This window comes from Streptomyces sp. NPDC101234, assembly GCF_044767525.1.
Classification (GTDB): domain Bacteria; phylum Actinomycetota; class Actinomycetes; order Streptomycetales; family Streptomycetaceae; genus Streptomyces; species Streptomyces sasae.
In genome coordinates this window covers 170,481-394,848 of record NZ_JBIWOA010000005.1, presented here as the reverse complement: position 1 = coordinate 394,848, position 224,368 = coordinate 170,481, and the positions used below count along the sequence as shown (strand labels likewise).

Below are 224,368 nucleotides of genomic sequence, written 5' to 3'. Positions count from 1 at the left end.
CGGGCCGAGTCGGACGAGGCGACCTGATGCCGATCGCCGTCGACATCGACGGTGGTACTCAAGAACGGCCCCGCCAGGGCGGTGCGCTTTCGCGGCGCGCTGCGAGGTGTTCGATGCACTGGGTGAGCGGCGGTCCTGGGTGGCGCGTCTCCGCCGAGCTGTCCGCCGATCCGGTACGACGCCGGTTCGTCGAGATCGGGGACGAATGCTGTGCACGCGCAGTCGCCGACGGGCCGCCGGTCGTCGCCGCCGACTACTTCGAGTTCGGCCAGTGGCGCGCCTCGGCGGAACTCGATCTCGGCGGTCGTCACCGGCAGGTCCACAGGATGCGGTCGCACAAGCCCGACTGCCGTTGCGGGGACGGTCCCCACGAGGTCGCGGAGAGCAGGGCGGCACTGCCCGTACGGCCCTGCTCACCGTCGGCGAAACCGACGCCTCCGCGCCCCTGGTCCACGCCCATGCGACTGTCTGGCCGGTGCGAAGACGGTCGGCACGCGGCCGCCCGCCGTGGACCACTGGGTGGAACAGGGCATGACAATCGCGGTGCCGCGGACCAGGCTCCCTGGCGCACCTGTCCGATCCACTCGCCGGATCACGGACACGCCGACCGCGAGGAAGGGGCGAGGATGACCACGGGGGAAAGTTCCGGGCTGGAAGTGCGCGTACTGGGACCGCTGGAAGCCGTTGTGCACGGCCGGCCCGTCGATCTGGGCGGTCCTCAGCCGCAGGGCGTCCTCGCCCAGCTCGCCGCCGTGCCCGGGAGGACGGTGAGTGTGGGGGCCCTGGTCGACGAGCTGTGGGGGCCGCTCCCGCCGCGGGACGCGCACCGCACAGTGCGCACGTATGTGTCGAGGCTGCGCGCGGCCCTGCGCCACGTCGCCGGCGCCGACGCGGCGACGGCGCTGGTCACCCGGTCGCCGGGCTACGAACTGCGCGTGGACCCGGGCTTCGTCGACGCCGCGCGGTTCCAGCGCCTGGTGACCTCGGGGCAGCAGGCGCTGGGGGCACAGCCCCGGCTCGCGTTCGAGAGACTGACCGCGGCGCTCGGCCTGTGGCGGGGCGATGCCTTCGCCGAGTTCGGCCATCTTCCGGGGATCGCCGCGAAGTCGGAACAGCTGGAGCGACTGCGGTTGTCGGCGACGGAGGCCCGGATCGAGTCCGCGCTCGCTCTGGGACTCGACGCGCAGGCCGCCGCCGAACTGGAGGTGCTGGTGCGGGCGCACCCCACCCGGGAACTGCTGTGGGGTCAGTTGATGATCGCGCTCTACCGCCTGGGACGGCAGGCCGACGCGCTGGGAGTGTTTCGCGTGGCGCGGGCCCTGCTCAGGGAGGAACACGGGGTCGAGCCCTCACCGGCGCTCCGCGCGGTGCATTCCCGGATCCTGCGGCATGATCCCTCGCTGAGCGGGGCGGGGCGGTCCTCACTGCAGGGGACGGCCGTCATCGGTTCGACGGCCGTGGTCGGTTCGACGGTCCTGCAGTGACGGCCGGCCGAGTGCTGCCGGTCGGGGGAGTGGTGCCGGTCGGGGGTGACGAGCGGGTCCCCGCCCCGGCACCGACCGTCCCGCGATCAGGAAACGACGATCTGCACCCACGCGTTCACGGAGTTCTTGCACTGGTCCCCGGTGCCGTTGTCGTGTGCGGTGTAACCGTTGTCGGAGTAGCCGTCGTCCTCGTAGCCCAGCTTGAGGCTGCCTCCGCGACCTCCGACCACGTACGGCCGGCCGACCACGTTCACCAGCCGCACCAGGTCACCCGTCGCGCCGGGAATGGTGATCAGGCCGTGGTAGAGGTCGTTGTCGGACGCCGGGTCGACGTACCGCTTCCAGGTCAGTCCGTGGCCGCCGGTCTGCACACAGCCTCCGGCGTCCACCGTGACGTGGTCGCCGGGAAGGAAGGAGAAGGGGTACGTCGTCTCGTGCTGGGTGACGACCGGCTCGGTGATCTTGCAGACGATCGGCAGTGTGGTGCTGGAGCAGCCGTCGCTGTAGATCACGTCCGCCGCCTTCAGCGCCGCGGGTATCCGCCGGACGTCGCGGTCCACGGACTGCCCGGGGGTGCCGGTCCCGGCGGCGTCCGCGCGGGCCGGGCCGGCGGGTGCGGCGCCCGCGGCAGGGGCCGTGGCCATCGCCGCGCCCGCGGCCAGGACTGCCGCGGCGACGACGGTCATGATGCTTTTTCTCATGCTGGATCACTCCAAGAGTGGGGGGTTCGCCGGTGGAAGTTCTCCGGTCTGGACACAGCTCAGTCTGGCGAGAGCCGTCCACAGTCCGACTGCACTCCGTCGACAGCTCGTCGACACGGCGCTGCCCCCTACGAGGGCGGGGGGTCCTCGTTGTCCTCGAACAATTCCCGGGTACGGCGCAGCAGCGCCTCTCTCACGTCGTCCGGGGACAGAACGCGTAGCGGGGTGCCCAGGCGGAGCAGGTAGCCGGCCAGACCGTCCGCGTCAGGGCCGCCGATCTCGACGACGGTGTGCCCTGGGCCGTCGGGCCGGTGGGTGCCGACCGTGGGCGGGACCAGCCGCAACGCCCGGTCCAGGGGCAGTGGGAGACGGACCGTCACATAGAGCGGGTACGTGCTGCCGGCGATGCCTCGCGAGACGAGGATCGCCGGGTCGGGCGGGTCGAGGAGTTCCACCACCTGCCCGGTCGGCTGTACCTGCGTCACCCGGTCGGCGCGGAACGTCCGCCACTCGTCCCGCGTCACGTCCCGGGCGACGAAGTACCAGCGGCGCCCTGCGCGTACGAGCCGGTAGGGGTCGACGTCCCGGACGGTGGCGGTTCCTTCCCGGTCCCGGTACGACAGGCGGGTGCGCTCGCTCCGGCGGCACACGGTGGCCAGTTCCAGCAGCATCCCCGGCGCGATCTGCCGTTCGTCCTGCCTGTGGGTGTGCACGAACGCGCCGTCCAGCTCGCCCAGCCGGTCCGCGATCCGCGGAGGCAGCCCCTGACGCAGCTTCAGCAGCGCGGACAGCGAGGCCTGGTCGCTGCCGAGGACCCCGCTGAACGCGGCTTCGCGCAGGGCGACGGCCACGGCGAGTGCCTCCTCGTCGTCGAGGACCAGCGGCGGCACCCGGGTGCCGCCGCCCAGCCGGTAGCCACCCCACGGACCGGGCTCCGACTCGACGCCGTAGCCGAGCTCCCGCAGCCTGGCGATGTCCCGGCGGACGGTGCGCTCGGTGACCTCCATCCGTCCGGCCAGCTCGCGGCACGTCCACGACGGCCGCGAGGACAGCAACGAGACCAGTCGCAGCAGGCGGGCAGAGGTGCTGATCACATCCCGAACTTTCTCTCCCGACCAGGACAGCACCTGTCCTGGTCCCGTCCTAGCGTCTTCCCCATGAGCACCGAAACCACATCCGCGCCCGCCATCCGCTACGCGGCCGTCACGTTCGACTGCCCGGACCCCGCCGAGCTGGCGCGCTTCTACGGCGAGGCCCTCGGCCTCCCTGTCCGCTACTCCGGCGACGACTTCATCCTGCTCGGTCAGGAGGGCTCGGCCGGACTGGGCTTCTCCCGGCTGGCCGGCTACCAGCGCCCCACCTGGCCGGACCCCGCTCGCGAGAAGCGGGCCCACCTCGAACTGGGGGTCGACGACCTGGACGCCGCCCAGGCCCGGCTACTGGCCCTCGGCGCCGTAGAGCCCCCGGCGCAGCCGCAGCCCGATCGGTGGAGGGTCCTGCTGGACCCCGCCGGCCACCCGTTCTGCATCACCACCCTGGCCTGAGTACGACAGAACTCCTGTCACCGTAGCCGAGGAACGGGCGTGCCGGTCAGAAGCCCGGGGCGAGGACGTGGTCGATGCCGATCCGCTCCTGGGCCTCGGAGTGCTCCCCCATGGCTTCCTCCCTTTTCCCGGTGTGGTCTTTGCCCGCCGGTGATGTCGGACGACGGATGGACCGACGTGTCGTCGGCGTGGAGTGGTTCGGTCCGGCGGGGCAAATGATCAACAAAGGATTGTTGGGCAACGCTTGTCCCGTGTGCGGGCGGGCTGCGGCGGCGTGCCGCCTAGCATGGCCGCGGTTGGTTCGGGCAGGTGGAGGAACGAATGGGAACGAGTCGGCGGATGGTGCTGGCGGCTTTGGCCGGGGGAGCCCTGGCCGGCTGCGCGGCATCGACGAAGGGGACCGGGGCGGCGACGATGGCCTCCCCCTCGCCCGCCTCCGGCTCCGGCGACGGTCCGTCGCCCGCCGTCTCCGCCGCTGCGTCGCCCTCGGCCACGGCCACGCCGGCCGGTCTGCCCGCCGTCACCCGCGCCGAGATCATCACCCGGTACGGTCACGCCGTGCCCCACACCTGGGGCTTCGACGCGCCCGGCGTGGTGCACCGGCTGCCCGCCGGCCATCAGGGGATCGCGCTGACCTTCGACGCCTGCGGCGGCCGGGGCGGCAGCGGCTACGACCGTGCCCTGATCGACTTCCTGCGCAAGCGCGAGGTACCGGCGACCCTGTTCCTCAACTCCCGCTGGATCGACGCCAATCCGGCCGTCTTCCGCGAACTGGCCGCCGAGCCGCTCTTCGAGATCGCCAACCACGGCACCCGCCACCTCCCCCTCTCCGTCACCGGCCGCTCCGCCTACGGCATCCCCGGCACCCGCAGCGCCGCCGAGGTCTACGACGAGATCGCCGGCAACCGGGCGAAGCTCACCCGGCTGCTGGGCAGCCCCCCGCGTTTCTTCCGCTCCGGCACCGCGTACTGCGACGACGTCGCGGCCAGGATCGTCACCGCGCTGGGCGAGCGGTTCGCCGGCTTCTCGGTCAACGGTGACGCGGGGGCCACCTTCAGCCCCGAGCAGGTCCGTACGACCGTCGGGGCCGCGACCGCCGGCTCCGTCGTCATCTGCCACATGAACCACCCCGAGGGCGGCACGGCCCGGGGCATCTCCGCCGCCGTACCCCGGCTGCTGGCTTCCGGCCATACGTTCGTACGGCTCTCGGACGCACTGCACTGACGGTATTGACGACCTGTCAAATTGCGCCTCGGGAAAGGCAATTGACGGTCGAATCAGGGCAGTGAAAGGGCGTACGCACACCTTGCCCGCCGTGTAGCTTCTACCCGTCAGTAGAGGGCTGAGCAAGGGTGGATGTGTGGTTGCCTCTCCGCATACCGAGAAGTTCGCCGCCCGCCTTCGGATGCTGAAGGACCGCAGCGGCCGGGGCTACGACCGCCTCGGCAAGGAGGCGGGCGTCAGCGGTTCCAGTCTGCACCGGTACTGCTCCGGCCTCAGCGTCCCGTCCGACTACCGGGTGGTGCACTCCTTCGCCAAGGTGTGCGGTGCCGACGCGGAGGAGCTCCGCGAACTCCACCGGCTGTGGGCACTGGCGGACACCGACCGGGACGCACCGGCTGCCGAGACCGCCGAGAAGAACCCGGAACCCGAACCGGAGCACGCACCGGAGCGCGAACCCGAACCGGAACCGGAGCGCGAACCCGAAGCCGAACCGGAACCGCTGTCGGATGACGTCACCCCGTCGGAGGTCACTCCGCCGGAGGCCATCCCGGGCGAGGCACGGAAGCCGTGGCGGTCCCGGCTGGCCGGGAAGGTGTCCTCCCGTTTCGCGATCCTGGCCACCGTGGCCGCGGTGGTGCTGGTCGTCGGCTTCGTGTGGCTGCCCGGCCGGAGCGCCGGCGGTGCCGCACCGGCGGCCGGTGACCGGCTGCTGTACTCCCCGGCCTGCACGACGGTGAGCATGGGGCAGCACGACGCGTGCGTGCGTGAGGTCCAGACCCTGCTGGCGCGGGCGAAGGGCAAGCTCGCCGTCGACGGGGACTTCGGGCCGGAGACCCTGCGCCGGCTGACCGCGTTCCAGGTGCTGGCGGGGCTGCCGGCCACCAGTGTGGCCGACGACGCCACCAAGAAGGCGCTCTACGCGCAGAAGGTGAGCATGACGACCTGGTCGCCGGCCGAGGTGGCGAAGCGGATCCGTGCGGTGTTCGTCGAGGATCCCGACACGGCCGTGGCCGTCGCCCGCTGTGCGTCGTTCCTCGACCCGTTGTACGTGCTGCCCAACACCAACGGCAGCCGCAACTGGGGCGTGTTCCAGATTTCCGACGCCCGGCTGCGCGACCTCGACGGCACACCGCTGCGCGCGTTCGACCCGGACTGGAACATCAAGGCGGCCCACCGGCTGTGGAGCGTCAGGCACGACTTCCACGACTGGCCCTCCTGCGAGGCGGCGCTGAAGAACACACCGAAGAGCTGACGCCCGGAGCTCCGGGCACCGCCGTGGCGGTACCCGGAGCTCCACTCCCCCGACAGCGACGGCATCAGATCGTGCCGTCCTCCCACCACCAGTCACGGCCGAGGTCGGCCCGGCTGTCCACGTGCTGGTGGTCGGTGCTGTACGTCTCCAGCCCGGAGAACCCGCAGGTCTCCGCCTTCTGGTAGACGGTCTTGTTGGCCACGCCGGGCACGTCCAGGTCGGCCGCGGTGCCGTACAGGTGCATGCTGTCGGCGGCCCCGCCGATGTCGGCGTTGTGCGCGATGCTGCGGAAGCCGGAGTTGACCGTGACCGGCTTGTCGCCCAGCTTCTTGCGGAGCGCCTCCAGCTTGTACATGCAGCGCCGGACGTTCTCCTTCACCGCCGACGCGCTCAGCTTGCCGCCGTCGAAGGTGCCGCTGGACCGGTCGGCGAACTCGCTCCAGTCGAAGTGGGCGGTGGAACCGTCCGACTGCTCAAGGGCGTTCAGCTTTCCCTGGGTCAGCGGCCCGACGCTGCCGTCGTCGGCGAGACCGTACGCGGTCTGGAACCGGCGCACGGCCGCCGCCGTACCGGGGCCGAAGTCCCCGTCGATGCCGACCCTGCTGTGACCGGCGCTGTCCGCGGCCCAGCCCGCGACCCTGATCTGCAACTCGGTCACATCCGCACCGCTGTCACCCTGCGTCAGGGTGCGCGACCACGCATAGGCCTGTGCGGTGCCAGGGAACAGCAACGGGCCGAACGCGATGCCGGCACCGGCGGCCAGTGTGCCGCGCAGCATGGTGCGGCGGTCGACGGAGCGGAAGGAGGAAGCCATCGTGGTCCTTTCGGAACGGCGGTGCGGTGAGCGGTCGGTGGGAGGCCCCTTCGGCCCGGCGGGGCCCGGCGAGCCGAAGGGGCCCGCCGGGATCAGCGGTTGGCCAGCCGGTCCAGGTCCGCCTGGGTGCCGTTGAACACGTCCCCGGTCGCCGGTGCCTCGATGCCCGGGAACAGCGCGGCGTCGGTGTACTGCCACACCGTCCAGGTCGTCGCGCCGTCCGGCAGCGGCGGCCGGGTGATCGACTGGCGGTAGTCCGCCAGTTGCAGCGGATACCCGGCGAAGGCCGTGGTCGAATCCAGGCAGTCGTCCAGGAAGGACTTCTGGGTGTAGATGATCGGGGTGCGGCCGAAAGCGGCCTCCACCCGGTCGAGCCAGGCCTTGATGTCGTCCACCGTGCCGTAGACGGGGCAGCGGCCGGTGCCGTCGTCCATGCGTTCCAGGTCGAACACCGGCGGCAGGTCGCCCGCGCGCTGTCCGGTGTAGCCGGTCGCCCGCACCGCGGCGATGAACCGGTCGGCCTGCGCGGCACCGGTGTCGGGCGCCGAGCCCGTGTAGAAGTGGTACGGCGCGACGGCCAGCCCCGCCGTCCTGGCCGCCTCCAGGTCGGTGGCCAGGTACTCGTCGGTGACGTTCAGGCCCCGGGTGGCCTTGACCGTCGCGAACTCGACACCCGAGGCCCGTACGGCGTTCCAGTCGATCGGCGCGCCGTCGGGGTGCTGGTACTCGGCCGTGTCCAGGCCGTCGATCGGGTAGCCGGCGGGGCGCGGTGGTGTGCAGTACGTGTTACGGCTGGACCAGTCCACCAGTTTCGCCCAGGTGTTGGGGCCCACGACGCCGTCCGTACCGAGGCCGGCGCAGCTCTGGAGCTCGATGACCCGGGCCTCGGTGCCGCCCCCGAAGTCGCCGTCGATCGTCAGCGGCGGATAGTGGAACGGCTCCATCGCCAGGTTCAGTCGGCACTGCAGCTCCTTGACCTCGACGCCGTTCGCGCCCTTCTGCAGGGTCGGGCGGGTGTCGGTGTGGCCGCACACGGTGGCCTGCGCCGTGGCCGATGTGCCCTGGGTCGCGCAGGTGTGCGGCGCGGCGGCCCAGGTGTTCAGCGCCGCCCAGGTCAGTGGGCCGAGCACACCGTCCGGGGTCAGCCCGGCACACGCCTGGAACTCCTTGACCCGGGTCTCCGTCGCCGCCCCGAACGAGCCGTCCGCCGCGATCGGCGTGTACCGGCTCGGCTTCGTCGCCAGATCGAGTTCGCACTGCGCCTCGACCGTCGGATCCCCCGTCGATCCCCGCTGCAGCGTGGGCTGTTCGCCGGTGTGCCCGCAGACCGCGACCGCGGTGGCCGCGGCCTGGGCCGCCCCTGCCGCGGCGGGCCCGTACAGGGGCAGGACCGCCGCCACGGCAAGGGTCAGGCCCCGCAGAAGCGCCCTCCGTCCCATCTGTGTTCCCCCTCCTGTGACTCGGCCGGGAGCCCCCGGCACGGATCATGCTGGCAGCGGCTGTCCCGAAGCCCGGCCGCGCCGGCCCGGATTGGGACGCCGGGACGGTCACGCGTCCCTGACCTGCGAGGACGGATCACCGCTGGGACGGAGAGGGGACGGAGAGGGGATGGTCGGCGATGGCCGGCCGCCACGGGCGAACACGAGAACGGGGGTCACCACCCGAAGGTGATGACCCCCGTACGTCGATGGCTCGTCGCCGGACGGTGGAGGCGGGGCAGCGGAGGCGGGGCGGTGTTCAGCCCGTGGTGCGGTTGCCGGGGTCCGGCTGGTCCAGGTGGGAGGCGAGGACGGCCGCCTGGACGCGGCGCTGGACGCCGAGCTTGGCCAGGAGGCGGGAGATGTGGTTCTTGACGGTCTTCTCCGAGAGGTACAGCTTCTTGCCGATCTCGCGGTTGGTCAGGCCGTCGCCGATCAGGGCGAGGATGTCGCGCTCACGGGGCGACAGGCTCGCCAGCTCGGGGGCGACGGCGGGGGTCTCGGCCGGGTCGGCGCGCAGCGAGCGCATCAGACGGGCCGTGGTCGCGGGGTCCAGCATGGACTGTCCGGAGGCGACCGTGCGGACCGCCGAGACCAGGTCGGAGCCCTTGATCTGCTTGAGGACGTAGCCCGAGGCCCCGGCCATGATCGCGTCCAGCAGGGCGTCGTCGTCGTCGAACGACGTCAGCATCAGACAGGCCAGCTCCGGCATCTGGCTGCGCAGCTCCCGGCAGACCGTGATCCCGTCGCCGTCCGGGAGCCGTACGTCGAGGACCGCGACATGGGGGCGCAGCGCCGGACCGCGGACGAGGGCGTGCGCGACGCTGTCCGCGTCGCCGACCACGGAGATGTCCGGTTCGGCGTCGAGCAGGTCGGTGATGCCGCGTCGTACGACCTCGTGGTCGTCGAGCAGGAAGACACGGATCGGATCCTGCTCCGTGAAGGTGCGCGCCTCGGCCATGACGACCCCCTGTTCCCTGGTGGCGATCGGGCAAAGGGCTGCCCGTGAACACGATCATCGCCCGCCGGACCCGGATGTACTAGGGCCGACCGGCCCAGTACCGGAGGCGGGGCACGATCCCCACGGCGGATCCCCACGGCGGATCCCCACGGCGGATCCCCACGGCGGTCTTCTGCTCAGACGTGGCTGCCGGCGCCGTACGGGGCGTACAGGTCCAGCAGCCGGGTGCGGGCGGCGTGGAGGCGGTGGGCGAGTACGTCGCCGACCCACTGGGCGACGGCGTTGCCCAGGGCCGGGTCCTCCTGGCACATGAGGCGGACGGCGGTGGCGTCGAACTCGTAGGCCCGCACCGGGGTCGCCGCCTCGGCCCCCAGGTGCCAGGCGTGCGGACTGAACAGCCAGGACCAGCCGACGAGCTCGTTGTGCCGGAGGGTCTCGATGACCGCGGAGCGGCGGCCGGGGATGTGCATGTCGAGTTCGACCGTGCCGGTGCGGATGATCCAGAACCGGTCGGCCCGGCCACCCTCCTCGAACAGCCGCGCGCCCTGCGGGAAGCTCACCTCGCGGGCGACGCGCAGGAGCCGCTCGCGTTGCTCGGCGGGCAGTGCCCGCAGCATGCTGGGCGTGGGGGTGCTGGTGGTGGTCATGGCGTGCCTCCCGACAAGGTGTGGAAACGGCCATGGCCAGCGTGTCTCCGACGCCCACCGCCGGACCATGGGCCACCCGGCCCTGCGCGCGGGCCACCCGGCTCCGACCGCCCGCACGACCGCGCCGCGACGGCTTCCCGGACGGCTTCCCGAACTGCTCCACGGGACCGCGGGTCTGGGCCCGGGGTCCCCGGACAGGGCCCCGGGCACGGTGCTCCGGACACGGCGTCCGGGACCGGACACGGCGTCCGGGACCGTCCACGGCGTCCGGGACCGTCCACGGCAGATACGGCACCGGCCGGCCCCCCCCCGTGTCCCCGGGCACCCACCCCGACGGCCCCGGACACAGGGCCGTTCAGCCCTGGTGGCAGCGACCTTCGGCATCCGGTGGCCGGCAGCCCGCCCGCACGAAGGTAGGAGGCGCCAGATGACCGACCCACTGCGAAGGAGCAGACACGATGAAGGCAGCGGTCGTACGAGCTTTCGGTGAGCCCCTCGTCATCGAGGACCGCCCCGACCCCGAGCCCGGCCCCGGACAGGTCCGTGTCCGGGTCGAGGCCTCGGGGCTGTGCCACACCGACATCCATGCCGCCCACGGTGACTGGCCCGTCAAGCCGGACCCGCCGTTCGTGCCCGGCCACGAGGGCGTCGGCCTCGTCGAGAAGCTCGGGGCCGGGGTGACCCACCTGAGCGTCGGGCAGCGGGTCGCCGTGCCGTGGCTGGGCAAGGCCTGCGGGCGGTGCGAGCACTGCCTGTCCGGCTGGGAGACGCTGTGCGAGCAGCAGATCAACACCGGCTACGGCTGCGACGGCGGGTACGCGGAGAAGATGCTGGCCTGGGCCGACTTCGCCCAGCCCGTGCCCGAGGGGGTCAGCGCCGTCGACGCCGCCCCGCTGACCTGCGCCGGTGTCACCACGTACAAGGCGCTCAAGGTCGCAGGTGTCCGGCCCGCCCAGCTGGTCGCGGTCTCCGGGATCGGCGGCCTCGGCCATCTCGCGGTGCAGTACGCGAAGATCGCCGGGGCCACCGTCGCGGCGATCGACGTCACCGACGACAAGCTGGAGCTCGCCACCTCACTCGGCGCCGACCTCGTGATCGACGCCCGCAAGGAGGACGTCGGCGAGGTCCTCAGGCAGCACGGCGGCGCGCACGCGGCGATCGCGCTCGCGGTCAATGACGCGGCCTTCGAGGCGGTCAACGCCGGTCTGCGGCGCGGCGGCAAGCTTGTCATGGTCGCCCTGCCCGCGCACGGCACCGTCCGGGTCCCGATCTTCGACACCGTCCTGAACGGCACCAGCGTGATCGGCTCCATCGTCGGCACCCGGCAGGACCTCGCCGAGGTCTTCCAGCTGCACGCCGCCGGACAGACCAAGGTCATCTGCGAGACCCGCCCGCTGGACTCGGTCAACGAATGCATCGACGAGGTGCTGCGCGGCGAGGTCAGGGCCCGGATCGTCTTCGACCTCGCCGCGGGGCGGTGAGGGCGATGATCCTGCCGATCGTCGTCGGCGTCGACGGCTCCGGGACCGGCCTGCGGGCCGTCGACTGGGCGGCCGACGAGGCTGCCGTACGCGGAGCGCCGCTGCGCCTGGTGTACGCCTCGCTGTGGGAGCGCTACGAGGGCGGCCACCTCGCCGAGGACCTGCACAAGCCGTCCGAGGAGATCATGGCCGAGGACATCGTCGAGAGCGCGGCCCGGCGCGCCCGGGGCCGGCGTCCCGATGTGCGGGTCTCCACCGCCGTACTGCCCGAGGAACCCGAGTACGCGCTGGTGCGGGAGAGCCAGGAGGCTTCCCTGCTGGTGACGGGCGCCCGGGGCCGCAGCGGCCTCGCCGCGGCCCTGCTGGGCTCCGTGAGCCTGACGGTCGCCGGGCACGCGCACTGCCCGACCGTCGTCGTACGCGGCGACCTCGGCGACCGGGCCGGTGCCGGTGCCGCTGCCGGAGCCCACGGCCGGGTCGTCGTGGGCGTCGGGGAGAAGCCGGCCGGCTCGGCGGCGGTGCGCTTCGCCTTCGAGGAGGCGCGGCGGCGGGGCGTGCCGGTGGAGGCCGTACGGGCCTGGCGCTGCCCCGCGTACGAGACCACCGATCACCCCCTGCTGGCCGGAGAGCCCGCCCGGCTGCACGAGCGGCAGGCGGTGGAGGCCCTGGAGGAGGCCCTCCGGGACGCCCCCGCCGGCGTCGAGTCGCGGCGCCGTACGGTCGAGGGCCGTACCCGGACCGTACTGGTGGACGCCTCCCAGGGCGCCGGTCTCCTGGTCGTCGGAGCCAGGCGCCGCCCCGGACACTTCGGGCTCCAGCTGAGCCGGGTCGTCCACGGGGTGCTGCACCACTCCGCCTGCCCCGTCGTCATCGTCCCGGAACCCGGGTGACCGCGCTGCCGCCCGGCCCGGCACGGGGGGCCCGACCGGCCCAAGCGGGGTTCGTGCGGGTGGGGCAGGCTGGACTTACGGGGCAAATCCGGCGCGGGTGGCGACAGCACCCTCACGGCCGGCCTCGAGGAAAGGACGTGACGGCCATGCCCGAACGAACACCGACCGGCGTCGGGCCGACGGGCGGACGGCCCCTGGGCGACCTGGGGCGCCGCCTCGCCGCCCGGCGCACGGAACTGGGGCTGACCCGGGAGGAGGCGGCCGCCCGTGCGGGGGTGGCGGCCAACTATCTGAAGCACCTGGAGGAGCACCCCGGCGCCGCACCGCAGCGGGGCACCCTGCTCGGCTTGGCCGCGGCCCTGGAGACGACGTTGTCGCAGCTCACCGGTGGAACCGCGAACCTGCCGCCCGGCCCGGAACAGGCCGTGCACGGCGCGGAGTTCGCCGAGCTGGACCCCGACGAGTGCGACTCCCTCCTCGGCACGCACGGGGTCGGGAGAATCGCGCTGTCGACCGATTCGGGGCCGGTCATCGTGCCGGTCAACTACAGCGTCGTCGACGGTTCGATCGTCTTCCGCACGGCCTCCGGTACGACGCCGTCGCTGGCCGCCGGTCACCAGGTGGCCTTCGAGGTCGACCGGATCGACGACGCCTTCAGCTCGGGCTGGAGCGTGCTCGTACGCGGTCCCGCGCTGACCGTCGCGGACCCCGACGAGACACACCGGCTCGACGAGCGGGCCCACAGCGAGCCCTGGGCGGGCGGCGACCGGGACGTCTGGGTGCGGATCGAGCCGGACACGGTCACCGGGCGCCGGATCTCCGTGTGACGGCCCCGTCCCCACGACCGCAGAGGAAGTACGGCTGATGTACGCCGACGAAGGGTTCCGCGAACTGGACCGGAGCGAGTGCCTGCGCCTGCTGGCGCTGGCTCCCGTCGGCCGGGTCGTCCACACCCGCCAGGCCCTGCCGGCGGTGCTCCCGGTCAACTTCGCCCTCGACGGTGAGGCAGTGGTCGTACGTACCTCGGCCACCTCCGAACTCGTCCGCGCGGTCGACGGTTCGGTGGTCGCCTTCGAGGCCGACGAGGTCGACGCGGGGGCGCACTCCGGCTGGAGCGTCATCGTCACCGGACCGGCCCGCCTGGTCACCGAACAGGCCGACCACGAACGGCTGTTGCGGACCGGTCCGCGCTCCTGGGGGCCCTGGCCCCAGGAGGTCTTCCTGCGGATCGAGCCCGAGCTGGTGGCCGGCCGGGAACTCGTCGGCGGACTGTCGGTCCACGGAGTGGACCTCAGGTCCTGAGAAGCCGCGTCGCACGCGTCATCGCCCGCCCGGTGCGCTCGGCACCGGGCGGGCGATGGTACGAGAGGCGGACGACCGCCCCGCCTCAGGCGGACGGCTCCGGCGCCTGCGCGCCGAGGCGGGCGCGCACCGCCTCCACGGCCTCCCACTGCCCGGGGTCCAGCAGCGCCAGGGCGGCCGGGAAGACACCGTCCTGTTCCTTGAGGATGTGCTCGCGCAGCAGGCCGACCGCGGTGATGAGCCGTTCCGGCCAGCCGGGGTCGGTCAGGAACGGGCCGTCCGCCTCGGCCAGCACCGCGTCGATCCGGCGGTGCTCCTGCCGCAGCGCCTCGATCTTCTCGGGGAACTCCCCGGCGAGCGCCGGGAACAGCCCCTGTTCCTCCACCTGGGTGTGCGGGCCGAGGATCGCGGCCATCTCCCGGGCGAGCTCGGCCATCCGCACGATCTCCCGGTCCCGCCAGGCGTCCCGCACCCGGCCGATGAGCGTCACGACCTCCTCGTGTTCCCGGGTCAGTTCGCCGATGCTCGCCACTGCCTGGCATCCGCAGTACTCACACATGACGTGCTCCCTTCCAGTTCTGCCGCTCGGTTCCGGCGCTCAGCTCTGCCGCGCGGGCCGGCGCCGGCCCACGGCGTGGCGGACGCCCGTCCCGGTGAAGGTGAGCGCCCCGGCCGCGACCGCCGAGAGCAGCACCAGACCGATGGCGTACGAGCCGTACGTGCCGTACAGCGAGCCCATCAGCAGCGGCGGGACGAACCCGCCCAGGCCGCCCGCGGCACCGACGACGCCGGTGACCGAGCCGACCTTGTTCGCCGGGGCCAGCAGGGCCACCAGGGCGAACACGGCACCGCTGCCCGCGCCGAGCGCGGCCCCCATCGCCAGGAAGGCGACCGTGCCGACCGGTACCAGGCCGGGCGTGAACGCCAGCGTGACGGCTCCGGCGAACACCAGGGCCAGCGAGCCGCCCAGCACGTCGACCGGGCCGAACCGGTCCGAGAGCCAGCCGCCGAGCGGCCGCATCGCCACCGCCAGCAGCACGAACCCGGCCATCCGGTCGGCCGCGTCGGCCTGGGCGAGGCCGTAGCCGGTCCTGAGGTACGTCGGCAGGTAGACGGAGAAGGCCACATAACCGCCGAAGGCGACCGCGTACAGCGCCGACGCCTGCCAGGTGACCCCGAGCCGCAGTGTGGCGGCCAGCCGACGGGCCAGCGGCTCGGTGGGGACGGTACGGCCGGGCGCGTCCCGCAGGACGATCGCCGCCATGACCGCGTAGACGGCCAGCACACCGGCGCTGATCAGGAACGGGCCGGCCGTGCCGTGCGCGTCGACCAGCTTCACGGTGGTGAGCGCGCTGATTGCGGTGCCGCCCATACCGGCGCCGAAGATCCCGATGGCCAGTCCGCGCCGCTCGGGCGGGAACCAGGCGCTGACGAACGGCACACCGACGGCGAACGCGGTGCCGCCGATGCCGAGGAAGAAGCCTCCCGCCAGCAGGGCGGTCAACGAGCCGTGTCCGGCCAGGCCCAGGTAGAGCACCGGGACCACGGTGGCCGCCGACACCAGCGGGAACATGACCCGCCCGCCGAACCGGTCCGTCAGCGCGCCGACCGGGACACGGCCCAGCGAGCCGACCACCACCGGCACGGCCACCAGCAGCGACTGCTGGAAGGAGGTCAGGTGCAGGGTGTCCTTGAACCGGGGACCGAGCGGGCTGAGCAGGGCCCAGGCCCAGAAGTTCACGGCGAAGCCCAGCGTGGCGAGCGCCAGCATGGTCCACGCCCGGCCGGAGACGTGTCCGCCGGCCGCCGGAGTCTGTTCGTTCTGTTCTCTCGAAGGCTGCAACATCCCACCGGTTCCTCTCAGTTCGCGGTGTCGGCAGGGGGTGTCAGACCGCGTCCGGCAGCCACAGGTCGGGGCCGAACACCTCGTAGTGGATCCGGCTCGGCCGCACGCCCAGGCCCAGCAGTTGGGTGCGGACCGCGCGCATGAACGGGACCGGGCCGCACAGGTAGACGGTGGCGTCGGCGGGTACGGCCACGCCGTCGAGGTCCATCAGGCCGGTGCGGGCGCCGGGTTCGGCGGTACCGGGGCGCTCGTACCAGAACACGGTGTCCGCGTGCGGGAGTCGGGCCGTCAGTTCGCGGGTCTCGGCGCGCAGCGCGTGGTCGTCGGGGGAGGCGTCCGCGTGCAGGACGAGGACGGGGCGGATGGCGCCGGTCGCGGCGAGCCGGGCGAGCATGCCGACCATGGGGGTGCAGCCGATGCCCGCGGAGACGAGGACCAGGGGAGTGCCGGCCTCGTCGAGGACGACGTCGCCGAAGGGCGCGGACAGGGTGAGCTGGTGTCCGGGGCGCACCTTGCGGTGGAGCAGGTTCGACACCTCGCCCTCCGGGGTGCCGGCGACCCGCTTGACGGTGATGCGGCGCAGGTCGCCGCCGGGGTCCGAGGACAGGCTGTACTGGCGCAGCTGGTGCACACCGTCGGGCATCCGCATCCGGATGCTGACGTACTGTCCCGCTCTCGCCGCCGGGGCCGGACGGCCGTCGGCGGGGCGGAGCAGGAAGGAGACCACGTCCGCGGTCTCCTCGCGGCGTTCGACCACGGTCCACGGCCGCCAGATCTCGCCGGGCGCCACCCCGGCCTCCTGGTAGATGCGGGCCTCCTGGGCGATGAGCGCACCGGCCATCAGCCAGTAGACCTCGTCCCAGGCGGCGGCCACCTGCGGGGTGACCGCGTCGCCGAGGACCTCGGCTATCGCACCGAACAGGTACTTGTGGACGATCGTGTACTGGTCCTCGGTGACCCCGACCGCGGTGTGCTTGTGTGCGATCCGCGCCAGCAGCGCGTCCGGCCGGGCGTCCGGGTCGGCGAGCAGGGCGGTGGCGAAACCGGCGATCGACCCGGCGAGGGCCTGCCGCTGGGCGCCGCTGGCCTGGTTGCCGCGGTTGAACAGTCCGTCCAGCAGCTCGGGCCGGTCGTGGAACATCGTGGCGTAGAACCGGGTGGTGATCTCGTCGAGGGCGCCGGCCACGGCGGGCAGTGTGGCCTTGACGACGGCGGCGGAGTCGGCGGACAGCATGACGGCCTCCCAGGAGGAGTGGTACGGGGTGCGGGAAGTGAGGGCCGCTCGGCGCCTGGCGGCCCGTCCTGTATAGCAAGCCAAATTCCGGCATTTGCGGGCACTTCGGGCAGCCGGTGGTGGTGAGGGACCTTCGGCACCGAGGTCGGGGACCTAGGTCCCGGCGCCCCGCTCCGGACCGGGACCGACCGGGCCGCGGCCAGGGCCGTTCGGCCCACGGCGGGGGACACGACGCCGCGCCTAGCGTTCCCGGTCATGGAGAACGAGCAGAGCGCACGTCAGGGGCGGCCGCGCGCCGCCGAGGGCTGGCCACTGGCCGCGCGCCGGCTGCTGACGCGCCGTGAGGTGTCGGCCGACGGGCGTGCGGTGTTCGGCACCGGCGACCCTCGCTGGGAGGGCTTCTACCGGGACCGCTGGGCGCACGACAAGGTGGTGCGCTCCACACACGGGGTCAACTGCACCGGATCCTGCTCCTGGATGGTGTACGTCAAGGACGGCATCATCACCTGGGAGCACCAGGCCACCGACTACCCGTCGATCGGCGCCGACTGCCCCGAGTACGAGCCGCGCGGCTGCCCCCGCGGGGCGTCCTTCTCCTGGTACACCTACTCGCCCAGCCGGGTCCGCTACCCCTATGTGCGGGGCGAGTTGCTGAAGCTGTGGCGCGAGGCGCGCCGGCGGCTCGGCGACCCGGTCGCCGCCTGGGCGGAGATCACCGGCGACCCCGCGAAGGCCCGTGCCTACAAGCGGGCCCGGGGCAAGGGCGGCCTGGTGCGCGCCGACTGGGACGAGGTGTCCGAGCTGGTCGCCGCCGCCCATGTGCACACCATCAAGGAGTACGGCCCCGACCGCGTCGCCGGCTTCTCGCCGATCCCGGCGATGTCGATGGCGTCCTTCGCCTCCGGCGCCCGCTTCCTGTCGCTGATCGGCGGCACCCTGCTCTCCTTCTACGACTGGTACGCCGACCTTCCCGTCGCCTCCCCGCAGGTCTTCGGCGACCAGACCGACGTCCCCGAGGCCGCCGACTGGTGGAACGCCGGCTACCTGGTCATGTGGGGCTCCAACATCCCCGTCACCCGCACCCCCGACGCCCACTTCCTGACCGAGACCCGCTACAACGGCACCAAGGTCGTCGCCGTCAGCCCCGACTACGCCGACAACGTCAAGCACGCCGACGAATGGCTCGCCCCGCACCCGGGCACCGATGGCGCGCTGGCCATGGCCATGGGCCACGTGATCCTGCGCGAGTTCCTGGTTGACCGCGAAGTGCCCTATTTCCGGGACTACTTGAAGACGTACACGGACGCCCCGTTCCTGGTGGCCCTGCGCGAGCACGGCGACCACGGCCTGGTCCCCGACGGCTTCCTCACCGCCGCCGACCTGGGCCGGGACGGCGAGGAGCATGCCGCCTTCAAGACCGTCCTCCTCGACCGGGCCACCGGTGAACCGGTGGTCCCCGGCGGCTCGCTCGGTTTCCGGTGGGGAGAGGCCGGGCGGGGCCGCTGGAACCTCGAACTCGGTGACATCGAGCCCGAGTTGAGCCTCCTCGACCGGGCCGAGGACACCGTGGAGATCGCCCTGCCCAGGTTCGACGAGGGCGCCACCAAGGGCGGTACGACCATGGTCAGAGGCGTCCCGGTGCGCAGGATCGGCGGCCGTCTGGTCACCACCGTCTTCGACCTGATGCTCGCCCAGTACGGCGTCCACCGCCCCGGCCTGCCGGGCAGCTGGCCCGACTCCTACGAGGACGCCTCCCAGCCCTGCACCCCGGCCTGGCAGGAGACCATCACCTCGGTCCCGGCCGAGCAGGCGGCCCGCATCGCCCGCGAGTTCGCCCGCAACGCCGAGCGCACCCAGGGCCGTTCGATGATCGCCCTCGGCGCCGGCACCAACCACTGGTTCCACTCGGACACCATGTACCGCGCGTTCCTGGCCCTGGTGACCATGACCGGCTGCCAGGGCGTGAACGGCGGCGGCTGGGCGCACTACGTCGGCCAGGAGAAGATCCGCCCGCTCACCGGCCTGCAGCACCTGGCGTTCGCCTTCGACTGGCAGCGGCCCACCCGGCACATGGCCGGTACCTCGTACTGGTACCTGAACACCGACCAGTGGCGCTACGAGGCCTTCGGACCCGACGAACTGGCGTCCCCGCTGGGCGAGGGCCGGTTCACGGGCAAGGCGACCGCCGACTGTCTCGCCCAGGCGGTCCGCCTCGGCTGGACGCCCGGCCACCCCGGCTTCAACCGCAACCCGCTCGACCTGACCGACGAGGCGGTGGCCGCGGGCCGCCCGGTCGCCGAGCACATCGTGGACGAACTGAAGTCAGGGCGGCTGAAGTTCGCCGCCGAGGACCCCGACGACCCGGCGAACTTCCCCCGGGTGCTGACCGTCTGGCGGGCGAACCTGCTCGGCTCCTCCGGCAAGGGCAACGAGTACTTCCTGCGCCACCTGCTCGGCACCGACAGCGCGGTGCGCAGCCAGGAGACACCTCCCGAGGGCCGCCCCAAGGACGTGGTGTGGCGGGAGGAGGCCCCCGAGGGCAAGCTCGACCTGCTGGTCGCCATGGACTTCCGGATGACCTCCACCGGCCTGCTCGCCGACGTCGTGCTGCCCGCCGCCACCTGGTACGAGAAGGACGACCTGTCCAGCACCGACATGCACCCCTTCGTGCACGCCTTCACCCCGGCCATCCCGCCGCCCTGGCAGGCCCGCACCGACTACGACACCTTCCTCACCGTCGCCGACCGGTTCAGCGAACTCGCCGCCGAGCACCTGGGCACCCGCACCGACGTCCTCGCCGTGCCGCTGCTGCACGACACCCCCGACGAACTCGCCCAGCCCGGCGGGGTCGTGAGGGACTGGAAGGCGGGGGAGTGCGAACCGGTCCCCGGGCACACCATGCCGAAGCTCGTCACCATCGAGCGGGACTACGCGGCCGTGGCCGAGAAGATCCGCGCGGTCGGCCCGCTCCTGGACCGGCTCGGCACCACCACCAAGGGCGTCACCGTCCAGGTCGGCCCCGAGATCGACGACCTCCGCCGGCGCTGCGGCACGGTCCGCGAGGGCATCGCCGCCGGACGGCCCTCGCTGGCCACCGCCACCCATATGTGCGAGGCGATCCTGGCTCTCTCCGGAACCACCAACGGCCGCCTGGCCACCGAGGGTTTCCGGGAGCTGGAGGGGCGCACCGGCACCGAACTCGCCTCGCTCTCCACCGAACGCGAGGCCGACCGCATCACCTTCGCCGACACCCGCACCCAGCCGCGCGCGGTGCTGACGTCGTACGAGTGGTCGGGCTCGGAGACCGGCGGCCGCCGCTACTCCCCGTTCGTCATCAACGTCGAGCACAAGAAGCCCTGGCACACCCTCACCGGCCGCCAGCACTTCTTCGTCCAGCACGACTGGATCGCCGAGCTCGGCGAGCAACTCCCCGTCTACCGGCCGCCGTTGAACGCCCCCCGGCACTACGGCGACGAGCGGCTGCACGAGGACGGCCGGGCCGAGGTCACCGTCCGCTATCTCACCCCGCACTCCAAGTGGTCCATCCACTCCGAGTACCAGGACAACGCCTACATGCTCGCCCTCTCCCGCGGCGGCCCGGTGATCTGGATGTCCACCGCCGACGCGGAGAAGATCGGCGTGAAGGACAACGAGTGGATCGAGGCGTACAACCGCAACGGCGTCGTCGCCGCCCGCGCCGTGGTCACCCACCGGATGCCCGAGGGCACGGTGTACATGTACCACGCCAAGGACCGCACCGTGAACGTCCCGAAGACCGAGGTCAGCGGCAGGCGCGGCGGCATCCACAACTCCCTGACCCGGCTGCTGGTCAAGCCCACCCATCTCGCGGGCGGCTATGCCCAGTTCACCTACGCCTTCAACTACTACGGCCCGACCGGCAACCAACGCGACGAGGTCACCGTCATCCGCCGCCGCAGCCAGGAAGTGGAGTACTGAGATGCCCCGTGGCGAAGCCACTATCGGACGGGTCATGGCACAGGTGGCGATGGTGATGAACCTCGACAAGTGCATCGGCTGCCACACCTGCTCGGTCACCTGCAAACAGACCTGGACCAACCGCACCGGCGTCGAGTACGCCTGGTTCAACAACGTCGAGACCAAGCCCGGCGTCGGCTACCCGCGCCGCTACGAGGACCAGGAGCACTGGAAGGGCGGCTGGACGCTCGACAAGCGGGGCCGCCTGGTCCTGCGCTCGGGCGGCCGCGTGAAGCGCCTGCTCTCCCTCTTCTCCAACCCCGACCTGCCGGCCATCGAGGACTACTACGAGCCGGTCACCTACGACTACGACAACCTGGTCAGCGCCCCGGCCGGACCGGACCTCCCGGTCGCCCGGCCCCGCTCGGTCCTCACCGGGCAGCCCACCACCATCACCTGGGGCGCCAACTGGGAGGACGGTCTCGGCGGCGCCCCCGAGCACGCGGGCGGCGACCCCAACCTCACCGGCGCATGGGCCGAGAAGGTGAGGTTCGAGTTCGAGCAGACCTTCCTCTTCCACCTGCCCCGCCTGTGCGAGCACTGCCTCAACCCGGCCTGTGTGTCGGCGTGTCCGTCGGGCGCCCTGTACAAGCGGGTCGAGGACGGCATCGTCCTGGTCGACCAGGACCGCTGCCGGGGCTGGCGGATGTGCGTGACGGCTTGCCCGTACAAGAAGGTGTACGTCAACCACGCCACCGGCAAGGCCGAGAAGTGCACCTTCTGCTTCCCGCGCATCGAGGCCGGCCAGCCCACCGTCTGCTCCGAGACCTGCGTCGGGCGCCTGCGCTACCTCGGACTCCTGCTGTACGACGCCGACCGTGTCGGCGAGGCCGCGGCCACCCCCGACGAGCAGGACCTGCTGGAAGCCCAGCGGGGCGTCTTCCTCGACCCGCACGACCCCGAGGTCCGCGCCGCCGCACGGGAGTCCGGGATCCCGGAGGACTGGCTGGACGCCGCCCGCCGCTCCCCGGTGTACGACCTGGTCATGCGGTACAAGGTGGCCCTGCCGCTGCACCCGGAGTACCGCACCCTGCCCATGGTCTGGTACGTCCCGCCGCTCTCCCCGGTCCTCGACGCCGTCGACGCGGCGGGCGGCAACCAGGACGACCCCGACCACGTCTTCGCTGCCGTCACCCGGCTGCGCATCCCGCTGGAGTACCTGGCCCAGCTGTTCACCGCGGGGGACCCGGACGTCGTCGCCGGGGTGCTGATGAAACTCACCGCCCTGCGCTCCTACATGCGCGCCCGCACCCTCGGCGAGCCCGGCGACGAGGCCGCCCTGGAGGCGGTGGGCCTCGCCCCGCGCGACGCGCAGGACCTGCACCGGCTGCTCGCCGTCGCCAAGTACGCCGACCGGTACGTCGTCCCGGCCGCGCACAAGGAGGACGCGGCCGCGCTCTCGGCGATCGAGAGCCGCTGCCCGGTGGACTCCGCCGAACCGTCCGAACGCCGGGTCCTGCTCGGCATGCCCACCCTGCGCCGCGCATCCGACGGAGGCCGAGCATGAGCCCTCTTCCCGCCACCATCCCGGCGATCGTCCGCACCCGGGTCCGGGCCGCCACCCGGCGCCGTACCCCCGCCCCCGAGGAAGCCGAGCGCCGTGCGCTGCTGCTGCGCCTGCTCTCCCTGCTCCTGCAGTACCCGGACGCCGAACTGACCGACGGCAGACCGCTGTTGGCACAGGCGGTCGGCGCGCTGCCGAAGTCCCCGGCCACCGACGGACTGGGCGCCTTCATCGAGTGGTTCACGGCCGAGGAACCCGACGCGCTCGCACGCCACTACGTCGAGATGTTCGACCTGCGCCGCAAGAGCAGCCTCTACCTCACCTACTACCTGCACGGCGACACCCGCCGCCGGGGCATGGCCCTGCTCACCCTCAACCAGAGCTACAAAGCCTCGGGTTGGGACGTCGACGGCGGTGAACTCCCCGACCACCTGCCGACCGTCCTGGAGTTCGCCGCCCTCGCGGGTCCCGGCGTGGGCGAGGCACCACTGCGCCGCCACCGGCGCGGGCTGGTCCTCATCCACCACGCCCTCACCGACGCCGGCTCCCCCTACCGGCACGTCCTCGCCGCGCTGCTCACCCTGCTGCCCCCGCCCACCGAGGCGGACCGCGCGGCGGTGGTCCGGCTGGTCGCCGAGGGCCCGCCGAACGAGGACGTCGGCCTGGACCCGTACGGCGTCCACCCCGCCTACGGGAACGGCGAGTTCGCCCCGCCGGACGCCTTCGTACCGCCGCAGTCACCCGCTCCGCACGCCCGCACGGAGGGCCCGCGATGAACGATCTGCTCCTATGGGTCGCCTTCCCCTACAGCTGTCTCGCCGTGTTCGTGGTCGGGCACGTCTGGCGCTATCGGCACGACCAGTTCGGCTGGACCACCCACACCAGCCAGCTCCTCGAACACCGCTGGCTGCGCTGGGGCAGCCCGCTGTTCCACCTGGGCGCCTTCATGGTGATCGCCGGCCATGTCGTCGGCCTGGCCGTGCCCGCCTCGTGGACCGAGGCCGCCGGGATCAGCGAGCACGCCTACCACGCGACCGCCGTGTGGGCGGGGTCGGTGGCGGGCGTCACCATGGTCACGGGGCTCGGCATGCTGTGCGCCCGCCGACTGCTGGCCCGCCGGATCCGCCTCACCACCGACCGCAGCGACAAGGTCCTCTTCCCGCTGCTGTCCGCCACCGTCCTGCTCGGCATCAGCGCCACCGCGGCACACAACGTGTTCGGCGGCGGCTACGACTACCGCGCGACCGTCTCCGTCTGGTTCCGTGGCGTCTTCACCTTCCGGCCGCAGCCCGAGGCGATCAGCGGCGCCCCGCTGCTGTTCCAGCTGCACGCCCTCACCGCCTGCCTCCTCTTCGCCGCCTGGCCGTTCACCCGGCTCGTCCATGTGTGGAGCGTCCCGGTCGGCTACCTGGTCCGCCCCTACCTGGTCTACCGACGCCGCCCCACGACACCGGCACCGACACCGGCACCGGCCGTCGCGGCCGGCCCGCCCGCCCCACTCCCCCTCAAAGGTCACAGAGGTTCCCACGCGTGATCTCCCCGCCGACCGGGTAGCAACGCCGTGCTTCGCCGCCGCGTTCATGAGGGGGACCACAGGGTGTCGGACGACGGCCCGCCGCACGACTGGGATGCCCACGAGCGGCGGTTGTGGGAGGCGTACCGGCGCGGCGAGTGGTGCGAGGACGCCCCGGTGATCCGTGCCGAGGCGCTGAGATGGCTGCTCCTCGCCGCGCCCCGACCGGTGCCGGGAAGCCTGGCCCGGCTCCGGCTCCGCGGCGCCCGTGTCACCGGCACGCTGGATCTGGCCGAGGCGGTTGTCCAGGGCGCGATACGGCTGGAGTCCTGCCGCTTCGACGAGGCGCCCTGCTTCGACGGCGGCCAGTTCGGTGTGCTGCAACTGAAGGACTGCGCCCTGCCGGGGCTGAGCGCGGCGGGCGCGCGGGTGGGCCAGGGGTGCGAGATCGTGGGGTGCGCGCTCGACGGCACCCTGAACCTCCGGTCGCTGAGCGTCGGTACCCATCTGCTGCTCGACGGCTCGACGGTGACCGCGCACGACGGCGGCGCGGCCGTCGACGCGGAGTCGCTCGCGGTCGAGGAACACCTCTCGGCGGCCGACCTGGTCTGCACCGGGCCGGTCCACCTCAACAGCTCCCGGATACAGGACACCCTCGGCTTCCGCGGTGCCAGGATCCAGGGCGACCGGGCCTACCTCCAGGCTCCCGAACTGACCGTGGGCGGCGGTCTGTATCTCGACCGGGGATTCACCAGCGACGGCGGGATCAACCTCTACGGAGCCTCGATCGGCGGCTCGCTGCACCTGGAGAACAGCACCCTCACCGGCACCGGCGAGCGACGCGGCGAACCCGCCCTGCAGTTGATGTGCGCCTCGGTCGGAGGCGACATACAGGCCGGCACAGGGCTTGTCGTGCGGGGGTGCCTCGATCTCAGGGACACCACGGTGCGCGGCACCGTCGTGCTGAAGCGGGCCAGGCTGCACCATCCGGCCGGCACCGCGCTCAACGCCAAACGCCTGCACGTCGGCGGTGACCTCAACTGCCGCAGCGGTTTCGTCGCCGGGGGCACGGTGAACCTCTGCGATGCCCGGGTCGGCGGATCGGTCCTTTTCGAGGGCGCGGAGCTGAGCGGCTTCGCCGGGGCCGCCGCCCTGCGGGCGAACGGTATAGAGGTGGGGGCGGAGTTCAACTGCTGCGACGGTCTGACGGCGCATGGCCGGATCTCGCTGAGCAGCGTCACCGTACGGGCCAAGCTCTGTTTCCAAGGCGCCGCGCTGGACGTCCCGGCGGGGGAGCGCGCACTGGTGTGCCGGCGGTCCGCCGCCGCCGAGCTGATGCTGAAGCCCCGTGAGGCACCGCTCGGCATCGTCGACCTGAGCCACACGCGGATCGGCGTGCTGCGGGACGACCCGGCGGGCTGGCCCCGCTCGCTGGTCCTGGAGGGTTTCGCCTACGACAGCACCCAGCCCGCGCTGCCCGGCCAGGAGCGGCTGACCTGGCTGGACCGTGACCCGTCAGGCTTCGCACCACAGCCCTACGAGCAACTGGCCGCCAACTACCAGCGCCACGGACGGGACTCCGACGCACGCGTCGTCCTGCTGGCCAAACAGCGCCGGATGCGCACCACTCTGCCCTGGCCGGCCCGGATCTGGAGCCTCCTGCAGGACCTCACCGTCGGCTACGGGTACCGGCCGCTGCGCGCGGTGCTGCTGCTCGCCCTCTTCTTCACCGTCGGCACCGCGCTGTTCGCGACCTGGCCGCCCACGCCCGACGGAGAAGGTGTGCCACCGGACTTCCAGCCGGCCGTGTACACCCTCGATCTGCTGCTTCCGGTGGTCGACTTCGGGCAGGACCGCGCGTTCAGCGCACACGGCGCCATGCAGTGGGTGGTGGTCGTCCTGGTCAGCGCGGGGTGGATCCTCGCGACCACGGCCGCGGCGGGAGTCAACCGGGTCCTGCGCAGATCCTGACGGAGATCTCCGAACCCGGGCGGGACTGCGGGGCAACCACGACCGGTCGCCACGGGTCTAGCCGGTGTGACACATCATCAGCTTCGCCGTGGGGAGACGGCGGGCCCGACGATCCCGAAGATCCCGAAGATCCCGAAGGGGGACCCCATGCGCACCCGCCCGGCCGTAGCGGCCGTATCCCTTGCCCTCGCCCTTGCCGCGTCGGTGGTTCCGGCGGCCGCTCAGGCGGCCGACCGGACCGCTTCCGAAGACGCGACGTTCACGAACGTCGTCGTCAACGGCGGCAAGGACATCGTGCTCGGCCTGACCACCAGGAAGACCGTCACCATCACGTGGACGGCGACGGACCCGGACGGGGTCGCCGCGTCCTGGGCCTACCTGTGGCACGGCCCCAACACCGACGACGCCGACGGCGTACTGCCGCACTACCCGCCGACGGGCACCTGCACCGTGTCGTCGGCGGACCCCACCACCGCCACTTGCAGGACGAGCTTCGGGGTGGATGCCGCGCGGGACCTCGACCACAACGGCGTGGCCGGCACCTGGAACGTGCTCGCCGGGGCGCAGGACACCACCGACGACTCGACGGAGATCGATGCCGCGGGCACGGCGAAGATCAAGCGGTACGCCGTGGTGACGGTCAACGCCTCGCCCGAGCCGGTGAAGAAGGGCAGGACCGTCACGGTCACCGGCAGACTGACCCGCGCCGACTGGGGGAGCGGCAGCTACACCGGCTACCGGGGCCAGTCCGTGAAGCTGCAGTTCCGCAGGAAGGGCAGCAGCACCTACACCACCCTCAGGACCGTCACGACCGGCAGCGGCGGCGCCCTGAGGACGACCACCAGGGCCACGGCGGACGGCTACTTCCGCTACGTCTTCACCGGCACGGCCACCACCGGCCCGGCCACGGCAGCCGGGGACTTCGTCGACGTCAGGTGACGGTGTCCCGAAGCACGGCACGCTGCTGACGCCGTTGAGTTCCGGGCGCGGGCGCGGGCGCGTCGTGGTTGCTCGCGCAGTTCCCCGCGCCTCCGAAAGGGGCGCGGGGAACTGCGCGACCAGCCCCCACCGGGCCGCACCCGGAGGATTGCCGTCTCGGGGCCCGCACGCGTGACCGGGCCGGCGCGGACCGGGAGTCGTCCCGGTCCGCGCCGGCCTTTGTGGCCGTGCGGTCAGCCGAGGAGCTTCGTCGCCAGGGTGGCGGCGTTGTACGAGCCCCAGCCGGTGGTGAAGTCCCAGCCGGTGGCCGCGGAGTAGGCGCCGTTGCTGCCGCTGGTGATGTCGTGGAAGCCGGTGCCGCTCGCCGAGTAGAGCGAGGGGTTGGCGAAGCCGAGGTTGGCCTTGCCGGCCGCCGCGGCCTGCTGGTTGTACAGGGCCGCGAACGCCGCCCACTCGGGGGCCGCGGCGCTGGTGCCGCCGACCGAGGACCACGAGCCCTGGGAGTAGATGGAGACGCCGGGGCTGGGGTTGGCGTGCGCCGAGACGTCCGGGACCTGCCGGTAGCCGCCGCCGGCGCTCTTCTGGACCGCGGTCTGCCAGCTCGGGATCTTGAAGACGGTGGACTTGCCGCCACCGCCGCCGGACCAGGCCACCTCCTTGCTCCACGCGTTGGCGGAGGTGACCGTCAGCTTGGTGCCGCCGACGCCCGTGACGTACGGGTCGCTGGCCGGGTAGTCGACGGAGGTGCCGCCGTCGCCCGCGTCGTCGGAGCCGTCGTCGCCGGAGGCCGCGTAGAAGCCGAGGCCCTCGGCGGCGCCCGCCTTGAAGACGGCGTCCACCGCGTTGATGTTGGACGTGGTGCGGGCGCTCTCCGCCGCACCCCAGCTGATCGAGGTGGTCGGGATGCCGCTGTCCACGATCGCCTGGTAGGTGTCGACCTCACCGGCGTCGGAGTTGGGACCCTCGAACACCGTGACGTTCGCCTTCGGGGCGATCGCGTGCAGGACCTCGATGTCCAGCTCGACCTCGACCTGGCCGTCACCGAGCGCGCCGGAGCCGCCGTCCACCTTGGACACGGTCGGGGTGGGCGAGCCGAGGCTGTAGTTGGTGTCGTACTTGGTGATGTTGGACTGCTGGTAGCCGTCGAACTCCAGCAGCGCGATCTTCTGGCCGCTGCCGGTGTACGTGCCGGAGACGTTGTAGCCGCCCTTGAGCTGGGCCGGGGTGTAGCCGCCGCCGGGGCCGTTGTGGGGGACGACGGTGTGCGGGGTCGCCTGGTGGTGCAGCTGGACACGGTTGTTGAGGCCCGCCACGTCGCTGACGATGGCGGCGAGGGAGGACGGCAGCGTCGGCGCGCTGTCGTTGGCGTAGAAGGAGCGGCCCGACTCGGCGTCCTTCCAGGTCGACAGCTGGGTGCCGAAGGCCTTCTGCAGCTGGGCGGCGGTGCCGCTGGCGTCGACCAGCAGGTTGCCCGAGTGCACCTTGCCGACGGTGACGCCCTGCGAACGCAGGTAGTCCTTGAGCTGCTTGACCTCGGCGTCGGTCCGGCCGAAGCGGGCCGCGAACTGCCCCTTCGTCAGGTAGTGGCCGTAGGAGGCCGAGTGCGGGTCGCTGACCTTGGCGATGAAGGTGTCGAGAGCCGAGCCGCCTCTGGGGGTCAGGCTGATCGCCACCGATATCCGCTTGCCGGAGGCCACTTCGCCGGTGCGGGACGCGTTGTGCTTCAGACCGGGCAGGACGTCTCCGGCGACGGCGGCGCGGGCCGTGTGCGGGGCGTCGGCCGCGTAGGCGGCGGGGACGACCGCCGCGACCAGGGCCGGCGCGGCGACCAGACCGAGCAGTTTCAGGCGTGACTTCACTGAAGTCCTCCGGAAAGTGGGGGGTGGGGAGTGTGTCCCGCAAGCGGAACGGGATCACCGTAGGAACTCCGGCCCCACCCCCGTAAGCGGGGGAACCCTTGCGTCATGTGTTAACTGCGGATGTCACTGTGGAGGGCACATCAACGGCGTGTGTCGAGGGGGCGGGGCAGACGGGCCCGGGACGGCTGACTCGACGTCACCACCTGGGCGACGGGCCCCGGTCGGTCGTCGTCGCCCGCGGTCACGGCCGCTCCGGACGCGATGACCGCGACCGCCATCGCATGGGCCAGCGCGGTGCGCGAGCGGACACCGAACTTGCGGTAGACCCGGGACAGGGCCCCTTCCACCGTCTTGACGCTGATGAACAGCTCGGCGGCGACCTCCCTGTTGGTCGCCCCGCCGCCGACGAGTTCGGCGATCCGGGCCTCCGTGGGCGTGAGTTCTGGCCCGCCCGCCTCGCCGCCGCGCTCCCCGGCGTCCAGCCGGGCCAGTTCCTCCCCGGCCCGGGCCGCGAGCGGAGCCGCGCCGATCCGGGTCGCCGTCTCCAGGGCCTCGGCGAGCGCCTCACGTGCCGCGTTCCGCCGGCGGGCCCGCCGCTCGACCGCGCCGAGTGCGATCAGGGTGCGTACCAGCTCCATGGGCAGCGGGAGCAGGCGCAGCCGGTCGACGGCGGTGCGCAGCCGTACCGCCCCCTCCTTCGCCCGGCCGAGCCCCGCCTCCCGCAGGCCCTCCGCCCGCTCCAGCGCCGCCAGTACGCTGCCGGGCGCGCCGTCCGGCACACGTGCCCGGGCGTCGCGGAGAACGTCTCCGGCCGCACCGGTCTCACCCAGCACGACCAGGGCCTCGGCGAGGTCGCCGTACCAGTGCAGCAGGGGCGGGTCGGCGGCGCACATGGCCTCGCCGAGCTCCTTGACGCGTTGCAGCGCCTCGACCGCGGCCGCCGCCCCGCGCGGATCGCCGCCGAGCAGCTCGGCCTGCCCGAGCACCGCGAGTGCGCGCAGCAGGAACAGCCGGTCGCCGTCGGCCTCCGAGGCGTGTACCGCCTGCGCGGCCAGCGTCCGGGCCTCGTCGGCGGTGCCGCCCGCGGTCGCGGCCAGTGCCCGGGCGTACAGCGCCGGAGCCGCCCGGTCCATCACCCGGGAGCAGCGGGCCGCGGTGTGCAGCGCCTCGCGGCAGTGCCCGGCCCGGACCTGGATACGGGTCAGCGCCACCTCGGTCGCCAGGACCTCCTCGGCCCCGGCCGACTCGCCGATCGCCGCGAGCAGCCGGACGACCTGGTCGCGGGCCTCGGTGACCCGGTCGGAGTCCAGGGCCAGGATCGCCCGCATCCGGACCAGCCGCCGGCTCTCGGGGCCGCCGCCGGCCCCGCCGGCCAGTGCGAGGGCCTCGGCCAGCGCGGTGTCGGCGGCGACCGGCTCCCCGGCCAGGGACCGCACCCGGGCAAGGGTGGCCAGCGCCCCGATCCCGGTGTCCGTGTCGCCCGCCGCGGCCGCCTGCCGTGCGGCCCGCCCGGCGTGTCCGGCCGCCGCCGCCAACTCCCCGCACAGCAGCCCCCGTACGGCTGCCCAGTGGTGCAGCTGTGCCTCGGCGCGAGGATCGCCGGCCGCGTCCCGGAGGCCTTCCGCGATCAGCTCCCCGGCACCCTCCAGGGCCTGCCCGGCGCCGCGCAGCAGGACCAGCCGGGCCCGCACCCGCTGCGCCGCGGAGCCCGACCGGGCGAGGACGTCCCCCGCGGCCTCGCCCGCCTCCTCGGGCCGTCCCGCGTCGCACGCGTATTCGGCGGCGGCCAGCAGCCGTTCGGCCCGCTCCGCCGGGAGCCCGGCGGGGGTGCGGCGGGCGGCGAGAACGGCCAGTTCGAAGGCGGCGCCGGGGAGTCCGGCACGGCGGGCGGAGCCGGCCGCGGCCATCACGGTGCGGGCGGTGGTCTCGTCCTCGTAGGGGTGGGCGAGCGCGAGATGGCGGGCCCGCTCCACGGGCTCGGCCGCCGCCCGGGCCAGCAGCGCGTGCGCCTGCCGCCGGCCGTGCTCGGGGGCGTCGGCGTGCACGGCGGCCCGCAGCACGGGGTGCCGGAAACGTACGGTCCCCTCCGCGTCGGCCGCCGCGATGCCGAGCCGTTCGGCCTCCGCGAGGTCCGCGGCGGGGTCGGGGAGCCCCGCGGCGCGCAGCAGGGTGAGGCTGGGGCGGGCGGCGACGCTCGCGACGAGAAGGGTGTGCCGGACCGTCTCCGGCAGCGAACGGGCCCCCGACAGGAGGAGGTTGCGCAGTCCCGGGGGCACGGGCGGAGCCGGGGGGAAACCGACGGGAGCCGACGCGTGCCGGGCGGCGGCCCGCCCCAACTCCCGTGCGTACAAGGGGTTTCCGGCGGCGGTGTCCTGGACCGCCCGCAGCAGTGCCGGGGGCAGGTCGCCGCCGAGGTCGGTGCGCAGGAGGTCCGCGGTCTCGTCGTCCGTCAGCGGCGGCACGGGCAGTTCGACGGTGCCCGGCGGGCAGCAGCGCAGCCGCTCGGGCTGTCCGCCGTCCGGCACTTGCTCGGCGGCGAGCATCCGTACCCCGTGGCCTTCGAGGCGCCGTACGGCGAAGGCGAGGACCTCGGCGGTCGGTTCGTCGAGCCACTGCAGGCCGTCGACGACCAGCAGGACGGGGCCGGTCGCGGCCAGCGTGCGCAGCGCGCCCAGGACGGCGACGCGCACGGCGAACAGGCCGCGGCCGTCGGCCGGCTCGCGCCCCTGCAACAGGGCCGCCCGCAGCGCCGACAGGGGTTCGGTCGGCAGGGCCGCGAGGCAGCTCTCCGGGACCGGCGCCAACAGGTCGGCGAGCGCCGCGAAGGGGAGCCGGGCGTCCTCCTCGGCGGGCGCGCAGCGCAGCACCGTGCCGGCCGGCGGGGCGTCGGCGGCCAGGGCCGTCAGGAGCGTGGACCTGCCGATGCCGGCGGGGCCGTGGAGGAGCAGTCCGGGACGCGCCGCCGCCTGGACCCGGGCGGCGTCGAGCAGCGCACGGCGCCCGGTCAGAAGCATGTGTTCATGACAACCCTCGGTGATCGGCTTGTCAATGACATCGGTCACCTCCCAGGGCCTCGTCCCCGGTGTGACATGGGTAAGGGCCGCGGTGTGACATAAAGGAACAGGCAATGACTTCTTCCTGAATCCCTCGTTACGGAACGCGGAAGGCCCTTCGGCCCTCCTTCTGTGCGTAGGCAATGTGCACGGGTAGGGAAGTCAGGACTAAGTGACATGGGTTTGACCAGTCGAACGACCGTATACGCGATGGTGGCGCTGTCCGCCCTGTGTGTGGCGCTGCTGGTCTGGCTGTGGCCACGCCTCGCGAAGCCGGGGCTGTGGCATGTGCTGGGTCGGCTGGGCGCCATCGGGGTGACACAGGTGACGATCGTCGCCGCGTTCGCGTGCGGGGTGAACTCGTCGTACCAGTTCTTCGGTTCCTGGAACGAGCTGTTCGGCAACGTCGACACCGCCCCCGTCGGCGTGACCCAGGCGTCCGGCGACAACGGCGGCGCGCCGATAAACGGCATAAACAACGTCCACGGCTCGCTCGTACAGCCCGCCGGTGACCAGCAGCTGAGCCGGGTCAGCGGACTGCCCTCCGGGCCGCCCGCGGTCGTCGGCCGGGTGGACTCGGTCAAGGTCATCGGCAAGAGCACCGGTGTCGTCGACCCGGCCTTCGTCTATCTGCCGCCGCAGTACTTCCAGAAGGCGTACCAGCGCCAGCGCTTCCCGGTGATCGTCGCCCTCAGCGGCTACCCGGGCTCCATCTACAACCTCGCCCAGCACCTGCGGGTCCCGCAGACCGCGGCGGAGCTGCAGAGCAAGGGCGAGATGCAGCCGACGATCATCGTGATGATCCGGCCCACGATCGCCCCGCCGCGCGACACCGAGTGCGTGAACGTCCCCGGGGGACCGCAGACCGAGACGTTCCTGGCCAAGGACCTCCCGCTGGCGATCAAGTCCGTCTACCGGGCCGGCCACGACGCCAGCTCCTGGGGCGTGATGGGGTACTCCTCGGGCGCCAGCTGCGCCCTCCAGCTCACGATGCGCGACCCCCACGTCTACACCACGGCCGGCGCCCTGTCGCCCGACTACAAGGTCAAGGACGACCCCACCACCGGCAACCTCTTCGGCAGCGGTCTGGGCCGCCAGGCCCGGGTCGACGGCCACGACCTGATGTGGCGGCTGGCGCACCTGCCCGTCCCCCAGGTCTCGGTCCTGGTCGCGCACAGCAAGAACGGCGAGAAGGGCTACCCGGAGACCGAGGCCTTCATCAAGGCCGTCAAGGCGCCCATGCGGGTCGTCTCGATACTGCCGGACAACGGCAGCCACAACTTCCCCACCTGGCTGCGGGAGCTGCCCGCCACCCTGAAGTGGATGAACGACCAGCTGACCTTCCCCCAGGACGTCGTACCCCAGCACCACTCGAAGAAGACGAACCAGGCCGGCGGCAAGCCCTCGCCCTCACCCTCGCCCAGCGCCGACCACGGCTCCCTGCGAGCGGAGGGCACCGAACCGAGGCCGACGGCCGCGACGCACAAGTAGACGGGCGCACATCCGCCATACGGGCTTCCGGTCCGGCCTGTCGACGCCTCACGGCCACCCTCGACGAGGGTGGCCGTGAGGCTGTTCCGGCGGAACACCGGCCGTGTGCGGCACGGGACCGGTGGGAACCGGTGTGCCCGGAGAAGAATCCGGGCCATGCTTGCCGCCTACATCGAAGAGCTCGGTTCGCCGGATGTCATCCGGATCGGTGAACTGCCCCCTCCGCAGCCCGGGCCCTCGGACGTGCTCGTCGACGTCGAGGTGACCGCCGTCAACCAGGTGGACACCTTCGTACGGTCCGGGGCCTATCGGACACCGCTGTCCTTCCCCTTCGTCATCGGACGCGATCTGGTCGGGACGGTCGTGTCGGCCGGCCCCGGTGCGCCCGGCTTCCGCCCCGGCGACCGGGTGTGGTGCAGCAGCCTCGGGCACGCCGGCCGGCAGGGCGCCGCCGCCGAGCAGGCCGTGGTGCCGCATGACCGTCTGTACCGGCTGCCCGACGGCGTCGGCGCGGTGGACGCGGTGGCCCTCGCCCACCCGGCGTCCACGGCCTGCCTCGCGCTGTTCACCCACGGGCGGCTGCGGGCGGGGGAGACCGTCGTGATCCTCGGGGCCGCCGGGAACGTCGGTGCCGCCGCCGTGGTGACGGCCGCCCAGGCCGGGGCCCGGGTGGTGGCCGTCGCCTCGGCCCGGGACACGGACCACTGCCGCTCGCTCGGCGCCCGGCAGGTGGTCGACTACCGGGATCCCGAGGCGGCCCGGCGGATCCGGGAGGCCGCGCCCGACGGGGTCGACCTGTACCTCGACACCTCCGGGCGCAACGACCTGGAGACCGCGCTGGGCCTGCTCGCGCCCCGCGGACGGGTCGTCGTCATGGCGGGGCTGCGGACCCGGCCCGTCCTGCCCGCCGGGGAGCTGTACACACACGACCGGTCGGTGCACGGCTTCGCCATCTCCGGTGCCCGCACCGACGAACTGGCCGAGGCCGCCGCCCATGTCGCCCGGCTGACGGCCGACGGGCTGCTGCGCCCGCGCGCCGTCGATGTACTGCCGCTGAGCGAGGCGGCCGAGGCCCACGCCCGGCTGGAGGCGGGCGAGGTCCGCGGAAAGCTGGTGCTCCGGGTTTCCGGCTGAGCTTTCCAGTTGGGCTTTCCGGATGAGACTTCTGGATGAGTGTCGACACTAGTCCGGTTTTCGGCGGTCAGTGGCGACCGATTCTGAGAATCTCGCTCAACTGTCGACAGTAGAGCGGGAGTTGGGGCAGACTGCGCGGCTATCCGGAACCGTCCGTAGGCACGTCTCGACCACGGAGGAATCGCTGATGGCGTCAGGGAGTCGCAGGAACGCGTACGAGCCGTCGATGAGGGACCGGGTGCGGGCCCTGGTGGCGCTGGCGACCGTGGGGGTCGGTTCGGCGGCGCTCCCGGGGACCGCCCGGGCGGCGGACACCGGTGACCCGATCACCGTGGGAGCCGGCGAGACCTACGTGGTGGACACGACCACCACCCTCGGCTCCGTCACCGTCGCCGAGGGCGGCACCCTCACCGCACCCGACGGCTACAGCCTCACCATGACAGTGGACGGCGTGGAGACCGGCTCCGCACTGACCTCCACGCTCGCCACGAGTACGACGATCGCACCCGGCACGTACACCGGCGACATCGTGCTCACGGTCGCCGAACAGAACCTCGCCACCTACGCCGGCGTCACCTTCCCGCTGCGGCAGGCCCTGTACATCGGCGCGGACGGCGCCGTCGCCGCCAAGTCCGCCACCTCCGCGCTGGTGGGCGGCACGGTGACCGACTCGGCGGCGCAGGGCGTGAGCGTCACCTCCACCTCGGAGGCCTTCGACGGCTTCTACGTCGCGGAGGGCGCGTCGTACGCGATCACGGACACCACGATCGGCTTCACCGGCAACGGGCGGTGCGACTTCGTCGGGGACGGCGCGGCCGTCGTCGGCACCGGGTCGGGGACACGGCTGGTCGTCGACGGGGTCACCGTCTCCGACAAGGGCGTCGTGCGCAGCGGACTGGTCGCCGAGGACGGGGCCAACGTCGTCGTCAAGAACTCCAGCATCCAGTGCCTGAACGGCGTCCTGCCCTCCGACTACGTCTTCGGCGGCGGCGCCGACATGCTCGTCGTGCCCTGGCGCCTCGGCATCTCCGGCAACGTCCGCGCCACCAACCTCATAGGCACCGGCACCAAGGTCACCTACATCGCCTCCAGCATCGCCTCCGAGACCTGGGGTGCCTTCTCCACCGACTCCGTCTCCAACGCCTCGGCCACCGCGATCAACTGCACCATCAGCAACCTCGGCGACGAGGGCTACGGCTCCTTCGCCGACGGCAACGTCACGGAACGGATCCTCGGCTGCACCCTCGACGTCGGTACGTACGGCACCATCATCGGCGCCTCCAACAGCACGCTGTACTACGGCGACAGCACGCGCGCGGACGTGGCCCAGCTCAACACCGACCTCGAACTCGGCTTGACCGACGCGGAGTTGACGGCCCTCCCGGTGCAGAGCACCACGGTCACCTCCCAGCAGTTCGGGGTGATGTGGCACGGGGCGGGGACCCTGCACATCAGCGGCGGGACGGTCCTCACCACCGCCGCGACCACCTTCCTCGACAAGGCGGTCCGCGCCACCATCACCGTGGACGGCTCGGAAGGCGCCGCGCTCGACCCCGGTAACGGCGTCATCCTCCAGGTCATGGAGACCGACAACCCGGGGTCGAACGCCGGCGTCTACACCGAGCCCACGGACGACCCGGTGAAGGACACCAGCTGGGACGTCTCCGCCGGCCACGACACCGACACGACCGCCTCCTTCACCGCCATCGCCCTCACCGGCGACTTCTACAACGCCATGCGCACCGGCCGGAACATGGTGCTGGGCTTCGACGCGGCGACCGTCGAGGGCGTGCTGTCGGCCTCCGAGTCCCGGCATGCCCTCAGCACCATCACCTCCGCCGAGTACGCCCAACTGGGCCATGTCACCAACACCGCGCAGCCGGTCGTCAACAACGGGGTGGTCGTGACGCTCGACGGCGGCTCGCAGTGGACGGTCACCGGCACGTCGTACCTCAGCCGGCTGACCCTGTCGGCGGACTCGGCGGTGGCCGCGCCCGCCGGGAGCACGGTCTCGATGACGGTCGACGGGGAGCCGACCGCCATCGAGCCGGGCGGGGACTACAGCGGGGCGATCACCGTGACCGTGAGCTGATCAGCTGCACGAGCCGGTGAACACGTCCACCGCGTCGTCGCTGCTGCTCGCCACCAGCAGGTCCTTGGTGCCGTCGGACGTCACGTCGGCGGCGGTCGCCTCGTAGGCGCCGTCCGCCGACAGCTCGGTCAGCTCGCTCAGCGAACCGCCCGAGGCGCCGGTGTAGACCGAGACCGAGTTGCCGTTGCTGGACGAGACCAGCACGTCCGGGATGTCGTCGCCGTTGACGTCGGCCGAGTTGACGGCGACGGGCAGCGCGGACGTGGTGTAGTCGACGGGGTCCTGGAAGGTGCCGTCGCCGTTCCCGGCGTAGACCTCAAGAGTGTCCGAGCCGTTGCTGACGGTGGCCAGGTCGGTGTTGCCGTCACCGTTGAAGTCGCCCTGGGTGATGGAGTACAGACGCGCCACGCTGCTGTAGTCGGTGACGCTCCCGAAGGTCCCGTCGCCGTTGCCGAGGGCCACGCTCACGCCCCCGGCGGTGGCGACGCCGGCGGTCGCGATGTCCAGGTTGCCGTCGCCGTTGAAGTCGGTGAGGACGAGGCCGTGCGGCCGGGTCACCGACACCGTCTGCGAGGAGACGGTGAACGCACCTTCACCGTCGCCCAGCAGCAGGCTGACCTGCCCGGCCGACTCCTGGGCCACCGCGATGTCCAGGTCGCCGTCCCCGTCGACGTCCCCGGCGACCAGCGAACGGGCGCCCGAGCCGACCGTGTACCGGGTGGCCGTCCCGAACTTGCCGTCGCCGGTGCCCAGCAGGACGCTCACCGTGCCGCCGTCGAAGTCGGCGGTGGCGATGTCCGGGTTGCCGTCGGCGTTGAAGTCGGCGATCACCGACTGGTACGGCTTGTCGCCCACGGCGTAGTCCGTGGCCGTGCCGAAGGTGCCGTCGCCGTTGCCCAGCAGGACGGAGACCGTGTCGGCGTCGTTGTTCGCGGCGACCACATCGGCGTTCCCGTCGCCGTCGAGGTCGCCGGTCACCACGTGCCGGGGGTTGTCACCGGTGCTCGCCGAGCTGGCGGACTTGGTGAAGGAGCAGGTGGTGGCCGTCGTCGTGGTCGTCTGACTCGCCGACGCGACGGCGGTCACGCCTGCCGCGACCGTTAAGGCACCGGCCACTCCGTAGGCCAGGATGCGCGGAGCCCTGCGGTTCCTGTGCTTGCTCATGACCGGACGGAGGTCCTTCCGTGAGACGCGGAAAAGTTGTCTGTCATGGGCACGGGAACCTACGGGCACCGCCTGTGAGTCACGTGTTACCGGACCGTGGTTTCCCGGAGTTCCGCGACCGGAGGGGTACGGCGACGGTGGCCGTCCCCCCGTCGTCGTCGCTGACGGTGACCACCGGCCGGTGCCCGCCGGGCCTCCGGTACAGGTGCTCGGCACGGCAGACGGAGCCACGGACCTTCCCCTGCGTCGGGCGGCTGCCGTCCTTCCAGTCGACGACGCAGGTGTGGGTGTCGGAGGCGCTCGGGTCGGTGAAGCGGACGGTGAGGGTCACCAGCCGGTCACCGTGGCCGTGCGCGTCGGTGATGACCGGCGGGGCGTTGGAGACGGTCAAGGTCGTGGTGTCGGTGCTGCGGCCGCCGGTCAGGGTGAGGGTGAAGGTGCCGTTGTCGGTGCAGGTGACGGTGGTGGCGGCCGATCCGGGGTCCGCGACCGTGCAGGGGGCACCCGCGGGGAGGGTCCACTTGCCGGGACCGGCCCCCGACACCGTGCCGGCGAGCGGAATCGCGTCCCCTTCCGTCCCGTCGACGTCCGGTCCCGCGTGCACGACGGTCACCGGATCGATACTGGTCAGCGTCGGCACGACCGGCTTGATCAGCCCGTCCGCGTCGAACTCCAGCTTGTCGATGGTGGTTTCGCGGTGGGTGCCGTCGCCGCCGGGGATGGCGAACCGGTGGTAGGCGATGTACCAGTCGTCGGTGTTCGGGACATGTACGACGCTGTGGTGGCCGGTGCCCTTGATACCCAGGGAGAGGTCCTTGGAGAGGATCACGCCCCGCTTGGTCCAGGGGCCGGTGGGGGAGGGGCCGGTGGCGTAGGCGACGCGGTAGTTCTCGTCGCGGGTGTCGTTCTCGGACCACATGAAGTAGTAGACGCCGTTGCGCTTGATGACGAACGAGCCCTCGTTGTACCCGCTCGGCGTGATGTCCTGGACCTTCGAGGTGTCGATGGACGTCATGTCGGCGTTCAGCGGGACCACATAGGCGTGGCCGTTGCCGAAGTAGAGGTACGACTGCCCGTCGTCGTCCGTGAAGACGGCCGGGTCGATCATCTGGCCGCTGAAGTCACCGGACTTGAGGAGCGGTTTGCCGAGGGCGTCCTTGAAGGGCCCGGTCGGCGAGTCGGAGACCGCCACCCCGATGTTCGCGTCGGCGCAGAAGTAGAAGTAGTACTTGCCGTCCTTCTCGGCGATCGTCGGCGCCCAGGCCCTGCTGTCCGCCCAGCTGATGTCCGGGCCCAGGTCGAGGATGACGCCGTGGTCCGTCCAGTGGACGAGGTCGGTGGAGGAGTACGCCTTGAACTGGGTGCCGCTCCAGCCGTCGTAGCCGTCGGAGGTCGGGTAGATGTAGAAGGTGTCGCCGAAGCGGACGATGTTCGGGTCGGCGTTGAGCCCCGGCAGCACCGGGCTCTTCATGACGAGGGCCGAGACCGTCCAGGTGCGCTGCTTGCCGTCGGAGCCTGTCACCTCGTAGGTCACCGGCTTGCTGAAGTCCTGCACACTCCCCGAGGCCGGGCTGATCGCGGCGCCGTGGGCGAGGGTGAACTCCGGTGCGAGGGAAGTGAGATCGGTGCCCTCGGTCATCGGCAGCGTGATTCTGCTGTCCGCGTCGTCGACGATGGCGTCGACCTTCAGACCTGTCTGGGTCGCCTTGGCGATTCCGGCCGTGTTGCCGCTGAGCTCCATCACCTCGGCGGCCGACAGGGCCCGGTCGTAGATGCGGAAGTCGTCGACCTCGCCGCCGAAGTACGGGTCGGCCGAGTACAGGGAGCGGCCGATGTAGCCGGTGTAGTCCTTGCTCGCGTCGTACAGCTCGGACGGCTTGATGGTGGTCGTCGTACGGGCGACCTGGATGCCGTCGACGTAGAGGACCATCGTGCCGGTCGTGCCGTCGAGGGTGACGGTGACGTGCCGCCACTGGCCCGGCGTGAGCTGCGAGCCGGCCGTCAGCTTGGACTCCGCCGACCAACTCGCCTTGGTGATGGCCGAGTAGAGGCTGGAGCCGCCGTTGGACGGGGTGGCGAAGAGGTACTTGTCGCTGTCGGGGCCCAGCCCGAACAGCCACTGGAAGCTGTCGCCGCCCTTCCACTTGGCGTACGTCGACACGGTCACGCTGCCGGCGTTCTTCAGCACCCCGTTCGGGATCTTGACGTACGGCGAACTCGTGGCGTCTCCCGACATCTTGAAGGAGCCGCCCTTCACCCCCGTACCGAAGGCGGGCGTGCGGACGTAGGTGCCGTGATAGCCGTGCCCGCTGCTGTCCACGGCGATATTGCCGCCGCTCTCGTCGAAGTCGTAGTGCAGCAGCAGGTCGGCCGGGACGTCGGGTCCCTCCTCCGACACGGTGACCTCGGCCTGGACCGGGATCGCGGTGCCGTCCGGGAGGCTGCCGGTGACGGTGAAGGTGCCGGGCTGTGCATAGGCGGACGCCGGGACGTCGTCCCAGGTGACGGCCACGGGCCGGTCGACGCCGTCGGCGTAGGAGGCGATCACGGTGGCGGGGAGGACCGGGGCCTGCCCGGTCTTCGTCTTCACCTTCACACTCTCGACGCTCTCCACCAACTGGTCCGGCTGGTAGGCGCGGAGGAGTCGGTCGTACTCGGCCTGGGTGACCGGGAGCACGGTGCCGTGGCGGGGCTTGGCCGGGAGGTCGTAGTCGGTGACCGGTGTCCAGACCCCGGAGCCGAGGTCGTCGGTCTCGAAGGGGATGTACCCGCGCCCCCCGAACTCATCAAGGAACGCGTACCACTTGTCCTCCGTGTTCGACTTGAACACCAACGGCCCCTCGGCCGCGCTCATCGCGCCCTTGCCGATGCCCTCCGCGACCGACGTCCAGTCGGTGGAGAGGATCGAGTCGCTCTTCTCCTCGAAGATGAACTTGCTGTTGGGGGTCGAGGAGGTGTTGTTCCGCTCGTCCTTGGAGAGCCGGTAGTAGGTCCCGTCCTTCTGGATCATCGTGGAGTCGATGACCGACCAGCCGCGGTCGACCCACACCTTGGGCTCGCTGAAGGTGTAGAAGTCCCGGGTGGTGGCGTACATCATGCGGTTGTACGTGTCGCCGGAGTGCGCCGCGTTGTCGTACAGCTTCGACGCCCAGAAGACGACGTACTCGCCGAGCTTCGCGTCGTAGAACGCCTCGGGCGCCCAGGTGTTGCCCGCGCTGTCCGGGGCGACCTTCACCAGCCGCTGGTTCGTCCAGTGGACGAGGTCGGTGGACTCCCAGACCATGACGGACTTGCTGCCGGTGCGCTGGGCGGCGTCCCAGTCGCCGTTGCCGTAGATCCTGAGGTCGGTGGCGATCTGGTAGAACTTGTCGCCCTCGGGGGAGCGGATGATGAACGGGTCGCGCAGGCCCTTCTCGCCGAGGGTGGAGGTCAGGACGGGCTTGCCGTCGTTCAACTCCCGCCAGTTCAGCGGGTCGTTCCCCTTGCTGAGGGCCGCGTAGAGCTGCTCGCCGTCCGCCGTGCCCTCGCCGGTGAAGTAGCTGAACATGTAGCCCTTGAGGGCTTCCCTGGCGGGGAGTTCGGGGACGCGGGCGGTGAAGGTGCGGGTGCTGTGCGCCTCACCCTTGGTGACCGTCGCGGTCAGGTCGACGGTCGTGGCTCCTTCGCCGTGCGCGGGGCGGTGGACCGTGCCGTCGGCGGAGACGGTGTCCGGATCGGCGGAGGACCAGGTGACGGTCGTGCCGTAGGCGCCGGTGGCGGGCAGGGTGAGGTTGCCGCGGACGTCGTCGACGTTGTGGACGGTGAGGGCGTCGGCGGCCTGCTCGGTGGCGGTGGCGTCGTCGAAGTCGGCGCGGACGGTGATGTCGAAGGTCCTGGTGTCGGTGACCGTGCCCTTGGTGAGGGTCGCGGTGAGCGTGGCACGGGCGTCGGGGGAGCCGGCGGCGGGCCGGGTCACCTTGCCGGAGTCCGAGACGACGTCGGGGTTGTCGCTGGACCAGCTGATGGCCGAGCCGCCCGCCGTACCGGTCCTCGGCAGGTCGAGGTCGGCGGTCACGGCACCGGTGTCACCGAGGCTCAGGGCCGCCTTGTCGTCGGCGACGCCCTGGGTGTCGACGGGCAGGGCGAGTTGCTCCACCTCGGAGCCGTCCAGGGCGCGGTCGTATACGCGGAAGTCGCGGATACGGCCCTTGAAGAGCTTGTCGCCGGAGTAGACGGACCTGCCGATGTAGTTGGCGACGGTACTGCCGGACCCGATGGCGCCGGGGGTGTTGGTGACGGAGGTGTTGCGGCCGACCTCGACGCCGTCCTCGTAGAGCACACCCGTGGTGCCGGTCTGGGTGTAGGCGAGGTGCTTCCACACCGCGCGGGTGAGGTTGTGGGAGTCGGACGGCTTGGTCGTCTGCTCGGTGGACCAGTTGCCGGTGGCGAGGGAGGTGCGGAAGGAGTTGCCGGTGGTGAAGAGGTAGCCGTTGCCGCTGCTGCCGCTGGAGTTGCCGAAGCCGTAGAGGAAGTACGGGGTGGACTGGGCGGAGTCGATCCGCACGTCCAGGGACACGGTGATGGCGTCCATGCCCTTCATGACGTCGTCCGGGACCTTGACGTAGGTGTCGGAGCCGTCGAAGCCGAGGCCCTGGCCGGCGGCCGACCAGTCGGCGGTGCCGTTGAGGGTGCCGTCGCGGCCGTTGCCGGAGGCGTCGGGGACGGTGCTGCCCGTGTCGGCGTCCAGGGGGTACCAGAGGGCGAGGCCGGCGGTGGGGGCGGTGGCTTCGGCGGCCTGTGCCGCGGCGGCCGCGGGGAGGGCCGGTCCGGCGAGGGCGAGGAGCGTCGACGCGGCGACCAGCGCGGCGAGATGACCCGCCCGGCGTCTCGCGCGGCCACGGGGTCGTGCGGTGTGCGGCATGACGGCTGTCATGGGGGCTCCCTGTCAAGTCCCTTGTCGTTACATGCGGATGACGTCGCGCTGCGAGAGTGTCAAACGCTGTACATCTGGCCGTCAAGAGCTTTCGAACAATGTCCGGCTGGTCGAACGTGGCGGGCGGCCGAATTCCCGGTCCCCGGCGGTGCGTCGAGCTGGGCGGTTGTGTCGACAACCAAGCCCTGGCCATGACTTGGCCTACGGTTACCCGGCCCGGATTCAATCTTCAACTAAGCAACTCCCCTCCCGGGTAAAGAGGTCTACCCGCATAGAGCGCCCGGTGCTGTCATGCCCACGACTGCCCGGAAAGTGCCGGGCACTTCACCGGGAGACCCCCACATGTCCCGAATACAGCGCCCCCTCGTCACGACCCTCTCCGCTCTCGCCCTCACCGTCGCGGGCCTCACCATCACCACCGGCACGGCCCACGCCCAGTCGTGCAGTCAGGCCTACCTCCCGCTCCCCGACCCCAGTTGCCAGCCCGGTGACTTCAACCCCGACGTCACCCAGAGCACCATCGACTCCACCATCTGCGTCTCCGGCTGGACCGCGACCGTACGTCCGTCCAGTTCCTACACCACCGCGCTGAAGAAGAAGCAGATCGTCGAGTACGGCTACACCGACACCAGCACCTCCGACTACGAGGAGGACCACTTCGTCCCGCTGGAGCTCGGCGGCGCTCCCAAGAGCGAGCTGAACCTCTGGCCCGAACCGGAGTACGGCACCAAGACCGCCGCCAACAAGGACACCGTCGAGAACAAGCTCAAGAAGGCCGTCTGCGCGGGCACCGTCAGCCTCGCCGACGCCCAGGACGCGATCGTCACCGACTGGACGACGGCCCTGTCCAACCTCGGCCTGAGCTGACCGCACCAACTTTCCTGCCCCGCACGAGGCTTGGATCTGTCACGTGCGGGGCAGAGCCCTCCTACCGGACACCAGGTACGGGTCAGGACTCGGCACGAGGAGGGCGTCATGGACGGTCGGATCCGAGTACGCGTCGTTCGTCGGCCCGCTCCCCGGGGGCAGGAGATCGACCGCAGGACGCCTTCCGGGCGGATTCTGCCGTACTGAGACCGGGCAACCGGCAGCAGCAGGGGCCACGCTCGGCTGTCTCCCGGGTGGACGGTCGACGTGGTCAGTCGCGCAGGATCCCCGGTGGCCAGAGCACGGTGACCCGGCGGCCGTTGGCCCGGGCGTACGCGACGACCTCGGCCGTGCCGCCGCGTCCGCGGGCCGGGCGGCCGTCCCAGACGGCGACCAGCAGCTCGCAGTGGTCCACGACCCAGCGCCCCGCCATGTCGTACGCCGCCTCCGGCGAGGGCTCGGCCGGCAGGTCCACGCGGGTCGTGCAGCGGGCGAGGAGACGGCGGTAGGACGCCAGCGCCGCCGCGTCCTCGAACTGGGCCTCGTAGTCCGTCCCCGGGATCACGGCGGTGACCCGGCCGCCGGCCGCCAGCGCCAGGTCCGCGCACAGCTGGTCCGCCCCCGCCGCGAGACTGGTCAGCAACTCGGCCTCACCGCCCAGCAGCCCGCGCATCCCCTCCCGCACGGCGGACCGCACGGCATCGGGAAGAACACGGTGCCCGGTGACCCCGATCCTGGTCACACCGCCGGTCATGCCCCCGCCGGCCAAGCCGCCGCCGGTCATGCCCCCGTCGGTCATGCCCCCGCCCTTCGCCGACATCGGATCGACTCCGCGCACTCTAGGACGGTCCGAGGGGCTCCTGCCAGGTGATGGTCGTGTCCTCGGCGCCATCGGCGACCGCCGGGCGGTGGACGGAATCGGCGAGTGCTGCGAGCCGGGGGGTCGTGAGGTGCACGGCGGTCCGTTCCGGCAGGCGGCCGTCCACCGGGCCCGCGCAGTGGGCGGAGCGCCGGGAGTCCGGCCCGGCGGCGACCACGGCCGAGGGCGGTGTACCGGGCGGCGGCCGGCTGGGCGGCGGGAGAAGCGGCGGCCGCGGCGCCGGGTCGGACCGGGCGGTGCCCTACGCGGCCAGCGGGCCCAGTGCCAGGGGCTCGATCCGGCCCTCCAGCATCGCCCCGATGCCCTGTACGACGCACACGTCCGGGCGCTCCGCGATGTGCACCGGCATGCCGGTGGCCTCCCGGAGCAGTTCGTCGAATCCGGGGAGCAGCGCCGAGCCGCCGACCATCATGATCCCGCGGTCGGCGAGATCGGCGACCAGGTCGGGCGGGCAGTCGCGCAGCACCTTGCCGATCCCGTCGAGTACGGCCGTCAGCGGGGTCTGGATGGCATCGCGCACCGCGGCGGTGTCGACGAGCACGCTGCGCGCGCGCCCGGTGGCCACGTCCCGCCCGTGGATCTCCGTCCAGGTCGGCCCTTGCGGGGTGAGCCCGTTGCCCGACAGGGCGATCTGCAACGGCCGTACCGACTGGCTCGGCAGCATCAGCTCGTGCTCGTGCCGCAGCAGCTGCACGATCGCGTGGTCCACGGCCTCGCCGCCGACGGGCAGCCGCTCGGCGCACACGATGGACCCGAGGGAGAGCACGGCGACCTGCGTGGCGGCGGCCCCGCACACCAGGATCATGGTCGCCTCGGGCCGCTCCACGGGCAGGCCGCACCCCACGGCGGCGGCGATCAGCGTGTCGACCAGCTCCACCCGCCGCGCCCCCAGCCCCACCAGCGTCTCGATGGTCGCCCGCTGGGCCAGCGGGTCGGCGTCGTGCGGAGTGCAGGCCGCGGCCCGGAGCCGGGGCTTGCGGCGCAGCATCCGGCGGGTCTTGTCACCGAGCAGATGACGCAGCATGCGCTGGGCCATCTCGATGTCGACGACGGTGCCGCCGGCGACGGGCCGTACGACACGGATGTAATCGGGCGTCCGGCCCGTCATCCTCTCCGCGAGCTCGCCGACGGCGATCAGGGCGCCGGTACGGGTGTTCATGGCGGCGACGGAGGGCTGGTCGACGACCAGCCCCATGCCCTTCACGTACACCCGGGTGCGGGCGGCCCCCAAGTCGACGGCGAAATGGCAGCGGCGCAACTGCTCCAGGCTGACGGTCACGGCGGATCCTCCCGAGTGCGCGGGCCGTGGGGCGGGCGACGAACGGCGGCTTCCTTCGCATCCTCCGGGGGATCGGCTCGGCGCGCCTGCGGGAGGGGGCCGGGCGGGGTGCGGCTGAATGGGGGGTTTCGGGCCCGGGAGCGTGAGAGGGCTCGGGCGCCCGTTGTCACCGAAGGCGACGGTCCGTGTCAGGGCAAGGGCGTCACGATGCCCCGGACCACCCCCAGCTCCACCAGGTCCTGGGGCCGGATGCGCAGCTGGTCGGCGGTCGCCTCGACCTCCTCCGGAGGGCGTTTCAGGATGGCCGCGGCCAGCTCCGGGGCGATGACGGAGAAGTAGCTGTCCGGCGTGGCCCAGGTGTTGCCGGGCGCGGCCAGCGCCAGCGCACCGCCCGAACCGCCCTCCCCGATGACGAGGGTGGTGATCGGCATCCGGGCCGCCGCCACCTCCCCGAACAGCTCCGCGATCGCCGCGCCCGCGCCCTGCCGTTCCGCGTCGGCGTCATTCGCGGCGCCCGGGGTGTCGACGAGGGTCAGCACGGGGATGTCCAGCCGGTCCGCGAGCCTTATCAGGCGAGCGGCGGTGCGGTACCCGGCCGGCCGGGTGGCCGCCCCGGTCTGCGCGGCGAACGCGATGGTACGGCCGTTCCGCTCGCCGAACCCGCACAGCATCCCGTCCGGATCCGCGCCGCCGCACCGGTCGCCTACGAGGGCGACCCGGCGGGTGAAGTAGGCGTCCAAGTAGGCCTGGGCGCGGGGGCGTCGCGGGGCGCGGGCGCGCCGGACGGCCTCCCAGCCGGTGGCGGGCAGCCCGGTGGCGGGCAGCCCGGTGGTGGGCAGCCCGGTGTCGGGGAGCCCGGTGTCGGGGAGCCCGGTGGCGTCGAGGGCGGCCGGCGGGTCCGCCGGGTCCGTGGCCGGTGCGGTCAGCAGCCGCAGCCACAGCCCGAGCACCGTCCTCAGCTCGGCCAGGGGCACCACGGCGTCCACCGCTCCCGCCGCCAGCTGCGCCTCCGCCGTGAACGCGGCCGGGTCGGCGTCCGGCGGGCGGACCCGGGAGCCCGCGAAGCCGACCTGGGCGCCGGGCAGCGCCAGGATCACATCGGCGCCGGCGCCCAGGGTGGCCCAGCCGCCGCCGGTCGTCGGGTCGCGCAGAACCGCGATCTGCGGCAGCCCCGCCTCCCGGGTGAGCGCCGACTGCCGTGCCACCCGCTGGAGTTGGGACAGGGCGAGCATGCCCTCCTGCATCCGGCTGCCGCCGGTCGCGACCAGCGGGACCACCGGGAGGCGGTGGGCGCGGGCATGGACGTACGCCGCCTCCAGCCGGTCCCCGGTCCGTTCGCCCAGCGAGCCGCCGAGGAACCCGAACTCGAACGCGATCAGTACGGCCGCCGTGCCCTCGACGTGTGCGGTGCCGACGACGACCGACTCCTCCTCGCCGGTGCGCTCGGCGGCGCGGGCGCGCGAGGCGTCGTAACCCTGCCAGCCGAGCGGGCCGTCGGGCCCGGACTGCCGTGCCGGGGGCGGGAGTTCGGCGAAGGTGTCCGGATCGGCGACGAGGGCGAGGATCCGGCGGGCGGAGAGCCGTTCGGGCGTCTGCCCGGGCATCTGCTCAGACACCCAGGGCCCGCTTCATGATCTTCCCCATGTCGTTGCGGGGAAGGGCGTCCAGGTAGCGGACCACGCGGGGCCGTTTGTGCGGGGCGAGCCGGCCGGCGACATGGTCGGCCAACTCCTCTGCGGACGGCGGCGCTTGAGGATCAGCCGGGACGATCCAGGCGACGATCCGCTCGCCCAGGTCCGCGTCCGGCTCCCCGGTGACGGCGGCCTCCCGCACCCCCGGATGTTCGAGCAGCGCGTTCTCGATCTCACCGGCCCCGATCTTGTAACCCCCGCTCTTGATCAGGTCGGTGGCCTTGCGCCCTACGATCCGCACATAGCCGTTTGGCTCCCGCACGGCCATGTCGCCGGTGCGGAACCAGCCGTCGGCGGTGAAGGCGGCGGCGGTGGCGTCGGGCCGGTTGAGGTATTCGGTGAACAGGTTCGGGCCGCGTACCTGGATCTCCCCGACGGTCTCCCCGTCGTACCCGGCGATCGCCGTCCCGTCCTCCTCCACCAGCCGCAGCTCCACGCCGGGCAGCGGCACGCCGACGGTCCCCGCCCGCGCCTCCCCGTCCGCGCGGACACTGGTGTTCATCAGGGTCTCCGTCATGCCGTACCGCTCGATGACCCGCCGTCCGGTGGCCGCCGCGATCCGCTCGTGGTCGTGGACGGGCAGCGCGGCGGAGCCGGAGACCAGCAGCCGGGCCCGGCCGAGCGCCTTCGCCAGTCCGGGGTCGTCCGGCAGCGCCTCGGCGATGCGGTGGTACATGGTGGGCACGCCGAACACCATGGTCGCGCCGTCGTTCAGCTCGCGGGCCACGCCGTCGGTGTCGAAACGCCCGAGGTGACGGACGCTGCCACCGCGCCGCAGCGGTCCGAGGATCCCCAGTACGAGCCCGTGCACATGGAAGAGCGGCAGGCCGTGCACGAGGACGTCCTCCCCGGTCCACTGCCAGGCGTCGGCGAGCGCGTCCAGGGTCGCGGCGAGCGCCCGGCGCGGGATCACGGCGCCCTTGGGCGGGCCGGTGGTGCCGGAGGTGTAGACGACGAGGGCGGGGTCGGACTCGGTGGTGCGGTCCTCGGGGACCGGGCCGGAGGAGTCCACGTCGACGTCGATGCGGGGCAAGTCGGCGAGGGCGGGCGGGAGTTCGGCGCCCGGGGCGGCCAGCACCGCGCTCGGCGCGCTGTCGGCGAGGATGTGCGCGAGTTCCTTGTCGCCCGACTTGGGGTTGAGCGGTACGGCCGCCCTGCCGGCGAGCAGCGTGCCGACGACGGCGACGGCGGTCTCCAGTTCCGGGGTCGCCCACACCGCGACCCGGTCGGCGTCCCCGACCCGGCCGGCCAGGGCGCCCGCCGCGGCGGCGAGTCGCCCGTACGTCAACGACCGTGAGCCGAACCGCAGGGCGACCTTCCCCCGGACTCCGTCCGGGGAGACCCCCATCTCGCTGCGCTCGCCGGAGCCGTCCACCAGGGCCGGAAACAGAAGGGACACGCGACGACTCCTCACATCGGAAACACCGGTCGGAACCTCGACAGCCCCCTTCCTACACCAGGAGCAACGCTCCCAGGGCGCCCCACCCGCGCCCCGGACCCGGGGTGTTGATCACAGTGGCGGGTCCCTCACAGGCGCCGTGTCCCGACGACGGTGCACAGATCGGGTGCGAGCCGCACCTCCGCCGCCCGCAGGGCGGGATGCTCCAGCCAGTACAGCCGCGCCCGGTCCACACCTCCCGCGTGCCGGGGCGGCCACCGGTCGGAGGGCGTGAAGTCGTCGATGACGACGGTGCCGCCGGGGACCAGCAGCCGCTCGACGTCGGCGGGCACATCTCCGTCGGCCTTCCCCTGCCCGCCCCCGTCGAGCACGAGCAGTTCGTACGGCCCGTACGCCCCGATCTCTCGCCAGTCCCCGCACAGCACCCGCACGCCGGCCCGGTCCCGGAACACCTCGGCGGCGGCTCCGGCCCGCCCGGCGTCCCGCTCCACGCTGAAGAGCCGCACCCCGTCCCGGGCTCCCGACGCCAGCCAGGCCAGCCCCACCCCCAGCCCGGTCCCGGTCTCCCCGATCCGCCCCGACACCCCGACCCCGCCGGCGAGCAGCTGCAGCAACCGCCCCTGCTCGGGCCGGCAGGAGTAGGGGAAGGAGCGGTCCCGGGCGGCGCCGAGGGCACGCTCGACGAGGGGAGGCAGGCCGGAGAGGCCGGAGTGGGCGTCGGTGCCGTGAAGTGTCATGGCAGAGTTTCTAGCGCTCGGCGGGAGACACCACGTCGGCGACGACCGCGCTCACATTGTCGGCCCCGCCCGCCGAGTTGGCCTCCTCGACCAGCACCCGCACCGCGTCCCCGGGCTCGACGGCACCCAGCAGCTCCCGGATCCGCTGGTCGGAGACCTCCCGGCTCAGCCCGTCCGAGCACACCAGATACCGGTCCCCGTCCCGCGCCTCGTGCAGCTTCAGATCCGGCGTGGCCGCCCGGTCCCCCGACAGCGCCTTCGCCAGCAGCATCCGCTGCGGATGGCTCTCGGCCTCCTCCGGCGTCAGCCGGCCCTCGTCGATCAGCGACTGCACCACACTGTGGTCGTGGGTGATCCGGAACAGCTCACCGTCCCGCAGCAGATACGCCCGCGAGTCCCCGATGTGGACGAGGGCCAGCCGGGACCCGGTCCACAGCAGCGCGGTGAGCGTCGTACCGACGTCCGTACTTCCCCCGGCCACCTCCCGCACCGCCTCGTCCGCCGAACGCACCGCGTCCTCCAGGAGGTTCAGCACATTGCCCGCCGAAAGCTCCTCTTCCTCCAGGGACTTCAGCGCCTCCACGGCGGCGGCACTGGCCAGTGCCCCGGCCGCTCCGCACCCGTCGGCGACGGCCAGCAGCCGGCGCCCCGCGTACACGGTGTCCTGGTTGGACGGCCGGACAAGCCCCCGGTCCGAGCGGGCGGCGTAACGCAACTCCAGCATCTTCGTCGTTTCCCTTCTCGACTCTCCCGACAGGTGGTCGACGAGGAACGCGGCCAGGTCCCGTCGTACGACGGTCTCCGCCTCGACACGGGCCCAGTACGCCCGTATCTCCCGGGCGGCCGGGCCGGCCGGCAGCCCGCACACCTCGCGGATCAGGGCCAACGGCATCCCGAGCCGCCGTAGCCAGGCGACCAGCCGGGCGCGTTCGAGCTGCTCGACGGCGTAGTAGCGGTAGCCGGTGTCCGGGTCGACCCGGGCCGGCCTCAGCAGTTCCAGCTCGTCGTACAGCCGCAGCGCCTTCGGCGACAGCCGGCAGGCCTTGGCGAAGGCGCCGATGGTCATCCACTCCATGCCGTCACCCTGTCCTGCCTCGTGTTCCTCGACGTCCACCACCGATGCTGGGGCTTCACCGAAGGTGAAGGTCAACGGGTTAGTCTGCCGAAGAATCGCAGTCACCGTCAGTCAAGGGAGCCCCCGCCGTGCCTCGCATAGCCCTCGCCACCTACGACCCCGGTACGGAGCCGAGCAAGGACCAGGACCTGCCGGTGCTGCTGCGGGCGCTGGCCGACGCCGGCGCGGACGCCGTCGCGCACGCCTGGGACGAGCCCGGCGTGGAGTGGGGCGGCTACGACCTGGTCGTCATCCGGTCCACCTGGGACTACAGCTGGCGTACGGACGAGTTCGTGCCGTGGGCGGAGCGGGTCGGGAAGGCGACGCGGCTGGCCAACCCGGTCTCCGTCGTGCGCTGGAACACCGACAAGCGGTATCTCGGCGACCTCGCGGCGGCCGGGGTGCCCGTCGTGCCGACCCGGTACCTCGCCCCCGGCGACCCGGCCGGGGCCGCCGCTCTCCCCGCCGACCGCGACTTCGTGGTCAAGCCCACCTTCGGCGCCGGTGCCCGGTTCGCCGCCCGCTACACGCCGGGCGAGCACGAGACGGCCGTACGGCATCTCGCGCGGATGCACGACGAGGGGCTGACCGCGATGGTGCAGCCGTACGTCGCCGGGATCGACGTCAGCGGTGAGCGGGCGCTCCAGTTCTTCGGCGGGCGGCTGCTGCACGCCAGCCGCAAGCGGGCCGTGCTCACGCCGGGCACGGCGTACGACGCGGACAAGGTCGCCCACCCGGACCTGGCGCGGTGGAGCCCCACCCCGGCCGAACTCGCGGTCGCGGAGCGCGCGTTGGCCGCCGTACCGGAGGCGCCCGAGCTGCTGTACGCCCGGGTGGACCTGGTCGACGGGGAGGACGGACAGCCGCGGGTGATGGAGCTGGAGCTGGTCGAACCGAACCTGTTCCTGTTCCTGCACCCGGGGTCGGTGGACGCGGTGGCGGCGGCGATCATCGATGCGGCTCGTCGATGACGGCGGTGCGCTGCAGCAGCCCCCAGGTGAATTCCGCGACCACCTGACGGCCGTCGGGCACCTGGAAGGTCAGGCCCCACCGGGTAGGGGCCGAGCCCTCCAGGGGGCGGGCGGGGGCGAAGGCGCGGGCGGCCTCGTCGACCGTGCAGGACCAGGGGGTCAGGTCCTCGTACGTCTCCAGTCTCGGCGCCGGGGCGCCGGGGGCGCGGACCAGCCACTCGTTCCAGACCGCGCCGCCGGGGCCGACCATGATCTCGAAGCACAGGGTCGGCCAGAGCGGAAGCGCCCACTGCCAGGCCATGCACTCCAGGTCACCGACGGTCCGTTTCGTCTCCCACTCGGGCGGGCCGAGCACCGAGCGGTAGCGGGCGGCGGCGGACCGGGACCTGGGTGACCGGACCATCGCCTGCCAGCGCTTGTTGGCCTCCCTCATGTCCGCGATCGACGCGCCCAGTTCGCGCCGGGCACCCTCCACCAGGTCCGGGTTGTGGTCGGCCATACGGCGCAGCAGCACCAGCTGGAAGTCCAGTTGCATGGGACCCATGGTGGCCCGATGGCGGCCCCACGGTGCACATGCCTGTGGCCGGGTCGTTCCCGACCATTGCCCGCGCAATCCTCGATGGTTAGCCTGTGTTCGTCATGCCGATCGCCTGTTGATATCTCGAACGGCTCCGCCGCTCCGACGAGATCTGGCGCTTAGACCCAAGGGAGGGGGCCGGACGTGGGACGCCTTGTGCCTGCCGTGACCCGGGCTCTCGACATTCTTGAGCTCTTCCTGGACGGGGACGGGACCCTCTCCGCCCCCGACATAGTGCGCAAACTCCAGCTGCCGCGGACCACCGTGCACGAGCTGGTGACCACGCTCTCCGCCCGCTCGTACATCGTGCCCGTACCCGGACAGCCCGGACGCTACCGGCTCGGTGTCCGCCCGTACCAGCTCGGCAGCAGATATGCCGAGCAGCTCGACCTCGCCGCCGAGGGCCAGCAGGTCGCCCGGTCCGTCGCCGAGACCTGCGACGAGACCGTCCATGTGGCGATCCTGGAGGGCACCGACGTCATCTACATCGCCAAGGTCGACTCCACGCACGCGGTCCGGATGGTCTCCGCCGCCGGCCGCCGGCTGCCCGCCCACTGCACCTCGGTCGGCAAGATGCTGCTGGCCTCGCTGCCGGATCCGGAGCTGTCCGCGCGCATCCCGGACGACGCCGACCTGGTCCGGATGACCCCGAACAGCATCACCGAGCCGGACGCCCTGCGCGAGGCCCTCACCGAGATCCGCGCCCGCGGCATCGCCGTGGAGAGCCGCGAGTCCAACCCGGACGTCTCCTGTGTCGCCGCGCCGGTCCGCGACCGCACCGGCCAGGTCGTCGCGGCGCTCTCCATCTCCGTCCCGATGATCCGCTGGAGCGACGAGCGCCGGGGCGAGCTGGAGCAGCTCGCCGCGAAGGGCGCCGCCGAACTCTCCGAGCGCCTCGGCCACCGGAGCGTGGGATGACGACGACGGCTTACGAGGTCGCGGTCGCGGCGGAGGCGACGCTCGGCGAGGGCCCGACCTGGGACCCGGCGACCGGCCGCCTCATCTGGATCGACGTACTCGGCTCGCGCGTCAACACGTACGACCCGTCGACGGGCCGTCGTACGACCCGGACGACGGACCAGCACGTGGGTGCGGTCAAACCCCGCGCGAACGGCGGCCTGGTCCTCAACCTCCGGGACGGCGTGGCCCTGCTGGACCCCGACGACACGTTCCGCTGGCTGCACCACGAGCCGGTCGCCGGGCGCCGCGCCAACGACGCGGCCGTCGCCCCGGACGGCTCCCTGTGGGCGGGCACGATGCGCTACGACGAGACGACCGGGGGCGGCACGCTCTCGCGGGTGGCGGCCGACGGTACGGCGACGACGCTGCTGCCCGACGTCACCGTCAGCAACGGCACGGGCTGGAGCCCGGAGGGCCGCCACGTCTACTACATCGACACGCCGACGCGCCGCGTGGACGTCTTCGACTACGACGGCGAACTCCCCGTCAACCGCCGTCCGTTCGTGACGATCGAGGAGGGCGCCGGTTACCCCGACGGCCTGACGGTCGACGCGGACGGCTGTGTGTGGGTGGCGTTGTGGGACGGGGGAGCGGTGCGGCGGTACACGCCGACGGGTGAACTGGACCGTGTCATCACGCTGCCGACGCCCCGTACGACGGCCTGCGCGTTCGGCGGCGCCGACCTGACGGATCTGTACGTCACGACGGCGCGGGTGGGGTTGAACGCGCCGCACCCGACGGCGGGTTCACTGCTGGTGATTCCGGGTGCGGGACAGGGCGTCGCCCAACCGGCCTTCCAGGGCTGAAAGTTGATTTGATCAAGCGTTCGTCCGCGGGTGCGTGGGGGCTGGTCGCGCAGTTCCCCGCGCCCCTAAAGAGGCGCTTCGTGCACCGCGATCTTTCTGGTTCGGGTCGTGGCACGTGCGCGTACCGCCTCAATCTCCTCCGGGTGTCTCAGGGCCCGGGACACCGCGCCGATCTCCTGGAGGAGGTGGGTGGAGTCCGGGGCGTCGGTCGTGTCGGTGGGGTCGGGTGTGCGGCCCCGTGTGTCCACGGCGTTCAGGATGCTGACCGCGGAGGCCAGGGCCCGGGCCTGTTCGGAGGGGTGGCCCAGGGCGAGCGCGGCGTCGTAGGCGCGCCGGTCGAGGTCGGCGTCGATGTGCCGGGTCAGGGGGAGCAGGACGTCCCGGATGAACGTCTCGCGTCGCGTCAGCCGCAGTTCGGGCGTGGCACGCAGCACGAAGGGGACGCCGTCGCCATGCACGGTCCGGGTCAGCTGGTACAGCGGGCGCAGCTCGCGGTGGGCGATCCGGACCCGCCAGCGGTCGTGGAGGTACTGGCCGACGTGGGGGAGGATGAAGCCGACGGCGATGTTGATGGCGGAGAGGGCGGCGGCGGCCGGGGCCAGGTCGGTACTGAGCCAGTCCAGGTCCGCACCGGACCAGCGGGCGGCGACCGCGACCAGCTTGGCCGCGTCGAAGATCAGGTTCAGTACGTAACCGACGCCGAGCAGCTTCAGCCCCGAGTGCAGCCATGCGTCGAGGCCTTCCGTGCGCACCCAGTTCCAGATCAGCCGCGAGGTGATGACGCAGGCCAGGGAGTGGGCGACGAGGTAGAGCAGGATCTCCTCGCGCATGTACGGGGTGGTGGCGTAGTACGTGTCCAGGTCCCGCAGCCGCTCCACTGGCACGTCGGCGAGGGCGAACAGCAGCCACAGGGTGGCGATCACCGCGGAGTAGCCGGAGATCACCCAGCGGATCGCACGCCGGGTGGCCGCGGACCGGTCGGACAGGCCGTTGCGCCAGGCGATGATCAGCAGCAGACAGGAGGCGCCGAGCGCGGTGAGCAGTGAGTAGCACCAGGGCGCCGAGATGTTGGGCACACCGGTCCACCGGTTCACGGCGGCGATCGTCGACGGGGTGCAGAACACGAACACCGCGCTGCCGAGCAGCAGCAGTCCGCCGACCGCGCGCAGCAGCGGGTCCCGCCACAGCCGGATGATGGAGGGCAGCTTGATCGCCAGGGCGGTGGTGAGCACCGCGGTGGGGATCCAGAAGGAGATGTAGAACTCGCCCAGGATTCCAGCGGGGTTGGGCATGGCCAGGGGGGAGGTCACCGCGCCGCTCCGCCGCGCCCGCGGTAGCCGAGGGAGCGCTGGACGGGGTCGTGCGGGGAGCGGCCCGGCCGTTCGACGTACGGCCGGAAGGCGGTGGCGAGCCGGTAGCCGAAGTCGTCGGCCTCGGCCTCGTCGGTCTCCCGGGAGCCGTTGCGCGCGGCCACTGTCAACGCCGTGTCCCGCCAGCCGGGTTGGCCGACGAGCGCGCGGGCGGCCTCCGGGGCGACCCCGTGCTGGTGCCGGTGGCCGGCCTGCAGATGCCACAACTCATGTCCGAGGATGACCAGTTGCTGCACGGCCTCGGCCCGCTCCTCGACGATGACCAGGTCGAAGTCCTGGAACTCCACCCACAGTCCGGTGACCTCGATCTCGTCCGGGAACCGCTCGAACCGCAGCTCCACCGGCCGTCCGGCGCGCAGCGCGGTCATCTCCTCGCACAGCGCCCGGCACAACTCGCCCACGTCGGCGGGCGGATACGGCCGGGCACGGACGGCGGCGGCGAGGCCGGCGGCGAGGACACGCATCTGTGCGTTCGGCCGGGAGAGCCGCGGCCTCGCGGTGATCCGGGCCCACAGGTGCCGAGCGCCGGCCAAGTCCATCGCTCCCCCTTCGCACCGCCCCGACGGCGGTCACCGCGCCGCGGCGGCCCGTCCGAGGTTACGCGTCCGGATGTGTCCCCGTCATGCGATCCGACGTCGGTGATTCACCTGGGAACGAGTGAGAACGAGTGCCTGATACAGGAAAGTCGCGCTGTACCCATTGACGCGGAAGCGCTTCGATTTTACGGTCCCGTTCGAAGTTACGGGCATGATTCGATATGTCGAACGAGTGTAAGGGCAGGCAATGGGACGACCTGGCCTCAGTCGCAGGCAACTACTGGGCGCTGCGGGCGGGCTGGCGGTGGCGGGGAGCTTCGGCTTCGCGGCCCTCGGCAGCGGCGCCGACGCGCTCGCCTCCACCGCACGCACCCGCGTGCGCTACTGGAACCTCTTCAGCGGCGGTGACGGCTCCAACATGATCGCGATGCTGGACGCCTTCCGTAAGGCGCACCCGGACATCGCGGTGAAGGACTCCACCCTCCAGTGGGGCAACCCCTTCTACACCAAGCTCGCCATGGCGGCGGCCGGCAACCGCGCACCGGACCTCGGCGTCATGCACATCGGCCGGGTCGCCGGCTTCGCGCCGGGCCGCCTCCTGGACGCCTGGGACGTCGACCTGCTCGCCAAGTACGGCCTGCGGGAGTCGGACTACAACCCCAAGCTGTGGCAGCGCGGCATCGTCGACGGCAAGCTCTACGCCCTCCCGCTCGACGTCCACGTCCAGCTCTGCTTCTACCGCAAGGACGTGCTGAAGAAGGCGGGCCTGCTCGGCGCCGACGACCGGATCGTGCCGGTCAGCTCCACCGACGACTGGTTCGGAGTCCTCAAGGAGGCCAAGAAGGCCACCAAGAAGGGCCTGCAGACCATCGGCCTGTGGATCAACGACCAGAACTTCCAGTGGTGGTTCTTCGTCGCCTTCTACACGCAGCTCGGCGGCACCTGGTTCAACGACGCCCGCACCGAGGTCACCTTCGACACCGACAAGGCCACCCAGGTCCTGGAGTTCCTGCGCCGTCATGTCACCGACGGCTACGCCGACCCGACGATGGGCTCCGTCAACGCCGAACAGTTCATCAACGGCGCCCCGTTCGCCTGGGAGGGCAACTGGTCGGTGCCCGTCTACTCCGGCGCGAAACTCGACTACGGCGCGATCCCTCTCCCGCCCGTCTTCGGCACCCAGGCCACCCACGCCGAGTCGCACTCCTTCGTGCTGCCCCACCAGTCCGACCGCGGCGGTGCCACCGATGAAGCGGCCCACCAGCTCGCCGCGTACGTCGTCACCCACGCCCAGCAGTGGGCGGCCGGCGGCCACATCCCCGCCTATCTGCCGACTCTCTCCACTCCCGCCTACCAGAAGCTCTACCCGCAGAACGAGTACGCGTCGGCCATGAACCACCAGGCCAACGAGCCCAAGGTGTGGTTCGCGGGCTCCACCGGCATCCTCGCCCAGCGCGTCGGCCCGATCGTCGTCTCCTCCACCGTGGGCTCGGCGAAACCCGATGCCGCGGCCGGCCGGATGAAGAAGGAACTCGCCACGCTGCTCGCGATGAAGAACCCCATGGACGGCAAGACCGCCGCGCAGGGAGGTACGGCCGCATGACGACCGCCGAGACCGTCTTCGCACCGGCCCGCGCCAGGACCGCCGCCGCGAGCGCCACCCTCCGCCGCAAGCAGGGCTTCCAGCACGGCGGCTGGTTCGTGGCGCCCTTCCTCCTCCTCTTCACCCTCTTCGTCATCTGGCCGCTGCTGCGCGGTGTCTACCTCAGCCTCACGGACGCCAACATCACCGGCACCGGCGAGAGCTTCATCGGCCTCGACAACTACCGCGAGGCCCTCAAGGACCCGCTGATGTGGGACGCCCTCGGCCACAGCGCGTACTTCACGCTGCTGGTCGTACCCTGCATCACCGTCCTCGCCTTCCTCCTCGCGATGCTCGCCCACCACATCGAGCGCGGCAAATGGCTGTGGCGCCTCTGCTTCTTCGCGCCCTTCCTGCTCCCCTCCACGGTCGCCGGCAACCTCTGGCAGTGGCTGTTCAACCCCGGCACGGGAATGGTCAACTACGTGTTCGGCATCGACACCCCGTGGCTGACCGACAAGTCGTACGCGATGCTCGCCATCGTCATCGAGACCCTGTGGTGGACGGTCGGCTTCAGCTTCCTGCTCTACCTGGCCGCCCTCCAGTCCATCCCCGCCCACCTCTACGAGGCCGCGAAGCTGGACGGCGCGAACGCCTGGCACCGCATGGTCCACATCACCCTGCCGATGCTCCGCAACATCACCGGCCTGGTCATCGCCCTGCAGATCCTCGCGTCACTCCAGGTCTTCGACCAGGCCGTGGTCATGATGGACTTCGGCCCGGGCCCCGAGAGTTCCACCCGCACCTTCGTCCAGTACACCCTCGAAGAGGGCTTCACCAGCTACCGCGTCGGCTACGCCTCCGCGATCTCCATCATCTTCTTCGTGATCATCGCGGCCGTCGCCCTCGTACGCATGTGGCTGCTGCGCAACCGCACCGAGGAGGCCACCCGATGACGACCGCCGTACCCGTGAAGCCCCGTAGGGCGTGGACGCCCAGCCAGATCGTCCTCACCCTGCTCGGCACCGCCGTCTCCGTGGTCTTCCTCGCCCCCCTCTTCTGGGGCCTGTTCACCTCCCTCAAGTCGGAGACGGAGGCCGTCGACGTACCGACGCACTGGCTGCCCGAGCACTGGACGGGACAGGCCTGGAAGGCCCTCTTCGAGACCGGCAACATCACCGACTGGTTCGTGAACTCCCTGGTCGTCTCGGTCTGCGTGACGTCCGTCGTCGTACTGGTGAGCGCGCTCGCCGGATACGGTTTCGCACGCACCGAGTTCCGCGGCAAGGGCGCGCTGATGGGCCTGGTCATGTCCGGCCTGATGGTCTCCCCGGCCGTCCTCGGTGTTCCCCTCTTCACCACCGTCCAGCAGATGGGCATGGTGGACACCTACTGGGGCATGATCCTGCCGCAGTGCGCCCCGGCCGCGATGGTCTACATCCTCTACAAGTTCTTCCAGGGCATCCCGCGCGAACTGGAGGAGGCCGCCTTCATCGACGGCGCGGGCCGCTGGCGGGTCTTCTTCACCATCGTCCTGCCGCTGTCCCGCCCCTCCCTCGCCGCGGTCGGCATCTTCACCTTCATCGCCTCGTGGAACAACTTCCTGTGGCCCTACATGGTGACCAACAACCCCGACCTGATGACCATGCCGAACGGCATCGCGACCGTCATGAACTCCTACGGCATCCAGTGGGCCCAGCTCATGGCCGGCGGCCTCATGGCGGGCCTCCCGCTGATCGTCGTGTTCGTCTTCTTCCAGCGCCAGATCGTGGCGGGCGTCGCCCACACGGGCCTGGCCGGCCAGTAGGGAGCCCGAGTTGAAGCGTTTCCCCAGACTCGCCGCGCTCCTCACGGCGGCGACGATCGCCCTCCTCCCCACCACCGCCTCCGCCGACGCCGCCTACCCCGACCCCCTCCCCCTGACCGGCCAGCAGATCATCCACGACCCCACGGTCCACCAGCTGAAGAACGGCCGGTACGTCGCCTACTCCACCGGCGGCATCATCGGCGCCCGCCTCTCCACGAACCTCCGCGACTGGACCGACGCGGGCAACGCGTTCACCACCCCGCCGAGCTGGTGGTACGACTACAACTCCACCGCCGACCCCTGGGCCCCCGACCTCTCCTACCGCGACGGCCACTACTGGCTCTACTACGCAGTCTCCTCCTGGGGCACCAACCACTCCGCGATCGGCGTGGCAACCTCCCCGTCCGGCCTCCCCGGCACCTGGACCGACCACGGCCCCGCCTTCACCTCGCAGACCACCGACTCCTGGAACGCCATCGACCCCGCGATCGTCCGCGCCGACGGCCGCCTGTGGATGGCGTTCGGCTCCTACTGGACCGGCATCCGCATGGTCGAACTCGACCGCAGGACCGGCAAGGCGCTCCCCGGAGCCCCCGTCGCCCACCTGGCCACCCGCCCCGACGCCCCCTACGCGGTCGAAGGCGCGTCGATCCTCCACCACGGCCGCTACTACTACCTCTTCGCGTCGTACGACGCCTGCTGCGCGGGCGCGAACTCGACGTACAAGATCAGAGTGGGCCGCTCGACGTCGGTGACGGGCCCGTACACGGACAGCACGGGCACCCCGATGCTGCAGGGCGGCGGAGACCTGTTCCTGGCAGGCCACGGCCGCTACATCGGCACGGGCGGCGAGTCCACCTTCCGCACCCACGGCAAGACCTGGCTGGCGTACCACTACTACGACGCCGACGACAACGGCACGCCGAAGCTGGGGCTGAATCCTTTGGGCTGGACAGAGAACGGCTGGCCGAAACTTACTTAGGGGCAGCCGACCCAGGGGCGCGGGGCTGTGTCCATTTGCGGCTCCGCCGCGTGGGCGCGACCAGCCACAACGCACCCGCACCCGCCCACGATTGAGAACAACCCACCCCGAAAGGCGAAAATGCGCACCGCCCGCTTCACCCTCGACCCCGCCTTCACCATCGGCGAAGTCAACCCCCGCTTGTTCGGCTCCTTCGTCGAGCATCTGGGCCGCTGTGTCTACACCGGCATCTTCGAGCCCGGCCACCCCACGGCGGACGACGCCGGCCTCCGCCAGGACGTCCTCGACCTCGTCCGCGAACTCGGCGTCACCACCATCCGCTACCCCGGCGGCAACTTCGTCTCCGGCTACCGCTGGGAAGACTCCGTCGGCCCCGTCGAGGACCGCCCCCGCCGCCTCGACCTCGCCTGGCGGTCGACGGAGACCAACCGCTTCGGACTCGGCGAGTACATCGCCTTCCTGAAGAAGGTCGGCCCGCAGGCCGAGCCCATGATGGCGATCAACCTCGGTACGCGGGGCGTGGCGGAGGCACTGGAACTCCAGGAGTACGCCAACCACCCCTCCGGCACCGCCCTCTCCGACCTCCGGGCCGCGCACGGCGACAAGGACCCCTTCGGCATCAAGGTCTGGTGCCTGGGCAACGAGATGGACGGCCCCTGGCAGACCGGCCACAAGACGGCCGAGGAGTACGGCCGTATCGCCGCCGAGACCGCCCGCGCCATGCGCCAGATGGACCCGACCGTGGAACTGGTCGCCTGCGGTTCCTCCAGCCAGTCCATGCCGACCTTCGCGGAGTGGGAGGCGACGGTCCTCGCGGAGACGTACGACCTGGTCGACTACATCTCCCTGCACGCCTACTACGAGCCCCAGGACGGCGATCTCGACTCCTTCCTGGCCTCCGCCGTCGACATGGAGTCCTTCATCGAGAACGTGGTCGCCACCTGTGACCACGTGGGCGCCAGGCTGAAGTCCCAGAAGAAGATCAACCTCTCCTTCGACGAGTGGAACGTCTGGTACACCTCGAAGTGGCACGAGATCGAGAACTCCGACACGCGGGACTGGCCCGAGGCCCCCCGCCTGCTGGAGGACAACTACAGCGTCCTGGACGCGGTGGTGTTCGGCTCCCTCCTCATCGCCCTGCTCCGCCACGCGGACCGCGTCACGGTCGCCTGCCTGGCCCAGCTGGTCAACGTCATCGCCCCGATCATGACGGAGCCCGGCGGCCCGGCCTGGCGCCAGACGACGTTCTTCCCCTTCGCCCAGGCGTCGCGGTACGGCAGGGGCCAGGTCCTGGACGTACGCGTGGACTCACCGACGCACCAGACGAAGAAGTACGGCGAGACGAGTCTGCTGCACGCGACGGCGGTCAGGGCCGACGACGGCACGGTCACCGTCTTCGCGGTCAACCGCAGCCAGACGGAGGCCCTGCCCCTCGAAATCGCCCTGAGCGGCCTCGACCTGACCCAGGTCACGGAGCACAGCGTCCTCGCCGACCAGGACCCCGACGCCCGCAACACCCTGGAGGCCCCGGAGCGGGTCACGCCTCACCAGGCCGAGGGCACGACGCTGAGCGACGGCACCCTGAAGGCAGTGCTTGAGCCCCTGTCCTGGAATGTGATCCGACTGGCGTAAGCGCCCCTTCAGGGGCGCGGGGCTGTGTCGATTTGCGGCTCCGCCGCGTGGGCGCGAGCAACCACACACAACCCGCACCTAACGGCCGGGGGAGTCCACCCCCACAACCGGCACTCCTCCGGCCGCACTCCCCAGCAACTCCAGCCGTACCGACCCAGGACCGATCTCCGACGTCCCGTCCCCGAGCACGGCCAGCGCCAACGTGTTCGCACCCCGGGTCCGCAGAATCCCGTTGGGCAGCACGAACGAATGCTGCGGCCCGACATCGTTGATGTACTGCCCCAGATTCCACCCGTTCAGAAAGATCTGCACCCGGTAGGCGCGAGCCGGATCGTCCTCCAGCACCAGCCCCACCGACGCGTCGACCCCGTCCGGTACGGCCAGCCGGAACCCGGTCCGGTACCAGGTGACACCCATCCCCTGGTCCGCGCGCGGAAGTTCGGCCGCCTCCCACGCACCGTCCGCGAACCCGGGGAGATGCCAGCCCTCCCGTTCGCCGTACAGCCCGCCGTTGTTCTGCGGCCCCCGCACCGGATCCGGAGCGCCGGCCCCCTGGATCCGCCAGCTCACCGTAGGGGAAGCCCCCTTGAAGGTCACGGTGGTCAGTCCGCGTGCCGCCTTCTGCGTGTCCACGGATCTGCCGTCCATGTCGTGCTGCATCCGCCGCACGAGTACGGACAGCACATGCGACCGCTTCTCCTCCGCCTTCTCCCGCTCCTTCTTCGTTTTCGGCCCGGCGACGGGGAATTCGGCGGTGGCCGTCCAGCTCCCCTGCCGGACCGTCTTCGCGTCCGGTACCGGCATCCGGTGCGAGCCCAGCGGCTTCCCGTCCAGCCAGGCCATCAGCATGCCCTGGGTTCCCGTGCTGTAGGCGAGGGAGACGGACTCCAGGCCCACCAGGGAGTCGTCCTCGATCCGCCCCCGGTACCAGACGTCCCCGTAGTGGAAGCCGTAGTCGTCGGCGAAGAGCACCGGCCGGCCCTTGGGCACGGGCGTCGTGCTGAACGTCGTCTTCTTGTCGGCGACCGTCCACTTCGAGTCGTCGAAGCCCGCCGCCGACTCGGGGTTCTCGGTCTTCCGGCGCCAGCCGGCCAGCGCGGGCAGCGCCACCTTCGGCGCCCCCGCGAGGTTGATCTCGGAGACGAGGCTGCCGGCAAGGCTCACCCGGGTCCGCACCGGCTGTCCGTTCCAGGTGACCGAGGTGATCCCGCGGGGCCCCCAGACCTCCAGACCGGTCTCGACGGTGGTGTCGCCGGTGAGCTCCACGGTGTCCCCGCGGAGCTTGGCGTGGCGCAGCAGCGTCGGTCCGTAGACCAGCACCGTGCCGGACGGGGTGTCGTACGGGAACAGCCGCATGGACGTCCCGTCGGCGGCGAAGAGCAGCAGCAGCGGGGTGTCGCTGTCGCCGCGCTGGACCAGGACCCGGGTGAGCCCGCCCACCCCGAGCGGCACGGTGACGTGCAGGACGTCCTGGTCGTACACCCAGGCCGCCTCGGCGTCGATGCGCTGGACGAACGGCTCGGACGGGCTCTCCAGCACCAGGTGGGCCATCTCGCCGTACCGGCCGGTGAACAGGGCGATGTCCTGCCGGCCGGCGGTGAGGACGAACGCCGGCTGGGCGGTGCAGTACCGCAACGTCCGCTCGCCGAGGGCGAGCCCGGTGGTCAGGAGCCGGGCGTCCGTGGCGGGGACGGTGACTTCGACGTCGTCGCCCGCCGCGGTCCTGAGCGTGGACTTCACCTCGGTCGTGCTGTCGTTGCGCAGCACGTACACATGGGAACCGGTGTCCGGGTTGGTGAGGTGGTACGCCTTCAGGCCGGGCACATGGACGTCCGCCGCGCGTTCGAGTTTCGCGAAGTCCGGGACGCGCTGGAGGAGATGGCCGAGCTGGTGCATCGGCGCGATCTTCGTCGTGACGTTGCGGGCCTCATCGATGGCCGCGCCGTAGTCGTACGACGTGTAGACGACCGGCGCCGGCAGCCAGCCCCAACTGGTGCCGCCGTAGGTCATGTAGACGTTGTGGAGGGTGATGCCGTTGGCGAGGTTGGTGAGGTAGAAGCGGCGTTCGTAGGCCGCGTCCCGGGTGAGCCGGGATCCGGCGTAGCCCTTGCCGCCGAACTCGACCCCGCCCCAGGGGTCGAACCAGCCGCCCCCGAACTCCGGTACGAAGCCGGGCGTGTGCGGGCTCGCGGTGGCCCCGCCCTCGAGGCCGCCGGTCCCGAAGTCGCCCCAGTCGGGCGGGGTCTGGGTGGGGGAGGGGTAGCCGTCGAAGCCGTACAGCCACTTCCCCTTCTCGCCGCCGGTGTCGAAGGAGCCGGGGATCCAGTAGCCGTTGCGTCCCTTGTCGTTGTGGAAGAGGGGGACGTCGATGCCGTCGGCCCGCACCTTCTTGTACAGGTGGGACATGTAGGCGGGGCCGGTCGGGTCGGTGACGTGGCCGTCGTACTCGTTCTCGATCTGGTAGAGCAGCACGGACCCGCCGCCGTCCGTGAACTGGTGGCGGCGCACGATGCGGTTGACGGCCGTCAGCCACGCGTCGACATGCCCGAGGTAGGTCGGGTCGGTGGTGCGGGCGGTGCCCTCGGTGGCGGTGAGCCAGCCGGGGAAGCCGCCGGCGTCGACCTCGGCGTTGATGTAGGGGCCGGGGCGGACGATGACGTACAGCCCGGTCTCGGCGGCCGTGCGGAGGAAGAGATCGAGGTCGCGCACGCCGGTGAAGTCGTACGCGCCGGGTGCGGGGGAGTGGTAGTTCCAGGCCACGTAGATGCTGACCGTGTTGTAGCCGTGCGCCCGCATTTTCTCCAGCACGTCCCGCCACAGGGACGGGCTCGGGAGGCGGAAGGGGTGCATCTCGCCGGACCAGACCACCAGCCGCCGGCCGTCGACGACGAGGGAGTGGTGGTCGTAGCCGATGGTGTGCCGCTGCCCGTCGGCGCTCGGCGGGGCCGGGGCCGGGCCGGTCGGCACGCTGCGCGCCGCGTACGCCGAGGGCGCGCCGGGGCCGCCGCTGCCGCCCAGGGCGAAGCCGAGCGCGGCCGAGCCGGCGAGTGCACTGAAGGTACGTCTGCTGAGCGCCAAGGGATCCTCCCGGGCGATCTTACGGGGCGCGGGTCCGGTCATTCTGCACGGGAGTACGCCCCACAATGGATCCATGAGGATCTCGGCACGGGCGGATTACGCGGTACGGGCGGTACTGGAGCTCGCCGTACGGCAGGGCGGCGGTCCGGTGAAGGCGGAGGAGATCTCCTGTGCGCAGGACATCCCGCACAAGTTCCTCGAGGGCATCCTGGGCGACCTGCGGCGCGCCGGGATCGTCGACAGCCGGCGGGGCGGGGGCGGTGGCTACCGGCTGGCCAGGGAGGCGTCCGCGATCACCGTGGCGGACCTGATCCGGGCGGTGGACGGTCCGATCGTGTCGGTACGCGGCGAACGCCCGACGGGCCTGGCCTACACCGGCACCGCCCAGCCCCTGCTGCCGCTCTGGATCGCGTTGCGCGCCAACGTCCGCAAGATCCTCGAAGGTGTCACCGTGGCGGACATCGCGGCGGACGCGCTCCCGGAACCGGTACGGGCGCTGGCGGCGGAACCGGCGGCCTGGGAGAACCCGTAGCACCCGTAGTACTCGTACAGGCTTCAGGGGGCTGTGAAATCCGGCGTTGTGAATGGCCGGAGTTCGCCCTGACCGGTTCGTGCGGGGGTTCCTACGATTCGAGCGCCCCGGTCTTCACAGGAAACCCACAGGTTCTTCAAAGGTAAACCATGTGGGTGATGAGGGTCGCGGGCGTAACCCCCCACCCGATCACCGAACTGGAGAAACCATGGGACTCAGGAGACCCAGGAGACATGGACTCCTGCTCGGCGGAGCGCTCGCCGCGCTGCTCACCGCCGGGCTGCCCGCCCAGGCCCGGGCCTCGTCGTCGCCGGTGTTCGACGACCCGCCGCCGGACAAGATCGTCATCAACATCGCCACGGTGAACGGCTCCGGCTGTCCGCAGGGCACCACCGCCGTCGCCGTCTCCGAGGACAACACCGCCTTCACCGTCACCTACAGCGCCTATCTCGCCCAGGCGGGCGGCAACTCCGACCCCACCGCCCTGCGCCGCAACTGCCAGCTCAACCTGGTCGTGCACGTTCCGCAGGGCTTCACCTACGCCATCGCCAGCGCCGACTACCGGGGCTACGCGTCCCTCCAGTCCGGCGCCACCGGCACCCAGCGCGCCTCGTACTACTTCCAGGGCTCGTCCAACACGGCCGCCGCCAGCCACCCCTTCAGCGGCCCCTACGACGACAACTGGCAGGCCACCGACACCACCGACTGGGCGCAACTGGTCTGGGCGCCCTGCGGGGTCCAGCGCAACTTCAACATCAACACGGAGCTGCGGGTCAACGCCGGGACCGCGAACCCCGGCAAGGTCAGCTTCATGACCATGGACTCCACCGACGGCGACATCAGCACCGTCTACCACATGGCCTGGAAGGAGTGCCCCGGCAAGTAGGCCCACCGGGCCGCCCGGGCGGTCACAGGCTGCCCGGGCGGACCAGGCCGGTCCGCTTGACCCCGGTCAGGATGGGTGTGACCTCCATCGTGGTGACGTGGTCGAGCGCACCGACGGTGTCGCTCAGGAAGAGATAGAGCGCGTCGAGGTCGGTCGCCGCGACGGCCACCAGGAGGTTGGCCGAACCGGTGGTGGCCGACGCGAACCGGACCTGTGGATGGCGGCTGAGCCGCCGGCCGGTCTCCTCCAGGCCGCCGGGGGCGACCGTCATCCACAGCAGCGCCTCGGTGCGGATGCCCAGCCGGGCCAGATCGACCTCGGTCGCGATCCTGACCACCTGGCCGCTCGCCAGCGCCTCCAGGCGGCGGCGGGCGGTCAGGGCGCTGGTGTCGGCGCGGCGGGCGAGCTCCGTGTAGGAGGCCCGCCCGTCCTCGATCAGCCCGTCGACCAGCCGGAGGTCGACGGGGAGGAGCGAGGAGTGGGTGCGGGTGCAGGTCACGGGCGCGACCGGGCGCAGACGGGCCAGCTCCTCCTGCGACAGCAGGCCGCCGCTCCAGTCGAAGCCGGCCGGGAAGACCCGCAACAGGGCGTGCGAGGTCCACGACTGGACCGCCGCGGTGGCCGGGAGATCGCGCAGCAGCAGGTTGTTGCGGGCGTCCGGGCCGTCCAGGAACAGGACGGTGCAGATCTCGTCGCCGCCGCCGAGGACGTCCACCCAGACGGTGTCGGGCCGGCGCGCCAGGGTGGCGGCGATGGCGCTGATCCGGTTGGGCTTGCACCGGATGCGCAGGGCCAGCGGGATCAGGTCGGGGAAGCACACGGGGTTGCGGACCGCCGTGGACCGCAGGGTGCCGTCGTGGAAGAGCGGCGCCGCACGCCGTACCACGGTGCGCTCGGAGATGCCGAGGACCTGCCCGACCGTGCGCCAGGAGGCGCGCGGGGAGGCCAGCATCGCGGCGGCGATCCGGCTGTCGGTCTCATCCAGCTGCTGACGCTTTTTCTCCATGTCCGGAGATCATATGTCCTTCATTCTCGATTCCATGCGTGCTTTCTGGCCCGTTTCCGCTCACCCGGTGAGGATCGGTGGCACAGCAACGGAACCGAGAGAGGTGAGCACCATGACGGGCATCGAGGACCGGACCGTGGCCACGAACCGGGGCAGGGTCGGCGGCGTCGCGGAGGGCGAGGCGATCGCCTTCCGGGGCATCCCGTACGCGGCGTCCCCGGTCGGCGAGCTGCGGTTCGCACCGCCGCGGCCGCACCAGGGCTGGACCGGAGTGCGGGAGGCCGCCGAGTCCGGCCCCTCCGTCCCCCAGGGGCCGTCCCGCCTGGAGCAGGTGATGGGCCACCGCACGTCCGACTGGGACGAGGACGGCAGCCTGACCGTCAACGTCTTCGCCCCGCGCCGGGCCCTGACCGACGGGACGCCCCGCCCGGTCCTGGTCTGGTGGCACGGCGGCGGCTTCACCAGCGGCTCCGGCGGCTGGGACTGGTACGACGGCTCCCGCCTCGCCGCCCTCGGCGACATCGTGGTCGTCACCGCCAACTACCGTGTCGGACCGCTGGGTTACCTGTATCTGCCGGAGATCGGGGCCGCCAACCTCGGCCCCCAGGACCAGGGTGCCCTGCTGCGCTGGGTCCGGGACAACATCGCCTCCTTCGGCGGCGACCCGCGCGAGGTGACGGTCGGCGGCCAGTCGGCCGGCGCCTACTCCACCCTCTCCCTGGCCCTCGACCCGGAGACCAGCGGCCTGATCACCCGGGTGCTCCTGCAGAGCGGCCCCTTCGGACTGCCCCCGCAGGACCCGCGGGACGCGGCCGAGCACGCCGAGGCCTACCTGCGTCTGCTCGGCATCCCGGCCGGCGCCGACCCCGGCAAGGCCCTGCGCGCCCTGCCCGCCGGACAACTGCTCTCCACCTACGGCCGGCTCGCGGGCCGGCTCGCCCGCCCCGGCAACGCGGCCCCGCCGATGTACCCGGTGCTCGGCGCCCCCGGCATGCCCCGCACCTGGCAGCGGGCCCTCGCCGACGGCGCACTGGAGGGCAAGCCGCTGCTCATCGGCACCACAGAGGACGAGGCGACGGCCTTCTTCACCTTCGACCCGTACATCCAGAACCTCACCGCCGCCGGCACGGTCGGCCTCCTGAAGGACCAGGCCGGTGACCACGCCCAGCAGCTCTACGACACGTACGCCGCCCGGCTCCCGCAGGGCACCCCCGCACAGATCTTCACCGCGATCGGCACGGACGGGCTGTTCCGCGACGACGCGCTGCGGATCGCCGACCACCACGCGGCCGGCGGCAACGCCACCCACGTCTACCGGTTCGACTACCGCCCGGCCGAGGACCCCCACTCCCTCGGCGCCACCCACTGCGGCGAACTCCCCTTCCTCTTCAACACCTTCGACGCGTACCCGGACAGCCCGATGCTCGGCACGGTGGGGGACGCCCAGCGCGCCCTGGGGAGGGCCTTCGGCGGCGCGGTCGCCGAGTTCGTCAGGACCGGCTCGGTGCACGACTGGCTGCCGTACGCCCCCGCGACGGCCGCCCGCGTCCGCCACTTCGCCTGAGCGGGAGCGGGAGCGGGAGCGGGAGCAGGAACGGGAACGCTCAGACCTTGCTGTCGCCCGGCACCGTGCTCCGGAAGGTGTTCCGGTACGCCTGCGGGGAGACGCCGATCGCCGCGTGCAGGTGCTGCCGCAGAGACGTGCCGGTGGCGAAGCCGACCTCCGCCGCGACGCGGTCGACCGGAAGGTCGCTGCTCTCCAGGAGGTGGCGGGCGCGGTGCACCCGCTGCTGGATCAGCCAGCGCCCCGGGCTGGTACCGGTCTCCTCCTGGAAGCGGCGTGCGAAGGTGCGCCGGCTCATCCGCGCATGCTCGGCCAACTCCCCGAGGGCGAGCGGGCGTTCCAGGTTCTCCAGGGCCCAGGCCCGGGTGGCCGCCGTACCGGTGGCGCCCTCGTCCGGCACCGGCTGCTCGATGTACTGCGCCTGCCCGCCGTCCCGCCACGGCGGTACGACGCACTGCCGGGCCACGCTGTTGGCGACCGCGCTGCCGTGGTCGGAGCGGACGACGTGCAGACAGACGTCGACACCGGACGCGGCCCCCGCGGAGGTCAGCACATCACCGTCGTCGATGAACAACACGTCGGGGTCCAGGTCGACCTGGGGGAACATCCGCCGGAACCGGGGCGCCAGCGCCCAGTGGGTCGTCGCGGGCCGCCCGTCGAGCAGCCCGGCCGCCGCGAGCGCGAACGCCCCCGTACAGATGGAGACGATCCGGGTGCCCGGCCGGATCCGCGCGAGCGCGGCGGCGACCGGCTCGGACAGCTCCTGCGAGATCCGCGCCATGTCGTACGGCGGTACGACCACGGTGTCCGCGCTCTCCAGCGCCTCGGGCCCGTGCCCGACGGTGACCGTGAAGTCGGCGCTGGTCGCCACGGTGCGGTCGTCCGTCGCCGCGCACGTCACCACGTCGTAGGCGCCGGGGACGCACGGGAACACCCGGTTCGGGATCCCCAGCTCGAACGGATACACCCCGTCGAGAGCGAGCACCACGACCCGGTGGGGCCGGCTGGGCAGGAAGTCGATGACGGCAGACATGGCACGATTCTATCGCTCGCCCATCATCCGGCCATCGCGCGCAGGATCGCCGCCGTCCGCGCGTCCGCCGGGAAGAAGGTCTCGACGGCGATCTCGTCCAGGGTCACGTCACGCGGCGAACCGAACACCGTGGTGGTGTAGAGCAGCGCGAGTTCCCCGTGCTCGGACGACAGCAACAGCGGAACCACCAGGTCGTCGTACGGCGTCCGGTCCGGGCGCGCGTCCGTCTCCTCGGGGCCGGGGTAGCCCTCCAGCTCCGCGAGCAGCTCGGCCAGGCCGGCGGCCGAGGTCCGCTCCAGCTGGCGGCGGACCCGGCGCAGCACATGCGCCCGCCACTGCGCGAGGTTGCGGATGCGTCCGGACAGGCCGTCGGGGTGCAGGGTCGCCCGCAGTACGTTCACCGGCGGCCGGGTCACCTCCTCCGCCGCCACACCACCGAGGAACAGCCCCATGGCACGGTTCGCGGCCAGCAGCTCCCAGCGCACGTTGACGGCGAGCGCCGGGTTCGGCTCGTGCCCGGTCAGGACGGCCTCCACCGCCTCGCGCGCCGCGCCCAGATCGGCGTAGGCGCGCTCGGGGTGCACCGGGGCGAACCCGGCGGCCAGATAGAGCGCGTTGCGTTCCCGCAGCGGCACGTCGAGCTCCTCGCACAGCCGCCGGACCATGTCCCGGCTCGGGTTCGCCCGCCCGGTCTCGATGCAGCTCAGGTGCCGGGTCGACAACTCGGCGGCGAGCGACACGTCGAGCTGCGAACGCCGGCGTCGCTCCCGCCAGCGGCGCACCTGCACCCCGACCGGTTCGGTGGTGGTCGTCGTCATGCCCCTCAGGCTGCCCGGCTCCACGGGCCACGGCAATGACCTCGCAGGTCATCGACAGCGCTCGCCCCGCGCCCCCAAAGTCGGAACACGGAAACGCAGTTCGCGACGAAGGGAGCACCACCATGACCGAGACCACCGTCGACGCCCACGAACAACTGGCGCAGTACGTAAGGTTCTGGAACACCGGCGTCGAGCGGGAGCAGCGCGCATGCGCCGAAGCCGCCTTCACCGACGGCGTCGAGTACCGCGCGCAGATCGGGATCCTGAGCGGGACACAGGCGTTGATCGACTTTCGTGATCAGTTCGCGGCCCACATGGGCACGGTCACGTTCCGGCTCCGCGAACAGCCCCAGGTGCACCACCAGCGCGCGAGGCTCCGGTGGGAGATCCTCACCGGCGACGGCACCGGCACGTCCTTCGCCACCGGAACCGACGTACTTCACCTCGACGAGGACGGCCGCATCAGCTCCGTCTCGGTCTTCCTCGACCGGGCGCCCGAGGGGTTCGACCCCGAGGCGCACGACTAGCCTTCGGCAGGGACAGCCTTGCCGAGGCGGATCCGGGTGTCGCAGCCGAGATCCTGGTGGTAGGTGGCGGAACCCTGCCGGTACTCGTAGCGGCAGGTGGACAGGTCCCCGTGCACGGCACCGGTCACCTTGACCCGGGCCTCGTAGTACAGGGTCGACCAGCCGTGCGCCTTGACCGGGATCGAATCGCCCTTGTGGTCATCGGCGACCTCGGCGCCGACGGGTATCACCCCGATCGGGTGACCGCCGGTGCCGGCGTCGGCGACCCGGTACCCCGTGATCCGCAGCCCGGCCGGGACATGGGCGATCTCCGCGCTCAGGACGGTGAGCGGCTTCCCCGACGTGTTCGACATCTGCGGCATGGTCACCCAGTACTCCTTGCCGACCTGGGCATGGTCGTACCCGACGAGGTTCGAGGCCTTCGCATCGCCTTCCAGGGCCGTACCCCCGGAGCCGGAGCAGGAGGTGAGAAGGGCGGCGCCCAGTGCCAGGAACACGGCGGCGGGAAAGGGACGGGAACGGCGTCTGGACTTGCTGATGGACATGGACCCCCCTGGTACGTGCGCGTACCGGGGATCCAATCATCCAGCGGCGTCCGTGAGGAAGCCGGCGAGGGGAGTTCCCCCAGCCCCCGGGGATCACGGCTGGGGTACTGAGTAGCAGGTGTCCGGGGTCTGCGGGCGGGGGGTCACGCATGCCCTCATGTCGTGGCCGTGGCCGGGTACGGCCGCCAGGTCGGTGTAGACGAACGGGTCGGTGTTGTCCGCGTGTGCGGCGGTCACGCGCTGTGTGGGCTGACCGGGGACGGTGAAAGTCAGGGTGCTGCCGGTGGGTGCGTTCCATACCCGGGCCCAGGCGGCCCGGCACAACGGGTTATAGCGTATTTCGAGCCCGATGCCGGTGGGTGTCTGCACGTGCAGCAGCGTCTTCGGTTCGACTCCGCACAGGGGTGGTCCCGGGTCCTTGCCGTTGCAGGCGACTCCCGTACAACCGACATGGAAGCCCGCTGAGGCATCGGAAGTCACCCGGCCCGCCCCGGTGAGCAGGAAGACGGTGCAGGCGACCAGTGCGGCGACCCCGGCGGCGACGCCCCCGATGAGTCGCTTGCGGAACGGCCGGACCGGTGGCGCGACCGGAGCCGGAGCCGCTTCGCGGGAAGCAGCGGGTTCCGGTGTCTCCCGCGTTTCCTGGGTTTTCTCCTGCGCCCCGTCTCCCGGGGGAAGCGCACGTGTCGCGGTGCGTCGGCTCCAGGCTCTCTCCGCCAGTTCCCACAGCAGGCGTACGCCGGGCTCCGGCTCGTCGGCGAGACGGCACAGCACGCTCACCGCCGGCCAGGGCGGAACGGACCGCCCGGCCAGCCAGCGCTGCCAGGAGGACCTGCTGTAGGCCGATTCCGTCGCCAGCGCCGACAGGGTGAGCCGGCGGCGGTCGCGGAGCATCCGAAGGCGGGCCGCCAGCCGCTCGCACTCGGGCGGGATCCCCGTCATCCGCGCAACGCCGCCCAGGTGTGCGGGCCGACCTGGCCGTCGATGTCCAGGTGGTACCTCTTCTGCGCGGTGATGACCGCGGACTCGGTCAGCGGTCCGAAGTTGCCGTCCACGCCTCCCGGGGAGATACCGGCACGCTGGAGCAGGCACTGCAGTTCGGCGACCTCGGGGCCCGACATGTCGACTTCGAGCAGGTCGCTGTTGGTGCCACTGTTCCCGGCGTACCACGACCCGGCCTTGCGGACGTACGTGCAGGCGTAGGTGATCGGATGGGCCACCGCCACCGTGCGGGAGGAATCGGCCGGCCTCTCGCCGTCGACCGCCGTCACCGCCGCCCCGGCGATCGCCGCTCCCGCCACGGCCGCCCCGGCAGCGGTCAGGTACAGCCTCAGCCGTGTCACCGGCCGCCGAACAGGGCTCGGCGCAACGGTGATCGGCGGCGGTTCACCGCCCGACTCGGCATCCAAGTCCGCAGGGCCGGCAGGCCGGTCCCGGTGCCAGGAATCCGCCGCCGCCTCGTGAAGCGCCAGCAGCCGCACTGTATCCGCGCCCGTCACCGCCGCCAGCGCCTCGACCGCCGGGGCCGGCGGCAGCAGACGGCCACTCAGATAACGTTCCCACGAGGATGCGCTGTAACCCGTCCGCACGGCGAGCCTGGGCAGACTCAGACCACTGCCGTCCTTCAGCCGACGCAACTGCCCGACGAACTCCACCACGACGGGGTCCAGTCCCCCCGGCAGTTCTTTCCACCGTGCCATACCCCGCCCCATTCCGTCCCAAGACGTTCCCCATGGTCCGGCCGGAGATCGTAGCCGGGCAAGGTGACAGGGGACGTTCCGATTCCGCGTGTCGCGTCCCGCTGTGTGCCGCGCGGTTCCTCGGCCCGTCAGGCGTCCCGTCCCGCCGTCACGGCCCGGTGTATCTCCGCTGGTCACACGCCCGGGCGCCCCGCGAAACCCTCACTTGCCCCCGGCATCTGGTGTCCGGCCGTCGGGCCTCACCAGAATTTCACCCGGCCGACGACACTCAGTCCGGCCCCGGGCCGTCGCCCAAGAATCACGTCCACCCACAGGGGAAAGGTCTCCCATGCCGAAAACCATCAAGCGGATCCTCGCGTCGGCAGCAGTGATCATGCTGGGCTTCGTCGTGCAGACGGGTTCCGCATCGGCCACCATCCGCCCGATGACGTTCGACGAATGCGGCCACAACGGCGATTCCGGCGTCGACAACTGCATGTACATCAACGGCTCGGGCCTCTACGCCTCCGAGGTGCGCGGGTGGGCCAAGGACGTCGGTTTCGGGTACCCGGTCCACGAAGAGGTCACCGGGCCGAACGGCGTGGTCTGCAACTCGGCCACGATCACCACTGCCAGCCCGACCCAGGTCGTCGGCTGCCAGGTGTACCCGAACAAGGACATCGCCGCCGGTACGTACTGTTCGATCCTCTGGGAGTACCAGGGCGGTAAGTACTACAACCGTGCCGAGAACTGCGGCACCGTCAGCGCCTGACGGCTGCCCCGCTCTGGCTGGAGAGCCGAGGAGCCCCTGGCCGCACGCCAGGGGCTTCGCTCAGTTCAGCCGGCCGCGGACTCGCCAGAGACCCAGACCCGCCAGTCCCGCCGTGACCAGGGCGTGGACGCCGCTCTCGTACCACTGGACGTCCCGGTAACGGGTTGCGGGTTGCTCCGTCACCTTCACGTGCAGGTTCTGCTCGGCCAGACAGCCGAGCGTGGCGGACTGGTTGTCGATGCCGATGCAGTCCGCGTACATCTTGGTGTGGCCGATGTCCTTCCCCGCGGAGTCGAGCATCGGGCTGGTCGATACCGCCCAGGCGCCGTCGGGAACCTTGAGGCCGCCGACGGTCCCGTACTCACCGAGGAAGTTCAGGGTGCTGAGCGCCGACTTGGTGAGTTGCACCGAGGGACTCACCGGCTTCACCAGGTGCGGGCGGACCACGGTGGGCATGACGATCTGGATGACGGCGAAGGCCACCAGGGACACCGCCATGGCCGGTAGCGTGCGGCGCAGGAACAGCCCCAGGGCCACCCCGAGCACGAAGGCGAAGGCAGCGAAGGCCGGTGGCGTGATGGCGAAGCTGGGCGCACGCAACCGGGTCGAGATCGCCGCGTGGGCCTGGGAGAGCCGGTTGGTCGGTTCCGCCTGAGGACCGATCCTCCAGCGGTCATCGCACCGCGTACGTGAGGAAGCCGGCCCAGGTGGCGGGGGAGAGTGCCAGCCGGGGGCCCTGCGGGTTCTTCGAGTCGCGGATGTGGATGGTGGTGGGGCGGGTGGCGACTTCTACGCAGTCGCCCTGACTGCCACTGCTGTAACTGGACTTGCGCCACTGGAGGGCGACCTCGACGCAGTCGCCCTCGCTGCCACTGCTGTGAGTGCTCTTGAACCAGGTCAGTTCGGACGTGCTCATAGCGCTCCTCGCATCTGCTCCAACAGAGCCCTGGAGTCCCGGAGGTTGGGGGCCTGCGCGCGCAGTTTTCCATATCGCTGGTGGAGGACGCTGATCTCCTTCGGATCGGCGATGAGGCGGCCGTTCTTCTGCCCTTCCGAATAAGCGAACCACTGATTCTCGGGGGTCTCAAGCAGCTGCAACGGGCCATCCAGTCCGGCGTGTGTGGGCTGCCGCAGCGGCATGACCTGGATCTCCACGTTCCGGTGGTGGTCGATCACCTCCAGCAAGTGGTCGAGCAGCTCTCGTGTCACTTCGTCGCCGCCCGTTCGTCGCTCCAGCAAGGCCTGCTCGACGATGAAACTGAACGCGCACGGCCGCTCCCGCCGGGTGGACAGCAGATCCTGTCGGGCCGCGCGCGCGGCCACCCGATGATCTAGTTCCTGATCGTTGGGGATCGGCGGCACGCTCAGGAAGACCGCCCGCGTGTAGGCCTCTGTTTGCAACAGGCCTGGTACGACTCGGCATTCGTAGGTGTAGAGGCTGATCGCCGTCGCCTCCATCCGCGCCCACCGCCGAAACCAAGCCGCCAGCCCCGGCTGCCGGGCCACATGTCCCGCCGCCCGCCGTAAGGCCCCCGTGTTGCCCAGGGCCTCCTCCGCCGCCTGCACGAACGACTCGTCCGGCATCCTCCTCCCCAGCTCCACCGACGCCACCGTGTGTTTCGAGAACCGGACCCTTTCCCCGAACTCCTCCCGGCTCAGTCCCGCGTGCTCGCGCAACGCCTGGACCACCGCCCCGAAGGTCCGCAGACTGTCCGACGGCTCCGGTTCACATCCATCGCCCACGTAGGCCACCTCCGACGCCATGGTGACAGTCGGTCATCGGTACGGTCCAGTCCGTGACCGCGTACGCGGTTCGGGCGTACGAGGCTCCGACCTGGAGAAGCGTCCTTTCCGCAGGCCAGATTGGGTGCATGGAAGCTCCTCCCACCCCGGTCACCGTGAGTCGGACATTCGCCCAGCGGCTCAGTGCCACCCCGCGTGGTGCCCGGCTGGCCCGCCATCTCGCCGTCGCCCAACTCCACGTGTGGGGAGGCAGGTTCGCGGCGCCGGAGGTGATCGACAAGGTCTCGGTGATCGTCGCGGAGCTGGCCGCGAACGCGGTGACGCACGGGCGGGTGCCCGGCAGGGACTTCGAGTTGCGGCTGGCCCTGGTGACGGGGAGCGTGCGCGTCGAGGTCACCGACACCCGGGCCGACCGACGGCCGCCCGCACCGGGGGGCGTACGGCCGCCTCGGCCGCTGGACGACGGCGGGCGCGGGCTCGTGCTCGTGGACGCGCTGGCCGACCGGTGGGAGGTGCTGGACCGCGACTGTGCCGACGCGCCGGGGAAGACCGTGCGGGCCGAGGTGGACCTGCCGCCGCGCCGCAGACGCTGAGGCGGGCCCCGGGGGACGCACCTTCCCCGGGGCCCGTGGCGTCAGCTGGAGACGCCGAGGGTGAGCGTGCCGGTGTAGCCGGCGGAGGTGGAGCCGGTGACGGTCATGAGGCCGGAGGAAGCGCCGCCGCCGTCGTAGATCGAGTCGCCGGAGAGGGTGGTGCGGGTGACCGTGTTGGTCGAGTAGGGGGAGACCGCCGCGACCGCCGTGGTGATGCTCTCGTTGATGAAGAGCTGACCGGTGTGCACGGTCGTACCGCCGCTGAAGGAGCCGTCGGAGGTCAGGGTGACGCCCGTGTGGACCTTCACATGGATGTGGACGCAGCGGCCCCGGTACCAACCCGGGTAGATGGTGGTGATGTTGGCGACGCCGCTGGAGTTGGTGAGGACCCCGCCGCGCAGGAAGGTGCCGTCGTCGCTCTCGCTGTGGCCGTTGTTGCCGACGTAGCCGGAGTACTCGCCGAGCGCGTCGGCGTGCCAGACCTCCACCAGTGCGTTCGGGATGACGGTGCAGGCGGAGTTGACGACGGTGAGGGCGAGGCTGAGCGCGATGCCCGACTTGCCTTCGGTGATGTTCGTGCGGACCAGCGCGCCGTCGAGGTAGTAGGGGCCTTCGGTCATTTCCTCCGTGAGCGTGCAGACCGCCGCGGCGGCGGCCGGCTGGACGTTGGGGGCGGCGGCTGCCGCGGGGGCCTCGGCCGAGACCGCTGCGCCTACGGCCAGGGCAGCGGCGGTCGTACCGGTGGCGACGAGTACGGTACGGCGCCCGACGGAGCGGGCGTCCTCTGAGGTGTCTGTCATGGACACGGCACCGTAGGAACGGTTTCTGTTCGGAGGCTGTCAGTTCTGCAAAGTGAGTGACAGTCAAGTCCGCGGTTGAGACAGCTGAGTTGACACGCGACTTCCGTGCAGACCGTTGACCGCAAAACGATTCGATTCTACGGTCCGTCCGAATTGACGATCGCCGTTCGACATCACGGACAAGTCGGCGATCAATTCTTCTCCGCAGAAGGAGGCTTCGCGTGAGCCGCACTCGCACCGCACTCCTCGCCCTCCCCGCCGCGATCCTGCTCGCCCTGGTCCCGACGGCCGCGTCGGCGTACCCCGACCCGGGCACGGTCACCGGTGACGTCATCGTCCACGACCCGACGATGATCCGTACCTCGTCCGGCCGCTACCTGCTGTATTCCACCGGCGGCGGCCTCGCGTACAAGACGTCCACGGACCGCGTCGCCTTCACGGCGGGCTCCGACGCGTTCACCATGAAGCCGGGCTGGTGGTCGACGTACGCGACGGAGGCATGGGCGCCGGACATCTCGTACCACGGCGGCAAGTACCTGATGTACTACGCCGTCTCCACGTTCGGCTCCAACACGTCGGCCATCGGATTGGCCGGTTCCACAACGGGCCTGCCGGGCTCCTGGTCGGACTACGGCATCGTCTACACGTCGACGTCCGCCAGCGACTACAACGCCATCGACCCCAACCTCTTCGTGGACGGCGACGGCAAGTGGTGGCTGTCGTTCGGGAGTTGGTGGACGGGCATCAAGATGATCCGCATCGACCCGTCGACGGGCAAGCAGTACTCGGGCGACACCACCCGCTACTCCATCGCCGCCCGGCCGACCGGCAGCAAGGCGGTGGAGGCGCCGTACGTGATCAAACGCAACGGCTACTACTACCTCTTCGCCTCCTACGACCTGTGCTGCCAGGGCACCAGCTCGACGTACAAGGTGAAGGTGGGGCGCGCGACCTCGGTCACCGGCCCGTACTACGACAAGAGCGGCGTGGCGATGACGGACAACGGCGGCACGGCGGTCCTGGAGTCCCACGGCACGGTCATCGGCCCCGGCGGCGAGTCCGTCATGAACGACACCGACGGCGACCTGATCGTCTACCACTACTACGACGGCAACGACAGCGGGACACCGAAGCTGGGAATCAACCTGCTGGACTGGAGCTCGGGGTGGCCGGTGGCCTACTGAGGAGCGGTTCCGGGCGGTGTCCAGGGGGGGGCGCGACAGCCGGCCGTCCCCCTTCATCTCGACTTCGCCCGGAAATCGTCTCGGTGAAAGCCCCGGAATGCGTACGTTTCCCAGGTCGGACAGGGTCCATTGGTAGCGTCGGCGTACCCGTGCCGTCCAACCGAGAGAGATGTGATGTCCCCGACGATCCGCAGGGCCGTGATCCCCGCCGCCGGTCTCGGCTCCCGCCTGCTGCCGCTGACCAAGGCCACGCCGAAGGAGATGCTCCCGGTCGGCGACAAACCGGTGATCGAGCACACCGTGCGCGAGCTGGTGGACTCGGGCATCACCGACATCACCATCGTCGTGTCCGGCGGCAAGAGCCTCATCCAGGACCATTTCCGGCCCAATCCCGCGCTCGTCGAACAGCTTCGCAACGACGGCAAGGCCGCCTACGCGGACGCGGTCGAGGAAGTCGCCGAACTGGCCCGCCGCGGCCACATCACCTACCTCGACCAGTACGGCCCCTACGGCAACGGCACCCCCGTGCTGAACGCCGCCCGTGCCTTCGGTGACGAACCCGTCCTGGTCCTGTGGCCGGACGATGTCTTCGTCGCCGAGGTCCCGCGCGCTCAGCAGCTGATCCGCGCCTACGAGCAGACCGGCTGCCCGGTGCTCGCCCTGCTGCCCATGGACCCCGCCGACTCCCAGCGCTACGGCGTGCCCATAGTCAAGGAGGACCTCGGCGACGGCCAGCTGCGCATCACCGGCCTGGTGGAGAAGCCCGACCCGGCCGACGCGCCCTCCCCGTACGCGGCCATCGGCGGCTATGTCGTCACCCCCGGCATCATCGACGAGCTGCGCGAGCAGACCCGCCGCTGGTACGAGCGCCGGACCGGCGAGGTGTACCTGACCGACGCCATCAACGCCTACGCCCACAGCCGCGCCGTCTACGGGCAGGTCATCCAGGGGCGTTGGTACGACACCGGCAACCCGGCGGACTACCTCGTCGCCCAGATGGCCTCCGCCCTGGCCCACCCCGAGTACGGGCCCGTGCTGCGCCGCCTGGTCCGCCAGCTCGACGAGGGACAGGACGGCCCGCCGCGTACGGTATGATCTTCTCAGAGCTGGTCGCCGCAAAACCCGGTGGCTGGTGCTGCGTTGGTGGTCCAAGGAAAGACGCCCCGCTTCCTGCGGGGAAATGCAGGTGCAAGGCCTGCCCGGCGCTCGATCCGGTGCCCGTCCGTGATTCTCGCGGACGGGCACCGTGCCGTTTGCCCCGCATTCACGGCCCCACTGCGATCGACAGCAACCCTTTAGGGGTAATTAGTCTGCTTCGATCGCGTACATCCAGTTTCAGACTGATATGAAATCCCCTGTTCGAAGAGCAACTCCAGGGGCGGGGCATGACAACAGCACAGGCCGGTGTAGTGATCGTCGGTGCCGGCCCGGCAGGGCTGGTGCTGGGGAGCCTGCTGCTGAACCGGGGCATCGACTGCGTGATCCTGGAACGGCGCAGCCGCGCCGCGGTGGAGGGCCGGGCCAGGGCCGGGTTCCTCGCGCCCCACTCCGTGCGGGTCCTGACGGAGAACGGCCTGGCGGCCGGCCTGCGCGCCCACGGCAGGACCCACACCAGCTGCCTGTTCCGCAGTGACCTCGGTGAATTCACGCTGGACTACGCGAAGTCGGGACAGGGCGAGGCCCACACCGTCTACCCCCAGCAGCAACTCGTACGGGACCTGGTCGCCGAGTACCTGCGGCGCGGCGGGGAGATCCGGTTCGGCGCCGAGGTGGCGGAGATCTCCGAGGGCGCGGTGCGGGTGCACGACGGTACCGGCGTCACCGCCCGGTACACCGCCGGATGCGACGGACACCGGGGGACCGGCCGCGCCGCGCTCACCTCCCGCGGGATCCGGACCGCCCGCTGGGACCACGGCGTCTCCTGGCTGGCCGTGCTGGTCGCCGCCCCGCCCAGCATGGAAGCCGTCGGCTACGCCCTCCACGAGCGCGGGTTCGCAGGCCACATGGCGCGGACCGCGTCCGTCACCCGGTACTACCTGCAGTGCCCGCGCGGAACCGACCCCGCCGACTGGAGCGACGACCGGATCTGGGCCGAGCTGGCGATCCGGCTGCGGACGGACGAGTTCGGGCCGTTGCACCATGGCCCGGTCCTGGAGAAGGCCGCCTTCGACCTGCGCTCCGACGTGCTGGAGTCGCCGGGTGCCGGACGGCTGTGGCTGGCCGGGGACGCGGCCGGGCTCATCAGCCCGTCGGCGGCCAAGGGCGCCAATCTCGCCATCCTCCAGGCCGAGTTGCTCGCCCGGGCCCTCGAAGGAGCCCTGGCCCACGGCGACGAGACCGGCCTCGCCCGGTACCCCGCCGACTGCCTGCCCCGCGTCTGGCGGGCGCACGAGTTCTCGCACTGGATGAGCGGCCTGCTGCACGGGCCCGCCGGCCAGGACGACAAGGCCCGGTACGGACGGCAGTTGCAGTACGCCCGCCTGGAGAGCCTGCGCACCTCCGGCACCCACCAGGACTTCTTCGCCGAGAACTACACCGGCATCTGATCCCCGGGATCCACACACCCCGGTTCTCCCTGCCCCACGATCAACGGGAACCCCTAATGAACCTCTCCGTCGTACAGCCATGTCTGACGGAAACCGACCTGGACCGGATCCGGCACGCGGCCGACCACGTCCGCGCCCACGACACCGGCCAGGTCCTCACCGGCCTGCTGCCCGGCCTGACGGCCGAGGAGCGGGCCGATGTCTCGCGGCACCTCGGCTACGACCACTCGGCCGTACTGGTCTTCCCCGCCTCCCTCGACGGACTCCGCGACGAACTGCGGCGCGCCGGGATGGAACCCTCTGCCGTCAGGCGGAGCGTGGTGGTGCGCGGACGGCTGGTCCGGCGGTACGGCGCGACGGTCCTCGGCGACAGCCCCGTCGGGATCGTCCATGTACCCGTCGCCGGCCGGACCGTGGAGATCTTCGCGCTGCCCGTGCCGTCCCCCGGCTCCCCGCTGGACACCGTCGCCGCCGACGAACGGGTCAACGGCCACGAGTCGCACCACGCCTTCGCCGTGACCGCGCCGGGCCGGGTGATCCCGGCCGGGCTGCGCACCCTGCTGACCGAACGCGGCGGAGCGGTCCTGGACGGCGGCGGCTACAACCCCGCCGAGAACGTCACCGTCCTCTACTTCCGCAGCCCCCACCACCGGCGCTTCGAACTCCGTGTCCCCGGCCGCCACGACCCGCTCCCCGACCCCGCCCTCGCCCTTCTCGGCGTCATGACCGGCGCCTGGGCCACCCAGGCCGTCCGCACCATGGCCGAACTGGGCATCGCCGACCACCTCGCCACCCGCCCCGGCCTGGACACCGACACGCTCGCGGATCGCACCGGCACCGACCCCGACGCCCTGCGCCGCCTGCTGCGCTACCTCGCCACGCTGGGACTGCTGACGGCATCCGACGGCACCTACCACCTGACCGCCCTGGGCGAACCCCTGCGCTCCGGCTCCGGCTCCGAGCTCTCCCTGCACCCCCTGGCGCTGCTGTACGGCGGCCCGTTCTACGACTCCTTCGCCGGCTTGCCGTACGCCGTACGCACCGGGCAGGAAGCTTTCGCCCACCGCCACGGACAGCACCACTTCCCCTACTTCGCCGAGCGCCCCGAACTCGGCGACCTCTTCCACCGGGCGATGTCCGCGAGCGCGGACATGTTCACACCGGTACCCGACCTGGTCGACTTCTCCGGCGTACGGCGGGTGGCCGACATCGGCGGCGGCAACGGCGCCCTGCTCGGCCGGGTCCTACGGGCCCACACCCACCTGGAGGGCGTCCTCCTGGAACGCCCGGAGGCCCTGGCGGCGGCCCGCTCCCAACTGACCGACCTCGCCGACCGCGTCACCTTCACAGCCGGCGACTTCACGGACTCCGTCCCACCCGGCGCCGACGTCTACGTCCTGTCCCGCGTCCTGCACGACTGGCCCGACGACCACTGCCTGACCATCCTCCGCCGCTGCGCGGAGGCGATGCGCCCCGGCGCCGAACTGCTCCTGGTGGAACGCCTGCTGCCGAACCCCGAGGACCCCACCCCGTCACCGACCCCCGCCTGGGACATCCACATGCTGTGCAACGTGGGAGGCAGAGAGCGAGAAGAGGCCCACTACCGGCGACTGTTGAACGCAGCAGGCTTCAAGCAAGCGTCCTGCCACGCCCTCCCCCTAGGAGCCTCACTGCTGCACGCCGTAAGGGACAGCACCCCGTAAGGCGGCTGGGCCGATCGACGGCGCAAGGGAAAACGCCCCGTAAGAGGGCTGGGCCGATCGACGCTGTGCGGGAAAACGCTCCGTAAGGCGGCTGGGCCGATCGACGGGGCAAGGGAAAGCGCCCCGTAAGAGGGCTGGGCTGATCAACGCTGTGCGGGAAAACGCTCCGTAAGGCGGCTGGGTCGATCGACGGCGCAAGGGAAAGCGCCCCGTAAGGGGCGCGGGGAACTGCGCGGCCGGCCACGACGACGCCGCACCCGGCCGCGCACAGTACCCCTACGGCGAGGACCTACCCGGCCTGCCCCATCCCCGCCGCATTGGGCCAGCTCTGCGCATTCGGCCACCCGGTGGGCGCAGCCGGCTGCAACCCCGGCGCCTGGGCGGGCGCGGGGGCGGTAGCCCCCCGCACCTGCGCCGCGGTCAGCCCACCCCGCGCCGGAACCCCCGGCGGAGTCGGCCCGGTCATCGGAGGCGCCGGCATCTGCATCGGGGCCGGCGCCGGAGCGGGCGCCATCGCCGGCGCCATCATCGCCGGTGCCATCATCGGCTGCGGCGCCATCATCGGCGCGGCCGCCGCCGGCATCGGCATCCCGGCCGGCGGACCGGCGACGGGGAGCGGCATGCCGACGCCGGCGGCCGGGGCCGCGGCCAGCCCCGGCCCCATGGCCGGCGCCATGGCGGGAGCCATCGCCGGTGCCATGGCGGGAGCCGCGGCCAGTCCCGGGACGGGCCCCGCGCCGACGGCCTGCGCGAGCTGCATCCCGGCCCCGTTGGTCTCGCTCACCAGCCGGTCAACCGCCGCCGTGCCCGAGCTGTAGCTGGCCCCTGTGCCCAGCTCGGGCACGGCGGCTCCCCTCCTGGTCCCGTAGAGCACCTGTTCCATGGCGGACACCAGGCGACGTACGTCCACTTCGGGGCGCACCACGAGACGCAGGAAGCGGCTGGAAGACCCGATCTTGTTGCCGCACTCGCGGACCAGGATCCGGTGCTCGGTGAGCATCCGGTCCCGGACCACGGTGCCCTCGGCGCCGACGGGAAGGCGCACGAAGAGGAAGTTGCCCTGTGAGGGGTAGACGGTCAGACCGGGCAGGACGGAGAGCTGGCTGGCCATCTCCAGCCGGTCCTTGCGGACCTGGAGCAGGCTCTGCGCGTACTCGGCGCCGTGCTCCTTGAGCATGAAGACGACGTACTCGGCGAACGCGTTGAGGTTCCACTTCGGCAGCATCGAGCGGACCTTGCCGGCCAGCGAGGGGTTGGCGACCATGTAGCCGAACCGGATGCCGTGCAGGCCGAAGTTCTTGCCGAGGCTGCGCAGCACGATGACGTTGGGCCGGAGCATCGCCTCCTGCACGACGCTCGGCTCCTGCTCGGCGTCGGCGAACTCCAGGAACGACTCGTCGATGACGATCAGGTCCAGGTCGGCCATGGCGTCCATGAACTGGACGAGGGCCTGCTTGTGGATGAACCCGCCGTCGGGGTTGTTGGGGTTGCAGATGACGGCGACCTTGGTGCCCCGCTTGCGGATGAAGTCGGCGTACTGCGCGAGGTCCAGGACGAAGCCGTTGGACTCCTGGAGCGGGAACATGTCGACCCGCTTGCCGGTCTCCATCGGCTGGTCGGTCCAGCGGCCGAACGTGGGGACGGGGATGGCGAGGGACTCGCGGACCAGCAGGTGGTCGATCCAGGTGATCAGCTCGGTGGACCCGTTGCCCATGGCCACGGCCTGCGGGGGGAGCTGGAGGAGGTTGCAGAGCTCGGCGGTGATGGTGTCGGCGCTGGACGGGTAGAAGGTGATGATGTCCTTCAGCCGGGCCGCCATCGTTTCCATCATGGCCGGAGTGGGGAAGTAGGGGTTGCAGGGGATACAGAAGTCAACCGGCCCGGTCCCGTCGCCTCCTTCGCGCGCCAGCGCCGCCATCGACGGGCTGTGAGCACCGCTGCGGAACAACGAGGTGACGTTGCCGGCCATTGAACCTCCGGTATGAGGCGGGCCCGATGGGGACGTCCGGGCCCGTCGTTTGGGCGGCCCGCGCGGGGGAGCACGGGCCACCCCTGAATACGGAGGGCACTGTGGCCCTGTTCAACCAGTGTGAAAAAAGTGTGAGTTTACGTTTCTTCTTGTGATCCGGCTGTGCGACACGCCCCGGAACGGGGAGCGGGGAGCTGCCTGCCCGGCCCCTTACCGGTCACGCAGCTCCCCACAACCTCAGGCGTCGAACGTGTGAACCGTCCGAGTCCTGTAGACCTGCCCCGGCCGCAGTACCGTCGACGGGAAGTTCGCGTGGTTCGGCGAGTCCGGGAAGTGCTGCGTCTCCAGGCACAGGGCGTCACCCTGGCGGTAGGTGCGGCCGCCGGTGCCCGTCAGCGTCCCGTCGAGGAAGTTGCCCGTGTAGAACTGCAGACCGGGCTGGTCCGTCGCGATCTTCAGCGTGCGGCCGGAGCGCGGGTCGCGCAGCGTGGCCACGTGCTCGGGCTTGGCGGTGATGCCCTTGTCCAGGACCCAGTTGTGGTCGTAGCCCTTGGCCTGCACCTGCTGGACGTGGCCGGCGCGGATGTCGCGGCCGATGGCCTTCGTCTCGCGGAAGTCGAACGGGGTGCCGTGGACGGTGGCCAGCTCACCGGTGGGGATCAGGCCGGAGTCGGTCGGCGTGTAGCGGCCCGCGGCGATCGTGAGCTCGTGGTCCTCGATCGTGCCGCTGCCCTCGCCCGCGAGGTTCCAGTAGACGTGGCTGGTGAGGTTGACGACCGTGGCCTTGTCGGTGGTGGCCTCGTAGTCGATGATCCACTCGCCGCGCCGGGTGAGGGTGTACGTCACCTTCGCCTTGAGCGTGCCCGGGTAGCCCATCTCGCCGTCGACGCTGGTGTAGTGCAGGTGGAGGCCGACGTCCGAGCCCTTCACGAACGGCTCGACGTCCCAGACGTGCTTGTCGAAGCCCTGGGTGCCGCCGTGCAGGCTGTTCACACCGTCGTTGACGGACAGCTGGTAGGACTTGCCGTCGAGGGTGAACTGGCCCTTGGCTATGCGGTTGCCGTAACGGCCGATGAGGGCGCCGAAGTACGGGGTCTTCGCGACGTAGTCGTCGATGTTGTCGAAGCCGTTGACCACGTTGGCGTAGCGGCCGCGGCGGTCCGGGATCTCCAGGGTCTGGACGACACCGCCCCAGTTGAGGACCTTCAGGCGGGTGCCGCCGTTCTCCAGCGACCAGCGGTAGATCTTCGTGCCGTCGGCGAGCTTCCCGAAGGACTCCTTCACCGGCTTCCTGCCTCCCGAGGCGGCCTCGGCCGTACCCGTGCCGAGGGTGGTGGCGGCGATGCCCGCCGCCGCGGCTCCTGCGATGACCGTGCGTCTGTTCAGTTCCATGTGCGGCTCCCACAAAGGTGGGGCCCCGCCTTCCGGCGGGGCCCGAGCTGACTTACGAACCGGACTTGCGCTTGTTCCACACGTCGAACCCGACCGCCGCGAGCAGGGCGAGGCCCTTGATGACCTGCTGCCAGTCGGTGCCGACGCTGAGGAGGTTCATACCGTTGTTCAGCACGCCGAGGACGAGACCGCCGATGATGGCACCGAGGATGGTGCCGACACCGCCGCTCATGGAGGCGCCGCCGATGAACGAGGAGGCGATCGCCTCCAGTTCGAAGCCGTCGCCCGCCTTCGGCGAGGCCGCGTTCAGCCGGGCCGCTACCACCAGACCGGCCAGGGCCGCGAGCACGCCCATGTTCAGGAAGACGTAGAAGGTGACCTTCTTGTCCTTGACGCCGGACAGCTTCGCGGCCGGCAGGTTGCCGCCGATCGCGTAGATGTGCCGGCCGAAGACCGCGTTGCGCATCACATAGCCGTAGCCGACGACCAGCGCGCCCAGCACGATCAGGATGATCGGGGCGCCCTTGTAGCTGGCGAGCAGCATGGTGAGGACGAGGATCGCGGCGCCCAGGGCCGTCAGCTTGAGCAGGAACAGCCGGGTGGGCGGTACTTCCAGGGCGAACTCCTGCTGGCGGCGCCGGTCGCGGAACTCCTGCCAGACCACGGCGACGATCAGCACGATGCCCAGCAGCAGCGTGATGTTGTGGTAGTTCGTGTGCGGACCGACCTCGGGCAGGAAGCCGTTGCCCAGGTTCTGCAGGCCGTTCGGGAACGGGCCGATGGTCTGCCCCTGGAGCAGGATCTCGGTGAGACCGCGGAAGAGCAGCATCCCGGCGAGCGTGACGATGAACGACGGTATGCCGAGGTAGGCGATCAGCACACCCTGCACCGCGCCGGCCACGGCACCCATCGCCAGACACATGATGAGCGCGATCGGCCAGGCGATGCCGTGGTTCACCGTCAGCACGGCCGCGAAGGCACCCACGAACGCCGTCAGCGAGCCGACCGACAGGTCGATGTGCCCGGCGATGATCACCATCATCATGCCGATGGCGAGGATCAGGATGTAGCTGTTCTGCAGGACCAGGTTGGAGACGTTGCGCGGCAGCAGCAGGTCCCCGTTGGTCCACACGGCGAACAGGGCGACGATCAGACCGAGCGCGATCAGCATGCCGTACTGGCGCATGTTGCGGCGCAGCCCGCCGAGGACCAGCTGGAGCAGGTTCCCGTCGGCGGCCGATCCGCTCTTGCCCGGCGGCGCGGGCGCCGGGCTCGTTGCGGTGACATCCGTGCTCATCGCGTTACCTCTTTGTCCTTCGTCATATGGCGCATCAGCACTTCCTGCGTGGCCTCGGCCCTGGGCACCTCACCGGTCAGGCGGCCCGCGGCCATGGTGTAGATGCGGTCGCACATGCCGAGCAGTTCGGGCAGCTCGGAGGAGATGAAGACGACCGCCTTGCCCTGGGCGGCGAGCTGGTCGATGACCGTGTAGATCTCGTACTTGGCGCCCACGTCGATACCGCGGGTCGGCTCGTCCAGGATCAGCACGTCCGGACCGGCGAAGATCCACTTGCTGAGGACGACCTTCTGCTGGTTGCCGCCCGACAGCTTGCCCACCGGTTCGAACACCGTCGGCGCCTTGATGTTCATGGACTTGCGGTAGCCCTCGGAGACCTGCCGCTCCTCGTGCTCGTCCACGATCCCGCGCCTGGCGACCTTGGCCAGCGCGGTCAAGGAGATGTTGCGGTTGATGGTGTCGATGAGGTTGAGGCCGTAGTGCTTGCGGTCCTCGGTGACATACGCGATGCCGTGCCCGACCGCCTCGGCGACCGACTTGGTACGGATCTCCGTGCCGTCCTTGAGCACGGTGCCGCCGTCGTAGCGGCCGTAGGTCCGCCCGAAGACGTTCATCGCCAGTTCGGTGCGGCCGGCGCCCATCAGGCCCGCGATGCCGACGATCTCACCGCGCCGGACATCGATCGACACGTCGTCGACGACCTTGCGCTCCTGGTCGATCGGGTGCCGCACGGTCCAGTTGCGGATCTCCAGGGCCGGCGCCGCGTCCTTCTCGCCCTCGTACGCGGTGCGTTCGGGGAAGCGGTGGTCCAGGTCGCGGCCCACCATGCCCGAGATGATCCGCTCCTCGGTCGTGTCCTTCGACTTCACGTCGAGGGTCTCGATGGAGTGGCCGTCCCGGATGATCGTGACCGAGTCGGCGACCTTGCGGATCTCGTTGAGCTTGTGCGAGATGATGATCGAGGTGATGCCCTGGTTCTTCAACTCCAGGATCAGGTCGAGGAGTTTGCCGCTGTCCTCGTCGTTCAGAGCCGCGGTCGGCTCGTCGAGGATGAGCAGCTTCACCTTCTTCGACAGCGCCTTCGCGATCTCCACGAGCTGCTGCTTGCCCACGCCGATGTCGGTGACGCGGGTCTCCGGGTGGTCGTCCAGACCCACCCGGCGCAGCAGTTCGGTGGCGTGCCGCAGGGTCTCCCGCCAGTCGATGAACCCGCCCTTGGCGTGTTCGTTGCCGAGGAAGATGTTCTCCGCCAGCGAGAGGTACGGCGACAGCGCCAGCTCCTGGTGGATGATCACGATGCCGCGCTGTTCGCTCGCCCGGATGTCACCGAACTCGCAGGGCTCGCCCTCGAAGAGGATCTCGCCCTCGTAACTGCCGTGCGGGTGGACGCCGGAGAGGACCTTCATCAGGGTCGACTTGCCGGCGCCGTTCTCCCCGCAGATGGCGTGGACCTCGCCCTGGCGGACGGTCAGGGTGACGTCCGACAGCGCCTTGACGCCGGGAAAGGTCTTGACGATCGAGCGCATTTCCAGGACGGGTCCCGCCATGGTCTGCCTTCCAATCAGTACGTGTGGGTCAGGACCGGCGGACTACTTGAGCTCGGCGTCCGTGTAGTAGCCGCCCTTGACCAGGACGTCCTCGTAGTTGGTCTTGTCGACGCTCACCGGCTGCAGCAGCATCGCGGGGACGACCTTGGACCCGTTGTCGTACGTCTTGGTGTCGTTGGTCTGCGGGGTCTTCTTGTTCAGCACGTCGTCGACCATGGTCGCGGCGACCTTGGCGAGCTGACGGGTGTCCTTGTAGACGGTCTGCGTCTGCTCGCCCGCGATGATCGACTTCACCGAGGCCAGCTCGGCGTCCTGGCCGGTGATGACGGGCAGCGGCTGGCTGGAGGAGCCGTAGCCGTCCGACTTCAGCGCGGCGATGATGCCGATCGAGATGCCGTCGTACGGCGAGAGCACCGCGTCGACCTTGCCCGACTTGTAGGAGGAGGTGAGGATGTCCTCCATGCGCTTCTGCGCGGTCGCGCCGTCCCAGCGCAGCGTGGTGACCTGGTTCAGCGCGGTCTGCTTCGACTGGACCACCAGCTCCTTCTTGTCGATGTACGGCTGGAGCACGCTCATCGCACCGTTGAAGAAGTACTTGGTGTTGTTGTCGTCGTTCGAGCCGGCGAACAGCTCGATGTTGAACGGGCCCTTCTTGCCGCTGTCCAGGCCCAGCTTGTGCACGATGTAGGTGCCCTGGAGAACACCGACCTTCGTGTTGTCGAAGGACGCGTAGTAGTCGACGTTCTTGGTGCCGAGGATCAGCCGGTCGTAGGCGATGACCGGGATGTTGGCGTCCGCGGCCTCCTTGAGCACGTTGTTCAGGGACTTGTTGTCGATGGCCGCGATGATCAGGCCCTTGACGCCCTGCGTGATCAGGTTCTCGATCTGCGAGACCTGGGTGTCCGGGTCGTCCTCGCCGTAGACCAGCTTGGTCTTGTAGCCCTTGGACGTCAGGTCCTTGACGACGTTGTTGCCGTCGTTGATCCAGCGCTCCGAGGACTTGGTGGGCATGGCGATGCCGATGGTGCCGCCCTTGGCACTGCCACCGGTCTCCTTGCTGCCGCCTGTGCCGCTTTGACCACAGGCGGACAGGGTCAGGGCGAGGGAGGCGGCCCCGGCTATGGCGGTCAGTGCGGCTCTGCGGTTGCGCATGTGATCAGTCCTGTTCGTCTCGTCGTTGAGAAGGGGCTGTGCTGGGTCTTGTCCGCCGGCGGTTCAGGCGCCGACGGGAAAGCGGTTGAGCGGTCCCGGCAGCCGGGAGCCGAGCGGGGCCATGTCGCCGTCCGCGCCGTGCCGGGCGAGCAGGTCGAGGGCGAGCCGGCCGCGCCGCACCCGCTCCTTGGCGGTGTTCAGGGTCAGGTCCCGCAGGTGGTTGCCGTACGGGTAGATACCGGGGGCCTTGGACAGACCGAACTTCAGGTAGACCGGTGCGCCGCGCCGGATCAGTTCGGCGACCTCGTACATCCGGATGTAGCCGCCGAGGTCGTCGGGGGCCTCGATGTACATGTCCAGGGGGGCGCCGGACACCCGGCGGATCTCGGTGAGGTGATCGAGCGTCAGGTCGCTGGGTACGTTGAGCGAGTCGGCGCCCAGCCGCTCGTACACCGCGTAGGACGCCGGGTTGACCGGACCGATCAGCGCGGAGACCTTCAGCGTGGTGTCGGCCGGGATGATCCCGGCCTCCCGCGCCCGGTGCAGCGTCCACAGCACGCCCTCGTCGGCGACGAGCAGGCACTTGACGCCCAACTCCGTTGCCCGGACCGCGTCTTCGACACAGCCGGCGACGGCGTCGTGGCCGCGTGCGCGCAGTCCGGCCCCCCGCGAGTCGGAGCGCACCGAGCCGCCGATGTCCCAGGTGCCGCGCGGGCCGGTGAACAGGCAGAGCTCGATGTCCCGTTCGTCGGTGGCGTCGACCATCTCGGTGATCTCGGCGTCGGTGAGCATCCACACGCCGCTGCCCTGGCTGATCCGGTGGATCGGCACATCCAGGCGCGAGGACTCCTTGAGTACGACGGCAAGCGCCTCGGGACCCTCGCAGGAGGGGATCTCGGTGCGCCACTTGCCGCCGCCCGGGAAGCTGTGGGCGGAGGCGTCGGCGGGGTCGAGGGCGGGCGCACCCAGGCCGAGGGCGGCGAGCGCCTGCTCACCGGGTCGGCGGGCCGCCGTAACGGAAGCGTCGGTCGTCACAAGCTGTCCTTCATGTTCGGTATTTCGGACAAGGTTCGCGGCTCGGGGTGGAAAAAACGGCTTGGTGGTACGCCGGCCACGGCGAGGTCAGGGCACGTCGCGGCCGGCGTACGACTCAGGGGCGGAGCAGCACCTTGCCCACCTTCGGATCACCGGCCCCCACCAGCTCGATGGCCTGTGGGAACTCGGTCAACGGCAGCTCGTGCGTGACCAGCGGCGACGGGTCGAGAAGCCCGGCCCCGAAGACCCGCACCGTGTGCGCCCAGGCGTCCGGCGGTGCCCCGAAGACGGTGTGCACCTCCAGCTGCCGTACGACGAGGTCGGTCGGGTCGAGACCGTCGGCGCCCGCGGCCGGGATGCCGGTCAGGACCAGGCGTCCGCCGCGCCTGAGCAGGGAGGCGGCGGTGCGCGCGGCGGACGCGGACCCGGCGGTCTCGATGACGACGTCGAAGTCGTCCGGGAGTTCCTGGTCCTTGGTACGGAAGTCGGTGGCACCGAACTGCCGGGAGAGCGCCTCCCGGTCGTTCCGGGTCCCGACCACCAGCAGTTCGCCCGGCGAGATCGCCTTCAGGAACTGCACGGCGAACATGCCCAGCGTCCCGGTGCCGACCACCGCGACCCGCTCGCCCGGCTGGGCGTTGCCCTTCAGGGCGGCCGCCGCGATACAGGCGGCGGGCTCCAGGAGGGCGGCGGCGGTGAGGTCCGCGTCGTCCGGCAGGACGTGTAGCAGACGGGCCGGCAGGGTCAGGGTGGCGGCCATGGCGCCCGGCTGGGTGAAGCCGGTCTCCTCGTAGCCGTCGGTGCACAGGGTGGTCTCACCGGCGTGGCAGCGGTCGCAGACCTGGCAGTTGCGGAAGCCCTCGCCGACGACCTTGCGGCCGACCAGACCGCCCGGCACCCCGGCGCCCACCGCCCGCACCGTCCCCGACCACTCGTGGCCGGGCGTCAGCGGGTAACGGACGTACCCCTCGGGCCGGTTCCCCTGGTACACCTCACGGTCGCTTCCGCAAATCCCGACCGCGTGCACGGCGACCAGCGCCTCGCCGGGACCGGGCTCGCGGGGCGTGTGCTCCTCGACCCGGTGGGCGCCCGGCGCCTCGACGACGACCTGGGAGCTCACTTCGACGTCCCCTTGGGCTTGCGCTGCTCCCAGCCGTCCGCCCAGAGGTCGAACCGGGCCTGCTGCTGCGGGAACTCGGCGGCCGCGTCGGCGTCGAACTCGACCCCGAGCCCCGGCGCGTCGGACAGGTGGAAGTACCCGTCGACCACCTCGGGCGCGCCCTTGACGATCTTCTTGATCTCGGCGTCGGCGAAGTCGTTGAAGTGCTCCAGGATCTTGAAGTTCGGGGAGGTGAACCCGACCTGGAGGGAGGCGGCGGTCAGCACCGAGCCGCCGACGTTGTGCGGAGCGACCAGCACGTAGTGCGTCTCGGCGGTGGCGGCGAGCTTCCGGGTCTCCCAGATACCACCGATATGGCCGACGTCCGGCTGGATGATGTCCACGGCCTGGCTCTCGAAAAGCTCGCGGAACTCGATGCGGTCGTGGATGCGCTCACCCGTGGCGACCGGGATGTCGACCTTGCCGGCGACCTTCTCCAGCGCCTTCAGGTTCTCCGGCGGGCAGGGCTCCTCCAGCCAGGCCGGCTTGAAGGGCGCGAGCTCGCGCGCCAGCCGGACGGCGGTGGCGGGGGAGAAGCGGCCGTGCATCTCCAGCATCAGCTCGGCGTCCGGGCCGATGGCGTCCCGCACGGCCTCGATCAGCGACACGGAGTACAGCGTCTGCTCGTGGTCGAGCTCGAAGTGCCCGGTGCCGAACGGGTCGATCTTCAGCGCCTTGTACCCGCGCTCGACCACCCCCTGGGCGGCCTTGTGGTACGCCTCCGGCGTCCGCTCGGTGGTGTACCAGCCGTTGGCGTACGCCTTGACCTTGTCGGTCACCTTGCCGCCCAGCAGCTGCCACACGGGCACGCCCAGGGCCTTGCCCTTGATGTCCCAGCAGGCCATCTCGATCACGGCGATGCCGGACATGACGATCTCGCCCGCCCGGCCGTAGTCGCCGTACTTCATCCGGCGTACGAGGTCTTCCACTGCGAACGGGTCCGAACCGAGAATGTGGTTCGCCTCCGCCTCCCGCAGGTAGCCGATCAGCGCGTCGGTGTGACCGAGCATCCGGGTCTCGCCGACTCCCGTGATCCCCTCGTCGGTGTGCACCTGGACGTACGTCAGGTTGCGCCAGGGCGTCCCGACCACGTGTGTGCTGATTCCGGTGATGCGCACGGCAGTTGCCCCTCAGCTGTTCGAGATTTCGTCACACGTTCGAAATGCTGGCGTGACAGTAAGGACGGGGCGGTCGGGGTGTCAATGGGTCGAACAGGTAACGGTTTCGACAAGGCTTTCGACAGTTTTTTCGGTCCCCCACAGAACCTTCACAGAGGTGCCTGGTTATGTGACCCGCGGGGAACTTAGTCTTCCCGCGTCATGGACTACTGCCACCCGTGCCGACGGCACCTCAACGGCGCCCTCGCCTGCCCGGGGTGCGGCACACCGATCGAAACGCTACGCGCGTCCGCGCAGGGGGCGACCCCGCCCGGACCGGCCTCGGCCGGTGGAACGCCGTACGCGGAAGCGGAGTTCGCCGGTGCCGACGGCGACGGTGACGACCGCGAGGACGGCGAGCCCGACGAACCCGTGTCCGGTGGCCGCGCCGACCGGCGCCGGTCGGCGCGCGGGCGCGGGCGCGGCCGGGGCGCCGACAGTCCCGCCGGGGCTCCCGACGATGCCTCCACGGGGCCTTCGGAGGCCGACGGGAGCCGTCGCGACCGCAAGGCCGCGGCCCATCGCCGACGGCGCCGCAGGGTCCTGTTGGTGACCGCGGCGTGCGTACTGGCGGCCGGCGGCCTGAGCCTCGCCGAACTCGGCACCGACTCCATGCCGTTCACGAGCCCGGGCCCGGCCTCGGCGGGCGGCGACACGACCGACGGCGGTACGTCGACGTCGTCCCCGGGTACGACGGCCGAGCCCCTGGGCGACACGGCCGGCGGGTCGGGCGCGAAGGCTTCCGCGTCGGCCGACCCCTCCGCGTCACCGTCCCCCTCCTCGTCGAAGGACAAGGCGTCCGGTTCCCCGTCCGCGACCCCGAAGGACACGTCGGCACAGTCGGCGACGGTGAACCCGGGCACGAAGGCCCCGACGGCGACGGCGACGAACACGGCGGGCTCGACCCCGACGGCGGACCCCACGACATCGAAGCCGTCCCCGGACCCGTCCCCGAGCAACACATGCACACGGTTCCTGTGGTGGTGCTCGTAAGGGGGACTTTCTGTCGCGCCCCGCTGCAACGCGCCCCAAAGGGGCGCTGGGGGGTACCCCCGGCCGAAGGCTGGGGGAGGAACTGCGCGGCCGGCCCCCACCCGCCGACACCCGAAACTCTGCCGAAGCAAATCCAGCAAACATCCGACGGGCCCGCACAGCCGTAGGCGGGTGCCCCCGCGCGTCGGCCGCTACGCGCCCGCGTCGAGCATCCGCCGCAGCAGATCCCGCAGCGACAGCCGCTCCTCGTCCGACAGCCCCGCCAGTGGCGCGCGCGCGAAGCGCAGCCCGTCCCGCAGGTCCCGGGCGACCCGCAGCCCCTCGTCCGTCGCGGCGGCCAGCTTCACCCGGCGGTCGGCCGGGTCGGGCCGCCGCTCCACGAGCCCGCGCGCTTCCAACCGGTCCATGATCCCGGTCACGTTCGACGGCTCGCACTTCAGCTTCTGCGCCAGCTTCCGCATCGGCAGCGGCTCCAGCGACAGCAGGCTGAGCAGCCGCGCCTGCGCCCCGGTGAGCGTGTGCTCGCCCGCCGCCTCCTCGTAGTCCGCGTAGAAGCGGGCCACCACGTCCCCGATGAGCTCGACGACCTCCAGGGTCAGGGCGTCAGGGCGGCGGGTCTGCGCTGGGGTGGACTGTGGCGACGACATGCGGTCAAGAGTACCCCTTTACTTGACATGCTGAAATATTCAGGAGCATGGTTGTTTCAGGTACTGAAGTATTTGCCGAAGCTGAAGCTGAAGCAGTGAGGAAAGGCGCACTGTCATGATCAACCGCGAGTGGCACCTGACCAGCCGTCCCGTCGGCTGGCCGAAGCCGGAGGACTTCGCCCTGGTGGAGGCGGAGGTGCGGACGCCGGGTGAGGGACAGGTGCTGGTACGGAACAAGTACCTCTCCGTCGACCCGTACATGCGGGGCCGGATGAGTGCCGCGAAGTCGTACACCGCCCCCTTCGAGCTGGGCAAGGTCATGCAGGGCGGCGCGGTCGGCGAGGTCGTCGAGTCGAACGCCGAGGGCATCGCGGTCGGCGACCACCTCCTGCACTTCTTCGGCTGGCGCGAGTACGCGGTCGTGGACGCGAAGAACGCGGTCAAGGTCGACGCCGACGCCGCGCCCCTGTCGACGTACCTCGGCGTCCTCGGCATGACCGGCCTCACCGCCTACGCGGGTCTGCTGCGCACCGCCTCCTTCAAGGAGGGCGACTCCGTCTTCGTCTCCGGCGCGGCCGGCGCGGTCGGCAGCCAGGTCGGCCAGATCGCGAAGCTCAAGGGCGCCTCGCGGGTGATCGGCTCGGCCGGCTCCGACGAGAAGGTCAAGCTGCTGGTCGAGGAGTACGGCTTCGACGCGGCGTTCAACTACAAGAACGGCTCGGTCGGCGAGCAGCTCCGCGCGGCCGCGCCCGACGGTGTCGACGTCTACTTCGACAATGTCGGCGGTGACCACCTGGAGGCCGCGATCGGGCAGCTGAACCAGGGCGGCCGGATCGCGATCTGCGGCATGATCTCCGTCTACAACAACACCGAGCCCGCCCCCGGCCCGAAGAACCTCGCCCGGCTCATCCAGACCCGCGGCCGGATCGAGGGCTTCCTGGTCGGCGACCACTACGACCTGCAGCCGCAGTTCGTCGCGGAGGTCGGTCCCTGGGTGGCGTCCGGGCAGCTGAAGTACGCCGAGACGGTCGTCGAGGGCATCGAGAACAACCTGGAGGCGTTCCTCGGGGTGCTGCGGGGCGACAACACCGGGAAGATGATCGTAAAGCTCTGACCGGCGTGACGCTCGGCTGACATCCGTCGTTGCGCTCTGCGGAGGCCGCACCCTTGGACGTGGGGTGCGGCCTCCGCCCGTATCCCGGGCGGTTTCCCGATCCAGTTCGCCGTGTTGGATTCTGACCGGACTCTTCCCTAGGGCGCGTGCGTTCCTGTAGCCATATGCGCGGAGGTGTTCGCCTCCGCCATGTCTCAGGTCGGGAGAGCGCATGCTCCAGTCCGTCCGGTACCGCACGCTCTCCCGGGGCTTCTCCTGGAGCGTGGCGGTCGTCAGCTGCCTCGTCCTCGCGTTCTCCATGCTGACAACGTTGTCAACACGAGCCGCCGCCACGCCCGGCACCACCACCGCGATCACCGTGGACGGTTCCGGCACCGGCCGCACCTTCGACGGCATCGGCGCCATCAGCGGCGGCGGAGGCAACTCGCGGCTGCTCGTCGACTACCCCGAGCCGCAACGCAGCCGGATCCTCGACTACCTCTTCAAGCCCGGCTACGGGGCCGCCCTGCAACTGCTCAAGGTGGAGATCGGCGGCGACACCAACTCCACCGACGGATCCGAGCCCAGCATCGAGCACACGCGCGGGACCGTGCACTGCGACAGCGGCTACGAGTGGTGGCTGATGGAGCAGGCCAAGAAGCGCAACCCGGACATCAAGCTGTACGGACTGGCCTGGGGCGCCCCCGGCTGGATCGGCAACACCGGCAACTCCCCGGGCGGCGGCGACTTCTGGTCGCAGGACATGATCGACTACCTGGTCGACTGGCTCGGCTGCGCCCGGCAGCACGGCCTGGACATCGACTACCTCGGCGGCTGGAACGAACGCGGCTACGACATCGGCTGGTACGAGAAGCTGCACGCCGCGCTCGCCGCCCGGCACCTCCCGGTGCGGATCGTCGCCGCCGACTCGGGCCTGGACGTCGCCGACGACATCGCCAAAGACCCGCAGTTCGCCGACTCCGTCGACGTCGTCGGCGTCCACTACCCCTGCGAGGGCGGCGACGGCGGCACCGCGGACACCTGCTACAGCTCCGACACCGCCCAGGCCACCGGCAAGCCCCTGTGGGCCAGCGAGAACGGCTCCCTCGACGAGAACACCGGCGCCGGCGCGCTGATCCGCTCCATCACCCGCGGCTACCTCGACGGCAGGTACACGGCCTACCTCAACTGGCCCCTGCTCGCGGCGATCTACCCGAACCTGCCCTACGACACGGTCGGTCTCGCGGTCGCCAACCAGCCGTGGTCCGGGGCGTACGAACTCGGCACCAGTCTCTGGACCACCGCCCAGGTCACCCAAGTCACGCGTCCGGGCTGGAAGTTCGTGGACCAGGCGAGCGGCTACCTCGGCGGCGACCGCACCGACGGCAGCTATGTCACCCTCAAGCCCGCCGACAACTCCGCCTACAGCACGATCGTCGAGACCTCCACCGCGAGCAGCGTCCAGACCGCCGACTTCACCGTCGGCGGCGGACTGCCGACCGGCACCGTGCACATCTGGGCAACCGACCTCGCCCCGAACGGCCGTGGTTTCGTCCACACCGGCGATGTGACCCCGAGAAACGGGCACTTCTCCGTCACGCTCCAGCCCGGCCACGTCTACTCCCTGACCACCACCACCGGCCAGGGCCGGGGCACGGCCGTCAGCCCGCCCCAGGGGCACCTCGCGCTGCCGTACCGCGCCTCCTTCGACGAGCGCACCCAGGGCCGGGAGGCCAGGTACCTCTCCGACATGCAGGGTTCCTTCGAGACCGCGCCGTGCGCGGCCGGCCGGCCGGGGCGGTGCGTACGGCAGATGGCGGCGCAGCAGCCCATCGAATGGCAAGACGACAGCGACGCCTTCGCCCTGCTCGGCGACCCCGAGTGGCGGGACTACACGGTCAGTTCCGACGTGTACCTGGACCAGCCCGGCACCGTCGAACTCATCGGCAGGGCCGGCGAGCAGCAGCGCCCGCAGTCCCACCAGGCGGGCTACTTCCTCCGGGTCGCCGACACCGGTACCTGGTCCGTGGTGAAGAGCGACACCGCCGGCCGGCTCACCACCCTCGCCGACGGCACCACCAGGGCGCTGGGCACCCACCGCTGGCACACCCTGGGCCTGAGCTTCAGCGGTACCACCATCACCGCGAGCGTGGACGGCCGCCGTATCGGCGCGGTGGACGACTCCGCTTACCCGGCAGGGCAGGTGGGCCTCGGCGTGGTCGGCTACCAGACCGACGAGTTCGACAACCTGAGCATCACGCCCGTACGGCATCCCGCCGCACCCCCGGCCACGCTCACCGCCGACCTGCCCGCGACGGTCCGGCGCGGCGCGTCGGCGACCCTCACCACGACCTTCGCCCTCCCGGCGTCCGGTGGAGCAGTCACCGGACTCACCCTGACGCCCGGCACCCCGACGAACTGGAGAGCCACCCCCACCACCCCCGTGACCTTCACGAAGGTCACCCCCGGTCACTCGGTCACCGCGAGCTGGACCGTCACCGCGCCCACGGCCACCGACACCCCGGTGACCAACGCGTTCCTGCCGCTTGCCAGGTACGACCGCGACGGCGTGCGGCACTGGACGTACGGCAGCGCGAGCACGCAGGTGCCGATCCCGGCGCCCACCGGAAGCCCGTACCTGAGCGATCTGTCGTTCGTCTCCGCCGCCAACGGGTGGGGGCCGGTCGAACGCGACACGTCCAACGGGGAGCAGGCGGCGGGGGACGGGCGGCCGATGGCTCTTCGCGGCATCCCGTTCGCCAAGGGGCTCGGCGTGCACGCCGACAGTGATGTGGCCTTCTATCTCGGCGGCAACTGCAGCCGGTTCACGGCCACGGTCGGCATCGACGACGAGGTCGCGCCGTACGGGTCGGTCGTCTTCTCCCTGGTCGGGGACGGCCGTACGGTGGCGACGACGCCGGTGCAGACGGGAGAGTCGGCGGGGGTGGCGCTGGACGTCGATGTGACCGGTGTGCAGGAGCTGCATCTCGTCGTCGGGGACGCTGGGGACGGGAACGCGCATGACCATGCGGACTGGGGTGGGGCGAGGGTTGTCTGCGGTGAGTAGGCCGCGTTGTGGTGCGGCCTACTCGTCTGCCGGGTGCGGTTCAGTGCCGGGTGCGGGTGCGGGTGCGGGTGCGGGTGCGGGTGGTCGGTGGTTGCTCGCGCAGTTCCTCCCCCAGCCTTCGGCCGGGGGTACCCCCAGCGCCCCTAGGTGGGTTGCGCTCAGCGCGTTGTGAGTACCGCCTTGTGCACGGCCATCGCCAAGCCGTCGTTCTCCGGGGCCGCACCGCCCGGGAACGCGAAGCGGCGGCGGGTGTAGCCGTAGGCGATGCCGCTGCGCGGGTCCGCGAACGCCTGTGAGCCCGCCGCGCCGCTGTGGCCGATCGTGCCCGCGCCCAGGAACGGGTGTGCGATGTCCGCCGTCGTCTGGAAACCCAGGCCGAACGATTTGTGGATCCTGGCCACCAGGTCGTAGCCCACCGAGTGGAACTGGCCGAACTCCGCCACGGTGTCCTCCTTCAGCAGCGGGGCCTTGCCGTCGATCTCGCTGAGCAGCGCCGCGTACATCCCGGCCAGGCCGCGCGCCGACGCCACCCCGCCGAACGACGCCGGGCCCTTGGCGCGGACCAGCGGGTCGTTGGGCAGCGACGCCAGGACGGTCGGCTCGGCCGTGTGCTCGTTGAAGGCGATCGCGGCGAGCGTGTGCGGGCCGGACGGCACGGCGTCGAGGAGCGCCTGCTCCTCGGGCGTCGGGAGCATCGGCAGGGTGGTGCGGAAGCGCGGCTCGTGCATCGCCGGCAGGCCCAGGAAGAAGTCCAGGCCGTACGGCGCCCGGACCCGCTCCTCGTACACGTCCTGGAGCGTACGGCCGGTCGCGCGCCGGACCACCTCGCCGGTGAGCGCGCCGATGACGAGAGCGTGGTACCCGAAGGCCGTGCCCGGGCGCCAGAACGGCCGCTGGTCGGCGAGACGTTCGGCCATCGCCCGGTCGTCCGCCAGTTCCTGTGCGCTGAACCCGGTGTCGGTGCCGATCAGACCCGCCCGGTGGGCGATCAGTTCCCGCAGGGTCAGCGCGCCCTTGCTCTCGGCGGCGAACTCCGGCCAGTAGTAGGTGACTTTACGGTCCAGCTCCAGCGTGCCGTCCTGCACCAGCATCGCCACGACCAGGTGCGCCGCCCCCTTGGTGGACGAGAACACACCGTAGAGCGACTCCCCGTCGGCACCCTCGCCCGCCCACAGGTCGACGACTCGCCGGCCGTGGACGTACGCGCACAACTGCCCCTCGTAGTCGGCCGGTTCGCGGGCGACGAAGGCGGCGAACTCCTCGCGCACCGCTTCGAAGCCCTCCGCGACCGTGCCCTGGACGGTGATCTCCTGCGTCATCCGCTCTCCTCAACCGAGCCGCCGCGAGCAGCTCCCACTGTGAACAACGCCCTACCCACCTGGGCGAACTCCCCCTTCGGATGATCCCGGAAGAGGGGCTCGGTGCCGAACAGCACGGCCTGCGGGCCGCTCACCACCGAGGCCTGTCCCGCCGCCGCGCCCGGCCCACCCGAGCCGTCGGACAGCGCCCGCCAGTGTCCCGACAGCAGCGGGTTCCCGGGCGCGTAGGTCTGCTCCACGCGTACTCCGGGGCCGAGGTCGGTGAACCACACCGGCGCATACACGAAACCGTAGTCGGGGGCACCGGCCGTGACCGGTCCCCAATTCACAACCCGCACCACGCCGTTGGCGTCCGCGCTACCCTGCACGGCCCGCACGGAGAGCCGTCCCAGCGCCGCCCCGGCCGTACCGCGGCCGACCAGGCCGTGAGCGGAGAGGAAGCCGTCGAGGGCGGCCCGGGCGGTCGCGGTCAACGCCGTACGGTCCAGTCCGGCGGACACGAACAGCACATCCGTCCGCGACCAGTCGAAGCCCGCGTTCAGGACCTCCGTGGAGACCGGTGTGACGGCGAAGCCCATCTCCCGCAGCGCGAACAGCTCACCCGGGGTGACGGCGGCGGCGATGTGGAGGGGGCGCCGGAGGGCGGGCCCCGAGGCGGCGTCCGACGCCTCGAAGGCCACGTCGTAGGTACGGGCCGCCTGTGCCGCCCGCGGCCGCGCCGAGGCCGGGAGGACCGCGGCGGCTCCCGTCAGGTGTGCCGGTACGCCCTGTGCCAGAAGGGAGTTGAGAGCCGCGAGCGCTCTCGGGTCGTCCAGGCGCAGGCGCAGGTCACCGCGCGTAGCAACGGACCCGACGGCCGCCGCCGCGCGCACCCGCCGGACCGGCAGCCCGGACAGGGACCCCGTGGGCACCGCCTCCACCCGGGCGCCCCACAGCCGTCCCAGACTCCAGCCCGAGATGTCGTACATCACCGAGACCTTGTCGCTGATGTCCCGGCCGTCGGCGAGCAGTGCGTTGGCCAGCCCCCGCTCGGGCTGGTGCATGTCGACGACGTACGAGCCCTTCGGGTACGACCGCCCGCCGAGCCGGAAGGCGGTGCCCGCGCGGCCCACCCGGACGCCGTTGGCGAGGAGGTGGTCCACCAGGCGGGCGGTGGCGGTGCCGGTCGGGCCGGCGGGCAGGACATAGGCGCGCGGGAACGTGGTCGTGTACACGTCCTCCGGGCCGATGCCCGGCACCCCGGGGACGGTCTGCGCCGACACCGGCACCTGTGCGGCCCCTGCCGCGCCGCGTCGGAACACCTCGATCTGGTCGGCGAGGAGGGAAGCGCGGTGCTGCTGCGCGTAGGTGAGCGCCGCGTTTATGGCGGCGCCGGCGACGGCCACGTTGATCGCGGAACGGCGGCGGAGCTCCGTGACCGGGAGGGTGTCGTACGCCGCGTTGTTCACCGTCATGGGGATCTCGACGGTGTGGGCGGCGACCGTGCCGTGGAAGGCCGCGTACTGCGGGGTGAAGACCGGCGGCCAGTCGTCCCAGCCCTCCGGCTGGTCCCGGAACGGGATCTGGACGGGCTGCACACCGTCCTTCGCCGGGGTGTGGCCGAGGCCGTTGACGGCGGACTCCATGCCGAGGGCGTCGGCGTAGGTGTTCTTGAGGAACAGGTCGTACTCGTAGTTCTCGCCGTGCGGCGGAGTGGCCGGTTCGATCAGCGTGCCGTTGACGTAACCGTGCAGGTCCAGCATGACGGCCGGCTGCTTGTCGATCTCGATCTGCCGCATCGCCCGGACCTCGGGCTGGGAGGCGGTGACGAAGTCCCGGTTGAGGTCGAAGCCGTTGGCGTTGGCACGGGTGCCGGCGACACGGCCGTCCGGATTGGCGGTGATGTCGAAGTACAGGCGGCTGTGGGCCAGCAACTCACGGGTCCTGGCGTCGTTCGCGGTGGCGAGCCGCTCGATGAGCTTCAGGGAGGCGTCGGTGCCCTCCCACTCGTCGCCGTGGATGTTGGCGTTGAAGAAGACCGGGGTCTTGTAGGCGGCCTTCAGCGAAACGTCCTCGGCGGCCCGCGTCGGCGCGTTCTCGATCCGGTCGCGCATCCGTTCCTGCGCCCGGGTCTGCGCGGGTGTCTCCGGAGCGGTGACCGTGACCAGGAACAGTCGGTGCCCGCCGGCCGAGCGGCCCGCGATCTCGACGCTCACCCGGTCGCCGAGCCGCTGCAGCGCGTTCAGCTTCGGCGCGATGCCGTGGTACGGGGTCAGGCCCAGCCTGATCGACCGGTCGGCGGGGTCCACCGGGTCGGGGGCCAGGACCTGCTGCCGGGGATAGCCGCGGCCGGCGTCCGCGAGGTCGGGGACCGGGGCGGCGAGCGCGGTGCGGGCGGCGGCGGCCGGGGTCCGGGCCGCCCCGGTGTCACGGCCGTGGCCCTCCCGGACGACCGGGGCGGGCTCGGCACCGGCGGCCGTGCCGGTGACCAGGGCGGTGAGGGCGAGGGCGGCGAACAGAACGGGTCTCGGGGGAACGACTGTCGCGGTGGGGCGCACGCGTACCTCCTCTGCTGGTTCCTGAGATCGGTACGGCGAGATGTACCTGTTCGACTCAACAGGCACGACGAGGTCTTGGTGTCACCGTTGCCCCGGATGGCCGACGCCCCCCTCGTACATACGCCCACTCAGCCCCTTCCCCGACCCCCGGTAAAGTTTTCGCCATGCGTGATCTCGGGGCGGGTTTCGGATATCTCCTCAAGGGCCAGCGATGGGTCGGCCGGCACGGCAGGCAGTACGGCATCGGTCTGCTGCCCGGCCTGATAACCCTCGTCCTCTACGCCGCGGCCCTCGTCTGTCTGGCGATATGGGGAGCGGACTTCGTCGCCTGGGCCACCCCGTTCGCCGACGACTGGTCCAGCCCCTGGCTCGGCCTCTTCCGCGGCTTCCTGACCGCCGTGCTGTTCGCCCTCGGCCTCCTCGGCGCCGTCCTCACCTTCACCGCCGTGACCCTGCTGATCGGCCAGCCGTTCTACGAGAACCTCTCCGAGAAGGTCGACGCCGACGTCTCGCCCGACGGCACCGCGCCCCGGTCGGGGCTGCCGTTCTGGCGCGAGCTGTGGATCTCCGCCCGCGACAGCCTGCGTATCCTGGTCCGCGCCGGGCTCTGGGGCGTCCTGCTCTTCGCCCTGGGCTTCCTGCCGTTCGTCGGCCAGACCGTCGTACCGGTCGTCGGCTTCTTCGTGACCGGCTTCTTCCTCACCGAGGAACTCGCCGCCGTCGCCCTCCAGCGCCGGGGCGTCGACCTGCGCGCCCGGCTCACCCTGCTGCGCTCCCGCAAGACCCTGGTGTGGGGCTTCGGCACCCCGCTGGGCCTGGCCTTCCTGGTCCCGTTCGTCGCGGTGTTCCTGATGCCGGGCGCGGTCGCGGGCGCCACCCTCCTCGCCCGCGACCTGCTGGGCGAGGAGACGGCGGCGGAGGACGAGCAGGACGCGGACCAGCCGGTCACTTCCTGAAGCTCGCGTCCGCGGCCACGGTCACGATCGCCCGCACCTGGTCGATGATGTCCACCCGGTTCTGCACGAACTCCGGGTCGGTCACCTCGGTGGTGTTCCCGGCGCCGAACTCCAGCACCGGCGTGTGCACATGCCCGCCCGGGAGCGTGTCGTGCAGCCCGAGCCGGTCCCGCAGCAGGGTCGCCCGGTAGGCGATCTCGTTGGAGAGGTAGTTCCCGCCGCCCCCGGCACGCGCCGTCGACCCGGCGGTCGGCCCGTCCGCCCGTACGACGGGATCGGTGCCTCCCGCGGGGATCTCGGTCACCTCGGTGTGGTCGTACACCGGGAAACGCCCCGTGCTCGCCGCCACGATCGCCGCGTAGGGGAGTGTCGTGGTCGTCCACTGCGGCTGCGAGGCCGGGTCGGCGACCGGGACGGTCTCGGTGCTGCTCACGTTCTCGTTGTCCGGATAGCCGCCCCGCCAGGCCCCGTTGGTCCGCTCCACGTCGAACCGCCCGACCCGCCCCTGGCTCACGGTCGCGAACAGGTCCACCTTCGGCAGATACGGCCGCAGGGTCCGCTCCACGGTTCCCTGCGCGAAGTCGTCCCACCGCACGGGGAAGACGGCCGTCTCGACCCGGGCCGGACCCTCGTCGGTCCGTATGACCGTCCCGTCCAGCGCGAGCGCGGACGCCCCGGAGGGATTGGAGATCCGGATGTCCCGGTCGAGCGTGAACGGATCGAACCCGGTGACGAGGATGCGCCTCATGTGCCCGCCGGGATAGCGGATGTCCGTCTGCCCCCGCGAGGTCCGCTCCAACGCGTCCAGCAGCCGCGTCCGTTGCTCGGCGCTGAGCGCGAACCCCGGTTCCCAGGTGCGCACTTCCCGGGTCATCCCCAGCCGCGCCCAGTACAGCGGCCGGTCGTCGTCCCGGCTCAGATCACCCCCGGCCGGCCCGCGCCCCTGCGCCCGGTCCACCGCCCGCCGCCACAGCGCCGAGCCCTCCCGTACGACGATCCGCCGGGCCTGCGCATAGGAGTGCGCACTCGTGAGCGCCTCGGCGAACTCCGGTGCCACGGAGTCGAATCCGGACCGCCGAAGGATCTCCTGCGGCACCGCCCTGTCCAGCCGCTGCTCCTCGACGGTGGGGGCGGGGACGGTCGTCGCCTGCGCCGCGGTGGGGGCCAACGCCCCGGCCAGCAGGGCGATTCCGAGAACGCCGATCCGAACACGTAGGGAAGTCACGGGAGTTGGCCCTCCGTCGCAGTGGGGTGCGTGGTGCCGGACGGCCGCAGTATCGCCTGCCGGAACTGGTCTACGCCATGGCGCCCCCGGATGCCCCGTGCGGGACGCGGGCGGCCGCCTCGCGCAGTGCCCCGAGGAAGGACTCCGTGGCCGGCGTCAGGGACCGGCCGCGGGCCGTGGCCGCGTGCACGGCCCGGGCCGGGGCGCCCTCGTCGAGCACCGGCAGCAGGGCGACGTCCCGGCGCACGGACTCGGCGGCCAGCGCCGGGACCAGGGTCACGCCGAGGCCCGCGGCGACGTACCCCAGCTTGGCGGTCCACTCGGCGACGACATGGGTCACGCGCGGGCGGAAACCCTGCCGCAGGGCCGCGTCCAGGAGGGTGCCCTCGGGACGGGAGCTGCCGGAGATCCAGTCGGCGTCGGCGAACCGGGCGAGCCGGACCGGGTCCGTGGCGTCCGCGAGGGGGTGGCCGGCGGGGACGGCGACATACAGCGACTCGTCGAGGAGATGGTGGAGGTCGTACGGCTCCAGCGGGGCACCGCCCGTCGTCGAGACGACCGCGAGGTCCAGGTGACCGGCGGCCGGCCGGTCCAGGAGACCGGGTGTGAGCCCCTCCTCGCGGGACAGCCGCACCCCGGGGTGCCGGGCGTGGAACGCGGCCAGGGCGTGCGGCACCAGCGCCGCCTCGGCCGTGGGGAACGCCCCGAACCGCAGTCGGCCGCCCGCCATCTCGCGCAGCGCGGTCAGTTCGCGGGCGGCGCCGTGCAGTGCCTCGGTGACGGCCCCGGCGTGCTGCTCCGCGCACACGGGGCGACGCCGGCCGACATCATCGACATCCGGACGTATCTGACCGACATCTCCCGGCCGGCCGAATACGGCGCCGTGCGCCGGGAGTACCTCACGGGCACACCACCGACGAGCACGACCTTCGAGGTGCCGCGGCTGTTCCGCGCCGAGGCCCAGATCGAGATCGAGGTGGTCGCGGCGGTGACCGGCCGAGGGTCTTTGTGAAGGGTTCGTACGAAATCGCTGTGGGACGCTCGATCACCGTCCGTCCGCGCACAGCCACGACTAAGGTCGGGTGCGGGACACGTCCCCCTTGAGCAGCCCCGGTCCGAGACCTGACCCTTGGACCGGGGCTTGCGGTTTTTTCGTTGCCTCAGTCCCGCACGCCGAAGCCGTACACCGTCTGCGAGCGGTAGACCGCGCCCGGCTCCAGCCGTGTGCTCGGGAACTCCGGCCGGTTGGGGGAGTCCGGGAAGTGCTGGGTCTCCAGGGCGATGCCGTCGCCGGGGGCGAACGGGGCCGTCAGGTGCTCGGCCGTGTAGAGCTGGACGCCGGGTTCGGTGGTGGCCACGGTGAGGGTTCGGCCGGAGCCCGGGTCGTGCAGCTCGGCGATCTCGACCGGCGTGTCCGTGACGCCCTTGTCGAGGACGAGGTTGTGGTCGTAGCCGGAGCCGGTCTTACGGGCCGTACGGAAGTCGAAACGGGTGCCGGAGACGTCCGCCAGGACCCCGGTCGGGATCAGGCCGCCGTCGACGGGGGTGTAGCGGGAAGCGGCGATCCGCAGCTCATGACCGCCCGCGTTGCCGGAGCCCGCGAGGTTGAAGTAGCTGTGGTTGGTGAGGTTCACCACGGTCGGCGCGTCGGTGACCGCCTCGTAGGAGATGTGCAGCGCGCCCGAGGAGTCCAAGGCGTACGTCACGGCCACCTCCAGCCGCCCCGGGAAGCCCTCCTCCCCGTGCGGGCTCACCCTGGAGAGCCGCACCCCGTGCTCGACACCCGTCACGTCCCACACCCGCTTGTCGAAGCCCCGGGAGCCGCCGTGCAGGGAGTTGGGCGCGTTGTTCGGCTCCAGGGCGTAGGTCACACCGTCCAGCGGGAAGCGCGCCTCGGCGATCCGGTTGGCGTACCGGCCGACCAGGGCGCCGAGGAACGGGCCCGGGTTCTCCAGGTAGCCGTCCAGGCTCGCGAACCCCAGCACCACGTCCGCCGTCCGCCCGTCCCGGTCCGGGACCTCGACCGACTGCACGATCCCGCCGTACGACAGGACCCGCACCCGGGTCCCCGCGCGCTTCAGCGTCCAGCGGTGCACCTCGGTGCCGTCGGAAAGTGTGCCGAAAAGTTCGCTCATGTGGGAAACCCTAGGTCACGGCCCCCGGAATCCCTAGGTGACCGGATCCTTCGCGGTGATGGTCCGGTAGGCGATCGCCGCGAGCCTCGACTGGCCGTCGGTGCTCGGATGGAACCAGTCCCAGTGGCTCAACTGATCCGTGCCGAAGCGGTACTCGTACACCGCCCCGCCGTCGAAGCGGCACCGCCGGTCCTTGGCGCAGACCGCCTTCAGCACCTTGTTGTAGTCCTCGACCCGCTGCTGCACCCGGTCCCTGCGCAGGGTCGCCGCGCTGGTCAGATTGTCCGCGTCGCCCAGCATCGACGGGCAGATGCCCAGCTTCCAGATCTGCTTGCCCAGCGGATTGGTCCGCCCCTCGGACCAGAGCCGCTTCAGATTCGGCACGCTCGCCACGTACACCTGCGTCTTCGGCAGCGCCTTGCGCAGTGTGTCCATCGCGTCCTCGAACTGGGCGCGGAATTCCGCCACCGAGGTCATCGCCCGCACCGACGAACGGCAGGCGTCGTTGGCCCCCGCCATCACCGTCACCAACTGCGGCCTGCGGACGGCCGCGTCGGCCATCTGCCCGGGCAGGTCGGCCATCCGGGCGCCGGTCTCCGCGTAGTTCCAGCTGTGGTCGGCCGCCTTCGCCCGCCCCAGCAGCCGTACCGCCAGGCTGTCCACCTGGTCGCTGGTGCCGGTCGCCCAGGACACCTCCGGGCAGTCCGAGAGCACCGTGCAGGCGTCGAAGCCGCGCGTGATGGAGTCACCGACGGCCGCGATCGAGGCCGGGCTGCGGTTCCACACCTGCACGGCCCTGGAAGCCCGCGTCCGGCCGGCGTCGGGCCCGGACGGGGAACCGCCGATGACATCGCACCCGGCCACCCCCAGCACGGCGGTGACGGCGACGGCACCGACCAGGGCACGCGAACGCCGGCGTCGCTGCTTGCGCATACCCCGTCGGTCCTCTCCGTCGGTTCGATCGTCCCCCGTAATGACAACGCACGGGAGTTCCCACCCCGCGCACTGCAACGGACCACCCCGTACAAGCGTCCCCCTGGGTGAATGGCAGGGGTTTCCTGGCTGTGGGACCGACGGTACGTCACACTCCTTGCGCCGCCGCACGGTAGCCTCGCCATCAACGCGGCCGTCGTGCCACTGCCGCCAGCCAGCCAGCAAGATGTCCCGCTCTGCCCGGAGGTTCCGGTGACGACACGTGGAGTTCTGTACGTGCACTCCGCGCCGCGCGCGCTGTGCCCGCACGTCGAGTGGGCCGTCGCCGGGGTGCTCGGCACGCGCGTCAACCTCGACTGGATCCGGCAGCCGGCGGCCCCCGGCACCTGGCGCTCCGAGTTCTCCTGGCAGGGCGAGGTCGGCACGGCCTCCAAGCTGGCGTCGGCCCTGCGCGGCTGGCACCTGCTCCGCTTCGAGGTCACCGCGGAACCCTGCGCGAAGGCCGAGGGCGAGCGCTACAGCTGCACCCCCGAACTCGGCATCTTCCACGCGGTCACCGGAATCCACGGCGACATCCTGATCCCGGAGGACCGTCTGAGGGCCGCCATGACCCGCTCACAGCGCGGCGAGACGGACCTGGAGGCCGAGATCGCCAAGCTCCTCGGCAAGCCCTGGGACGACGAACTGGAGCCCTTCCGCTACGCGGGAGAAGGCGCGCCGGTGAGGTGGCTCCACCAGGTGGTCTGACGCCGGAGGCCGTCCACGGCGCCGTCGTGGCCGGCCGCGCAGTTCCTCCCCCAGCCTTCGGCCGGGGGTACCCCAGCGCCCCTGAAGGGGCCTTCGCCCCTGGTCTTTCAGGGGCGCGGGGAACTGCGCGACCAGCCCCCACCGGGCCGTCGGCCGACAACGGAACGCGCTGTGGCCCGGACTCCAACCAACGGAGTCCGGGCCACAGGCGTTAAGCCGGCGTTTCTCAGATCGTCCTGAACGCCAGCACCACGTTGTGCCCGCCGAAGCCGAACGAGTCGTTCAGCACGGCGATCTGTCCCTCGGGCAGCTGCCGGGCCTCACCCCGCACCACGTCCGCGTTGACCTCGGGGTCGAGGTCGTCCAGGTTGATGGTCGGCGGAGCCGTCCGGTTCACCAGCGCCAGGATCGACGCGACGGTCTCGATACCACCGGCACCGCCCAGCAGGTGACCGGTCATCGACTTGGTCGCCGAGATGGCCATGTGGTCGACGTCGTCGCCGAACACCTTGCGCAGCGCCTTGATCTCGGCCACATCACCCTGCGGCGTCGACGTGGCGTGCGCGTTGACGTGCACGATCTCGGCCGGCTTCAGATCCGTGTTGTCGAGCAGGTTCTGCAGCGCCTGCGCGATGCCGTTGCCCGAGGGCTCCGGCTGCGTGATGTGGTGCGCGTCGGCCGAGATGCCCTGACCGACCGCCTCGACGTAGATCCGGGCCCCGCGCGCCTTCGCGTGCTCCTCGGACTCCAGGACGATCACGCCCGCGCCCTCACCGAGGACGAAGCCGTCACGGCCGGAGTCGTAGGGACGCGACGCGCCCTGGGGGTCGTCGTTGTTCTTGGACATCGCCATCATGTTGCCGAACGCGACGATGGGCAGCGGGTGGATCGCCGCCTCGGTGCCGCCGGCCACGACCACGTCCGCACGCCCGGTGCGGATCATCTCGATGGCGTACCCGATGGCCTCGGCGCCGGAGGCGCAGGCCGACACGGGGGTGTGCACACCGGCCCGCGCACCCAGCTCGATACCGACGTTGGCGGCCGGCGAGTTGGGCATCAGCATCGGCACGGTGTGCGGGGAGACACGGCGTACGCCCTTCTCCTTGAGCACGTCGTACTGGTCCAGCAGGGTCGTCACACCGCCGATGCCGGAGGCGATGACGGCGCCGACCCGGTCGGGGTTGGCGGACGCGTCCTCGCCGGCCTTGGCGGTGAAGCCGGCGTCCTTCCAGGCCTCCTGAGCGGCGATCAGCGCGAACTGCGCGGACCGGTCCAGCTTGCGGGCCTGCGGGCGGGGGATGATCTCGCTCGGTTCGACGGCGATCTGCGCCGCGATACGGACGGGCAGCTCGGCCGCCCAGTCCTGCTCCAGGGGGCGGACGCCGGACTTACCGGCGAGCAGGGCCTCCCAGAACGAAGCTGCGTCGCCACCCAGCGGTGTGGTTGCGCCGATACCGGTGACGACCACGGTGCGATTGGTCGGGCTCATCGGGAATTCTTTCTCCAACGGATACGGGATTCGACGGCGCCACCGCCGGGTGGCGGGGCAGTGCGGCCGGAGGCTCGGTTAACGCCTCAGGCCTGTGTGATGCCTCAGGCCTGGTGCTTGAGGATGTAGTCGGTCGCGTCGCCGACGGTCTTGAGGTTCTTGACGTCCTCGTCCGGGATCTTGACGTCGAAGCGCTCTTCGGCGGCGACGACGACCTCGACCATGGACAGCGAGTCGACGTCCAGGTCGTCGGTGAAGGACTTGTCCAGCTGGACGTCCTCAACCGGGATGCCGGCGATCTCGTTCACGATCTCGGCGAGACCTTCGACGATCTCTTCCTGAGTGGCGGCCATGTCAGGCGCTCCTTCTTAGATGTTCCAGACGGTTGCTGCGGTACTGCTGTCGGCGTTCCCGCACCGGACGCATGATCCGGCACGGAGTGCCTAGGGGAGGGTAACGACAGTGGCGGCGTAGACGAGACCCGCCCCGAACCCGATGACGAGCGCGGTGTCGCCGCTCTTCGCCTCGCCGGTCGCCAGGAGCCGCTCCATCGCGAGCGGGATCGAGGCGGCCGAGGTGTTGCCGGTGGTGCGGACGTCACGGGCGACCGTGACGTGCTCCGGCAGCTTGAGAGTCTTCACCATCGAGTCGATGATCCGCACATTGGCCTGGTGCGGGATGAAGACGTCCAGGTCGTCCGCGCTGATCCCGGCCGCTTCCAGCGCTTGCTGGGCGACCTTCGCCATCTCGAACACGGCCCAGCGGAACACCGCCTGGCCCTCCTGCGTGATCGCGGGGAACTTGACGTTGCCCTCGCTGTCGACCGGCAGCCCGGACCGGTCACCGAAGTGCAACTGGTCCCACGGAACGGTCTGCTTGATGGTCTCGGACTTGTCGCCCTCCGACCCCCACACCGTCGGGCCGATCGCCGGCTCCTTCGAGGGGCCGACCACGACCGCGCCCGCGCCGTCGCCGAACAGGAAGGCGGTGGCCCGGTCCTCCAGGTCGGTGAGGTCGCTGAGCCGCTCCACGCCGATCACGAGCACGTACTCGGCGGAACCCTCCACCACCATGCCCTTGGCGAGCGTCAGGCCGTAGCCGAAGCCCGCGCAGCCGGCGGAGATGTCGAAGGCGGCCGCCTTGTCCGTGCCCAGCTTGTCGGCGATCTCGGTCGCCACGGCCGGGGTCTGGCTGAAGTGCGAGACGGTCGAGACGACCACGGCGCCGATCTGCTCGGCGGAGATGCCCGCGTCCGCGATCGCCTTGCCGGCGGCCTCGATCGACATCGCGGCGACCGTCTCCTCGGGGCCCGCCCAGTGCCGGGTCTCGATGCCGGAGCGCGAGCGGATCCACTCGTCGGACGAGTCGATCTTCTCGAGGATCACCTCGTTCGGCACCACACGGGTCGGGCGGTAGCCGCCGACACCGAGGATGCGCGCGTACGGGGCACCCTTGCTGGGCTTGATCTTCGACATCGCTGTGGGCTCCTAGGTCAGGCGCTGTGCTCGGCGATGAGCTCGCGGGCCGCGTCGAGGTCGTCGGGGGTCTTCAGGGCCAGCGTCTTCACGCCGGGCAGAGCACGCTTGGCCAGGCCGGTCAGGGTGCCGCCGGGGCACACCTCCAGGAGGGCGGTGACGCCGAGCTCCTGGAAGGTCTCCATGCACAGGTCCCAGCGGACCGGGTTGGCGACCTGGCCGACCAGACGCTCCACGATCTCGTCGCCGGTGGCGACGGCCCGCCCGTCCTTGTTGGAGACGTAGCTGACCTTCGGGTCGGCCGGCACGAGCTCCTTGGCGGCCTCGGCCAGCTTGTCGACCGCGGGGCGCATGTGGTGCGTGTGGAAGGCGCCCGCGACCTTGAGGGCGACGACCTTGCGGACACCCTCGGGCTTGTCCTCGTTCAGCGCGGCGAGCTGCTCCAGGGTGCCGGCCGCGACGATCTGGCCGGCGCCGTTGATGTTCGCCGGGGTCAGACCGAGCTTCTCCAGGTGCGCGATCGAGACCGCCGGGTCGCCGCCGAGCAGCGCCGACATCCCGGTCTCGGTGATCGCGGCGGCCTCGGCCATCGCCAGACCGCGCTTGCGTACGAGCCGCACCGCGTCGGTGTCATCGAGGACGCCCGCGAAGGCGGCGGCGGTGAACTCACCCACGCTGTGACCGGCGACCGCGCCGGGCACGATGTCACCGAGTGCCGCGGCGGACACGAGTCCGGCGGCGACGAGCAGCGGCTGCGCGATCGCGGTGTCCCGGATCTCGTCCGCGTCCGCGTTCGTGCCGTAGTGCACCAGGTCGAGCCGGATGGCGTCCGACCAGGAACGCAGACGGTCCTCGACACCGGGGAGGTCGAGCCAGGGGGTCAGGAAGCCAGGCGTCTGGGCGCCCTGGCCGGGAGCGACGAGTACGAGCACTCTCACACTCTCTCTTGGGGACGGCCACGGCCGCCCGTGGGGACAGGGACGAAGAACACGAAGGGGTTTTGTGGACCCCCGACAAAATCCTATGGCTGGAGATCTCCATCGACCAGACGCCCCAGGATCAGCGCGATCCGCAGTGTGAAGGCGGATCGTACATCGGAGGGCGACCAGCCGGTGACGTCAGTCACACGTCGAAGCCGGTAGCGGACGGTGTTCGGGTGGACGAAGAGCATTCGGGCGGCGCCCTCCAGGCTGCTCGCCTGTTCCAGATAGACGCTCAGTGTTTCCAGCAGCGCCGAGCCCGCTTCCTCCAGTGGTCTGTAGATCTCCTCCACCAACTGCTCGCGCGCACTCGGATCGCCCGCGATCGCGCGTTCCGGAAGCAGATCGTCCGCCAGCACCGGCCGCGGCGCGTCCTGCCAGGCGGAACAGGCCTTGAGCCCCGCGGCGGCGGCCTGGGCGGACCGGGTGGCGGCCAGCAGGTCCGGTACGACAGGCCCCGCGACGACCGGTCCGGCGGCATAAGGCCCGATCAGCGACTTGGCGACGGCCAGCGGATTGTCGTTGCCGCCCGCGATGACGACGAGCCGGTCCCCGAGCACCCCGGTCAGCACCTGCAGCTTGGCATGCCGGGCGGCGCGCCGGATGGCCTCGACGGTCAGCTCGCTGTCCCCGTCGGGCGCGGTGCCGAGCACCACACACACGTTGTCGGGCGAGTTCCACCCCAGAGCCGCGGCCCGGCTGACCGCACCCTCGTCGGCCTCCCCGCTCAGCACCGCGTTGACGACCAGCGACTCCAGCCGCGCGTCCCAGGCACCCCGTGCCTCGGCGGCCTGGGCGTACACCTGGGCGGTGGCGAAGGCGATCTCACGGGCGTAGACGAGCAGCGCCTCCCGCAGCACACGCTCGTCGCCGGGGGCCGCCACCTCGTCGATGGCGCTCTCCATGACCTCGATGGTGGTCCGCACCATCTCGACGGTCTGCCGCAGGGTGATCGCCCGGGTCAGCTCCCGCGGCGCGGTCCCGAACACGTCCGTCGAGATCGCCTGCGGGGCGTCCGGGTGCCGGAACCACTCGGTGAAGGCCGCGATACCCGCCTGGGCGACGAGCCCGATCCAGGAGCGGTTCTCCGGAGGCATGGCCCGGTACCACGACAGGGTCTCGTCCATGCGTGCGATGGCCTGGGCGGCGAGACTGCCGGACGACTTCTCCAGCCGCTTCAGGGTCGCGGAGTGCGGATGGACCACATGAGCCGAGGGATCGGACTGGCGCGTTACGGGTTCGGGCACGTGGACAAGACTGCCTTATCCGGACGGGAGCCTGCGCCGCCGGGTGCCGACTGCGGTCTACCGTGGTCCCGTGATGGACGTCAGGCGCGCGGCGGAGCGCTACCCCGGAGGGGACCCGGCGACCGGGATCGAGTCCCGGCACGCCTTCTCCTTCGGCCCGCACTACGACCCCGACAACCTGCGCTTCGGCGCGGTCATCGCGTGCAACGAGGAGCGGCTGGCACCCGGCGCCGGTTTCGACGAGCACCCGCACAGCCACACCGAGATCGTGACGTGGGTGGTCGAGGGCGAGCTCACCCACCGGGACTCCGAGGGCAACGAGACGGTGGTCCGCCACGGCGACGTCCAGCGGCTCAGCTCGGCGGGGGGCGTCCGCCACGTCGAGCGCAACGACGGGGCGGAGCCGCTGACCTTCGTCCAGATGTGGCTGGCACCGGTCCGCCCCGGCGGCGAACCGTCGTACGAGATCGTCCGCGGCATCGCGGACTCGACGCCGTACGCGGTCCCGGAGGCGGGCGCGATGCTGCACGTCCGCCGGCTGGGGGCGGGGGAGCGGACGGCGGTGCCGGACGGGGCGCATGTGTATGTGCTCGTGGTACGGGGTGAGGTGCGGTTGGGGGGAGAGGCGTTGGGGCCCGGTGATTCAGCGCGGGTCGCTGACGCGGAGGGCCTGGAGGCGGAGGGGCTGACGCCGGCGGAAGTGCTGGTGTGGGAGATGGCGGGGTAGCCGCGGGCCGTCGTTCGGCTGCGGGCCGGTGGGGGCTGGTCGCGCAGTTCCTCCCCCAGCCTTCGGCCGGGGGTACCCCCAGCGCCCCTGAAGGGGCGCTGTACTCACGCCTCCTGCAGCGGCACCCTGTCGGCGCCGGTAAGTGCCCCCCCGCCACAGCTCACCTCAGCCGCGCGACTCCGCCAGCACCGCGTCCGTGAACGCCGGCCAGACCTCGACCGCCCAGGGGCCGAACGCCCGGTCCGTCAGGGCGACGGACGCCAGCCCCGCATCCGGGTCCACCCACAGGAACGTGCCCGACTGCCCGAAGTGGCCGAACGTCCGAGGCGAGGACGAAGCACCCGTCCAGTGCGGCGACTTGGAGTCCCGGATCTCGAAGCCCAGCCCCCAGTCGTTGGGGTTCTGGTGGCCGTAGCCCGGCAACACGCCCTTCGTCCCGGGGTACTGGACGGTCAGCGTCGCCTCCGCCACCGTCCGCGGGTCCAGCAGCCTCGGCGCCTGGAGTTCCGCGGCGAAGCGGAGCAGGTCGGAGACCGAGGACACGCCGTCCTTCGCCGGGGAGCCTTCGAGGGACGTCGACGTCATGCCCAGGGGCTCCAGCACCGCCTGCCGCAGATACTCGGCGAAGGGGATCTCCGTCGCCTTGGCGACATGGTCCCCGAGTACCTCGAACCCGGCGTTGGAGTACAGCCGCCGTTCGCCGGGCGGCGCCGTCACCCGGTGTTCGTCGAAGGCCAGCCCCGAGGTGTGCGCGAGCAGATGCCGTACCGTCGCCCCTTCCGGCCCCGCCGGCTCGTCGAGGTCGATCGCCCCCTCCTCGTACGCGACGAGCACCGCGTACGCCGCGAGCGGCTTGGTGACGGAGGCCAGCGGGAAGCGGTGACCGGTCGGGCCGTGGGCGCCCAGGACGGTCCCGTCGGCCCGCACGGCACCCGCCGCGGCGGTGGGCGCCGGCCAGTTGTCGATCAGGGCGAGGCTCTGCGAGGACATGCTTACGACCCTAAGCGCTTCAGCAGGCTCTTGCGAGAGACACCGGGGCTTCAGCCTTCGGAGGAATCGCATGCTCTTGGTCGCGGTGCGGAGCGCCGCGGTGTCGCTCGTGCCCGCTCGGCCGTGAAGCGGCCAGGTGCTGCGTCCACGCGGTGGCGGGTTCACTCGGTCGGGTGACACATGGGGAACGTGCGGTGGGCAGTCGTACACGTGTGTAGGTTCGGTGATCGTGAAGCTGGTGATGCAGGTCAAATTGCTGCCGACGCCCGTGCAGGCGGCGGCGCTGGAGGCGACCCTGCGCGCTTGCAACGAAGCGGCGACGTGGGTCAGCGGTGTGGCGTTCGAGAAGGATGTGAAGACCAACTTCGCGCTGCGCGAGCACACCTACGGTGAGATCAAGGCGCGGTGGGGGTTGGGGGCGCAGGCTGCCCAGCACGTCATCAAGAAGACCTGCGACGCGTACGCCACGCTGAGGGCCAGTCTGCGGGCTGGGAATCTGGGCAGGCCGGGCTCGAAGCGCCACCGCAGGGTGGTGGAGAAGCCGGTTGCCTTCCGTCCGGAGGGTGCGCAGCCCTATGACGACCGGATGCTGTCCTGGCAGATGGACCGGCGCCGGATCTCGGTCTGGACGACTGCCGGGCGGATGAAGGATGTGGCGTTTACTGCCTCTCCTGAACAGTTGGCCACGCTGGCTCTATATCGCAGGGGCGAGTCGGACCTGGTGTCGCGGGACGGTATGTGGTTCCTGAACGCCACCTGTGAGGTTCCCGAAGCCGCACTGAACACGGATACGGTGGATTTCCTCGGTATCGACCTGGGCATCGTCAACATCGCCACCACGTCCGACGGCGAGATCATGGCCGGACGCGAGCTCAACCGTATCCGCACTCGGGAACGCGCGCTCCGTGCCAAGCTGCAGAAGAGGAACACCCCGTCCGCCAGGCGTCGGCTGAAGAAGCGGCGGCGCAAGGAGGCGCGGCGGGCGAAGGACATCAACCACAAGATCGCGAAGCATGTGGTGGCCGAGGCAGAACGCACCGGTCGCGGGATCGCCCTGGAAGACCTGACGGGCATCCGTGACCGGGTACGGCTGAGGAAGCCCCAACGGGCCACCCATTCCAGCTGGGCCTTCGCCCAGCTGGGGCAGTTCATCGCGTACAAGGCCCGCAAGGCGGGAGTGCCGGTGGTGTACGTCGATCCGGCGTACACCTCCCGCACCTGTGCCGAATGCGGGCACATTGACAGGGCGAACCGGGTCTCGCAGGCCTGGTTCGCGTGCCGGTCCTGCGGATTCGTTGATCACGCGGACCGGAACGGCTCCCGCAACATCCGGGCCAGAGCACGGGAGTTGTGGCGACGCGGGGCGCAGTCAACCGCCCCAGAACCACCTCCCGAACCGGGACGTGGGACAGGACGCAGACGCAGCACCATAGCCAGTGGTGCCCGTTGTGCAAGCCCGGGACTTTCAGTTCCGGGTCGTTGACAGCGGCAGGATCATCGTGGGGTCCGGCTTGTGGACGAAGCCGAGCGCGGCGTAGAGCGGCTCGGCCTCGGCCGACGCGGTCAGCATGACCTGGCCCGCGCCCCGCTCCCGGAACCAGGCCAGCAGTTCCTCCATGCACGCGCGCGCGTACCCGCGGCGGCGCGCGTCCGGGTCGGTGGCCACGCTGAAGACGTACCCGGCACGCCCGTGCGGACTGCTCGCCTTGCCGATCCGGTAGTCGACCGTCCCGACGACCAGCGCCCCCAGCGTCCCCGGCCGGTCGGGATGGTCCACGACGAACGCGGCGAAGTCGCCGTCCGTCTCGGCCAGCCTCTCGGTGAGCCCCGGCAGCGCCTGGTCGTGCCATCCGGTGGAGGCGTCCCCGCCGGGGAGCGCGTCGATCATGACCTGGCGCAGCCGCAGCACTTCCGGCGCGTCCTCGGGAATGGCCCGGCGTACGAGACTCATGCCGTGCACGCTAGTCACGGCCGCTCCCTCGCGTCGCGCGCATTTATTACCGGGTAATACCGGGTTCCACTTGCTTCGAGTGCACTCGAAGGTCATAGCGTTGGTCCATGACGGTGATGCAGTCCACGACCGCGGCCCCCATCGAGCAGCAGAGCCCCGCTCCCGCCGACATCTGCTCCGCCCCACCCCGGCGGCACCCGCGTCCCGAGGGGCAGGACCGCTACACGATCAGCGAGGTCGTCGCCTTCACCGGCCTGACCGCGCACACCCTGCGCTGGTACGAGCGGATCGGCCTGATGTCCCACATCGACCGCTCCCACACCGGCCAGCGCCGTTACACCAACCGCGACCTGGACTGGCTGGACTTCGTGACCAAGCTCCGCCTGACCGGCATGCCGGTGGCGGACATGGTGCGCTACGCGGAACTGGTGAGAGAGGGCGAGACGACCTACCCCGAGCGCCGCGAGCTTTTGGAGCAGACCCGCAGGGACGTCGTGTCGAGAATCGCAGAGCTGCACGACACGCTGTCGGTACTGGACCGCAAGATCAGTTTCTACGAAACCGGCGGCAACTGAGGCGCGCCCCTTCAGGGGCGCTGGGGGTACCCCCGGCCGAAGGCTGGGGGAGGAACTGCGCGACCAGCCCCCACGCACCCGCACCCGACAACGCACCCTCACAGCTCGGCCAACAACTCCGCCTTCTTCGCGGCGAACTCCTCATCGGTGACCAGCCCCGCTTGATGCAGCTCTCCCAGATGGCGAATCCGCTCGGCGATGTCCGCGGGGTCACGGCGCCCAGCAGACGCCGGCAGCGCGGCCGACCCCTTCGCCCGCACCGCATGGAGCACCGCCGCCGCGAACGGCAGCGACTCGTGCACGGGCCCGTACCCCAGCCCGAACACCACCGTCGCCGGATCCTGGTCCGGCTGCGTCGGCTGCGCCCCCGCGAGGTCCCGCCGCAGCAGTCGTAGATGCCCCTCGAAGACCTCCGGCGACCGCCATTCCACACCCCCGAGGTCGGCGACCGCGAAGCTCTGGTCGCCGGCCTTCCACTTCGCCGTGGACGCGCCCGTCCACGACCACCGGAAGTGCACGGCCTTGCCGTCGAAGCTCGCCTTCCCGTCGTACGCCTTGAACTGCCGGGGCGTCTCGGGCGCGGCCACCAGAAACCTTTCGGCCGGGCCGGACTCGGCGAGCAGCGGCCGCAGTTCGTCGGCGTAGTACTCCGCGAGGGTCGCCCGCTCGGCCGGCAGGACGAGGCGGTAGGGGTCGCTGCCGTCCTTCAACTGCCCGGCCGCCGCCGCCATCAGCGGATCCGCGCCGGCGCGTGGCTCGACGCGGAGTATCACCGTGCCCCGTTTCCCCGTGGTGAGCGTCACACCCTCCAGCGCGGCCAACGGCACCCGGCGCTCACCCAGGGCCTGGAGCAGCTTGGGTGTTCGAATCCCCCGTTCGTAACGGATGAGCACGGAGTCGGACTCGAACTCCCAGGCGGCATGAAATCCGGCCAGTACGTCACCCATGCGGCTCATCGTATGCGGCACGTGCTTCCCAGTCCCATCCCCGCGCGTACCGCACTTCCTGCTGTCTCTACGCGCGTCCGGCCGTCGACGTGCCGGACAAACCCGCCCGGCACCCGTCATCGTCATGGGCGCACGTCACCGCGCCGTACTCGCCGACTCCGATGTCGGCGAGGTTGCGCAGGCTGTCCGTGCCCGGCTCGAAGTAGCCGGCGTGTCCCAGTGCGTCCTGCGCCGACAGCACCCGGGCCCCGAAGGAGGAGGAGACGGGATCGGCGCCGTGGCCGAGTCCGCCGAGCTCCAGATAGGGGACGTCCTGGATCCAGTCGGTGGCGTCCCGCATCGCCCACACCCGCGCCGAGGTGCCCAGGTCAGCGGCCTTCTCGACCCGCATTCCGGGGCTCGCGGCCACCGCTATGTCCGCCACCCGCGCCGGCATGCCGCGCGCGGCGACCCCGCAGAGCACCGAGCCGTAGCTGTGGCAGAACATCGACACCGGCGCCTCGCCGGGCAGGGCGCGCAGCAGCGCGTTCAGGCGTACGGCACCGAGCTCGGCGGCCGTGCCCGTCGCCGCGTCCACGCCGAGCCCGCTGGGCGCGGTGTAGTCGGCCCAGGCGATCACCGCCGTACGGGTCCCGGGGCTCGCGGTGTGCTCCGCCTTGTACAGCGCCCTGGCCATGCCGACCGGCGCGGTGTACTGGCGGTTCGTCTTCTGGAAGGTCAGCAGATCGGTGTCGACGCCGGGGACGATCACGGAGATCCGCCGGGCCCCGGTGAGATCGCCGAAGACCTCGGCGACCCGGCCGTCACCGTCCGGGTCGAAGGAGAGGATCTGCCGGCCCTTCGTCATCAGCGCCTCGTAGCGGTGCATACGGCGGCCCGCGTCCTGCTGCCCGGCCGCGGTGAGCCGCGGGTCGTGCATGCGCTTCTTCTCGATCCTGCGCTGCTGTTCGAGGGCGATGTGGTTGGCGCGGTAACGCAGTTCGACCGGGGCGCCGTTCATGTTGCCGACCGCCAGCGGGTAGCGGTGGGCGAGCCGGTCGCGGTCCTGCGGGGTGAGCGACACGAAGAAGCGGGTGAGCAGCGCGGGCGACGCCTGCGGGTCGGGCAGCTGGAGACCGTGCACGCTGCCGTGCTCCCACTTGGTGAGGGAGGCCTGCAGGGCGGTGGTCTCGCGGTGGGTGCGCAGGGCGGTCCAGCCGGTGGTCGCGAGCATCACGAACACCACGGCCAGCGCGAGCAGTGCGCGCCAGACGTTGAGTGGCGGGGAGGCGTCGAAGGAAGTCACTGGGAGGACACACTAGGAGAACGGGAGGGTCTCGCGGTAACCGAGTGAGGGTTATCACGTTTCGGCAAACGTGAGGCTCATCTCAGGCCCGTCCGAACGGCCTCAGCGCTCCCGCCAGTTCCCGGTGAGCGCCGGCTCCACCTTGTCCAGGTACGCCACGGTGAGTTCACGGATCGCCTCGACGCTGAAGTCGTCGCCGACCGACCACTGCCGCTCGGTCACCCGGATCACCGCGCCGAACACCGCGACCAGGAGCCGGGGCCGGGGGTCGGTGTCCGGGTCGACGCCCTCCCGCTCGGCGACGATCCGCGTGATCTCCTCCTCCGTCTCGGACTGGCGGCGCAGATGGGCCGCGTGCAGGGCCGGGGTGGCCTCGATCATCTTGTAGGCGCGCATGTGCAGTTCGACCGGGACGTACCGCTCGATGGCCTGCTCGATGGAGTCGAAGCTGGCCAGGACCGCCCCGCGCAGCGCGTCCAGCGGCGCCTCCTCGGGCGGGCGCCGGCGCAGTGCCTCCACGTAGTACGCCTCGGTGAGCCGGGGCACGAAGAAGGCCACCTCCTCCTTGCTGGCGAAGTAGCGGAAGAAGGTGCGCTGCGAGACGTCGACGGACTCGGCGATCTCGTCGACGGTGGTGTGCTCGTAGCCCTGGGCCACGAAGAGTTCGAGCGCGGACCGCAGCAGCGCGTCCCGGGTGCGCTGCTTCTTGCGTTCGCGCAACGTTTCCATGCCTGACAGTTACTGACTAGTGAATTTGTTTGTCAACTGTCAGAGGCTGTCACTAGCCTCGAACGCATGACTAGTCAGACCACGATCGACACGGCGGGGTCGGGGGACAAGGCCCCGGTGGCCCCCTCGGGCCGGCCGCCGGCCTCCGGCCTGCGCGGCCATCCCTGGTTCACCCTGATAACCGTCGCCGTCGGGGTCATGATGGTGGCCCTCGACGGCACCATCGTGGCGATCGCCAACCCGGCGATCCAGAAGGACCTCGGCGCCACCTTCGCCCAGGTGCAGTGGATCACCAACGGCTACTTCCTCGCCCTCGCGGTCTCCCTGATCACCGCGGGCAAGCTCGGCGACCGCTTCGGCCACCGGCAGACTTTCCTGATCGGTGTCGTCGGCTTCGCCGCCGCGTCCGGGGCCATCGGCCTGTCCGGCAGCATCGGCGCGGTGGTCACCTTCCGCGTCTTCCAGGGCCTGTTCGGCGCGCTGCTGATGCCGGCCGCGCTCGGCCTGCTGCGGGCCACCTTCCCGGCCGAGAAGCTCAACATGGCGATCGGTATCTGGGGCATGGTCATCGGCGCGTCCACCGCGGGCGGCCCGATCCTCGGCGGTGTGCTGGTGCAGCACGTCAGCTGGCAGTCGGTGTTCTTCATCAACGTGCCGGTCGGCCTGATCGCCCTCGTCCTCGGTGTGGTGATGCTGCTCGACCACCGTGCGGAGAACGCCCCGCGCTCCTTCGACCTGCTCGGTATCGCCCTGCTCTCCGGCGCGATGTTCTGTCTGGTCTGGGCGCTCATCAAGGCGCCGAGCTGGGGCTGGGGCGACGGCAAGACATGGGCGTTCATCGCCGCGTCCGTGCTCGGCTTCGCGCTCTTCTCCTTCTGGGAGACGAAGGTCAAGGAGCCGCTGATCCCGCTCGGCCTGTTCCGCTCCGTCCCGCTGTCGGCCGGTGTGGTCCTGATGGTCCTGATGGCCATCGCCTTCATGGGCGGCCTGTTCTTCGTGACCTTCTATTTGCAGAATGTGCATGGGATGGACCCGGTCGACGCGGGTCTGCACCTGCTGCCCCTCACCGGCATGATGATCGTCGGCTCGCCGCTGGCCGGCGCCGCGATCACCAAGCTCGGCCCGCGCATCCCGCTGGCCGGCGGTATGGCGGCCACCGCGATCGCCATGTACGGCATGTCCACGCTCAAGGCGTACACCGGCAGCGGGATCATGGCCGTCTGGTTCGCCCTGCTCGGCCTCGGCCTCGCACCCGTCATGGTCGGCGCCACCGAGGTCATCGTCGGCAACGCGCCGATGGAGCTCTCCGGTGTGGCCGGCGGTCTCCAGCAGGCCGCGATGCAGATCGGCGGCAGCCTCGGTACGGCCGTGCTGGGCGCCGTGATGGCCTCCAAGGTCGACAACGACCTGCCGGGCAACTGGGCCGACGCGGGGCTGCCGAAGCTGACCTCGGCGCAGCTGGCGCAGGCGTCCGAGGCGGTCCAGGTCGGTGTGGCGCCGGTCGCGAAGGGCACGCCCGCGGAGATCGCCGCGAAGATCACCGGCGTGGCGCACGACACCTTCATCTCCGGCATGAGCCTCGCGTCGCTGGTCGCGGCGGGCGTGGCGGCGGTCGCGATCCTGGTCGCGCTGCTCACCAAGCGCGGCGAGAACGCGGACGGCGGCGCCGGTGTGGGCCATATCTGACGCTGATCAGGGCGGAGTTCACCTATCTGGGTGACTCCGCTAAAGATCCCTCGCCCTGAGCGCGCCCGGCGACCGATAGTGGATCAACCGGGCTGGTTCCAACCCGGCTGGCGTTGATCGCGTAAGACTCGGTCGCTCGCTGAGCAGCCGAGCCGGGTGAGCCAGGAATCCCCCGTTTCGGCTGGGGAGGGTTCAAATTGGGTCAGGTCCTCCGCCCAGCACGGTCGCACGAAGCGGGGGAGACCACACCGCGGCGCGCTGCTGGAGGGGGCAGCGCGCCGGTCTTTCTCAGCTGCGCCCAACCGTGTTGCTCGGGTGGCACGGGTGGGCGCAGCGGCACCCGGCGAGCGCGGGTGAGCGCAACGCCGTCACCTCGGCTCCACCCCCCTCGCGCAACGCCGTCATCTCAGCCCGCAGCGCCCGCACCTCCTCGGTCAGCAAGGCGATCGCCTCCGTCTGCCGCCGTTCCTCCACGTCGTCCTTCTCGAACCGTGCGATGAACCACGTCGCGATGTTCGCCGTCACCACACCCAGCAGCGCGATCCCCGACAGCATCAGGCCCACCGCGATCATCCGGCCGAGCCCGGTCGTCGGCGCGTGGTCGCCGTAGCCGACCGTCGTCATCGTCGTGAAGGACCACCACAGCGCGTCACCCAGCGTCCTGATGTTCCCGTTCGGCGAGTCGCGCTCCGCCGAGAGCACGGCCAGCGACCCGAACATCAGCAGCCCGATCACCGCGCCCACCACATACGTCGTCAGCCGGATCTGCTCGGCCATCCGTGCCCGCCGCCCCACCAGCGTCAGGGTCGCGACGAGCCGCAGCAGCCGCAGCGGCTGGAGCAGCGGCAGCACCACCGCGCACAGGTCTATCCAGTGCGTCCGCACGAACTCCCGGCGCCGGGGCACCAGGGCCAGCCGGACCAGGTAGTCCAGGGCGAAGGAACCCCAGACCACCCACTCCGCCATCGTGCACACGGACGTCAGGACATGTCCTGCGGAACTGTCCACGATCGGCAGCGCGTAGGCGATGGCGAAGACCACCGCGAGTGCCAGCAACGGCCGTTGAGTGAGCTGCTCCCAACGAGCCTGCGCGGACTGTTCCTTCATGTGCGCATCGTAAAGAAGTCGCAAGGGCGGCGGAGACCGGAGTCCCGCCGCCCCTGCGACCTCTTGCCCGATACAGCCGATACCGCCGATATGGCCTACGCGTCGCCGCCCGCCGCGCCCGGGTGCGCCGCGGTCACGTCCAGCAACTGGTACCGGTCGATGGCCTGCTTCAGCACCGAGCGGTCGAGCTTGCCCTCGCGGGCCAGTTCGGTCAGCACCGCGACCACGATCGACTGCGCGTCGATGTGGAAGAACCGGCGCGCCGCGCCCCGCGTGTCGGCGAAGCCGAAGCCGTCCGCGCCCAGCGACTGGTACGTGCCCGGCACCCAGCGCGCGATCTGGTCCGGAACCGATCGCATCCAGTCGGACACGGCCACGAACGGACCCTCGGCGCCGCTCAGCTTCTGCGTCACCCACGGGGTGCGCTGCTCCTCCTCCGGATGGAGCAGGTTGTGCTGCTCGCATGCCACGGCCTCGCGCCGCAGCTCGTTCCAGGAGGTGGCGGACCAGACGTCGGCCTTCACGTTCCAGTCCTCGGCGAGGATCTTCTGGGCCTCGATCGCCCAGGGGACCGCCACGCCGGACGCCATGATCTGCGCCGGGACCGTGCCCGCCGTGCCCGCGCTGATCCGGTGGACGCCCTTGAGGATGCCCTCGACGTCGACGTCGGCCGGCTCGGCCGGGTGCTGGATCGGCTCGTTGTAGACGGTGAGGTAGTAGAAGACGTCCTCGCCGTGCGGGTGCTCGGCGTCGCCGCCGTACATCCGGCGCAGGCCGTCCTGGACGATGTGCGCGATCTCGTACGAGTACGCCGGGTCGTAGGCGACACAGGCGGGGTTCGTCGAGGCGAGCAGCTGGGAGTGGCCGTCCGCGTGCTGGAGGCCCTCACCGGTCAGGGTCGTACGGCCGGCGGTCGCGCCCAGGACAAAACCGCGCGACAGCTGGTCGGCCATCTGCCAGAACTGGTCGCCGGTGCGCTGGAAACCGAACATCGAGTAGAAGACGTAGACCGGGATGAGCGGCTCGCCGTGGGTGGCGTAGGCCGAGCCGGCCGCGATCAGGGAGGCCGTGCAGCCCGCCTCCGAGATGCCGTCGTGCAGCATCTGGCCGGTCGGCGACTCCTTGTAGGCGAGCAGCAGGTCGCGGTCGACCGCCTCGTACTGCTGGCCGAGCGGGTTGTAGATCTTCGCGCTCGGGAAGAAGGAGTCCATGCCGAAGGTGCGGTACTCGTCCGGCGCGATCAGCACGAAGCGGCGGCCGAGCTCCTTGTCCCGCATGAGGTCCTTGAGCAGGCGGACAAAGGCCATGGTGGTCGCGATGGACTGCTGGCCGGTGCCCTTCTTCACGGTCGCGTACGTCTTGTCGTCCGGGAGGGCGAGCGGCTTGGAGCGTACGACGCGGGTCGGGACGTAGCCGCCGAGGCCCTTGCGCCGGTCGTGCATGTACTGGATCTCTTCCGAGTTCCGGCCCGGGTGGTAGTACGGCGGCAGGCCGGACTCCAGCTCCTTGTCGGAGATCGGCAGGTGCAGCCGGTCGCGGAAGCCCTTGAGGTCGGTGACCGTCAGCTTCTTCATCTGGTGCGTGGCGTTGCGGCCCTCGAAGTTCGGGCCCAGCGTCCAGCCCTTGATCGTCTTGGCCAGGATGACCGTCGGCTGGCCCCGGTGCTCGGTGGCCGCCTTGAACGCCGCGTAGATCTTCCGGTGGTCGTGGCCGCCGCGGCCCAGGTGCAGGATCTGGTCGTCGGTCATGTGCTCGACCATCGCGCGCAGCCGCTGGTCGTCACCGAAGAAGTGGTCGCGGATGTACGCGCCCGACTCGGTGGCGTAGGTCTGGAACTGTCCGTCGGGGGTCGTGTTCATCTTGTTGACGAGCACGCCGTCGCGGTCCTGGGCGAGCAGCGGGTCCCAGGTGCGGTCCCAGACCAGCTTGATCACGTTCCAGCCGGCGCCGCGGAAGACCGACTCCAGCTCCTGGATGATCTTCCCGTTGCCGCGCACCGGGCCGTCGAGCCGCTGCAGGTTGCAGTTGACCACGAAGGTCAGGTTGTCCAGGCCCTCGCGAGCCGCGATGGACAGCTGGCCGAGCGACTCGGGCTCGTCCATCTCGCCGTCGCCGAGGAACGCCCAGACGTGTGACTTCGAGGTGTCGGCGATCCCGCGCGCGTGCATGTAGCGGTTCATCCGCGCCTGGTAGATGGCGCCGATCGGGCCGAGGCCCATCGAGACGGTCGGGAACTCCCAGAAGTCCGGCATGGAGCGCGGGTGCGGGTAGCTGGAGAGGCCGTCCGGGTACTTCGACTTCTCCTGGCGGAAGCCGTCCAGCTGGGTCTCGCTGAGCCGGTCGAGCAGGAACGCGCGCGCGTAGATACCGGGGGAGGCGTGCCCCTGGAAGAAGACCTGGTCGCCGCCGAGGCCGTCGTCCTTGCCCCGGAAGAAGTGGTTGAAGCCGACGTCGTAGAGGGACGCGGAGGACGCGAAGGTGGCGATGTGGCCGCCGACGCCGATGCCCGGGCGCTGCGCGCGGGAGACCATCACGGCCGCGTTCCAGCGGGTGGCGTTCAGGACCCTGCGCTCGATCTCCTCGTTGCCCGGGAAGAACGGCTCGGCCCGGGTCGGGATCGTGTTGACGTAGTCCGTGCTGCGCATCTCGGGCACGGCGACGCGCCGCTCGCGCGCCCGCTCGATCAGGCGGAGCATCAGATAGCGGGCCCGCTCCCGGCCGCGCTCGTCCACGGCGGCGTCGAGCGAGTCGAGCCACTCCTGGGTTTCCTCGGGATCGAAGTCAGGAACCTGACTCGGAAGGCCGCCAATGATGATCGGGTTGCGATCGGATCCGGAAGCCACGCTGTTCCTTACCTGTCAGAGGGGCACTGATTCCCTGTTTTTTCTGTTTTCGCCGCTTTTCCCCGCGTCTTGCCTGCACCGCTGTCCATGGTCCACCCCGGGGCGGCGCACGTCATCTCTACCGTGAGGTAACTCGGGACCGGCCAAAACGCAACGATACGCCCGGGGTGTGACGCGCTTGGCAAACTCGTTCGACCGCCGTATGTGAGGATGATTCCGAAAGGTGCATTGCGGGCAAAAGGGAGTGGTGTGTGTCACAGCTGTCCGCGATACGGTGCCGGGAGTTGCGGCGACACGGCCGGGATCGTCACCGTTTCGGCGGTCTGAACGGCCGGGTACTTGCGCGATCCGTCCCGCCCGTGTGGACTACGGCCAATGCTTCGCGCACGCGCGTGGCTGAGTTCATCACCAAGACATGATCAGGAGGCAACCCGTGAGCGCGACCGCGGACCACGCGGAGGAGCGGACCACCCCTGCCGTCAGGCTGGGGTTCCAGCCAGACCAGGTGGTCCAGGAGATCGGCTTCGACGACGACGTCGACCAGGAGCTCCGCGAGTCCATCGAAGAGACCATCGGCAACGAGCTGATGGACGAGGACTACGACGACGTGGCTGACGCCGTGGTGCTCTGGTTCCGTGAGGATGACGGCGACCTGACGGACGCGCTGGTCGACGCCCTCGGCTACCTCGAAGAAGGTGGCACGATCCTGCTGCTGACGCCGAAGACCGGCCGCGACGGCTACGTCGAGCCGAGCGACATCGGCGAGGCGGTCACGACCGCCGGCCTCTCGCAGACCAAGAGCGTCAGTGTGGGCAAGGACTGGAACGGCAGCCGGCTGAACACGCCGAAGGGTGCCGCCAAGAAGCGCTGAGCCCCGTCTGGGGACGGACCGGGCGCCGGTCCGTCCCCAGATCTGCCGTGACCGGCCCGGCATCGGCCTGCCGTGATCGCCTCGCAAGGGTCGCCGCATAGGGTGTGCACACCCGAACAGCCCCTGACGAAGGGATGCAGCGATGGCGATCCAGGTCGGCGACAAGGCGCCCGACTTCGAGCTCAAGGACAACCACGGCCGGACCGTGCGGCTGTCCGACTTCCGCGGTGAGAAGAACGTGGTGCTGCTCTTCTACCCGTTCGCCTTCACGGGTGTGTGCACCGGTGAGCTGTGCGAGCTGCGCGACAACCTGCCGAGGTTCGAGGACCGCGACACGCAGTTGCTCGCCGTCTCCAACGACTCCATCCACACCCTGCGCGTCTTCGCCGAGCAGGAGGGCCTGGAGTACCCGCTGCTGAGCGACTTCTGGCCGCACGGCGACACCTCGCGCGCGTACGGCGTCTTCGACGAGGCCAAGGGCTGCGCGGTGCGCGGCACCTTCGTCATCGACAAGGAGGGCGTCGTGCGGTGGACCGTGGTCAACGGACTGCCGGACGCCCGCGACCTGAACGAGTACGTGACGGCGCTCGACGCGCTGTGACACGCACGGTGACCCTCCTGTAACCCCCTCGGCGGACCCCTAGGGGTCGACATGGCCGACACCCGGTAATTCTTCGGGGTCCAGGGCCTGCGGGGGTCGGGAACCCGTCACTAGGATCGAATCGTTGATCCGGTATCCGACGTACGACGGGGGCTGACCGCCCCTGGACACCACATGGGAGGACTCGTGGGAGTCAGCCTCAGCAAGGGCGGCAACGTATCGCTGACGAAGGAGGCCCCCGGCCTGACCGCGGTCCTCGTCGGTCTGGGCTGGGACGTCCGGACCACCACCGGCACCGACTTCGACCTGGACGCCAGCGCCCTGCTGCTGAACTCGGCGGGCAAGGTCGGCAGCGACCAGAACTTCGTCTTCTTCAACAACCTCAAGAGCCCCGACGGCTCGGTGGAGCACACCGGCGACAACCTCACCGGTGAGGGCGAGGGCGACGACGAGGTGATCAAGGTCGACCTGGCCACCGTCCCGGCCGACGTCGACAAGATCGTGTTCCCGGTGTCGATCTACGACGCCGACAACCGCCAGCAGTCCTTCGGCCAGGTCCGCAACGCGTTCATCCGCGTCGTCAACCAGGCCGGCGGCGCCGAGATCGCCCGCTACGACCTGTCCGAGGACGCCTCGACCGAGACCGCCATGGTCTTCGGCGAGCTGTACCGCAACGGCGCGGAGTGGAAGTTCCGTGCCATCGGCCAGGGCTACGCCTCCGGCCTGCGCGGCATCGCCCAGGACTTCGGCGTCAACGTCTGAGCCACAGCGCCCGCATCCCGGGCGCTCGAAAGTCCGCTCTGTCCGGCGCCGCACCGTTTACGGTCGGCGCCGGACGCGCAGGACAACCGGAGAAGCACCGTCAGGGGAGGACCATCACCATGGGCGTCACGCTCGCCAAGGGAGGCAATGTCTCCCTCTCCAAGGCCGCACCGAACCTCACCAACGTCATGATCGGACTCGGCTGGGACGCCCGCTCCACCACCGGCGCCCCCTTCGACCTGGACGCCAGCGCGTTGCTGTGCCAGGGCGGGCGGGTCCTGGGCGACGAGTGGTTCGTCTTCTACAACCAGCTCAAGAGCCCGGAGGGCTCCGTGGAGCACACCGGGGACAACCTCACCGGTGAGGGCGAGGGCGACGACGAATCGATTCTGGTCGACCTGCCCAAGGTGCCGGACACCTGCGACAAGATCGTGTTCCCGGTCTCGATCCACATGGCCGACGAGCGCGGCCAGACCTTCGGCCAGGTCTCCAACGCGTTCATCAGGGTGGTCAACCAGGCCGACGGCCAGGAGCTCGCCCGCTACGACCTCAGCGAGGACGCCTCCACCGAGACCGCCATGATCTTCGGCGAGCTCTACCGCTACCAGGGCGAGTGGAAATTCCGTGCCGTGGGGCAGGGCTACGCCTCCGGGCTGCGGGGCATCGCACTCGACTTCGGTGTGAATGTCTCCTAGCAGCTTCACAGTCCGGATGTGGGGCCCGCCAGACCCGCAGGACGCCGATGCCCTCTACACTTCGGTCAACAGTGAGTAAAGCCGAGTAAACGATGATTGGGTAGCCAGTGCTTCTGAAAACCTTCGGCTGGTCGTTCGCGATCACCGCGCTCGGCCTGGTCGCCGCGGTCTTCTACGGGGGCTGGCAGGCCTTCGGCATCGTCGCGATCCTCGCCGTCCTCGAAATCTCCCTGTCGTTCGACAACGCGGTCGTCAACGCCGGGATCCTGAAGAAGATGAACGCCTTCTGGCAGAAGATCTTCCTCACGGTCGGCGTCCTCATCGCGGTCTTCGGCATGCGGCTGGTCTTCCCCGTCGTCATCGTCGCGATCACCGCCAAGATGGGCCCCATCGAGGCCGTCGACCTCGCGCTCAACAACAAGGACCGCTACCAGCAGCTGGTGACCGACGCCCACCCGGCGATCGCCGCCTTCGGTGGCATGTTCCTGCTGATGATCTTCCTCGACTTCATCTTCGAGGACCGGGACATCCAGTGGCTGCGCTGGATCGAGCGCCCGCTGGCCAAGCTCGGCAAGGTCGACATGCTGTCGGTCTGCATCGCCCTGATCGTCCTGCTGATCACCTCCTTCACCTTCGCCACCCACGCCCACCAGCACGGCGGCGGCCACGTCGACAAGGCGCAGACGGTCCTGATCGCCGGTATCGCCGGTCTGATCACGTACATGATCGTCGGCGGCCTCTCCGGCTTCTTCGAGGACCGTCTCGAAGCCGAGGAGGAGCGCGAGCACGAGGAGGAGGAAGAGGCCGAGCGCACCGGCAAGAAGAAGTCGGCGGTGGTGCTGGCCGGCCAGGCCGCGTTCTTCATGTTCCTCTATCTGGAGGTCCTGGACGCGTCCTTCTCCTTCGACGGCGTGATCGGCGCCTTCGCCATCACCAACGACATCGTGCTCATGGCCCTCGGCCTCGGCATCGGCGCGATGTACGTCCGCTCGCTCACCGTCTACCTGGTCCGCCAGGGCACCCTGGACGACTACGTCTACCTGGAGCACGGCGCCCACTACGCGATCGGCGCGCTGGCCGTGATCCTCATGGTCACCATCCAGTACGAGATCAACGAGGTCATCACCGGCCTCGTCGGCGTCGTCCTGATCGGCTGGTCGTTCTGGTCCTCCGTGCGGCGCAACCAGCGGCTGGCGGCCGCGGAGGGAAAAGCGGGAGCGGACGAGAAGGCTGAGGTCTCGTCCGGCGTCTGACCGACCGAAAAGAAGGGTGTGACACCCTTCTGGACGAGGAACGCTCTGATCGGGGCGGCCGGCGGGGCCGGCCGCCCCGAGCTGTCGGCAGGAGTCTCTGGGGGCGGGAATGGGTTTCTTCGACGGGCTGCTGGGCGGGAAGGCGGCCGAGTTCGACTCGGGCAGCGCCGCGTCCAACTCCATCGAGCTCACCAAGCGGCACCAGCAGGTGTCCCTCACGAAGCAGGGCGCGGCCACCGGCAACCTGCGTATCAACCTGAGCTGGCGGATGCGGACGTCCGACTTCGACGGGGAACAGCGGGAGAGTCTCTTCCGGCACCCCTTCAAGGCGCTCAGGCCGCCGGAGGTGATCGGGCACGGCCAGAGCATGGTCAACGTCGACCTCGACCTCGGTGCGCTGTACGAGCTGACGGACGGTACGAAGGGGGTCGTCCAGCCGCTCGGCGGCCTGCTCGGCGACGTGAACGCACCGCCGTACGTCAAGCTCAGCGGCGACGACAGGTTCGGCTCCGCGTCCGGCGAGACGATGTACGTCAACCTCGACCACCGCGACGACATCAAGCGGTTGCTGGTGTTCGTGTACATCTACGACCAGACGCCGGCGTTCGACCGCACCCACGCGATCGTCACGCTCTACCCGAGCAACGGGCCGCGGATCGAGATAGGCCTCGACGAGCGGCATCCGCAGGCCCGGTCCTGTGCGGTCGTGATGATCGAGAACGTGAAGGGCGAACTGGTCGTCCGGCGCGAGGTGAAGTTCGTGTACGGCTTCCAGGGGGAGCTGGACCGGCTGTACGGGTGGGGGCTGCAGTGGGGGCGGGGCTACAAGACGCAGGTGGAGAGGTAGTCGCCTACCGGGGTGGGGTGTTTTGTGACTGCGCGACCGCGGGCCGTATGTGGCTGGTCGCGCAGTTCCCGCGCCCCTGAGCAGGGACGATCACCGTCCGATGAATTGCGGGCCCTGTGGCGGCAGCCTGAAGTCCGTGTTCGGGACCGTCGCCACCGGGATCGGGGCCGGCGGCGGGTAGCCGTAGCCCGACTGGGGCTGCTGCTGGGTGTATGCGGGCTGCGGGAAGCCGTAGGCCGGCGGCTGGGCCGGTGAGGTCGGCTGGGGGTAGCCGTAGGCCGGCTGTACGGGCAGCGGTGCGGGCTGCTCCGGAGGCAGCGGCATGGACGCCGACGGCTCCTCCATCGGCTCGGACTCGTCCACCGAGATGCCGAAGTCCGTGGCCAGGCCCTTGAGGCCGTTGCTGTAGCCCTCGCCCAGTGCGCGGAACTTCCAGCTCTCGCCCCTGCGGTACAGCTCGCCGCAGATCAGGGCGGTCTCGGCGCCGGTCTCCGGTTTGATGTCGAAGTGGGCCAGCGCCTCGGCGTCGGGGGACGTGGCGTCGTACAGCAGGATGCGCAGGGCGGGTACGTGTTCGAACGGGAGGCCGTCCGCCGATGCGACCAGCAGGATTCGGCCGACATTCGGCTCGACACCGGGGAGATCTGTCTGGATCGTGTCGGTGAGGCCCTCGGCCACCCGCTTCTTGCCGAGCCGCCAGACCTTCCCGGAGGGGTGCCGGGGCTGGTTGTAGAAGACGAAGTCCTCGTCGGAGCGCACACGTCCGTCGGGGCCGAGGAGCAGCGCCGAGGCGTCGACGTCCGGGACCCCCTGCCCGGGTGTCCAGCGCAGCACGGCCCGGACCGTGGTGGCTTCCACGGGGACGTTCGACCCCTTCAGCATCGCGTGCGTCATGCGGTCATCCTGCCCTCTCGGTCCTGGTCACGACAATGCGGGGTGCCTCGCGACCGACACAGGCGGGTTACCTGAAATTCATGCCCTGCGGGAACCTCCGACATGGCTTCGTACGTACTATTACCGGCCACCCTTTACCAATTTCACAGGCTCGGCCCACGCCACGGGGGAGTTTTATGCGTCATTTCGGGCACATCGCACCTGAGGTGCGGGAGCGCCTCTTCCACCAGGAGCCGTGCGAGTTCACCGCCGACTCCCCGGCCCGGCTGCTCTCCGCGGCCCTGGGGGCCACGCTGTACAGTCCGGCCACCCGGGCGCGGCTCGCCGACGACATCGTCAAACAGGCGGGGCTCGGCGTGGTCTCGATGGTGCTGTGCCTCGAGGACTCGATCGGTGACGAGGACGTGGTGGCCGGCGAGGAGAACCTCGTCCGGCAGTTCGCCGATCTGGCCGAGCGGGAGCATGCGGGCGTGGCGCTGCCGCTGCTCTTCATCCGGGTGCGCGAGCCCGAGCAGATCCCTGATCTGGTACGACGGCTGGGCGGGAGCGTGTCGCTGCTGTCCGGGTTCGTGTTCCCGAAGTTCACCGAGGAGCGCGGTATCCCCTTCCTGCAGGCGCTGGACGGCGCCGCGGCGAGCAGCGGGCGCCGGCTGTTCGGGATGCCCGTCCTGGAGACACCCGAGCTGATGTACCGGGAGACCCGCGTGGACGCCCTGGAGGGCATCGCCCGCGCGGTCGACAAGTACCGCGACAAGGTGCTCGCGCTGCGCCTCGGCGTCACCGACTTCTGCTCCTCCTACGGGCTGCGGCGGGCCCCCGACATGACCGCCTACGACGTCCAGATCATCGCCTCCGTCATCGCCGACGTGGTGAACATGCTGGGCCGGGCCGACGGCACCGGGTTCACGGTGACCGGGCCGGTCTGGGAGTACTTCCGGGTCCCCGAGCGCATGTTCAAGCCGATGCTGCGCTCCAGCCCCTTCCTGGAGGGACAGGCCGTGGAGCTGCGCGAGCGGCTCATCGAGCACGCCATGGACGGCCTGCTGCGGGAGATCTCCCTGGACCAGGCCAACGGGCTGCTCGGCAAGACCTGCATCCACCCGTCCCACGTCATCCCCGTGCACGCGCTGTCGGTCGTCAGTCACGAGGAGTTCTCCGACGCCCAGGACATCCTGCGGCCGGAACGGGGCGGCGGGGGTGTACTTCGCTCGGCCTACACGAACAAGATGAACGAGGTGAAGCCGCACCGCGCCTGGGCCGAGCGGACCATGCTCCGCGCCGAGGTGTTCGGTGTCGCCAACGAGGACGTCGGCTTCGTGGAGCTGCTCGCCGCCGGAATACCCGGGTGACGGGCCCTAGGGGACGACACAAGGAACACATGAACATCGCAGCGAACAACGGGGTCTGGTCCGGCAGCTGGGTCGCCGAGCGGCTCGGCGTCGAGCTCGTGGGCGACGACGGTCTGACGGCCCTGCTGGGCCTCGCCCTGCGCCGCAACCCCAAACGGGCCCACCTCCTGGTCTCCAACGTGCTCGGCAAGCACGTACCGCAGTCCCCCGCGGTGGTGTACGGCCACGGCTTCGCCCTGGGCCGCCGGGTACGCGACCTCCTCGGCGCGGAGGAGGCCCGGCGGGCCGTCGTCCTGGGCTATGCGGAGACGGCGACGGGTCTCGGTCACTGCGTCGCCGACGGCATCGGGCTCGCCCCCTACCTCCACTCCACGCGCCGCCCGGTGGCGGGGGTGGCCCCGGCGGGCGGCTTCGAGGAGGCCCACTCCCACGCGACCTCGCACCTGCTGCTCCCGGAGGACCCCGCACTGCTCGCCACCGACGGGCCGCTGGTCCTGGTCGACGACGAGTTCTCCACCGGCAACACGGTCCTGAACACGATCAGGGACCTCCATGCCCGTTACCCGCGGAAACGTTACGTCGTGGTCGCATTGGTCGATATGCGCTCCCCGGCGGATGCCGGGCGACTGACGTCGTTCGCCGAGGAGATCGACGCGCGGGTGGACCTGGTGGCGGCGGCGTCGGGGACCGTGCTCCTGCCGGAGGGCGTCCTCGAAAAGGGCCAGGAGCTGGTGGCGCGGTACGAAGAGAGTGCCGCGACAGGTGACCGGCCGGGCGCGGCGCCGTCCGGGCCGGCCGCGCAGTTCCCCGCGCCGCTTCCCGGCGTCGCCCCTCAAGCCGACTTCCAGCGCGACCCCCCAGGGGCGCGGGGAACTGCGCGACCAGCCCCCACCGCCCCGCACCCGGCCGACAACCGCACCACCCCTCGCATGGCCCGCATCGACCTGCACTGGCCCCGCGGCCTCCCCGACGGCGGACGGCACGGTTTCACCCCCGCCCACCGAATACGCCTGGAGTCGGCCCTCCCCACCATGGCCGCGAGGCTCGCCGAAGCCCTCCCCGCCGGTACGAGCCGCGTGCTCACGCTCGGCTTCGAGGAGCTGATGTACGCCCCCCTCAGAGTCGCCCGCGAGCTGGAGGCCCTGGTGACCGCCGAGGTGCGGTACTCCACCACCACCCGCTCGCCCGTGCTGGCCGTCGACGACCCCGGCTACGCCATCCGCAGCCGCCTCGTCTTCCCGGCCCACGACAACCCGGCCGACGGCCCCGGCGACCGCTACGCGTACAACGTGGCCGGCGCCGGTTTCGACGCGGTCGTCCTGTTCGTTGACTCGGCCGGCGACACCCCCGAACTGCACGCCCCCGACGGCCTGCTGGCCCGGCTCGGCGCGCATGCCCCGCACGTCCTGCTCGCGGTTGTACCGTCGTACGTCCCCGCGCTACCCGAAGAGAGCCCCGCCATGCTGCCCGAGCCCCTCCGTGGCCCCGCCTTCTCCTCGTACCCGCCGGAGGACGTCGGCTGGCTGCTCCAGGACCTCTCGGACGTCACGCTGGAGGCACCGACCGAGGAGCGCGAGGAGGCGATCCAGAGCGGCGGCGCGCACTACGCCGAGTCGCTGCCGGTGGAGTACCAGCCGAGCGAGCAGTACCAGGCCCTCTTCCACGCGGCCCTGGAGACCTCGGCCGCCCGGATCGCGCAGGCCGTCGGGGTCGTCACCGAGACCGTGCTGGCCGAACGGTCGCCGCGGCCGGTGCTGGTCTCGCTGGCCCGCGCCGGGACGCCTGTCGGTGTGCTGATGCGCCGCTGGGCGCAGTTCCGGTACGGCCTCGACCTGCCGCACTACGCGGTGTCGATCGTGCGCGGCCGGGGCATCGACGCGAACGCGCTGCGCTGGCTGGCCGCGCACCACGACCCGCGGGACGTCGTGTTCGTGGACGGCTGGACCGGCAAGGGCGCGATCACCCGGGAACTCGCCGACGCGATCGAGGAGTTCGAGGAGCGGACGGGAGTGAGCGGCTTCGACCCGGAGATCGCGGTGCTCGCGGACCCGGGGTCCTGCGTACGGACGTACGGCACCCGGGAGGACTTCCTGATCCCCTCCGCCTGCCTCAACTCGACCGTCTCCGGGCTGATCTCGCGGACCGTGCTGCGGGCCGACCTGGTCGGTCCCGACGACTTCCACGGCGCCAAGTTCTACCGCGAGCTGGCCGGGGCCGATGTGTCGGTGGCCTTCCTGGACGCGGTCGCCGCCCGGTTCGAGGAGGTCGTGGACGCGGTGGACGGCGCGGTGAAGGAGCTGGCCGTCGCCGACCGCACGCCGACCTGGGAGGGCTGGGCGGCCGTCGAGCGGATCAGCGAGGAGTACGGCATCCACGACGTGAACCTCGTGAAGCCGGGCGTGGGGGAGACCACCCGGGTGCTGCTGCGCCGGGTGCCCTGGAAGATCCTCGCGCGGGCCGGGGCGGGCGCCGACCTCGACCACGTACGGCTGCTTGCGGAACAGAGAGGGGTACCGGTGGAAGAGGTCGGCGAACTGCCGTACACCTGTGTCGGGTTGATCCACCCCAAGTACACGCGCGGGGCGACGGGCGCCGACGGCAAGGCGGTGAACCTCTGATGCCGGTGCTGGTGGCGAGCGACCTCGACCGTACGCTCATCTACTCCGCGGGTGCCCTGGCGCTGACCATGCCGGACGCGCGGGCGCCCCGGCTGCTCTGCGTCGAGGTGCACGAGGCCAGGCCGCTGTCGTACATGACGGAGACGGCGGCCCAGCTGCTGACCGAACTCGGGGACGCGGCCGTCTTCGTGCCGACCACGACCCGGACCCGCAAGCAGTACCAGCGGATCAACCTGCCCGGGCCCGCGCCGAAGTACGCCATCTGCGCGAACGGCGGTCATCTGCTCGTGGACGGGGTGTCCGACGGGGACTGGCACGGGCAGGTGCTGGCGCGGCTGGCCGACGAGTGCGCGCCGCTGGACGAGGTGCGGGCGTATCTGACGGAGCACGCCGATCCGCTGTGGCTGCGCAAGCACCGGGTCGCCGAGGACCTGTTCGCCTATCTCGTCGTGGAGCGGGAGCTGCTGCCCGAGGAGTGGGTGAAGACCCTGGCGGTGTGGGCCGAGAACCGCGGCTGGACGGTGTCCCTGCAGGGCCGGAAGATCTACGCCGTGCCGAAACCGCTGACCAAGAGCGCGGCGATGCGGGAGCTTGCGCGGCGTACGGGGGCCGAACTCACGCTGGCCGCGGGGGATTCCCTGCTGGACGCCGACCTGCTGCTGGCCGCGGACCGCGGATGGCGGCCCGGGCACGGCGAGTTGGCCGACGTCGGTTGGACCGGGCCGGCCATCGGTGCGCTGCCCGAGCGCGGGGTGCTCGCCGGCGAGCGGATCCTGCGGGAGTTCTTGAAGGCGGTCCGTACGGGGGGCTAACCGCAGCAGCCTCCGCCGCAGCAGCCACCGCCGCCGGAACTGGGCGCGGGTGCCGAGGACTTGCCTGCCACCGCCACCGTCGACAGGAGTTTTACGGTGTCTTCATGTCCTTGCGGGCATGCTGCGGGGGCCGACGACTCGGCCATCGGGCGGGACAGTTCGAAGGTGTCACCGCAAGGGCGGCAGCGGTACTCGTATCGGGGCATGGGGACAGATTAACGGCAGTGATGCCAGCGTGACGGGCATCACTGCGCCTCAGAATTTCATGAGTGTTCCTTTCTGTCCGATACTTGTGAGGAGATATTGAAAAGATCACTGATAATTTAATCTGGCCGCGAGGAGCCAAAAGACTGGGGGAAGAGGGGGGTTCGTGCGTGCCGTGCCTGCCGCGGCCCTGTCCACCCGACCTGTCTCACCGCGCGCGCAAGACCGAGTGCGAGGGGAGACGCAGTCGTGACGGACGCAACGGAGCGGACGGGCGACCCGGAGGATGGCCGTGACCGGGCCGAATCCAGGGATAAGAAGCCGTTCGGGCCGGACGCGACCCTGCATCTGAAAGTCGACGGCCTGCGCGCGGAGCATGCTCTGTGGCAGCAGGGCGACGACGCTCAGCGTGCGCAGGAGATCGCTCGGAGCAAGGCGGAGGCGCTGTGGCAGGAGCATCGTGCCAAGCGGGCCGAGGTGGCCGACGCCGCGAAGGCGGCGGAGGGCAAGGGTGCGCGCCGAGGGAACGGCGACGACCCGGCGCCTCGTGAGCGGGCGCGGCGCAAGGAGCCGGATCCGCCGAGACACGACGAGACCCTGCATCTGAAGGTGGACGCCCTGCGGGCGGACGTCACGATGCAGATCCGCGTGCCCGAACAGCGGCAGCCGGAACCGGAGTCGGCGGCCTCGGGCGGCCGCGCCGAGCGGCGCCGCAGTGCGCGGCCCTCGCCGCGGGACCGCGTCGTCGGCGTCTGGGGCCGGATCGGGGCCCTCGTGGGGCCTCGTGTCGAGCCCCTGCTGCCGTACGCGCGGAAGTTGAGACCGCTGTACCCGCGGCCCGGCCGGAGCGGCTGGCGGCGCTGGATGCCGTCCTGGCGGCAGTGGCTGGGGGCCTGGCTGGGGGGTTTCGGGCTGACCGGGCTGTTCCTCGTCGTGGCGTACGCGTCCACAGACATACCCAGCAATCTCAACAGCTATGCCACTCAGCAGGACAATGTCTACTTCTGGTCCGACGGGACGCCGATGGCCCGTACCGGATGGGTGCAGCGGCAGGACATGCCGCTCAAGGACATACCGGTGGATGTGCGCTGGGCGGTCCTCGCGGCGGAGAACGAGAGTTTCTACACCGACCCCGGCATCTCGGTCAAAGGCATAGCCCGGGCCCTGTACCGGACGGTCGGCGAGGGGGACACCGAGGGCGGCTCCACCATTACCCAGCAATATGTGAAGAACGTCTATCTCTCGCAGAATCAGACCGTAAGCCGTAAATTCACCGAGGCCATGATCTCCCTCAAGCTCGGCAACAAGATGAGCAAGGACAAGATCCTGGAGGGCTACCTCAACACCAGCTGGTTCGGCCGGGGTACCTACGGCATCCAGCGCGCCTCGCAGGCCTACTACGGCAAGGACGTCAGCAAGCTGAACGCCAGTCAGGCCGCCATGCTCGCCTCGCTGCTCAAGGGGGCCGGGCTTTACGACCCGACACTGAGCGCCGCCAACCACAAGCGGGCGGTGGAGCGGTGGTCCTGGATCCTGGACCGGATGGTCAAGATCGGCAAGCTGTCGGCGACCGAGCGGGCCAAGTACAAGACCTTCCCCGAGCCGATCAAGACCAGCAAGGTCTACGACACCGGCAAGCAGAGCGACTATCTGGTGGAACTGGCGCAGGCGTACGCCAAGAAGGCCGGCCATATCTCGGACAAGCAGTTCGACCTCGGCGGATACCAGATCTACACCACCTTCGACCGCAAGAAGGAGGCCACGCTCACCGACGCCGTGACCAAGGCCCGCAAGGCGGCCAAGAAGAGCGACCCCAAGCTCGCCGCGGCCGCGCACTACGGCGCCGCCTCGGTGGCCACGGACGGGCGGATCATCGCCGTGTACGGCGGACCCGACCACCGTACGCAGGGCTACAACGAGTCCAACGCGGCCACCGTCCAGGCCGGCACCTCCTTCCTGCCCTTCGTCTACGCGGCCGGGCTGCAGAACGGCGTCCAGAAGGAACGCGGAGCGACGGCCACCTCGATCACCCCTCAGACCCTCTACAACGGGAACGACAAGGTCTCGGTCACGACACCCGACGGGCCCTACTGGGACCGCAGCGGCAAGCAGGTCCACGCCGACAACGACGACGGGAAGTCCTACGGGCAGATCAGCCTGGAGAAGGCCCTCGCCCTGTCGGTGAACACCCCCTTCATGCAACTCGGCGTGGACACCGGGCTCGACAAGGTGCGGTCCACGGCGGTCGCCTCCGGGCTGCTCTCCGACACCATCGGGGCGCAGGTGCCCGCACTGTCCATGGGCAGCTCCACGCCCAGCGCGATCCGGATGGCGAGCGGCTACGCCACCTTCGCGGCCGGCGGCAACCACACCGAGCCGTACTCCATCTCCAAGATCACCCGTAACGGCGCCAAGGTCCGCCTGGACACCCCGCAGCCGACCCGCGCGGTCCGCGACGACGTGGCCGAGGACGTCGAGCAGGCGCTCACCGAATCGTTCCGTCTCAGCCATCCGACCACGGCACTCGACACCGGGGCGGCCGGGAAGGCGGGCACCACCAACGCCAGCGGCAAGGACACCGCCTCCTGGTACACCGGCACGCTCTCGTCCGTGACGACGTCGGTCGTCGTCTACCGCATCGACCTGAACAAGTCCCTGGAGCCGCTCCCGCTCAAGGGACTGGCCGGCTCCGGCACCGACAACGTCCCGTACACGGTCTGGGCACAGGCCATGGGCCTTGACTGACCATCAGGGCCCCGAAGCTCCCACGCCACCCACCCGCAGAATGAGCCCCGCATGAAGCCCCGCACGAAGTCGACAACCGGCGGCCGCCGTCGCAAGGCGCCCGCGCGTGACCGCCGTCCAGCCCGCCCGGAGTTCCTGACCCTGGCCGCCTTCCTGGTCGTTGCCTCCCTCGTCGCGGGCTATCTGGTGCTCACCAGACAGGACGACACGGCGCCCACCGCCGCCGGCAGCAGGAAGCCCTCGCCGTCGGCGTCCGCGTCACCCAAGTGGGACGGCAAGACCCACATCCTCGGTGACGGCTCCACGTCGTACACCGGGCCGCAGAAGGACCAGTTGAAGCCCGTCAAGCTCAAGCCCGGTGAGAAGCCGCCCCAGTTCGTGGTCTTCTCCTGGGACGGCGCGCTCCAGGGCGACGACGAACTCTTCTCGCACTACCGGGAGATGGCCAAGGAGTACAACGCCCACATGACCTTCTTCCTCACCGGCATCTACCTGCTGCCCAAGAGCAAGAAGGACCTCTACACCGGGCCGATGCACAAGCCGGGCGACGCCGCCATCGACTACGCCACCGACGCGCACATACGCACCACCCTGGAGCAGCTCCGCGAGGCGTACAACCAGGGCAACGAGATCGGCACCCACTTCAACGGCCACTTCTGCGAGGCCAAGGGCGGCGGCGAGTGGAGCGTCGCGCAGTGGAAGAGCGAGATCGACCAGTTCTACAAGTTCACCGAGAACTGGAAGACCAACACCGGCTTCAAGGACATCGCCGCCCTGCCCTTCGACTTCAGGCAGGAGGTCGTCGGTGGCCGCGCCCCCTGCCTGGAGGGCCAGCCCAACCTGCTCAAGGCCCTGCAGAAGTACGGCTACAACTGGAAGTACGACGCCAGCTCCCCGGGCGACCTGCAGATATGGCCCTCCAAGAAGGACGGCCTCTGGAACTTCCCGCTGGAGCTGCTGCCGTACGGGGACAAGATCCAGGCCCTGTCGATGGACTTCAACTTCCTCTACAACCAGTCCAACGGCGAGACCAACGGCAACCCGTCCCAGTACGCCACCTGGGAGCAGCAGACCGTCGACGCCTACATGAACGGCTTCAACCGGGTCTACTACGGCAGCCGCGCCCCGCTGTTCATCGGCAACCACTTCGAGAACTGGAACGGCGGCATCTACATGAAGGCCATCGACCAGATCGTCCCGAAGATCTGCACCAAGAAGGGCGTCAAGTGCGTCTCCTTCAAGGAGCTCTCCGACTGGCTCGACGCGCAGGATCCGGACACCCTCGCCCGACTGCGCACCCTGGACCCGGCGCAGGCCCCGGCCGACTGGTCCTCGATCGTCAAGTGAGGCGCGCGCAGGGCTGGTTCCAATCCTGCAACCCCCTTCACAGGAGTCACACACGCCGTGCGAAGATGCCGTCGCCCGGTAGGTGTACCGGCGTAGAGGGGAACATCATTGAAATCCAGAAAACTGAGCCGTAAGCGCAGCCGTACGGTCATAGTCGCGGCGACGGCTGCCTCGGTCTTCGGCGGCGTCGCCTTCGCGGCCAACTGGAGCGCGGGCGCGGCCGTCGTCGACGACCCGACCGTGAACGCCGCGACCAAGGCGACCTTCCAGAAGCTGGCCGACGCGGTCTTCACCGACCGCACCCAGGCCCTCGTCCAGGGCGCTTCGAAGAAGCAGCAGACGTCCCGCTTCTCCGGCGACGTCCGGCTCTCCAGCACCCAGTCACGCGACGAGGACTCCGCGCTGACCCAGCTGCGCGGCCGCCAGAGCCGCATCGCCAAGGCCGGCGAGACGTACAGCGCCGGCAGCACCAAGGTCACGCTCGACGCGACCCGGGTCACCGGCCGCACCGCCAAGGCCGACGTCACCGAGACCACGACGCTGACCTACGCGAAGGCCACCGGCAAGGAGCCGAAGACCACCGGCTTCCAGGCCCACCACGAGCTGACCTTCAAGGCCGACCAGCGGGGCACCTGGCAGCTGACCACCATCGAGGACACGGACAACGGCGGCCTCGCCGTCAACACCCTGTCCAAGCCCTCGGTCAAGGCGCCCGCCACGCCCGACGACGGCAACACCACGCCGGACGCCCCGCGCGCGGCCATCACGCCCAACCCGACGTCCGTGCCGAAGACCCTCACCGGCGGCACGTACGACTACAAGGCGATGGCGGCCTACGCCGAGAAGTACGTGTACAACTACAACCCGGACTACCCGAACTACAACGGGCACGCGGACGGCGGCGACTGCACCAACTTCGTCAGCCAGTCCCTGAAGGCCGGCGGCTGGAAGCACGTACCGGGCTACGTCTACGACTACACGAAGTGGTTCGGCAACGCCGACATCCAGTCGGACTCGTTCGTCGGCGTCAACGAGTGGTCCTGGTTCGCCCAGAACTCCAAGCGCACCAAGCCGCTCGCCAACGTCTACCAGGCCGAGGTCGGCGACGTCATCCAGATGGACTTCGACCGCGACGGTGCGAAGGACCACACGATGATCGTGACGTACAAGGCCAACGGGGTCCCGTACGTCACGTACCACTCGACCAACACCTACCGCAGGTCGCTGGCGAGCATCATCGCGTCGTACCCGAACGCGTACTACTACGCCTACCGCACCTGATCGTCGGTGGCCGGTGCGGCCCGCTGCTCCGCCTCGGGGTGGCGGGCCCGCCAGTACGGGTTGTCGTGCGGCAGGTTCGTGCTGACCCGGCCGTACATCCCGAACACCATCAGCACCAGGCCGACGATGAAGCTGAACAGCACGTTCTGGATCCTGAAGGCCAGGAAGTTCGAGGCCGTACTGAGCAGGCCGAGGAACAGGAAGCCGTTCAGGATGAACAGCACGCCGAGCACCATGTTCAACGTGGACGCGAAGTTCCCGCCGATCACCATGCCGACGAAGAGCAGCAGCCCGACACAGATCGACAGCACGCTCAGCGCGCCGTTGGTGTTCAGCCCGATCGCGGCGTTCCCGCCGGTGTCGAAGAAACCGATGTTGTCGGTGAGCCCGAGGATCCCGAAGGCCAGCAGGAACAGGCCCATCAGGCCCGCTCCGATCCGGTAGACCGTGTTCAGACGGTGGTCGACGGGCAGCGCCTCATCGAAGAGGATCTTCTTCCGCTGCATCCCCGGGTGCGTGACGTGTGAGGCCATCTCCGCCTCCTGACATCGAATGCGGATCGAAATACGGGTCGCGTACCCAATATCCGCCCGGAACGGCTCCTCGGCAAACGCCTCAGTGGCCCGTGCCCCGGTCCTCCCGGATCTGCGCGACCACCCGCGCCACCGACTGCCGTACCCCTTCCGTCTCCGTCAGGAAGTGCCAGTAGTCGGGGTGCCGCCCCTGCAGCGACCCCGCCGCCCGGTCCAGCCGCGCCACCGCGTCGTCCAGCGGACCGGCGTGCCGCGGATCGGGGCTGGTCCGCCCGGACATCGCCAGCCGCTGCGCGTCCCGGATCGCGAACCGGGTCCGCTCGATCTCCTGCTGCGGATCCTTCTGTACGGCGTTCAGCCGGCTCAGCCGGTCACCTGCGGCGGAAACGGCCTCGTCCGTACTGTTGAGCAGCGCCCGCACGGTGGAGAGCAGCGAGGCGGCATCCGCCCACCGCTGCGCGTCCCGCGCGCCCTGCGCCTCCTGCAGCTTCAGCTCCGCCTGCCGTACGTTCTCCACGGCCTGCTGGGGCACCTGCTGCAGATCCTGCCAGCAGGCCGCCGAGAACCGCCGTCGCAGCTCGCTGAGCACCGGGTCGACCTGCCCGGCCCGGGTGGTCAGCGCCTGCGCACGCGTCCGCAGACTCACCAGCCGGTGATCGATCTCGGCGGCCTTCTCCGGCAGCCGCTCGGCCTCGACCCGGATCGCCTCGGCCTCCCGCTGGACCCGCCCGGCCCGCTCCACCGTGGCCTGCACACCGTGCTGCCCGGCCCCCTGATTGAGCTTGGTCAGCTCGGGAGCGAGGGCGGCGAGCCGCACCGCGAGATCATCGGCCTTGAGCTGCGTCTGTCTCACGGCGTCGAGGGCGTTGCTGGCCGCCAGCAACGCCTGCCGGGCCCGCTCCACGGCGGGCGCCAGCCGCGCCAGCTGCGTCTCGGCCTTCCCGAGCAGCGGCCCGAGCGACTCCCCGAACCGGTCCAGCTCCCGCTTCACACCGACGAGCTCGTCCTTCGCCCGGGTGATCTCGCCCCGGGCCCGCGACGCCGCGGCGGCCTCCAGATCGTCCCGGTCCAGGTCGTACGCGTCGATGGCCTGGATGTACCGGTTGCTGGCCTCGTCGATCCGCCGCCCCAGCGCCTCGAAGTCGGAGACGGCACGACGGGCGGCCGGCGAGTCGTCGACGGCGGAGATGGTCTCTATGGAGATCCGCAGATCCCGCTGCGCGGTGTCCAGTTCGTAGAAGGCGGCCGCGGCGGCGTCCTTCGCGGCCTGCGCCTCGGCCCGCTGCCCCTCGGCCCGCCCCCCGAACCACCGCCGGGTCCCCCCGCCGGCGAACGCCCCGGGCACCACGAGCAGGGCCACCACCGGCAGACCCATGAGAGTGAGGACATCCCGCAGAGGAGTGCGCCGGCCCCTCACAGGAGGCGAGTACGACTGCTCGGATGCCGCCGAAGTCGCCGATGTCGCCGTCACTTCTCCCTCTCCCCGTGCCGCGGTGCGCCCTGTGTACTGGCGGTTGTCAGTCATTCTCCCACCCGTGAAAGACGAACACACGGGGCGGTCAGTTCGCGGTTCGGGCGATCACTTCGCGGTGGCGCGCGGTCGGTCCGGATTCGGGTTTGCGGGACAGTGCCTCCGGCAATGTAGGCTGTCGACTCGTCCCGGGTGCGTAGCTCAGGGGTAGAGCGGCTGCCTTACAAGCAGCATGTCGGCGGTTCGAAACCGTCCGCGCCCACGTCATGAGAGGACCCCGGCCGTATCGGCCGGGGTCCTCTCGCGTTGTCAGTCCTCCTCGTGCGTGTGCTTGAGGCTGCTTCGGGCGTTCATACGGTCCGCTGCCGTCACCTCGGCCCAGAAGCGGTGGCCGCTGACGAACACCGCCAGCTCGTGTTCGCGGCGGCGCAGTTTCTCGACCTCCGCCTGTTCGTCCTCGGTCCAGCCCGGGGAGGCGGGGCGCTCCACCTTGCGCCAGCCGCCGGCGTCACTGAATCCGTCCAGCGGCTCGACCGACCAGGGGAGCCGCTTCAGCAGGGCCGACAGCTCGGCCCGGACCTGATGCAGCTCCTCCTGACCGGCGAGGAGGTCACTCGGAAAGTCATAGGTCGCAGCCACGCGGCAATGGTACGCCTGTTCGATTTTGGGTGGCGAGTTCGTTCAGGGGGTTCATGCGTTCGAGTTCGGCCCGGTACCGGCCCCGAGTCCGGCCGTCAGGGCGTCGAGGGCGAGGCGCTCGCCCCGGCGGTCCTCGGCGGGTGTGCCAGGAGGGTCCGCCAGTTCTCGCTCGCATCCGTCATGGCGGTGATGCTCGCAGCCGCCGCTGACAACGCACCGGCCCGCGGGTGAGAGCCTGGGGGCGACGATCGCGTTCCCGCGGGGCGGGAGAACGGAGCACAGGACAGGATGAGCGGCCAGCAGTCGACGTTCGTGAAGGTGTGCGGGCTCACCCAGGAGCAGCAGATCGACTGGGCCGTCGAGCTCGGGTACGACGCGATCGGGATCGTCGTGACCCCGAAGAGCAAGCGGTACTGCCCGCCCGAGCGGGCCGTGGCACTCGCCGGGTACGTCCGCGGCCGGGTCCCGGTCTTCGCCGTGGCCCTGACCTACGCCGAGACGGCCGCCGTCGCCGAGCACTTCGACACCGTCCAGATCTACGAGCCGGCCGACATCCCCAACCTGGCCCTCGCCTCCGGCACCCCGCCAAAGAAGCCGGAGGCCCTGCAGTACTTCTTCTACGACGCCAGCGCGGGCAGCGGAGTGTTCGCCGACATCCCCGCCTGGGTCGCGGACGTGCCGGGAAGGGTCGTGATCGCCGGCGGCCTCGACGAGCGCAACGTGGCCGGTGTCATCGCGGACTTCGGGCCCTACGGCGTGGACGTCTCCAGCAGTGTCGAGACCGCGCCGGGGGTCAAGAGCCGCGAGAAGATGGCCGCCTTCATCACGGCCGCCCGAACCCCCGCGCGTGGCAAGCAGGTTGACGGCTAGGACCCGTCCGTCCGCGGCATGATCGGCCGGGCGGCCCCTAGCGGCCGCCGGCCGATTCGCGCAACTCCCGTACGATGCGGGCCGTCACCGGCACGGGTACGCCGTGCCGGTCCGCCGCGCGCAGCAACGCGCCCCCGATCGCGTCGAGTTCGAGCGGGCGGCCCGCTTCCGCGTCGCGCTGCATCGACGACTTGGTGGTGGGCGGGAAGCTGTCGTAGCGGGCCAGGGTCCGGGCCGGGTCGGCGGGGGCGCCGCAGGCCCGGCTGACCGCGGCCGTCTCCGCGACCAGCGAGGCCAACTCCTCCCGGTGCCGGGTGCGGGTCTCCCCGAGCGGGAGGCCGTAGCGGGTGGTGAGGAGGGCCAGCGGGGCCAGGAACGACATCTTCGCCCAGAGGGCCGTCGTCTCGTCGTCCAGGACGCGGGCGGCCGGGCCGGCCGCGGTGAGTGCTTCGGCCAGGGCCTCCAGACGGGGACGGGGGACCTTGGCGCCGGTCAGGTCGATCTCCGCGAACGGGCTGCCGTGTTCGATCAGGCCGGGGGCCAGGCGGGTCGACTCGACGCGGATCACGGAGGGGGCCACGCGGTCGGGGGAGTAGCGGGCGCGCAGGAGTGCGGGGTGCTCCACGCCGTTCAGGAACGGTACGAGGAGGGCGTCGCCGAGGGCCGTCGGCGGGATCCGGGTGAGGGCCGCGTCCAAGGCGGTGGCCTTGACCGTGATCAGGCAGGCGTCGACGGGCTCACGGAGGACCGTGTCGGCCTCCACGGAGGCCGTGAAGTCGCCGAACAGGGCGCTGCGGACCTGGATTCCGTCGGTACGGAGGGTGCGTGCCGTCTCCTCGCCCGCCAGGCAGAGCACGCGGTGGCCGGCTCGGGAGAGCAGGGCGGCGAGGAGGCCGCCGACGCCGCCGGGGCCCAGGACGGCGACGGTGAGCGGGGGGAGCGGTGCGTTCGGCGTGTTCGGCGCGTTCGTCATGGAGTCGTCCTCTCGTCGGTCGGCCCCGGAGCGGTGGCCGCCTCGGGAAGATCCTCGCAGGAGGGAGGGGCGTCGCGGGAGACTGGGGACATGTGCCGGAGCATCAAGACCCTGCGTCCGCCTCAGCTGGCCGAGGAGGCCACCGAGGAGGAGATCCGTGCTGCCGCGTTGCAGTACGTACGGAAGGTGTCCGGGTTCCGGGCGCCGGCCGCGCACAACCGGGAGGCGTTCGAGCGGGCGGTGGACGCGGTCGCGGAGGCCACCGCCGATTTGTTGGGGAGTCTTGAGGTGCGGGGGCAGGCCGTGCGGGCGACCGCCGACTGAATCAGGCGGGGCGTCTTCGCACCAGATACCCCGCCCCTGCCCCCGCCCCGAACAGCGCCACCACCGAGACCGCGGTCGCCATCCATGTCGCGCCCAGCCACTGCGCGCCCAGGTAGCCGAGGGCGACGCTGTAGACCGCCCAGGTCAGGCCCGCCAGGGCGGACCAGGGGAGGAACTCGCGGACCCGGCGGTGGGTCGCACCGGCCCCGAGGGAGACGATCGAGCGGCCCGCCGGGGCGAAGCGGGCCAGTACCACCAGTGCGCCGCCACCCCGGGACAGCGCCTCGCCGAGACGTTCCTGCGCGCTGCTCAGCCGCCGGGAGCGGGCGATCGCGCGGTCCAGGCGGGCACCGCCGCGCCGGGCCAGCCGGTAGGCGACCAGGTCGCCGAGGACCGACGCGGTGGCCGCGCAGAAGATCAGCGCCAGGATGTCGGGTATGTCGGCGTGCGGGACCTGTCCGGCCGACGCGCCGGAGCCCGCCGCCGCGGCCGTGGCCGCGGTGATGACCAGCACCCCGCTCGGCAGGACCGGCAGGAACACATCAAGCAGCACGGAGAGGGCGACCATGGCATAGATCCATGGCCCGGCCTCCAGCGACCCCATGCTTTCCCACACGACGGTTCCCCCGTGATTGTCCTGTTGCGCCCCCCGACGACAGCCATACAGCGTACGCCGAGGGTGTGACAGGAGTTTCACGGGGGCTTGTGCGGTTGGCAAAGCGTTATACGGCCACCGGCGTGTTCCCCACGGCCCGCACCGACCCGTCAGACCCGGCCGGCCCGTCAGACCTGCCAGACCCGTCAGACCCGGCCGGCCCGTCAGACCTGCCAGACCCGCCAGCCCCGGTCGGCCCGCCAGCCCCGGTCGGCCCGCCAGCCCCGGCCGGCCCGGCCGCCTCCGCGGGGGCCTCCCGTGCCGTCACCTCCGCCACCCCCTCAGCCGTCACCTCCGCCGCGGCCGTTCGGAGCACCGCCCGTGCGACCGCGTCGGCGTCCGACAGCGTCACCGAGTCCACGCCCGGCCGGGCCCCCGCCGCGGTCACCCAGTGGACGCCCTCCGTGGGCACCCCGAAGGCGAACCGCCGGGTGTGCGACCGGCCTTCGCGGTCGATCAGCCGGTACGGGCGCGGTGTCACGTCCAGTCCGCCGGTCGCGTGGCCGTCCGCCGTGTGGGGGCGGCACGCGCCCTCGCGCAGCAGCCCGGCCAGCAGGTCGTCGGCGGTGCGGCGCAGATCGGGTTCCGGGAGGCGCGCCTCTATCAGGGCGGACACCCGGACCGCCGAGCCGGGGACCTCCGGGGAGCGCGCCACCCAGGCGCCGTCCTCCCGGCCCACCTCCAGCCCCGGTCCGAGCACCTCCACCACGCCCGCCTCCAGGAGCGCGGTCAGCTCCTCGACCCGGCGGCGAGGCGGGCCGATGGACAGGAACGCGTTGAGCGGGGTGTACCAGCCGTCCAGGTGGGTGTCCCGGGAGGCGCCGGCCAGTCCGCCGTGGTCGACGATCAGCCGTATCTCGTTGCGCAGGTCGCGCAGCACGTCCAGGGCCGCCTTGAGCGGGCCGTGCACATTGCCGAGGGCGGCCTCTGCCGCGTCCGCGCGCAGATATCCGAGGAGCCAGGCCCGCCATGCCGCGCGGTCGGTGAACCTCCGCTCCCGGTACGGGTGCTGGAGGCGGTCCCAGCACCAGCGGTCCGCCTCCGGGACACCGGATCCGTCGAGCACGGCCGCCTCCGCGCGCCGTCCGCCAGCCGCGAGGAAGCGCCCGGTGATCTCGGGGTCGCCGGTCAGGGCCGTGTAGTACACGGTCTCCACCTCCTTCGCGACCAGCGGCCAGATCTCCGTGAGGAAGTCGGGCGCCTCGCCGGAGTCCGCACGGGCGCGGAAGCCCGCGATCACCTCGGGGGTGAGCAGGAGGGGGGTGTGACGGCCGTACGGGCCCTTGGCGTTGTCGCCGCGCGCCTGGTACGGGACGCCCCGCCGGGAGCCGGCGTACAGGCGGGGCTCGCGGCCCGAGGGCGTGTAGCGCAGGGCGCCGGCGGCTGTGCGGGTGAAACGGCCGCCCCTGCCGGTGGTCAGCAGGGCTAGGTGGTCGAAGAAGTTGAGGCCCAGGCCGCGCAGCAGCACCGGTTCGCCGGGTGCGAGCGGGGTGAGGTCGACGTCGGCCGGGTTGGCGGGCGGTATGTGCCGCAGGCCGTGCCGGGCGGCGTGGGCGCGGTGCCTGCGGTCCTCGGGGGACGCGGTCGCCGGGAGATGGCCCTGGGCCAGCACCACCGCCGCGAGACCGGGCAGGGTGCGGCCGTCGTCGAGGGTGATCGTCTGCCGTCCGCCGGGGCCGTCGGCGAGCCCCACGGCGCGGGCGCGGTGCGTCTCGATGCGCACCGCCTCCGGCGCCCGCGCGACCGTCCTCGCGAACACCCACTCCAGGTAACGGCCGTAGTGGGCGCGGGTCGGGTAGTCGTCCGGGCCCAGTTCACCGGCCGCCCATTCGTGCAGGCTGGGACCGGGCCGGACCGGGCCCGCGCAGTCCACGCTGTCGTCGGTGAACAGGGTGACCTGGCTCGCCACGGTGTTCATCAGCAGCTCGGCCGACTGCGTCGTACGCCAGACCCGGCCCGGCCCGGGCGGTGCCGGGTCGATCACATGGACCGTGAGGTGCCGCCCCGGGGGCAGCAGTTCGGGCGCGGAGGCGCAGAGGCGTTCCAGGACGCTGGTGCCGCGCGGGCCGGCGCCGACCAGGGCGACGGGGACCGGGGCGGATTCCTGGGGCGAGGGGGACAAAGACGTGACTCCCGGGCGTGTGGGGGCGCAGGGCAGGAAGAGCCGCCCGCGGGAGATAGGGAAGCGGACGGTCCGCCTCATCATGCCGTTGCGGTTAACAGAAGCCAACGCACGCCCCACACACCCCGGTTGTCCCTCATGGGGTGGTGAGGGCGGACTCCTCCACGGTCTCCAGGGACCCGTCCGGCCGGGCCCGCTCCAGCCGCAGCCGGGCCGAACGGCCGTGCAGCGTCAGTGTCATGAGCTGGTTGCCGAACCACGGCCCGCCCCTCTTCCGCCATGTCACCGGCGGTCGCGCACAGCGCCCGTGCCGGGCCAGCCGCCGCCCGAGGAACCGGGCCGGGGCGCTCCAGCCGAACCGGAAGCCGACCCGGATCGACGACGGCACGGAGTTGTGGACGGGGGAGCAGGTGAGTTGCAGCACACGGGAGTCGAGCGGGACCCCGGCGGGCCACGAGGGTTCGGCGACATACGCGTGGTGGACGTCACCGGAGAGCACGCAGACGGTCGCGGGCGCCTCGGGGCCCGAACCGGTACGGGCGATCAGGTCGGCCAGTCCGGCGAAGGACGCCGGGAAGGCCGCCCAGTGCTCCAGATCGGCCGCCCGCCGCAACCGCTCCCCGAACCCGGCCCAGCGGGAACCCCGTTCGCCCCGGCACAGCGCCGCGTCCCAGATCTCGACGTCGTGTATCAGGTGCGGCAGCAGCCAGGGCAGCGAGGTGCCGACCAGCAGGTGGTCGTACGACTCCCGGTCGGCCAGCGCCTGTTCGCGCAGCCACTCGGCCTCGCCGTCATCGAGCATGGAACGGCTGTGTTCATCGAGCACCCGGGCCGCCCGGGTGTCCACCATCAGCAGCCGCACCCGCCCGAAGTCCCGCCGGTAACTCCACCGCACGGACGCCGGATCGGTGTCGGCGCCGGCGGCGAAGGCGCGCAACTCCTCGGTGCCGTCGGGAGAGCCGAGCACGGCCGCATAGAGCGGGTCGGCGGCCAGCTCGGCGGGGGAGAGGTTCCCCAGGTGCTGGTACACCCAGTACGACATCAGGCCGCTCAGCAGCCGCTCCTGCCACCAGGGGGTGGCCCGCATGTCTGCCAGCCAGGCGGCCGAGGTGTTCCAGTCGTCGACGACGTCGTGATCGTCGAAGATCATGCAACTGGGCACCGTGGAGAGCAGCCAGCGCACCTCCGGATCGAGCCAGGACTCGTGGTAGAGGCGGGTGTACTCCTCGTAGTCCCCGACCTCGGCGCCGGGCGGGTCCGCGAGGCCGCGGCGGGCGGCGAGCCAGTGCCGGGTCGCCGCCGAGGTCTCGTCGGCGTACACCTGGTCGCCCAACAGCAGCAGTACGTCCGGCCGTTCACCGCCGGCGGCGAGCCGAGCGGCCAGGCTGTCGAGGGCGTCGGGGCCGGCCGGGTCGTGGCCGCCGGCCGGGGGAGCGGCCCAGCGGCAGGAGCCGAGGACCACGCGCAGGGGGTCGCCGTCGGCCCGGGTGCGGATCACCGGGGGCGGGAAACGGGAGTCGGGCGGCGGCCAGACCCGGGTGCCGTCCAGGACCACCTCGTACGACGGCGAGGTCCCCGGGGTCAGCCCGGTGACCGGGATCAGGGCGTAGTGGTGGCCGGCCACCTGGAAGGTGCGCGCGGTGCCGCCGGCGCCGTCCGGGCAGCGGACCCCGGCGGTGCACGGACGGCTCGTCTCGACCCAGACGGTCGCCGACGAGCCGTCGGTGTACCTCAGCAGCGGTCCCAGGAGCAGTCCGGCCACAGTCCCCGCCCCTTTTCCTCGGTCGGTTCGCCTGCGGGGCGCTGTGCGCCGGAGGCGGGACGGCGATCGTGCTCAGCCCTTCGGGCCTCCGCGCGTTCGTCGTCCCGCCTCCGGCGCGCCCCTTCGGCTCGCCTCGGTCGTCGCCCCGTACGGTACGGAACGACGGAGGTCAGCGGGGAGGTTCCGGTGCTCAGCAGTTGGCGAGGTAGCTGGTGAGCGCGCTCTTCTCGGCGGAGTCCACCGAGAGGTCGTAGTAGTACTTCACCTGGACCCAGGCGCGGACGTAGGTGCAGTAGTACGAGGAGAGCGGGGGCATCCACTCGGCCGGGTCCTTGTCGCCCTTGGACTGGTTCACGTTGTCGGTGACGGCGAGGAGCTGCGGGCGGGTGATGTCGTTGGCGAACGCCTGGCGCTGGGCGGTGGTCCAGGCGCTGGCGCCGGAGTCCCAGGCCTCGGCGAGCGGGACCAGGTGGTCGATGTCGACGTCGGAGGCGGCGGTCCAGGTGGCGCCGTCGTAGACGGAGTACCAGCTGCCGCTGGTGGCGGTGCAGGCGGAGTTGGTGACGACGTTCGTACCGTCCCGCTTGAGGATGTACTCACGGGTGTTGCAGGTGCCGCTGATGGTGATCCAGGTCGGGAACAGGTCCCGGGAGTAGCCCGTACGGTTCTCGGTCGCCACGGTGAGCGAGGCGAGGTAGGTGCGGGCGGTGGACGCGCTGACCGGCGTGGGGAGGGCGGCGGACGCGCTCGGGGAGTTGAGGAGAGCGGCGGAGGCTATGAGTCCGGTAAGAGCCGCGAGTATGCTGAGTCGTCGACGCGCGTAGAACGTTGAGTTGCGAGCCATGCGAACTCCCTGGTGGGGGTGGGATGTTGGGGTGCGAGCTAGGGAATGCTCGCGTCGCCGTGTTGCCGTGGAGTGAGCGTTCGGTAAGAAACTAATGACGCGTCCATGACATGACAAGGTGTGCGACGTGACTCACAGGTGGGACGTCCGGCCTTGGGATCGATGGAAGGGTCACGTACTGTGGAGGGCGTTGAAGGGGAGTAGCTCTTCGCCGGACCGTCGACATACTGCTCAGCCCGTCTGAGCCGGCGCCCGGAGGCGTACCTCGATCGAGAGGTCGCCAGCGAGACCTTCGGCAAGCAGTGCACGCCCACGCCGTCCGGCGCGGGTGCCTTTGTGTGCTGCCGTGCCGAGGCGTCCGCGTTGTGAGGAACAGCACTCTCGGTGGGGCGGCCCCGACCGATTGAGGACCCTTGATCAGCATCACCGTGACGGCGCTCGTCTTCGGCGTCATCTTCCTCGCCGAACTGCCCGACAAGACCGCGCTCGCCGGCCTCGTCCTGGGGACGCGCTACCGGGCGTCGTACGTCTTCGCCGGTGTCGCCGCGGCCTTCCTCCTGCACGTCGTGCTCGCCGTCGCGGCCGGCAGCGTACTGACCCTGCTCCCGCAGCAGATCGTGCACGCGATCACCGGCGTGCTGTTCCTCGGCGGCGCGGCCGTGCTCCTGATGAAGAAGGGCGAGGAAGAGGAGGAGATCCGCAAGCCGGCCGACCAGTCCTTCTGGAAGGTCGCCGGGACCGGCTTCATGCTCATCCTGGTCGCGGAGTTCGGTGACCTCACGCAGATCATGACGGCCAACCTCGCGGCCCGCTACGACGACCCGCTGTCCGTCGGCCTGGGTGCGGTGCTGGGGCTGTGGGCGGTGGCCGGACTGGGCATCGTCGGCGGGAAGGCGCTGATGAAGAAGGTGCCGCTGCACCTGATCACGCAGGTCGCGGCCGTGCTGATGCTGGGGCTGGGCGTGTGGAGCCTGTGGGAGGCGATCGCGGGCTGAGCGCCCGGGCGAGCTGAAGACTCGGTGAACGGTCGGCGAAGGCGGTGGCGGGATGGCCGCATTATTTTGTATCGTGGAGAAACAAAGTGGCTCCCGCCCGTTTTCCCTGACCGGCGGGCGGGGCCGCCTTGTTCTCTCGTACTAGGAGCTGCCCGATGACGGCCACCGTCCTCACCGCCCGCGCCCTCCTGCTCGACATGGACGGCACCCTCGTCAACTCCGACGCCGTCGTGGAGCGCATCTGGCGGCGCTGGTCCGACCGGCACGGTCTGGACGGCGACGAGGTCATGAAGGTCGTCCACGGGCGGCAGGGGCACGCGTCCATGGCGGTACTGCTGCCGGACCGGCCCGTGCAGCAGAACCTCGCGGACAACGAGCGGATGCTCGCCGAGGAGACCGCCGACACCGACGGCGTGGTGGAGATCCCGGGCGCCGCGGCCTTCCTCGCCTCGCTGAACGGGCTGCCGCACGCGCTGGTGACCTCGGCGGACGTGGCGCTGTCGACGGTACGGATGGCCGCGGCCGGGCTCCCGCTGCCGGCGGTGCGGATCACGGCGGAGTCGGTGGGCGCGAGCAAGCCGGACCCGGAGGGCTTCCTGAAGGGGGCGGCGGAGCTGGGCGTCGCCCCGGCGGACTGCGTGGTCTTCGAGGACTCCGGCGCGGGGATCGCGGCGGGGCGTGCGGCGGGGATGCGCGTGGTGGGAGTCGGCCCGCGGGCAGCCGCGCACGCCCCGGACGCGGTGGTACGCGACCTGACCGAGGTGCGGGTGGAGAGCGTGGCGGGCGACCTGCTCCGGGTGCACGTCGGCTGAGGCTGGGGGAGGAACTGTGCGACCAGCCCCTACCGGCCTGCAGCCGAACGACGTACCACTGTTCGAACCAACCGACCGCCCCGTCCGTACCGTCGGTCGACAGACGGTAGCTGTCCGGAACGGCGCCAGGCATCACGCCCTCCGCTATACCGTCTGGAGTCCTGGTCGGCGGTAGGGCGGAGGGCATCGGTTCATGATCGGTCAGCGGCACACCGGCCGACACGCACGTTTGGTCGCGGTCCTCCTGATACTCGCCGGCATCCAGCTCGGCCGGCTCGCCGCCCCCTCGTCCGCGTTCGCCGCCGGCGCCCTCGTCCCCGACGCCCGGCAGCAGATCGCCGTGGGCAGGGAGGAGTCGGTCGTCCGCTGGGACGGCACACGCGAACAGATCGTGATGCGCCTGACGGTCACCGGCGACGCCGACCGCGCCGCCTGGATCATGCCCGTCCCGCACCGCGCCACCGTCGCCCTCGCCGACCCGGCCCTCTTCGACCAGCTGCACACCCTCACCGCCCCGGTGAACCGCACCCGCCACCACTTCTGGCCGCAGGACGGCGACTGGCCGCTCACCACCGGCAGCAGCACGCCCCCCGGCCCGCCCGGCGGCGCAGCCGCCCACGTCTCCGGCGTCGGCGTGGTGGACCGTCAGCGGCTCGGCCCGTTCGACGTGGCCCAGCTGACCGCCACCGACTCCGGCGCCCTGGACGGCTGGCTGCGCAGCAACGGCTTCCCGTTCCCGGCCCGCCTGAACACCGCGCTCCAGCCGTACGTCCAGCACCGCTGGGAGTACGTCGCGGTCCGGCTCGCCCCCGAGGCCGTGGACACCGCCCTGAACGGCGCCCTCGACCCGCTCCACCTCGCCTTCGCCAGCGACCGGCCGGTCTACCCGATGCGACTGGACGGGCTCGCGGCCACCCCGCAGTCACTGGGCCTGTACGTCCTCGCCGCGCACCGCATGGAGCCGAGCGCGGCGATCGGGGGCGAGCGCCCCAGGGTCGTCTACGCCGGCCGTCTCAGCAGTCCGGCCGGCGCGCTGCGCGGCCTCGCGGCCGGCACCCCGTACCTGACGGCGATCGCCCAGGAGTTCCCGTACCCGTCCCGGATCTCCGACGACCACGTGCTGCGCCGGGCGTCCTCCGACACCGCGTTCCAGCAGGTCGTCTACACGGACCGGCTGCGCAAGGTGGCCGGGATCCCGGCCTGGCTGGCGTCGGTGGGCACCGGGCTGCTGCTGGGCATCACCGCGGGGACCCTGGCCACCGTACGACGGTCCCGCCGCCCGGCCGTACCGCCACCGCCGGTACAGCCTCCGCCGCCCGTGCAGTCGCCGCCCCCGGCACAGCCCCCTGCGCCGATCGGCTGAGTTCCGCCCGGAACCGGGGCGGGAGATCCCCCGGGCGCCCGCCGCCTCAGTAGTGCTATCCAGGTAGCTGTGAGTGGACAGCTACCTGGATATGCGAAAGGCAGCGGACGCATGAGCGGCTCTCAGCTCTGGGACGACGTCGACTTCTACTTCACCAGCCACCTGTCACCGGACGACGAGGCGCTCCAGGCGGCCCTGCGGGAGAGCGAGGCCAACGAGCTCCCGCACGCCAACGTCACCGCCAACCAGGGCAAGCTGCTGCAGCTCCTCGCGCAGATCCAGGACGCCCGGAACATCCTGGAGATCGGCACCCTCGGCGGCTACAGCACCATCTGGCTGGCCCGCGCCCTGCCCGCCGACGGCAGGCTGATCTCGCTGGAGTACAGCGCCCGGCACGCCGAGGTCGCGGTCCGCAACATCGCCCGGGCCGGTCTGGAGAAGGTCGTCGAGGTGCGGGTCGGGCCCGCCCTGGAGTCGCTGCCGAAGCTCGCCGACGAGAACCCGGCCCCCTTCGACCTGGTCTTCGTCGACGCCGACAAGGCCAACAACGCGCACTACGTGGAGTGGGCACTGAAGCTCACCCGCACCGGCAGTCTGATCGTCATCGACAACGTGGTGCGCGGCGGCCGGGTCGTCGACGCGGAGAGCAGCGAGCCGGATGTGGTCGGCACCCGCGCCGCGATCGAGCTGATCGCCGCCCACCCGAGGCTGACCGGTACGGCGATCCAGACGGTCGGCAGCAAGGGCTACGACGGCTTCGCCCTGGCGCGGGTGCTCGACTGAGGAACCTCTCGGAGGGTCAACCCTCGTGGTAGAAGCCCACGTTGACGCTGCGCGGGGCGGTGCGGTCCCGGACGACGATCTCGCCGGAGCCGCCCCGGGGCAGCGCGACGGTCCCGCCGTAGGAGATGGCCTGGGCGTACTCCCCGACCTTCAGCAGCACCTCGGAGGAGGGTTCGGCCTGGGAGCCGCGCAGCCAGCTGACCTGCCAGCCGCCCTCGGAGCCGCACAGGAACTCCAGGTGCACCCGGGAGACGAACAGCCAGTCGTCGGGCGTGGCGAGCCGGCACGCGGACGCGTCGCGGCCCACTCGCAGCACGGCGCCCGGTTCACTGGGCGCGTCGGCCATGAGCATTCCGGCCGTCTCGCCCGTCTCCCCGGATACGGAGGCCATGGTGAGTTCGAGCACGTGCGTTCCCCCTGGGCGGTTCCTGGGTCTTTCCTGAGATCCATCCTGGATCTCGGCGGCATGATAAAACGCCCGGCGGGATCGCGTCCGGCACAATGGAGTCATGACCGAGCGAAAACCACCCGGGGTGCCGTTCGAGTCCTGGGTCGACAAGCAGATCGGGGACGCCCAGCGGCGCGGTGAGTTCGATCAACTGCCGGGGGTCGGCGAGCCGTTGCCCGCCGCTCTGGAAGCGCCGTACGACGAGATGTGGTGGGTCAAGCGGAAGCTGGCCCGTGAGGGCCTCGCCCTCCTGCCGCCGACCCTCGCCCTGCGCAAGGAGGCCGAGGACGCGCTGGCGGCCGCCTGGGCGGCTCCCTCGGAACGGATCGTCCGCAAGATCATCACCGAGATCAACGTCAAGATCCGCGACATGATGTTCAAGCCCCCGCCCGGCCCCCCGCTGGGCAAGAAGCCGTACGACGTCGAGGAGGTCGTACGGGAGTGGCGGGAGCGCCGGGCGGCGGCGGGTACGGCGGGTTCCGCGGAGGCGGAGCCGGAGTCAGAGGTGTAGCAACTGGTCCGCCAGGTCACGGTAGTCACGCAGGGCCAGTCGCAGTTGCTCGGTGTCGCCCGCGCCGGAGTGGTCCGCGGCCGTGGACTGCCAGGCGGAGCGCAGGGCGCGGCGGCGCCGGTCGACGGCGTCGGTGAAGCGGGCGGCGATCTCCGCCACGGCCCGGTCGGCCTCCTCCACGGCGGTACGGGGCTCGTCGACGAACTCGGTGACCGCGTGCCGCAGACGCCGTTCGAGCCGGCCGCACTCCTCCGTCGGCATCAGCGGCCCGTCCGGCCCGGCGTCCCGCTCACGGCCCGGCCCCGCCCCGGCCGGGGGCACCGCCTGCCCGGACGTGTCCGGGGCTCCCGCGTGTTCGGGCTCCTCGCGTCCCGGGGCCGCCCCGCTCACGGAGGTGTCGTCCCGGCCGGTGGTCTTCTCCGCACGTCCCGGCGTCAGTTCGCCGCCGGGGTCCTCGTCGCCGCCGATGGGCCTGCGGCCGGATCCTGTCCTCGCGTCGGTCATGTCGGTCAACTCTCCTTCGGACGGGCCGCGTCGGCGGACCAGGGCAGACGGCCACCGGTGCCGGCACCGGCACCGGTGCGGTGACGGCGGCCGTGCCCGCGGGAGGCCGGGGTGACCAGCTCGTCGAAGAGGGGACGGGCCTCGACCAGGGCGACCCGCATCTCCTCGGTGCCGGCCCGGCTCTGCGGTGCCCCGCCCTGGGGTGCCAGGGCGACCCGGTGGACGCGGCGGTAGCCGTCGACGTGGTCGGCGTGGTGCACGGAGAGCGCGGCGACCTGCTCCTCGTACCGTCCCCCTTCCGGGAAGCCGCGGGCGGCGGCCAGTTCGGCGAGCAGCCGGTCGATCTCGGTCACGGCCTCCCCGGGCGAGTCGACGAACTGTTCCTGTGCGGTCGTCCAGCGGGCCGCGTAACGTTCGCGCTCCGCCGGTTCCAGGTCGCGTTCGTGCAGTGCGCCGTGGCGCTGCACCCGTTCGGCGAGCTCCCGCTCGGCCGCCCTGGTGTCGCCGTCGTGCTGGGCCACGACCCGCTCGTACTCGGGGCCGAAGCGCCGCTTCAGCCCGCGCGGGCTCCCGCCCCTGGACGTCATGGCCAGAGCGGCCGCGACGACGACCACGGCGGCCACGATCACGATCCCGATGGTCAAGCCTGTGGACATGGTTGCCTTCCGGTGTCTCGGCCCGACGGGCCGGCCGGCCGTCCGGGTGACCCGCACGGCGCCGCGCAAACAGCCGCCGCACGCATATCCGGTTGCGCGGGCCGGGCGGGTCCGCCTGAGATCGGGTCCATGAGCTCCTGGACGATCACCCCGGAACGCCCCGACTCGCCCGTGGCCCGCGCGCTGTGGCGGGCGTACTACACGGAGGTCAGCGACCGCTGGTACCTGCTCCACGAGGACCGGCGCACCGACCCGGCCGAGCTGGAGCGCGAGGTCGCCGCCCGGACCGGCGCCGAACTCGCCCCGCCCACCGGGCGGTTGCTGATCGCCCGGTACGACGGCGAGCCGGCCGGCAGCGCGGGTGTCCGTCTCCTCGACCCGGCCACCGCCGAACTCACCCGGGTCTTCGTGCCCGAGGGGCTGCGCGGCAAGGGCGGCGCCGCGCTTCTCGTCGCGGCGGCCGAGGACGCGGCCCGTGTCCTGGGCGCCCGGCGGATCGTCCTGGACACCCGCAGCGACCTGGTGGAGGCGCGCGCCCTGTACGCGCGGCTCGGCTACACGGAGACCGAGCGGCACAACGACGACGTCTACGCCGAACACTGGTTCCGCAAGGAGCTGTTCAACTGACCGGCCGTGCCGCCGGGTTCTGCGGCTGCTCGCGCTGGGTGCCGCACATCTCGTCCGTCAACTCCCGTACCAGGCGGTCCAGATCGGTGGGCCGGTCGGGCCCCCACCAGTCGCCGAGCAGATCGGCCAGGGACTCCTCGCGGGCCCTGGCCAGCCGTTCGGCGAGCACCCGGCCCTCGTCGGTCGGCGTCAGTTCGAGGCCCAGGCGTTCGGCCAGGCGCCGCTCCTCCAGCTGGCGGGCGCCCTCCAGCACGACCTTCAGCGGGACGGGACCGCGTTCCGCGAGCACGCCCGGTTCCACCGAGCCGTACTTGCGGATCCGCAGCAGCAGCCAGCCGGCGGCGGGCAGCAGATCGGGGTGCCCCGCCCGCTCGTTGATCTTCCGGTAGACCTCCCGGCGCCCCTCGCGGGTGCCGAGCAGCGACAGCGCCCGGCAGCACTCGTCGTAGGAGGACCGCTGGACCGGGTTGGGCGGGATGGTCTCCGAGGCGTCCGGCGCGGTCACCGAGCCGCGCAGCCGGTCCTCCTTGAGGAACCAGGCGAGGACGAAGCCGAGGGCGGCCACCGGAGCGGCGTACAGGAAGACGTCGGTGATCGAGGACGCGTACGCGTGCAGCGCCGCCGGGCGGAGCGCGGGCGGCAGTGCGGCGATGCCTCGCGGGTCGGCCTTGAGGGCGCCCGGGGTGACACCGGCCGGCAGGTGGACGCCCCGGAAGGCGTCGGCCAGCTTGTCGGCGAGGCGGCTCGCGAAGACGGAACCGAAGATGGCCACGCCGAACGAGGCCCCGATGGAGCGGAAGAAGGTCGCGCCGGAGGTGGCGACGCCGAGATCCTCGTAGGAGACGGCGTTCTGCACGATCAGGATCAGCACCTGCATGACCAGGCCGAGGCCCAGGCCGAAGACGAAGAAGCAGGCGCTCATCTCCGCGGTGGAGCTGTGCTCGTCGAGCCGATGCATGAGCAGCAGCCCGATCGTGGTCACGGCGGTGCCGGTGACCGGGAACACCTTCCAGCGGCCGGTGCGGCTGACGATCTGGCCGGAGAGGGTGGAGGACAGCAGCAGGCCGATCACCATCGGCAGCATGTGCACCCCGGACATGGTCGGCGATACGCCCTGCACGACCTGGAGGAACGTCGGCAGATAGGTCATCGCGCCGAACATCGCGAAGCCGACGATGAAGCTGATCACGGCCGCGAGGGTGAAGGTGCGGATGCCGAACAGCTTCAGCGGCAGGACGGGTTCGGCGGCCCGCCGCTCGACGGCCACGAAGGCGACCGCGAGCACGATCCCGACGACCACCAGCCCGATGATCTGCGCCGACCCCCATGCCCAGGTGGTCCCGCCCAGCGAGGCCACCAGGACCAGGCAGGTGGCGACGGCGGCGATCAGGAAGGTGCCGAGGTAGTCGATGACGTGGCGGGCGCTCCTGCGCGGGATGCGCAGGGCGGTGGCGATCACGGCGAGCGCGACGATGCCGACGGGCAGGTTGACGTAGAACACCCAGCGCCAGCTCAGCTGCTCGGTCAGCACCCCGCCGAGCAGCGGCCCGAGCACACTGGTCGCACCGAAGACGGCACCGAACAGCCCCTGGTAGCGGCCGCGTTCACGCGGCGGGACGATATCTCCCACGATCGCCATCGACAGCACCATCAGCCCGCCGCCGCCCAGCCCCTGCAGCGCGCGGAAGCCGATCAGCTCACCCATGTTCCGGGACATCCCGCACAGCGCCGACCCGACGAGGAAGATCACGATCGCGATCTGGAAGAGCCGCTTACGCCCGTACTGGTCGCCGAGCTTGCCCCAGAGCGGGGTGGCGGCGGTGGAGGCCAGCAGATAGGCCGTGACCACCCAGGACAGGTGCTCCAGACCGCCTAGGTCGCTGACGATCGTCGGCAGCGCCGTCGACACGATGGTCTGGTCGAGCGCGGCCAGCAGCAGGCCGAGCAGCAGCGCGCCGATGGGCACGAGCACATTGCCGGGTATGTGCTCCGCGTCCTTCGCCGGGGTGTGCGTCGTGTCCAGGGCCATGGAGACCTCCCGGGGTGCGTCCGGCCACCTTCCATCGTGGACGGTGCAACCCGTTATGGCCCGTCGAGTTCTCTTTGCGGCCCTTGAAACGAGGGGTTCCTGCGAACGTACGTGTGGGTGCTTCGCATAATCTGTGGAGTTTGCAAGGGGAGGGGCGGACACCGTGACGGACGTGACGGATACGACCGGAGGCCATCAGTGCCCGGAGTGCGGGGCGCCGAAGGGGCCGGACAACTCACCTTCCTGCGACTGCAACCAGCGGGCGTCCGACGCGTTGCGCGACGCGCGTACGGCCGAACAGGCGGCGGCGGAGGACTTCGACCCGCTGCGGATACGGCCGTACATCGACGTCGAGGCCGGTCCCGGTACCGCCGACGGCGGGGAGACCGAGCCGATGCCGGTGGTGGAGCCGGCGGTGCCGGCGGAGTCGACGATGCCGTTGCGGGCGGTGCCGGTGCCGCCCGTCCCCGATGCGGAGCCGCCGTACGGCGGCGGATCCGGGGCGTCCCCGGAGGAACCCCGCCGGCGCTCCCGGAGGGCCCTGTTGCTGTCCGTCGCCGGGGCGGTGGTCGCGATCCTCGCCGTGGCGGGTTTCGTGAGCGGCCTCTTCGCCCACCTCACGCCGACACGGGACGGGGCGGGGCCGGAGGACGTGCGGGAGAGCGTCCCCGATGTGACACCGACGTCGGCCTCCGCCGCGACGCCGACGCCCTCGCCCTCCGTCACCTCGGCCGCGCCGTCCCCGTCCGTCAGCGCGAGCCCCTCCAGCACCCCGTCCCCGTCCGCGGCGAGCCCGACGCCCTCCCGGACCCCTTCCCGCTCGGCCACGCCCACGGCGTCGGCGTCGACGGGGGGCACGTCCGCGTCCCAGGAACCCGGCACGCCCCCGGTCCTGCGCCTCGGTGACAGCGGTGCGGAGGTCACGGAACTCCAGCTCCGGCTGAAGCAGCTGAGCCTCTACTCGGGGAACGCCGACGGCGACTACGACCAGAAGACCGAGGACGCGGTGCGGACGTACCAGCTGACGCGGGGGATTCTGGCCGACGAGTCGGGGGTCTACGGGGCGGCCACGCGGAAGGCTTTGGAGGCGGAGACGAAGGAGCCGTAGGAGTCGTAGCCGTTGGGGCCGTGTTCGGCTGCGGGTCCGGTGGGGGCTGGTCGCGCCCACGCGGCGGAGCCGCATATCGACAGGGCCCCGCGCCCCTGGCGGGGCGCTTCTGTCAGGGTGCTTCCACAGAAGGCGCCGAGCCCGGAAGAGGCTGTCCCGCCGTCTCCTTCATGCGCCATACCGCGAAGCCGCCGATCACCGCCGCCGCCATCATGTAGTACGCGGGCATCATCATGTTCCCCGTCGCTCCGATCAGGGCCGTGACCACCAGCGGGGTCGTGCCGCCGAACAGGGACACCGAGACGTTGAAGCCGATCGACAGGGAGCCGTAGCGGACCCGGGTCGGGAAGAGGGCCGGGAGGGCCGCCGGCATCGCCGCCGTGAAGCAGACCAGGAGGAGACCCAGGGCGCCCATGCCGAGGGCCACCGCCAGCAGACTGCCCTGGCGGATCAGGAGCACGGCCGGGACGGAGAGGAAGAGGAAGCCCGCGCAGCCCGCCGCGATCACCGGGCGACGGCCGACACGGTCGGTGAGCGCTCCCGCGAACGGCTGGACGATCATCATCAGCGCCATCACGCCCAGGACGACCAGCAGGCCGTGGGTCTCGTCGTACTTCAGCTCGCTCGTCAGGTAGCTGGGCATGTACGACAGCAGCATGTAGTCCGTGACGTTGAAGACCAGGACCAGGGCCATGCACAGGAGCAGGGCCTTCCACTGGCCGGTGACCATCTCGCGCAGGGGGACCTTGGGGCGGGCCTGTTCGGTCTTCGCCACCTCGGCCGCGAACGCCGGGGTCTCCTCCAGCCGCATCCGCAGGTAGAGGCCGATGATGCCCATCGGGCCCGCGATCAGGAAGGGGATGCGCCAGCCCCAGGACGTCAGGTCGTCCGAGCTGAGCAGGGCCGTCATCAGGGTCACCAGGCCCGCGCCGCCGATGTAGCCCGCCAGGGTGCCGAACTCCAGCCAGCTGCCGAAGAAGCCGCGCTTCTTGTCCGGGGCGTACTCGGCGATGAACGTGGACGCGCCCGCGTACTCGCCGCCGGTGGAGAAGCCCTGCACCAGGCGGGCGGCGAGGAGAAGGAGGGGTGCGCCCACGCCGATCGTCGCGTAGGAGGGGATCAGGCCGATCGCGAAGGTGCCCGCCGCCATCATGATCATGGTCACGGCCAGGACCTTCTGGCGGCCCACCCGGTCGCCGAGCGGGCCGAAGACCATGCCGCCGAGCGGGCGGACCAGGAAGGCCGCGGCGAAGGCTCCGAACGTGGAGAGCAGCTGGGCCGTCGGGTTGCCGGACGGGAAGAAGACCTTGCCCAGCGTCACCGCGATGTAGCTGTAGACGCCGAAGTCGAACCACTCCATGGCGTTGCCGAGCGCGGCCGCCTTCACGGCGCGCTTCACCAGCGCGGGGTCGGTGACCGTGGGCGCGGGTGAGGCGGTGCGGGGGCCGGGGATCTGGACGGACGGGGTGACTGCTGCGGCGGTCGCCAAAACGGGGCTCGCCTGCCTTTCGACGGGGACGGGGACGCGGCCCGTACGGCGCCGGACGGGTCGAAAAGCGACCATAGGGCCGATTCGGGTCCTTACGTCGCGTACGCATGTTGATGCATAGTGCAGCTAAATGCGGTGTATGCAGGGACGTATGCCCGCTCCCGCGGCTGTATGCAGCCCGTGCACTGTGATCCATGTCGCGTCCGCGGGCGGCGAGGCGGATGGCTCCTGTCGTCGGCCTGCCCCTGATGCGGTGACCCGCCGGGCGGCTGCACACGGGCGCGTCCGCCGTGTCGTACCACCTGATCCGGTTGCGTCGCGTGGGGCTGCTCGACCGGACCCGGCAGGGTGGTCGGGTCTGCTGCCGGCGAACGTCGCGGGCCGGCCGCCTTGTCGCGGGCAAGGGATCGTCGTGGAGGACCTGGCGGTGGCGGGACTGGCCCGCGCGAGGTCGGAAGCCACGGATTCCCGACCGGAAACCGTGCCGCGTAGCGGCACGGCAACGGTCGAGAAGGCCAGATTCCTCGGGCTTCGGCCCGAGGGGCAAGTCAAAGCCGCTGGATGATCGTCCCGGTCGCCAGACCGCCGCCCGCGCACATCGTGACCAGGGCGAACTCCTTGTCCGTGCGCTCCAGTTCGTGCAGGGCGGTGGTGATGAGGCGGGCGCCGGTGGCCCCCACCGGATGGCCGAGGGCGATCGCGCCGCCGTTGACGTTGACCTTGTCCAGGTTCTGCTCGAAGACCTGGGTCCAGCTGAGCACCACGGACGCGAACGCCTCGTTGATCTCGACCAGGTCGATGTCCTTCAGGGTCATACCGGCCTTGCCGAGCACGGCCCGGGTCGCGTCGATCGGCCCGTCGAGGTGGAAGTGCGGGTCGGCGCCGACCAGGGCCTGGGCGACGATCCGGGCCCTGGGCCGGAGTTTGAGGGCGCGGGCCATCCGCTTCGACGCCCACATGATCGCGGCGGCGCCGTCGGAGATCTGGGACGAGTTGCCGGCCGTGTGGACGGCGGTGGGCATGACCGGCTTGAGGCCCGCCAGCGCCTCCGCCGACGTGTCCCGCAGCCCCTCGTCCCGGTCGACCAGGCGCCACATGCCCTGCCCCGCGTGCTGCTCCTCCTCCGTCGTCGGTACCTGGACGGCGAAGGTCTCGCGCTTGAACCGCTCCTCGGCCCAGGCGTGCGCCGCCCGCTCCTGCGAGAGCACTCCGAGCGCGTCGACGTCCTCGCGGGTCAGGCCCCGGTTGCGGGCGATGCGCTCGGCGGCCTCGAACTGGTTGGGCAGATCGACGTTCCACTCGTCGGGGAAGGGCTTGCCCGGCCCGTGCTTGGAGCCGGAGCCGAGGGGTACGCGGGACATCGCCTCGACCCCGCAGCTGATCCCGACGTCGATGACCCCGGCGGCGATCATGTTGGCGGTCATGTGCGAGGCCTGCTGCGAGGAACCGCACTGGCAGTCGACGGTCGTCGCCGCCGTCTCGTACGGCAGCCCCATGGTCAGCCAGGCCGTGCGCGCGGGGTTCATGGACTGCTCGCCGGCATGCGTCACCGTGCCGCCGACGATCTGCTCGACGCAGTCGGCGGGGATGCCGGTGCGGCCGAGGAGTTCTCGGTAGGTCTCGCCCAGGAGATAGGCGGGATGGAGGTTGGCGAGCGCGCCACCGCGCTTGCCGATGGGGGTGCGTACGGCTTCGACGATCACGGGTTCCGCGGCCATGGGGGCTCGGTCCTCTCCTCGGTCACCCGCGCGGCGCAGGGGCGTCCCGGCCCGGCCCGCCACGCAGAACTAGAACGCGTACTAGTTCTGTGTGCAGTCTGCTGACAGGCTGTCCGCAACCGCAAGGGGGTTGCATGCAATTGAGGTGACCGTGCCCCTTGCGACTTGTAGAACCCGTTACTACCTTCACCGCAACCGTCCATTTCTGATGGACCGTCAGAACACATGTCCAGGCTCGTACACGGTGGGAGTGAGTCGCTCATGCCCTGTCCCGCGCTGCCCGACGGGTTCGACCTCACCGACCCCGATCTGCTCCACCATCGGGTGCCGCTCCCGGAGTTCGCCGAACTGCGGCAGGCCGAACCGGTCCGCTGGATCGAACAGCCGCACGGCCTCGCCGGGTTCGCGGACGACGGCTACTGGGCCGTCACCCGGCACGCGGACGTCAAGTACGTCTCCACGCACCCCGAGATCTTCTCGTCCTGGCTCAACACGGCGATCATCCGGTTCGGCGAGCACATGCAGCGGGACGCGATCGACGCCCAGCGGCTGATCCTGCTGAACATGGACCCGCCGGAGCACACCCGGGTCCGCCAGATCATCCAGCGCGGCTTCACCCCGCGCTCGATCCGCGCCCTGGAGGAACGGCTGCGGGCCAGGGCCGGGGCGATCGTCGAGGCGGCCCGCGCCCACTCGGGACCCTTCGACTTCGTCACCGAGGTCGCCTGCGAGCTCCCCCTCCAGGCGATCGCCGAACTGATCGGCATCCCGCAGGACGACCGGGCCAAGATCTTCGACTGGTCCAACAAGATGATCTCGTACGACGACCCGGAGTACGCGATCACCGAGGCGGTGGGCGCCGAGTCGGCCACCGAACTGATCGCCTACGCGATGAACATGGCGGCCGACCGCAAGCAGTGCCCGGCCAAGGACATCGTCTCCACGCTGGTGGCGGCGGAGGACGAGGGCAACCTGAACTCCGACGAGTTCGGCTTCTTCGTGCTGATGCTCGCGGTGGCCGGCAACGAGACCACCCGCAACGCCATCACCCACGGCATGCACGCCTTCCTCACCCACCCCGATGCCTGGGACCTCTACAAGCGCGAGCGCCCGGCGACCACCGCCGAGGAGATCGTGCGCTGGGCCACCCCGGTCAACTCCTTCCAGCGCACCGCCACCCAGGACACCGAGCTGGGCGGCAAGCTGATCCGCAAGGGCGACCGGGTCGGCGTCTTCTACGCCTCCGCCAACCACGACCCCGAGGTCTTCACCGACCCCGACGACTTCGACATCACCCGCGACCCCAACCCCCACCTCGGCTTCGGAGGCGGCGGCCCGCACTACTGCCTGGGCAAGTCCCTGGCCGTCCTCGAAATCGACCTGATCTTCAACGCCGTAGCCGACGCGATGCCGGACCTCCGGCTGGTCGGCGACCCGGACCGGCTCCGCTCGGCGTGGATCAACGGCGTGAAACACCTCCAGGTCACCACGTCGTAGACCGTTCCGGACCCGGGCCGACGGCTCCCGGCGCCGCCGGCCCGCCCCGAGGGAGGCAGGAGCACCCCCTGTCCCTACGCCCCGTTCCTGCCTCCCCCGAGACGCGCTCTACTCCCTCCCGGACGCGGCGACCGCGAGAACGCCGGAGACCGCTGCCGCGACGAGCAGCGGGATGCCCAGGTCGTGGTGGAGGGCCAGCCAGGCGCCCAGGGCCGCGCCCGCGAGCATCGCGACGACCGCGGCAGCGCGGCGCGGGGAGTGGCGAGCGGTGCCGTCGCCGAAGCGGGACTCGGCGACGAGGCCGGTCAGGGTCGTGGTCAGGACCGTGGTCGCCGTCAGGTCGGGCACGCCCAGCTTGCGGACGTTCGCGTTGCGCAGACCCATCGCGAAGGCGGTCAGCGCGATCAGGGTGTACGTCGTCGCCGTCCCGTCCGGCCGGTCGAGGGCCACCGCCGCCGCCGTGGCCACCAGGACCGCCTCCACCGCCAGGGTGACCCGGGTCCAGGTGCGCCGGGAGCGGCCCCAGAAACGGGCCGACACCCGGCCGCCCACCAGCGCGCCCAGCAGGAAACAGGCCAGCGAGGTCGCCGTGTGGGGGACCGAGAAGCCGGGCGTTCCGGCGGCGGCGAAGCCCAGGATCACCACGTTGCCGGTCATGTTGGCCGTGAAGACATGGCCCAGGCCGAGAAAGCTCACCGCGTCGATCAGGCCGCTCACCATGGTCAGTGTCAGCAGCACGACCACCAGCCGCACCCCGCGGGCCTCGGGGTCGCGGGGCGGGGTGGCCGTCGTCATCGTTCCTCCGGCGGGCGGGTCGGCTGGCTGCGGAGCCAGTCCACCACGCCCGGACATACGTCGGCACCCTCGCCCGGAGAAGGGGGCGAGGGTGCCGGAAAACAGCGGGGAGCCGGTCGGGCGGCTCAGTACCAGCCGTTGGCCTGCCAGAAGCTCCAGGCGGCCGTCGGGCTGCCGTAGCGGGAGTTCATGTAGTCCAGGCCCCACTTGATCTGGGTGGCCGGGTTGGTCTTCCAGTCGGAGCCGGCGGACGACATCTTCGAGGCGGGCAGGGCCTGGACCAGGCCGTAGGCACCGGAGGACGAGTTGGTGGCGGAGGGGTTCCAGCCGCTCTCGTGGGAGACGATCTTGGAGAACGCGTTGAACTGTGCGGCGTCCGGAATCATCTTGTGCGCGATCGCCTGGGCGGAGGAGGCCGAGGTGGTGGCGGCCTGGGCGGGCGCCGCGCTCAGTGCCATACCGGCGGTGGCGGCGGCCACGGCGGCAGCGGTGAGGACCTTCTTCGGGGAAGCGATGCGACGGATGAAGGACACGGACACGGAGAACCTCGTTCGTCGGGGACAGGGAGTCGCCGTGCTCCGGAACCACACCTTGTGCGGTGTCCGTATGCGTCGGCGCCGCGGCCCGGGTGGGCTCGTGGCGCCTGGCGACGTCGTCCAGACAAGCAGCCCGGAAACCCGTCCGCAATCACCCCTTTTACTAGTTGTGGTCGCATAGGCGGGGAAGGTCCGCTGTGTGGCGTGGCTCTCAATCCGCAGGTCAGCGGGTATCCTAAACCAGGCATTTGGGGAAAGTCTGACTACTGTTCCGGATCGTAGGTGACGTGCGTCATGTGGGGTGCTTCACCGGTCGGCTGACCGTGCGCGTACGACGGCTCACGGTCCGGGGCCGTCGAAGGTGACCGCGGTCTCGAAAGCGGCCCGCCGGGTCGCTCGGCGCAGCGCCCGCAGCAGGGCCGGACCGAGCGCGAGGGTGAGCACGACCGTGCACAGGGCCCGGCCCAGGTTCCAGCCCATGGCGGTGGCCAGGCTGTAGGCGAGGAAACGGGCCAGGTTGGCGGCGGGCCCGGCATCCGGGTCGAAGGCGATGTTCGAGGCGTTGCCGCTCAGCAGCGGCCAGCCGGCCAGGTCCACGACCATGCCGTAGGCGAACGCGGCCAGGAACCCGTAGACCGCGAGCAGCGCGAGCTCCGCCCGCCCCCGCAGCCGCTCGGGCCCCGGCAGCAGACCGGCCCCCATCGTGAACCAGCCCATCGCCAGCATCTGGAACGGCAGCCACGGCCCGACCCCGCCCGTGAGCAGCGCCGAGGTGAAGAGGGTGAGCGAGCCGAGGGTGAACCCGAAGCCGGGCCCGAGCACCCGCCCGCTGAGCACCATCAGGAAGAACATCGGCTCGATCCCGGCGGTGCCCGCGCCGACCGGCCGCAGCGCCGCCCCGGTCGCGGCCAGCACACCCAGCATGGCGACGGCCTTGGGGCCGAGCCCCGACTCCGAGATGGTCGCCGCGAGCACGGCGACCAGCAGGACCAGCAGCCCCGCGAAGAGCCAGGGCGCGTCCTGGGCGTGCGAGGCGATCCGGGAGGAGGGCGGGGCGAACAAGGGCCAGCCGATCGCGACCACGCCGACCGCGCTGACGAGGAGGAGGGCGGCGAGGGAGCGGGGGCCGAGCCGGACCGGACTGCTCATGCCAGTGCCTCCCGTATCTCGGCCACCGTGAGCCACGGCTGCGGGGCGAGGATCTTCGTCACCTGCGGCGCGAACGACGGCGAGGACACGACGATGTCGTCCGTCGGCCCGTCCGCGATCACCTCCCCCTCCGCGAGCAGCACCACCCGGTGCGCGAGTTCGGCGGCCAGCTCCACGTCGTGCGTGGCCAGCACGATCGCGTGCCCGTCGGCGGCCAGCCCGCGCAGCGCGCCGACCAGCCGGGCCTTCGCCGCGTAGTCCAGCCCCCGGGTCGGCTCGTCGAGGAGGAGCAGCGGCGGCCGGGCGGTGAGGACGACGGCGAGCGCGAGGGCGAGCCGCTGTCCCTCGGACAGGTCCCGTGGATGCGTGTCGTCGCCGACTCCCGGCAGCAACTCGGACACCAGGCCGCGGCAGGTCCCCGGTACCGCCCCCGCGTCCCGGTCGGCGGCCGCGCACTCGGCACCCACCGTGTCGGCGTACAGCAGGTCGCGGGGTTCCTGCGGGACCAGACCGACAAGGCGTACCAGGTCGCGCGGGGCCGTGCGGTGCGGGACCGCGCCACCGACCCGGACCGTGCCGGAGCTCGGCGCGACGAGCCCGACCAGGGCGCTGAGCAGGGTGGACTTCCCGGCGCCGTTGCGGCCCATGAGCGCGACGGTCTCGCCGGGGGCGACGGCGAGATCCACGTACCGGAGCGCGTCGACCCGCTCCCGCCGCACGGCGAGGGAGCGCACCTCGGCGAGCGGAGCCGCGGGTGCGGCCGTTCGGTGGTGCGGCGGTGTCCGCCCGGCGAGGCGCTCCCGCAGCCCGCCCGCCTGCCGCCGGGCGTCCCGCACGGTCATCGGCAGCGGCGACCACCCGGCCAGCCGCCCCAGCTCCACCACCGGCGGACACACCGGCGACACGGCCATCACCTCGGCGGGAGCACCGACCACGGGCGCCGCTCCCGCCTCCGGGAGGAGCACGACCCGGTCCGCGTACTGCACCACCCGCTCCAGCCGGTGCTCGGCCAGGAAGACGGTCGTCCCCAGATCGTGGACCAGCCGCTGCAGCACGGCCAGCACCTCCTCGGCGGCGGCCGGGTCCAGGGCGGAGGTCGGCTCGTCCAGGACCAGGACCGCGGGATGCGGGGTGAGCACCGACCCGATCGCGACCCGCTGCCGCTGCCCGCCGGAGAGGGTGGCGATGGCCCGGTCCCGCAGCTCGGCGAGCCCGAGCAGATCGAGGACCTCCTCCACCCGCCGCCGCATCACGGCCGGGGCGATCCCCAACGACTCCATGCCGTAGGCCAGTTCGTCCTCCACCGTGTCGGTCACGAAGTGCGCGAGCGGATCCTGCCCCACCGTGCCGACGACATCGGCGAGTTCGCGCGGCTTGTGGGTCCGGGTCTCCCGCCCCGCGACCGTCACCCGGCCGCGCAGGGTGCCCCCGGTGAAGTGCGGCACCAGCCCGCTCACGGAGTTGAGGATCGTCGACTTGCCGGTGCCGGACGGGCCGACGAGCAGGACGAGTTCACCTTCCGGCACCTCGAAGTCGACGCCCTGGACGGCGGGTCGGGCCGCGCCCTCGTACGTCACGGAGACATCCTCGAAGCGGATCACGGCGACTCCTTCGGCACGATGAAGGCGGGCAGCAGACCGAGCAGCACGGCGGCCGCCGGCCACAGCGGAAGCGTGGGGGCGACCAGCGGTACGACCCCGGGATGCAGGGCGTCCGGATCGCGCACCGATGCCAGGGTGAGCAGGGCGGCGACGGCGGCGCCCGACCCGGACACCAGCCAGGCACGCGCGTCCCACGGATCCGGCCGGTAGCGGGTCCGCAGCGAACGCCGGCCCCCGAGCCGCAGCCCCGCCAGCGCGGCACCGACCCCGGCCAGCAGCACGGGCAGCCCGTAGCCGCCGCCCTCCGCGGTGAGCAGGCCGTACGTTCCCGCACAGACGCCGAGCAGACCGCCGAGGGTGAGCGCGGCCGTCGTACGGCGGACCCGGGCCGAGACGTCGGCACTGCGGCCGTAACCGCGCGCGTCCATCGCGGCGGCGAGGGCGACCGAGCGCTCCAACGCGCCCTCCAGTACGGGGAGTCCGACCTGCAGCAGACCGCGGACACCGGAGTCGGGACGGCCGCGCAGCCGGCGGGCGGCACGCAGCCGCTGGACGTCGGCGATCAGATTCGGCGCGAAGGTGAGGGCGACGACCACGGCCACGCCCAGCTCGTACAGCGCGCCCGGGAGGGACTTGAGGAGCCTGGCCGGGTTGGCGAGCGCGTTCGCGGCGCCGACGCAGATCAGCAGGGTGGCGATCCGGAGACCGTCGTAGAGGGAGAAGACGAGCGCCTCGGCGGTGACCCTGCCACCGAGCCGGATGCCCTGCGCCCAGTGGGGGAGGGGGACTTCGGGGAGGGTGAGAAGGGTGTGCGAGCCGGGGATCGGGGAGCCGAGGACCACGGTGAAGGCGAGACGGACGAGGAGCACGGCGAGGCCGAGCCTGGCGAAGGCGGAGTAGGACCGCGCCCAGGGCGCCCGGCTCCGGCAGACGGCGACGACGTAGCCGGTCACCGCGATGAGGAGGGCGAGGAGCAGAGGGTTGCCGGTACGGGACGCGGCAACCCCGAGGAAGAGCGACCAGAGCCACCAGGCGCCGGGGTGAAGGGTCCGCGTGCGGCGGGGCGGCGCGTTGTGGCCGACGTGACTGCGGCGCCCCTTCAGGGGCGCGGGGCTGAGACATATGCGGCTCCGCCGCGTGGGCGCGACCAGCCCCCACGCACCCGCACTGTGACGATCACGCATCCTTCCGCCGCCGCGCCTGCCAGACCGCCCCCGCGGCCAACACCACGACCACTCCCACCCCGGCCAGCAGCCCAACAGACGGCCCGCTGCCCGACGTACCACTCGCCGCCACTTTCTCTCCGCACCCCTTCTCGGGATACCCGGCGATCGCACACAACAACGCGTTCGTGTCGTACCGCAACGGCTTCGCCACAGCGGCCAGCGCCTCCGCCGTCGTCGCGTCCCCGGACACCACCGCGCACACCGTCCGCCCCGCCGGCGGCCGCTCGCCGGACGGCGCGTCCGCCGTCGTACCGAAGTCGATGACCAGCGCGACCCGTTTCTTGCCCCGCACTGCCGGCGTGTCCGCGCAGATCGTCCCGAAGTCCGCCGCCCCGCGCGGCCGCGACGCGTCCGCCGAGTCCTCGCTCACCGCGAAGCGGAAACCCTCCACCGCACCGTCGGCGGGCTGCGCGGTCGAGGGGCCCTGCGTGGCGTACGTCCAGCGCGAACCGTCCCGCTCCCAGAAGGACCAGTAGCGGTAACCGGCGGCCTGGGCCGGCCCCGCCGCGGTCCCCCAGACCAGGAGCGCGGTCATGAGCAGCAGCGCGGCCCGGCGGACGGCGGTCACAGCTGCCGCTGCTTCCGGCGGCCGCTGAACAGGAAGCCGATGCCGATACCCGCGACGAGACCCGTGCCGACGATCCACCACACACCGGTGCCCGACGACTTCTTCGCCCCGGTGTGCTCGGCGGCAGCCGCCCGCGGGGCCGGTCCCGTCGCGTTCAGCGCCGTCACCAGGTCCGTACCGCCGAAGTCGCGCGGATCCGCGCCCATCGCATGCGCCGCGAAGATCAGCTCGGCGTAGGCCGCGGGCCCGCTCTGCTTCGCCCACTGCGCGGAGTTCGCCGTCAGCCAGGCGTACGGCTTCTTCGCCGGCTTCGTCCAGCCCTGCGCGGCCATGGCGACGACCGCGTCGGCGGTGTTGCCGTAGTCCGGCTGGGGCTTGGCACCGGGGAGCGCGGAGACCAGGTAGCCCTTCTCGTGCACGGCGTCCGCGAGGTACTCGGCGCCGTTGCGGGCCACCTCCTCCCGGGTGAGGGCCTTGTCGGAGTTGGCGCAGATGTATCCCTCCGCCGGGGCCTTGCCGGCCGTCGCCGCGAACCCCTTGCCGAGGGCGCCGAGCACCCCGGCGGCCGTGGCGTCCGCGTTGGCGGACAGCTTCCCCGTCTTGTCCGGCTGGTAGGCGAGGCCACCGCCACCGCCACCGTCCTGGTCGCAGGGGATGGACCACTTGGCCAGCAGGTCGTACGGCGTCCGGTCCGCGCTCGCGCCGGCCGCCGCGAGGGCGCCGATGACCACACCGGTGGAGTTGGTGTCGCTGGGCGAGCCAGGGGCGTAGCCCCAGCCGCCGTCCTTGTTCTGCTGCGACTTCAGCCAGGTCACGGCCTTGCCCACGGCGGAGTCGTGGCCGCCGACCGCCTTCAGTGCCTGTACGGCGGCCGCCGTGCTGTTCGTGTCGACCGTCACCTTGGCGTCGCAGGCCGCCGTCGGCTCGGCGCGGAACGCGGCGAACGCGCCGTTCGCGCACTGCTGCCCGGCCAGCCAGTCCACCGCCTTCGCGGCCGGGGTCACCCCGACCGTGTGCTGGGCGAGCAGGGCGAGCGACTGGCGCCAGACGCCGTCGTACTTGGGGTCCGTGCTGCCGTACAGCCCCGACGGGAGCACCGCGGAGGCGGACGGGGACGGATCGTCGGCGGCCAGTGCGGTCATCGTGGGCATGGCGGCGCCGATGACGGCGGTGGCGGCCAGCACCGCGGCGCTGCGGCGGAGGACGTTCATGGTCGGCGGGTGCCTCTCCCTGTGGGGGAGCCGGGCAGCACGGGACACCCCGGCGGCTCGGCTCCGTAACCTCGACGGTGCCGTGCGCCGACGGACACCGGCGCACCTGAGCCGATCAACGTCCGCGCGGGGCAGTCCGGCTCGCCGCACGGAACGGCTCACGGTTGCGGGTCAGCGCCGGAATTACACCGGCTTCCCCCCGTACGGGTGATGACGACCCCGCTACTTTACCGGGCGTCAACAAGAAGCTGAGGGGCGGCTGTGCGGAGACCGTTTCGTCATGGTCGCGCCATGACGGGGAGACTGCTCGGCTCGGGGCGTTCGGCCGATGTGTACGAGATCGACGAGGCGTGGGTGCTGCGCCGTGAGCGGGGCGACCGGGGGACTCGGCGGCCAAGGGCGCGCTGATGACGTACGCATGGGAGCACGGATACCCGGTGCCCCGGGTGCGGCCCTCCGGCTCCCGGACCGACCTGGTGATGGAGCGGCTGTCGGGGCCGACCACGCCGGCGGTACTGCCGGCGGGCGGGATGGGTTGTCGCGTCTGGTGGGCGGCACGGGTGATTCGATAGCCTCGCGACTGCTCGGCCGACCGACCGACGACGCACGTCCAGGGGGACCTTGGTGAGCGACGCCCATGCCCCGCTGACCGGCGTACCGGAACGGCTGGGGGAGCTGTCCTGCCGCACCGGAATCCCCGTCGGGGTCGTCGCCGAACTGCTCGGCGCCGCCTTCGAGGGTGCCGCCGCCAACTGAGCCGAGCGCCCGTGCATTTCAGTCCACCCGGGTCGGAACCGCCCTCCTCGAACAGGGGGCGGATGTCGCAGAAAGCCTCAGCACTCATGTCTGACAGAGCCACCGCAGCGGTCCGTCGTACCGCGATCGTCATCGGCGGCAGCACCGCCGGACTGCTCGCCGCCTCGGTCCTCGCCACCCGCTTCGACGAGGTCACCGTCGTCGAGGCCGACCGGCTGCCCGCGGGCCCCGCACACCGCAAGGGGCTGCCGCAGGCCAGACACGCCCATCTCCTGTGGTCGGGCGGCGTGGCCGCCCTCGAAGACCTGCTCCCCGGCATCACCGGCGAACTCGTCGGCAAGGGCGCCGGACTCATCGACGTGATGAAGGACCTGGTCAGCAAGGCGCCTTCGGGACACTGGTTCCGGCGGTTCACCGACTCCCGGCACAACATGATCGTGTGCAGCCGTGACCTGCTGGACGCGGTGATCCGCGCGGACGTGCTCGGCAGGCCCCGGGTGACGCTGCGGGACGGCACCCGGGTGGCGGGGCTGGTCGGAGACCGCGACCGGGTGACCGGCATCCGCATCTCGGACGACGACGAACTCGGCGTCCTGCACGCAGACTTGGTGATCGACGCGAGCGGCCGGGGCTCCCGGACGCCGGACTGGCTGACGGAGCTGGGCCTGCCGCCGGTCGTGGAGCGCGTCGTGGACGCCGGGGTGGCCTACGCCAGCCGCGTCTACGAGGCCCCGCCCGCGACCACCGCCGTGCCCCGCTACCCGGTCGTCAACGTCCAGGCCGACCCGCGCAACGCCCCCGGCCGCGGCGGGGTCCTCGTCCCCATCGAGGGCGGCCGCTGGCTGGTCACCGTCTCCGGTACGCGGGGCGGACAACCGACCGCCGATCCGGCCGAGTTCGGGCCCTTCGCCCTGACCGGCCTCAAGGACCCGATCATCGGCCGGCTGATCGCCAACGCCAAGCCGCTGACCGACCCGGTGACCACCCGCAGCACGGCCAACCGCCGCCGCTACTACGAGAACGCCCCCGCCTGGCCGGAGGGCTTCGCGGTGATCGGCGACGCGGTCGCCGGCTACAACCCCGTCTACGGCCACGGCCTCTCGGTCGCCGCCCAGAGCGCGATCGCGGTCCGCGAGGTGCTCGACCGGCACGGTGCGGGCGCTCCGGGCACCGCCCGCCGTATCCAGCGCGCGGTGGCCCGCCCGGTGGGCAACGCGTGGAACCTGGCCGTGGGACAGGACGCGTACTACCCCGGAGCGGCACCGGAGCCGCCGACGGCGGTGGAACGCCTGCTCACGGCGTACGTCGACAAGGCGGTGGCGGCGGGCTCGGAGAACCCGCGCGCACTGCACGGACTGCTGGACGTGATGAGCCTGAAGACGGCCCCGACGCGGCTCTTCGCCCCCGACATGCTGTGGAACATCTTCTTCGGGGGCCGGAAGGGGCCGTTGGGAGAGGTGCCGTTGTCGACGGCGGAGCGGGCGGCGGCGGGGCTGGAGGGGTAACTCACGGGGACAAAGGGGCACTTCACCCGCTCGCCTGCGGAGTCGGCCCGCCGAAGGGGAGGACCAGGGAGCGGGAGGACAGCAGCCATCGGCCGCCGAGGCGCCGGAACGTGTCCTCGTACTGGCCGATCTGGACGGGCGGCCCGGCCGGCACCGTGCCCCCCTCGTAGCCGTCGACGCGGTACGTCTGGAAGTACGACGTGGCCGTCGCCGTGTCCGGTCCGGTGACCGTGACCAGGATGTTGGACATGATGCGTCGGGACAGCCGGCCCGCCGGCCGGGAGCCGAAGTACGCGGCCAGCGCCTCCCGTCCTGCGGCCCGCCGCCCGTCCCCGGGCGGCGGCCACTCCCACCAGCCGTCCGCCGTGAACAACTCGGCGACGGAGGACGGCCGGCCGAGATCGAGCCGGTGGACGAAGTCGATGACGAGGCGCTCGCAGGCGCGTTCGGCGAGGAGTTGCTCCAAGGGATCCATGCGACTGTCTAACAGCGGGGGACCGCGTCCGGCGACCGGATTACACCGCCACGTACGTGGCCGGCTCGCTCCCCGCCACCTGCTCCGCGCGCCCCAGCTTCACCAGGCGCCGTAGATGGGCCTCGGCCTCCGACACCGCGATGTTCCTCGATCCGTAGGGGATCTGCTCCCAGGGCCGGTTCCACTCCATCCGTACCGCCAACTGCCAGGCGGTGAGCGGATGCTGGAGGAGGGTGAGGAGGCCGGCGAGGCGTTCCTCGTGGTGGGTGAGGAGTTCCCGTACCCGCCCCGGTGCGTCGGTGAAGGTGTGCTGGTGGGCCGGGAGGACCTCGGCGGGGGCGAGGCGGCCGATGCGTTCCAGCGAGTCGAGGTAGTCGCCGAGCGGGTCGGTGACCTCCCCCACGCTCGGCTGCGCTCGCGCGGGGGGACCCCCACCGTCCTCGGGGTCCTCGTACAGCCCGATGTGCGGGGTGATCTCGGGGAGGAGGTGGTCACCGGAGAACAGACGGCCGTGGCCGGGGAGTCGGCTCGGGTGTTCCTCCTCCAGGTGCAGGCAGACATGACCGGGCGTGTGCCCGGGTGTCCAGACGGCGCGCAGCCGGCGGCCCGGCAGGTCGAGGAGTTCGCCGGGCACGATCTCCCGGTCGGGTAGGGCGGGGGACAGGCCGGGCAGGGAGCGGCCACGACGGCCTCCGCGCAGCGGCGCCACATGCTCCTCGGGCGCACCGGCGGCGGTCAGCTTCGCCTCCATGTAGCTGAACCACCGCTCGGACCTGGTCTCCCGCGTCCGCCGTACGATCGCCGCGTCGGCCGCGTGCATCGCCACCCACGCCCCGGACGCCTCCCGCACCTGCCCCGACAGCCCGTGATGGTCGGGATGGTGATGCGTGATGACGACGCCGTACACCTCCCCGACCGCCGTACCGCACCCGCCCAGCCCCGCCACCAGCACATCCCACGACCCGGGATCGTCCCACCCGGTGTCGACCAGCACCGGCCCGCGGTCGGTGTCGACGACGTACACCAGGGTGTGGCCGAGCGGGTTGTCCGGGATGGGCACCTCGACGGAGCGCACGCCCCCGCCGTGGTCGTGCACGGTCACCTCCGACCGCACCGCCACCGCCGGCTCGCCCTGCCCGTCACGCTCGTTCCGACCGTTCGTCATTCCGCCGCCCTCCGCCCCCGCACCGCCGCACGGCTCCTGCTCACTATAGCCAGAACTGATTACGCGTCAGATTTCCGCGGGGGAAACCGACTAGGAGCAGAGATTCACGTGCCGGACGGCCAGGACGTGCCCCGCCGCGTCGATGAGGCGGCTGCGGGCGAGCTTTCCGCCGGTCACCGCGTTGGTGATCGCCGAGGCGATCGAGGACGTCTGGGAGCCGACATTGCTTCCCAGGTCGAACATGACCATGTCCGCACCGGAGCGCAGGGCCTGGACGGCGGCCGCAGGGATGGTGAAGCCGGCGCCGGAGATCGCCTTGGCGCTGAGCGAGTCGGTGACCACCAGCCCCTTGAAGCCCAGCTTGCCGCGCAGCTCGGAGCTGATCACGGTGGGCGACAGGCTCGCCGGATTGGTGGCCAGGCCCGGCACGATGTTGTTGGAGACCATGATGGCCGGGGCGCCGGCCTTGATGGCCGCGGTGAACGGCGGGATCCCCACCTTCTGCAGGGTGGACCAGGGCAGGGTGCGGGCGGGGCCGAAGTCGGAGTTGTAGGTGGAGCCGCCGAGGCCCGGGAAGTGCTTGACGACGGGTATCACGCCTCCGTCGCGCATGCCGTTCATGTACGCGACCCCGGCCTTGGAGACCACCGCGGTGTTGCCGCTGAAGGACCGCCATCCGTCGGGGTTGGTCTTGCTGGGGGCCACGTTCCTGCCGTCGACGTCGACCACCGGCGCGAGGTTCATGTTCACCTGGGCGGCCGCCATCTTCTTGGCCACCTTCGCGACGTTCTGCTGGATCTGGGCCGGGGTCCAGTGCGCGCCCATGTACGCGGCCCAGGGCAGGGATCCGACGAGGTTCGCCATGCGCTGGATGCCGCCGCCCTCCTCGTCCGTCATCACCAGCAGACCCAGATGGCCCGGAACGTGGGACTTCAGGGTGGTCAGCCGGGCGCCGAGGTCGGACGGTGCCGCACTGCCGAACAGCACCACACCGCCCGCACCGGCGCTCACCTCGGAGGTGGCGCCGGACACCGAGGTCTCCGACACCGGGACGGCGATGGTCAGCATGGCCAGCCGCTGGTTCGACCACCCGGCCAGCTTCGTGGCGTTGGTGCACGCGGCGGGGGTGGTGTCGGCGGCGGTGGTGGCCGCGGTGGTGGCGGTGCCGGTGGCGCCCGGTGTGAGGGACGACGGGGAGGGCCCGTCGGGTGCGGCGGGGGACTTGTTGGGGGCGCTGGAGTGCGGGGACGCCTGGGGGGCGCCCGAGCCGCAGCCTGCCAGGAGCATCGCCGCCATGACGGCGGCGGTGCCGGTGCTCAGTCTGCGTGCGGTCGTGTGGTCACGGTACGACGGGACATTCATCGCCCGGCCTCCTTCCGGAAGACGCGACGGCGTCCGTCGCGCTGAGGGCCGTATGAACATGAGGTGGGCTTCTCGAAGCGTGGGATGCGCTCCGGTCCGAATTTGTTCGGAGGTCCGCGGTCGGCGTACCAACAGGATCTCGCGTTTCGGGGCCGGGCGGAAACCCGGCCGACCCGAGCCGGGGCAAGCCCGAGCCGGCCTGTCGGCCACTGTCGGAAGCGGTCCGGCCACGCAGCGGAACCGGGGGCGGCGACGGGGTGCAGGCGGACCGCGCGGCCCGACGGTACCCCCGCCGTTCGCAAAACCACTGGTGGGGGCCTATTCGGTCCCGCCCCTGGCTTAGTTCAACTAGAACTGGTATCAGTTCTGAAACATCGTCAGGAAGGGTGGCGGGGCGCCATGACCGAGTTCCTGGAACACGGACAGCTGTTCATCGGCGGGGAGTTGACCGACCCTCTCGGCAAGGACGTCATCGAGGTGGTCTCCCCGCACACCGAGGAGGTCTTCGGGCGGGTGCCGCACGCCTCGCGGGAGGACGTGGACCGGGCGGTGGCCGTGGCGCGGCGGGCCTTCGACGAGGGGCCCTGGCCGCGGATGACGCTCGACGAGCGGATCGAGGTCGTCACCCGGATCAAGGACGCGATCGCCGTCCGGCACGAGGAGATCGCCCGGGTGATCTCCTCCGAGAACGGCTCCCCCTACTCCTGGAGCGTTCTCGCGCAGGCGCTCGGCGCGATGATGGTCTGGGACGCGGCGATCAGGGTCGCGCGCGACTTCACGTACGAGGAGACGCGCGACGGGGTGCTGGGGAAGATCCTGGTGCGGCGGGAGCCGGTCGGGGTCGTGGCTGCCGTGGTGCCGTGGAACGTGCCCCAGTTCGTGGCCGCCGCCAAACTCGCCCCCGCGCTGCTCACCGGCTGCACGGTGGTGCTCAAGCCGTCCCCGGAGTCGCCGCTGGACGCCTACATCCTCGGTGAGATCACCAAGGAGGCCGGGCTGCCGGACGGGGTCCTCTCCATCCTCCCGGCCGACCGCGAGGTGAGCGAGTACCTCGTCGCCCACCCCGGCGTCGACAAGATCTCCTTCACCGGGTCCGTCGCGGCCGGCAAGCGCGTGATGGAGGTCGCCGCGAAGAACCTCACCCGCGTGACCCTGGAACTGGGCGGCAAGTCGGCGGCGGTCGTGCTGCCGGACGCGGACGTGGCCGCCTCCGTCGCCGGGATCGTCCCGGCGGCCTGGATGAACAACGGCCAGGCGTGCGTGGCCCAGACCCGCATCCTCGTCCCGCGCTCCCGCTACGACGAGTTCGCCGACGCCTTCGCGGCCGCGGCGAGCGCCCTGAAGGTCGGCGACCCGCTGGACCCGGCCACCCAGGTGGGCCCCCTGGTCGCCCGCCGCCAGCAGCAGCGGAACCTGGACTACATCCGCATCGGCCTGGAGGAGGGCGCGAAGATCCTGACCGGCGGCGGCCGGCCGGCGGGCCTGGACAAGGGCTGGTACGTCGAACCGACCCTCTTCGGTGGCGTCGACAACTCGATGCGGATAGCGCGAGAGGAGATCTTCGGCCCGGTGATCTGTCTGCTCCCCTACGGCGACGAGTCCGAGGCCCTGAAGATCGCGAACGACTCGGACTACGGGCTGAGCGGGAGCGTGTGGACGGCCGACGTGGAGCACGGCATCGAGGTCGCCAGGAAGGTGCGCACGGGGACGTACTCCGTGAACACCTTCAGCCTCGACATGCTCGGTCCGTTCGGCGGCTACAAGAACTCCGGTCTGGGGCGGGAGTTCGGGCCCGAGGGCTACGGCGAGTTCCTCGAACACAAGATGATCCACCTCCCCGCCGGCTGGGAGGGCTGAGCGGCCATGGGGGACCGCTGGCACGTCGAGGTCGACCGGTCGATCTGCATCGGCTCGGCCCAGTGCGTCCACCGCGCCACCGGGGCCTTCCGCCTCGACTCCGCCATGCAGTCCCACCCCGTGGACCCGGAGACGGACGCCAACGGCAGGATCCTCGACGCGGCGGAGAACTGCCCGGTGGAGGCGATCACGATCACTCTGCTGGGAAGCGGGGAGCCGGTGTTCCCGCCGGAGGACTGAGCGCCCCGTAAGGGGCGCGGGGCTGTATTCATGTGCGGCTACCGCCGCGTGGGCGCGACCAGCCGCAACGGCGCCGCAGCCGACCGGCGGCATGTCGCGGCACTCTCAGCGGGGCTGAAGCGCCGCGAACAGCCCGTGGGCGCGGCTCCCGTCCGGCCGCCCCCACACCCCGCCGACATGCCCGACCGCGTCGGCGGACGGCGCCGAACCGGCGGTCAGCACCCGCTGCAGCCGCAGCACCAGACCGCCGCCCGCCACGGCGAACTCGGTGCTCTCGTCGGTGTCGACGGGGGCGCCGAGGCCAGGGATGGGGCCCTCCCCGGCGTAGGAGCGGACGACCTCCCGGTCGGGGGTGTCGGTGACGCTCTGCGCCTGTGCCTCGGTGCGCCCCTCGATCAGGGCGAGCAACCCGGCCGTCAGCACCGGGTCGTGGCAGCCGTCGTACGCCCAGCGCGGACCGAGCACACCGTGCTCCATGGTGCCGACGAGGGCGTGCCCGGCGCCGTCGAGCGGGGCGCCGCGATAGGTGAGCGGCACGAGGTAAGCCCCCGACTCCTCGGTGACGACCATGAACTCGATCCCGACCTCGCCCTCCGGGTCGTCCAGCCGGAATCCGCCGGCCTTCGCCAACTCCGGGGCGGCGGAGCCGTGGTACCAGGGGCGGGTCGGGAGCCAGGCGGCGAGGAGTTCGACCTTGGTGGGCTTGAGGGTGGTGCGGTGGATGAGTGCCATGGGGAAGATTCTGCGATCGGGCGCGGGCACCCCGCCAGACACTTTCCCGTGCCCAGTATCAGGAAAAGAATAAAAAAATCCAGCTTCGGGGTATTGTCTTCCGCTTCGCCCGTTCTATGCTGGTATCAGCCTACGAGGCGAGTGAGGGAGTCCGAGCGGAGTAGCCGACTCTGGCGTGACGCAGATGCAGAAGCATCCGCCGGTGCCGACGTCGACGGTCGGGCTGAGAGGCCGGAAGGCAGTAGCAAGGCCTGACGGCGACCCCCATTACCTGATCCGGACCATGCCGGCGAAGGGAACCCGTCTCGTAGGTCTTTGCGTGCCTACTTCTTCTCCCCCTGCTTCTCGCCCGGCTCCGTCAGGTCGATCAGGCGGCACACCGTCTCGATGTCGATCTTCACCTGGGCGATGGAGGCACGGCCCGAGAGCCAGGTGATCAGGGCCGAGTGCCAGGTGTGCTCGATGACCCGGACGGCGGAGAGCTGGGCGGGGGTCGGGTCGGTCAGGCCCATCGCGTCCAGGATGATCGCCGTGGTCTGCCGGGAGACCTGGTCGACCTCGGGGGAGACGCTGCGGTCGGCGAAGGTGAGGGCCCGGACCATCGCGTCGGCCAGGTGCGGCTCGCGCTGCAGGGCCCGGAAGGCCCGCATCAGGGTCTCGGCGACCCGCTCGGACGCCGTCTCGCCCGCCGGCGGCTTCTTGCGCAGCGTGCCGTGCATGTGCTCCAGCTGGTCCTGCATGGTGGCCACCAGCAGGTGGACCTTGGACGGGAAGTAGCGGTAGAGCGTGCCCAGGGCCACCTGGGAGGACTCGGCCACCTCGCGCATCTGCACCGCGTCGAAACCGCCCCGGCTGGCCAGCTGCGCGCTCGCGTGCAGGATCCGGCGGCGCCGGGCCTCCTGACGCTCCGTGAGCGGCGGGGAGGCTGGTCGGGCGCTGATGTCCACCTTGGCTTCCACAGGCATGGGTCCCGTCCGTGACAGTCGGTGAGGGCAGTGCTCAGGGCGAGTGATCAGACAGCATGGCAGGGGTTCGCGCCGTGGCGCGAATCACCTGATCCACTGCTCACTCCGCTCCTACCTGCCGGTAGATTCAGAGCCTCTTGAACGATCAAGTCTGAAACTTGTTCTAGATTAGCGTCCCGGCGTAATCTCGCGGGAAAGTGCAGGGAGAAGGGGGCCCGGAGTGACCGCTGAGGCCAGGCGGGCGGGTACCAGGGACGAACCCGCCGCCGACGGCGAGCGACCGCTCGACATCGCACTCCTCACCTATAAAGGGAACCCGTTCTGCGGCGGCCAGGGCGTCTATGTACGGCACCTGTCGCGCGAGCTGGCCCGGCTGGGCCACCGGGTCGAGGTCATCGGCTCACAGCCGTATCCCGTCCTCGACGAGGGGTACCCCGCACTCACCCTCACCGAGCTGCCCAGCCTCGACCTGTACCGCTCCCCGGACCCCTTCCGGACCCCGAAGCGCGACGAGTACCGGGACTGGATCGACGCGCTCGAAGTGGCGACCATGTGGACCGGCGGCTTCCCCGAGCCGCTGACCTTCTCCCTCCGCGCCCGCCGTCATCTGCGCGCCCGCGCCGGGGAGTTCGACGTCATCCACGACAACCAGACCCTCGGGTACGGCCTGTTGGGTGACGTCGGTGCGCCGCTCGTCACCACCATCCACCACCCCATCACCGTGGACCGGCAGTTGGAGCTGGACGCGGCCGAGGGGTGGCAGCGCCGGTACTCGGTACGGCGCTGGTACGCCTTCACCCGGATGCAGAAGCGGGTCGCCCGCCGGCTGCCCTCCGTGCTCACCGTCTCCGGCACCTCCCGCCAGGAGATCGTCGACCACCTCGGCGTCCGCGAGGACCGCATCCACGTCGTCCACATCGGCGCCGACACCGACCTCTTCGCGCCGAATCCCGCCGTGCCCCAGGTGCCCGGCCGGATCGTCACCACCTCCAGCGCGGACGTCCCCCTCAAGGGGCTGGTGTACCTCGTCGAGGCCCTCGCCAAGGTACGGACCGAGCATCCCGCCGCCCACCTCGTGGTCGTCGGCAAGCGGCCCACCGAGGGGCCCGTCGCGCAGGCCATGGAGCGCTACGGCCTCGACGGCGCCGTCGAGTTCGTGAAGGGCATCTCCGACGCCGAACTCGTCGACCTGGTCCGTTCGGCCGAGGTCGCCTGCGTGCCCTCGCTCTACGAGGGCTTCTCGCTGCCCGCCGCCGAGGCCATGGCGACCGGCACCCCGCTGGTCGCGACGACCGGCGGCGCCATCCCCGAGGTCGCCGGACGCGACGGCGAGACCTGCCTGGCCGTACCGCCGGGCGACGCGGGCGCGCTGGCCGCCGGGCTCGGCCGCCTGCTGGGCGACCCGGAGCTGCGGGTCCGGCTCGGCCGGGCGGGCCGTGAGCGGGTGCTGCGGCACTTCACCTGGGCGCGCGCCGCGGAGGGCACGGTGGCCCGCTACCGCGAGGCGATCGCCGGCCGTACCGGGGAGCGTTCCGCGCCCACGACTCCGGGCCGCCCCGCGGCCACCCCCCTCGTAGACGTCGCTTCCACTCCCGAAAGCAGGGCCACGTGCTGACCGTCGACTTCTCCCGGTTCCCGCTCGCCCCGGGCGACCGGGTCCTGGACCTCGGCTGCGGCGCCGGCCGCCACGCCTTCGAGTGTTACCGGCGTGGCGCCCAGGTCGTGGCCCTCGACCAGAACGCCGAGGAAATCCGCGAGGTCGCCAAGTGGTTCGCGGCGATGAAGGAGGCCGGCGAGGCCCCGGCGGGCGCCACCGCCACGGCCATGGAGGGCGACGCCCTCGCCCTGCCGTTCCCCGACGAGTCCTTCGACGTCGTCATCATCTCCGAGGTCATGGAGCACATCCCCGACGACAAGGGCGTGCTCGCCGAGATGGTGCGGGTGCTCAGGCCCGGCGGGCGGATAGCGGTCACCGTGCCGCGCTACGGCCCCGAGAAGGTCTGCTGGGCGCTCTCCGACGCCTACCACGAGGTCGAGGGCGGGCACATCCGCATCTACAAGGCCGACGAACTGATCGGGAAGATCAAGGAAGCCGGCCTGCGGCCGTACGGCTCCCACCACGCGCACGCGCTGCACTCGCCGTACTGGTGGCTGAAGTGCGCCTTCGGCGTCGACAACGACAAGGCGCTGCCGGTGCGGGCGTACCACAAGCTGCTGGTCTGGGACATCATGAAGAAGCCGCTGGCCACGCGGGTCGCCGAGCAGGCGCTGAACCCGGTCCTGGGCAAGAGCTTCGTCGTCTACGCGACCAAGCCGCACCTGCCCGCGGTGTCCGGCGAGGCCGGGAAGACCGACAAGGCCGAGAAGACCGAGGTGGCCGCCAAGTGACCACCCCCCGGACAGAACACCTCGTCCTGCCCGGGGTCCTCACCGCCGAGCAGGCCGCCGCGACCGTCCGCGGCATCCTCGCCGTGCAGCGGGAGGACGGCGCGATCCCGTGGTTCCGGGGGCACCACCTCGACCCCTGGGACCACACCGAGGCCGCCATGGCCCTGGACGCGGCCGGCGAGTACGAGGCCGCCGAGCGGGCGTACAGCTGGCTCGCCCGGCACCAGAACGAGGACGGCTCCTGGTACGCGGCCTACGCCGACGGCGCACACGACGACGTCACCGACCGCGCCCGCGAGTCCAACTTCGTCGCCTACATAGCCGTCGGCGTCTGGCACCACTACCTGTCCACCGGCGACGACACGTTCCTCGACCGGATGTGGCCCGCCGTCTACGCGGCCGTCGAGTGGGTGCTCAGGCTGCAGCAGCCGGGCGGCGAGATCGGCTGGCGCCGCGACGACGACGGCACGCCGGCCGACGACGCGCTGCTGACCGGGAGTTCGTCGATCCACCATGCGCTGCGCTGTGCGCTCGCCATCGCCGAGCAGCGCGAAGAGGCGCAGCCGGACTGGGAGTTGGCGGTGGGCGCGCTGCGGCACGCGATACGGCGGCACCCGGAGCGGTTCCTCGACAAGGACCGGTACTCGATGGACTGGTACTACCCGGTCCTCGGCGGGGCGTTGACCGGTGCGGAGGCGGGCGCGCGGATCGACAAGGACTGGGACCGGTTCGTCGTGCCCGGGTTCGGGGTGCGGTGTGTCGTCCCCAACCCGTGGGTGACGGGCGGGGAGTCGGCGGAGCTGGCGCTGGCACTGTGGGCGGTCGGGGAGTCCGACCGGGCGCTGGAGATCCTGCAGTCCATCCAGCATCTGCGGGACGCCGAGTCGGGGCTGTACTGGACCGGGTACGTCTTCGAGGACGACGCGATCTGGCCGAGGGAGCTGACGACTTGGACGGCGGGGTCGTTGTTGCTGGCGGTCGCCGCGCTCGGGGGGCATGACGCGACGTGTGCGGTGTTCGGGGGCGAGCAGCTTCCTTCGGGGCTTGAGGTGGATTGCTGCGCCTAGTGGGGCGGGGGGTTCTGTGCGACGGCGGGTGCCGCGCCGTTGGGGCTGGTCGCGCCCACGCGGCGGAGCCGCATATCGACACAGCCCGCGCCCCTGACGGGGCGCTGCCCTGACCGGGGTTTGTCAGTGGCGGTGCATTCGGTTGGCGATCGCGTGGCCGACGAACAGGTAGACCACCGCCGCCAGGCCGTAACCGGCCACCACCCGCGCCCATGCCTTGTGGAAGGTGAACAGGTCGTGTGACCAGCCGGCCAGCCAGTCGGCCGCCTCGTGGACGAACTGGACCAGGGTGTTCGCCCGGTTCGCGTCCAGCAGGTACATCACGATCCAGAGGCCCAGGATCAGGGCCATGACGTCGGCGACGGCCGCGACGACCATCCCAGCCTGATTCGCACCCTTGCCAGATTCGGGGGACATACCCTCCGGGTTGCCGCCGAACGGTCCTTGAAACCTGAACGGCGTTCCTCCCGAGTGGCGAGGTGCCGCCATTTGGGTGAGGCTGCCGGAGGAAGCAACCGCTCGGGGAGGAATCGAGACACACGGGAGGATCCCGTGCCCGTACCGATACGGCGCCTCGTCGTCGCACTTACCCTCTGCTGCGCCCTGGTCGCCGGTGTCACCGCCTGCGGCGGCAGCACACAGAGCAAGGCCATCGACACCGGCATAGTGGCGGCCCCCGTGGCCGACACACCCAGTCCGACCACGCCCGCGGAGAGACAGAAGCTCGCCAAGACACGGTTCGTCGCCAACGCGGGTCTCGCCGCCGGCGCGACCTACCAGTGGATCGTGAAGCCCTGGAAGGCGGGCAAGTTCAAGAAGGGTGCCCACGGCCGCACCGTCACCCTGATCAAGGCGGCTGCCGCCGGTGGGTTCGCCTACAACCGGCTCAAGGCCGCCAAGCGGAACGCCGAGGGCGATCCGCTGCTGTCCAAGGCCATCGCACCGCTGTCCGCCGGTATCGACTCGCTGAAGAACCTGCCGTCCAAGCTCCGTTCGGGCGACGGGAACGCGGCCGGTGCCTTCGACGACATCATCAACAAGGTCAAGGACGCGGGCCAGAGCGCGGGCGCCCCGGTGCACAACCAGGTGCCGTCGGCCCACCAGCTCCGTGGAGGCTGAGCTCACGAGCTCACCGGCTCAAGAGCTCACCGGCTCACGAGCTCACCGGCTCACGAGTTCAGCTCGGCGAGCACCTGTAGCGTGTGAGGGTCCGGTGCCAGGGCCAGCAGGTCCGTCACCGGACCCTTGCGCCACAACTCCAGCCGCTCGGCGATGCGTTCGCGCGGACCGACCAGCGAGATCTCGTCGGCGAACGCGTCCGGCACCGCCAGCACCGCCTCCTCACGGCGCCCGGACAGGAACAGCTCCTGGATCCGCCGCGCCTCCTCCTCGTACCCCATGCGCGCCATGAGGTCGGCGTGGAAGTTGCGGGCCGCGTGTCCCATCCCGCCGATGTAGAAGCCGAGCATGGCCTTCACGGGCAGCAGCCCGGCGGCGACGTCGTCACAGACCCTGACCTGGGTCAAAGGGGCGACGAGGAAGCCCTCCGGCAGGTCGGCCACCGCCGGGCCGTACACCTCGGGCCGGCTCGGCGCCCAGTACAGCGGCAGCCAGCCGTCGGCGATCCGGACCGTCTGGGCGACGTTCTTCGGCCCCTCGGCACCGAGCAGGACCGGCAGATCGGCGCGGAGAGGATGGGTGATCGGCTTCAACGGCTTGCCGAGACCGGTGGCGTCCGGCCCCCGGTACGGATGCGAGTGGAACCGGCCGTCCACCGCCACCGGCCCCTCCCGGCGCAGCACCTGCCGTACGACGTCCACGTACTCCCGGGTCGCGGTCAGTGGCGACTTCGGGAACGGGCGGCCGTACCAGCCCTCGACGACCTGCGGTCCGGACAGGCCGAGCCCCAGCATCACCCGGCCGCCCGACAGATGGTCCAGGGTCAGTGCGTGCATCGCGGTGGTGGTAGGCGACCGGGCCGCCATCTGGGCAACGGCCGTACCCAGCTTGATGGTCGAGGTCTGCGCCGCGATCCAGGTGAGCGGGGTGAAGACGTCCGACCCCCAGGACTCCGCCGTCCACACCGAGTGATACCCGAGCCGCTCGGCCTCCCGGGCGAGCGGAACGTGGTCCGGGGAGGGGCCGCGCCCCCAGTAGCCGAGTGCCAACCCGAGCCGCATGAAGACCTCCTGACGGTACGTCAGATATCGCTGAAGGTCACTGGACTGTACGACAACGGCCCCTCACCCGAAAGGGCAAGGGGCCGTGGGCGCGGGCCGGTTCAGCCGCGCTGGATCCCGGAGGTGTCCTGCAGCACGCCACGGCGGCCGTCCTGCGTCTGCGCGACCAGGGCGGCGCCGCGCTGCTCCACCGCCAAGTACCAGGTGCCGGGCGCGAGTTCGGCGATCGGCGCGGTGGAGCCGTCCTCCGCGAACAGCGGGCGCGACACCGGGACGGCGAACCAGAACGGCGAGAAGTCGGCGGCCGGCGGCTGCTGCGCCGCGGCCGGGGGCTGCGGCTGGCCCGGCTGGCTCTGCTGGCCGAAGGGCTGGCCGGGCTGCGGCTGTGCGCCGTACGGCTGCTGCGGGGCGCCGGCGCCGGGGTAGCCGTAGCCGCCGGGAGGCTGGGCGCCGTAGGGCTGCGGGGCCTGCGGCTTGGGGGCCGGGACCAGTGCCGCCTGGAGAGCCGGGACGAGCGGGGTGGCGATGGCGGCCGCGGCCAGGACCAGGGCCGCGAGCAGACCGAGGATCAGGCCGGCGCCGGCGTCCACGCCGTCGGGAACGTCGACCAGCGACCAGAACAGCGTCCAGGCGGAGAGGATCGCGAAGCCCGTGCCGACCATGCCGAGGTCCAGGCCGAGCACCTTGCGCTGCTGCGGCAGGGCGCGGTTGAGAACGATCAGCGCGCCACCGATGACGGCCCCCATGTACGTGCCCAGGCCTGTCCCGAGGTCGTCCCAGGCGTTCCGGCTGATGGTGATACCGGCGCTGGAGTAGGAGTAGGCAGCGAGGAACGACGCGATGAACAGCAATACCGCTGCTCCGATCACCACGCCGTCGCCTCTAGTGAGGGAGCGGATATTCACTTCAGGTCCTTCGTAGGTCGTCTCGTCGGCAGAGGAGGCGTCGAACGTGGCCTCTCATCGTGGAAAGGACACTATCGTCCGGCCGATCGGAGTGTCCGCCCGGTCCTGCCCGCCGTTGGCCACCCAGTGCAGGAAACTCACGATTCCGTTACTCAAGCCCCAGCTGCCGCACGCCCGTCGGCCGGAACCGCGAGGTGTCCGATCCCGGGGACGGCCGTCGAACGGGGCGGCCCCTAGTTGCCGAGGAAGTCCGCGAGGCCGTCCGAGATGCCCTGGGCCGCCTTCTGCCGCCAGGCCCCGCTGGTCAGCAGTGCCTCGTCCTTGCTGTCGCGCATGTTGCCGCACTCGATGAACACCTTGGGAACCGTGGACAGATTGAGTCCGCCGAGGTCCTTGCGTACGTCAAGTCCCGTGCCGTTGCCCACGTAGTTGGACGGTGCGCTGCCCGTGACCTTCGCGAAGTCCTTCTCGACGCGCTCCCCGAGGGTTCGCGAGGGCCCGACGATGGGGCGGGTGTCGGCGGCGCCGGAGTGCACGGTCGCGGGCAGGATGACATGGAAGCCGCGGTCGCCCTCGGGCGCTCCGTCGGCGTGGATGGAGATGGCGGCGTCGGCGTGCGCGGCGTTCCCGATCGCCGCGCGCTTGTCCACGCACGGCCCCCAGGCGGGCCGGTCCCCGTCATGGGTCATCTTCACCGTCGCGCCCTGCTGCTCCAGCAGCGCCCGCAGCCGGTGCGCGACATCGAGCGTGAACCGGGCTTCGCTGTAACCGGCGTTGGTCGACGTCCCCGTCGTGTCGCACTCCTTCCAGTTCGTCCCGATGTTCACCTTCTGGTTGATCTCGGACGTGTGCTGGAAGTTGCCGGGGTTGTGCCCCGGGTCGATGAGGATCACCTTGCCCGCGAGGGAGCCGGAGGGCGTCGGGGCGGGCGCCTTGGCGTCATCGCCGGGCGATGCGGGTGCCGACTTGGGCGTGGCCGCGCTCGCCTGCCCGGCATCGTCGCCGCCGGGCCTGCCCACCCCCTCGTACACCACCCATCCGAGCAGTGCACCGGGCACCAACGCGGCAAGGCCGACGGCGAGCGGCGCCCGCCGGAACCGGCGCTGCTGCGGGGGATCGAATTCCGGGCCTGTGTACGACACGTCTGCCACCCTAACCGGCGTGCAGGGTGTCCATACGGTCGATGACGGCCCTTCGGGTGACCCGTGTCACCCGCCCCGGGTCCCCGTCAGCATCCGCCTTCGTCGTAGTAGGCGTAGTAACCGGCGTTGTAACCGCGGAGGTAGTCGCTGTTACGGCTCGAAGGGGTATAGCCCTCGCAATTCTGGCCGTCGTACTTACCGTCGCTGTAACCGCGCCGGTAGTCGGCACGTGACTGAGGGGCGAGGTTGTGTGCGGCCTGCGCCGTGAGCGCCGGCGAGCCGGCCGGGGCTGCCACGGCCTGCGGTCCCACTCCTGGCGCGAACGCCAGGCTCCCGGCGGCGATCGGGGCTGCAAGCAGTACGAGGATTCGCTTCGCGCGCATGGTGATTCCCATTCCGGAAACGAGGACGGGTATCTGGTGCCTCGACCTGGCCGGGAGCGAATTCTCGCGACAGCCGGCCCGGTGGACGCTCGGTGTGAGCCGTCCGGGCAACCAGGTGGCGGTGGACTCCGCCTTCGGCGCCGACTGTGCGAATTGCCGACCGCTTTCGACCGCGGCGCCCGCATTTCGACGGTATCGACTCATATCCGTCATGTCCACTCGCGCGAAGGGGGCGTGCCGACGCGCTCAGATCCCCGTCCCCGTGCGCCGCAGGACGCGCAGCGAGTCATGGGCCGAGACCTCCGTGAACGCGCCCGACTCCAGGGCGCGGAGGTAGACGCGGTAAGGGGCCTGGCCGGTGAACTCGTCCTTCGGGTCGGGGAAGACGTCGTGGATCAACAGCAGCCCGCCCGGGGCCACATGGGGGGCCCAGCCCTCGTAGTCGGCGGTGGCGTGCTCGTCGGTGTGCCCGCCGTCGATGAAGACGAACCCGAGCGGGGAGTTCCAGAAGGCGGCGACCTGCGGGGAGCGGCCGACGATCGCGACGACATGGTCTTCGAGGCCGGCGCGGTGCAGGGTCCGCCGGAAGGTCGGCAGCGTGTCCATCAGCCCGATCTCCGGGTCGACCGTCTCGGGGTCGTGGTAGTCCCAGCCGGGCTGCTGCTCCTCGCTGCCCCGGTGGTGGTCGAGGGTGAGCGCGGTGACTTTGGCCGCGCGGGCGGCGTCGGCGAGGAGCACGGTGGAGCGTCCGCAGTACGTTCCGACCTCCAGGAGGGGGAGCCCCAGGGCTCCGGCCTCGACAGCGGCCGCGTACAGCGCCAGTCCCTCGTGCAGGGGCATGAACCCCTTGGCCTTCTCGAACGCGGCGAGAGTCCTGGGCTCGGGCGCTGCCATGGCGGTCCTTCCGGTCGTACGACGGTCTCGGCGCCCATGCTGCCGCACCCCCTGCCGGCGAACCGACAGGGGGTGCGGATGTCACTCACTCAGGGCCAGCGCCCCGTCAGGGGCGCTGGGGGTACCCCCAGCCGAAGGCTGGGGGAGGAACTGCGCGACCAGCCCCCACTCAGCCGCACCCGCCAAACGGCAGACCGCGGCACCCCGCTACGCGCTGACAGTCTCCCCGGGCAACGAGAGATCCAGATCCACCGCCCGCTCATCCCCGGCATGCGTGGCCGAAGAAGCCAGCGGCCCGTGCCCCATCGCCTTCGCGGCCAGCACATACGCCCCCTGAGCCGGCACAGCGAGCGCATACGTCCCGTCGTCACCGGAAAGCGTGGCCCCCGCCTGTCGCCCACGGCGGTCGATGAGGGTCACCTTCGCCCGGGCGACCGGCAAGCCGTCGGCGGACAGCACGCGGCCGCGGAAGCCCCGCAGCACCTCCTCGGCGTTGACGAGCGCGGCGTCTTCCTCGCTGCTGGCCCGCAGCTGCGTGTGCTGGGCGGCCTCGGCCGCGGGCAGGCTCCGCTTCGGCAGGAACAGGGCGAGGACCAGACCCACCGCCACCGCGCCGGTGGCGATCAGGAAGGAGACCCGGAAGCCGTGCATGGTCGGGATCTCGACGCCGCCGACGTTGTTCGCCGTGTTCGCCAGCACCATGCCGATGACGGCGCTGGACACGGACGTACCGATGGACCGCATCAGCGTGTTGAGACCGTTGGCCGCGCCCGTCTCCGACGCCGGGACCGCGCCGACGATGAGCGCCGGCAGGGAGGAGTACGCGAGGCCGATGCCCGCGCCGAGGACGACCGCGATGACCAGGCTCTGCCAGGGCGCGCTCATCAGGCCGAGGCCCGAGCCGTAGCCGATCGCGATGATCAGCATGCCGAGGATGAGGGTGGTCTTGGGGCCGTACTTGGCGGACAGACGGGCGTAGACCGGGGCGGTGAACATCATCGTCAGGCCCAGCGGGGCGACCAGCAGACCCGCGACGACCATCGACTGGCCGAGGCCGTAGCCCGTGGCCTTCGGGAGCTGGAGCAGCTGCGGAAGGACCAGCGAGACGACGTAGAAGCTGACGCCGACCATGATCGACGCGAGGTTGGTGAACAGCACCGCCGGGCGGGCCGTGGTGCGCAGGTCGACCAGCGGGGCCGAGTGGCGCAGTTCGAAGACGCCCCACAGGAGGAGGACGGCGACGGAGGCGGCGAACAGGCCGAGCGTGGTGCCGGACGACCAGCCCCAGTCACTGCCCTTGGTGATGGGCAGGAGCAGCAGCACCAGGCCGGTGGACAGGCCCAGCGCGCCGACCACGTCGAAGGAGCCCTCCGCGCGCATCGGGGACTCCGGGACGACCAGGAGGGTCAGAACTATGGAGAGCACGCCGAGGCCGGCGGCGCCGTAGAACAGGGCGTGCCAGTTCATGTGCTGCGCGACCAGGGCCGCCGCGGGCAGCGCGAGGCCGCCGCCGACGCCGATCGAGGAGCTCATCAGGGCCATCGCCGAGCCGAGCTTCTCGCGCGGCAGCATGTCGCGCATCAGGCCGATGCCCAGCGGGATCGCGCCCATGGCGAAGCCCTGGAGGGTACGGCCGACGATCATCGTGAGCAGCTGGCTGGTGAGCGCGCTGACCAGGGCGCCGACCACCATCACGGCGAGGCTGAGGATCAGCATCCGCCGCTTGCCGTAGAGGTCACCGAGGCGGCCCATGATCGGAGTGGCCACGGCACCGGACAGGAGCGTCGAGGTCAGGACCCAGGTGGCGTTGCTGGGCGCGGTGCCCAGCAGTTGCGGCAGGTCCTTGATGACCGGGACGAGCAGGGTCTGCATCACCGCGACCACGATGCCCGCGAAGGCGAGGACCGGGACCAGGGCCCCGCTCGCGCCCCGGGTGGGCTGGTCGGTCGTCGTGTGCGTCATTGAGTGAGGCCTCCGGGCCGAGAGAGTGACGGGCGAGAAGATGACGTGTGGGCGGGCCGCGATGTGACGTGATCCGTCGTGGATAAGTGGTGGGTAAACCTCGTATGCACAGGCAACTATTCCGTTGCTTCGAGCTGCTAACGAATCCTTGACCATCCCATGGGTTTCTGATCCGTCGTCAAGGTCTGGTCAGTTTGTGGAACGTGTTCTAATCTCACGCGTCATGGCTGCTGTGAAGGCGTATGTCGCCGGGGTCGGAATGACCAAGTTCGAGAAGCCCGAGACCCGGGACTGGCAGTACTGGGACATGGTTCGAGAGGCGGGCGGCTCCGCCCTCGCCGACGCCGGGATCTCGTACGGCGATGTGGAACAGGTTCCTGTCGGCTACTGTTTCCAGCCCTCCACCGCCGGTCAGCGTGCCGCCTATGAACTGGGTCTCACCGGCGTCCCCGTCTACAACGTCAACAACAACTGCGCCACCGGCGCGACCGCGCTGATGCTGGCCCGGCAGCTCGTCGAGGGCGGGGCTGCCGACTGCGTACTGGCGCTCGGCTTCGAGAAGATGAAGAGGGGCGCGCTGGGGAGCGGAGCCGACGGAGGCGACTTCGCCACCTCACCCGTCGCCCGGCACTACGGCGTCATGGCCGCCCGGCACGGCTTCGAGATGACCCCGCCCACCGCCCAGATCTTCGGCGACGCGGCCCGCGAGCACATGGAGCGCTACGGCACCACGGAGGCGCAGCTCGCCGCGGTGGCCGCCAAGAACCACCGGCACTCGGCGGACAACCCCTACGCCCAGTTCCAGGACGTCTACGACGTCGCCGACGTCCTCGCCGCCCGCACCGTCCACCGCCCGCTCACCAAGCTCCAGTGCTCGCCCACTTCTGACGGGGCGGCGGCCGCCGTGGTCGTCTCGGAACGCTTTGCGAAGCGGCGCGGGCTCACCGGACTCGTCGAGATCGTCGCGCAGGCCATGACCACCGACACCGAGGAGTCCTTCGCGTCGGGCTCGTGCATCGACGTCGTCGGGCAGCCGATGTCCCGGGCGGCGGCCCGGCAGGTGTACGACCGCTCCGGCCTCGGCATCGAGGACGTCGACGTCGTCGAACTGCACGACTGCTTCTCGGTCAACGAGCTGCTGACGTACGAGGCGCTCGGCATGTGCGCCGTCGGCGAGTCGGGCAAGCTCGTCGAGTCCGGCGCGACCACGTACGGCGGGCGCTGGGTGGTGAACCCCTCCGGAGGGCTCATCTCCAAGGGGCATCCGCTCGGCGCGACCGGGCTCGCGCAGACCGCCGAGCTGGTGTGGCAGCTGCGGGGCACCGCGGGGGACCGACAGGTCGCGGGCGCGCGGGTGGGACTGGCGCACAACATCGGGCTGGGCGGGGCGGCGGTGGTGACGCTGCTGCGCAGGACGGTGTAGGCCGTACGTACGACCGGGGACCGGGGACCGGGGACCAGGGACCAGGGACCAGGGACCGAGGACCGAGGACCGACTGGGCCGAAAAGCCGATGCAAGGACCGTAACCGGGTTGAGGGCATGACGCTCATGCTCGAAGCCGCGGACACCCCACGAATATCCCGTCGTACCGCGTCCCCCACCTGGCTGGTGGTGTCGCTGGCGTGTGCCGGACAGTTCGTGGTCGTGCTCGACGTGTCCGTCGTGAACGTGGCGCTGCCGTCGATGCGGACCGATCTGGGGCTGAGTTCCTTGCTTTTGCTGGGGGTCCCCCTCTGGGGGAGGGTGGTGAACGCGTACGCCATCGCCTTCGCCGGGTTCATGCTGTTCGGCGGGCGGGCCGGTGACCTGTACGGGCGCAAGCGGATGTTCCTGGTCGGGCTCGGCCTGTTCACGCCGGCCTCGCTCGGCGGCGGGCTCGCCCAGGACGGCTGGCAGTTGCTGCTCGCCCGGGCCGTGCAGGGGCTGGGCGCGGCCGTGCTGGCGCCCTCGACGCTCTCCGCTGGAGGCGTCTCGCCCTGGTGCCCAGCTCGGTCGCGGTGCTCGGCGCCTCCAAGACCGCGCCGCGGCTGATGCGGCGGGCGGGGGCGCGGACGGTGGCGGTGACGGGCACGTTGGTCGCGGCGGCCGGGTTCGGCTGGCAGTCCATGCTCGGCCCGCACGGCGTCTGTCCGACGGCGATCATGCTGCCCGGGATCCTGATGATGCTCGGCGCGGGCCTGGCCGCGACCCCGCTCGCCGCGCCGGCCACGTCCGGGGCGGCGCCGGCGGAGGCCGGGCTGGTCTCGGGGCTTGTCAACACCTCGCGCACGATGGGTGGTTCGCTGGGGCTGGCGGTGATGTCGACGATCGCGGCGGCCCGGACCGGCGGTGCTGATGCTGCTGTGGCTGCCGCGCCCGAGCGCCTCCGCGAGGTCGGCCGGAAAGTTCTGGCGGGGCAGGCAACGGTCCGGGCGGGTCGCGGACTCCTCTTTACATCTAGGAGGTGCCCATGGGGGAACGGGACAACGCTCGGAACGAGGAGTTCCAGAGCTTCATGATCGGCCGCTGGCCGCGGCTGATGCGTACGGCATTTCTCCTCACGGGGGAGCAGCACGCCGCCGAGGACCTCGTCCAGACGACGCTCGAACAGGTCTTCGTGGCTTGGCGGAAGGTCGGCTCGGCCGACGATCCGGAGGCGTATGTACGGCGCGTGATGATCAACGCGCATGCCCGTCGGCACAGAAGGAAACTCAAGGAGTTCCTCGCGCCCAGGGACGACTCGGGCCTGGTGCGGGAGGTGCCGGACACGGGGGACCGGATCGCCCAGGCCGACGACCGCAGCGCCCTGCTCAAGGCGCTCGCCCAACTGCCGCCGCGGCAGCGGGAGGCGGTGGTGCTGCGCTACTGGGAGGACCTGACGGAGACACAGGCGGCGGAGGCGATGGGCTGCTCGGTCGGCACGGTCAAGAGCAACGCGGCCAAGGGGATCGCGAAACTCCGTGCCATACCGGGGCTGGCCGACATGGTGGCGCAGGGAGGGCGTAACTGATGAGTGTGGACCGGGAGAAGCAGTACATGACACAGACGGAGACGGACATCGCCTTCCTCCTCGCGGACGCCACGGACGAGGTCGAGATCGGTATAGCCCCCGTGCAGGCGGTGATGCGCGGCGGCCGGCGGCGCCGGGCCCGGCGGTGGGCGATGGCGGCGGCCACGGCGGTCGTGGCGCTGGGCGGATCGGCGGGGGCGACACTGGCGTTCGCCGGGCTGCCCGGGGAGCACCGGGCGCAGGAGGTGGCGCACCCCGCTTCTCCTGAGGCACGGCATGTGTACGACCCGCAGTGGACCACGGTGTCCCGCGGGACCTACCAGGGCAAGGAGTGGAGCGTCAGTGTCCAGGTGTGGGGAGCACCGCGCAACGAGACCGAGGCGGACCGGCAGTTCGACGCCATGGACGCACTGGGGATGAAGCCGGCGAACGTCCGCGTGCCCGCCGATCTGATCGGCAAGACCTCGTACTTCGCGACCCGTGGCTGGTTGGGGGAACACGCGCAGCAGGTGATGTTCAACACCGTCCGCACACCGGAGTCCTACGCCGGCACGGACCTGGAGGCCATCGCGACCCGGTTCTCGTCCGACCCCGCGAGCTCGGGGCGGCTGGTGATCGGCATCGTCGCCAAGACCGCCCAGGAGGTCACCTGCCACTGGAAGGACGGCCGGACCAGCGTGGCCCACCTCGCCGACGGCTTCTCGGCGCACGACGACGGCAACGCGATCCGCACGGTCGACGGCTTCCGCACGGCGAACTGGTTCGTCTGCGTGGCCCCGCAGGGCACGGTCTACCAGTCGGCGGAGGTGACGAAGTAGCGCGCCGCCACCCGTCGGCCGGCCCGCCGGGAGGTCACAGCCACCCCTGCCGGCGGGCCTCCCGCACCGCCTCCGCGCGGTTGCGGGTGCCGGTCTTGCCGATCGCGGCGGAGAGATAGTTGCGGACCGTCGACTCCGACAGATGCAGCCTCGCCGCGATGTCGGCGACGGTCGCGCCGTCCACCGACGCCTTGAGGACGTCGCACTCGCGGGCGGTGAGCGGGTTCGGCCCGGCGCTGAGCGCGGCCGCGGCGAGCGCCGGGTCGACCACGGTCTCCCCGGTGAGCACCCGCCGGATCGCCTGGGCAAGCTCCTCCACCGGCCCGTCCTTGACCAGGAAGCCGGCCGCCCCGGCGTCCATGGCCCGGCGCAGATAGCCGGGCCGGCCGAAGGTGGTGAGGATCAGCACCCGGCAGTCCGGTGCCTGCTCGCGCAGCTCCGCCGCCGCGTCCAGGCCGCTGATGCCCGGCAGCTCGATGTCGAGGAGTGCCACGTCCGGCCGGTGCGTGAGCGCCGCGTCCACGATCGCGTCACCCGCCCCGACCTGGGCGACGACCTGGATGTCCGGCTCCATCCCGAGCAGTAAGGCGAGCGCCCCGCGCATCATCCCCTGGTCCTCGGCGAGCAGTACCCGGATGGACTTGGCGGGCCGGTGGGACCGGGGCATCTCGTTCGCAGGCTCGTACACAGCCCAAGCCTAGCCTCGGGCCCGGCAATTAAAGAGTAGTCATTGTTCCGGTCCGCAGGTCTTGACGGCGCTTGACCGTGCTCAAACAATCGCCTCTGCAATTCCCCGAATGGTCGGCGAATGGTCGGCATTTCGACAGCTGAATAGGTTCGGTATTTCGATCGAACGACGTTCGGTATACCGGCCAAGAACCCGCACCGCCCTACGAGGAACCGAAGAAGAGGTGCACCGTGTTCTCAGTGTCCCTACGAGCCGCACGCTCCTGTCCGCCACGGCTGAAGAGAGCCGTGCTGTCCGTGCTCGCGGCGTTCGCGACCATCGCCGCGCTCGTCGTCGGGGCGGGCGCCCCGCAGGCATCCGCCGCGAGCTCGCTGCCCTGTGACGTCTACGCAGCCGCCGGCACCCCGTGCGTCGCCGCGCACAGCATGGTCCGGGCGCTGTACTCGTCCTACAGCGGCTCCCTCTACCAGGTGCAGCGCGCCTCGGACAGCACCACGGCCAACATCGGCCTGCTGTCCACCGGCGGCTACGCCAACGCCGCCGCCCAGAACTCCTTCTGCGCCGGTACGACCTGCATCATCACCAAGATCTACGACCAGTCGTCCAAGCACAACGACCTCACCGTCGAGGGCGCCGGCGGGGCCGGCTCGGCCGATGTCGGGTCCCCGGCGGACGCGCTGCCGGTGACCGTCGGCGGGCACCAGGTCTACGGCCTGGAGATCTCGGCCGGCATGGGCTACCGCAACGACGCCACCTCGGGAGTCGCCACCAACGGCGCCGCCGAGGGGATGTACATGGTCACCTCCGGCACCCATGTGAACGGCAGCTGCTGCTTCGACTACGGCAACGCCGAGACCAACAACAAGGACACCGGCAACGGCCACATGGACGCCATCAACTTCGGCACCGAGTGCTGGTTCTCGCCCTGCTACGGCTCGGGACCCTGGGTGCAGGCGGACCTGGAGAACGGGCTCTTCGAGTCCAACCTCGGCTACAGCACGAACTCGTCCAACACGGGCACGGGCGCTCTGCCGTTCGTCACCGCTTTGCTGAAGAACAACGGTCAGGACCATTTCGCACTGAAATGGGGAAATGCTCAATCGGGCAGCCTCACCACCACGTATTCCGGCAGCGAGCCCAGCACCAGCAGCGGTTACTCGCCGATGCACCAGGAGGGCGCGATCGTCCTCGGCACCGGCGGTGACAACAGCAACGGCTCCATCGGCTCGTTCTTCGAGGGTGTGATGACCTCGGGCATCCCGACCGACGCCGCCGACGACTCCGTCCAGTCCAACATCGTCTCCGTCGGCTACGGCGGCGCGACCGGCTCCACCGGCAGCCTCGGCTCCGCCTCGGAGATCTCCCTCCAGGCCACGACGTCCTGCTGCACCGCGGACTACGTCCGCCACCAGAACAACGCCGGCGTCCTGTCCGCCATCACCTCCAGCAGCTCGACCCTCGACAAGAACGACGCCACCTGGATCGTCCGCCCTGGCCTCGCCGACAGCTCCTGCGTCTCCTTCGAGTCCCGGAACTACCCCGGCGACTACCTGCGCCACTACAACTACAAGATCTACCGGCAACCCATGGACGGCACCACCACGTATCGACAGGATGCCACCTTCTGCCCGACGACCGGCAAGAGCGGCACGGGCACGTCCTTCGCCTCGTACAACTACCCGACGAAATACCTGCGCCACTACAACTACAACCTCTACATAGCGAGCGACGGCGGCTCCAACGCCTGGGACACCGCCACGTCGTGGACCGACGACGTGAGCTGGGCCGTCACCTCTCCCTGGGCTCCGTAGCAGCCGCCGAGGTCAGCAACTCCATCGCCTCGGTGGGGAGTTCCGCGGTGACCGCGAAGCCGCCGCGCGGCGACGGGCCGGCCCTGAGGGAGCCGCCCGCCGCCGCGAGGCGCTCGGTCAGCCCCTTCAGACCGGTGCCGCCGACGCGCTCCCGGCGGGGGCCTTCGTCAGCGGTGCCGGTGCCGGTGCCGGTGCCGTTGTCGGCGACGGTGAGACGGACTCGTTCCGCGTTGCCGTCGACGGTGATCTCGCAGCGGGTCGCGCCGGAGTGCCGTACGACGTTGGTGACCGCCTCCCGTACCACCCAGCCCAGCAGCGTCTCGGTCTGCGGGGCGAGCGGGGCGCCCGAGCGGCCGACCACCGGCTCCACCCCGGCCGCGTCCAGCACCGAGCGGGCCCGGTCCAGTTCGGTGCCGAGACTGCCCTCGCGGTAGCCGGTGACGGCCTCACGGATCTCGGTGAGCGCCTGCCGGCCCACCGACTCGATGTCGGTGATCTGGGCTAGCGCCGCGTCCATGTCCCGCGGTGCCAGCCGCCGGGCCGCCTCCGACTTCACCACGATCACGGACATGGTGTGGCCCAGCAGATCGTGCAGATCGCGGGAGAACCGCAGCCGTTCCTTCTCCACGGCCTGGTGCGCCAGTTGCTCGCGGGCGGCGCGCAGTTCCCGCACGGCCTCGGAGAGGCCGAGTATCGCCGCCGTCACCATCGTCGAGATCCAGGTGGCGTACGCGATGTTCAGGCCGTTCCAGCCGTCGCGGGCGGCGGAGACCGCACCGGCCAGCACGGCGACGGCCGCCCCGGCCCAGCGCAGGTGCTCGCCCCGCAGCGCCGCGCCCGTCGCCAGACCCAACAGCGGGAAGAACAGCAGCCAGCTGCCGCCGTAGCCGCCGGCGAGGCCGCAGGTGATCACGGCCATCAGAGCCAGTGCCACTCGCGTAGAGGTGGCCTGCCGCTTCTCCTTCACGAACGCGCGGGCCGCCACGTAGATGTAGAGGGAGTTGAAGGCGAGCAGCCCCAGGCCGCCGACCCACGGATCGGGCGTCTTGCCCTGGAACAGATTGGAGAACGCGCCCAGCCCCATCAGCAGCCAGGGCACCAGGGAGAAGGCGGTCGGCGGCGGACCCGGCTGCTCGGGGATTTCGGCACCCGTCCGGCGTGCCTCCTTCTCCGAGGCCCGGAAGGCCCGCATGTCCGCCTTCCACCGCTCCTGAGCCGCCTGCCACTCGCGCAGCCGGCTGCGCACTCCTCGCATCCAGTACATCTCTCGCTCCCCCGGTCAGCCGGTCCGTCCGGACCGGCGGTACGACAGCACAGCGTACGAACCGAACACCACCAGCCAGAAGGCCAGCACCGCGACCGCCCAGGGCGGGGGCATGCGGCCCTCCGCCACCGAGGTGCCGAGCTGGGCGAAGCGGTAGGTGGGTGTGTACGCCGACACCGAGCGCAGCCAGCCGGGGAACAGGGCGACCGGGAACCACAGTCCGCCGAGTACCGCGAGGCCCAGGTTGCAGGCCATGTTCGCCACACCCGTGGTCTGCCCGGTCAGCCGGTAGCCGTTGCCGAGCCCCAGCAGGGTGAACGGCACCGAGCCCAGCCACAGCAGCACCGCGATCGCCGCCCACTGCCAGGCGGCCAGCCGTACGCCGTTGAGCAGGCCGCCCGCCGCGAGCACCGCCACGATCGCCGGCAGCACCGTCACCGAACCTGTCAGGGCCCGGCCGACGACGACCTGGCGCGGGGTCATCGGTGTCACCCTGAGCTGCCGCAGCCACCCGATCGCCCGGTCCTCGGCGACCCCGCCCCCGGTGTTGAGCGCGGAGCCGACCGCCCCGTACCCGGCCATCCCGACCATCGCCCCGGTCTTCCAGCTCCCGTCGGCCGCACCGAGGTTGGTGAACAGCAGATACATCAGGACCGGCATCGCGATCCCGCCGACGACGAACCCGGCGTCCCGCAGGGTACGGCGCACCTCGAGGCGTAGATAGTCCAGCATCACACGGCCTCCGTCGCGGGTGAGGTGAGCGGCTCCGGCTCGGACGCAGTCAGTGCCAGGAACGCGTCGTCCAGTGACGCCGGGGCCACCTCCAGGCCCCGTACCGCGCCGAGCGCGGCGAGCGCGAGCACCGTGGCGTCCGGGTCGTCGGTGCGCAGCCGGGCCCGGTCACCGCGGATCTCCAGCGAGCGCACCCCCGGCAGCCGCTCCAGGCCGTCCGTCGCGCGCCCGGCGAGGTCGACGGCGACCAGACCGCCGCCGACCGACCGCTTGAGCTGCTCACCGGTGCCGTCCGCGACGATCCGGCCGCGGTCCACGACGAGGATGCGGTCGGCGTACCGGTCCGCCTCCTCCAGGTGGTGCGTGGAGAACAGCACCGTGTGGCCGCGGCGGGCGAACCCCCGCATCGAAGCCCAGAACGCGTGCCGCGCCTCCACGTCCAGCGCGGCCGTCGGTTCGTCCAGCACCAGCAGTGCGGGGTTCCCGGCGAGGGCGACCGCGAACCGGACCCGCTGGGCCTGGCCGCCGGACAGCCGGTCCATGCGCCGCTCCGCCAGTTCGGCGATCCCGGCCAGCGCCAGGGCCCGCGCCACCGGCAGCGGCTCCGGATAACGCCCGGCGACGAAGGCGACCAGCTCGCGCACCCTGACCCGGGGAACGGCCCGCGCCTCCTGGAGCATCGCGCCGACCCGGCCCGCCCGCACCGACCGTTCCGGCGGTCCCCCGAAGAGCCGCACCGTCCCCGCGTCGGGCTCGATGAGGCCGAGCAGCAGTGAGATCGCCGTCGACTTGCCCGCGCCGTTGCGGCCGAGGAGGGCGACCGTCTCACCGGGCGCGACGGTCAGGTCGACGCCGTCCACGGCACGTACGGCACCGAAGGTCTTGACCGCGCCCGCGAAGGACACGGCGGCACAATGCGTCTGCGTCATGGCCACCAAGCTACGAATCCGGGCCGCCCGTCCGGCAGATGCGCATGTACCGACTCCGGCAGGACAAATGTCCCGGGTCGCGTGAACCCCGAGGCGAACTGACACGCCGTCAGGAGCCTTCACAAGTCCGGAGCGCTGGGCTATACAAGGTGCGCTGGACTGGAACGCGTTCTAGACACGCACGCCCCGTGGACGACCTCGGTGCGGCCGACGGTGCGGACGGTCGTGCCGAGGTCTTGAGACACCTCAGGAGCCGTATGCCCATCGACGCAGCCAAGGCCCTCGCCGCCGAACCCCGGTCCGGAGAGATCCGCTGGGAGCGCCGGGACGTCCAGCTCTACCACCTCGGCATCGGCGCGGGCCGCCCCGCCACCGACCCCGACGAACTGCGCTACACCCTGGAGACCCGGCTGCACGTCCTGCCCAGCTTCGCCACCGTCGCGGGCGCCGGCTCGCCCGGGGTGATCAGCGGACTGTCCATGCCCGGTATCGACGTCGACCTCGCCAAGGTGCTGCACGGCGGTCAGCGGTTGGAGATCCACCGCCCCATCCCGGTCGCGGGCACCGCGACCGCCACCGGCCGGATCGCCGCTGTGTACGACAAGGGCAAGGCGGCCGTCCTCGTGATGCGCACCGATGTCGCGGACGCCGACGGCCCGCTGTGGACCAACGACGCGCAGATCTTCGTACGGGGGGAGGGTGGCTGGGGCGGCGACCGCGGCCCCTCGGCCCGGCCGGAGCCGCCCGCCGGCGAGCCCGACCGGACCGTGGAGCGCGCGGTCCGCGAGGACCAGGCGCTGCTCTACCGCCTCTCCGGCGACTACAACCCGCTGCATGCCGACCCCGAGTTCGCCAAGCTCGCCGGCTTCGACCGGCCCATCCTGCACGGGCTGTGCACCTACGGCATGACCCTCAAGGCGGTCGTGGACACCCTGCTCGACGGGGACGTGTCGCGGGTGAGGTCGTACGAGACGCGGTTCGCCGGGGTGGTGTACCCGGGGGAGACGCTGCGGATCCGTATGTGGCAGGGGGACTCCCAGGTCCGGGTCGCCGTCAGCGCCGTCATGGGGGTCCCCCCGCGCGAGCGAAGCCGAGCGTGGGGGAGGGACGACGCGCCCGTCCTCGCCGACACGATCGTCGAACACTCTTGATCCAGTGAGCAGTTGAGGGGAGCCGCACCATGCGCGCAGCCGTACTGCACGAGATCGGCCAGGACAAGCTCGAAGTCCTCGACGACGTCGAGGCGGTGGGATTCGGGCCCGGCAGGGTGCGCATACGGGTGCGCGCCACCGGGCTGTGCCACTCCGACCTGTCGGCGATGAGCGGGGTGCTGCCGCAGCCGGGGCCGTTCGTGCCGGGCCACGAGGGCGCGGGCGAGGTCCTGGAGGTGGGGGAGGGCGTCACCCGTGTGAAGCCCGGCGACCGGGTGGTGGTCTGCTGGCTGCCGGCCTGCGGCGCGTGTCCCGCCTGCAGGCGCGGCCAGACCGAACTGTGCCTGGCCGGGTTCATGAACGCGGGTACCCCCAACTTCAGGCGCCCCACCGGTGATGTCTTCGGCTTCGCGGGCACCGGCACCTTCGCGGAGGAGGTCGTGGTCGACGCCGGGTGTGCGGTGCCGATCCCCGACGACGTGCCCTTCGACATCGCCGCGCTGATCGGCTGCGGGGTGACCACCGGGCTCGGTGCGGCCCTCAACACGGCCGATGTGGAGGCCGGTTCGTCGGTCGCCGTGATCGGGTGCGGGGGTGTCGGGATCTCCGCGATCCAGGGGGCGCGGCTCAAGGGCGCCGCCGAGATCGTCGCCGTCGACCCGGTCGCCTCCCGGCGCGAGTCGGCGCTCAGGTTCGGCGCCACGAAGGCCGTCTCACCGGACGAACTGCCCGGCGCCAAGCAGGAGGTCACCGCGGGCGAGGGCTTCGACTACGTCTTCGAGGTCGTCGGCAGGTCCGCCACCGCCCGCACGGCCTACGAGAACACCCGGCGCGGGGGCACCCTGGTGGTCGTCGGCGCGGGCGCCATGGACGACTTCCTCCAACTGAACATGTTCGAGCTGTTCTTCGACGAGAAGCGGATCCTGCCGTCGATGTACGGCGGCGGCGACGTGGTGAGCTCCTACGAGCGGACGATCGCCCTGTGGCGGGCCGGCCGCGTCGACCTGGAGGGCCTGATCACCCACCGGGTGCCGTTGACGGAGATCAACGAGGCACTGGACCAGATGCGCACCGGCACCGCGCTGCGCACCTGCATAGAGATCTGAGGGCCGTCGGATGACGGAAGAGAGGCCTCTGGACGGGCTCAGCGCGATCGTCACCGGCGCCGGCCGCGGGCTGGGCCGGGCCGAGGCGCTCGAACTCGCCCGGCTGGGCGCGGCCGTCGTCGTCAACGACTTCGGGCAGCCGGGCCGTGACGGCTCCGGGAACGCCTCCACCGGACCGGCCGAGCAGGTTGTCGAGGAGATCCGCGCGGAGGGCGGCCGGGCCGTCGCCCACACCGGGGACGTCGCCGACTTCTCGCAGGCGCGAGACCTTCTCACCTTGGCGACAACCCATTTCGGCAAGCTGGACATCCTCGTCAACAACGCCGGCATCCTGCGCGACCGCATGGTCTTCTCCATGACCGAGGAGGAGTGGGACTCGGTGATCCGGGTCCACCTCAAGGGCCACTTCAACACCACCCACTTCGCGGCGGCGCACTGGCGGGAGCGCTCCAAGGCGGCGGGCGGCGCGAAGGTGTACGGCCGGATCGTGAACACCTCCTCCGAGGCCTTCCTCGCCGGCTCCGCGGGCCAGCCCAACTACGCGGCCGCGAAAGGCGGGATCGTCGGCCTGACCACCTCCACGGCCCTCGCCCTCGCCAAGTACGGCGTGACCGCCAACGTGATCTGCCCGCGCGCCCGCACCCGGATGACCGAGGACGTCTTCGCCGGGTTCGAGCAGCCCGCCGAGGGCCTCGACCCCCTTGCCCCCGAACATGTCGCCCCGCTCGTCGGCTACTTGGCATCCCCTGCCGCCGAACGCGTCAACGGCCAGCTGCTCGTCGTACACGGCGGGATGGTCGCGATCGTCGAACGACCGCGCGTCCAGGCGAAGTTCGACAGCAAACAGGACACCTTCAGCTACGACGAACTCGACGCCCTGCTCACCCCGCACTACGCCGGACGGCCGACGGGGGAGACCTTCGCCGCGGCGGAGGTACTGGGGCTGAAGCGGCAGTAGGACGGTGGAAACGCGACAGCGGCCCCGCCCCCTCAAGGGCGGAGCCGCTGTCGCGTGTTCCGTCAGGCCCAGGCCACCGTCTCGGCCGGCTCCGGCTTGCGGTGCCGCCCACTGGGGGCCGCTTCGCTGTCCTGACCCGAGCCCTGACCACGGTGCTTGCCGTGGCCGTCGGGCTCATCGAGGTCGGCGGACAGCTGCTGGGACGTGCTGGCGTCGCTCATCGGAAGAATTCACCCCGTCAACATGATCTTTCTTACAGCGCGGCGATTTTAACCGGCCGACCACAGGGGGGATCCACGCGGGCACGCCGACCGCTGCGAGTTCGTTACAGACGGGCGAGTTCGTCACAGACGGGCCAGCGGAGCCTCCTGCAAGGGTACCGGCCGGTTCACGGCAGGTCCCGGGGTATCCGGTTCGGCCGGCTCCCCGGGCGCACTCGGCGCCCCGGCAGCCACGCCGTCCCGAACCGGATCCCCCGGTCCCACATCCCCCCACCCCGCGGGCTCCCCCGTTTCCCCCGAGCCCCCCGGACCCCCCGTCTCCCCCCAGGGCACCGTCACCGCCGCCACCCCGCACGGGACCTCCCCCGTGGCGTACGGCAGCAGCAGCGCCCCGTCCTGCGTCCACAACCCGGCGCCGGCCAACCACCCTTCCGGCGCCGGGAGATGGCACATCCTGCGTTCCCGCGGCCGCCAGGCGCCGACCCAGCCGCCGAGCGGACCCTCGATCCGCATCGCGACCCCGCAGCCCTCCGGCGTCAGCACCTGCCCAGGCTGGACCGCGAACGGCGTCACCGTGCAGTCCGGCACCTCCGCCACCCGCAGACTCTCCGGGAAGCGCACCGGCAGCGTGCTGCCGAGGACGCCCCAGCCCAATCGTTCCTGCCCGGGACAGGGCGCGTCCGAGCCGACCAGGATCAGCCCGCTGTCCGGGTCGGCGAGCAGCAGCCGGTCGTCGCTGTCCGGTGCGATCTGCAGCAGCGGCGACACCTCACCGCGCCGCTCCAGATCGACCACGACCGCCTTGGTCCGCCCGCCCAGTTCCCGGTCCAGCGCCAGCATCCGCCCGCCCCGGTCCAGCCAGACCCCGCCGGAACAACGCCCCGGGAGCACCGCGAGCCGCTCGGGCCCGAAGGCCCCGCCCGTCACCAGCCACACCGTGGAGGAACGCGGGCCCACGGCGAGCGCGAATGCCTGCACACCCCCGGGCGCGGGCGGCAGCAGCCGTAACGAGACACCCTCGTCCGGGCACTCCACCGCACCCAGCGGCAGCTCACCCGTGCCCGGCCCGGTCGGATACAGCAGGGCGAAGTGGTGCCGCCCGTCCGCCAGCCGGTGGATGAGCACCCGCCCGTCACCCATCGGCTGCACCTCCGTGCCGGGCTCCTCGGGCTGGTTCCCGGGCAGCGGCACGGCGTACGGCTCGGGACCGTCCAGCGTCCACCGCTCCGGGTACCAGGAACCTTCCTGCTGAACCAGCCGGGCCGCGTACGCCCCGTCCACCGTGATGGCGCAGTCCACCGTGACGGCGCAACCCGCCCCCGGCACGCTGCCGCCTCCCGGCACTCTGTCGTCCTCGGCCGCAGCCGAAGGTTCGATCGCACAGGCCGTCATCGTTCGGTCACCTCCGGCCACGAAGCTAGTTTTCGGACGCACAGGCGGCGCATCGGCAGCCCATGGCTTCACACATACGGGTGCACGCCCGGCGATTCACCTGAGGAAACAGGGGCCGGTGTGCTGCGCGCCGCCTCCCGTGGGTGAGCAGGTACAGCCCCGTGGAACAGACAGGTAGCCTTTTCCCCGTGCCCCGTCTGTCAGAAGTCATCGCCGCGCTGGACAACCTGTGGCCCGCCGAGCGGGCCGAGTCCTGGGACGCGGTCGGCACGGTCGTGGGCGACCCCGACCAGCAGATCGGCCGGGTCCTGTTCGCCGTCGACCCGGTGCAGGACATCGTCGACGAGGCCGTGAAACTGGGCGCCGACCTGCTCGTCACCCATCACCCCCTCTATCTGCGCGGTACGACGACGGTGGCGGCCTCCCACTTCAAGGGCCGGGTCGTGCACACCCTCATCAAGAACGACATCGCGCTGCACGTCGCCCACACCAACGCCGACACCGCCGACCCGGGCGTCTCCGACGCGCTGGCGGGAGCCCTGGACCTGCGGGTCGTACGCCCCCTGGTCCCGGACCCCACCGACCCGGAGGGCCGCCGGGGCCTCGGCCGCGTCTGCGAACTGGACCACCCGGTGACGGTCCGCGAGCTCGCCGCACGGGCCGCCGCCCGCCTCCCCGCCACCGCACAGGGCATCCGCGTCGCCGGCGACCCCGAGGCCCTCGTGCACACGATCGCCGTCAGCGGCGGCTCCGGCGACAGCCTCTTCGACGTCGTACGCGCCGCCGGTGTGGACGCCTTCCTCACCGCCGACCTGCGCCACCACCCGGCGTCGGAAGCGGTCGCCCACAGCCCCCTCGCGCTGCTCGACGCGGCGCACTGGGCCACCGAATGGCCCTGGTGCGAGCTGGCCGCAGCCCAGCTCGACGAGATCTCCGACCGCCACGGCTGGGACCTGCGCGTGCACGTCTCCAAGACGGTCACCGACCCCTGGACCAGCCACTCACCGTCCCTTGGAGCCCCCAACTGAACGCCGCGCCCGCCGACCAGATCCGACTCCTCGACGTCCAGGCCCTGGACGTACGCCTCCAGCAGCTGGCGCACAAGCGGAAGTCGCTGCCCGAGCACGCCGAGATCGAGTCGCTGACCAAGGACCTCACCCAGCTGCGCGACCTGCTCGTGGCCGCGCAGACCGAGGAGAGCGACACCGCCCGCGAGCAGACCAAGGCCGAGCAGGACGTGGACCAGGTGCGCCAGCGCGCCGCCCGCGACCAGCAGCGCCTGGACTCCGGCGCGGTCACCTCCCCGAAGGACCTGGAGAACCTCCAGAAGGAGATCGTCTCCCTCGCCAAGCGCCAGGGCGACCTCGAGGACGTCGTCCTGGAGGTCATGGAGCGCCGTGAGACCACGCAGGACCGGGTCGCCGAGCTGACCGAGCGGGTCGGCGCGGTCCAGGGCCGGATCGACGACGCGACCGCCCGCCGGAACGCCGCGTCCGAGGAGATCGACGCCGAGGCGGCGACGGTGACCAAGGAGCGTGAGGTCATCGCGGCCGCGGTCCCGGCCGACCTGCTGAAGCTGTACGACAAGCTGCGCGAGCAGCAGGGCGGCATCGGCGCGGCCAAGCTGTACGCCCGCACCTGCCAGGGCTGCCGCCAGGAGCTCGCCATCACCGAGCTGGCCGAGGTCCGCAAGGCCGCGCCGGACACCGTGGTCCGCTGCGAGAACTGCCGCCGCATCCTGGTGCGTACGGCCGAGTCTGGCCTGTAGGAACACCTCAGGGTCTTAAGGGGCTTACGTGGCAAGGGAGTTCATCGTCGAGGCGGACGGCGGCTCCCGGGGCAACCCGGGACCCGCCGGCTACGGCGCGGTGGTCATCGACGCGGCGACCGGCGAGACGCTGACGGAGGCGGCCGAGTACCTCGGCGTCGTCACCAACAACGTCGCCGAGTACCGCGGCCTGCTGGCGGGCCTGCGCGCGGCGCACGACCTGGACCCGGCCGCCGCCGTCCACGTCCGTATGGACTCCAAGCTGGTCATCGAGCAGATGTCGGGCCGCTGGAAGATCAAACACCCCGACATGAAGCCGCTGGCGATGCAGGCCGGCCGGATCTTCCCGGCCGAGCAGGTCACGTACGAGTGGATCCCCCGGGAGCAGAACAAGCACGCGGACCGCTTGGCGAACGAGGCGATGGACGCGGGCAAGCGCGGCGAGCAGTGGTCGGCCGCGGCGTCGACGGCTGAGCTGGACGCGGGCGGCAGGGGCGCACACTTGTCGCCGACGGCAGGTACAGCGCCCCGTAAGGGGCGCGGGGCTGAGACATTTGCGGCTCCGCCGCGCGGGCGCGACCAGCCCCCACCGGCCGGCGCTGTGACGACAACCGACAAGCCCACCGCCGACACCCGCGCCGCGAGCCACGTAGCGAGCCCCGGCTGGAGCTCGGCCCCCGACCTCGGCGCACCCGCCACCTTCGTCCTCCTCCGCCACGGCGAGACCCCCCTCACCCCCCAGAAGCGCTTCTCCGGCAGCGGCGGCACCGACCCCGCCCTCTCCGACGTCGGCCAGGAGCAGGCGCGCCGCGTCGCCGAGGCGCTCGCCCGGCGCGGCACGATCGAGACGATCCTCGCCTCCCCCCTCACCCGCACCCGGCAGACCGCCGCGGCCGTCGCCGAGCGCCTCGGCCTCGACGTGACGATCGAGGAGGGGATCAAGGAGACGGACTTCGGCGCCTGGGAGGGCCTCACCTTCGGCGAGGTCCGCGAGCGCTACCCCGACGACCTGACCACCTGGCTGGCCGACCCGTCGGCCCACCCCACCGGCGGCGGCGAGAGCTTCGCCGAGACCGCGGCGCGCATCGCGGCCACCCGCGACAAGCTGATCGCGGCCTACGCGGGCCGCACGGTCCTGCTCGTCACCCACGTCACGCCGATCAAGACCTTCGTGCAACTCGCCCTCGGCGCCCCGCTGCAGTCCCTGTTCCGGATGGAACTGTCGGCGGCCTCCCTGTCGGCGGTGGCGTACTACGCCGACGGCAACGCGAGCGTCCGGCTCTTCAACGACACGTCCCACCTGCGTCCCTGACGCTCCGGAGCCCCGCCGCCGTCCGGGCCAGCGACTCGACACGGGCCCAGTCCCGGGTGGCCACGGCGTCCGCGGGGATCATCCAGGTGCCGCCCACGCAGCCGACGTTGGGGAGGGCGAGGTAATCCGGCGCGTTGTCCGGACCGATCCCTCCCGTCGGGCAGAAGCGGGCCTGCGGGAGCGGACCCGCGAGGGACTTCAGGTACGCCGTGCCGCCGGCCGCCTGTGCCGGGAAGAACTTCATCTCCCGCACCCCGCGTTCGAGCAGCGCCACGACCTCCGAGGCGGTCGACACCCCCGGCAGGAACGGCACCCCGGACGCGACCATCGCCGCCAGCAGCCCGTCCGTCCACCCCGGGCTGACCAGGAACCGTGCCCCGGCCGCCACGCACTCCGTGACCTGCTCCGGCGTCAGAACGGTCCCCGCGCCGACCACCGCGTCCGGCACCGCGCCGGCGATCGCCCGGATCGCATCGAGCGCGGCCGGCGTCCGCAGCGTCACCTCGATCGCGGGCAGCCCGCCGGCCACCAGTGCCCGAGCCAGCGGTACGGCATCGCCGGCATCCTCGATCACGACGACGGGGACGACGGGTGCGAGGTCCAGCACGGAGACGGGCATGACGAACATGCTGCCCGGGGTGCTGCAGAGTGCGCAATCGGCGTTGCGCATGCTGCAATGGGGGGTGATCCGTGGTAGCCGTAACGACCGTTAGACCATCTAACTCTAGTGAACCTCCGTAACCAGCACATCCAGCGCCCACCCCTGCCCCGCCTTGCCCGGAGCCGTCGCCTCCACCTCGTACCCCAGGTCCCGCAACGCCTCCACCAGCTCACCCGGACCACCCGGCGCCGCCCCGGCGGTCAACAGGCTCCGCACGATCCGCCCCTTCGTCGCCTTGTTGAAGTGGCTGACGACCTTCCGTGTCGGCGCGTGCAGCACCCGCACCGTCGCCGTCCGCGCGGCCACCTCCCCCTTCGGCTTCCACGCCGCCGCGTACGCCGCCGACCGCAGGTCCAGCACCAGCCCCGTCCCGGCCGCCTCCGGCAGCACCTCGGCCATCGGCTTCCGCCAGTGCGCGCCCAACGCGCCGAGACCCGGCAGCTTCACCCCCATCGAGCAGCGGTACGACGGAATCCGGTCCGTCACCCGCACCGCACCCCACAGCCCGGAGAACACCAGCAGCGACCGCGCCGCCCTGCGCTTCGCGGCCGCGTCCAGGGAGGCCAGGTCGAGCGCGTCGTACAGCACCCCCGTGTAGATCTCCCCGGCCGGCCGCGCGCCCGCCGTCCTGAGCTGTGTGTTCTTCGCGACCTCCGCACGCAGCCCCTCGCTCAGCCCGAGGACCTCGCGGGCCTTGTCCGCATCGCCTGCGCACAGGTCGACCAGTTCGGCGAGCACCGCCTCGCGGGCGTCCGCCAGCCCCGGCAGGGACAGCGACTCCGGCTTCAGCGGGGCACCACGGCCCGAGGACGCCTTGCCTTCCGAGGGCGGCAGCAGGACCAGCACACGTACTCCTCTTCATCACCGGCTCTTCATCACCGGCGTTCATCACCAACGCCTCGCGCCAGAGTAAGGCGCCGGAGGAGCGCGATGTGACTACGCTCGTCCTATGCCCCGCCGCCACATCCGCGTCAAGGGTGCCCCTGAGGCCCCCCTCCGGGCCGCGCTCGCCGCGCTCCGCGCCGACCTCGGTATCCAGGAGAGCTTCCTGACCGAGGTGCAGGCGGAGGCCGAGAGCGCCGCCAAGTACCCGGCCGTGCCCGGCCACGACGCGACCGACATCCCCTTCTTCACGGTCGACCCGCCCACCGCGAACGACCTCGACCAGGCGATGCACCTGTCCCGGCACGACGGCGGCTACCGCGTCCGGTACGCCATCGCCGACGTCGCCGCCTTCGTCGTACCCGGCGGCGCGCTGGACTCCGAGGCGCACCACCGCGTCAACACGCTCTACTTCCCGGACGGGAAGGTCCCGCTGCACCCGACCGTGCTCAGCGAGGGCGCGGCCAGCCTGCTCCCCGGCCAGACCCGCCCCGCCGTCCTGTGGACCATCGAACTGGACGGCGAAGGCCGGACCCGGACCGCCGACGTCCGCCGGGCGCTCGTCCGCAGCCGGGCCAAGCTCGACTACGCCGGTGTGCAGAAGCGGATCGACGAGGGGACCGCCGAGGAACCCGTCGCGCTGCTCAGGGAGATCGGCGAGGCCCGCGAACGCCTGGAGGTGGAGCGCGGCGGCATCTCCCTCAACGTGCCGGAGCAGGAGATCGTCGAGTACGACCACACCTACGAACTCACCTACCGCGCCCCGCTGCCCGCCGACGCCTGGAACGCGCAGATCTCCCTGCTCACCGGCATGGCGGCGGCCGAGCTGATGCTGGCCCACGGCACCGGCGTGCTGCGCACCCTCCCGGTCGCCCCCGACGGTGCGGTCGCCCGCCTCCGCCGTACCGCACACGCGCTGCACATCGAGTGGCCGCACCACGTCTCGTACGCGGCGCTGATCCGCTCCCTGAACCCGCACCGCCCCCGCCACGCGGCCTTCCTCCAGGAGTGCACCACCCTGCTGCGCGGCGCCGGTTACACGGTCTTCCGGGACGGCGTCCTGCCCGCGGTCACCACCCACGCGGCCGTCGCCGCCCCCTACGCGCACTGCACCGCACCCCTGCGCCGGCTGGCCGACCGCTACGCCTCCGAACTCTGCCTCGCGGCGGTCGAGGGCGAGGAGCCGCCGGACTGGGTGCTGATGGCGCTGGACACGCTCCCCAAACAGATGGCCGAGGGCGCGCGGCGCGCGGGCACGGTGGAACGCGAGTGCGTCGACATCGTCGAGGCGGCCCTGCTCAAGGACCGGGTCGGGGAGGTCTTCGACGGCTGTGTGGTGGAGGTCGAGGAGCGCAGGCCGACCGTGGGCCGGGTGCAGCTGCAGGAACCCGCCGTCATAGGGCGGATCGAGGACGGGAACCCGCTTCCGCTGGGCGAGCGGCTGCCGGTACGGCTGACCCAGGCCGATCCGGGGACGGCGAAGGTGCGGTTCGCACCTGCGTGAGTGCCCCGTTCAGAGCCCGTACGAGACCGGTGGCGTCGTCGGCGTGGAACCGCACGACGCTCACCTCGCGCCGACGGCCCAGCAGGGAGACATGGCTGACGGGCTCGGCCAGTTCGAGGGTCACCGATGTCTGGGAGCCGATGGGCAGGTCGAGTTCGGCGGTGGCGGTCCTGTCGTGCAGGTAACGGGTGTCGCCGCGTACGGACTTGATCGAGTCCAGCGGTATCCGCTGCTCGACCCGGACGCCGCCCCGGACGTGCAGCGCGTCCGGGGTCAGCAGGTGCGGATGGACCACGTCGTTGGCCCGGGCCGTCGCCTGCGGTGACCCGGCCATGGCACCGGCCAGGGACATCAGCTGAGCGCGCTGCGCCGGGTCCGTGACCGTCTCCACCAGGGCGAACACCTCGCGGTCCTTGGCGGCCATGGGGGAGTCGCCGAAGTGCGGGGCCGTCGCCCTGAACAGGCCGGCCAGCTCGGGCGAGACGGGCCCCTCGGCGGGCAGTGCGCCCGCGTCCAGCAGGGCCCGCAGCCGCTGCCGCCGCTCCCGGATGTCCGCCTCCTGCCGGGCGAGGTCCTCGTCGAGCTCGGTGAGCACCTCGACGAGGTCCTTCCCGGCGTCGTCCGCGAGGACGTCCCGTACCTCGGCGAGCCCGGGTCCCAGCTCGGTCAGCCGCCGGATCCGGGCGAGGACGACGGCGTGCCGGAGGGTGTAGTCCCGGATGGGGGCACCTCCCGCTCGAGCGAAGCCGAGAGTGGGGGACGTTGGAGAGGCGTTCGGGCTCGGGCAGCAGGCCCTGGTGGTGGTAGTGCCGCACCGTGCGCGTGGTGACGCCGACGGCGGCGGCGAGTTCTCCGATCCGCATGGGACCAGTACAGACGTTGACGTCGCGGCGGGGTCAAGCCGCCGAGTGCGGGCTCAGGCGGCGACGAACCAGCGGCTCAGGGCCTCGCCGAGGCCGGTCCCGCCCTCGTCGCCCTTGTCCGCGGCCCAGGCGACGAACCCGTCGGGCCGTACGAGCAGAGCGGTCAGCTCCGGCCGTCCGGGGCAGGCGGCGGTCAGCACGTCCACCCGGTCGGCGTACCCCTCGGCGCGGGCCCGCAGCCTCGGGTCGTCCGCGAGGTCGAGGAGGAGGGCCCGGCCGCCGTGCAGATGGTCGCCGAGCCGGGTTCCGTCGGAGAGCTCCAGGTCAGGGGTGCTCTGCCCGGTGAGGGCGTGCTCGCCGGGCAGGTCGTAGTGCTGCCAGACGCCGGAGATCTGCTTGACGAGGTACGTGGTCCCGCTCGTCGTCAGCGCCAGGTCGGTGACGACCCGGCGCAGGGCGCGGGCATGCCGGTCGGGCCGCATCACCGCGATCTGGGCACGGGTCCAGTCCAGCACCCAGGCGCCGACCGGATGCCGTTCGGCGGTGTAGCTGTCGAGGAGGGAGTCCGGGGCGCACCCGCTCACCACGGCGGCGAGCTTCCAGCCGAGGTTCATGGCGTCGCCGAGCCCGAGGTTGAGCCCCTGTCCGCCGAACGGCGAGTGCACATGCGCGGCGTCCCCCGCGAGCAGCACCCGGCCCTTGCGGTAGCCGGTGGCCTGCCGGGCGTTGTCGGTGAACCGGGTCGAGGAGTGCACCTCGTGGATGGTCACCTCGTCGACGCCCGACACCCGGCGCAGGGAGGCCTGGAGCTCCTCGGCGGTGATGGGCGCGGAGCGGTCGGCGGGCGGCCCGTCGAACTCCACGGTGAGGATCCGGCCGGGGAAGGGCCCGTTGACGTACGTCCCCACGTCCGTCGTGTTCCACCCCACCCCCAGCCGTTCGCCCCCGGTCATCTCGACGACCGCCTGATAACCGGTGATCTCGGGATCGGTCCCCGGGAAGTCGAACCCGGCGAGCTTGCGGACGGTACTCCGCCCGCCGTCGCACCCGACCAGCCAGCCGGTACGGACCGTGTCGTCACCGCCGAGATGTACGGACACCCCCTCGTCGTCGGCGTCGAAGCCGGTCAGCTCCACGCCCCGGCGGACCTCGACACCGAGCCGCTCGGCGCGGGCGGCCAGGATCCGCTCCAGCTCGGCCTGCGGGACCCCGAGGCCGACGCCGTCGGCGGGGCCGATGTCGGCGAAGGCCGGGTCGGAGTCGTCGAAGAGGTCACCGCGCATCATGATCCCGGCGAAGTGCCCGGCGAACTTCGGGGGAGTCGCCCGGGGCGTGCCGGCACTCCGCTCGCCGGTGAAGGCCCGCAGCCGCCACAGGTTCTTCTCCCAGGCCGCCGCGAGCTCGGGCAGCATCCCCCGCCGGTACAGCGCCACCGCGCCCGCCGTGTTGATCCCGCCCGCCTTGATGGTCTCGTCCACCTCGGCCAGCCGCTCCACGACCAGCACGCCCGCGCCGCCGAGCCGCAGCTCGCAGGCGAGGAAGAGCCCGACGGGCCCGCCGCCCGCCACCACCACGTCATAGTCCGCGCCGTAGTCCGCGCCGTCGTTCTTGCCGTCTGCCATCGGCATCGTCGTCGTCATGACTTCACTGTAGTCACTAAAAGTTTCGAGCGGCTATAGTTTTCTTGTGATCGATGAGAACAGGCCAGGGGAGTCCCTGCGGGAGCGCAAGAAGCGGGAGACGCGGCAGCGGATCTCGAACGTCGCGACGGTGATGTTCCGGGAGCACGGCTTCGACCGGGTGACGGTCACGGAGGTCGCGCGGGCGGCCGGCGTCTCCGCGATGACCGTCTTCAACTACTTCCCCCGCAAGGAGGACCTGTTCCTCGACCGCATCCCGGAGGCGGTCGAGGCCTTCGCCGGAGCGGTGCGGGGCCGCGGGGCCGACGAGCCCCCGCTCGCGGCGCTGCGCCGCCTGGCCTTCCGGTTCATCGACGCACGGCATCCGCTGGGCGGGCTGGGGGAGGGCTTCGCGGGCTTCTGGACCGTCGTCGCCGACTCTCCGGCACTGCTGGCCCGGGCGCGGGAGGGCGCGGAGGAGGTGGAACGGGCGCTGGCCGGGGCGCTGGCGGACGCCGGAACCGCCGACCCGGGGCTGATGGCGGCCGTGACCGTCGCCGCGTACCGCTCGGTGTGTGTCACCTCGGTGAGTCGCCAGCTCGCGGGTGAGCCGTACGCGGAGGTCGCCGAGGATCACCAGGAGCGGATGGGGGCGGCGTTCGACGCGCTGGGGCGGATGTTCCCCGGCCGGTGACCGACTCCCTTGACGGCTAACACAGTTAGCCGTACGGTCGTGGCTAACGACGTTAGCCAGTTTGTCTTCGGGAGGCAGCAGCCATGACCACCACCACGAACGCCACCCCCGTCCCCACTCCCGCCCTCCGCACCGCCACCACGGTGGCGCGCCGCACGGCCTGGCTGGCCGGCGCCCTGTTCTGGACGGCGTTCGCCGTGCTGGAGGGCGTGAACCACGGCTGGCTCGCGGGCGCCCTCGCCCTGCTCTTCCTGATCCTCCCGGACCTCACCTTCCTGGTCGCCGCCGACGAGGCGCCCCGGATGGCGAAGGGGCAGCTGCCGCCGCGCGCGGTGCCGTACTACAACGCGATGCACCGGGCGCTGGTGCCGCTGGGGCTGCTGGTGGCGTACGCGGTCCAGCCTCTCTTCTTCTGGCCCCCGGCGTTCGCCGCGCTCTGCGGCTGGCTGGCCCACATCTCGTACGATCGCGCCTTCGGCTACGGACTGCGGACGAAGGAGGGCTTCCAGCGTGACTGACGGGACTGGCGGGACTGGCGGGACCGGCACGACTGATGTGCCTGCCCGGCTGACGGCAAGGGCGCGGGAGATCGTCGCGGCGGCCAGGGACCTGCTGGAGGAGTCCGGCCCCGCCGCCCTCACCATGCGCACCCTGGCCGACCGCCTGGGCATCAAGGCCCCCTCCCTCTACAAGCACTTCCCGGACAAACACGCCGTGGAGGTCGAGCTGGCCGCGCAGATGCTGGAGGAGTCGGCACAGGCGCTGGAAACGGCGGCGACCAGGACCCCAGGCTCCCTGGAGGAACTTGCCAGGGCCTACCGGACGTACGCCCTGGCCCACCCCCACCTCTACTGCCTGGCCACGGAACGCCCCCTGCCGCGCGCCGCCCTGCCCGTCGGTCTGGAGGACAGAGCCGCCCTCCCCCTGCTGCGGGCCTGTGGCGGCGATCTCGACCTGGCCCGCGCCACCTGGGCGTTCGCGCACGGCATGGTGGTCCTGGAGATCCACGGCCGCTTCCCGGAGGACGCCGACCTGGACGCGGCATGGAAACGGGGCCTGAGGGCGTTGCACCCTTAGCGCAAGGGGGTGTGCCAAGGTGGCCGAACATGCACGGTGGACGAGGGCGAGGCTGGGGCGCTGCGGCCCGCCGCTCGACCTGTTGACGGCGAATTTCGAACGGCACACCTACGCCCCGCACACACACGCCGAGTTCTCGATAGGCATCTGCGTGGGCGGCTCCGAGGTGATCGACTACCGGGGCGGTCACATCCGCACCGGCCCCGGTTCGATCGTCGTCCTGGCCCCAGGAGAGATGCACACGGGCGGCCCGGCGACCCAGACCGACGGCTACGCCTACCGCGCCATGTACGCAGACCCGTCCCTGCTGGCGGACGGCACCCTGCTCGCAGGCACACCCCACTTCCGCGACCCCGTCCTGGACGACCCGGAACTGGCAGCGGCCTTCCGCCACGCCCACACGACCCTGTCCACCTGCCCCGACCCCCTGGAGGTGGAATCCCGCCTGCCCTGGCTGCTGACGGCCCTGTCCCGCCGCCACTCGACGGCACGGCAGGCACCGGACCGTATCCCCGGCGCGGGCGGTGTCGCGCTACTGGTCCGAGACCGCCTGGCCGACGAACTCACGGCTCCCCCCTCGCTCGCCGACCTGGCGGCGGACCTGGGCCTCTCCCGCTACCAACTCCTCCGGGCCTTCCGTACGACGATGGGCGTCCCGCCGTACGCCTGGCTGGCCCAGTACCGGGTGAGCCGCGCCCGCGGCCTCCTGGAGGCGGGCCTGCGCCCGGCGGAGGTGGCGACCCTGGTGGGCTTCGCCGACCAGGCGCACCTGACCCGCTGGTTCCGCCGGGTGCTGGGGGTGACCCCGGCGGCGTACCGCAACAGCGTTCAAGACGCGGCACACCTGCTCGGCTGAGACTCTTCGTATGACTGCACGCGGCTGGATGTTGTTCTCCCTCATGGGAGTGATCTGGGGCATCCCCTATCTGATGATCAAGGTTGCGGTGGACGAGGTGTCCCCGTCGACGGTGGTGTTCGCCCGCTGCGCGGTGGGCGCCCTGCTCCTCCTCCCCCTGGCGATCCGCCAGGGCGGCCTGTTCCGCACCCTCCGCACCCACTGGCGCCCGATGCTGGCCTTCGCGTGCATAGAGATCATGGGCCCCTGGTTCACCCTCACGGACGCCGAACGCCACCTCTCCAGCTCCACGGCGGGCCTGCTGATAGCGGGCGTACCGATCGTGGGCGTGGTGGCGGCGCGCTACTTCGGCGGCGAGCGGGAACACCTGGGCGTACGCCGGATCGCGGGCCTCCTGATCGGCCTGGTGGGCGTAGGAGTCCTGACCGTCCCCCACCTGACCGGCGGCGACGCCCGCTCCCTCGGCGAGGTCCTGCTCACGGTGATCGGCTACGCGACCGCACCCCTGATAGCGGCCCGCCGCCTGAAGGACGTCCCGACATTGCAGCTGATAGCCCCCTGCCTGACACTCGCGGCCCTGGTCTACGCCCCCGCGGCGGCGGCGACCTGGCCCACCTCCATGCCCTCGACGAACGCGCTCCTCTCCCTCCTCGCCCTGGGCATCCTCTGCACGGCGGTGGCCTTCGTGGCCTTCCTGGAACTGATCAAGGAAATAGGCCCGACCCGCTCCACAGTGATCACCTACGTCAACCCGGCGGTGGCGGTGGCGGCGGGTGCCCTCTTCCTGGGCGAGAGCTTCACCCCCACGATCGCGGTCTCCTTCGCACTGATCCTCACGGGCTCGGTACTGGCGACGATGGCCTCGGCACCGAAGAGGCCGGCTCGCCCGGTAACATGGTCGACACGGCAGACGAGCCGGGCGGACGGCCGCGTGGAGTCCCCTTGACGGGGGGCTTCCCGAGGAACGTCCGGGCTCCACAGGGCAGGGTGGTGGCTAACGGCCACCCGAGGCGACTCGCGGGACAGTGCCACAGAAAGCAAACCGCCGGGGACCTCGGTCCTCGGTAAGGGTGAAACGGTGGTGTAAGAGACCACCAGTGCCCAGGGTGACCTGGGCAGCTAGGTAAACCCCACCCGGAGCAAGGTCAAGAGGAGCGCTGTAAAAGGCGCTCTGCGGGGACGTTCGAGGGCTGCCCGCCCGAGCCCCCGGGTAGACCGCACGAGGCCGGCGGCAACGCCGGCCCTAGATGGATGGCCGTCACCCCGGCACCCGCGAGGGACCGGGGCACAGAACCCGGCGTACAGCCCGACTCGTCTGCCGCTACCTGCGGCTTTGCCTCGGAAAGAGCCTCTGACCTGCGCCGGAGGTCCTTTCCGGTCTTTAGGAGGCTTGCCGCGTGAGTTACCTGTCGTCGTTGCCCATGGTGGACGGTGCAGAGCTGACTGCCCTCGCGCCGAGTCGTCGGGCAGCTCAGACCACGAACATCCTCGGCTCAAGAGTGTACGTGCCGCCGCCACGGCACGGAGCTGGTGAACCCGTCTGATCGAAGGGCTCCGAACCCGGTGGTGCTTCAGGCTTCACCAGCCCCGTAACTCACCATTAGGTGGTGCTTCCGAGCCGGCCCGTCCCCGGTCGACCAGCGAAGGCCCGTGCGCTGCCTCCTTTCAGGGCCCTGATGTGGGAGGAACCGACCACGCAGCGGGACCAGTCCAGCCGCGAGGCCACGTTCAGCTCGGCGAGCAGGACTGCGTGGAACTGCTGCCGGACGCCGGCATCGTCCCAGTCGGGCAGCCGCCGCCAGCGCTCATGCCCGAGGCGCAGCCCAGCTCCTCCAAGCGGTCCCACAGCTCATCCGACACGACCCACGGCGATGTCCCCCGGTCTCCTGGCGTCGGCGTCGTACGGCGAGCGTGCATCGGACCTGCGGCGGCGAACACGACGGAGGTCACAGCGGAGTAGTGACGGCGATGAGCCTGCCGTCTCCGAGGTGCAGCAGGCCTCTGCCCGGCGTGATCGGGCCGCCGACCATGCTCCGTGTCGTGCGGATGCCGGTCAGATCGCCGGAGTCGGAGATCTGCGGAGAGAGGAGGAGGCCGCGGCGGCCCTTCCGCACGGCGACCAGCCAGCCGGCGTAGGAGCGGGACAGCTCCTCCTCGTGACCGGCGATGACCAGGGACAGGCCACGCTCGGCACCGTAGGAGACGATGCGCGTGAAGACGTGATCGGCGTCGCTGTTTCTCAGCAGTTCGGCGTCATCCACCAGCACCGCGATCGGGGCGGAGCGCTCGGCCGACTCGATGGCCTGCTCAAGCTCACGCCCCCCGACATGCTCGCCGAAACACTTCAACACCCCTTCCTGACCCTTCAGTTCGCGCAGGGGAGACGGGAACGGCGTGACGACGACGAGCCGTGTGCCCTGCCGCCTGTACGACCGCGCCAGGTTCATCAGCGCCGTGCTCCGGCCGGACTTGCGCGGACCGGCCACGACAAAGGTCGGCTGTCCCTCGGCAAGGTCGGGCCCGAGGCCCATGAGCTCGTCACCGCCCACGCCGACCAGGCCCCACAGCCTTGAGCGCGACCCCTGCGGATCGCGCATCTCCCAGGCGTCCGGGAACGTGATCCGGGCGGGCAGGACGTCGATCCGGAAGGGGCGGCGGCCGGGCGCGAGATCGGCATCGCGCGCTGTCACGGTCTCCGCGATCGCGCTGAGTGCGGCGGCCTGGGCAGGGCCGGCGGGGTCCGTGTCGAGCAGCGCGAACTGGGTCTCGGTGCCGTGCTCGGCGTGGAAGCCACGGCCCGGCGGGATCTCGTCGGGCATCGTGCGCGGGCGCAGACCCAGGAGTGAGTAATCCATGTGGTCCGCGAGGCGCAGCCCGTACTTGTCCTCGGTGAGACTCGCGATCCGGCCGCTCAGCAGCACGCGGTCACCGGTCAGCACCAAGTGGATGCCGACGCTCACGCCCTCGCGCATCAGCACCATGATCTGGTCGGTGAGATCACCGTAGTTCAGCTCACCGAGGGTGGGCAGCCAACCCTCCCAGCGGTCCAGGAGCAGCATGATGTGCGGCAGCCGCTCGTCCTCGGACACGACGGCGCGCTGCTCGCCGATGTCCATGAACCCCTGGCCGGCAAGGATCTCCTGCCGACGCGTCAGCTCACCCGACAGCCGGGCCATGAGCCGTTCCACACGCTCGGTCTGGTTGCGGCCGACCACGGCACCGCAGTGCGGCAGGCCGGTCAGCGCGGTGAGCGCACCGTTGCCGCAGTCGATGCCGTAGAGGTGCACGTCCGCAGAGGAGTGCGTACGTGCCAGGGAGCCGGCGATCGTCCGCAGGAGCTGCGAACGACCGCTGCGCGGGGCGCCGGCGACGAGCAGATGCCCGAAGTCCTCGAAGTCGATGACGACGGGGCGGCGCCCCTGTTCGGCGGGCAGGTCCGCCACACCGTAAGCGACGGGTGGCAGTACGCCCGGCCTCGGGGTGACGGGCGGTGGCTGGATCTCGTCGAGGAGCAGTATGCCGGGGAGCGGGGGCAGCCATGGGTGGTGCCGGCGCGGGATGCCGAGCCCCCGGGCGGCGTCGCACACCGCCTCCACCAGGACACGGAGATCGCCGGCTTGGTCGTCCTCGTCACCCCCTGCTGCCGCAGGCCGGTGCGGCATCGGCCGGCCGAGGTCCGCCCACCGCAGCGGGCTCGCCCATGGCGCGGGCGGTGTCGGGTCGGCGGCACCCGGCCGACGGCCACCGGCCAGGGCGGACTGGAAGGGTACGACAGAGGTGTGCCCCAGGCGTACATAGCCGCGGCCCGGGGTGTTCCTGGAAATCTCTCCGGCGTCGGTCACCCCGATGACGTCGACGGACTCCCCGGAGTCGGTCACCCGCAGAGCGATACGCAGATTGGTGTTGGCCGCGATCTCGGG

At 71.2% G+C, this 224,368-nt stretch carries 199 protein-coding genes, 1 tRNA gene, 1 other RNA gene, 3 pseudogenes and 1 riboswitch (1 of these 205 running past the window's edge); of the genes and pseudogenes, 97 read left to right on the top strand and 107 right to left on the bottom strand.

The window, feature by feature from the left end; translation table 11 throughout:
• Positions 1 to 626 precede the first annotated feature (626 nt).
• The gene (locus ACIRR9_RS12430; protein WP_403750427.1) at positions 627 to 1,484 is read left to right on the top strand and encodes a BTAD domain-containing putative transcriptional regulator; all 858 of its coding nucleotides are present in this window, start codon (positions 627 to 629) and stop codon (positions 1,482 to 1,484) included.
• Between the two features lie 86 nt (positions 1,485 to 1,570).
• Here ACIRR9_RS12430 and ACIRR9_RS12425 read toward each other — a convergent pair whose 3' ends face one another.
• Positions 1,571 to 2,185 (bottom strand): hypothetical protein, encoded by a 615-nt coding sequence (locus ACIRR9_RS12425; protein ID WP_365349004.1) that lies wholly within the window; start codon positions 2,183 to 2,185, stop codon positions 1,571 to 1,573.
• 128 nt (positions 2,186 to 2,313) lie between these two features.
• On the bottom strand, positions 2,314 to 3,279 hold the full coding sequence (locus ACIRR9_RS12420; RefSeq protein ID WP_403750424.1) for a helix-turn-helix transcriptional regulator: 966 nt from the start codon (positions 3,277 to 3,279) through the stop codon (positions 2,314 to 2,316).
• Between the two features lie 63 nt (positions 3,280 to 3,342).
• On the opposite strand from ACIRR9_RS12420, the gene ACIRR9_RS12415 reads away from it, so the two are divergent.
• The 3 genes from ACIRR9_RS12415 to ACIRR9_RS12405 all read left to right on the top strand — a co-directional run bounded on the left by ACIRR9_RS12415 (position 3,343) and on the right by ACIRR9_RS12405 (position 6,205).
• Complete coding sequence (locus ACIRR9_RS12415; RefSeq protein WP_403750421.1) at positions 3,343 to 3,729, top strand: VOC family protein; 387 nt, start codon at positions 3,343 to 3,345, stop codon at positions 3,727 to 3,729.
• A gap of 321 nt (positions 3,730 to 4,050) precedes the next feature.
• The gene (locus ACIRR9_RS12410; RefSeq protein WP_403750419.1) at positions 4,051 to 4,953 is read left to right on the top strand and encodes a polysaccharide deacetylase family protein; all 903 of its coding nucleotides are present in this window, start codon (positions 4,051 to 4,053) and stop codon (positions 4,951 to 4,953) included.
• A 136-nt stretch (positions 4,954 to 5,089) separates the two neighbouring features.
• Positions 5,090 to 6,205: a helix-turn-helix domain-containing protein gene (locus ACIRR9_RS12405; protein WP_403750416.1), complete on the top strand. Its 1,116-nt coding sequence runs from the start codon at positions 5,090 to 5,092 to the stop codon at positions 6,203 to 6,205.
• A 64-nt stretch (positions 6,206 to 6,269) separates the two neighbouring features.
• Here ACIRR9_RS12405 and ACIRR9_RS12400 read toward each other — a convergent pair whose 3' ends face one another.
• The 4 genes from ACIRR9_RS12400 to ACIRR9_RS12385 form a co-directional block, all read right to left on the bottom strand.
• A complete protein-coding gene (locus ACIRR9_RS12400) occupies positions 6,270 to 7,019 on the bottom strand; it encodes a D-Ala-D-Ala carboxypeptidase family metallohydrolase (protein ID WP_403750413.1) in 750 nt (249 codons plus the stop codon).
• A gap of 92 nt (positions 7,020 to 7,111) precedes the next feature.
• Positions 7,112 to 8,458, bottom strand: a complete 1,347-nt coding sequence (locus ACIRR9_RS12395; RefSeq protein ID WP_403750410.1) for a GH25 family lysozyme — start codon at positions 8,456 to 8,458, stop codon at positions 7,112 to 7,114.
• A gap of 298 nt (positions 8,459 to 8,756) precedes the next feature.
• A complete protein-coding gene (locus ACIRR9_RS12390; RefSeq protein WP_365348990.1) occupies positions 8,757 to 9,458 on the bottom strand; it encodes a response regulator transcription factor in 702 nt (233 codons plus the stop codon).
• A 176-nt stretch (positions 9,459 to 9,634) separates the two neighbouring features.
• On the bottom strand, positions 9,635 to 10,105 hold the full coding sequence (locus ACIRR9_RS12385; RefSeq protein ID WP_403750406.1) for a Crp/Fnr family transcriptional regulator: 471 nt from the start codon (positions 10,103 to 10,105) through the stop codon (positions 9,635 to 9,637).
• A 458-nt stretch (positions 10,106 to 10,563) separates the two neighbouring features.
• Between ACIRR9_RS12385 and adhP the strand changes: the two genes are divergently transcribed.
• From adhP to ACIRR9_RS12365, 4 genes are all read left to right on the top strand, one after another.
• Positions 10,564 to 11,586, top strand: coding sequence for an alcohol dehydrogenase AdhP (gene adhP / locus ACIRR9_RS12380; protein WP_403750404.1), 1,023 nt, complete (start codon positions 10,564 to 10,566; stop codon positions 11,584 to 11,586).
• Positions 11,587 to 11,591: 5 nt separating this feature from the next.
• The gene (locus ACIRR9_RS12375) at positions 11,592 to 12,476 is read left to right on the top strand and encodes a universal stress protein (protein WP_403750402.1); all 885 of its coding nucleotides are present in this window, start codon (positions 11,592 to 11,594) and stop codon (positions 12,474 to 12,476) included.
• A 146-nt stretch (positions 12,477 to 12,622) separates the two neighbouring features.
• Positions 12,623 to 13,303 carry a pyridoxamine 5'-phosphate oxidase family protein gene (locus ACIRR9_RS12370; RefSeq protein ID WP_403750400.1) on the top strand — a complete coding sequence of 227 codons (681 nt, stop codon included), beginning with the start codon at positions 12,623 to 12,625 and terminating at the stop codon, positions 13,301 to 13,303.
• A 37-nt stretch (positions 13,304 to 13,340) separates the two neighbouring features.
• Entirely contained in the window at positions 13,341 to 13,778 is a 438-nt protein-coding gene (locus tag ACIRR9_RS12365; protein ID WP_403750397.1) for a pyridoxamine 5'-phosphate oxidase family protein, read from the top strand.
• A gap of 85 nt (positions 13,779 to 13,863) precedes the next feature.
• Here the strand turns inward: ACIRR9_RS12365 and ACIRR9_RS12360 are convergent, their stop codons facing one another.
• From ACIRR9_RS12360 to ACIRR9_RS12350, 3 genes are read right to left on the bottom strand one after another with little or no spacing between them, the layout of a single operon-like run.
• Positions 13,864 to 14,337, bottom strand: coding sequence for a hemerythrin domain-containing protein (locus tag ACIRR9_RS12360; protein ID WP_403750394.1), 474 nt, complete (start codon positions 14,335 to 14,337; stop codon positions 13,864 to 13,866).
• 39 nt (positions 14,338 to 14,376) lie between these two features.
• The gene (locus ACIRR9_RS12355) at positions 14,377 to 15,624 is read right to left on the bottom strand and encodes a nitrate/nitrite transporter (RefSeq protein WP_403750392.1); all 1,248 of its coding nucleotides are present in this window, start codon (positions 15,622 to 15,624) and stop codon (positions 14,377 to 14,379) included.
• Positions 15,625 to 15,664: 40 nt separating this feature from the next.
• On the bottom strand, positions 15,665 to 16,858 hold the full coding sequence (locus tag ACIRR9_RS12350; RefSeq protein WP_403750390.1) for a globin domain-containing protein: 1,194 nt from the start codon (positions 16,856 to 16,858) through the stop codon (positions 15,665 to 15,667).
• 255 nt (positions 16,859 to 17,113) lie between these two features.
• Here ACIRR9_RS12350 and ACIRR9_RS12345 point away from each other — a divergent pair, with 255 nt between their 5' ends.
• The 6 genes from ACIRR9_RS12345 (at position 17,114) to ACIRR9_RS12320 (ending at position 26,781) form a co-directional block, all read left to right on the top strand.
• A complete protein-coding gene (locus ACIRR9_RS12345; RefSeq protein WP_403750387.1) occupies positions 17,114 to 20,815 on the top strand; it encodes a nitrate reductase subunit alpha in 3,702 nt (1,233 codons plus the stop codon).
• 1 nt (position 20,816) lies between these two features.
• A complete protein-coding gene (gene narH, locus ACIRR9_RS12340; protein ID WP_403750385.1) occupies positions 20,817 to 22,361 on the top strand; it encodes a nitrate reductase subunit beta in 1,545 nt (514 codons plus the stop codon).
• A complete protein-coding gene (gene narJ, locus ACIRR9_RS12335; RefSeq protein ID WP_403750382.1) occupies positions 22,358 to 23,134 on the top strand; it encodes a nitrate reductase molybdenum cofactor assembly chaperone in 777 nt (258 codons plus the stop codon). Before narH ends, narJ begins: the two co-directional genes overlap by 4 nt.
• Positions 23,131 to 23,892, top strand: coding sequence for a respiratory nitrate reductase subunit gamma (gene narI / locus ACIRR9_RS12330; protein WP_403750379.1), 762 nt, complete (start codon positions 23,131 to 23,133; stop codon positions 23,890 to 23,892). Before narJ ends, narI begins: the two co-directional genes overlap by 4 nt.
• A 63-nt stretch (positions 23,893 to 23,955) precedes the next feature.
• The gene (locus tag ACIRR9_RS12325) at positions 23,956 to 25,842 is read left to right on the top strand and encodes a hypothetical protein (protein WP_403750376.1); all 1,887 of its coding nucleotides are present in this window, start codon (positions 23,956 to 23,958) and stop codon (positions 25,840 to 25,842) included.
• A gap of 147 nt (positions 25,843 to 25,989) precedes the next feature.
• Positions 25,990 to 26,781, top strand: a complete 792-nt coding sequence (locus ACIRR9_RS12320) for a hypothetical protein (RefSeq protein ID WP_403750374.1) — start codon at positions 25,990 to 25,992, stop codon at positions 26,779 to 26,781.
• Between the two features lie 233 nt (positions 26,782 to 27,014).
• Here ACIRR9_RS12320 and ACIRR9_RS12315 read toward each other — a convergent pair whose 3' ends face one another.
• Positions 27,015 to 28,640, bottom strand: coding sequence for a protease pro-enzyme activation domain-containing protein (locus ACIRR9_RS12315; RefSeq protein WP_403750372.1), 1,626 nt, complete (start codon positions 28,638 to 28,640; stop codon positions 27,015 to 27,017).
• A 140-nt stretch (positions 28,641 to 28,780) separates the two neighbouring features.
• Positions 28,781 to 31,654: an AAA family ATPase gene (locus ACIRR9_RS12310; RefSeq protein WP_403750370.1), complete on the bottom strand. Its 2,874-nt coding sequence runs from the start codon at positions 31,652 to 31,654 to the stop codon at positions 28,781 to 28,783.
• Positions 31,655 to 31,870: 216 nt separating this feature from the next.
• On the opposite strand from ACIRR9_RS12310, the gene ACIRR9_RS12305 reads away from it, so the two are divergent.
• The 3 genes from ACIRR9_RS12305 (at position 31,871) to ACIRR9_RS12295 (ending at position 36,410) form a co-directional block, all read left to right on the top strand.
• Complete coding sequence (locus ACIRR9_RS12305; protein WP_403750367.1) at positions 31,871 to 33,184, top strand: alpha/beta hydrolase; 1,314 nt, start codon at positions 31,871 to 31,873, stop codon at positions 33,182 to 33,184.
• A 156-nt stretch (positions 33,185 to 33,340) separates the two neighbouring features.
• Complete coding sequence (locus ACIRR9_RS12300; protein WP_403750365.1) at positions 33,341 to 34,318, top strand: NADPH:quinone reductase; 978 nt, start codon at positions 33,341 to 33,343, stop codon at positions 34,316 to 34,318.
• A gap of 187 nt (positions 34,319 to 34,505) precedes the next feature.
• Positions 34,506 to 36,410 (top strand): hypothetical protein, encoded by a 1,905-nt coding sequence (locus ACIRR9_RS12295; protein ID WP_403750363.1) that lies wholly within the window; start codon positions 34,506 to 34,508, stop codon positions 36,408 to 36,410.
• Here the strand turns inward: ACIRR9_RS12295 and ACIRR9_RS12290 are convergent, their stop codons facing one another.
• Both ACIRR9_RS12290 and ACIRR9_RS12285 read right to left on the bottom strand, forming a co-directional pair.
• Positions 36,411 to 37,574, bottom strand: coding sequence for an FG-GAP repeat domain-containing protein (locus ACIRR9_RS12290; protein WP_403750361.1), 1,164 nt, complete (start codon positions 37,572 to 37,574; stop codon positions 36,411 to 36,413). It lies immediately after the preceding gene.
• 79 nt (positions 37,575 to 37,653) lie between these two features.
• Positions 37,654 to 42,474, bottom strand: coding sequence for a family 43 glycosylhydrolase (locus ACIRR9_RS12285; RefSeq protein WP_403750547.1), 4,821 nt, complete (start codon positions 42,472 to 42,474; stop codon positions 37,654 to 37,656).
• 354 nt (positions 42,475 to 42,828) lie between these two features.
• On the opposite strand from ACIRR9_RS12285, the gene ACIRR9_RS12280 reads away from it, so the two are divergent.
• A complete protein-coding gene (locus ACIRR9_RS12280) occupies positions 42,829 to 43,353 on the top strand; it encodes a hypothetical protein (RefSeq protein WP_384557434.1) in 525 nt (174 codons plus the stop codon).
• A 271-nt stretch (positions 43,354 to 43,624) separates the two neighbouring features.
• Here the strand turns inward: ACIRR9_RS12280 and ACIRR9_RS12275 are convergent, their stop codons facing one another.
• From ACIRR9_RS12275 to ACIRR9_RS12245, 7 genes are all read right to left on the bottom strand, one after another.
• On the bottom strand, positions 43,625 to 44,152 hold the full coding sequence (locus ACIRR9_RS12275; RefSeq protein WP_403750358.1) for a hypothetical protein: 528 nt from the start codon (positions 44,150 to 44,152) through the stop codon (positions 43,625 to 43,627).
• A 40-nt stretch (positions 44,153 to 44,192) separates the two neighbouring features.
• A complete protein-coding gene (locus ACIRR9_RS12270; RefSeq protein WP_403750355.1) occupies positions 44,193 to 44,390 on the bottom strand; it encodes a hypothetical protein in 198 nt (65 codons plus the stop codon).
• An 84-nt stretch (positions 44,391 to 44,474) separates the two neighbouring features.
• Positions 44,475 to 45,512, bottom strand: a complete 1,038-nt coding sequence (locus ACIRR9_RS12265) for a rod shape-determining protein (RefSeq protein WP_384557432.1) — start codon at positions 45,510 to 45,512, stop codon at positions 44,475 to 44,477.
• Positions 45,513 to 45,700: 188 nt separating this feature from the next.
• The gene (locus ACIRR9_RS12260; protein WP_403750545.1) at positions 45,701 to 47,116 is read right to left on the bottom strand and encodes a carboxyl transferase domain-containing protein; all 1,416 of its coding nucleotides are present in this window, start codon (positions 47,114 to 47,116) and stop codon (positions 45,701 to 45,703) included.
• 4 nt (positions 47,117 to 47,120) lie between these two features.
• Complete coding sequence (locus tag ACIRR9_RS12255) at positions 47,121 to 48,602, bottom strand: acyl-CoA synthetase (RefSeq protein WP_403750352.1); 1,482 nt, start codon at positions 48,600 to 48,602, stop codon at positions 47,121 to 47,123.
• A gap of 128 nt (positions 48,603 to 48,730) precedes the next feature.
• Complete coding sequence (locus tag ACIRR9_RS12250; protein WP_403750349.1) at positions 48,731 to 49,339, bottom strand: O-methyltransferase; 609 nt, start codon at positions 49,337 to 49,339, stop codon at positions 48,731 to 48,733.
• 10 nt (positions 49,340 to 49,349) lie between these two features.
• Positions 49,350 to 50,414 (bottom strand): MerR family transcriptional regulator, encoded by a 1,065-nt coding sequence (locus ACIRR9_RS12245; protein ID WP_403750543.1) that lies wholly within the window; start codon positions 50,412 to 50,414, stop codon positions 49,350 to 49,352.
• 128 nt (positions 50,415 to 50,542) lie between these two features.
• Here ACIRR9_RS12245 and ACIRR9_RS12240 point away from each other — a divergent pair, with 128 nt between their 5' ends.
• Entirely contained in the window at positions 50,543 to 51,424 is an 882-nt protein-coding gene (locus ACIRR9_RS12240) for a RimK family alpha-L-glutamate ligase (RefSeq protein WP_403750347.1), read from the top strand.
• Here ACIRR9_RS12240 and ACIRR9_RS12235 read toward each other — a convergent pair.
• Complete coding sequence (locus tag ACIRR9_RS12235; protein WP_403750344.1) at positions 51,402 to 51,959, bottom strand: hypothetical protein; 558 nt, start codon at positions 51,957 to 51,959, stop codon at positions 51,402 to 51,404. The two genes, ACIRR9_RS12240 and ACIRR9_RS12235, sit on opposite strands and share 23 nt — an antisense overlap.
• A 186-nt stretch (positions 51,960 to 52,145) precedes the next feature.
• Here ACIRR9_RS12235 and ACIRR9_RS12230 point away from each other — a divergent pair, with 186 nt between their 5' ends.
• A complete protein-coding gene (locus tag ACIRR9_RS12230) occupies positions 52,146 to 52,919 on the top strand; it encodes an IclR family transcriptional regulator (RefSeq protein ID WP_403750342.1) in 774 nt (257 codons plus the stop codon).
• Positions 52,916 to 53,767, top strand: a complete 852-nt coding sequence (locus ACIRR9_RS12225) for an SMP-30/gluconolactonase/LRE family protein (RefSeq protein ID WP_403750339.1) — start codon at positions 52,916 to 52,918, stop codon at positions 53,765 to 53,767. The genes ACIRR9_RS12230 and ACIRR9_RS12225 overlap by 4 nt, the downstream gene beginning before the upstream one ends.
• A 65-nt stretch (positions 53,768 to 53,832) precedes the next feature.
• Here ACIRR9_RS12225 and ACIRR9_RS12220 read toward each other — a convergent pair whose 3' ends face one another.
• Both ACIRR9_RS12220 and ACIRR9_RS12215 read right to left on the bottom strand, forming a co-directional pair.
• Complete coding sequence (locus ACIRR9_RS12220; RefSeq protein WP_403750541.1) at positions 53,833 to 55,059, bottom strand: MAB_1171c family putative transporter; 1,227 nt, start codon at positions 55,057 to 55,059, stop codon at positions 53,833 to 53,835.
• A gap of 14 nt (positions 55,060 to 55,073) precedes the next feature.
• On the bottom strand, positions 55,074 to 55,676 hold the full coding sequence (locus ACIRR9_RS12215) for a toxin-antitoxin system, toxin component family protein (RefSeq protein WP_403750337.1): 603 nt from the start codon (positions 55,674 to 55,676) through the stop codon (positions 55,074 to 55,076).
• A 244-nt stretch (positions 55,677 to 55,920) separates the two neighbouring features.
• Here ACIRR9_RS12215 and ACIRR9_RS12210 point away from each other — a divergent pair, with 244 nt between their 5' ends.
• From ACIRR9_RS12210 to ACIRR9_RS12190, 5 genes are all read left to right on the top strand, one after another.
• Entirely contained in the window at positions 55,921 to 57,276 is a 1,356-nt protein-coding gene (locus ACIRR9_RS12210; RefSeq protein WP_403750335.1) for an extracellular solute-binding protein, read from the top strand.
• Positions 57,273 to 58,211: a carbohydrate ABC transporter permease gene (locus ACIRR9_RS12205; protein WP_403750333.1), complete on the top strand. Its 939-nt coding sequence runs from the start codon at positions 57,273 to 57,275 to the stop codon at positions 58,209 to 58,211. The genes ACIRR9_RS12210 and ACIRR9_RS12205 overlap by 4 nt, the downstream gene beginning before the upstream one ends.
• Positions 58,208 to 59,062, top strand: a complete 855-nt coding sequence (locus tag ACIRR9_RS12200) for a carbohydrate ABC transporter permease (RefSeq protein WP_403750331.1) — start codon at positions 58,208 to 58,210, stop codon at positions 59,060 to 59,062. The genes ACIRR9_RS12205 and ACIRR9_RS12200 overlap by 4 nt, the downstream gene beginning before the upstream one ends.
• 10 nt (positions 59,063 to 59,072) lie before the next feature.
• Positions 59,073 to 60,044, top strand: a complete 972-nt coding sequence (locus ACIRR9_RS12195; RefSeq protein ID WP_403750328.1) for an arabinan endo-1,5-alpha-L-arabinosidase — start codon at positions 59,073 to 59,075, stop codon at positions 60,042 to 60,044.
• 120 nt (positions 60,045 to 60,164) lie between these two features.
• The gene (locus ACIRR9_RS12190) at positions 60,165 to 61,676 is read left to right on the top strand and encodes an alpha-N-arabinofuranosidase (RefSeq protein WP_403750326.1); all 1,512 of its coding nucleotides are present in this window, start codon (positions 60,165 to 60,167) and stop codon (positions 61,674 to 61,676) included.
• Between the two features lie 78 nt (positions 61,677 to 61,754).
• Here the strand turns inward: ACIRR9_RS12190 and ACIRR9_RS12185 are convergent, their stop codons facing one another.
• Positions 61,755 to 64,754, bottom strand: coding sequence for a beta-galactosidase (locus ACIRR9_RS12185; RefSeq protein WP_403750324.1), 3,000 nt, complete (start codon positions 64,752 to 64,754; stop codon positions 61,755 to 61,757).
• Between the two features lie 73 nt (positions 64,755 to 64,827).
• Between ACIRR9_RS12185 and ACIRR9_RS12180 the strand changes: the two genes are divergently transcribed.
• Both ACIRR9_RS12180 and ACIRR9_RS12175 read left to right on the top strand, forming a co-directional pair.
• Positions 64,828 to 65,286 carry an RrF2 family transcriptional regulator gene (locus tag ACIRR9_RS12180; protein WP_403750321.1) on the top strand — a complete coding sequence of 153 codons (459 nt, stop codon included), beginning with the start codon at positions 64,828 to 64,830 and terminating at the stop codon, positions 65,284 to 65,286.
• 208 nt (positions 65,287 to 65,494) lie between these two features.
• A complete protein-coding gene (locus ACIRR9_RS12175; protein WP_316782724.1) occupies positions 65,495 to 66,172 on the top strand; it encodes a DUF4360 domain-containing protein in 678 nt (225 codons plus the stop codon).
• 22 nt (positions 66,173 to 66,194) lie between these two features.
• Here the strand turns inward: ACIRR9_RS12175 and ACIRR9_RS12170 are convergent, their stop codons facing one another.
• Positions 66,195 to 67,178: an AsnC family transcriptional regulator gene (locus ACIRR9_RS12170; protein ID WP_403750319.1), complete on the bottom strand. Its 984-nt coding sequence runs from the start codon at positions 67,176 to 67,178 to the stop codon at positions 66,195 to 66,197.
• A gap of 112 nt (positions 67,179 to 67,290) precedes the next feature.
• On the opposite strand from ACIRR9_RS12170, the gene ACIRR9_RS12165 reads away from it, so the two are divergent.
• Positions 67,291 to 68,742, top strand: a complete 1,452-nt coding sequence (locus tag ACIRR9_RS12165; protein ID WP_403750317.1) for a carboxylesterase/lipase family protein — start codon at positions 67,291 to 67,293, stop codon at positions 68,740 to 68,742.
• 40 nt (positions 68,743 to 68,782) lie between these two features.
• Here ACIRR9_RS12165 and ACIRR9_RS12160 read toward each other — a convergent pair whose 3' ends face one another.
• Together ACIRR9_RS12160 and ACIRR9_RS12155 are read right to left on the bottom strand one after the other, a co-directional pair.
• Positions 68,783 to 69,775 carry a GlxA family transcriptional regulator gene (locus tag ACIRR9_RS12160; protein ID WP_403750314.1) on the bottom strand — a complete coding sequence of 331 codons (993 nt, stop codon included), beginning with the start codon at positions 69,773 to 69,775 and terminating at the stop codon, positions 68,783 to 68,785.
• A gap of 23 nt (positions 69,776 to 69,798) precedes the next feature.
• Entirely contained in the window at positions 69,799 to 70,593 is a 795-nt protein-coding gene (locus ACIRR9_RS12155; RefSeq protein WP_403750312.1) for a helix-turn-helix domain-containing protein, read from the bottom strand.
• Positions 70,594 to 70,715: 122 nt separating this feature from the next.
• Here ACIRR9_RS12155 and ACIRR9_RS12150 point away from each other — a divergent pair, with 122 nt between their 5' ends.
• A complete protein-coding gene (locus ACIRR9_RS12150) occupies positions 70,716 to 71,120 on the top strand; it encodes a nuclear transport factor 2 family protein (protein ID WP_403750310.1) in 405 nt (134 codons plus the stop codon).
• On the opposite strand, the gene ACIRR9_RS12145 is transcribed toward ACIRR9_RS12150, so the two are convergent.
• From ACIRR9_RS12145 to ACIRR9_RS12135, 3 genes are all read right to left on the bottom strand, one after another.
• Positions 71,117 to 71,665 (bottom strand): hypothetical protein, encoded by a 549-nt coding sequence (locus tag ACIRR9_RS12145; protein WP_403750307.1) that lies wholly within the window; start codon positions 71,663 to 71,665, stop codon positions 71,117 to 71,119. The genes ACIRR9_RS12150 and ACIRR9_RS12145 overlap by 4 nt on opposite strands.
• Before the next feature lie 93 nt (positions 71,666 to 71,758).
• Complete coding sequence (locus ACIRR9_RS12140; protein WP_403750305.1) at positions 71,759 to 72,607, bottom strand: DUF2690 domain-containing protein; 849 nt, start codon at positions 72,605 to 72,607, stop codon at positions 71,759 to 71,761.
• Entirely contained in the window at positions 72,604 to 73,365 is a 762-nt protein-coding gene (locus ACIRR9_RS12135; RefSeq protein WP_403750302.1) for a peptidoglycan-binding protein, read from the bottom strand. The genes ACIRR9_RS12140 and ACIRR9_RS12135 overlap by 4 nt, the downstream gene beginning before the upstream one ends.
• Before the next feature lie 328 nt (positions 73,366 to 73,693).
• Here ACIRR9_RS12135 and ACIRR9_RS12130 point away from each other — a divergent pair, with 328 nt between their 5' ends.
• Positions 73,694 to 74,116 (top strand): hypothetical protein, encoded by a 423-nt coding sequence (locus tag ACIRR9_RS12130; protein WP_403750300.1) that lies wholly within the window; start codon positions 73,694 to 73,696, stop codon positions 74,114 to 74,116.
• A 60-nt stretch (positions 74,117 to 74,176) separates the two neighbouring features.
• Here ACIRR9_RS12130 and ACIRR9_RS12125 read toward each other — a convergent pair whose 3' ends face one another.
• On the bottom strand, positions 74,177 to 74,614 hold the full coding sequence (locus tag ACIRR9_RS12125) for a hypothetical protein (RefSeq protein WP_403750298.1): 438 nt from the start codon (positions 74,612 to 74,614) through the stop codon (positions 74,177 to 74,179).
• Here ACIRR9_RS12125 and ACIRR9_RS12120 point away from each other — a divergent pair.
• Positions 74,613 to 74,771 (top strand): hypothetical protein, encoded by a 159-nt coding sequence (locus ACIRR9_RS12120; RefSeq protein ID WP_403750295.1) that lies wholly within the window; start codon positions 74,613 to 74,615, stop codon positions 74,769 to 74,771. The genes ACIRR9_RS12125 and ACIRR9_RS12120 overlap by 2 nt on opposite strands.
• 18 nt (positions 74,772 to 74,789) lie before the next feature.
• Here the strand turns inward: ACIRR9_RS12120 and ACIRR9_RS12115 are convergent, their stop codons facing one another.
• Together ACIRR9_RS12115 and ACIRR9_RS12110 are read right to left on the bottom strand one after the other, a co-directional pair.
• Positions 74,790 to 75,032: a DUF397 domain-containing protein gene (locus tag ACIRR9_RS12115; protein WP_403750292.1), complete on the bottom strand. Its 243-nt coding sequence runs from the start codon at positions 75,030 to 75,032 to the stop codon at positions 74,790 to 74,792.
• Complete coding sequence (locus ACIRR9_RS12110; RefSeq protein ID WP_403750289.1) at positions 75,029 to 75,880, bottom strand: Scr1 family TA system antitoxin-like transcriptional regulator; 852 nt, start codon at positions 75,878 to 75,880, stop codon at positions 75,029 to 75,031. The genes ACIRR9_RS12115 and ACIRR9_RS12110 overlap by 4 nt, the downstream gene beginning before the upstream one ends.
• A 107-nt stretch (positions 75,881 to 75,987) precedes the next feature.
• Here ACIRR9_RS12110 and ACIRR9_RS12105 point away from each other — a divergent pair, with 107 nt between their 5' ends.
• A complete protein-coding gene (locus ACIRR9_RS12105) occupies positions 75,988 to 76,452 on the top strand; it encodes an ATP-binding protein (protein ID WP_403750286.1) in 465 nt (154 codons plus the stop codon).
• A 41-nt stretch (positions 76,453 to 76,493) separates the two neighbouring features.
• Here ACIRR9_RS12105 and ACIRR9_RS12100 read toward each other — a convergent pair whose 3' ends face one another.
• Positions 76,494 to 77,252 carry an intradiol ring-cleavage dioxygenase gene (locus ACIRR9_RS12100; RefSeq protein WP_403750283.1) on the bottom strand — a complete coding sequence of 253 codons (759 nt, stop codon included), beginning with the start codon at positions 77,250 to 77,252 and terminating at the stop codon, positions 76,494 to 76,496.
• A 221-nt stretch (positions 77,253 to 77,473) separates the two neighbouring features.
• Between ACIRR9_RS12100 and ACIRR9_RS12095 the strand changes: the two genes are divergently transcribed.
• The 4 genes from ACIRR9_RS12095 (at position 77,474) to ACIRR9_RS12080 (ending at position 82,685) form a co-directional block, all read left to right on the top strand.
• On the top strand, positions 77,474 to 78,436 hold the full coding sequence (locus ACIRR9_RS12095) for an arabinan endo-1,5-alpha-L-arabinosidase (RefSeq protein ID WP_403750281.1): 963 nt from the start codon (positions 77,474 to 77,476) through the stop codon (positions 78,434 to 78,436).
• A 174-nt stretch (positions 78,437 to 78,610) separates the two neighbouring features.
• Positions 78,611 to 79,531: a UTP--glucose-1-phosphate uridylyltransferase gene (locus tag ACIRR9_RS12090; protein ID WP_403750278.1), complete on the top strand. Its 921-nt coding sequence runs from the start codon at positions 78,611 to 78,613 to the stop codon at positions 79,529 to 79,531.
• 290 nt (positions 79,532 to 79,821) lie between these two features.
• Complete coding sequence (locus ACIRR9_RS12085) at positions 79,822 to 80,982, top strand: 4-hydroxybenzoate 3-monooxygenase (RefSeq protein ID WP_403750276.1); 1,161 nt, start codon at positions 79,822 to 79,824, stop codon at positions 80,980 to 80,982.
• Positions 80,983 to 81,038: 56 nt separating this feature from the next.
• Entirely contained in the window at positions 81,039 to 82,685 is a 1,647-nt protein-coding gene (locus tag ACIRR9_RS12080) for a methyltransferase (RefSeq protein ID WP_403750273.1), read from the top strand.
• Positions 82,686 to 82,974: 289 nt separating this feature from the next.
• Here the strand turns inward: ACIRR9_RS12080 and ACIRR9_RS12075 are convergent, their stop codons facing one another.
• The 8 genes from ACIRR9_RS12075 to ACIRR9_RS12040 all read right to left on the bottom strand — a co-directional run bounded on the left by ACIRR9_RS12075 (position 82,975) and on the right by ACIRR9_RS12040 (position 93,354).
• Complete coding sequence (locus ACIRR9_RS12075; protein ID WP_403750270.1) at positions 82,975 to 84,654, bottom strand: pyridoxal phosphate-dependent aminotransferase; 1,680 nt, start codon at positions 84,652 to 84,654, stop codon at positions 82,975 to 82,977.
• A gap of 237 nt (positions 84,655 to 84,891) precedes the next feature.
• Positions 84,892 to 86,046, bottom strand: coding sequence for an aldose epimerase family protein (locus tag ACIRR9_RS12070; protein ID WP_403750267.1), 1,155 nt, complete (start codon positions 86,044 to 86,046; stop codon positions 84,892 to 84,894).
• 52 nt (positions 86,047 to 86,098) lie between these two features.
• Positions 86,099 to 87,343, bottom strand: coding sequence for a multiple monosaccharide ABC transporter permease (gene mmsB, locus ACIRR9_RS12065; protein WP_123977390.1), 1,245 nt, complete (start codon positions 87,341 to 87,343; stop codon positions 86,099 to 86,101).
• Positions 87,340 to 88,890 (bottom strand): multiple monosaccharide ABC transporter ATP-binding protein, encoded by a 1,551-nt coding sequence (gene mmsA, locus ACIRR9_RS12060; protein WP_403750265.1) that lies wholly within the window; start codon positions 88,888 to 88,890, stop codon positions 87,340 to 87,342. The genes mmsB and mmsA overlap by 4 nt, the downstream gene beginning before the upstream one ends.
• Before the next feature lie 42 nt (positions 88,891 to 88,932).
• The gene (gene chvE, locus ACIRR9_RS12055) at positions 88,933 to 90,042 is read right to left on the bottom strand and encodes a multiple monosaccharide ABC transporter substrate-binding protein (RefSeq protein ID WP_403750263.1); all 1,110 of its coding nucleotides are present in this window, start codon (positions 90,040 to 90,042) and stop codon (positions 88,933 to 88,935) included.
• Positions 90,043 to 90,105: 63 nt separating this feature from the next.
• Positions 90,106 to 91,077 carry a hypothetical protein gene (locus ACIRR9_RS12050; protein ID WP_403750260.1) on the bottom strand — a complete coding sequence of 324 codons (972 nt, stop codon included), beginning with the start codon at positions 91,075 to 91,077 and terminating at the stop codon, positions 90,106 to 90,108.
• Positions 91,078 to 91,192: 115 nt separating this feature from the next.
• Positions 91,193 to 92,197: a zinc-binding dehydrogenase gene (locus ACIRR9_RS12045; protein WP_403750258.1), complete on the bottom strand. Its 1,005-nt coding sequence runs from the start codon at positions 92,195 to 92,197 to the stop codon at positions 91,193 to 91,195.
• Positions 92,194 to 93,354, bottom strand: a complete 1,161-nt coding sequence (locus tag ACIRR9_RS12040; protein ID WP_403750255.1) for a mandelate racemase/muconate lactonizing enzyme family protein — start codon at positions 93,352 to 93,354, stop codon at positions 92,194 to 92,196. The genes ACIRR9_RS12045 and ACIRR9_RS12040 overlap by 4 nt, the downstream gene beginning before the upstream one ends.
• 201 nt (positions 93,355 to 93,555) lie before the next feature.
• Between ACIRR9_RS12040 and ACIRR9_RS12035 the strand changes: the two genes are divergently transcribed.
• On the top strand, positions 93,556 to 94,386 hold the full coding sequence (locus tag ACIRR9_RS12035; RefSeq protein WP_403750252.1) for a hypothetical protein: 831 nt from the start codon (positions 93,556 to 93,558) through the stop codon (positions 94,384 to 94,386).
• A 191-nt stretch (positions 94,387 to 94,577) separates the two neighbouring features.
• Here the strand turns inward: ACIRR9_RS12035 and ACIRR9_RS12030 are convergent, their stop codons facing one another.
• Positions 94,578 to 95,033: a MarR family winged helix-turn-helix transcriptional regulator gene (locus ACIRR9_RS12030; protein WP_403750250.1), complete on the bottom strand. Its 456-nt coding sequence runs from the start codon at positions 95,031 to 95,033 to the stop codon at positions 94,578 to 94,580.
• A 115-nt stretch (positions 95,034 to 95,148) separates the two neighbouring features.
• On the opposite strand from ACIRR9_RS12030, the gene ACIRR9_RS12025 reads away from it, so the two are divergent.
• A complete protein-coding gene (locus tag ACIRR9_RS12025) occupies positions 95,149 to 96,147 on the top strand; it encodes an NADP-dependent oxidoreductase (protein ID WP_403750247.1) in 999 nt (332 codons plus the stop codon).
• A 211-nt stretch (positions 96,148 to 96,358) separates the two neighbouring features.
• The gene (locus ACIRR9_RS12020) at positions 96,359 to 99,193 is read left to right on the top strand and encodes an NPCBM/NEW2 domain-containing protein (RefSeq protein WP_403750244.1); all 2,835 of its coding nucleotides are present in this window, start codon (positions 96,359 to 96,361) and stop codon (positions 99,191 to 99,193) included.
• A gap of 158 nt (positions 99,194 to 99,351) precedes the next feature.
• Here the strand turns inward: ACIRR9_RS12020 and ACIRR9_RS12015 are convergent, their stop codons facing one another.
• Both ACIRR9_RS12015 and ACIRR9_RS12010 read right to left on the bottom strand, forming a co-directional pair.
• The gene (locus ACIRR9_RS12015; RefSeq protein ID WP_403750241.1) at positions 99,352 to 100,512 is read right to left on the bottom strand and encodes a serine hydrolase domain-containing protein; all 1,161 of its coding nucleotides are present in this window, start codon (positions 100,510 to 100,512) and stop codon (positions 99,352 to 99,354) included.
• Entirely contained in the window at positions 100,509 to 103,049 is a 2,541-nt protein-coding gene (locus ACIRR9_RS12010; RefSeq protein ID WP_403750238.1) for a M14 family zinc carboxypeptidase, read from the bottom strand. The genes ACIRR9_RS12015 and ACIRR9_RS12010 overlap by 4 nt, the downstream gene beginning before the upstream one ends.
• A gap of 164 nt (positions 103,050 to 103,213) precedes the next feature.
• Between ACIRR9_RS12010 and ACIRR9_RS12005 the strand changes: the two genes are divergently transcribed.
• Positions 103,214 to 104,005 (top strand): EI24 domain-containing protein, encoded by a 792-nt coding sequence (locus ACIRR9_RS12005; RefSeq protein ID WP_403750235.1) that lies wholly within the window; start codon positions 103,214 to 103,216, stop codon positions 104,003 to 104,005.
• Here ACIRR9_RS12005 and ACIRR9_RS12000 read toward each other — a convergent pair.
• On the bottom strand, positions 103,995 to 105,230 hold the full coding sequence (locus tag ACIRR9_RS12000; protein WP_403750232.1) for a pyroglutamyl peptidase: 1,236 nt from the start codon (positions 105,228 to 105,230) through the stop codon (positions 103,995 to 103,997). The two genes, ACIRR9_RS12005 and ACIRR9_RS12000, sit on opposite strands and share 11 nt — an antisense overlap.
• Before the next feature lie 70 nt (positions 105,231 to 105,300).
• Positions 105,301 to 106,038, bottom strand: coding sequence for a LysR substrate-binding domain-containing protein (locus ACIRR9_RS11995; RefSeq protein ID WP_403750230.1), 738 nt, complete (start codon positions 106,036 to 106,038; stop codon positions 105,301 to 105,303).
• On the opposite strand from ACIRR9_RS11995, the gene ACIRR9_RS11990 reads away from it, so the two are divergent.
• On the top strand, positions 106,021 to 106,242 hold the full coding sequence (locus ACIRR9_RS11990; RefSeq protein WP_403750228.1) for a RidA family protein: 222 nt from the start codon (positions 106,021 to 106,023) through the stop codon (positions 106,240 to 106,242). The two genes, ACIRR9_RS11995 and ACIRR9_RS11990, sit on opposite strands and share 18 nt — an antisense overlap.
• 148 nt (positions 106,243 to 106,390) lie before the next feature.
• On the opposite strand, the gene ACIRR9_RS11985 is transcribed toward ACIRR9_RS11990, so the two are convergent.
• The gene (locus ACIRR9_RS11985; protein WP_403750226.1) at positions 106,391 to 107,365 is read right to left on the bottom strand and encodes an aldose epimerase family protein; all 975 of its coding nucleotides are present in this window, start codon (positions 107,363 to 107,365) and stop codon (positions 106,391 to 106,393) included.
• Positions 107,366 to 107,398: 33 nt separating this feature from the next.
• The gene (locus ACIRR9_RS11980) at positions 107,399 to 108,298 is read right to left on the bottom strand and encodes an SGNH/GDSL hydrolase family protein (protein ID WP_403750223.1); all 900 of its coding nucleotides are present in this window, start codon (positions 108,296 to 108,298) and stop codon (positions 107,399 to 107,401) included.
• A 252-nt stretch (positions 108,299 to 108,550) separates the two neighbouring features.
• Here ACIRR9_RS11980 and ACIRR9_RS11975 point away from each other — a divergent pair, with 252 nt between their 5' ends.
• Complete coding sequence (locus ACIRR9_RS11975; RefSeq protein ID WP_355710873.1) at positions 108,551 to 109,045, top strand: DUF3145 domain-containing protein; 495 nt, start codon at positions 108,551 to 108,553, stop codon at positions 109,043 to 109,045.
• Between the two features lie 226 nt (positions 109,046 to 109,271).
• Here ACIRR9_RS11975 and fabF read toward each other — a convergent pair whose 3' ends face one another.
• The 5 genes from fabF to ACIRR9_RS11950 all read right to left on the bottom strand — a co-directional run bounded on the left by fabF (position 109,272) and on the right by ACIRR9_RS11950 (position 114,236).
• Positions 109,272 to 110,534: a beta-ketoacyl-ACP synthase II gene (fabF, locus tag ACIRR9_RS11970; RefSeq protein WP_384557351.1), complete on the bottom strand. Its 1,263-nt coding sequence runs from the start codon at positions 110,532 to 110,534 to the stop codon at positions 109,272 to 109,274.
• A gap of 104 nt (positions 110,535 to 110,638) precedes the next feature.
• Complete coding sequence (locus ACIRR9_RS11965) at positions 110,639 to 110,887, bottom strand: acyl carrier protein (protein WP_046425089.1); 249 nt, start codon at positions 110,885 to 110,887, stop codon at positions 110,639 to 110,641.
• A gap of 90 nt (positions 110,888 to 110,977) precedes the next feature.
• Complete coding sequence (locus tag ACIRR9_RS11960; RefSeq protein ID WP_403750218.1) at positions 110,978 to 112,009, bottom strand: ketoacyl-ACP synthase III; 1,032 nt, start codon at positions 112,007 to 112,009, stop codon at positions 110,978 to 110,980.
• Positions 112,010 to 112,026: 17 nt separating this feature from the next.
• Positions 112,027 to 112,941: an ACP S-malonyltransferase gene (locus ACIRR9_RS11955; RefSeq protein WP_403750216.1), complete on the bottom strand. Its 915-nt coding sequence runs from the start codon at positions 112,939 to 112,941 to the stop codon at positions 112,027 to 112,029.
• Positions 112,942 to 113,030: 89 nt separating this feature from the next.
• A complete protein-coding gene (locus ACIRR9_RS11950) occupies positions 113,031 to 114,236 on the bottom strand; it encodes a helix-turn-helix domain-containing protein (protein ID WP_365336736.1) in 1,206 nt (401 codons plus the stop codon).
• A 73-nt stretch (positions 114,237 to 114,309) separates the two neighbouring features.
• Between ACIRR9_RS11950 and ACIRR9_RS11945 the strand changes: the two genes are divergently transcribed.
• Complete coding sequence (locus ACIRR9_RS11945; protein ID WP_403750539.1) at positions 114,310 to 114,963, top strand: pirin family protein; 654 nt, start codon at positions 114,310 to 114,312, stop codon at positions 114,961 to 114,963.
• A gap of 165 nt (positions 114,964 to 115,128) precedes the next feature.
• Here the strand turns inward: ACIRR9_RS11945 and ACIRR9_RS11940 are convergent, their stop codons facing one another.
• Positions 115,129 to 115,953 (bottom strand): serine hydrolase domain-containing protein, encoded by an 825-nt coding sequence (locus ACIRR9_RS11940; RefSeq protein WP_403750214.1) that lies wholly within the window; start codon positions 115,951 to 115,953, stop codon positions 115,129 to 115,131.
• Positions 115,954 to 116,182: 229 nt separating this feature from the next.
• On the opposite strand from ACIRR9_RS11940, the gene ACIRR9_RS11935 reads away from it, so the two are divergent.
• Positions 116,183 to 117,436 carry an RNA-guided endonuclease InsQ/TnpB family protein gene (locus ACIRR9_RS11935; RefSeq protein ID WP_403750212.1) on the top strand — a complete coding sequence of 418 codons (1,254 nt, stop codon included), beginning with the start codon at positions 116,183 to 116,185 and terminating at the stop codon, positions 117,434 to 117,436.
• On the opposite strand, the gene ACIRR9_RS11930 is transcribed toward ACIRR9_RS11935, so the two are convergent.
• Entirely contained in the window at positions 117,419 to 117,904 is a 486-nt protein-coding gene (locus ACIRR9_RS11930; protein WP_403750210.1) for a GNAT family N-acetyltransferase, read from the bottom strand. The two genes, ACIRR9_RS11935 and ACIRR9_RS11930, sit on opposite strands and share 18 nt — an antisense overlap.
• 107 nt (positions 117,905 to 118,011) lie before the next feature.
• Between ACIRR9_RS11930 and ACIRR9_RS11925 the strand changes: the two genes are divergently transcribed.
• Positions 118,012 to 118,479: a MerR family transcriptional regulator gene (locus ACIRR9_RS11925; protein WP_123977438.1), complete on the top strand. Its 468-nt coding sequence runs from the start codon at positions 118,012 to 118,014 to the stop codon at positions 118,477 to 118,479.
• A 98-nt stretch (positions 118,480 to 118,577) separates the two neighbouring features.
• Here the strand turns inward: ACIRR9_RS11925 and ACIRR9_RS11920 are convergent, their stop codons facing one another.
• The 3 genes from ACIRR9_RS11920 to ACIRR9_RS11910 form a co-directional block, all read right to left on the bottom strand.
• Entirely contained in the window at positions 118,578 to 119,426 is an 849-nt protein-coding gene (locus ACIRR9_RS11920; RefSeq protein ID WP_403750207.1) for a DUF4429 domain-containing protein, read from the bottom strand.
• 67 nt (positions 119,427 to 119,493) lie between these two features.
• Positions 119,494 to 120,711, bottom strand: a complete 1,218-nt coding sequence (locus ACIRR9_RS11915; protein ID WP_403750204.1) for an alpha/beta hydrolase — start codon at positions 120,709 to 120,711, stop codon at positions 119,494 to 119,496.
• Positions 120,712 to 120,813: 102 nt separating this feature from the next.
• Entirely contained in the window at positions 120,814 to 121,440 is a 627-nt protein-coding gene (locus ACIRR9_RS11910) for a TetR family transcriptional regulator (protein WP_365336743.1), read from the bottom strand.
• A 66-nt stretch (positions 121,441 to 121,506) separates the two neighbouring features.
• On the opposite strand from ACIRR9_RS11910, the gene ACIRR9_RS11905 reads away from it, so the two are divergent.
• Positions 121,507 to 123,126, top strand: a complete 1,620-nt coding sequence (locus ACIRR9_RS11905; protein WP_403750201.1) for an MFS transporter — start codon at positions 121,507 to 121,509, stop codon at positions 123,124 to 123,126.
• 288 nt (positions 123,127 to 123,414) lie between these two features.
• On the opposite strand, the gene ACIRR9_RS11900 is transcribed toward ACIRR9_RS11905, so the two are convergent.
• Together ACIRR9_RS11900 and aceE are read right to left on the bottom strand one after the other, a co-directional pair.
• Positions 123,415 to 124,233, bottom strand: a complete 819-nt coding sequence (locus ACIRR9_RS11900) for a potassium channel family protein (protein ID WP_403750199.1) — start codon at positions 124,231 to 124,233, stop codon at positions 123,415 to 123,417.
• A 95-nt stretch (positions 124,234 to 124,328) separates the two neighbouring features.
• Complete coding sequence (aceE, locus tag ACIRR9_RS11895) at positions 124,329 to 127,076, bottom strand: pyruvate dehydrogenase (acetyl-transferring), homodimeric type (protein ID WP_403750197.1); 2,748 nt, start codon at positions 127,074 to 127,076, stop codon at positions 124,329 to 124,331.
• Positions 127,077 to 127,509: 433 nt separating this feature from the next.
• On the opposite strand from aceE, the gene ACIRR9_RS11890 reads away from it, so the two are divergent.
• The 6 genes from ACIRR9_RS11890 (at position 127,510) to ACIRR9_RS11865 (ending at position 132,105) form a co-directional block, all read left to right on the top strand.
• Positions 127,510 to 127,947 (top strand): DUF3052 domain-containing protein, encoded by a 438-nt coding sequence (locus ACIRR9_RS11890; protein ID WP_365336747.1) that lies wholly within the window; start codon positions 127,510 to 127,512, stop codon positions 127,945 to 127,947.
• Between the two features lie 142 nt (positions 127,948 to 128,089).
• Entirely contained in the window at positions 128,090 to 128,548 is a 459-nt protein-coding gene (locus ACIRR9_RS11885; RefSeq protein ID WP_123977454.1) for a peroxiredoxin, read from the top strand.
• A gap of 186 nt (positions 128,549 to 128,734) precedes the next feature.
• Positions 128,735 to 129,310: a TerD family protein gene (locus ACIRR9_RS11880; protein WP_123977456.1), complete on the top strand. Its 576-nt coding sequence runs from the start codon at positions 128,735 to 128,737 to the stop codon at positions 129,308 to 129,310.
• A gap of 119 nt (positions 129,311 to 129,429) precedes the next feature.
• Positions 129,430 to 130,005: a TerD family protein gene (locus ACIRR9_RS11875; RefSeq protein ID WP_293997730.1), complete on the top strand. Its 576-nt coding sequence runs from the start codon at positions 129,430 to 129,432 to the stop codon at positions 130,003 to 130,005.
• Between the two features lie 107 nt (positions 130,006 to 130,112).
• The gene (locus tag ACIRR9_RS11870; protein WP_365336748.1) at positions 130,113 to 131,258 is read left to right on the top strand and encodes a DUF475 domain-containing protein; all 1,146 of its coding nucleotides are present in this window, start codon (positions 130,113 to 130,115) and stop codon (positions 131,256 to 131,258) included.
• A 109-nt stretch (positions 131,259 to 131,367) separates the two neighbouring features.
• The gene (locus ACIRR9_RS11865; RefSeq protein WP_403750193.1) at positions 131,368 to 132,105 is read left to right on the top strand and encodes a Tellurium resistance; all 738 of its coding nucleotides are present in this window, start codon (positions 131,368 to 131,370) and stop codon (positions 132,103 to 132,105) included.
• A gap of 90 nt (positions 132,106 to 132,195) precedes the next feature.
• On the opposite strand, the gene ACIRR9_RS11860 is transcribed toward ACIRR9_RS11865, so the two are convergent.
• A complete protein-coding gene (locus ACIRR9_RS11860; protein ID WP_403750191.1) occupies positions 132,196 to 132,999 on the bottom strand; it encodes a TerD family protein in 804 nt (267 codons plus the stop codon).
• A gap of 176 nt (positions 133,000 to 133,175) precedes the next feature.
• On the opposite strand from ACIRR9_RS11860, the gene ACIRR9_RS11855 reads away from it, so the two are divergent.
• The 3 genes from ACIRR9_RS11855 to ACIRR9_RS11845 are packed head-to-tail and all read left to right on the top strand — an operon-like array spanning position 133,176 to position 137,778.
• Entirely contained in the window at positions 133,176 to 134,348 is a 1,173-nt protein-coding gene (locus ACIRR9_RS11855) for an HpcH/HpaI aldolase/citrate lyase family protein (RefSeq protein WP_403750189.1), read from the top strand.
• A gap of 29 nt (positions 134,349 to 134,377) precedes the next feature.
• Positions 134,378 to 136,966: a phosphoribosyltransferase gene (locus ACIRR9_RS11850; RefSeq protein ID WP_403750187.1), complete on the top strand. Its 2,589-nt coding sequence runs from the start codon at positions 134,378 to 134,380 to the stop codon at positions 136,964 to 136,966.
• Positions 136,966 to 137,778 carry an HAD family hydrolase gene (locus ACIRR9_RS11845; RefSeq protein ID WP_403750185.1) on the top strand — a complete coding sequence of 271 codons (813 nt, stop codon included), beginning with the start codon at positions 136,966 to 136,968 and terminating at the stop codon, positions 137,776 to 137,778. The genes ACIRR9_RS11850 and ACIRR9_RS11845 overlap by 1 nt, the downstream gene beginning before the upstream one ends.
• Here the strand turns inward: ACIRR9_RS11845 and ACIRR9_RS11840 are convergent.
• A complete protein-coding gene (locus tag ACIRR9_RS11840) occupies positions 137,775 to 137,984 on the bottom strand; it encodes a zinc ribbon domain-containing protein (RefSeq protein WP_384557305.1) in 210 nt (69 codons plus the stop codon). The genes ACIRR9_RS11845 and ACIRR9_RS11840 overlap by 4 nt on opposite strands.
• Positions 137,985 to 138,618: 634 nt before the next feature.
• Between ACIRR9_RS11840 and ACIRR9_RS11835 the strand changes: the two genes are divergently transcribed.
• The 3 genes from ACIRR9_RS11835 to ACIRR9_RS11825 all read left to right on the top strand — a co-directional run bounded on the left by ACIRR9_RS11835 (position 138,619) and on the right by ACIRR9_RS11825 (position 143,355).
• Positions 138,619 to 140,727 carry a transglycosylase domain-containing protein gene (locus ACIRR9_RS11835; protein ID WP_403750537.1) on the top strand — a complete coding sequence of 703 codons (2,109 nt, stop codon included), beginning with the start codon at positions 138,619 to 138,621 and terminating at the stop codon, positions 140,725 to 140,727.
• Between the two features lie 51 nt (positions 140,728 to 140,778).
• On the top strand, positions 140,779 to 142,074 hold the full coding sequence (locus ACIRR9_RS11830; protein ID WP_403750182.1) for a hypothetical protein: 1,296 nt from the start codon (positions 140,779 to 140,781) through the stop codon (positions 142,072 to 142,074).
• A gap of 108 nt (positions 142,075 to 142,182) precedes the next feature.
• On the top strand, positions 142,183 to 143,355 hold the full coding sequence (locus ACIRR9_RS11825; protein WP_365336755.1) for an amidase domain-containing protein: 1,173 nt from the start codon (positions 142,183 to 142,185) through the stop codon (positions 143,353 to 143,355).
• Here the strand turns inward: ACIRR9_RS11825 and ACIRR9_RS11820 are convergent.
• Together ACIRR9_RS11820 and ACIRR9_RS11815 are read right to left on the bottom strand one after the other, a co-directional pair.
• A complete protein-coding gene (locus tag ACIRR9_RS11820; RefSeq protein WP_365336756.1) occupies positions 143,343 to 143,888 on the bottom strand; it encodes a DUF4383 domain-containing protein in 546 nt (181 codons plus the stop codon). The genes ACIRR9_RS11825 and ACIRR9_RS11820 overlap by 13 nt on opposite strands.
• Before the next feature lie 82 nt (positions 143,889 to 143,970).
• Positions 143,971 to 145,263 (bottom strand): hypothetical protein, encoded by a 1,293-nt coding sequence (locus ACIRR9_RS11815; protein ID WP_403750178.1) that lies wholly within the window; start codon positions 145,261 to 145,263, stop codon positions 143,971 to 143,973.
• Between the two features lie 286 nt (positions 145,264 to 145,549).
• Here ACIRR9_RS11815 and ACIRR9_RS11810 point away from each other — a divergent pair.
• A tRNA-Val gene (locus ACIRR9_RS11810) sits at positions 145,550 to 145,621 on the top strand.
• Between the two features lie 47 nt (positions 145,622 to 145,668).
• On the opposite strand, the gene ACIRR9_RS11805 is transcribed toward ACIRR9_RS11810, so the two are convergent.
• Entirely contained in the window at positions 145,669 to 145,998 is a 330-nt protein-coding gene (locus ACIRR9_RS11805) for a hypothetical protein (protein ID WP_403750175.1), read from the bottom strand.
• 288 nt (positions 145,999 to 146,286) lie between these two features.
• Here ACIRR9_RS11805 and ACIRR9_RS11800 point away from each other — a divergent pair, with 288 nt between their 5' ends.
• Positions 146,287 to 146,868, top strand: coding sequence for a hypothetical protein (locus ACIRR9_RS11800; protein WP_403750173.1), 582 nt, complete (start codon positions 146,287 to 146,289; stop codon positions 146,866 to 146,868).
• 37 nt (positions 146,869 to 146,905) lie between these two features.
• Here the strand turns inward: ACIRR9_RS11800 and ACIRR9_RS11795 are convergent, their stop codons facing one another.
• Positions 146,906 to 147,841: a ketopantoate reductase family protein gene (locus ACIRR9_RS11795; protein WP_403750170.1), complete on the bottom strand. Its 936-nt coding sequence runs from the start codon at positions 147,839 to 147,841 to the stop codon at positions 146,906 to 146,908.
• 90 nt (positions 147,842 to 147,931) lie between these two features.
• On the opposite strand from ACIRR9_RS11795, the gene ACIRR9_RS11790 reads away from it, so the two are divergent.
• Positions 147,932 to 148,165 carry a DUF2277 domain-containing protein gene (locus tag ACIRR9_RS11790; RefSeq protein WP_403750168.1) on the top strand — a complete coding sequence of 78 codons (234 nt, stop codon included), beginning with the start codon at positions 147,932 to 147,934 and terminating at the stop codon, positions 148,163 to 148,165.
• Between the two features lies 1 nt (position 148,166).
• On the opposite strand, the gene ACIRR9_RS11785 is transcribed toward ACIRR9_RS11790, so the two are convergent.
• From ACIRR9_RS11785 to ACIRR9_RS11770, 4 genes are all read right to left on the bottom strand, one after another.
• The gene (locus ACIRR9_RS11785) at positions 148,167 to 148,781 is read right to left on the bottom strand and encodes a DedA family protein (RefSeq protein ID WP_185149372.1); all 615 of its coding nucleotides are present in this window, start codon (positions 148,779 to 148,781) and stop codon (positions 148,167 to 148,169) included.
• Between the two features lie 106 nt (positions 148,782 to 148,887).
• Complete coding sequence (locus tag ACIRR9_RS11780) at positions 148,888 to 151,023, bottom strand: FAD/NAD(P)-binding protein (RefSeq protein ID WP_403750535.1); 2,136 nt, start codon at positions 151,021 to 151,023, stop codon at positions 148,888 to 148,890.
• A gap of 55 nt (positions 151,024 to 151,078) precedes the next feature.
• Positions 151,079 to 152,704 (bottom strand): alkaline phosphatase D family protein, encoded by a 1,626-nt coding sequence (locus ACIRR9_RS11775; protein WP_403750165.1) that lies wholly within the window; start codon positions 152,702 to 152,704, stop codon positions 151,079 to 151,081.
• A 190-nt stretch (positions 152,705 to 152,894) separates the two neighbouring features.
• Positions 152,895 to 153,548 (bottom strand): HNH endonuclease family protein, encoded by a 654-nt coding sequence (locus ACIRR9_RS11770; protein WP_403750163.1) that lies wholly within the window; start codon positions 153,546 to 153,548, stop codon positions 152,895 to 152,897.
• Between the two features lie 413 nt (positions 153,549 to 153,961).
• On the opposite strand from ACIRR9_RS11770, the gene ACIRR9_RS11765 reads away from it, so the two are divergent.
• The 4 genes from ACIRR9_RS11765 to ACIRR9_RS11750 all read left to right on the top strand — a co-directional run bounded on the left by ACIRR9_RS11765 (position 153,962) and on the right by ACIRR9_RS11750 (position 157,501).
• Complete coding sequence (locus ACIRR9_RS11765; protein ID WP_123977501.1) at positions 153,962 to 154,543, top strand: TMEM165/GDT1 family protein; 582 nt, start codon at positions 153,962 to 153,964, stop codon at positions 154,541 to 154,543.
• Positions 154,544 to 154,698: 155 nt separating this feature from the next.
• On the top strand, positions 154,699 to 155,355 hold the full coding sequence (locus ACIRR9_RS11760) for an HAD-IA family hydrolase (protein WP_403750160.1): 657 nt from the start codon (positions 154,699 to 154,701) through the stop codon (positions 155,353 to 155,355).
• A 193-nt stretch (positions 155,356 to 155,548) separates the two neighbouring features.
• The gene (locus ACIRR9_RS11755) at positions 155,549 to 156,718 is read left to right on the top strand and encodes a DUF2330 domain-containing protein (RefSeq protein ID WP_403750158.1); all 1,170 of its coding nucleotides are present in this window, start codon (positions 155,549 to 155,551) and stop codon (positions 156,716 to 156,718) included.
• Positions 156,719 to 156,829: 111 nt separating this feature from the next.
• On the top strand, positions 156,830 to 157,501 hold the full coding sequence (locus ACIRR9_RS11750; protein WP_403750155.1) for an O-methyltransferase: 672 nt from the start codon (positions 156,830 to 156,832) through the stop codon (positions 157,499 to 157,501).
• Positions 157,502 to 157,517: 16 nt separating this feature from the next.
• On the opposite strand, the gene ACIRR9_RS11745 is transcribed toward ACIRR9_RS11750, so the two are convergent.
• Positions 157,518 to 157,907: a hypothetical protein gene (locus ACIRR9_RS11745; protein WP_403750152.1), complete on the bottom strand. Its 390-nt coding sequence runs from the start codon at positions 157,905 to 157,907 to the stop codon at positions 157,518 to 157,520.
• 103 nt (positions 157,908 to 158,010) lie between these two features.
• Here ACIRR9_RS11745 and ACIRR9_RS11740 point away from each other — a divergent pair, with 103 nt between their 5' ends.
• Entirely contained in the window at positions 158,011 to 158,460 is a 450-nt protein-coding gene (locus tag ACIRR9_RS11740) for a DUF1992 domain-containing protein (RefSeq protein ID WP_403750149.1), read from the top strand.
• Here ACIRR9_RS11740 and ACIRR9_RS11735 read toward each other — a convergent pair.
• Together ACIRR9_RS11735 and ACIRR9_RS11730 are read right to left on the bottom strand one after the other, a co-directional pair.
• On the bottom strand, positions 158,449 to 158,964 hold the full coding sequence (locus ACIRR9_RS11735; RefSeq protein ID WP_403750148.1) for a hypothetical protein: 516 nt from the start codon (positions 158,962 to 158,964) through the stop codon (positions 158,449 to 158,451). The two genes, ACIRR9_RS11740 and ACIRR9_RS11735, sit on opposite strands and share 12 nt — an antisense overlap.
• A gap of 5 nt (positions 158,965 to 158,969) precedes the next feature.
• Positions 158,970 to 159,620, bottom strand: coding sequence for a hypothetical protein (locus ACIRR9_RS11730; protein WP_403750146.1), 651 nt, complete (start codon positions 159,618 to 159,620; stop codon positions 158,970 to 158,972).
• A 129-nt stretch (positions 159,621 to 159,749) separates the two neighbouring features.
• On the opposite strand from ACIRR9_RS11730, the gene ACIRR9_RS11725 reads away from it, so the two are divergent.
• Positions 159,750 to 160,247: a GNAT family N-acetyltransferase gene (locus ACIRR9_RS11725; RefSeq protein WP_403750143.1), complete on the top strand. Its 498-nt coding sequence runs from the start codon at positions 159,750 to 159,752 to the stop codon at positions 160,245 to 160,247.
• Here ACIRR9_RS11725 and ACIRR9_RS11720 read toward each other — a convergent pair.
• Positions 160,240 to 162,276 (bottom strand): DHA2 family efflux MFS transporter permease subunit, encoded by a 2,037-nt coding sequence (locus ACIRR9_RS11720; RefSeq protein WP_403750140.1) that lies wholly within the window; start codon positions 162,274 to 162,276, stop codon positions 160,240 to 160,242. The genes ACIRR9_RS11725 and ACIRR9_RS11720 overlap by 8 nt on opposite strands.
• Before the next feature lie 172 nt (positions 162,277 to 162,448).
• Between ACIRR9_RS11720 and ACIRR9_RS11715 the strand changes: the two genes are divergently transcribed.
• Positions 162,449 to 163,384 (top strand): peptidoglycan-binding protein, encoded by a 936-nt coding sequence (locus tag ACIRR9_RS11715; protein ID WP_403750139.1) that lies wholly within the window; start codon positions 162,449 to 162,451, stop codon positions 163,382 to 163,384.
• A 112-nt stretch (positions 163,385 to 163,496) separates the two neighbouring features.
• Here ACIRR9_RS11715 and proP read toward each other — a convergent pair whose 3' ends face one another.
• Positions 163,497 to 164,948 carry a glycine betaine/L-proline transporter ProP gene (gene proP, locus ACIRR9_RS11710; protein WP_403750137.1) on the bottom strand — a complete coding sequence of 484 codons (1,452 nt, stop codon included), beginning with the start codon at positions 164,946 to 164,948 and terminating at the stop codon, positions 163,497 to 163,499.
• A 473-nt stretch (positions 164,949 to 165,421) separates the two neighbouring features.
• Positions 165,422 to 166,591 (bottom strand): steroid 3-ketoacyl-CoA thiolase, encoded by a 1,170-nt coding sequence (locus tag ACIRR9_RS11705; RefSeq protein ID WP_403750135.1) that lies wholly within the window; start codon positions 166,589 to 166,591, stop codon positions 165,422 to 165,424.
• Positions 166,592 to 166,852: 261 nt separating this feature from the next.
• On the opposite strand from ACIRR9_RS11705, the gene ACIRR9_RS11700 reads away from it, so the two are divergent.
• Positions 166,853 to 168,088, top strand: coding sequence for a cytochrome P450 (locus tag ACIRR9_RS11700; protein WP_403750132.1), 1,236 nt, complete (start codon positions 166,853 to 166,855; stop codon positions 168,086 to 168,088).
• A 108-nt stretch (positions 168,089 to 168,196) separates the two neighbouring features.
• Here ACIRR9_RS11700 and ACIRR9_RS11695 read toward each other — a convergent pair whose 3' ends face one another.
• The 7 genes from ACIRR9_RS11695 to ACIRR9_RS11665 form a co-directional block, all read right to left on the bottom strand.
• Complete coding sequence (locus tag ACIRR9_RS11695; protein ID WP_403750130.1) at positions 168,197 to 168,883, bottom strand: YoaK family protein; 687 nt, start codon at positions 168,881 to 168,883, stop codon at positions 168,197 to 168,199.
• 125 nt (positions 168,884 to 169,008) lie between these two features.
• Positions 169,009 to 169,422, bottom strand: coding sequence for a transglycosylase SLT domain-containing protein (locus ACIRR9_RS11690; RefSeq protein WP_403750128.1), 414 nt, complete (start codon positions 169,420 to 169,422; stop codon positions 169,009 to 169,011).
• A gap of 336 nt (positions 169,423 to 169,758) precedes the next feature.
• Positions 169,759 to 170,568, bottom strand: a complete 810-nt coding sequence (locus tag ACIRR9_RS11685; protein ID WP_403750126.1) for an ECF transporter S component — start codon at positions 170,566 to 170,568, stop codon at positions 169,759 to 169,761.
• Positions 170,565 to 172,169 carry an ABC transporter ATP-binding protein gene (locus ACIRR9_RS11680; protein ID WP_403750123.1) on the bottom strand — a complete coding sequence of 535 codons (1,605 nt, stop codon included), beginning with the start codon at positions 172,167 to 172,169 and terminating at the stop codon, positions 170,565 to 170,567. The genes ACIRR9_RS11685 and ACIRR9_RS11680 overlap by 4 nt, the downstream gene beginning before the upstream one ends.
• Complete coding sequence (locus tag ACIRR9_RS11675; protein ID WP_403750121.1) at positions 172,166 to 173,353, bottom strand: energy-coupling factor transporter transmembrane component T; 1,188 nt, start codon at positions 173,351 to 173,353, stop codon at positions 172,166 to 172,168. The genes ACIRR9_RS11680 and ACIRR9_RS11675 overlap by 4 nt, the downstream gene beginning before the upstream one ends.
• Complete coding sequence (locus ACIRR9_RS11670) at positions 173,346 to 173,963, bottom strand: SCO2322 family protein (RefSeq protein ID WP_403750118.1); 618 nt, start codon at positions 173,961 to 173,963, stop codon at positions 173,346 to 173,348. Before ACIRR9_RS11670 ends, ACIRR9_RS11675 begins: the two co-directional genes overlap by 8 nt.
• Positions 173,960 to 175,174, bottom strand: coding sequence for a prenyltransferase/squalene oxidase repeat-containing protein (locus tag ACIRR9_RS11665; protein ID WP_403750115.1), 1,215 nt, complete (start codon positions 175,172 to 175,174; stop codon positions 173,960 to 173,962). Before ACIRR9_RS11665 ends, ACIRR9_RS11670 begins: the two co-directional genes overlap by 4 nt.
• Before the next feature lie 112 nt (positions 175,175 to 175,286).
• A riboswitch (cobalamin riboswitch) is annotated at positions 175,287 to 175,411 on the bottom strand.
• Positions 175,412 to 175,581: 170 nt separating this feature from the next.
• On the opposite strand from ACIRR9_RS11665, the gene ACIRR9_RS11660 reads away from it, so the two are divergent.
• The 3 genes from ACIRR9_RS11660 to ACIRR9_RS11650 all read left to right on the top strand — a co-directional run bounded on the left by ACIRR9_RS11660 (position 175,582) and on the right by ACIRR9_RS11650 (position 177,435).
• On the top strand, positions 175,582 to 175,746 hold the full coding sequence (locus ACIRR9_RS11660; RefSeq protein WP_403750113.1) for a hypothetical protein: 165 nt from the start codon (positions 175,582 to 175,584) through the stop codon (positions 175,744 to 175,746).
• A 52-nt stretch (positions 175,747 to 175,798) separates the two neighbouring features.
• Complete coding sequence (locus ACIRR9_RS11655) at positions 175,799 to 175,930, top strand: hypothetical protein (protein WP_403750110.1); 132 nt, start codon at positions 175,799 to 175,801, stop codon at positions 175,928 to 175,930.
• Between the two features lie 86 nt (positions 175,931 to 176,016).
• Positions 176,017 to 177,435, top strand: a complete 1,419-nt coding sequence (locus ACIRR9_RS11650) for an NAD(P)/FAD-dependent oxidoreductase (RefSeq protein ID WP_403750107.1) — start codon at positions 176,017 to 176,019, stop codon at positions 177,433 to 177,435.
• Between the two features lie 22 nt (positions 177,436 to 177,457).
• On the opposite strand, the gene ACIRR9_RS11645 is transcribed toward ACIRR9_RS11650, so the two are convergent.
• The 3 genes from ACIRR9_RS11645 to ACIRR9_RS11635 all read right to left on the bottom strand — a co-directional run bounded on the left by ACIRR9_RS11645 (position 177,458) and on the right by ACIRR9_RS11635 (position 180,437).
• The gene (locus ACIRR9_RS11645) at positions 177,458 to 177,910 is read right to left on the bottom strand and encodes a nuclear transport factor 2 family protein (protein WP_403750104.1); all 453 of its coding nucleotides are present in this window, start codon (positions 177,908 to 177,910) and stop codon (positions 177,458 to 177,460) included.
• 40 nt (positions 177,911 to 177,950) lie between these two features.
• The gene (locus tag ACIRR9_RS11640) at positions 177,951 to 179,075 is read right to left on the bottom strand and encodes an MBL fold metallo-hydrolase (protein ID WP_403750101.1); all 1,125 of its coding nucleotides are present in this window, start codon (positions 179,073 to 179,075) and stop codon (positions 177,951 to 177,953) included.
• 90 nt (positions 179,076 to 179,165) lie between these two features.
• The gene (locus ACIRR9_RS11635; RefSeq protein WP_403750099.1) at positions 179,166 to 180,437 is read right to left on the bottom strand and encodes a glycoside hydrolase family 3 N-terminal domain-containing protein; all 1,272 of its coding nucleotides are present in this window, start codon (positions 180,435 to 180,437) and stop codon (positions 179,166 to 179,168) included.
• Between the two features lie 399 nt (positions 180,438 to 180,836).
• On the opposite strand from ACIRR9_RS11635, the gene ACIRR9_RS11630 reads away from it, so the two are divergent.
• Entirely contained in the window at positions 180,837 to 182,294 is a 1,458-nt protein-coding gene (locus ACIRR9_RS11630) for an aldehyde dehydrogenase (RefSeq protein WP_365336788.1), read from the top strand.
• A gap of 6 nt (positions 182,295 to 182,300) precedes the next feature.
• Positions 182,301 to 182,534: a ferredoxin gene (locus tag ACIRR9_RS11625; protein ID WP_316776761.1), complete on the top strand. Its 234-nt coding sequence runs from the start codon at positions 182,301 to 182,303 to the stop codon at positions 182,532 to 182,534.
• Between the two features lie 105 nt (positions 182,535 to 182,639).
• Here the strand turns inward: ACIRR9_RS11625 and ACIRR9_RS11620 are convergent, their stop codons facing one another.
• Positions 182,640 to 183,266 (bottom strand): 1,4-alpha-glucan branching protein, encoded by a 627-nt coding sequence (locus ACIRR9_RS11620; RefSeq protein ID WP_403750096.1) that lies wholly within the window; start codon positions 183,264 to 183,266, stop codon positions 182,640 to 182,642.
• A gap of 323 nt (positions 183,267 to 183,589) precedes the next feature.
• On the bottom strand, positions 183,590 to 184,231 hold the full coding sequence (locus tag ACIRR9_RS11615; protein ID WP_365336790.1) for a TetR family transcriptional regulator: 642 nt from the start codon (positions 184,229 to 184,231) through the stop codon (positions 183,590 to 183,592).
• Positions 184,232 to 184,451: 220 nt separating this feature from the next.
• Here ACIRR9_RS11615 and ACIRR9_RS11610 point away from each other — a divergent pair, with 220 nt between their 5' ends.
• Genes ACIRR9_RS11610 through ACIRR9_RS11600 form a run of 3 tightly spaced genes read left to right on the top strand, consistent with a single transcriptional unit; the run spans position 184,452 to position 187,686 of the window.
• Positions 184,452 to 185,846: a glycosyltransferase family 4 protein gene (locus ACIRR9_RS11610; protein ID WP_403750093.1), complete on the top strand. Its 1,395-nt coding sequence runs from the start codon at positions 184,452 to 184,454 to the stop codon at positions 185,844 to 185,846.
• Positions 185,840 to 186,619: a class I SAM-dependent methyltransferase gene (locus ACIRR9_RS11605; protein ID WP_403750090.1), complete on the top strand. Its 780-nt coding sequence runs from the start codon at positions 185,840 to 185,842 to the stop codon at positions 186,617 to 186,619. The genes ACIRR9_RS11610 and ACIRR9_RS11605 overlap by 7 nt, the downstream gene beginning before the upstream one ends.
• Positions 186,616 to 187,686, top strand: a complete 1,071-nt coding sequence (locus tag ACIRR9_RS11600; protein ID WP_403750087.1) for a prenyltransferase — start codon at positions 186,616 to 186,618, stop codon at positions 187,684 to 187,686. The genes ACIRR9_RS11605 and ACIRR9_RS11600 overlap by 4 nt, the downstream gene beginning before the upstream one ends.
• A 123-nt stretch (positions 187,687 to 187,809) precedes the next feature.
• Here the strand turns inward: ACIRR9_RS11600 and ACIRR9_RS11595 are convergent, their stop codons facing one another.
• On the bottom strand, positions 187,810 to 188,103 hold the full coding sequence (locus ACIRR9_RS11595; protein WP_403750084.1) for a hypothetical protein: 294 nt from the start codon (positions 188,101 to 188,103) through the stop codon (positions 187,810 to 187,812).
• 135 nt (positions 188,104 to 188,238) lie between these two features.
• On the opposite strand from ACIRR9_RS11595, the gene ACIRR9_RS11590 reads away from it, so the two are divergent.
• Positions 188,239 to 188,805: a hypothetical protein gene (locus tag ACIRR9_RS11590; protein WP_403750081.1), complete on the top strand. Its 567-nt coding sequence runs from the start codon at positions 188,239 to 188,241 to the stop codon at positions 188,803 to 188,805.
• Positions 188,806 to 188,855: 50 nt separating this feature from the next.
• Here ACIRR9_RS11590 and ACIRR9_RS11585 read toward each other — a convergent pair whose 3' ends face one another.
• From ACIRR9_RS11585 to ACIRR9_RS11560, 6 genes are all read right to left on the bottom strand, one after another.
• Entirely contained in the window at positions 188,856 to 189,866 is a 1,011-nt protein-coding gene (locus tag ACIRR9_RS11585) for an LLM class F420-dependent oxidoreductase (RefSeq protein ID WP_403750079.1), read from the bottom strand.
• A gap of 101 nt (positions 189,867 to 189,967) precedes the next feature.
• Positions 189,968 to 190,771: a hypothetical protein gene (locus ACIRR9_RS11580; RefSeq protein WP_403750077.1), complete on the bottom strand. Its 804-nt coding sequence runs from the start codon at positions 190,769 to 190,771 to the stop codon at positions 189,968 to 189,970.
• A gap of 233 nt (positions 190,772 to 191,004) precedes the next feature.
• Entirely contained in the window at positions 191,005 to 191,913 is a 909-nt protein-coding gene (locus tag ACIRR9_RS11575) for an N-acetylmuramoyl-L-alanine amidase (RefSeq protein ID WP_403750074.1), read from the bottom strand.
• Positions 191,914 to 191,999: 86 nt separating this feature from the next.
• Positions 192,000 to 192,296 (bottom strand): hypothetical protein, encoded by a 297-nt coding sequence (locus ACIRR9_RS11570; RefSeq protein ID WP_403750072.1) that lies wholly within the window; start codon positions 192,294 to 192,296, stop codon positions 192,000 to 192,002.
• Between the two features lie 246 nt (positions 192,297 to 192,542).
• Positions 192,543 to 193,190 carry a class I SAM-dependent methyltransferase gene (locus ACIRR9_RS11565; protein ID WP_403750070.1) on the bottom strand — a complete coding sequence of 216 codons (648 nt, stop codon included), beginning with the start codon at positions 193,188 to 193,190 and terminating at the stop codon, positions 192,543 to 192,545.
• A 207-nt stretch (positions 193,191 to 193,397) separates the two neighbouring features.
• Positions 193,398 to 195,152 (bottom strand): MFS transporter, encoded by a 1,755-nt coding sequence (locus ACIRR9_RS11560; protein ID WP_403750066.1) that lies wholly within the window; start codon positions 195,150 to 195,152, stop codon positions 193,398 to 193,400.
• A 223-nt stretch (positions 195,153 to 195,375) separates the two neighbouring features.
• Between ACIRR9_RS11560 and ACIRR9_RS11555 the strand changes: the two genes are divergently transcribed.
• From ACIRR9_RS11555 to ACIRR9_RS11540, 4 genes and pseudogenes are all read left to right on the top strand, one after another.
• The gene (locus tag ACIRR9_RS11555) at positions 195,376 to 196,575 is read left to right on the top strand and encodes a lipid-transfer protein (protein ID WP_403750064.1); all 1,200 of its coding nucleotides are present in this window, start codon (positions 195,376 to 195,378) and stop codon (positions 196,573 to 196,575) included.
• Positions 196,576 to 196,701: 126 nt separating this feature from the next.
• Positions 196,702 to 197,651: pseudogene (locus ACIRR9_RS11550) on the top strand (MFS transporter).
• A complete protein-coding gene (locus ACIRR9_RS11545) occupies positions 197,603 to 198,142 on the top strand; it encodes a SigE family RNA polymerase sigma factor (protein WP_123977571.1) in 540 nt (179 codons plus the stop codon). Before ACIRR9_RS11550 ends, ACIRR9_RS11545 begins: the two are co-directional and overlap by 49 nt.
• On the top strand, positions 198,142 to 198,960 hold the full coding sequence (locus ACIRR9_RS11540; protein WP_403750061.1) for a hypothetical protein: 819 nt from the start codon (positions 198,142 to 198,144) through the stop codon (positions 198,958 to 198,960). Before ACIRR9_RS11545 ends, ACIRR9_RS11540 begins: the two co-directional genes overlap by 1 nt.
• A gap of 34 nt (positions 198,961 to 198,994) precedes the next feature.
• Here the strand turns inward: ACIRR9_RS11540 and ACIRR9_RS11535 are convergent, their stop codons facing one another.
• The gene (locus ACIRR9_RS11535) at positions 198,995 to 199,627 is read right to left on the bottom strand and encodes a response regulator transcription factor (protein ID WP_365336901.1); all 633 of its coding nucleotides are present in this window, start codon (positions 199,625 to 199,627) and stop codon (positions 198,995 to 198,997) included.
• A 260-nt stretch (positions 199,628 to 199,887) separates the two neighbouring features.
• Between ACIRR9_RS11535 and ACIRR9_RS11530 the strand changes: the two genes are divergently transcribed.
• A complete protein-coding gene (locus tag ACIRR9_RS11530; RefSeq protein ID WP_403750059.1) occupies positions 199,888 to 201,459 on the top strand; it encodes an alpha-L-arabinofuranosidase B in 1,572 nt (523 codons plus the stop codon).
• On the opposite strand, the gene ACIRR9_RS11525 is transcribed toward ACIRR9_RS11530, so the two are convergent.
• From ACIRR9_RS11525 to ACIRR9_RS11515, 3 genes are read right to left on the bottom strand one after another with little or no spacing between them, the layout of a single operon-like run.
• On the bottom strand, positions 201,437 to 202,723 hold the full coding sequence (locus ACIRR9_RS11525; protein ID WP_403750057.1) for a sensor histidine kinase: 1,287 nt from the start codon (positions 202,721 to 202,723) through the stop codon (positions 201,437 to 201,439). The two genes, ACIRR9_RS11530 and ACIRR9_RS11525, sit on opposite strands and share 23 nt — an antisense overlap.
• Positions 202,724 to 202,738: 15 nt before the next feature.
• Positions 202,739 to 203,455: an ABC transporter permease gene (locus ACIRR9_RS11520; protein ID WP_403750054.1), complete on the bottom strand. Its 717-nt coding sequence runs from the start codon at positions 203,453 to 203,455 to the stop codon at positions 202,739 to 202,741.
• A complete protein-coding gene (locus ACIRR9_RS11515; RefSeq protein ID WP_403750052.1) occupies positions 203,455 to 204,384 on the bottom strand; it encodes an ABC transporter ATP-binding protein in 930 nt (309 codons plus the stop codon). The genes ACIRR9_RS11520 and ACIRR9_RS11515 overlap by 1 nt, the downstream gene beginning before the upstream one ends.
• A 257-nt stretch (positions 204,385 to 204,641) precedes the next feature.
• Here ACIRR9_RS11515 and ACIRR9_RS11510 point away from each other — a divergent pair, with 257 nt between their 5' ends.
• From ACIRR9_RS11510 to ACIRR9_RS11500, 3 genes are read left to right on the top strand one after another with little or no spacing between them, the layout of a single operon-like run.
• Entirely contained in the window at positions 204,642 to 205,535 is an 894-nt protein-coding gene (locus ACIRR9_RS11510) for a MaoC/PaaZ C-terminal domain-containing protein (protein WP_403750049.1), read from the top strand.
• A 29-nt stretch (positions 205,536 to 205,564) separates the two neighbouring features.
• Positions 205,565 to 206,641: a Zn-dependent alcohol dehydrogenase gene (locus tag ACIRR9_RS11505; RefSeq protein WP_365336810.1), complete on the top strand. Its 1,077-nt coding sequence runs from the start codon at positions 205,565 to 205,567 to the stop codon at positions 206,639 to 206,641.
• A gap of 10 nt (positions 206,642 to 206,651) precedes the next feature.
• A complete protein-coding gene (locus tag ACIRR9_RS11500) occupies positions 206,652 to 207,599 on the top strand; it encodes a 3-oxoacyl-ACP reductase (protein WP_365336811.1) in 948 nt (315 codons plus the stop codon).
• A 62-nt stretch (positions 207,600 to 207,661) separates the two neighbouring features.
• Here the strand turns inward: ACIRR9_RS11500 and ACIRR9_RS11495 are convergent, their stop codons facing one another.
• Together ACIRR9_RS11495 and ACIRR9_RS11490 are read right to left on the bottom strand one after the other, a co-directional pair.
• A complete protein-coding gene (locus ACIRR9_RS11495) occupies positions 207,662 to 207,820 on the bottom strand; it encodes a hypothetical protein (RefSeq protein ID WP_403252139.1) in 159 nt (52 codons plus the stop codon).
• A 123-nt stretch (positions 207,821 to 207,943) separates the two neighbouring features.
• Complete coding sequence (locus ACIRR9_RS11490; protein ID WP_403750045.1) at positions 207,944 to 209,212, bottom strand: hypothetical protein; 1,269 nt, start codon at positions 209,210 to 209,212, stop codon at positions 207,944 to 207,946.
• Positions 209,213 to 209,400: 188 nt separating this feature from the next.
• On the opposite strand from ACIRR9_RS11490, the gene ACIRR9_RS11485 reads away from it, so the two are divergent.
• The 3 genes from ACIRR9_RS11485 to ACIRR9_RS11475 are packed head-to-tail and all read left to right on the top strand — an operon-like array spanning position 209,401 to position 212,292.
• Positions 209,401 to 210,240, top strand: a complete 840-nt coding sequence (locus ACIRR9_RS11485; RefSeq protein WP_403750043.1) for a Nif3-like dinuclear metal center hexameric protein — start codon at positions 209,401 to 209,403, stop codon at positions 210,238 to 210,240.
• Positions 210,237 to 210,980, top strand: coding sequence for a zinc ribbon domain-containing protein (locus tag ACIRR9_RS11480; RefSeq protein WP_384557458.1), 744 nt, complete (start codon positions 210,237 to 210,239; stop codon positions 210,978 to 210,980). The genes ACIRR9_RS11485 and ACIRR9_RS11480 overlap by 4 nt, the downstream gene beginning before the upstream one ends.
• Positions 210,981 to 211,008: 28 nt before the next feature.
• On the top strand, positions 211,009 to 212,292 hold the full coding sequence (locus tag ACIRR9_RS11475) for a bifunctional RNase H/acid phosphatase (RefSeq protein WP_403750041.1): 1,284 nt from the start codon (positions 211,009 to 211,011) through the stop codon (positions 212,290 to 212,292).
• Here ACIRR9_RS11475 and ACIRR9_RS11470 read toward each other — a convergent pair.
• A complete protein-coding gene (locus tag ACIRR9_RS11470; RefSeq protein ID WP_403750039.1) occupies positions 212,264 to 212,911 on the bottom strand; it encodes a bifunctional 4-hydroxy-2-oxoglutarate aldolase/2-dehydro-3-deoxy-phosphogluconate aldolase in 648 nt (215 codons plus the stop codon). The two genes, ACIRR9_RS11475 and ACIRR9_RS11470, sit on opposite strands and share 29 nt — an antisense overlap.
• Positions 212,912 to 213,016: 105 nt before the next feature.
• Complete coding sequence (gene yaaA / locus ACIRR9_RS11465) at positions 213,017 to 213,799, bottom strand: peroxide stress protein YaaA (protein WP_403750037.1); 783 nt, start codon at positions 213,797 to 213,799, stop codon at positions 213,017 to 213,019.
• Positions 213,800 to 213,902: 103 nt separating this feature from the next.
• Here yaaA and ACIRR9_RS11460 point away from each other — a divergent pair, with 103 nt between their 5' ends.
• Positions 213,903 to 215,339 (top strand): RNB domain-containing ribonuclease, encoded by a 1,437-nt coding sequence (locus ACIRR9_RS11460; RefSeq protein WP_403750035.1) that lies wholly within the window; start codon positions 213,903 to 213,905, stop codon positions 215,337 to 215,339.
• Between the two features lie 301 nt (positions 215,340 to 215,640).
• Here the strand turns inward: ACIRR9_RS11460 and ACIRR9_RS11455 are convergent.
• Positions 215,641 to 216,202 (bottom strand): annotated as a pseudogene (locus ACIRR9_RS11455) (MerR family transcriptional regulator); the annotation flags it as partial.
• A 53-nt stretch (positions 216,203 to 216,255) separates the two neighbouring features.
• Complete coding sequence (locus ACIRR9_RS11450) at positions 216,256 to 217,824, bottom strand: FAD-dependent monooxygenase (RefSeq protein ID WP_403750533.1); 1,569 nt, start codon at positions 217,822 to 217,824, stop codon at positions 216,256 to 216,258.
• 64 nt (positions 217,825 to 217,888) lie between these two features.
• Here ACIRR9_RS11450 and ACIRR9_RS11445 point away from each other — a divergent pair, with 64 nt between their 5' ends.
• The 6 genes and pseudogenes from ACIRR9_RS11445 (at position 217,889) to rnpB (ending at position 221,766) form a co-directional block, all read left to right on the top strand.
• Positions 217,889 to 218,515 (top strand): TetR/AcrR family transcriptional regulator, encoded by a 627-nt coding sequence (locus ACIRR9_RS11445; RefSeq protein ID WP_403750032.1) that lies wholly within the window; start codon positions 217,889 to 217,891, stop codon positions 218,513 to 218,515.
• Positions 218,516 to 218,598: 83 nt separating this feature from the next.
• Positions 218,599 to 219,033 (top strand): DUF4260 family protein, encoded by a 435-nt coding sequence (locus tag ACIRR9_RS11440; RefSeq protein WP_403750029.1) that lies wholly within the window; start codon positions 218,599 to 218,601, stop codon positions 219,031 to 219,033.
• Positions 219,034 to 219,082: 49 nt separating this feature from the next.
• Positions 219,083 to 219,592 (top strand): TetR/AcrR family transcriptional regulator, encoded by a 510-nt coding sequence (locus tag ACIRR9_RS11435; RefSeq protein WP_403750531.1) that lies wholly within the window; start codon positions 219,083 to 219,085, stop codon positions 219,590 to 219,592.
• Positions 219,593 to 219,611: 19 nt separating this feature from the next.
• Positions 219,612 to 220,448, top strand: coding sequence for a helix-turn-helix domain-containing protein (locus ACIRR9_RS11430; protein ID WP_403750027.1), 837 nt, complete (start codon positions 219,612 to 219,614; stop codon positions 220,446 to 220,448).
• A gap of 10 nt (positions 220,449 to 220,458) precedes the next feature.
• Positions 220,459 to 221,244, top strand: a pseudogene (locus ACIRR9_RS11425) (DMT family transporter); the annotation flags it as partial.
• A 115-nt stretch (positions 221,245 to 221,359) separates the two neighbouring features.
• Positions 221,360 to 221,766, top strand: an RNA gene (gene rnpB / locus ACIRR9_RS11420) — RNase P RNA component class A.
• Between the two features lie 628 nt (positions 221,767 to 222,394).
• Here rnpB and ACIRR9_RS11415 read toward each other — a convergent pair.
• Positions 222,395 to 224,368, bottom strand: the final stretch of a protein-coding gene (locus ACIRR9_RS11415; RefSeq protein WP_403750025.1) for an FtsK/SpoIIIE domain-containing protein. 2,370 nt of this gene lie beyond the right edge of the window; the window shows 1,974 of its 4,344 coding nt (coding positions 2,371–4,344); the start codon falls outside the window, past its right edge; it ends in the stop codon at positions 222,395 to 222,397.

What these genes read in the sequence shown, in the direction of transcription:
- ACIRR9_RS11585 (WP_403750079.1), bottom strand. Translation starts at nt 189,866, where the DNA reads ATGCGGCTCGGGTTGGCACTCGGCTACTGGGGGCGCGGCCCCTCCCCG.
- ACIRR9_RS12215 (WP_403750337.1), bottom strand. Translation starts at nt 55,676, where the DNA reads ATGGACTTGGCCGGCGCTCGGCACCTGTGGGCCCGGATCACCGCGAGG.
- ACIRR9_RS12035 (WP_403750252.1), top strand. Translation starts at nt 93,556, where the DNA reads ATGGACTACTGCCACCCGTGCCGACGGCACCTCAACGGCGCCCTCGCC.
- ACIRR9_RS11945 (WP_403750539.1), top strand. Translation starts at nt 114,310, where the DNA reads ATGGACGTCAGGCGCGCGGCGGAGCGCTACCCCGGAGGGGACCCGGCG.
- ACIRR9_RS11735 (WP_403750148.1), bottom strand. Translation starts at nt 158,964, where the DNA reads ATGACCGACGCGAGGACAGGATCCGGCCGCAGGCCCATCGGCGGCGAC.
- ACIRR9_RS12385 (WP_403750406.1), bottom strand. Translation starts at nt 10,105, where the DNA reads ATGACCACCACCAGCACCCCCACGCCCAGCATGCTGCGGGCACTGCCC.
- ACIRR9_RS11705 (WP_403750135.1), bottom strand. Translation starts at nt 166,591, where the DNA reads ATGGCCGCGGAACCCGTGATCGTCGAAGCCGTACGCACCCCCATCGGC.
- ACIRR9_RS11835 (WP_403750537.1), top strand. Translation starts at nt 138,619, where the DNA reads ATGCAGATCCGCGTGCCCGAACAGCGGCAGCCGGAACCGGAGTCGGCG.
- ACIRR9_RS12025 (WP_403750247.1), top strand. Translation starts at nt 95,149, where the DNA reads ATGATCAACCGCGAGTGGCACCTGACCAGCCGTCCCGTCGGCTGGCCG.
- ACIRR9_RS11440 (WP_403750029.1), top strand. Translation starts at nt 218,599, where the DNA reads ATGACCACCACCACGAACGCCACCCCCGTCCCCACTCCCGCCCTCCGC.
- ACIRR9_RS12135 (WP_403750302.1), bottom strand. Translation starts at nt 73,365, where the DNA reads ATGGCACGGTGGAAAGAACTGCCGGGGGGACTGGACCCCGTCGTGGTG.
- ACIRR9_RS12085 (WP_403750276.1), top strand. Translation starts at nt 79,822, where the DNA reads ATGACAACAGCACAGGCCGGTGTAGTGATCGTCGGTGCCGGCCCGGCA.
- ACIRR9_RS12165 (WP_403750317.1), top strand. Translation starts at nt 67,291, where the DNA reads ATGACGGGCATCGAGGACCGGACCGTGGCCACGAACCGGGGCAGGGTC.
- ACIRR9_RS11650 (WP_403750107.1), top strand. Translation starts at nt 176,017, where the DNA reads ATGTCTGACAGAGCCACCGCAGCGGTCCGTCGTACCGCGATCGTCATC.
- narJ (WP_403750382.1), top strand. Translation starts at nt 22,358, where the DNA reads ATGAGCCCTCTTCCCGCCACCATCCCGGCGATCGTCCGCACCCGGGTC.
- ACIRR9_RS11560 (WP_403750066.1), bottom strand. Translation starts at nt 195,152, where the DNA reads ATGACGCACACGACGACCGACCAGCCCACCCGGGGCGCGAGCGGGGCC.
- ACIRR9_RS12245 (WP_403750543.1), bottom strand. Translation starts at nt 50,414, where the DNA reads ATGGAGTGGATGACCATCGGCGCCTTCGCCAAGGCCTGCCGGCTGTCG.
- ACIRR9_RS12160 (WP_403750314.1), bottom strand. Translation starts at nt 69,775, where the DNA reads ATGTCTGCCGTCATCGACTTCCTGCCCAGCCGGCCCCACCGGGTCGTG.
- ACIRR9_RS12180 (WP_403750321.1), top strand. Translation starts at nt 64,828, where the DNA reads ATGAGGATCTCGGCACGGGCGGATTACGCGGTACGGGCGGTACTGGAG.
- ACIRR9_RS11865 (WP_403750193.1), top strand. Translation starts at nt 131,368, where the DNA reads ATGGGTTTCTTCGACGGGCTGCTGGGCGGGAAGGCGGCCGAGTTCGAC.
- ACIRR9_RS11980 (WP_403750223.1), bottom strand. Translation starts at nt 108,298, where the DNA reads ATGCGCAAGCAGCGACGCCGGCGTTCGCGTGCCCTGGTCGGTGCCGTC.
- ACIRR9_RS12350 (WP_403750390.1), bottom strand. Translation starts at nt 16,858, where the DNA reads ATGCTGTCCGCCGACTCCGCCGCCGTCGTCAAGGCCACACTGCCCGCC.
- ACIRR9_RS12015 (WP_403750241.1), bottom strand. Translation starts at nt 100,512, where the DNA reads ATGACGCAGGAGATCACCGTCCAGGGCACGGTCGCGGAGGGCTTCGAA.
- ACIRR9_RS12120 (WP_403750295.1), top strand. Translation starts at nt 74,613, where the DNA reads ATGGCCGGTAGCGTGCGGCGCAGGAACAGCCCCAGGGCCACCCCGAGC.
- ACIRR9_RS12115 (WP_403750292.1), bottom strand. Translation starts at nt 75,032, where the DNA reads ATGAGCACGTCCGAACTGACCTGGTTCAAGAGCACTCACAGCAGTGGC.
- ACIRR9_RS11515 (WP_403750052.1), bottom strand. Translation starts at nt 204,384, where the DNA reads ATGACGCAGACGCATTGTGCCGCCGTGTCCTTCGCGGGCGCGGTCAAG.
- ACIRR9_RS11855 (WP_403750189.1), top strand. Translation starts at nt 133,176, where the DNA reads ATGCGTCATTTCGGGCACATCGCACCTGAGGTGCGGGAGCGCCTCTTC.
- mmsA (WP_403750265.1), bottom strand. Translation starts at nt 88,890, where the DNA reads ATGGCGGGACCCGTCCTGGAAATGCGCTCGATCGTCAAGACCTTTCCC.
- ACIRR9_RS11900 (WP_403750199.1), bottom strand. Translation starts at nt 124,233, where the DNA reads ATGAAGGAACAGTCCGCGCAGGCTCGTTGGGAGCAGCTCACTCAACGG.
- ACIRR9_RS12355 (WP_403750392.1), bottom strand. Translation starts at nt 15,624, where the DNA reads ATGTTGCAGCCTTCGAGAGAACAGAACGAACAGACTCCGGCGGCCGGC.
- ACIRR9_RS11740 (WP_403750149.1), top strand. Translation starts at nt 158,011, where the DNA reads ATGACCGAGCGAAAACCACCCGGGGTGCCGTTCGAGTCCTGGGTCGAC.
- ACIRR9_RS12020 (WP_403750244.1), top strand. Translation starts at nt 96,359, where the DNA reads ATGCTCCAGTCCGTCCGGTACCGCACGCTCTCCCGGGGCTTCTCCTGG.
- ACIRR9_RS12290 (WP_403750361.1), bottom strand. Translation starts at nt 37,574, where the DNA reads ATGAGCAAGCACAGGAACCGCAGGGCTCCGCGCATCCTGGCCTACGGA.
- adhP (WP_403750404.1), top strand. Translation starts at nt 10,564, where the DNA reads ATGAAGGCAGCGGTCGTACGAGCTTTCGGTGAGCCCCTCGTCATCGAG.
- ACIRR9_RS11875 (WP_293997730.1), top strand. Translation starts at nt 129,430, where the DNA reads ATGGGCGTCACGCTCGCCAAGGGAGGCAATGTCTCCCTCTCCAAGGCC.
- proP (WP_403750137.1), bottom strand. Translation starts at nt 164,948, where the DNA reads ATGGTCGCTTTTCGACCCGTCCGGCGCCGTACGGGCCGCGTCCCCGTC.
- ACIRR9_RS11960 (WP_403750218.1), bottom strand. Translation starts at nt 112,009, where the DNA reads ATGTCGAAGATCAAGCCCAGCAAGGGTGCCCCGTACGCGCGCATCCTC.
- ACIRR9_RS12390 (WP_365348990.1), bottom strand. Translation starts at nt 9,458, where the DNA reads ATGGCCGAGGCGCGCACCTTCACGGAGCAGGATCCGATCCGTGTCTTC.
- ACIRR9_RS12235 (WP_403750344.1), bottom strand. Translation starts at nt 51,959, where the DNA reads ATGCAACTGGACTTCCAGCTGGTGCTGCTGCGCCGTATGGCCGACCAC.
- narI (WP_403750379.1), top strand. Translation starts at nt 23,131, where the DNA reads ATGAACGATCTGCTCCTATGGGTCGCCTTCCCCTACAGCTGTCTCGCC.
- ACIRR9_RS11685 (WP_403750126.1), bottom strand. Translation starts at nt 170,568, where the DNA reads ATGAGCAGTCCGGTCCGGCTCGGCCCCCGCTCCCTCGCCGCCCTCCTC.
- ACIRR9_RS11800 (WP_403750173.1), top strand. Translation starts at nt 146,287, where the DNA reads ATGAGCGGCCAGCAGTCGACGTTCGTGAAGGTGTGCGGGCTCACCCAG.
- ACIRR9_RS12175 (WP_316782724.1), top strand. Translation starts at nt 65,495, where the DNA reads ATGGGACTCAGGAGACCCAGGAGACATGGACTCCTGCTCGGCGGAGCG.
- ACIRR9_RS11860 (WP_403750191.1), bottom strand. Translation starts at nt 132,999, where the DNA reads ATGACGCACGCGATGCTGAAGGGGTCGAACGTCCCCGTGGAAGCCACC.
- ACIRR9_RS12305 (WP_403750367.1), top strand. Translation starts at nt 31,871, where the DNA reads ATGGGTTTGACCAGTCGAACGACCGTATACGCGATGGTGGCGCTGTCC.
- ACIRR9_RS11720 (WP_403750140.1), bottom strand. Translation starts at nt 162,276, where the DNA reads ATGGCCCTGGACACGACGCACACCCCGGCGAAGGACGCGGAGCACATA.
- ACIRR9_RS11780 (WP_403750535.1), bottom strand. Translation starts at nt 151,023, where the DNA reads ATGAGGCGGACCGTCCGCTTCCCTATCTCCCGCGGGCGGCTCTTCCTG.
- ACIRR9_RS11665 (WP_403750115.1), bottom strand. Translation starts at nt 175,174, where the DNA reads ATGAACGTCCTCCGCCGCAGCGCCGCGGTGCTGGCCGCCACCGCCGTC.
- ACIRR9_RS12275 (WP_403750358.1), bottom strand. Translation starts at nt 44,152, where the DNA reads ATGACCGACGGGGGCATGACCGGCGGCGGCTTGGCCGGCGGGGGCATG.
- ACIRR9_RS11640 (WP_403750101.1), bottom strand. Translation starts at nt 179,075, where the DNA reads ATGACGAACGGTCGGAACGAGCGTGACGGGCAGGGCGAGCCGGCGGTG.
- ACIRR9_RS11905 (WP_403750201.1), top strand. Translation starts at nt 121,507, where the DNA reads ATGACTAGTCAGACCACGATCGACACGGCGGGGTCGGGGGACAAGGCC.
- ACIRR9_RS12170 (WP_403750319.1), bottom strand. Translation starts at nt 67,178, where the DNA reads ATGGAGAAAAAGCGTCAGCAGCTGGATGAGACCGACAGCCGGATCGCC.
- ACIRR9_RS11925 (WP_123977438.1), top strand. Translation starts at nt 118,012, where the DNA reads ATGACGGTGATGCAGTCCACGACCGCGGCCCCCATCGAGCAGCAGAGC.
- ACIRR9_RS12200 (WP_403750331.1), top strand. Translation starts at nt 58,208, where the DNA reads ATGACGACCGCCGTACCCGTGAAGCCCCGTAGGGCGTGGACGCCCAGC.
- ACIRR9_RS11470 (WP_403750039.1), bottom strand. Translation starts at nt 212,911, where the DNA reads ATGCCCGTCTCCGTGCTGGACCTCGCACCCGTCGTCCCCGTCGTCGTG.
- ACIRR9_RS11510 (WP_403750049.1), top strand. Translation starts at nt 204,642, where the DNA reads ATGCCCATCGACGCAGCCAAGGCCCTCGCCGCCGAACCCCGGTCCGGA.
- ACIRR9_RS11695 (WP_403750130.1), bottom strand. Translation starts at nt 168,883, where the DNA reads ATGACGACGGCCACCCCGCCCCGCGACCCCGAGGCCCGCGGGGTGCGG.
- ACIRR9_RS12205 (WP_403750333.1), top strand. Translation starts at nt 57,273, where the DNA reads ATGACGACCGCCGAGACCGTCTTCGCACCGGCCCGCGCCAGGACCGCC.
- ACIRR9_RS11625 (WP_316776761.1), top strand. Translation starts at nt 182,301, where the DNA reads ATGGGGGACCGCTGGCACGTCGAGGTCGACCGGTCGATCTGCATCGGC.
- ACIRR9_RS12375 (WP_403750402.1), top strand. Translation starts at nt 11,592, where the DNA reads ATGATCCTGCCGATCGTCGTCGGCGTCGACGGCTCCGGGACCGGCCTG.
- ACIRR9_RS12430 (WP_403750427.1), top strand. Translation starts at nt 627, where the DNA reads ATGACCACGGGGGAAAGTTCCGGGCTGGAAGTGCGCGTACTGGGACCG.
- ACIRR9_RS11930 (WP_403750210.1), bottom strand. Translation starts at nt 117,904, where the DNA reads ATGAGTCTCGTACGCCGGGCCATTCCCGAGGACGCGCCGGAAGTGCTG.
- ACIRR9_RS11520 (WP_403750054.1), bottom strand. Translation starts at nt 203,455, where the DNA reads ATGCTGGACTATCTACGCCTCGAGGTGCGCCGTACCCTGCGGGACGCC.
- chvE (WP_403750263.1), bottom strand. Translation starts at nt 90,042, where the DNA reads ATGCGCAACCGCAGAGCCGCACTGACCGCCATAGCCGGGGCCGCCTCC.
- ACIRR9_RS12075 (WP_403750270.1), bottom strand. Translation starts at nt 84,654, where the DNA reads ATGGCCGGCAACGTCACCTCGTTGTTCCGCAGCGGTGCTCACAGCCCG.
- ACIRR9_RS11615 (WP_365336790.1), bottom strand. Translation starts at nt 184,231, where the DNA reads ATGCCTGTGGAAGCCAAGGTGGACATCAGCGCCCGACCAGCCTCCCCG.
- ACIRR9_RS11885 (WP_123977454.1), top strand. Translation starts at nt 128,090, where the DNA reads ATGGCGATCCAGGTCGGCGACAAGGCGCCCGACTTCGAGCTCAAGGAC.
- ACIRR9_RS12415 (WP_403750421.1), top strand. Translation starts at nt 3,343, where the DNA reads ATGAGCACCGAAACCACATCCGCGCCCGCCATCCGCTACGCGGCCGTC.
- ACIRR9_RS12400 (WP_403750413.1), bottom strand. Translation starts at nt 7,019, where the DNA reads ATGGCTTCCTCCTTCCGCTCCGTCGACCGCCGCACCATGCTGCGCGGC.
- ACIRR9_RS11840 (WP_384557305.1), bottom strand. Translation starts at nt 137,984, where the DNA reads ATGCCCCGATACGAGTACCGCTGCCGCCCTTGCGGTGACACCTTCGAA.
- ACIRR9_RS11675 (WP_403750121.1), bottom strand. Translation starts at nt 173,353, where the DNA reads ATGCGTGATCGTCACAGTGCGGGTGCGTGGGGGCTGGTCGCGCCCACG.
- ACIRR9_RS12070 (WP_403750267.1), bottom strand. Translation starts at nt 86,046, where the DNA reads ATGGAACTGAACAGACGCACGGTCATCGCAGGAGCCGCGGCGGCGGGC.
- ACIRR9_RS11525 (WP_403750057.1), bottom strand. Translation starts at nt 202,723, where the DNA reads ATGTACTGGATGCGAGGAGTGCGCAGCCGGCTGCGCGAGTGGCAGGCG.
- narH (WP_403750385.1), top strand. Translation starts at nt 20,817, where the DNA reads ATGCCCCGTGGCGAAGCCACTATCGGACGGGTCATGGCACAGGTGGCG.
- ACIRR9_RS11450 (WP_403750533.1), bottom strand. Translation starts at nt 217,824, where the DNA reads ATGGCAGACGGCAAGAACGACGGCGCGGACTACGGCGCGGACTATGAC.
- ACIRR9_RS12100 (WP_403750283.1), bottom strand. Translation starts at nt 77,252, where the DNA reads ATGACAGACACCTCAGAGGACGCCCGCTCCGTCGGGCGCCGTACCGTA.
- ACIRR9_RS11635 (WP_403750099.1), bottom strand. Translation starts at nt 180,437, where the DNA reads ATGAATGTCCCGTCGTACCGTGACCACACGACCGCACGCAGACTGAGC.
- ACIRR9_RS12345 (WP_403750387.1), top strand. Translation starts at nt 17,114, where the DNA reads ATGGAGAACGAGCAGAGCGCACGTCAGGGGCGGCCGCGCGCCGCCGAG.
- ACIRR9_RS11660 (WP_403750113.1), top strand. Translation starts at nt 175,582, where the DNA reads ATGACGTACGCATGGGAGCACGGATACCCGGTGCCCCGGGTGCGGCCC.
- ACIRR9_RS11500 (WP_365336811.1), top strand. Translation starts at nt 206,652, where the DNA reads ATGACGGAAGAGAGGCCTCTGGACGGGCTCAGCGCGATCGTCACCGGC.
- ACIRR9_RS11460 (WP_403750035.1), top strand. Translation starts at nt 213,903, where the DNA reads ATGCCCCGCCGCCACATCCGCGTCAAGGGTGCCCCTGAGGCCCCCCTC.
- ACIRR9_RS12225 (WP_403750339.1), top strand. Translation starts at nt 52,916, where the DNA reads ATGACGACGACGGCTTACGAGGTCGCGGTCGCGGCGGAGGCGACGCTC.
- ACIRR9_RS11920 (WP_403750207.1), bottom strand. Translation starts at nt 119,426, where the DNA reads ATGGGTGACGTACTGGCCGGATTTCATGCCGCCTGGGAGTTCGAGTCC.
- ACIRR9_RS11985 (WP_403750226.1), bottom strand. Translation starts at nt 107,365, where the DNA reads ATGAGCGAACTTTTCGGCACACTTTCCGACGGCACCGAGGTGCACCGC.
- ACIRR9_RS11965 (WP_046425089.1), bottom strand. Translation starts at nt 110,887, where the DNA reads ATGGCCGCCACTCAGGAAGAGATCGTCGAAGGTCTCGCCGAGATCGTG.
- ACIRR9_RS11730 (WP_403750146.1), bottom strand. Translation starts at nt 159,620, where the DNA reads ATGTCCACAGGCTTGACCATCGGGATCGTGATCGTGGCCGCCGTGGTC.
- ACIRR9_RS12140 (WP_403750305.1), bottom strand. Translation starts at nt 72,607, where the DNA reads ATGACGGGGATCCCGCCCGAGTGCGAGCGGCTGGCGGCCCGCCTTCGG.
- ACIRR9_RS11790 (WP_403750168.1), top strand. Translation starts at nt 147,932, where the DNA reads ATGTGCCGGAGCATCAAGACCCTGCGTCCGCCTCAGCTGGCCGAGGAG.
- ACIRR9_RS12320 (WP_403750374.1), top strand. Translation starts at nt 25,990, where the DNA reads ATGCGCACCCGCCCGGCCGTAGCGGCCGTATCCCTTGCCCTCGCCCTT.
- ACIRR9_RS11910 (WP_365336743.1), bottom strand. Translation starts at nt 121,440, where the DNA reads ATGGAAACGTTGCGCGAACGCAAGAAGCAGCGCACCCGGGACGCGCTG.
- ACIRR9_RS11820 (WP_365336756.1), bottom strand. Translation starts at nt 143,888, where the DNA reads ATGGCCTCACACGTCACGCACCCGGGGATGCAGCGGAAGAAGATCCTC.
- ACIRR9_RS11770 (WP_403750163.1), bottom strand. Translation starts at nt 153,548, where the DNA reads ATGGCTCGCAACTCAACGTTCTACGCGCGTCGACGACTCAGCATACTC.
- ACIRR9_RS12030 (WP_403750250.1), bottom strand. Translation starts at nt 95,033, where the DNA reads ATGTCGTCGCCACAGTCCACCCCAGCGCAGACCCGCCGCCCTGACGCC.
- ACIRR9_RS12210 (WP_403750335.1), top strand. Translation starts at nt 55,921, where the DNA reads ATGGGACGACCTGGCCTCAGTCGCAGGCAACTACTGGGCGCTGCGGGC.
- ACIRR9_RS12295 (WP_403750363.1), top strand. Translation starts at nt 34,506, where the DNA reads ATGGCGTCAGGGAGTCGCAGGAACGCGTACGAGCCGTCGATGAGGGAC.
- ACIRR9_RS12105 (WP_403750286.1), top strand. Translation starts at nt 75,988, where the DNA reads ATGGAAGCTCCTCCCACCCCGGTCACCGTGAGTCGGACATTCGCCCAG.
- ACIRR9_RS12110 (WP_403750289.1), bottom strand. Translation starts at nt 75,880, where the DNA reads ATGGCGTCGGAGGTGGCCTACGTGGGCGATGGATGTGAACCGGAGCCG.
- ACIRR9_RS12130 (WP_403750300.1), top strand. Translation starts at nt 73,694, where the DNA reads ATGCCGAAAACCATCAAGCGGATCCTCGCGTCGGCAGCAGTGATCATG.
- ACIRR9_RS11645 (WP_403750104.1), bottom strand. Translation starts at nt 177,910, where the DNA reads ATGGATCCCTTGGAGCAACTCCTCGCCGAACGCGCCTGCGAGCGCCTC.
- ACIRR9_RS12090 (WP_403750278.1), top strand. Translation starts at nt 78,611, where the DNA reads ATGTCCCCGACGATCCGCAGGGCCGTGATCCCCGCCGCCGGTCTCGGC.
- ACIRR9_RS11815 (WP_403750178.1), bottom strand. Translation starts at nt 145,263, where the DNA reads ATGGGTCTGCCGGTGGTGGCCCTGCTCGTGGTGCCCGGGGCGTTCGCC.
- ACIRR9_RS11795 (WP_403750170.1), bottom strand. Translation starts at nt 147,841, where the DNA reads ATGACGAACGCGCCGAACACGCCGAACGCACCGCTCCCCCCGCTCACC.
- ACIRR9_RS11845 (WP_403750185.1), top strand. Translation starts at nt 136,966, where the DNA reads ATGCCGGTGCTGGTGGCGAGCGACCTCGACCGTACGCTCATCTACTCC.
- ACIRR9_RS12150 (WP_403750310.1), top strand. Translation starts at nt 70,716, where the DNA reads ATGACCGAGACCACCGTCGACGCCCACGAACAACTGGCGCAGTACGTA.
- ACIRR9_RS11570 (WP_403750072.1), bottom strand. Translation starts at nt 192,296, where the DNA reads ATGCGCGCGAAGCGAATCCTCGTACTGCTTGCAGCCCCGATCGCCGCC.
- ACIRR9_RS11535 (WP_365336901.1), bottom strand. Translation starts at nt 199,627, where the DNA reads ATGCCCCGGTCCCACCGGCCCGCCAAGTCCATCCGGGTACTGCTCGCC.
- mmsB (WP_123977390.1), bottom strand. Translation starts at nt 87,343, where the DNA reads ATGAGCACGGATGTCACCGCAACGAGCCCGGCGCCCGCGCCGCCGGGC.
- ACIRR9_RS12370 (WP_403750400.1), top strand. Translation starts at nt 12,623, where the DNA reads ATGCCCGAACGAACACCGACCGGCGTCGGGCCGACGGGCGGACGGCCC.
- ACIRR9_RS12145 (WP_403750307.1), bottom strand. Translation starts at nt 71,665, where the DNA reads ATGTCCATCAGCAAGTCCAGACGCCGTTCCCGTCCCTTTCCCGCCGCC.
- ACIRR9_RS12395 (WP_403750410.1), bottom strand. Translation starts at nt 8,458, where the DNA reads ATGGGACGGAGGGCGCTTCTGCGGGGCCTGACCCTTGCCGTGGCGGCG.
- ACIRR9_RS11755 (WP_403750158.1), top strand. Translation starts at nt 155,549, where the DNA reads ATGATCGGTCAGCGGCACACCGGCCGACACGCACGTTTGGTCGCGGTC.
- ACIRR9_RS11620 (WP_403750096.1), bottom strand. Translation starts at nt 183,266, where the DNA reads ATGGCACTCATCCACCGCACCACCCTCAAGCCCACCAAGGTCGAACTC.
- ACIRR9_RS11630 (WP_365336788.1), top strand. Translation starts at nt 180,837, where the DNA reads ATGACCGAGTTCCTGGAACACGGACAGCTGTTCATCGGCGGGGAGTTG.
- ACIRR9_RS12410 (WP_403750419.1), top strand. Translation starts at nt 4,051, where the DNA reads ATGGGAACGAGTCGGCGGATGGTGCTGGCGGCTTTGGCCGGGGGAGCC.
- ACIRR9_RS12260 (WP_403750545.1), bottom strand. Translation starts at nt 47,116, where the DNA reads ATGCCCGGGCAGACGCCCGAACGGCTCTCCGCCCGCCGGATCCTCGCC.
- fabF (WP_384557351.1), bottom strand. Translation starts at nt 110,534, where the DNA reads ATGAGCCCGACCAATCGCACCGTGGTCGTCACCGGTATCGGCGCAACC.
- ACIRR9_RS12280 (WP_384557434.1), top strand. Translation starts at nt 42,829, where the DNA reads ATGTCCCGAATACAGCGCCCCCTCGTCACGACCCTCTCCGCTCTCGCC.
- ACIRR9_RS11760 (WP_403750160.1), top strand. Translation starts at nt 154,699, where the DNA reads ATGACGGCCACCGTCCTCACCGCCCGCGCCCTCCTGCTCGACATGGAC.
- ACIRR9_RS12220 (WP_403750541.1), bottom strand. Translation starts at nt 55,059, where the DNA reads ATGCCCAACCCCGCTGGAATCCTGGGCGAGTTCTACATCTCCTTCTGG.
- ACIRR9_RS12250 (WP_403750349.1), bottom strand. Translation starts at nt 49,339, where the DNA reads ATGACACTTCACGGCACCGACGCCCACTCCGGCCTCTCCGGCCTGCCT.
- ACIRR9_RS11700 (WP_403750132.1), top strand. Translation starts at nt 166,853, where the DNA reads ATGCCCTGTCCCGCGCTGCCCGACGGGTTCGACCTCACCGACCCCGAT.
- ACIRR9_RS11555 (WP_403750064.1), top strand. Translation starts at nt 195,376, where the DNA reads ATGGCTGCTGTGAAGGCGTATGTCGCCGGGGTCGGAATGACCAAGTTC.
- ACIRR9_RS12310 (WP_403750370.1), bottom strand. Translation starts at nt 31,654, where the DNA reads ATGCTTCTGACCGGGCGCCGTGCGCTGCTCGACGCCGCCCGGGTCCAG.
- ACIRR9_RS12365 (WP_403750397.1), top strand. Translation starts at nt 13,341, where the DNA reads ATGTACGCCGACGAAGGGTTCCGCGAACTGGACCGGAGCGAGTGCCTG.
- ACIRR9_RS11850 (WP_403750187.1), top strand. Translation starts at nt 134,378, where the DNA reads ATGAACATCGCAGCGAACAACGGGGTCTGGTCCGGCAGCTGGGTCGCC.
- ACIRR9_RS12080 (WP_403750273.1), top strand. Translation starts at nt 81,039, where the DNA reads ATGAACCTCTCCGTCGTACAGCCATGTCTGACGGAAACCGACCTGGAC.
- ACIRR9_RS12005 (WP_403750235.1), top strand. Translation starts at nt 103,214, where the DNA reads ATGCGTGATCTCGGGGCGGGTTTCGGATATCTCCTCAAGGGCCAGCGA.
- ACIRR9_RS12425 (WP_365349004.1), bottom strand. Translation starts at nt 2,185, where the DNA reads ATGAGAAAAAGCATCATGACCGTCGTCGCCGCGGCAGTCCTGGCCGCG.
- ACIRR9_RS12285 (WP_403750547.1), bottom strand. Translation starts at nt 42,474, where the DNA reads ATGCCGCACACCGCACGACCCCGTGGCCGCGCGAGACGCCGGGCGGGT.
- ACIRR9_RS11495 (WP_403252139.1), bottom strand. Translation starts at nt 207,820, where the DNA reads ATGAGCGACGCCAGCACGTCCCAGCAGCTGTCCGCCGACCTCGATGAG.
- ACIRR9_RS11540 (WP_403750061.1), top strand. Translation starts at nt 198,142, where the DNA reads ATGAGTGTGGACCGGGAGAAGCAGTACATGACACAGACGGAGACGGAC.
- ACIRR9_RS12300 (WP_403750365.1), top strand. Translation starts at nt 33,341, where the DNA reads ATGCTTGCCGCCTACATCGAAGAGCTCGGTTCGCCGGATGTCATCCGG.
- ACIRR9_RS12360 (WP_403750394.1), bottom strand. Translation starts at nt 14,337, where the DNA reads ATGTGTGAGTACTGCGGATGCCAGGCAGTGGCGAGCATCGGCGAACTG.
- ACIRR9_RS11505 (WP_365336810.1), top strand. Translation starts at nt 205,565, where the DNA reads ATGCGCGCAGCCGTACTGCACGAGATCGGCCAGGACAAGCTCGAAGTC.
- ACIRR9_RS11595 (WP_403750084.1), bottom strand. Translation starts at nt 188,103, where the DNA reads ATGTCCCCCGAATCTGGCAAGGGTGCGAATCAGGCTGGGATGGTCGTC.
- ACIRR9_RS12155 (WP_403750312.1), bottom strand. Translation starts at nt 70,593, where the DNA reads ATGACGACGACCACCACCGAACCGGTCGGGGTGCAGGTGCGCCGCTGG.
- ACIRR9_RS11750 (WP_403750155.1), top strand. Translation starts at nt 156,830, where the DNA reads ATGAGCGGCTCTCAGCTCTGGGACGACGTCGACTTCTACTTCACCAGC.
- ACIRR9_RS11940 (WP_403750214.1), bottom strand. Translation starts at nt 115,953, where the DNA reads ATGTCCTCGCAGAGCCTCGCCCTGATCGACAACTGGCCGGCGCCCACC.
- ACIRR9_RS11725 (WP_403750143.1), top strand. Translation starts at nt 159,750, where the DNA reads ATGAGCTCCTGGACGATCACCCCGGAACGCCCCGACTCGCCCGTGGCC.
- ACIRR9_RS11830 (WP_403750182.1), top strand. Translation starts at nt 140,779, where the DNA reads ATGAAGCCCCGCACGAAGTCGACAACCGGCGGCCGCCGTCGCAAGGCG.
- ACIRR9_RS11490 (WP_403750045.1), bottom strand. Translation starts at nt 209,212, where the DNA reads ATGACGGCCTGTGCGATCGAACCTTCGGCTGCGGCCGAGGACGACAGA.
- ACIRR9_RS11565 (WP_403750070.1), bottom strand. Translation starts at nt 193,190, where the DNA reads ATGGCAGCGCCCGAGCCCAGGACTCTCGCCGCGTTCGAGAAGGCCAAG.
- ACIRR9_RS12125 (WP_403750298.1), bottom strand. Translation starts at nt 74,614, where the DNA reads ATGGCGGTGTCCCTGGTGGCCTTCGCCGTCATCCAGATCGTCATGCCC.
- ACIRR9_RS12190 (WP_403750326.1), top strand. Translation starts at nt 60,165, where the DNA reads ATGCGCACCGCCCGCTTCACCCTCGACCCCGCCTTCACCATCGGCGAA.
- ACIRR9_RS11545 (WP_123977571.1), top strand. Translation starts at nt 197,603, where the DNA reads ATGGGGGAACGGGACAACGCTCGGAACGAGGAGTTCCAGAGCTTCATG.